This is a genomic window from Parasedimentitalea huanghaiensis (genome assembly GCF_009753675.1).
Taxonomy (GTDB): domain Bacteria; phylum Pseudomonadota; class Alphaproteobacteria; order Rhodobacterales; family Rhodobacteraceae; genus Parasedimentitalea; species Parasedimentitalea huanghaiensis.
Window position 1 is genome coordinate 57224 of the sequence record NZ_WQLV01000001.1, and the last position, 228838, is coordinate 286061.

The 228838-nt window shown below is 52.4% G+C and carries 211 protein-coding genes, 4 tRNA genes, 1 other RNA gene and 2 pseudogenes (2 of these 218 cut by a window edge); 110 read left to right on the forward strand and 108 right to left on the reverse strand.

The features are described from left to right. A protein-coding gene (locus GO984_RS00260) for a DEAD/DEAH box helicase (RefSeq protein ID WP_245230943.1) crosses the window boundary here: on the reverse strand, positions 1 to 540 show its 5' portion. 768 nt of this gene lie to the left of the window's left edge; only the first 540 of its 1308 coding nucleotides appear in the window; the start codon lies at positions 538 to 540; the stop codon falls past the left edge of the window. Between the two features lie 365 nt (positions 541 to 905). Here GO984_RS00260 and GO984_RS00265 point away from each other — a divergent pair, with 365 nt between their 5' ends. After that, on the forward strand, positions 906 to 1319 hold the full coding sequence (locus GO984_RS00265) for a Fur family transcriptional regulator (RefSeq protein WP_157020610.1): 414 nt from the start codon (positions 906 to 908) through the stop codon (positions 1317 to 1319). A gap of 45 nt (positions 1320 to 1364) precedes the next feature. Here the strand turns inward: GO984_RS00265 and GO984_RS00270 are convergent, their stop codons facing one another. Further along, positions 1365 to 2201, reverse strand: coding sequence for an isocitrate lyase/PEP mutase family protein (locus GO984_RS00270; protein WP_157020611.1), 837 nt, complete (start codon positions 2199 to 2201; stop codon positions 1365 to 1367). Between the two features lie 190 nt (positions 2202 to 2391). Between GO984_RS00270 and GO984_RS00275 the strand changes: the two genes are divergently transcribed. The 3 genes from GO984_RS00275 (at position 2392) to GO984_RS00285 (ending at position 5304) form a co-directional block, all read left to right on the forward strand. Continuing rightward, positions 2392 to 3276: a DMT family transporter gene (locus GO984_RS00275; RefSeq protein ID WP_157020612.1), complete on the forward strand. Its 885-nt coding sequence runs from the start codon at positions 2392 to 2394 to the stop codon at positions 3274 to 3276. A 136-nt stretch (positions 3277 to 3412) separates the two neighbouring features. Continuing rightward, positions 3413 to 4690 carry a phosphopyruvate hydratase gene (gene eno, locus GO984_RS00280; protein ID WP_157020613.1) on the forward strand — a complete coding sequence of 426 codons (1278 nt, stop codon included), beginning with the start codon at positions 3413 to 3415 and terminating at the stop codon, positions 4688 to 4690. 146 nt (positions 4691 to 4836) lie between these two features. Continuing rightward, the gene (locus tag GO984_RS00285) at positions 4837 to 5304 is read left to right on the forward strand and encodes a GNAT family N-acetyltransferase (protein WP_245230944.1); all 468 of its coding nucleotides are present in this window, start codon (positions 4837 to 4839) and stop codon (positions 5302 to 5304) included. A gap of 13 nt (positions 5305 to 5317) precedes the next feature. On the opposite strand, the gene GO984_RS00290 is transcribed toward GO984_RS00285, so the two are convergent. From GO984_RS00290 to mazG, 3 genes are all read right to left on the reverse strand, one after another. Beyond that, the gene (locus tag GO984_RS00290; protein WP_157020614.1) at positions 5318 to 5767 is read right to left on the reverse strand and encodes a GNAT family N-acetyltransferase; all 450 of its coding nucleotides are present in this window, start codon (positions 5765 to 5767) and stop codon (positions 5318 to 5320) included. Continuing rightward, the gene (locus tag GO984_RS00295) at positions 5764 to 6705 is read right to left on the reverse strand and encodes a nucleoside hydrolase (protein ID WP_157020615.1); all 942 of its coding nucleotides are present in this window, start codon (positions 6703 to 6705) and stop codon (positions 5764 to 5766) included. Before GO984_RS00295 ends, GO984_RS00290 begins: the two co-directional genes overlap by 4 nt. 121 nt (positions 6706 to 6826) lie before the next feature. Continuing rightward, positions 6827 to 7657 carry a nucleoside triphosphate pyrophosphohydrolase gene (gene mazG / locus GO984_RS00300; protein WP_157020616.1) on the reverse strand — a complete coding sequence of 277 codons (831 nt, stop codon included), beginning with the start codon at positions 7655 to 7657 and terminating at the stop codon, positions 6827 to 6829. A 63-nt stretch (positions 7658 to 7720) separates the two neighbouring features. On the opposite strand from mazG, the gene GO984_RS00305 reads away from it, so the two are divergent. The 4 genes from GO984_RS00305 (at position 7721) to GO984_RS00320 (ending at position 11379) form a co-directional block, all read left to right on the forward strand. Next, positions 7721 to 8884, forward strand: a complete 1164-nt coding sequence (locus GO984_RS00305; RefSeq protein WP_157020617.1) for a M20 aminoacylase family protein — start codon at positions 7721 to 7723, stop codon at positions 8882 to 8884. An 81-nt stretch (positions 8885 to 8965) separates the two neighbouring features. After that, positions 8966 to 9934, forward strand: coding sequence for an agmatinase (gene speB / locus GO984_RS00310; protein WP_157020618.1), 969 nt, complete (start codon positions 8966 to 8968; stop codon positions 9932 to 9934). Then, positions 9927 to 10874, forward strand: coding sequence for an agmatinase (gene speB, locus GO984_RS00315; protein WP_157020619.1), 948 nt, complete (start codon positions 9927 to 9929; stop codon positions 10872 to 10874). The genes speB (GO984_RS00310) and speB (GO984_RS00315) overlap by 8 nt, the downstream gene beginning before the upstream one ends. Positions 10875 to 10932: 58 nt before the next feature. Next, a complete protein-coding gene (locus GO984_RS00320; RefSeq protein ID WP_157021167.1) occupies positions 10933 to 11379 on the forward strand; it encodes a DUF1499 domain-containing protein in 447 nt (148 codons plus the stop codon). Positions 11380 to 11387: 8 nt separating this feature from the next. On the opposite strand, the gene GO984_RS00325 is transcribed toward GO984_RS00320, so the two are convergent. Continuing rightward, positions 11388 to 11687 (reverse strand): hypothetical protein, encoded by a 300-nt coding sequence (locus GO984_RS00325; protein WP_157020620.1) that lies wholly within the window; start codon positions 11685 to 11687, stop codon positions 11388 to 11390. 62 nt (positions 11688 to 11749) lie between these two features. On the opposite strand from GO984_RS00325, the gene prfA reads away from it, so the two are divergent. From prfA to GO984_RS00340, 3 genes are all read left to right on the forward strand, one after another. Further along, positions 11750 to 12805 (forward strand): peptide chain release factor 1, encoded by a 1056-nt coding sequence (prfA, locus tag GO984_RS00330; protein ID WP_157020621.1) that lies wholly within the window; start codon positions 11750 to 11752, stop codon positions 12803 to 12805. Further along, positions 12802 to 13668: a peptide chain release factor N(5)-glutamine methyltransferase gene (gene prmC / locus GO984_RS00335; protein WP_157020622.1), complete on the forward strand. Its 867-nt coding sequence runs from the start codon at positions 12802 to 12804 to the stop codon at positions 13666 to 13668. Before prfA ends, prmC begins: the two co-directional genes overlap by 4 nt. A 199-nt stretch (positions 13669 to 13867) precedes the next feature. Further along, the gene (locus GO984_RS00340) at positions 13868 to 14584 is read left to right on the forward strand and encodes a DUF4167 domain-containing protein (RefSeq protein WP_157020623.1); all 717 of its coding nucleotides are present in this window, start codon (positions 13868 to 13870) and stop codon (positions 14582 to 14584) included. A 90-nt stretch (positions 14585 to 14674) separates the two neighbouring features. Here GO984_RS00340 and rsmA read toward each other — a convergent pair whose 3' ends face one another. The 6 genes from rsmA to lptF form a co-directional block, all read right to left on the reverse strand. Then, the gene (gene rsmA, locus GO984_RS00345; RefSeq protein WP_157020624.1) at positions 14675 to 15520 is read right to left on the reverse strand and encodes a 16S rRNA (adenine(1518)-N(6)/adenine(1519)-N(6))-dimethyltransferase RsmA; all 846 of its coding nucleotides are present in this window, start codon (positions 15518 to 15520) and stop codon (positions 14675 to 14677) included. A gap of 81 nt (positions 15521 to 15601) precedes the next feature. Further along, positions 15602 to 16573, reverse strand: coding sequence for a 4-hydroxythreonine-4-phosphate dehydrogenase PdxA (pdxA, locus tag GO984_RS00350; RefSeq protein WP_157020625.1), 972 nt, complete (start codon positions 16571 to 16573; stop codon positions 15602 to 15604). Beyond that, the gene (locus GO984_RS00355) at positions 16570 to 17802 is read right to left on the reverse strand and encodes a peptidylprolyl isomerase (protein WP_157020626.1); all 1233 of its coding nucleotides are present in this window, start codon (positions 17800 to 17802) and stop codon (positions 16570 to 16572) included. Before GO984_RS00355 ends, pdxA begins: the two co-directional genes overlap by 4 nt. Next, on the reverse strand, positions 17787 to 19925 hold the full coding sequence (locus tag GO984_RS00360) for an LPS-assembly protein LptD (RefSeq protein WP_157020627.1): 2139 nt from the start codon (positions 19923 to 19925) through the stop codon (positions 17787 to 17789). Before GO984_RS00360 ends, GO984_RS00355 begins: the two co-directional genes overlap by 16 nt. 1 nt (position 19926) lies before the next feature. Continuing rightward, positions 19927 to 21030 carry an LPS export ABC transporter permease LptG gene (gene lptG, locus GO984_RS00365; protein WP_157020628.1) on the reverse strand — a complete coding sequence of 368 codons (1104 nt, stop codon included), beginning with the start codon at positions 21028 to 21030 and terminating at the stop codon, positions 19927 to 19929. Continuing rightward, positions 21027 to 22169 (reverse strand): LPS export ABC transporter permease LptF, encoded by a 1143-nt coding sequence (lptF, locus tag GO984_RS00370; protein WP_167740205.1) that lies wholly within the window; start codon positions 22167 to 22169, stop codon positions 21027 to 21029. The genes lptG and lptF overlap by 4 nt, the downstream gene beginning before the upstream one ends. Positions 22170 to 22348: 179 nt before the next feature. On the opposite strand from lptF, the gene GO984_RS00375 reads away from it, so the two are divergent. Together GO984_RS00375 and GO984_RS00380 are read left to right on the forward strand one after the other, a co-directional pair. Then, positions 22349 to 23824, forward strand: a complete 1476-nt coding sequence (locus tag GO984_RS00375) for a leucyl aminopeptidase (RefSeq protein WP_157020630.1) — start codon at positions 22349 to 22351, stop codon at positions 23822 to 23824. A gap of 7 nt (positions 23825 to 23831) precedes the next feature. Beyond that, positions 23832 to 24290: a DNA polymerase III subunit chi gene (locus GO984_RS00380; protein ID WP_157020631.1), complete on the forward strand. Its 459-nt coding sequence runs from the start codon at positions 23832 to 23834 to the stop codon at positions 24288 to 24290. A 21-nt stretch (positions 24291 to 24311) separates the two neighbouring features. Here GO984_RS00380 and GO984_RS00385 read toward each other — a convergent pair whose 3' ends face one another. The 4 genes and pseudogenes from GO984_RS00385 to GO984_RS23525 all read right to left on the reverse strand — a co-directional run bounded on the left by GO984_RS00385 (position 24312) and on the right by GO984_RS23525 (position 28528). Next, positions 24312 to 24893, reverse strand: coding sequence for a retropepsin-like aspartic protease family protein (locus GO984_RS00385; RefSeq protein ID WP_157020632.1), 582 nt, complete (start codon positions 24891 to 24893; stop codon positions 24312 to 24314). Between the two features lie 39 nt (positions 24894 to 24932). Then, a complete protein-coding gene (locus tag GO984_RS00390) occupies positions 24933 to 25553 on the reverse strand; it encodes a MarC family protein (RefSeq protein WP_157020633.1) in 621 nt (206 codons plus the stop codon). Next, complete coding sequence (locus tag GO984_RS00395; protein ID WP_157020634.1) at positions 25550 to 27403, reverse strand: ABC-F family ATP-binding cassette domain-containing protein; 1854 nt, start codon at positions 27401 to 27403, stop codon at positions 25550 to 25552. The genes GO984_RS00390 and GO984_RS00395 overlap by 4 nt, the downstream gene beginning before the upstream one ends. 40 nt (positions 27404 to 27443) lie before the next feature. Continuing rightward, positions 27444 to 28528 (reverse strand): annotated as a pseudogene (locus tag GO984_RS23525) (glycoside hydrolase domain-containing protein). Positions 28529 to 28706: 178 nt separating this feature from the next. Between GO984_RS23525 and ndk the strand changes: the two are divergent. Beyond that, the gene (gene ndk, locus GO984_RS00410) at positions 28707 to 29129 is read left to right on the forward strand and encodes a nucleoside-diphosphate kinase (protein WP_138163248.1); all 423 of its coding nucleotides are present in this window, start codon (positions 28707 to 28709) and stop codon (positions 29127 to 29129) included. Positions 29130 to 29194: 65 nt separating this feature from the next. On the opposite strand, the gene GO984_RS00415 is transcribed toward ndk, so the two are convergent. Further along, entirely contained in the window at positions 29195 to 29527 is a 333-nt protein-coding gene (locus GO984_RS00415) for a TfoX/Sxy family DNA transformation protein (protein WP_157020637.1), read from the reverse strand. Between the two features lie 107 nt (positions 29528 to 29634). On the opposite strand from GO984_RS00415, the gene GO984_RS00420 reads away from it, so the two are divergent. Both GO984_RS00420 and GO984_RS00425 read left to right on the forward strand, forming a co-directional pair. Next, a complete protein-coding gene (locus GO984_RS00420) occupies positions 29635 to 30447 on the forward strand; it encodes a class I SAM-dependent methyltransferase (RefSeq protein WP_157020638.1) in 813 nt (270 codons plus the stop codon). A gap of 88 nt (positions 30448 to 30535) precedes the next feature. After that, a complete protein-coding gene (locus GO984_RS00425) occupies positions 30536 to 31768 on the forward strand; it encodes a cytochrome P450 (protein ID WP_157020639.1) in 1233 nt (410 codons plus the stop codon). A 23-nt stretch (positions 31769 to 31791) separates the two neighbouring features. Here the strand turns inward: GO984_RS00425 and GO984_RS00430 are convergent, their stop codons facing one another. After that, positions 31792 to 32406, reverse strand: coding sequence for a response regulator (locus GO984_RS00430; protein ID WP_157020640.1), 615 nt, complete (start codon positions 32404 to 32406; stop codon positions 31792 to 31794). Positions 32407 to 33085: 679 nt separating this feature from the next. Between GO984_RS00430 and GO984_RS00435 the strand changes: the two genes are divergently transcribed. Further along, complete coding sequence (locus GO984_RS00435; protein WP_157020641.1) at positions 33086 to 35554, forward strand: hybrid sensor histidine kinase/response regulator; 2469 nt, start codon at positions 33086 to 33088, stop codon at positions 35552 to 35554. 183 nt (positions 35555 to 35737) lie between these two features. Here the strand turns inward: GO984_RS00435 and GO984_RS00440 are convergent. From GO984_RS00440 to GO984_RS00475, 8 genes are all read right to left on the reverse strand, one after another. Continuing rightward, positions 35738 to 35812 (reverse strand) — tRNA-Asn (locus GO984_RS00440). Between the two features lie 440 nt (positions 35813 to 36252). Beyond that, entirely contained in the window at positions 36253 to 36861 is a 609-nt protein-coding gene (locus tag GO984_RS00445) for a NapC/NirT family cytochrome c (protein WP_157020642.1), read from the reverse strand. Further along, on the reverse strand, positions 36861 to 37340 hold the full coding sequence (locus tag GO984_RS00450) for a nitrate reductase cytochrome c-type subunit (RefSeq protein WP_157020643.1): 480 nt from the start codon (positions 37338 to 37340) through the stop codon (positions 36861 to 36863). Before GO984_RS00450 ends, GO984_RS00445 begins: the two co-directional genes overlap by 1 nt. A 2-nt stretch (positions 37341 to 37342) precedes the next feature. Further along, complete coding sequence (napA, locus tag GO984_RS00455; RefSeq protein ID WP_157020644.1) at positions 37343 to 39844, reverse strand: periplasmic nitrate reductase subunit alpha; 2502 nt, start codon at positions 39842 to 39844, stop codon at positions 37343 to 37345. A 22-nt stretch (positions 39845 to 39866) separates the two neighbouring features. Beyond that, positions 39867 to 40145, reverse strand: coding sequence for a chaperone NapD (locus GO984_RS00460; protein WP_157020645.1), 279 nt, complete (start codon positions 40143 to 40145; stop codon positions 39867 to 39869). Further along, positions 40138 to 40671, reverse strand: coding sequence for a ferredoxin-type protein NapF (gene napF, locus GO984_RS00465; RefSeq protein WP_167740160.1), 534 nt, complete (start codon positions 40669 to 40671; stop codon positions 40138 to 40140). The genes GO984_RS00460 and napF overlap by 8 nt, the downstream gene beginning before the upstream one ends. Before the next feature lie 4 nt (positions 40672 to 40675). Continuing rightward, entirely contained in the window at positions 40676 to 40852 is a 177-nt protein-coding gene (gene napE, locus GO984_RS00470) for a periplasmic nitrate reductase, NapE protein (protein ID WP_157020647.1), read from the reverse strand. Positions 40853 to 41287: 435 nt separating this feature from the next. After that, a complete protein-coding gene (locus GO984_RS00475; RefSeq protein WP_167740161.1) occupies positions 41288 to 42451 on the reverse strand; it encodes a GntT/GntP/DsdX family permease in 1164 nt (387 codons plus the stop codon). A gap of 162 nt (positions 42452 to 42613) precedes the next feature. On the opposite strand from GO984_RS00475, the gene GO984_RS00480 reads away from it, so the two are divergent. After that, on the forward strand, positions 42614 to 43438 hold the full coding sequence (locus tag GO984_RS00480) for a LysR substrate-binding domain-containing protein (RefSeq protein WP_157020649.1): 825 nt from the start codon (positions 42614 to 42616) through the stop codon (positions 43436 to 43438). A gap of 198 nt (positions 43439 to 43636) precedes the next feature. Here GO984_RS00480 and GO984_RS00485 read toward each other — a convergent pair whose 3' ends face one another. Further along, complete coding sequence (locus tag GO984_RS00485; RefSeq protein ID WP_157020650.1) at positions 43637 to 45850, reverse strand: methyl-accepting chemotaxis protein; 2214 nt, start codon at positions 45848 to 45850, stop codon at positions 43637 to 43639. A gap of 502 nt (positions 45851 to 46352) precedes the next feature. On the opposite strand from GO984_RS00485, the gene GO984_RS00490 reads away from it, so the two are divergent. Continuing rightward, positions 46353 to 46877 carry a hypothetical protein gene (locus GO984_RS00490; protein WP_245230945.1) on the forward strand — a complete coding sequence of 175 codons (525 nt, stop codon included), beginning with the start codon at positions 46353 to 46355 and terminating at the stop codon, positions 46875 to 46877. Positions 46878 to 46929: 52 nt separating this feature from the next. Here GO984_RS00490 and GO984_RS00495 read toward each other — a convergent pair whose 3' ends face one another. Further along, complete coding sequence (locus GO984_RS00495; protein WP_157020651.1) at positions 46930 to 47814, reverse strand: LysR family transcriptional regulator; 885 nt, start codon at positions 47812 to 47814, stop codon at positions 46930 to 46932. A 73-nt stretch (positions 47815 to 47887) separates the two neighbouring features. Here GO984_RS00495 and GO984_RS00500 point away from each other — a divergent pair, with 73 nt between their 5' ends. The 3 genes from GO984_RS00500 (at position 47888) to GO984_RS00510 (ending at position 50877) form a co-directional block, all read left to right on the forward strand. Beyond that, positions 47888 to 48646, forward strand: a complete 759-nt coding sequence (locus tag GO984_RS00500) for a TSUP family transporter (protein ID WP_342448046.1) — start codon at positions 47888 to 47890, stop codon at positions 48644 to 48646. 16 nt (positions 48647 to 48662) lie between these two features. After that, positions 48663 to 49673, forward strand: a complete 1011-nt coding sequence (locus GO984_RS00505; protein WP_157020653.1) for a D-cysteine desulfhydrase family protein — start codon at positions 48663 to 48665, stop codon at positions 49671 to 49673. Positions 49674 to 49806: 133 nt separating this feature from the next. Next, positions 49807 to 50877 (forward strand): TauD/TfdA family dioxygenase, encoded by a 1071-nt coding sequence (locus GO984_RS00510; RefSeq protein ID WP_209279366.1) that lies wholly within the window; start codon positions 49807 to 49809, stop codon positions 50875 to 50877. A gap of 534 nt (positions 50878 to 51411) precedes the next feature. Here the strand turns inward: GO984_RS00510 and GO984_RS00515 are convergent. Together GO984_RS00515 and GO984_RS00520 are read right to left on the reverse strand one after the other, a co-directional pair. Beyond that, positions 51412 to 51486 (reverse strand) — tRNA-Asn (locus GO984_RS00515). Between the two features lie 78 nt (positions 51487 to 51564). Next, positions 51565 to 52479 carry an MBL fold metallo-hydrolase gene (locus tag GO984_RS00520; protein WP_157021170.1) on the reverse strand — a complete coding sequence of 305 codons (915 nt, stop codon included), beginning with the start codon at positions 52477 to 52479 and terminating at the stop codon, positions 51565 to 51567. Positions 52480 to 52567: 88 nt separating this feature from the next. On the opposite strand from GO984_RS00520, the gene GO984_RS00525 reads away from it, so the two are divergent. Together GO984_RS00525 and GO984_RS00530 are read left to right on the forward strand one after the other, a co-directional pair. After that, a complete protein-coding gene (locus tag GO984_RS00525) occupies positions 52568 to 53887 on the forward strand; it encodes an ATP-binding protein (protein WP_157020654.1) in 1320 nt (439 codons plus the stop codon). A gap of 117 nt (positions 53888 to 54004) precedes the next feature. Beyond that, positions 54005 to 54802: a DUF2092 domain-containing protein gene (locus tag GO984_RS00530; protein ID WP_167740163.1), complete on the forward strand. Its 798-nt coding sequence runs from the start codon at positions 54005 to 54007 to the stop codon at positions 54800 to 54802. Positions 54803 to 55093: 291 nt separating this feature from the next. Here the strand turns inward: GO984_RS00530 and GO984_RS23770 are convergent, their stop codons facing one another. Beyond that, positions 55094 to 55321, reverse strand: a complete 228-nt coding sequence (locus GO984_RS23770) for a hypothetical protein (protein ID WP_157020656.1) — start codon at positions 55319 to 55321, stop codon at positions 55094 to 55096. Positions 55322 to 55509: 188 nt separating this feature from the next. Here GO984_RS23770 and GO984_RS23460 point away from each other — a divergent pair, with 188 nt between their 5' ends. Next, entirely contained in the window at positions 55510 to 56010 is a 501-nt protein-coding gene (locus GO984_RS23460) for a peptidoglycan-binding domain-containing protein (protein ID WP_157020657.1), read from the forward strand. A 271-nt stretch (positions 56011 to 56281) separates the two neighbouring features. Then, positions 56282 to 56851, forward strand: a complete 570-nt coding sequence (locus tag GO984_RS00545) for a DUF4329 domain-containing protein (protein ID WP_157020658.1) — start codon at positions 56282 to 56284, stop codon at positions 56849 to 56851. A gap of 185 nt (positions 56852 to 57036) precedes the next feature. Here GO984_RS00545 and GO984_RS00550 read toward each other — a convergent pair whose 3' ends face one another. Continuing rightward, positions 57037 to 57297, reverse strand: a complete 261-nt coding sequence (locus GO984_RS00550) for a hypothetical protein (protein WP_157020659.1) — start codon at positions 57295 to 57297, stop codon at positions 57037 to 57039. 320 nt (positions 57298 to 57617) lie between these two features. Between GO984_RS00550 and GO984_RS00555 the strand changes: the two genes are divergently transcribed. The 3 genes and pseudogenes from GO984_RS00555 to GO984_RS00565 all read left to right on the forward strand — a co-directional run. After that, positions 57618 to 58121: a putative pterin-binding protein gene (locus GO984_RS00555; RefSeq protein WP_157020660.1), complete on the forward strand. Its 504-nt coding sequence runs from the start codon at positions 57618 to 57620 to the stop codon at positions 58119 to 58121. Positions 58122 to 58126: 5 nt separating this feature from the next. After that, on the forward strand, positions 58127 to 59977 hold the full coding sequence (locus GO984_RS00560) for a hybrid sensor histidine kinase/response regulator (RefSeq protein WP_157020661.1): 1851 nt from the start codon (positions 58127 to 58129) through the stop codon (positions 59975 to 59977). Between the two features lie 182 nt (positions 59978 to 60159). After that, positions 60160 to 60696 (forward strand): annotated as a pseudogene (locus tag GO984_RS00565) (IS3 family transposase); the annotation flags it as partial. A 424-nt stretch (positions 60697 to 61120) separates the two neighbouring features. Here GO984_RS00565 and GO984_RS00570 read toward each other — a convergent pair. Then, complete coding sequence (locus tag GO984_RS00570; protein ID WP_157020662.1) at positions 61121 to 61786, reverse strand: FMN-dependent NADH-azoreductase; 666 nt, start codon at positions 61784 to 61786, stop codon at positions 61121 to 61123. A 145-nt stretch (positions 61787 to 61931) separates the two neighbouring features. Here GO984_RS00570 and GO984_RS00575 point away from each other — a divergent pair, with 145 nt between their 5' ends. Then, on the forward strand, positions 61932 to 62816 hold the full coding sequence (locus GO984_RS00575) for a LysR substrate-binding domain-containing protein (RefSeq protein WP_157020663.1): 885 nt from the start codon (positions 61932 to 61934) through the stop codon (positions 62814 to 62816). Positions 62817 to 63782: 966 nt separating this feature from the next. Here the strand turns inward: GO984_RS00575 and GO984_RS00580 are convergent. Together GO984_RS00580 and GO984_RS00585 are read right to left on the reverse strand one after the other, a co-directional pair. Further along, positions 63783 to 63859, reverse strand: a tRNA-Ile gene (locus GO984_RS00580). A gap of 36 nt (positions 63860 to 63895) precedes the next feature. Beyond that, positions 63896 to 64831, reverse strand: a complete 936-nt coding sequence (locus GO984_RS00585; RefSeq protein ID WP_157020664.1) for a LysR family transcriptional regulator — start codon at positions 64829 to 64831, stop codon at positions 63896 to 63898. 118 nt (positions 64832 to 64949) lie between these two features. On the opposite strand from GO984_RS00585, the gene GO984_RS00590 reads away from it, so the two are divergent. The 4 genes from GO984_RS00590 (at position 64950) to rnd (ending at position 68933) form a co-directional block, all read left to right on the forward strand. Then, entirely contained in the window at positions 64950 to 65930 is a 981-nt protein-coding gene (locus tag GO984_RS00590) for an MBL fold metallo-hydrolase (protein ID WP_157020665.1), read from the forward strand. 113 nt (positions 65931 to 66043) lie between these two features. After that, the gene (gene purM, locus GO984_RS00595; RefSeq protein WP_157020666.1) at positions 66044 to 67090 is read left to right on the forward strand and encodes a phosphoribosylformylglycinamidine cyclo-ligase; all 1047 of its coding nucleotides are present in this window, start codon (positions 66044 to 66046) and stop codon (positions 67088 to 67090) included. After that, on the forward strand, positions 67087 to 67686 hold the full coding sequence (purN, locus tag GO984_RS00600; RefSeq protein ID WP_167740165.1) for a phosphoribosylglycinamide formyltransferase: 600 nt from the start codon (positions 67087 to 67089) through the stop codon (positions 67684 to 67686). The genes purM and purN overlap by 4 nt, the downstream gene beginning before the upstream one ends. 89 nt (positions 67687 to 67775) lie before the next feature. Beyond that, on the forward strand, positions 67776 to 68933 hold the full coding sequence (gene rnd / locus GO984_RS00605) for a ribonuclease D (protein WP_157020667.1): 1158 nt from the start codon (positions 67776 to 67778) through the stop codon (positions 68931 to 68933). A gap of 127 nt (positions 68934 to 69060) precedes the next feature. On the opposite strand, the gene GO984_RS00610 is transcribed toward rnd, so the two are convergent. Continuing rightward, the gene (locus tag GO984_RS00610; protein WP_157020668.1) at positions 69061 to 69582 is read right to left on the reverse strand and encodes a hypothetical protein; all 522 of its coding nucleotides are present in this window, start codon (positions 69580 to 69582) and stop codon (positions 69061 to 69063) included. Positions 69583 to 69713: 131 nt separating this feature from the next. Here GO984_RS00610 and GO984_RS00615 point away from each other — a divergent pair, with 131 nt between their 5' ends. Then, positions 69714 to 70124: a SufE family protein gene (locus GO984_RS00615; RefSeq protein ID WP_157020669.1), complete on the forward strand. Its 411-nt coding sequence runs from the start codon at positions 69714 to 69716 to the stop codon at positions 70122 to 70124. A 77-nt stretch (positions 70125 to 70201) separates the two neighbouring features. On the opposite strand, the gene GO984_RS00620 is transcribed toward GO984_RS00615, so the two are convergent. Further along, positions 70202 to 70930, reverse strand: a complete 729-nt coding sequence (locus GO984_RS00620) for a DUF1638 domain-containing protein (RefSeq protein WP_157020670.1) — start codon at positions 70928 to 70930, stop codon at positions 70202 to 70204. Position 70931: 1 nt separating this feature from the next. Next, positions 70932 to 71630: a corrinoid protein gene (locus GO984_RS00625; RefSeq protein WP_157020671.1), complete on the reverse strand. Its 699-nt coding sequence runs from the start codon at positions 71628 to 71630 to the stop codon at positions 70932 to 70934. A 226-nt stretch (positions 71631 to 71856) separates the two neighbouring features. Between GO984_RS00625 and GO984_RS00630 the strand changes: the two genes are divergently transcribed. After that, on the forward strand, positions 71857 to 72936 hold the full coding sequence (locus GO984_RS00630; protein WP_157021172.1) for a PA0069 family radical SAM protein: 1080 nt from the start codon (positions 71857 to 71859) through the stop codon (positions 72934 to 72936). Positions 72937 to 73493: 557 nt separating this feature from the next. On the opposite strand, the gene bmt is transcribed toward GO984_RS00630, so the two are convergent. Both bmt and GO984_RS00640 read right to left on the reverse strand, forming a co-directional pair. Continuing rightward, positions 73494 to 74507 (reverse strand): betaine--homocysteine S-methyltransferase, encoded by a 1014-nt coding sequence (gene bmt, locus GO984_RS00635; RefSeq protein WP_157020672.1) that lies wholly within the window; start codon positions 74505 to 74507, stop codon positions 73494 to 73496. Positions 74508 to 75100: 593 nt separating this feature from the next. After that, on the reverse strand, positions 75101 to 75418 hold the full coding sequence (locus GO984_RS00640; protein WP_157020673.1) for a DUF1476 domain-containing protein: 318 nt from the start codon (positions 75416 to 75418) through the stop codon (positions 75101 to 75103). Positions 75419 to 75584: 166 nt separating this feature from the next. Between GO984_RS00640 and purC the strand changes: the two genes are divergently transcribed. From purC to GO984_RS00670, 6 genes are all read left to right on the forward strand, one after another. Beyond that, on the forward strand, positions 75585 to 76346 hold the full coding sequence (gene purC / locus GO984_RS00645) for a phosphoribosylaminoimidazolesuccinocarboxamide synthase (RefSeq protein WP_157021173.1): 762 nt from the start codon (positions 75585 to 75587) through the stop codon (positions 76344 to 76346). 93 nt (positions 76347 to 76439) lie between these two features. Beyond that, the gene (gene purS, locus GO984_RS00650) at positions 76440 to 76670 is read left to right on the forward strand and encodes a phosphoribosylformylglycinamidine synthase subunit PurS (protein ID WP_157020674.1); all 231 of its coding nucleotides are present in this window, start codon (positions 76440 to 76442) and stop codon (positions 76668 to 76670) included. Continuing rightward, entirely contained in the window at positions 76670 to 77338 is a 669-nt protein-coding gene (gene purQ, locus GO984_RS00655) for a phosphoribosylformylglycinamidine synthase subunit PurQ (protein WP_157020675.1), read from the forward strand. Before purS ends, purQ begins: the two co-directional genes overlap by 1 nt. 36 nt (positions 77339 to 77374) lie before the next feature. Next, complete coding sequence (locus GO984_RS00660; RefSeq protein ID WP_157020676.1) at positions 77375 to 79147, forward strand: sensor histidine kinase; 1773 nt, start codon at positions 77375 to 77377, stop codon at positions 79145 to 79147. 30 nt (positions 79148 to 79177) lie between these two features. Further along, the gene (locus GO984_RS00665; RefSeq protein ID WP_157020677.1) at positions 79178 to 80512 is read left to right on the forward strand and encodes a sigma-54-dependent transcriptional regulator; all 1335 of its coding nucleotides are present in this window, start codon (positions 79178 to 79180) and stop codon (positions 80510 to 80512) included. 562 nt (positions 80513 to 81074) lie between these two features. Further along, on the forward strand, positions 81075 to 84104 hold the full coding sequence (locus tag GO984_RS00670; protein WP_157020678.1) for an Rne/Rng family ribonuclease: 3030 nt from the start codon (positions 81075 to 81077) through the stop codon (positions 84102 to 84104). 143 nt (positions 84105 to 84247) lie between these two features. On the opposite strand, the gene GO984_RS00675 is transcribed toward GO984_RS00670, so the two are convergent. Continuing rightward, positions 84248 to 84487 (reverse strand): sulfurtransferase TusA family protein, encoded by a 240-nt coding sequence (locus GO984_RS00675; protein WP_157020679.1) that lies wholly within the window; start codon positions 84485 to 84487, stop codon positions 84248 to 84250. A 93-nt stretch (positions 84488 to 84580) separates the two neighbouring features. On the opposite strand from GO984_RS00675, the gene GO984_RS00680 reads away from it, so the two are divergent. The 3 genes from GO984_RS00680 (at position 84581) to GO984_RS00690 (ending at position 88040) form a co-directional block, all read left to right on the forward strand. Next, a complete protein-coding gene (locus GO984_RS00680; protein ID WP_138163209.1) occupies positions 84581 to 85333 on the forward strand; it encodes a cytochrome c biogenesis CcdA family protein in 753 nt (250 codons plus the stop codon). A 95-nt stretch (positions 85334 to 85428) separates the two neighbouring features. Beyond that, positions 85429 to 86694, forward strand: a complete 1266-nt coding sequence (locus tag GO984_RS00685; RefSeq protein WP_157020680.1) for a hypothetical protein — start codon at positions 85429 to 85431, stop codon at positions 86692 to 86694. Then, the gene (locus GO984_RS00690; protein WP_157020681.1) at positions 86691 to 88040 is read left to right on the forward strand and encodes a cytochrome P450; all 1350 of its coding nucleotides are present in this window, start codon (positions 86691 to 86693) and stop codon (positions 88038 to 88040) included. Before GO984_RS00685 ends, GO984_RS00690 begins: the two co-directional genes overlap by 4 nt. Before the next feature lie 11 nt (positions 88041 to 88051). Here the strand turns inward: GO984_RS00690 and GO984_RS00695 are convergent, their stop codons facing one another. From GO984_RS00695 to fumC, 3 genes are read right to left on the reverse strand one after another with little or no spacing between them, the layout of a single operon-like run. After that, the gene (locus GO984_RS00695; protein ID WP_157020682.1) at positions 88052 to 88291 is read right to left on the reverse strand and encodes a ribbon-helix-helix domain-containing protein; all 240 of its coding nucleotides are present in this window, start codon (positions 88289 to 88291) and stop codon (positions 88052 to 88054) included. Then, the gene (locus GO984_RS00700) at positions 88288 to 88464 is read right to left on the reverse strand and encodes a DUF4169 family protein (protein WP_157020683.1); all 177 of its coding nucleotides are present in this window, start codon (positions 88462 to 88464) and stop codon (positions 88288 to 88290) included. Before GO984_RS00700 ends, GO984_RS00695 begins: the two co-directional genes overlap by 4 nt. Further along, positions 88464 to 89858 carry a class II fumarate hydratase gene (gene fumC / locus GO984_RS00705; RefSeq protein WP_157020684.1) on the reverse strand — a complete coding sequence of 465 codons (1395 nt, stop codon included), beginning with the start codon at positions 89856 to 89858 and terminating at the stop codon, positions 88464 to 88466. Before fumC ends, GO984_RS00700 begins: the two co-directional genes overlap by 1 nt. 224 nt (positions 89859 to 90082) lie before the next feature. Between fumC and GO984_RS00710 the strand changes: the two genes are divergently transcribed. After that, positions 90083 to 90634: a hypothetical protein gene (locus GO984_RS00710; RefSeq protein WP_157021174.1), complete on the forward strand. Its 552-nt coding sequence runs from the start codon at positions 90083 to 90085 to the stop codon at positions 90632 to 90634. A 51-nt stretch (positions 90635 to 90685) separates the two neighbouring features. Here GO984_RS00710 and GO984_RS00715 read toward each other — a convergent pair whose 3' ends face one another. From GO984_RS00715 to GO984_RS00740, 6 genes are all read right to left on the reverse strand, one after another. After that, entirely contained in the window at positions 90686 to 91156 is a 471-nt protein-coding gene (locus tag GO984_RS00715) for an SspB family protein (protein ID WP_157020685.1), read from the reverse strand. 121 nt (positions 91157 to 91277) lie between these two features. After that, on the reverse strand, positions 91278 to 92546 hold the full coding sequence (gene chrA, locus GO984_RS00720; RefSeq protein ID WP_245230946.1) for a chromate efflux transporter: 1269 nt from the start codon (positions 92544 to 92546) through the stop codon (positions 91278 to 91280). Next, positions 92543 to 93352, reverse strand: a complete 810-nt coding sequence (locus GO984_RS00725; RefSeq protein WP_157020686.1) for a chromate resistance protein ChrB domain-containing protein — start codon at positions 93350 to 93352, stop codon at positions 92543 to 92545. The genes chrA and GO984_RS00725 overlap by 4 nt, the downstream gene beginning before the upstream one ends. Before the next feature lie 124 nt (positions 93353 to 93476). Further along, positions 93477 to 93908 (reverse strand): ester cyclase, encoded by a 432-nt coding sequence (locus GO984_RS00730; protein ID WP_157020687.1) that lies wholly within the window; start codon positions 93906 to 93908, stop codon positions 93477 to 93479. 168 nt (positions 93909 to 94076) lie between these two features. Beyond that, positions 94077 to 94428, reverse strand: a transfer-messenger RNA (tmRNA) gene (gene ssrA / locus GO984_RS00735). Positions 94429 to 94529: 101 nt separating this feature from the next. Beyond that, positions 94530 to 95261, reverse strand: coding sequence for an FCD domain-containing protein (locus GO984_RS00740; RefSeq protein WP_167740166.1), 732 nt, complete (start codon positions 95259 to 95261; stop codon positions 94530 to 94532). A gap of 153 nt (positions 95262 to 95414) precedes the next feature. On the opposite strand from GO984_RS00740, the gene GO984_RS00745 reads away from it, so the two are divergent. Together GO984_RS00745 and acuI are read left to right on the forward strand one after the other, a co-directional pair. Continuing rightward, positions 95415 to 96518, forward strand: a complete 1104-nt coding sequence (locus GO984_RS00745) for a dimethylsulfoniopropionate demethylase (protein WP_157020689.1) — start codon at positions 95415 to 95417, stop codon at positions 96516 to 96518. A gap of 11 nt (positions 96519 to 96529) precedes the next feature. Next, the gene (gene acuI, locus GO984_RS00750) at positions 96530 to 97522 is read left to right on the forward strand and encodes an acryloyl-CoA reductase (protein WP_157020690.1); all 993 of its coding nucleotides are present in this window, start codon (positions 96530 to 96532) and stop codon (positions 97520 to 97522) included. Positions 97523 to 97567: 45 nt separating this feature from the next. On the opposite strand, the gene GO984_RS00755 is transcribed toward acuI, so the two are convergent. Continuing rightward, positions 97568 to 98440 carry a hypothetical protein gene (locus GO984_RS00755; RefSeq protein WP_157020691.1) on the reverse strand — a complete coding sequence of 291 codons (873 nt, stop codon included), beginning with the start codon at positions 98438 to 98440 and terminating at the stop codon, positions 97568 to 97570. Positions 98441 to 98703: 263 nt separating this feature from the next. After that, positions 98704 to 99087: a VOC family protein gene (locus GO984_RS00760; RefSeq protein ID WP_157020692.1), complete on the reverse strand. Its 384-nt coding sequence runs from the start codon at positions 99085 to 99087 to the stop codon at positions 98704 to 98706. A 128-nt stretch (positions 99088 to 99215) separates the two neighbouring features. Between GO984_RS00760 and GO984_RS00765 the strand changes: the two genes are divergently transcribed. The 7 genes from GO984_RS00765 to GO984_RS00795 all read left to right on the forward strand — a co-directional run bounded on the left by GO984_RS00765 (position 99216) and on the right by GO984_RS00795 (position 106580). Continuing rightward, on the forward strand, positions 99216 to 100439 hold the full coding sequence (locus GO984_RS00765) for an aminotransferase class V-fold PLP-dependent enzyme (RefSeq protein WP_157020693.1): 1224 nt from the start codon (positions 99216 to 99218) through the stop codon (positions 100437 to 100439). Positions 100440 to 100615: 176 nt separating this feature from the next. Then, on the forward strand, positions 100616 to 101056 hold the full coding sequence (locus tag GO984_RS00770) for a TrgA family protein (protein WP_157020694.1): 441 nt from the start codon (positions 100616 to 100618) through the stop codon (positions 101054 to 101056). A 28-nt stretch (positions 101057 to 101084) separates the two neighbouring features. Then, the gene (locus tag GO984_RS00775) at positions 101085 to 102209 is read left to right on the forward strand and encodes an NUDIX domain-containing protein (RefSeq protein WP_167740167.1); all 1125 of its coding nucleotides are present in this window, start codon (positions 101085 to 101087) and stop codon (positions 102207 to 102209) included. Positions 102210 to 102276: 67 nt separating this feature from the next. Continuing rightward, on the forward strand, positions 102277 to 103311 hold the full coding sequence (locus tag GO984_RS00780) for a cysteine synthase A (RefSeq protein ID WP_138163191.1): 1035 nt from the start codon (positions 102277 to 102279) through the stop codon (positions 103309 to 103311). Positions 103312 to 103328: 17 nt separating this feature from the next. Next, entirely contained in the window at positions 103329 to 105698 is a 2370-nt protein-coding gene (locus GO984_RS00785) for a DUF3772 domain-containing protein (protein WP_245230947.1), read from the forward strand. Continuing rightward, positions 105688 to 106410, forward strand: coding sequence for an alanyl-tRNA editing protein (locus GO984_RS00790; protein ID WP_157020696.1), 723 nt, complete (start codon positions 105688 to 105690; stop codon positions 106408 to 106410). Before GO984_RS00785 ends, GO984_RS00790 begins: the two co-directional genes overlap by 11 nt. 80 nt (positions 106411 to 106490) lie before the next feature. Continuing rightward, a tRNA-Ser gene (locus GO984_RS00795) sits at positions 106491 to 106580 on the forward strand. Positions 106581 to 107059: 479 nt separating this feature from the next. Here GO984_RS00795 and GO984_RS00800 read toward each other — a convergent pair. Then, positions 107060 to 107947 carry a DMT family transporter gene (locus GO984_RS00800; protein WP_157020697.1) on the reverse strand — a complete coding sequence of 296 codons (888 nt, stop codon included), beginning with the start codon at positions 107945 to 107947 and terminating at the stop codon, positions 107060 to 107062. A gap of 128 nt (positions 107948 to 108075) precedes the next feature. On the opposite strand from GO984_RS00800, the gene GO984_RS23880 reads away from it, so the two are divergent. Further along, positions 108076 to 108909, forward strand: a complete 834-nt coding sequence (locus GO984_RS23880) for a helix-turn-helix domain-containing protein (RefSeq protein ID WP_167740168.1) — start codon at positions 108076 to 108078, stop codon at positions 108907 to 108909. Between the two features lie 143 nt (positions 108910 to 109052). On the opposite strand, the gene GO984_RS00810 is transcribed toward GO984_RS23880, so the two are convergent. The 5 genes from GO984_RS00810 to GO984_RS00830 all read right to left on the reverse strand — a co-directional run bounded on the left by GO984_RS00810 (position 109053) and on the right by GO984_RS00830 (position 114390). Continuing rightward, entirely contained in the window at positions 109053 to 109814 is a 762-nt protein-coding gene (locus GO984_RS00810) for a class II aldolase and adducin N-terminal domain-containing protein (protein ID WP_157020698.1), read from the reverse strand. A 226-nt stretch (positions 109815 to 110040) separates the two neighbouring features. After that, the gene (gene arsJ, locus GO984_RS00815; protein ID WP_167740169.1) at positions 110041 to 111309 is read right to left on the reverse strand and encodes an organoarsenical effux MFS transporter ArsJ; all 1269 of its coding nucleotides are present in this window, start codon (positions 111307 to 111309) and stop codon (positions 110041 to 110043) included. Then, positions 111306 to 112304, reverse strand: a complete 999-nt coding sequence (locus GO984_RS00820) for an ArsJ-associated glyceraldehyde-3-phosphate dehydrogenase (protein ID WP_157020699.1) — start codon at positions 112302 to 112304, stop codon at positions 111306 to 111308. Before GO984_RS00820 ends, arsJ begins: the two co-directional genes overlap by 4 nt. Then, a complete protein-coding gene (locus GO984_RS00825; RefSeq protein ID WP_157020700.1) occupies positions 112305 to 113144 on the reverse strand; it encodes an arsenate reductase/protein-tyrosine-phosphatase family protein in 840 nt (279 codons plus the stop codon). It abuts the gene before it with no gap. Positions 113145 to 113244: 100 nt separating this feature from the next. Next, positions 113245 to 114390 carry an alpha-D-ribose 1-methylphosphonate 5-triphosphate diphosphatase gene (locus GO984_RS00830; protein WP_157020701.1) on the reverse strand — a complete coding sequence of 382 codons (1146 nt, stop codon included), beginning with the start codon at positions 114388 to 114390 and terminating at the stop codon, positions 113245 to 113247. A gap of 50 nt (positions 114391 to 114440) precedes the next feature. On the opposite strand from GO984_RS00830, the gene GO984_RS00835 reads away from it, so the two are divergent. Next, positions 114441 to 115118 (forward strand): DUF1045 domain-containing protein, encoded by a 678-nt coding sequence (locus GO984_RS00835; protein WP_157020702.1) that lies wholly within the window; start codon positions 114441 to 114443, stop codon positions 115116 to 115118. Here GO984_RS00835 and phnN read toward each other — a convergent pair. The 7 genes from phnN to phnG are packed head-to-tail and all read right to left on the reverse strand — an operon-like array spanning position 115100 to position 120063. Continuing rightward, the gene (gene phnN / locus GO984_RS00840; protein ID WP_157020703.1) at positions 115100 to 115642 is read right to left on the reverse strand and encodes a phosphonate metabolism protein/1,5-bisphosphokinase (PRPP-forming) PhnN; all 543 of its coding nucleotides are present in this window, start codon (positions 115640 to 115642) and stop codon (positions 115100 to 115102) included. The two genes, GO984_RS00835 and phnN, sit on opposite strands and share 19 nt — an antisense overlap. Continuing rightward, positions 115639 to 116322, reverse strand: coding sequence for a phosphonate C-P lyase system protein PhnL (phnL, locus tag GO984_RS00845; protein ID WP_157020704.1), 684 nt, complete (start codon positions 116320 to 116322; stop codon positions 115639 to 115641). The genes phnN and phnL overlap by 4 nt, the downstream gene beginning before the upstream one ends. A gap of 4 nt (positions 116323 to 116326) precedes the next feature. Next, positions 116327 to 117097, reverse strand: a complete 771-nt coding sequence (gene phnK, locus GO984_RS00850; protein ID WP_157020705.1) for a phosphonate C-P lyase system protein PhnK — start codon at positions 117095 to 117097, stop codon at positions 116327 to 116329. After that, positions 117094 to 117963 (reverse strand): alpha-D-ribose 1-methylphosphonate 5-phosphate C-P-lyase PhnJ, encoded by an 870-nt coding sequence (locus GO984_RS00855; protein WP_157020706.1) that lies wholly within the window; start codon positions 117961 to 117963, stop codon positions 117094 to 117096. The genes phnK and GO984_RS00855 overlap by 4 nt, the downstream gene beginning before the upstream one ends. Then, positions 117960 to 119054, reverse strand: a complete 1095-nt coding sequence (locus GO984_RS00860) for a carbon-phosphorus lyase complex subunit (RefSeq protein WP_157020707.1) — start codon at positions 119052 to 119054, stop codon at positions 117960 to 117962. Before GO984_RS00860 ends, GO984_RS00855 begins: the two co-directional genes overlap by 4 nt. Beyond that, positions 119054 to 119620: a phosphonate C-P lyase system protein PhnH gene (gene phnH, locus GO984_RS00865; RefSeq protein WP_157020708.1), complete on the reverse strand. Its 567-nt coding sequence runs from the start codon at positions 119618 to 119620 to the stop codon at positions 119054 to 119056. Before phnH ends, GO984_RS00860 begins: the two co-directional genes overlap by 1 nt. Then, positions 119620 to 120063: a phosphonate C-P lyase system protein PhnG gene (gene phnG, locus GO984_RS00870; RefSeq protein WP_157020709.1), complete on the reverse strand. Its 444-nt coding sequence runs from the start codon at positions 120061 to 120063 to the stop codon at positions 119620 to 119622. Before phnG ends, phnH begins: the two co-directional genes overlap by 1 nt. Positions 120064 to 120163: 100 nt before the next feature. On the opposite strand from phnG, the gene phnF reads away from it, so the two are divergent. After that, positions 120164 to 120874, forward strand: a complete 711-nt coding sequence (phnF, locus tag GO984_RS00875) for a phosphonate metabolism transcriptional regulator PhnF (protein ID WP_157020710.1) — start codon at positions 120164 to 120166, stop codon at positions 120872 to 120874. A gap of 28 nt (positions 120875 to 120902) precedes the next feature. Here the strand turns inward: phnF and GO984_RS00880 are convergent, their stop codons facing one another. From GO984_RS00880 to bhcR, 6 genes are all read right to left on the reverse strand, one after another. After that, a complete protein-coding gene (locus GO984_RS00880) occupies positions 120903 to 121517 on the reverse strand; it encodes an LbetaH domain-containing protein (protein ID WP_157020711.1) in 615 nt (204 codons plus the stop codon). 20 nt (positions 121518 to 121537) lie between these two features. After that, a complete protein-coding gene (gene phnE / locus GO984_RS00885) occupies positions 121538 to 122905 on the reverse strand; it encodes a phosphonate ABC transporter, permease protein PhnE (RefSeq protein ID WP_157020712.1) in 1368 nt (455 codons plus the stop codon). After that, positions 122902 to 123771 carry a phosphonate ABC transporter, permease protein PhnE gene (phnE, locus tag GO984_RS00890; protein WP_157020713.1) on the reverse strand — a complete coding sequence of 290 codons (870 nt, stop codon included), beginning with the start codon at positions 123769 to 123771 and terminating at the stop codon, positions 122902 to 122904. Before phnE (GO984_RS00890) ends, phnE (GO984_RS00885) begins: the two co-directional genes overlap by 4 nt. Before the next feature lie 113 nt (positions 123772 to 123884). Beyond that, positions 123885 to 124793 carry a phosphonate ABC transporter substrate-binding protein gene (gene phnD / locus GO984_RS00895; protein ID WP_157020714.1) on the reverse strand — a complete coding sequence of 303 codons (909 nt, stop codon included), beginning with the start codon at positions 124791 to 124793 and terminating at the stop codon, positions 123885 to 123887. 62 nt (positions 124794 to 124855) lie between these two features. Beyond that, positions 124856 to 125680 carry a phosphonate ABC transporter ATP-binding protein gene (gene phnC, locus GO984_RS00900; protein WP_167740170.1) on the reverse strand — a complete coding sequence of 275 codons (825 nt, stop codon included), beginning with the start codon at positions 125678 to 125680 and terminating at the stop codon, positions 124856 to 124858. 317 nt (positions 125681 to 125997) lie between these two features. Then, positions 125998 to 126813, reverse strand: coding sequence for an HTH-type transcriptional regulator BhcR (bhcR, locus tag GO984_RS00905; protein WP_167740171.1), 816 nt, complete (start codon positions 126811 to 126813; stop codon positions 125998 to 126000). Between the two features lie 194 nt (positions 126814 to 127007). On the opposite strand from bhcR, the gene bhcA reads away from it, so the two are divergent. From bhcA to GO984_RS00935, 6 genes are all read left to right on the forward strand, one after another. Further along, entirely contained in the window at positions 127008 to 128198 is a 1191-nt protein-coding gene (gene bhcA, locus GO984_RS00910) for an L-aspartate--glyoxylate aminotransferase BhcA (RefSeq protein ID WP_167740172.1), read from the forward strand. 14 nt (positions 128199 to 128212) lie between these two features. Then, complete coding sequence (bhcB, locus tag GO984_RS00915; protein ID WP_157020716.1) at positions 128213 to 129166, forward strand: beta-hydroxyaspartate dehydratase BhcB; 954 nt, start codon at positions 128213 to 128215, stop codon at positions 129164 to 129166. A 16-nt stretch (positions 129167 to 129182) separates the two neighbouring features. Then, positions 129183 to 130346, forward strand: a complete 1164-nt coding sequence (gene bhcC, locus GO984_RS00920) for a 3-hydroxy-D-aspartate aldolase BhcC (RefSeq protein WP_157020717.1) — start codon at positions 129183 to 129185, stop codon at positions 130344 to 130346. A 78-nt stretch (positions 130347 to 130424) separates the two neighbouring features. Continuing rightward, complete coding sequence (gene bhcD / locus GO984_RS00925; RefSeq protein WP_157020718.1) at positions 130425 to 131390, forward strand: iminosuccinate reductase BhcD; 966 nt, start codon at positions 130425 to 130427, stop codon at positions 131388 to 131390. 768 nt (positions 131391 to 132158) lie between these two features. Further along, the gene (locus GO984_RS00930) at positions 132159 to 134627 is read left to right on the forward strand and encodes a calcium-binding protein (RefSeq protein ID WP_157020719.1); all 2469 of its coding nucleotides are present in this window, start codon (positions 132159 to 132161) and stop codon (positions 134625 to 134627) included. 38 nt (positions 134628 to 134665) lie between these two features. Further along, complete coding sequence (locus tag GO984_RS00935; RefSeq protein WP_342448047.1) at positions 134666 to 135934, forward strand: Hint domain-containing protein; 1269 nt, start codon at positions 134666 to 134668, stop codon at positions 135932 to 135934. A 75-nt stretch (positions 135935 to 136009) separates the two neighbouring features. On the opposite strand, the gene GO984_RS00940 is transcribed toward GO984_RS00935, so the two are convergent. The 5 genes from GO984_RS00940 to GO984_RS00960 form a co-directional block, all read right to left on the reverse strand. Continuing rightward, the gene (locus GO984_RS00940; protein ID WP_157020720.1) at positions 136010 to 136594 is read right to left on the reverse strand and encodes a nucleotidyltransferase family protein; all 585 of its coding nucleotides are present in this window, start codon (positions 136592 to 136594) and stop codon (positions 136010 to 136012) included. Positions 136595 to 136757: 163 nt separating this feature from the next. Next, positions 136758 to 139175, reverse strand: a complete 2418-nt coding sequence (locus GO984_RS00945; protein ID WP_157020721.1) for a GcvT family protein — start codon at positions 139173 to 139175, stop codon at positions 136758 to 136760. Between the two features lie 304 nt (positions 139176 to 139479). Beyond that, entirely contained in the window at positions 139480 to 140790 is a 1311-nt protein-coding gene (locus GO984_RS00950; RefSeq protein WP_157020722.1) for an HlyC/CorC family transporter, read from the reverse strand. 64 nt (positions 140791 to 140854) lie between these two features. Continuing rightward, positions 140855 to 141811, reverse strand: a complete 957-nt coding sequence (locus tag GO984_RS00955) for a site-specific tyrosine recombinase XerD (protein ID WP_157020723.1) — start codon at positions 141809 to 141811, stop codon at positions 140855 to 140857. Position 141812: 1 nt separating this feature from the next. Beyond that, entirely contained in the window at positions 141813 to 143342 is a 1530-nt protein-coding gene (locus GO984_RS00960) for a hypothetical protein (protein ID WP_157020724.1), read from the reverse strand. 221 nt (positions 143343 to 143563) lie between these two features. On the opposite strand from GO984_RS00960, the gene GO984_RS00965 reads away from it, so the two are divergent. Further along, entirely contained in the window at positions 143564 to 144154 is a 591-nt protein-coding gene (locus GO984_RS00965) for a shikimate kinase (RefSeq protein WP_157020725.1), read from the forward strand. Then, positions 144154 to 145263, forward strand: coding sequence for a 3-dehydroquinate synthase (gene aroB / locus GO984_RS00970; protein WP_157021182.1), 1110 nt, complete (start codon positions 144154 to 144156; stop codon positions 145261 to 145263). The genes GO984_RS00965 and aroB overlap by 1 nt, the downstream gene beginning before the upstream one ends. A gap of 12 nt (positions 145264 to 145275) precedes the next feature. Here the strand turns inward: aroB and GO984_RS00975 are convergent, their stop codons facing one another. Beyond that, on the reverse strand, positions 145276 to 147417 hold the full coding sequence (locus tag GO984_RS00975) for a methyl-accepting chemotaxis protein (protein WP_157020726.1): 2142 nt from the start codon (positions 147415 to 147417) through the stop codon (positions 145276 to 145278). Between the two features lie 369 nt (positions 147418 to 147786). Beyond that, on the reverse strand, positions 147787 to 148314 hold the full coding sequence (gene ssb, locus GO984_RS00980) for a single-stranded DNA-binding protein (RefSeq protein WP_157020727.1): 528 nt from the start codon (positions 148312 to 148314) through the stop codon (positions 147787 to 147789). A 241-nt stretch (positions 148315 to 148555) separates the two neighbouring features. Between ssb and GO984_RS00985 the strand changes: the two genes are divergently transcribed. From GO984_RS00985 to GO984_RS01000, 4 genes are all read left to right on the forward strand, one after another. Next, entirely contained in the window at positions 148556 to 149140 is a 585-nt protein-coding gene (locus tag GO984_RS00985) for a lytic transglycosylase domain-containing protein (protein WP_157020728.1), read from the forward strand. A 129-nt stretch (positions 149141 to 149269) separates the two neighbouring features. Further along, on the forward strand, positions 149270 to 149644 hold the full coding sequence (locus tag GO984_RS00990) for a hypothetical protein (protein ID WP_157020729.1): 375 nt from the start codon (positions 149270 to 149272) through the stop codon (positions 149642 to 149644). A gap of 131 nt (positions 149645 to 149775) precedes the next feature. After that, positions 149776 to 150900 carry a cytochrome-c peroxidase gene (locus GO984_RS00995; RefSeq protein WP_157020730.1) on the forward strand — a complete coding sequence of 375 codons (1125 nt, stop codon included), beginning with the start codon at positions 149776 to 149778 and terminating at the stop codon, positions 150898 to 150900. A gap of 200 nt (positions 150901 to 151100) precedes the next feature. Next, positions 151101 to 152537, forward strand: a complete 1437-nt coding sequence (locus GO984_RS01000) for a tetratricopeptide repeat-containing sulfotransferase family protein (RefSeq protein WP_157020731.1) — start codon at positions 151101 to 151103, stop codon at positions 152535 to 152537. Between the two features lie 27 nt (positions 152538 to 152564). Here GO984_RS01000 and GO984_RS01005 read toward each other — a convergent pair whose 3' ends face one another. The 6 genes from GO984_RS01005 to miaA form a co-directional block, all read right to left on the reverse strand. Further along, the gene (locus tag GO984_RS01005; protein ID WP_157020732.1) at positions 152565 to 154652 is read right to left on the reverse strand and encodes a dipeptide ABC transporter ATP-binding protein; all 2088 of its coding nucleotides are present in this window, start codon (positions 154650 to 154652) and stop codon (positions 152565 to 152567) included. Positions 154653 to 154739: 87 nt separating this feature from the next. After that, on the reverse strand, positions 154740 to 155954 hold the full coding sequence (locus GO984_RS01010) for an ABC transporter permease (protein WP_157020733.1): 1215 nt from the start codon (positions 155952 to 155954) through the stop codon (positions 154740 to 154742). A 12-nt stretch (positions 155955 to 155966) separates the two neighbouring features. Next, positions 155967 to 157019, reverse strand: a complete 1053-nt coding sequence (locus GO984_RS01015; RefSeq protein ID WP_157020734.1) for an ABC transporter permease — start codon at positions 157017 to 157019, stop codon at positions 155967 to 155969. Between the two features lie 125 nt (positions 157020 to 157144). Beyond that, entirely contained in the window at positions 157145 to 158809 is a 1665-nt protein-coding gene (locus tag GO984_RS01020) for an ABC transporter substrate-binding protein (protein ID WP_157020735.1), read from the reverse strand. Positions 158810 to 159092: 283 nt separating this feature from the next. After that, positions 159093 to 159650, reverse strand: a complete 558-nt coding sequence (locus tag GO984_RS01025) for an AraC family transcriptional regulator (protein ID WP_342448048.1) — start codon at positions 159648 to 159650, stop codon at positions 159093 to 159095. Positions 159651 to 159981: 331 nt separating this feature from the next. Then, a complete protein-coding gene (gene miaA, locus GO984_RS01030; protein WP_157020737.1) occupies positions 159982 to 160845 on the reverse strand; it encodes a tRNA (adenosine(37)-N6)-dimethylallyltransferase MiaA in 864 nt (287 codons plus the stop codon). A gap of 130 nt (positions 160846 to 160975) precedes the next feature. On the opposite strand from miaA, the gene pyrH reads away from it, so the two are divergent. The 14 genes from pyrH (at position 160976) to GO984_RS01095 (ending at position 173841) form a co-directional block, all read left to right on the forward strand. After that, a complete protein-coding gene (gene pyrH, locus GO984_RS01035; protein WP_138163143.1) occupies positions 160976 to 161725 on the forward strand; it encodes a UMP kinase in 750 nt (249 codons plus the stop codon). A gap of 210 nt (positions 161726 to 161935) precedes the next feature. Then, the gene (frr, locus tag GO984_RS01040; RefSeq protein WP_157020738.1) at positions 161936 to 162499 is read left to right on the forward strand and encodes a ribosome recycling factor; all 564 of its coding nucleotides are present in this window, start codon (positions 161936 to 161938) and stop codon (positions 162497 to 162499) included. 9 nt (positions 162500 to 162508) lie between these two features. After that, the gene (locus GO984_RS01045; RefSeq protein WP_157020739.1) at positions 162509 to 163267 is read left to right on the forward strand and encodes an undecaprenyl pyrophosphate synthase; all 759 of its coding nucleotides are present in this window, start codon (positions 162509 to 162511) and stop codon (positions 163265 to 163267) included. Continuing rightward, a complete protein-coding gene (locus GO984_RS01050) occupies positions 163264 to 164052 on the forward strand; it encodes a phosphatidate cytidylyltransferase (RefSeq protein WP_157020740.1) in 789 nt (262 codons plus the stop codon). Before GO984_RS01045 ends, GO984_RS01050 begins: the two co-directional genes overlap by 4 nt. After that, positions 164052 to 165224 carry a 1-deoxy-D-xylulose-5-phosphate reductoisomerase gene (gene dxr, locus GO984_RS01055; RefSeq protein ID WP_157020741.1) on the forward strand — a complete coding sequence of 391 codons (1173 nt, stop codon included), beginning with the start codon at positions 164052 to 164054 and terminating at the stop codon, positions 165222 to 165224. The genes GO984_RS01050 and dxr overlap by 1 nt, the downstream gene beginning before the upstream one ends. 4 nt (positions 165225 to 165228) lie before the next feature. Then, entirely contained in the window at positions 165229 to 166578 is a 1350-nt protein-coding gene (gene rseP / locus GO984_RS01060) for an RIP metalloprotease RseP (protein WP_157020742.1), read from the forward strand. Positions 166579 to 166703: 125 nt separating this feature from the next. After that, positions 166704 to 166829 carry a hypothetical protein gene (locus GO984_RS23775; RefSeq protein ID WP_280818006.1) on the forward strand — a complete coding sequence of 42 codons (126 nt, stop codon included), beginning with the start codon at positions 166704 to 166706 and terminating at the stop codon, positions 166827 to 166829. 126 nt (positions 166830 to 166955) lie between these two features. Continuing rightward, positions 166956 to 169352 (forward strand): outer membrane protein assembly factor BamA, encoded by a 2397-nt coding sequence (bamA, locus tag GO984_RS01065; RefSeq protein ID WP_157020743.1) that lies wholly within the window; start codon positions 166956 to 166958, stop codon positions 169350 to 169352. Positions 169353 to 169482: 130 nt separating this feature from the next. Continuing rightward, positions 169483 to 169977 (forward strand): OmpH/Skp family outer membrane protein, encoded by a 495-nt coding sequence (locus tag GO984_RS01070; protein ID WP_245230984.1) that lies wholly within the window; start codon positions 169483 to 169485, stop codon positions 169975 to 169977. A 72-nt stretch (positions 169978 to 170049) separates the two neighbouring features. After that, on the forward strand, positions 170050 to 170514 hold the full coding sequence (gene fabZ / locus GO984_RS01075; RefSeq protein ID WP_138163135.1) for a 3-hydroxyacyl-ACP dehydratase FabZ: 465 nt from the start codon (positions 170050 to 170052) through the stop codon (positions 170512 to 170514). Positions 170515 to 170519: 5 nt separating this feature from the next. Beyond that, a complete protein-coding gene (lpxA, locus tag GO984_RS01080) occupies positions 170520 to 171305 on the forward strand; it encodes an acyl-ACP--UDP-N-acetylglucosamine O-acyltransferase (RefSeq protein WP_157020744.1) in 786 nt (261 codons plus the stop codon). Between the two features lie 3 nt (positions 171306 to 171308). Beyond that, positions 171309 to 172097, forward strand: coding sequence for an LpxI family protein (locus tag GO984_RS01085; protein WP_157020745.1), 789 nt, complete (start codon positions 171309 to 171311; stop codon positions 172095 to 172097). Beyond that, positions 172094 to 173254, forward strand: a complete 1161-nt coding sequence (gene lpxB / locus GO984_RS01090; protein WP_157020746.1) for a lipid-A-disaccharide synthase — start codon at positions 172094 to 172096, stop codon at positions 173252 to 173254. The genes GO984_RS01085 and lpxB overlap by 4 nt, the downstream gene beginning before the upstream one ends. A gap of 5 nt (positions 173255 to 173259) precedes the next feature. Beyond that, positions 173260 to 173841: a hypothetical protein gene (locus GO984_RS01095; RefSeq protein WP_157020747.1), complete on the forward strand. Its 582-nt coding sequence runs from the start codon at positions 173260 to 173262 to the stop codon at positions 173839 to 173841. Positions 173842 to 173938: 97 nt separating this feature from the next. Here GO984_RS01095 and mnmA read toward each other — a convergent pair whose 3' ends face one another. Next, on the reverse strand, positions 173939 to 175084 hold the full coding sequence (gene mnmA, locus GO984_RS01100) for a tRNA 2-thiouridine(34) synthase MnmA (RefSeq protein ID WP_157020748.1): 1146 nt from the start codon (positions 175082 to 175084) through the stop codon (positions 173939 to 173941). A 133-nt stretch (positions 175085 to 175217) separates the two neighbouring features. On the opposite strand from mnmA, the gene sciP reads away from it, so the two are divergent. The 5 genes from sciP (at position 175218) to GO984_RS23780 (ending at position 181068) form a co-directional block, all read left to right on the forward strand. After that, entirely contained in the window at positions 175218 to 175496 is a 279-nt protein-coding gene (sciP, locus tag GO984_RS01105; RefSeq protein ID WP_138163129.1) for a CtrA inhibitor SciP, read from the forward strand. Positions 175497 to 175598: 102 nt separating this feature from the next. Beyond that, positions 175599 to 176318, forward strand: a complete 720-nt coding sequence (ctrA, locus tag GO984_RS01110; protein WP_157020749.1) for a response regulator transcription factor CtrA — start codon at positions 175599 to 175601, stop codon at positions 176316 to 176318. Between the two features lie 138 nt (positions 176319 to 176456). After that, a complete protein-coding gene (gene ligA, locus GO984_RS01115; RefSeq protein WP_167740173.1) occupies positions 176457 to 178715 on the forward strand; it encodes an NAD-dependent DNA ligase LigA in 2259 nt (752 codons plus the stop codon). After that, the gene (recG, locus tag GO984_RS01120; RefSeq protein WP_157020750.1) at positions 178712 to 180802 is read left to right on the forward strand and encodes an ATP-dependent DNA helicase RecG; all 2091 of its coding nucleotides are present in this window, start codon (positions 178712 to 178714) and stop codon (positions 180800 to 180802) included. Before ligA ends, recG begins: the two co-directional genes overlap by 4 nt. A gap of 143 nt (positions 180803 to 180945) precedes the next feature. Continuing rightward, complete coding sequence (locus GO984_RS23780; protein WP_280818009.1) at positions 180946 to 181068, forward strand: hypothetical protein; 123 nt, start codon at positions 180946 to 180948, stop codon at positions 181066 to 181068. Between the two features lie 370 nt (positions 181069 to 181438). Here the strand turns inward: GO984_RS23780 and GO984_RS01125 are convergent, their stop codons facing one another. Beyond that, positions 181439 to 181891 carry an iron-sulfur cluster assembly scaffold protein gene (locus GO984_RS01125; RefSeq protein ID WP_157020751.1) on the reverse strand — a complete coding sequence of 151 codons (453 nt, stop codon included), beginning with the start codon at positions 181889 to 181891 and terminating at the stop codon, positions 181439 to 181441. Between the two features lie 60 nt (positions 181892 to 181951). Between GO984_RS01125 and hisI the strand changes: the two genes are divergently transcribed. Then, complete coding sequence (gene hisI / locus GO984_RS01130) at positions 181952 to 182329, forward strand: phosphoribosyl-AMP cyclohydrolase (protein ID WP_157020752.1); 378 nt, start codon at positions 181952 to 181954, stop codon at positions 182327 to 182329. A 53-nt stretch (positions 182330 to 182382) separates the two neighbouring features. Here hisI and gluQRS read toward each other — a convergent pair whose 3' ends face one another. The 3 genes from gluQRS to GO984_RS01145 form a co-directional block, all read right to left on the reverse strand. Further along, a complete protein-coding gene (gluQRS, locus tag GO984_RS01135; RefSeq protein WP_157020753.1) occupies positions 182383 to 183321 on the reverse strand; it encodes a tRNA glutamyl-Q(34) synthetase GluQRS in 939 nt (312 codons plus the stop codon). 25 nt (positions 183322 to 183346) lie between these two features. Further along, positions 183347 to 184690 (reverse strand): methylenetetrahydrofolate--tRNA-(uracil(54)-C(5))-methyltransferase (FADH(2)-oxidizing) TrmFO, encoded by a 1344-nt coding sequence (trmFO, locus tag GO984_RS01140; protein WP_157020754.1) that lies wholly within the window; start codon positions 184688 to 184690, stop codon positions 183347 to 183349. 313 nt (positions 184691 to 185003) lie between these two features. Further along, positions 185004 to 185834, reverse strand: coding sequence for an enoyl-CoA hydratase (locus GO984_RS01145; RefSeq protein WP_280818010.1), 831 nt, complete (start codon positions 185832 to 185834; stop codon positions 185004 to 185006). Between the two features lie 15 nt (positions 185835 to 185849). Here GO984_RS01145 and GO984_RS01150 point away from each other — a divergent pair, with 15 nt between their 5' ends. Then, positions 185850 to 186278, forward strand: coding sequence for a PaaI family thioesterase (locus tag GO984_RS01150; RefSeq protein ID WP_157020756.1), 429 nt, complete (start codon positions 185850 to 185852; stop codon positions 186276 to 186278). Between the two features lie 164 nt (positions 186279 to 186442). Here GO984_RS01150 and GO984_RS01155 read toward each other — a convergent pair whose 3' ends face one another. Next, entirely contained in the window at positions 186443 to 186658 is a 216-nt protein-coding gene (locus GO984_RS01155) for a DUF1127 domain-containing protein (RefSeq protein WP_342448049.1), read from the reverse strand. A 111-nt stretch (positions 186659 to 186769) separates the two neighbouring features. Here GO984_RS01155 and GO984_RS01160 point away from each other — a divergent pair, with 111 nt between their 5' ends. The 3 genes from GO984_RS01160 (at position 186770) to rpsI (ending at position 189286) form a co-directional block, all read left to right on the forward strand. Continuing rightward, positions 186770 to 188173 (forward strand): aminotransferase-like domain-containing protein, encoded by a 1404-nt coding sequence (locus tag GO984_RS01160; protein ID WP_157020758.1) that lies wholly within the window; start codon positions 186770 to 186772, stop codon positions 188171 to 188173. Positions 188174 to 188336: 163 nt separating this feature from the next. After that, a complete protein-coding gene (gene rplM / locus GO984_RS01165) occupies positions 188337 to 188795 on the forward strand; it encodes a 50S ribosomal protein L13 (RefSeq protein ID WP_138163118.1) in 459 nt (152 codons plus the stop codon). Positions 188796 to 188800: 5 nt separating this feature from the next. After that, the gene (rpsI, locus tag GO984_RS01170; RefSeq protein WP_138163117.1) at positions 188801 to 189286 is read left to right on the forward strand and encodes a 30S ribosomal protein S9; all 486 of its coding nucleotides are present in this window, start codon (positions 188801 to 188803) and stop codon (positions 189284 to 189286) included. A 108-nt stretch (positions 189287 to 189394) separates the two neighbouring features. On the opposite strand, the gene GO984_RS01175 is transcribed toward rpsI, so the two are convergent. The 8 genes from GO984_RS01175 to guaA all read right to left on the reverse strand — a co-directional run bounded on the left by GO984_RS01175 (position 189395) and on the right by guaA (position 198232). After that, the gene (locus tag GO984_RS01175; RefSeq protein WP_157020759.1) at positions 189395 to 190654 is read right to left on the reverse strand and encodes an alpha/beta hydrolase; all 1260 of its coding nucleotides are present in this window, start codon (positions 190652 to 190654) and stop codon (positions 189395 to 189397) included. A gap of 80 nt (positions 190655 to 190734) precedes the next feature. Next, entirely contained in the window at positions 190735 to 191352 is a 618-nt protein-coding gene (locus GO984_RS01180; protein ID WP_157020760.1) for a TetR/AcrR family transcriptional regulator, read from the reverse strand. Beyond that, positions 191345 to 192214 (reverse strand): polyphosphate kinase 2, encoded by an 870-nt coding sequence (gene ppk2, locus GO984_RS01185; RefSeq protein ID WP_157020761.1) that lies wholly within the window; start codon positions 192212 to 192214, stop codon positions 191345 to 191347. Before ppk2 ends, GO984_RS01180 begins: the two co-directional genes overlap by 8 nt. Positions 192215 to 192414: 200 nt before the next feature. Further along, positions 192415 to 193332 (reverse strand): homoserine O-acetyltransferase MetA, encoded by a 918-nt coding sequence (gene metA / locus GO984_RS01190; protein WP_157020762.1) that lies wholly within the window; start codon positions 193330 to 193332, stop codon positions 192415 to 192417. Positions 193333 to 193365: 33 nt separating this feature from the next. Then, positions 193366 to 194250, reverse strand: a complete 885-nt coding sequence (locus GO984_RS01195; protein ID WP_157020763.1) for an ATPase — start codon at positions 194248 to 194250, stop codon at positions 193366 to 193368. A 138-nt stretch (positions 194251 to 194388) separates the two neighbouring features. Next, a complete protein-coding gene (locus tag GO984_RS01200; protein WP_167740174.1) occupies positions 194389 to 195471 on the reverse strand; it encodes an outer membrane protein transport protein in 1083 nt (360 codons plus the stop codon). A 121-nt stretch (positions 195472 to 195592) separates the two neighbouring features. Further along, a complete protein-coding gene (locus GO984_RS01205; RefSeq protein ID WP_425339635.1) occupies positions 195593 to 196480 on the reverse strand; it encodes a DMT family transporter in 888 nt (295 codons plus the stop codon). A gap of 183 nt (positions 196481 to 196663) precedes the next feature. Then, positions 196664 to 198232, reverse strand: a complete 1569-nt coding sequence (gene guaA / locus GO984_RS01210; RefSeq protein ID WP_157020766.1) for a glutamine-hydrolyzing GMP synthase — start codon at positions 198230 to 198232, stop codon at positions 196664 to 196666. Positions 198233 to 198494: 262 nt separating this feature from the next. Here guaA and GO984_RS01215 point away from each other — a divergent pair, with 262 nt between their 5' ends. Next, the gene (locus tag GO984_RS01215; RefSeq protein WP_157020767.1) at positions 198495 to 200039 is read left to right on the forward strand and encodes a trimethylamine methyltransferase family protein; all 1545 of its coding nucleotides are present in this window, start codon (positions 198495 to 198497) and stop codon (positions 200037 to 200039) included. Positions 200040 to 200054: 15 nt separating this feature from the next. Here the strand turns inward: GO984_RS01215 and GO984_RS01220 are convergent, their stop codons facing one another. Beyond that, positions 200055 to 200429: a DUF6477 family protein gene (locus tag GO984_RS01220; protein WP_209279367.1), complete on the reverse strand. Its 375-nt coding sequence runs from the start codon at positions 200427 to 200429 to the stop codon at positions 200055 to 200057. Positions 200430 to 200649: 220 nt separating this feature from the next. Here GO984_RS01220 and GO984_RS01225 point away from each other — a divergent pair, with 220 nt between their 5' ends. Then, the gene (locus tag GO984_RS01225) at positions 200650 to 201714 is read left to right on the forward strand and encodes a DUF6456 domain-containing protein (RefSeq protein WP_157020768.1); all 1065 of its coding nucleotides are present in this window, start codon (positions 200650 to 200652) and stop codon (positions 201712 to 201714) included. A gap of 48 nt (positions 201715 to 201762) precedes the next feature. On the opposite strand, the gene GO984_RS01230 is transcribed toward GO984_RS01225, so the two are convergent. Beyond that, positions 201763 to 203223 (reverse strand): catalase, encoded by a 1461-nt coding sequence (locus GO984_RS01230; RefSeq protein ID WP_157020769.1) that lies wholly within the window; start codon positions 203221 to 203223, stop codon positions 201763 to 201765. 96 nt (positions 203224 to 203319) lie between these two features. Here GO984_RS01230 and GO984_RS01235 point away from each other — a divergent pair, with 96 nt between their 5' ends. Beyond that, complete coding sequence (locus GO984_RS01235; RefSeq protein ID WP_157020770.1) at positions 203320 to 204243, forward strand: LysR substrate-binding domain-containing protein; 924 nt, start codon at positions 203320 to 203322, stop codon at positions 204241 to 204243. Between the two features lie 47 nt (positions 204244 to 204290). On the opposite strand, the gene GO984_RS01240 is transcribed toward GO984_RS01235, so the two are convergent. Beyond that, positions 204291 to 204839: a peroxiredoxin gene (locus GO984_RS01240; protein WP_157020771.1), complete on the reverse strand. Its 549-nt coding sequence runs from the start codon at positions 204837 to 204839 to the stop codon at positions 204291 to 204293. Positions 204840 to 205094: 255 nt separating this feature from the next. Here GO984_RS01240 and lipA point away from each other — a divergent pair, with 255 nt between their 5' ends. Beyond that, positions 205095 to 206048: a lipoyl synthase gene (gene lipA, locus GO984_RS01245; protein WP_167740175.1), complete on the forward strand. Its 954-nt coding sequence runs from the start codon at positions 205095 to 205097 to the stop codon at positions 206046 to 206048. Between the two features lie 98 nt (positions 206049 to 206146). Here the strand turns inward: lipA and hpt are convergent, their stop codons facing one another. Then, entirely contained in the window at positions 206147 to 206695 is a 549-nt protein-coding gene (hpt, locus tag GO984_RS01250) for a hypoxanthine phosphoribosyltransferase (RefSeq protein ID WP_138163102.1), read from the reverse strand. 71 nt (positions 206696 to 206766) lie between these two features. On the opposite strand from hpt, the gene GO984_RS01255 reads away from it, so the two are divergent. Beyond that, a complete protein-coding gene (locus GO984_RS01255) occupies positions 206767 to 207213 on the forward strand; it encodes a type II toxin-antitoxin system RatA family toxin (RefSeq protein WP_157020772.1) in 447 nt (148 codons plus the stop codon). Between the two features lie 25 nt (positions 207214 to 207238). Next, the gene (locus tag GO984_RS01260) at positions 207239 to 208531 is read left to right on the forward strand and encodes an MmgE/PrpD family protein (protein WP_167740176.1); all 1293 of its coding nucleotides are present in this window, start codon (positions 207239 to 207241) and stop codon (positions 208529 to 208531) included. 157 nt (positions 208532 to 208688) lie between these two features. On the opposite strand, the gene GO984_RS01265 is transcribed toward GO984_RS01260, so the two are convergent. From GO984_RS01265 to GO984_RS01275, 3 genes are read right to left on the reverse strand one after another with little or no spacing between them, the layout of a single operon-like run. Next, a complete protein-coding gene (locus tag GO984_RS01265) occupies positions 208689 to 209186 on the reverse strand; it encodes a CinA family protein (RefSeq protein WP_157020773.1) in 498 nt (165 codons plus the stop codon). Continuing rightward, positions 209183 to 209695 (reverse strand): phosphatidylglycerophosphatase A family protein, encoded by a 513-nt coding sequence (locus GO984_RS01270; protein WP_157020774.1) that lies wholly within the window; start codon positions 209693 to 209695, stop codon positions 209183 to 209185. The genes GO984_RS01265 and GO984_RS01270 overlap by 4 nt, the downstream gene beginning before the upstream one ends. Beyond that, positions 209692 to 210828 carry a bifunctional 2-C-methyl-D-erythritol 4-phosphate cytidylyltransferase/2-C-methyl-D-erythritol 2,4-cyclodiphosphate synthase gene (locus tag GO984_RS01275; RefSeq protein WP_157020775.1) on the reverse strand — a complete coding sequence of 379 codons (1137 nt, stop codon included), beginning with the start codon at positions 210826 to 210828 and terminating at the stop codon, positions 209692 to 209694. The genes GO984_RS01270 and GO984_RS01275 overlap by 4 nt, the downstream gene beginning before the upstream one ends. A 183-nt stretch (positions 210829 to 211011) precedes the next feature. Between GO984_RS01275 and dusB the strand changes: the two genes are divergently transcribed. From dusB to hflX, 9 genes are all read left to right on the forward strand, one after another. Further along, positions 211012 to 211998, forward strand: coding sequence for a tRNA dihydrouridine synthase DusB (gene dusB / locus GO984_RS01280; RefSeq protein WP_157020776.1), 987 nt, complete (start codon positions 211012 to 211014; stop codon positions 211996 to 211998). Then, on the forward strand, positions 211995 to 213071 hold the full coding sequence (locus tag GO984_RS01285; RefSeq protein WP_157020777.1) for a two-component system sensor histidine kinase NtrB: 1077 nt from the start codon (positions 211995 to 211997) through the stop codon (positions 213069 to 213071). Before dusB ends, GO984_RS01285 begins: the two co-directional genes overlap by 4 nt. A gap of 5 nt (positions 213072 to 213076) precedes the next feature. Further along, a complete protein-coding gene (locus tag GO984_RS01290; RefSeq protein WP_157020778.1) occupies positions 213077 to 214444 on the forward strand; it encodes a response regulator in 1368 nt (455 codons plus the stop codon). 100 nt (positions 214445 to 214544) lie between these two features. Beyond that, positions 214545 to 216824: an ATP-binding protein gene (locus tag GO984_RS01295; RefSeq protein ID WP_167740177.1), complete on the forward strand. Its 2280-nt coding sequence runs from the start codon at positions 214545 to 214547 to the stop codon at positions 216822 to 216824. Next, the gene (gene ntrX / locus GO984_RS01300; RefSeq protein ID WP_157020780.1) at positions 216821 to 218230 is read left to right on the forward strand and encodes a nitrogen assimilation response regulator NtrX; all 1410 of its coding nucleotides are present in this window, start codon (positions 216821 to 216823) and stop codon (positions 218228 to 218230) included. The genes GO984_RS01295 and ntrX overlap by 4 nt, the downstream gene beginning before the upstream one ends. Positions 218231 to 218972: 742 nt before the next feature. Further along, the gene (gene trkA, locus GO984_RS01305) at positions 218973 to 220349 is read left to right on the forward strand and encodes a Trk system potassium transporter TrkA (RefSeq protein ID WP_157020781.1); all 1377 of its coding nucleotides are present in this window, start codon (positions 218973 to 218975) and stop codon (positions 220347 to 220349) included. A gap of 1 nt (position 220350) precedes the next feature. Next, complete coding sequence (locus GO984_RS01310; protein WP_157020782.1) at positions 220351 to 221883, forward strand: TrkH family potassium uptake protein; 1533 nt, start codon at positions 220351 to 220353, stop codon at positions 221881 to 221883. 136 nt (positions 221884 to 222019) lie between these two features. Beyond that, complete coding sequence (gene hfq / locus GO984_RS01315; protein WP_008204623.1) at positions 222020 to 222259, forward strand: RNA chaperone Hfq; 240 nt, start codon at positions 222020 to 222022, stop codon at positions 222257 to 222259. Beyond that, on the forward strand, positions 222259 to 223530 hold the full coding sequence (gene hflX / locus GO984_RS01320) for a GTPase HflX (protein WP_157020783.1): 1272 nt from the start codon (positions 222259 to 222261) through the stop codon (positions 223528 to 223530). Before hfq ends, hflX begins: the two co-directional genes overlap by 1 nt. 72 nt (positions 223531 to 223602) lie before the next feature. Here hflX and GO984_RS01325 read toward each other — a convergent pair whose 3' ends face one another. Continuing rightward, the gene (locus tag GO984_RS01325; protein WP_157020784.1) at positions 223603 to 226080 is read right to left on the reverse strand and encodes a penicillin acylase family protein; all 2478 of its coding nucleotides are present in this window, start codon (positions 226078 to 226080) and stop codon (positions 223603 to 223605) included. A 112-nt stretch (positions 226081 to 226192) separates the two neighbouring features. Here GO984_RS01325 and GO984_RS01330 point away from each other — a divergent pair, with 112 nt between their 5' ends. Then, entirely contained in the window at positions 226193 to 227065 is an 873-nt protein-coding gene (locus GO984_RS01330; protein ID WP_157020785.1) for an NAD(P)-dependent oxidoreductase, read from the forward strand. Between the two features lie 80 nt (positions 227066 to 227145). On the opposite strand, the gene GO984_RS01335 is transcribed toward GO984_RS01330, so the two are convergent. Both GO984_RS01335 and hemB read right to left on the reverse strand, forming a co-directional pair. Continuing rightward, entirely contained in the window at positions 227146 to 227721 is a 576-nt protein-coding gene (locus GO984_RS01335) for a lipid-binding SYLF domain-containing protein (protein WP_157020786.1), read from the reverse strand. A gap of 148 nt (positions 227722 to 227869) precedes the next feature. Continuing rightward, a protein-coding gene (hemB, locus tag GO984_RS01340; RefSeq protein ID WP_157020787.1) for a porphobilinogen synthase crosses the window boundary here: on the reverse strand, positions 227870 to 228838 show its 3' portion. It continues 30 nt past the right edge of the window; only the last 969 of its 999 coding nucleotides appear in the window; its start codon lies beyond the right edge, outside the window; the stop codon is at positions 227870 to 227872.

Below are 228838 nucleotides of genomic sequence, written 5' to 3' on the forward strand. Positions count from 1 at the left end.
GTCTTCGGGCAACAGGGCTGCGATTTTGCGCAGGGCGTGAATAAAGCCCATGTCCAGCATCTGGTCGGCTTCGTCCAGAACCAGAAAGTCACAGGACCCCAAATTCAAAGCGCGACGGTCAATGATGTCCAGCAAGCGACCTGGTGTGGCGACCAGAATGTCGATGCCACGGCCAATACGCTGGATCTGCGGGTTGATAGAGACACCACCAACGACCAGGCCAACTTTCATCGGGGTGCCGTCAAGCAGGCCCTGGAGCTGTTGACAGATTTGGTTGGCCAATTCGCGGGTCGGCGCCAAAACCAGACCGCGGGCGGTTTTGCCTGCGGGTTTACGGTCGTATTGCATCATCTGTGCAATCAGAGGCACGCCAAAGGCTGCCGTCTTGCCGGTGCCGGTCTGGGCCAGGCCCAAGACGTCGCGGCCCTGCAGCGCATGCGGGATTGCGTGCGACTGAATTGGGGTCGGATCTTTAAAGCCCATGGCTTCAATACGTGTCAGAAGCTTCTCGGGAAGCCCCATAGTTGAGAATTCACTCAAGTCATATCCTTTCGCAGCCGTGCAGATGCAACGGCCGGTGTTTGCCGCATCGCGTGCGGCCAGTTGGGGGCAGGGACCTCAGGTACTGCTGGCCGTATGCCAGAGCGCCGGTCGTCTGCTCGTGCCCCACGCGTGATCTTGGGAACGCAGGTATGTCACTGTAGGCGTTAGAGGCCGAAGCCTCGGAAGGGGACAATTTGCCCGAACGCCTCTGCTCACGCGGCAGAGAGGGATACCTGAAGGGGCAAATGGATGTGGATAAGACGTTTGTCAACCAGATTTCTATTTCGATACCCTATTTTCTGGCACGGTTTCTTTCGTTACATAGGAAAGCCAAGCGCAGTGAGAGCGCACAGAGGATGCAGATGTCTGACACAATCATTTCCCGTTGCGAAGCCAAAGGGCTACGTATGACTGGCCAGCGCCGGATCATTGCGCGTGTCCTTCAGGACAGTGAAGATCACCCGGATGTCGAGGAGCTGTACACCCGTGCCAGTGCGCTGGATGATGGGATTTCGATAGCAACGGTATATCGCACTGTGAAGCTGTTCGAAGAGGCGGACATTCTGGAACGTCTGGAATTTGGCGATGGTCGCGCCCGCTATGAAGATGCGGAACGTGAACATCATGACCACTTGATTGATATGAATACGGGTGAAGTCATTGAATTTGTCGATCCCGAGATCGAAGCCTTGCAGGAAAAAATCGCCAAGAAACTTGGGTACCAGCTGAAAGGCCATAAACTGGAGCTGTACGGCGTGCCAATCCGCAAGGAATAATTGTCCAGTAGGGTTTATGCGCCCAGCTGGGACACTGAACTCAAATTAGCCCGGCGGCGATGGAGGGGCCATCAAGGCGGCTGCTTCGGCATCTCCTATTGCTTCATCTGCATAGGTGAAGGTGCCCTGGTCCAAAACTTCACACGCGGCTCGCATCATTGCCCCCAATGCCGCGCGTGCAAAGGAGCCGCCGACACTGACTCGTTTGACCCCGGCATTGGACAGTTCTTCCAACGACCAGGTCGGCCCACTTAGTCCCATGACGACATTCACTGGTTTATCAACCTCGCGACACAGGGTGGTGATTGATTGCAAGTCAGGCAGGCCGGGCGCATAGAGCACGTCTGCACCAGCCTCGGCATAGGCCTGCAGGCGGGCAATTGTATCTTTGAGGTCAGGATTGCCGTAGAGAAAATTCTCCGCACGGGCCGTCAGTAAAAAGGGCTTGTTCTCACAGGTCTCGGCAGCTGCTCGGACACGGTCAACAGACAGTTCGAAATCGTGGATTGGGGCGTCAGCGTTGCCGGTTGTGTCTTCAATAGAACCACCAACAAGGCCAATGGCCATTGCCTGACTGATGGTTTCGGCGCAGGCTTCGGGGGGGATGCCAAAGCCATTTTCCAGATCTGCGGAAACAGGGAGGTCGGTGGCCTTCGTCACGTCACGGGCATTTTCCAGAATCTGGTCTCGGCTAACGGCCCCTTGCGAATCCCGTTGTCCGATTGCGAAAGCAAGCCCTGCACTGGTGGTCGCCAGAGCCTCAAATCCCAGTGACCCGAGCATTCTTGCGGTGCCGGCGTTCCAGGGGTTGGGCATGACAAAGGTGCCGGGACGAGCGTGAAGGTCGCGAAATTTCTCGTATTTATGAATGAGTGATGTCATTGAGGTTCTCCTAATATACCGAGCATAGCACGATCGGAACAAAGATAGAACATCAAGATTGGTGATGTGTCGCAGCACGACTTGTTGTGATGGTTTGTCGTGAATGGACTAGCTTGATCGGGTGAAATGCGGTTCATCTGTGCAGATTGCGCCAGTTTGTGCTGGCGGTCCTTCCTATGGAAATGCGCGCATGAACAATCTGAATGGTATCCTGCTGGTGGTCGCTTCTATGGCGGCCTTTACGTTGGAAGATATGTTTATCAAGCAGCTTTCGGCTGACTTGCCAGTAGGGCAGATCCTGATTCTTCTGGGAATCGGTAGTGGCAGTGTATTTGCTGCACTTGCCTGGTCTAAGGGGCATAGTCTGCTGGCGCGAGCCGCCTGGAAACCAGCAGCTATCCTGCGCACTATGGCTGAGGCCGTGGGGGCTATGCTTTTTGCCACCGCATTGGCGCGCGTTGATATTTCGACAGTTGCGGCCGTTTTTCAGGCCCTGCCACTGGTCATCACCATGGCTGCCGCGGTTTTTCTAAAAGAACAGGTTGGGTGGCGACGTTGGAGCGCCATTATTGTTGGATTTATCGGTGTTTTGCTGATCATTCGCCCCGGACTGCAGGGGTTTGAGCCTGCTTCGGTGCTGGTCCTGTTGTCGGTGTTCGCAATTGCGGCGCGCGATTTGCTAACCCGGTTTGTTGATACTTCGGTGTCCTCTACCGTGGTTAGTTTTCAAGGCTTTGCGGCGCTGATCGTTGCTGGCCTATTGCTGCTAGTGTTAACCCCTGGCGAGATCACAACGGTAAACAACCCTCAGGCTCTGATGATCTTTGGTGGTATCGTGTTTGGCGTCATGGGGTATTACGGCATTGTGGTAGCGATGCGGGTTGGGGATGCCTCTGCGGTGACACCATTTCGCTATTCACGCCTGTTGTTTTCGATCCTTGCAGGGATGGTGGTGTTCGGTGAACGTCCCGACGTTCTGACGATGACGGGTGCGTCGCTAATCATCGGGTCGGGATTGTATACGTTTCTACGTGAGCGGCGATTGGCACAGGGTGCGCGCGTCGCTGCTGCCTAGGCTGTTGGCGCAAACAGTGTAATGTTAGCCCTAAAGGTCTGAGAAATTGCGTGTTAGCGATAACGCTAGTGGTTTACATTTCCCGGATCCCTGCCTATGACGCAGGCAATCAATTGTCATAGACAGGGATACTCCGATGAGCACCATTATCGACATTCACGCCCGCGAAATTCTGGACAGCCGGGGCAACCCGACAGTTGAGGTTGATGTGATCCTTGAAGATGGCACCATGGGCCGTGCGGCCGTGCCATCGGGCGCTTCGACGGGTGTTCATGAGGCCGTGGAAAAGCGTGACGGCGACAAGAGCCGTTACTTGGGCAAAGGTGTGCTGGAAGCGGTTGCGGCAGTGAACGGCGAGATTGCCGAAGAGCTGTTGGGCTTTGACGCGACCGAGCAGGTTTCCATTGATGGCGCGATGATCGAACTGGATGGCACCGAGAATAAGGGTCGTTTGGGCGCAAATGCTATTTTGGGTGTGTCGATGGCGGTGGCCAAAGCCGCTGCTGATTTCACCACACAGCCTCTGTACCGGTATATCGGCGGCACATCAGCGCGGGTTCTGCCGGTGCCGATGATGAACATCATTAATGGTGGTGAGCACGCTGATAACCCAATCGACATTCAGGAATTCATGATCATGCCAGTGGCTGCGGACAACATCCGCGAAGCCGTGCGCATGGGGTCCGAAGTATTCCACACCCTGAAGAAAGAGCTGTCAGCCGCTGGCCTGTCGACCGGTATCGGTGACGAAGGAGGCTTTGCGCCAAACATCGCGTCGACCCGTGAAGCGCTGGATTTTGTGCTGAAGTCGATCGAAAAGGCTGGCTACAAGCCGGGCGAAGAGATCTATTTGGCGCTCGATTGTGCCGCAACCGAGTATTACAAAGATGGCAAATACGTGCTGTCTGGCGAAGGCAAGACTCTGAGTTCGGCTGAGAATGTCGACTATCTGGCTGCGCTGGTGAACGACTACCCGATCATCTCGATCGAAGATGGCATGTCCGAAGATGACTGGGAGGGTTGGAAAGCCCTGACCGATGCCCTGGGTAACAAAGTGCAACTGGTTGGCGATGATCTGTTTGTGACCAACCCTGCGCGTCTGGCTATGGGTATCGAACAGGGCAGCGCCAATTCGATGCTGGTCAAGGTCAACCAAATCGGAACCCTGACCGAGACCCTGCGCGCCGTTGATATGGCCCACCGGGCTGGGTTCACCAACGTGATGTCGCACCGTTCGGGTGAGACTGAGGACGCAACCATTGCTGATCTGGCCGTGGCAACCAACTGTGGTCAGATCAAAACCGGATCTTTGGCACGCTCTGACCGGCTGGCGAAATACAACCAGTTGATCCGCATCGAAGAGGCGCTGGGTGAAGTTGCGGAATATGCCGGACGTTCAGTTCTGAAAAGCTGATCCAACACCTGCGAAGTCGTTTTTACGCCCCGGCCTTTGGTTCGGGGCGTTTTCTATTTGTGCGATTATTTCATCGTAGCTCGACCTGCACTTGAAAACGCGTTGGCATGCCTCTAATAATTTGATCAAATTATTGAGCTGGAGCAATGATCGTGGGCGAAATGGGAATTGTAATTCGGGACGTCGGCAGTGACGATGTTGAGATTGTCAGTACCTTTGTCGGCTATCTACTGGCAGAACTGACAGGTGGCGATGCTCCTAACGTTGTTGCACTGAAGCAAACCGCACTGGAGGTTTTGGCCAACAACTCGGTAACCGGTTTGTTGGCCCTAAATGAAGAAACACCTGTTGGTCTTATCATGTTGAATGAATGCGCTGCGATTTATGCTGGTGGGCGGTTTGGCGAGATTTCCGAACTTTATGTCTCACCGCAACAACGCTCACATGGGGTGGCAGCGCAACTGGTGGCAGCAGCCGCTGCCTATGGTCAACGCACGGGATGGCAAAGGCTGGAAGTTGGAGCCCCAACACAGCCCGAGTGGAAGCGTACGGTTGAGTTCTATGAACGCAATGGGTTTGCTGAAGTTGGTCCTCGCTTACGCAGGCTGATTTGAGTGCGGTTGATGATTAAAGCTCTTTAGTCATCAGTATATAGCGGTCGCGGGCTTTAAAGCGGGTTCGGGCATAGAGCCGTTGTGCGCTCTCGTCCTCACGGTCCACTTCAAGGTGCAGAGCCGTAATTCCAGCCTCCGCCAGGGTCTTGGGTAGGGCAATCAGAACTTCGGTGGCGATCCCGCGTTTGCGCACTGGTGGGCGGATGTAGAGTTCGTCAATGGCGCCATCCATGCCGCCAAATTCCACTGACCAGCTGAACGTTACAACAACATACCCCACGGGCGCGCGGGTCGGGCCGAGCAGATAGACCGCGCCGTATGGGATACCATTGAGCAGGGGTTCGATGGCCGCCTTGCGGCTGTCCTCACTGCTGGCAATATCCATTTCCGTGTGAAAAGCCGCAACAAGGGCAAGAACCTTGTCCAGATCTTCTGGTTTTGCCAGATGTAAGGCCGCGCTCATAACCGGGCCAGACGGTTTGTGAGCATTTCAAAGAAACCGTCCGCATCTACATCGCCGATAAAGGTTGCATTGGCGGGTCGGTCAGTGACCCCCCACCAGTCGGCAACCGTCATGCCCAATGTGAGCTCGGACTGGGTTTCGATTTCAACATTGATGTGGCGACCGGTGAATAGTTCTGGCTGTATCAGATAGGCGGTGACACAGGGGTCATGCAGTGGTGCGCCTGCCGAGCCATATTTGGCGACATCAAACCGCTCGAAGAATTCAGTCATCTCGGCAACAAAAGTGCCAACTTTGGTGTCCAGGGCGCGAAAGGCTTCAACGCGGGGTTTGGTGACCAGTACCTTGTGAGTGACATCCAGCGGCATCACGACGATAGGACGTCCGGATTTAAACACGATATCTGCGGCTTCGGGATCAACATAGATATTGAATTCTGCTGCCGGGGTGATGTTGCCAACCTCAAAATAGGCCCCCCCCATCAGTACGATTTCCTGCACTTTTTCAACGATGTCAGGCGCTTTCACAAATGCAGCGGCAATATTGGTCAATGGTCCCATAGGGCAAAGCGTGACCGTTCCGGTTTCATGGTTGCGTAGAGTTTCAATGATGAAATCTACTGCGTGACCGGAAGCAAGCGGCATTTCGGGGTCAAACAGTTCCGGACCATCAAGACCGGTTTTACCGTGTACGTGCTCGGCGGTTACCAGTGGGCGCTGTAGCGGGGCATCGCAGCCAGCATAGACTGGCACATCTGTCTTATTGGCCATCTCGCAAATGATGCGGGCGTTCTTTTGGGTCAGCGGCAGTGGCACGTTGCCGGCAACGGCGGTTATGCCAAGCACATCAATTTCGTCAGGGCTGGCGAGGGCCAGCAGAATGGCCACGGCGTCGTCCTGGCCGGGGTCGGTGTCGATGATGATTTTACGTGCCGTCATGTTTGCCTCTGAGAATTGCAAGACCTGACAGTTGCAAGGCGTGTTGCAATTGTCCAGCGGTGTCACCTGTGTTCCGTGTCGGATTGAGTATTTTTAGCAAAAAGAAGCTTTCAGTCACCGCTTAGTTGTCGGTCAGTGCTGCACGCTCAGCGGCTTTTACAACATCCCACAGAGCGTCCATCTCTTCCAGGTTACTGTCAGCAGGGGATTTCCCAATTTCGGACAGTCGTGTTTCAACCCCTTCAAAGCGGCGGATGAATTTGGCGTTGGCGCGGCGCAGGGCGGCTTCGGGTTCGACTCCGAGATGCCGACCCAGATTGGCCATGACAAACATCAGGTCGCCAAATTCCTCTTCGACCGCGTCTTGTGTCAATTCATCGCGCGCTTCGACCAGTTCGGCGCTTTCTTCGGAAATTTTGTCCAGAACGTTTTGCGCGGAGGGCCAGTCAAAGCCGACGCGGGCGGCGCGTTTTTGCAATTTGTAGGCGCGCAACAGGGCTGGCAGGCCCACGGCAACACCGTCCAGCGTGCCTTGCTGGGCTTTTCCGACGCGCTCAGCTGCTTTGATCGCCTCCCAGTCGCGGGTTTGTTGTTCGGCGGATTTGTCGCGCGATTCGGTGCCAAAAACGTGCGGATGACGCGCAACCATTTTGTCCGAGATATTACGCACCACGGATTGAAAGCTGAAATGGCCGGCTTCTTCGCCCATTTGGGTGTGATAGATGCTTTGCAATAGCAGATCGCCCAACTCACCTTCGAGCTCCGGCCAGTCCTTGCGCGCGATCGCATCGGCAACTTCGTAAGCTTCTTCAATGGTGTAGGGGGCGATGGTGTCAAAATCCTGCTCGATATCCCAGGGACAGCCCGTTTTAGGGTCTCGCAGGCGGCGCATGATTTCGATGAGCCGTTCAATACCGGCATCTTGGTCGTGGATCAGGGGATTTTCGGGCATTGCGGCGGCTCTCGTTCCAGTGTCAGATGCATCAATCCCGAGTCTGACCAAGGAGTCCAGCCCATGCCGGTCGTCAACCGTATCGCCGATTTTGCCGAAGACATGAAAACGTGGCGCCAGCATCTGCACACAATTCCCGAATTGTCGTTCGACTTGCCGCAGACTGCCGCGTATGTTGCGGACCGGTTGCGCGAGTTTGGTGTTGATGAATTGCACGAGGGGATTGCCCAAACCGGGATGGTTGCGATTATCAACGGGCAGGGATCCGGACCTACAATAGGACTGCGTGCAGATATGGATGCCCTGCCGATTGCTGAGGAAACTGGTGCTGACTATGCCTCAGGTCATGCGGGGAAGATGCATGCCTGTGGCCATGACGGGCATACATCGATGTTGTTGGGGGCCGCAAAGTATCTGGTCGAAACACGCAATTTTCGAGGGCGTGTTGCACTCATTTTCCAACCCGCGGAAGAGGACGGCGGTGGCGCTGGGGTCATGGTTGAAGAAGGCATTATGGACCGGTTTGATATTGGCCAGGTTTATGGCATCCACAATGTGCCGAACTTACCGGTAGGCGATTTTGTCACCACCTCTGGTGCGCTGATGGCGGCTGTGGATGAGTTTCATATCAATATTCAGGGTGTGGGTGGTCATGGTGCGATGCCGCATGAGACCAACGACCCGGTTGTGGCGGCTTGCGGTATTGTTCAGGCGATCCAGACCATCGTCAGCCGCAATCACTACACCCAACAGGATCTGGTTGTTTCCGTCACGCAGATTCACACGGGCAGCACCGACAATGTGATCCCGGACACGGCCTATATTAACGGCACTGTTCGCACCTTTGATGCATCTGTGCAGGCGATGGTGATGCGGCGGATGCAGGAAGTGGTTGCGGGGCAGGCCGCCAGCTATGGTGTCGAGGCGAAGCTAGACTATGAGTTGGGGTATCCGGCAACCACCAATGACGCGGAAAAGTCTGCTTTTGCGGTGGATGTGGCACGTGAAATCTCTGGCACCGATAAGGTCGACCCTGAAGGCGGGCGTGAAATGGGCGCCGAGGATTTCAGTTATATGCTACAAGCGCGACCCGGCGCCTATCTGTTTCTGGGCCAAGGGGATGGCGCCGGGTTGCACCACCCAAAATACAACTTCAACGACGAGATCGCGCCAATTGGGGCTTCGTTTTTTGCCCGATTGGTCGAGCGCGCACAGCCGCTGAGCTAACGGTTTGCAACACTGGCGAGGTGACAGACGGCAAGTGGTCGGCTATGCCGTGCACAAGTGCTGTCAGAAAGGCGTACTGAAATGGCGTTAGAAGATGCGAAACATTTGGTCGACGAGGCCTTTACACGCGAAGACCTGAAGGGGTTGAGCTTTGAAAACACCTTTGGTGGGGCCACTTCGTTTTTGCGACGCCGGTATCGCAAGGAACTGGATGGTGTTGATATTGCAGTGACGGGGGTTCCGTTTGATCAGGCCGTAACCAATCGGCCTGGTACCAGACTTGGACCTCGGGCGATCCGTGAAGCCAGTGCATTGCAAAGCCCGGATGCGCCCTATGGCTGGGGATATGATCCGCTAACTGAGTTGGCGATTGTCGACTACGGCGATTTGGCGTTTGATTATGCCAATATTTCTGCATTTCCTGCGGCGCTGACGGCCCATGTTCGGCGCATATTGGCGGCCGATGTCGCTTCGGTTGCACTGGGTGGTGATCACTATATCACCTTCCCGATGCTAAAGGCCTATGCCGAGAAGTACGGACCGATGGCGCTGCTTCAGTTTGATGCTCATAGCGATAGTTGGGCGGATGACGATATGGATAGGGTGGATCACGGCACTTTTGTCTATAAGGCCGTCAAGATGGGGCTGATTGATCCGGCGCGCTCGGTTCAAGTCGGTATTCGAACCAGCAATGAAGACACCATGGGGGTGAACATCTTGGATGCAGCCGAGGTACATGAGATTGGACCTGTGGAAACGGCACGCCGGATCAAATCAATTCTGGGGGATCATCCTACCTATTTGAGTTTTGACATAGATGGGCTCGATCCTGCTTATGCTCCGGGCACTGGGACACCGGTTTGGGGGGGGCTGACCTCAGCTCAGGCGGCGCGGATTTTACGTGAAATCGCCGGCATTAATATCAAAGGGGGTGACGTCGTCGAAGTGTCGCCACCGTTTGACACCACCGGCGTCACGGCTATAGCCGGTGCGCATGTGGCTACTGAAATTATCTGCCTCTTAGGTTGGAACAAGAGAAACAATGACTGAGTATAATCAACCCATCAGCGGTAACGATCTGGCCCGGTTTTCTGGTCCGGGGACATTTATGCGGCTGCCCCAGGCGACATCACTTGACGGTCTGGATGTGGCGGTTCTGGGGATCCCGATGGATATCGGCACGTCATGGCGGGCGGGTACTCGCTTTGGCCCTAAACAGATCCGTGCCGAAAGCTCAATGATCCGGCCCTATAATATGGCCACCGGTGCGGCACCGTTTGACTGTTTGCAGGTTGCGGATATTGGCGACTTGGCAATCAACACTTTTTCCCTGACCGATAGCCTCCGCATCATCGAAGCAAGTTATGACGCAATCCTGCGATCCAGTGCGGTCCCAGTGGCGATGGGAGGGGATCATTCGATCACACTGCCTATTCTACGTGCTATGGCCAAGAAATTCGGCCCATTGGCGGTGGTGCACGTAGATGCCCATGCAGATGTAAATGACAATATGTTTGGCGAAAAAGAAAACCACGGGACCGTGTTCCGCCGGGCCTATGAGGAAGGCCTGATTCAGGCCGATAAAACGTATCAGGTTGGGCTGCGCGGCACCGGGTATGGGGCCAGTGATTTCAAAGAGGCCCAAAAATGGGGGTTTCAACAATTCCCGGCCTCTGAGCTGTGGCATCGGTCCCTGAATAATCTGGGTGCGGAAATACGTCGCGATATCGGTGATAGGCCTGTCTATGTGTCATATGATATTGATAGCCTAGACCCAGCTTATGCGCCGGGCACGGGAACACCTGAAATTGGTGGGCTGACAACAGCGCAGGCGCTGGAGCTGATCCGGGCGCTGCGAGGTGTGAATATCGTCGGCTGTGATTTGGTCGAAGTCTCGCCGCCCTATGATACGTCAGGCAACACTGCGCTGACCGGTGCCAACCTGTTGTATGAACTGCTCTGCGTCCTGCCTGGGGTGGCGACCAAATAACGATAAACTCCGGGTGCCAGGCGGCTTTGGAGCCGCAATGAAGTGGATCAGGGCCAGAATGGGACGACTAATGATATTTGTATGGTTGGCCATCGCTGCAGTCATTGTGGCGCTTGGCTTTATCCGGCTGGCTCCGATTGACCCTTTGGATTGGAATACGCAGCCTGAATTTTCTGAAGACAAGAATTTTCGCGGTGGGGTGTTCCGGGTTGTGCGAACTGGACCTGACGGGCTAGCGCGGTTCGACGCCGTCGCCAGCGCGGCCCCTCGCACCAAATTGCTGGCGGGGTCCGTCGAGGATGGCACTGCGACTTACGTTACCCGCACCAAGCTGTTTGGGTTTCCAGATTACACCACCGCGCGTCAGGACGGGGACCTGCTGAAGGTCTACGCGCGGTTGCGGTTTGGTCGCTCCGATTTGGGAGTGAACGGAACCCGGATCGCCGAATGGCTGGCGCAGATGGACATTGCAATCCAATCAGATGTTACGGCACCTGTCGAATAGAGCAGTCGCTAGAGTGGTATAAGTGACGAGACTTGGCTGATAGGTTTGCCCTGTTGATCCAGCGACGATGACAGGCAGCCCTGTTGCACTTCACGCCACATCGGCACGTTTAAGGACATTTGGCATTGGGCCATAAACATACGACCATCAACTTGCAGGCAGATGGTTTGCCCCAGTTCGATCCTTGATCCGGACCGGTCCGTACAAAAACAATCAATAGTCTTGCCGCCAGGCGCGGTGACATCTGACACTGCGGGTTGGGCGAATAAGGCAAGGGTGAGGACGATAACGGCTCTGGCATGTTGCATGGCGCTAGCATATCACAAGAGCCAGCTATGACAAAATTTCTCTATAGACGGATGTGCCACCAATGGTTCCCGAAGAACGCCTTGAACAGATCCTCCAGCGGTTTCAATATCTTGAGGCCGCAATGGCGGATGGCGCCAGTGCGGGTGACATAGCGGCATTGGCCAAGGAGTATTCTGATCTGCGGCCAGTGGTTGAGCAAATTGAAGCTTTCCGTCGTCTGAATGAAGATCTGGCCGAAGCTCATGAGATGCTTTCTGATCCTGATATGAAAGAACTGGCCGAAGAGGAAATACCTGCGTTGAAGGCGGCAATTCCCGCTGCTGAACAGGCGTTGCAACTGTCGCTGCTGCCAAAGGATGCAGCAGATACCAAGCCTGCAATGCTGGAGATCCGTCCTGGAACCGGTGGCGATGAGGCTGCTTTGTTTGCTGGTGATTTGTTGCGCATGTACCAGCGATATGCCGAGGCGCAGGGCTGGAAGTTTGAGATCCTTGAGGAACAGGCCACTGAGTTGGGGGGCATCAAAGAGGTTGTGGCCCATATCAAGGGGGAGAATGTGTTTGCGCGGATGAAGTTTGAATCCGGTGTGCACCGGGTGCAGCGGGTCCCAACCACCGAAAGCGGAGGGCGCATCCACACTTCTGCCGCGACCGTGGCAGTGTTGCCCGAGGCCGAAGATGTGGACATTCAGATCAACGCAAATGACTTGCGGATTGATACAATGCGCAGTTCCGGTGCGGGTGGTCAGCACGTGAACACCACAGATTCTGCGGTGCGTATTACCCACTTGCCCAGTGGAACCGTGGTCACCAGCTCGGAAAAATCACAGCACCGAAACCGTGAAATTGCGATGCAGGTTCTAAAAACACGTTTGTATGATCAAGAACGTCAGCGCGTGGACAGTGAACGATCGGCCGACCGCGCATCACAGGTTGGATCTGGCGATCGCTCTGAACGTATACGGACCTATAATTTTCCACAGGGTCGAATGACCGACCACCGCATAAATCTGACACTCTACAAGTTGGATCAGGTGATGACGGGAGACCTGGACGAGGTCATTGATGCGCTGACGGCAGACAATCAGGCGCGCCTGCTGGCCGAGATGGGTCAATGACCGGGCCAACAGCAGCGCAGGTTATGGTTGCTGCAACGGCACGTCTTCGCGCCGCAGGCGTGCCTGATCCGGCTCGTGACGCGCGGATATTGCTGGCCCATGCGGCACGGATAGAAGCTTCGCGGGTTACGTTGATTGCGCCTGAAGATCTGGCGCCGGATATTGCTGAACGCTATGAGCAATTGATTGCATTGAGGGTGATCCGGGTTCCGGTGTCTCATTTGCTGGGCGAGCGCGAGTTTTATGGTCGCCGATTCAAGGTTTCCGGCGACGTCCTGGACCCACGCCCAGAGACCGAATGCTTGATCGAAGCCGCGATAGCCGTTCCGTATCAGAACGTTTTGGATCTGGGGACCGGATCGGGCTGCATTCTGGTGACGCTATTGGCAGAGCAACCAAAGGCGACGGGACTAGGGGTGGACCTGAGCGAGGCTGCCTGTTTGCAAGCCAGCGCCAATGCAGTGCTCCACCGTGTTCAGGCCCGCGCGGACATTCGCCAGTCAGATTGGTTCGAAAAGGTCGAAGGCCAGTTTGACCTGATCGTCTCCAATCCGCCTTACATCGCCTTGGACGAAATGCAGGGCCTATCGACCGAGGTGCGCATTCATGAACCGGAAATGGCTCTAACGGATGGAGGTGACGGGCTGGCCGCTTATCGCCAGATTGCCAAGGAAGTTGCCCTATATCTGAAGCCGGGAGGACGGGTTTTGGTGGAAATAGGACCAACACAGGCCTCGGCTGTCGCCGCGCTGTTTGAACAGGCAGGACTGCAGCATATCCGGGTGATACAGGATCTGGACGGCCGAGACCGGGTTATTTGTGCGGATTCCATTCCCTTGAGTGGTCTGGAAGGTAGAAATTGATCAATTTGATCGAAAAAAGTGGAAAATTCACCTCCTAGCTCTTGTCTGTCTGGGGGGGACATGGTTACACATAGGTGTCGTATGTGTGTTTGGCTGAAAACCTTACCGGCGACACCAAGCCCAAAATGGTCGATGATCCGGCGCTGATATGCGCACTTTGGGATCTACGACGCAACGAATCAAGGCTGACGTTAAACAAATGAGATCGTCTAAATCACGTTCGCGGTCGAAATCGAACCGCAATCGCCCATCTGGTGGTGGTAATGTTGTCAACCGGGTGTTCGATAGCTCGGGCCCCGAGGGCAAGGTGCGCGGCACCCCGCAACAAATCATCGATAAGTATAATCAACTGGCCCGCGATGCTCAGCTTGGAAGTGACAGGGTTGCTGTCGAGAACTTTCAACAGCACGCTGAGCATTACATGCGTTTGCTAGGGGAAGCCCAGCGTGAGCAGGATGCTCGCCGGGACGAACAAGAGCGGCAAAACCGAGAACGCCAAGCTGAGCGCGACCGTGAGCGCGCGGAACGTCAGGAACGCGAGGCCGCGTCTCGCAGCAACGAGACTGCCCCTCGGAGTGAGCCTGCAGTGGTCAGCGAGGATCCTGCCGCGGCACCTCAACCCGACGTAATGGACCTAAGCACCAATGGTGACGCAGGCGGCGATTCTGGACTGGTGGAAACACCTGAAAGTAAGCCAAAGAAGGCGAGTACTCGTCGCCCTCGCACGCGCAAACCTGCTGCCAAGGCGCAAGAGCCGGTTGAGGCTCAGCCAGAAGCAGCCGCACCAGCTGAGAAGCCCGCTGCTGCCTCCGTTGAAAAACCCGCTGCGGCGCCTACTGAAAAGCCCACTGCGGCGGCTGCTAAAAAGCCGGTGGTTGAGGCCAAAACCGGCGATGCCCCTGAAGCTGCTGAGTAGGCGTAAGTCTAATCGAAAAAAGGCCCCGGACCATTTGGTGCCGGGGCCTTTTTTTTTGACTGCGTTTCCGTGGACTAAGACAAAGTTCAGTTAGGTTTGAGGTTCCAAGCTGCGCGCGAGCGCACAAAATGCTTCAAGGCTGACCTGTTCAGCACGTTCAGTTGGGGGAATACCGGCCTCTTTCAGGTGATCTTCAATATCTGGAGAGACGCTTTTGAGAGCGGACCGTAGCATCTTGCGCCGTTGATTGAAGGCGGCTGCCACCACTTTGTTCAACGTAGCAGCATCTGCGGGAAAACGTGGCTCGGGAAGGGCTGTTAGGTGTACCACGGCGCTGGAAACTTTGGGCGGTGGCGTAAAAGCGCCTGGTGGCAAGGACAACACAATGTTTGGCTCAGCGCGCCACTGCGCCAGCAGAGCAAGGCGACCGTACTTTTTGGTGCCAGGCAGGGCCACAATCCGTTCGGCAACTTCGCGTTGGAACATCAGCGTCAGGCTCTGCCAAAAGGGCGGCCATTGTTTTGGCGTCAGCCAACGCACCAGCAGTTCAGTGCCAATGTTATAGGGAAGGTTGGCAGCAACCCGGATAGGGGGGATTAGATGTTCCAACGGATTGACTTCGAGTGCGTCACCTTCAATCACCTGCAGGCGATTTGGGTATGCGTTGGAGATTTCGGCCAAGGCTGGAATACAACGGCTATCTTTCTCCACAGCGAGCACCCGTCGTGCACCTTCGGCGAGCAGCCCCCGGGTCAATCCGCCTGGCCCCGGGCCGATTTCAAGCACATCACAGTGAGACAAATCACCAGCCTGGCGGGCGATCTTGGCCGTCAAATTGAGGTCCAGTAAGAAGTTTTGCCCCAGCGATTTACGAGCTGACAGCTGATGAGTAGCGATCACCTCGCGCAGAGGGGGAAGAGTGTCGATGGCAGTCATGTCAATTCGATCTTGGGGCTGGCCAGAGAGAGAGGAAGATGTTCTTGCCTCCGGCGGGGATATTTGGAGCTAGATGAAGGATCAGGAGCGCGCGGCCATTCTCTGGGCCATTTTGAGAGCTTCGATGAGGCTGGTGGGGTTAGCCAGGTTCTGTCCGGCGATGTCGCAGGCTGTGCCGTGATCAGGAGAGGTCCGGATAAACGGCAGGCCAAGGGTGACATTGACGCCCCGGTCAAAATCTAATGTCTTGATTGGGATCAGGGCCTGGTCATGGTACATGCAGATGGCGGCATCATAACACTGACGGGCCGCTGCGTGGAACAAAGTATCGGCGGGATGTGGACCGGTCAGATCAAAGCTATTGCATTGCAAGTCGGCGAGCAGCCCGTTTATCCAGGTAAGCTCTTCCTCGCCCATCGCGCCACCTTCCCCCGCATGTGGATTGAGACCGGCAACCGCGATCCGAGGGTGGGAAATACCAAATTGCGCACGCAGCCCCTGGACAGTGATCTGGAGGGTTTCGCGTAATAGGGCAGGGGTCAGCTGAACGGCCACCTGTGACAGCGGAATATGTATCGTAGCGGGGACAACGCGAAGTTTCTCTGATGCCAGCATCATGACAACGCGGTCTACGCCGGCCAGTGCTGCCAGAAACTCCGTATGGCCTGGATAGGAAAAATCAGCGCCGTCAATCAGAGCTTTTTTGTGAATTGGCGCGGTACACAGAGCTGAGGCCTGGCCGTCTTGTACCAGTTTCACACCCATCTCAATTGAGCGTATCACTCCACTCGCATGTTGGGCCTGTGGGTGACCGGGAGTGGATGGGCCTTCAAATGGCATGACCAGCACTGGCAACGCGGTAGCGCAGACTTCGAGAGCCTCATCCGGAGAGGAGATTTGCGAAAAAGTGGTTCCGGGTGGAAGATGGTCCGGGTCCCCAATCCAAAAGAATGGACAGTCACCGCGCAAAACATCCCACGACCTAACTGTGATTTCTGGGCCGATGCCAGCGGGTTCCCCACAGCTGAGCGCAATGGGGCGCGCAGGGGTCATTTTATCACGATCTCAGCATCTGCGCGCAGCTGCTCGATAAAGCTATCTGCAAAAGCCCCTAACCTTTGTTGGGTAAGCGCATTGGCCACGCCCTCACGGGATTCGGATTCGCCCGCTCCCAGATCAGCGGTCCGCCCGCACATCATAAGTAACATCAAGGTCTGACCGTTGTTACGTGTTAGAACTGTCGAAGTTTCACCTGTGTCCAATTTGGCCAGTTCGAGCGCAATATCTTGTGGGATTTCGCTGGGTGCCAGAGATTGGCGATCCAGAACGGAGGGGTCCTGATCTTTTGCAATGCCATAAAGGTCATCACAGGTGTCGATCTGGCTGGCAATTTTTTGCGCGGTTGACATGGCTTCGGGGGTGCGACCACCGGCAATGAAATAGCTGGCATATTCGATCGCTGCATAACGCGGAGCGGATCCGGTAACTTCGCGAATGCCACGCATTTGAAACAGTGCCACCGCGCCTTGCAGTGGCATTGGAGCGGTGATTTCTCCAGATTTCAGCCCCAGCACGACCTCTTGGAGTTGCGGGGGCAATTTTGACAGGTTCATCCAGGGCAGTTGGCCCTGATTGTTACGGCTGTCTGAGGCGGAATACTGGGTTGCGGCTGAGGAAAAGGCCGAATAGCTCTTTAGCTGGCTGATTTGTTCAGCGATCTCTTCGACTTGGCCCGCATTCTGTGCGTTGATCGGGATGATCACTTCGGACAGTAAAACCTGTACACCTCCGGTGCCAGCGCGCCCCATGGCGCGGTCGATTTCTGCGTCACTTGGACGGGCCCGAGACAGGAAACGGGAACCGACATAGTCCCGCCAAGCAAGACCGGCACTTGTATAGTCACGCAGTGTTTCGGGCGCTACGCCGTTTTGTCCAAGAACCTTTGTGAATTCCTCCAGAGAAAGATTTGCCCGACCAGCGAGTTCGGTCATGCCCGCCAAGACATCCTCTTCGCTGATGTTAATCCCGGCCTCGGTGACAGCGGCATTTTTCAAACGATCTTTGATCAGTTCTTCTCTCGCCTGCTCATAGGGGTCGCCCGCAGTTCCCAACAGACGCATGAACTGGGCGCGTTGTTCCAGTTCGAAGTAAGTTACGACTTCCTCATTCACCGTGACAGCAGGTGAAAACAAGCCCTGCGCTGCGACGGGGAGGGGAAGGTTGAGCGCCGATGCCAAGACGAGGCCCGGGGACAAGAACCAAAACTTTAAGAATTGCTGCATGATCGCCTGTACTTTTTATTGCCGCTATCGACGGAGAACCCGTTCAATGCGATGGTAAAGCCGAAATCGGTCGAAGGCTCAACACTTGATGTCGAAGTATATCGCCTGCTGACGGAAAGGTCGACCTTGACGCATTCGTTGCTGTAGACAAGCCCAACCCCTGCGTGTGAGGCTCGGGCATCGGAAATATCATAACGTAGGTTGGCGCTGGCCGACCAACTTGGGTGAAGTTGGTAACTGCCGTCGAACCATAGTTCCGAGGTTTCCTCGGTGCGGCTCTCAGCGGTATCAGTACCGAGCCAAAGGTAGGTACTTGAAACATCAAGCCGAGAGTTGGCCCAATCCCCCCGTAACTCTGCTTTGGAGAAATTCAACGATCCATTTAACAAGCCACGTGCGGTGATTGCTAAGCCTTCGTTCAATTTTAGCTGGCCGGCCAGCAAAATATCCGAAGATGTGCCGCCCAGGCCGGACGACTTGGTGAACCGGTTGTCAGCATTTTGCCGGAATATTTGGCCAACAGTAGCTGACGCTTGCCAGCCACCCGTTGCGTAGCGTGCCCAATTTAGACCGTAGACCAAGGCAAGTCCGTCTTCGCGGGCATCTGTCGCGGGGAATCGAGAGAGCTCCAATAGATTACCCTGATCGAATTCAACAAAGTTGCTTTCGTCATTTGGAACAGTGTCACCATTAACGTCACTCCAACCAAGTTGCACAATAGGTTCCAGGTAGTGGGAAGCGCCAGTTGCGGAGCGGCGGGTCATAGGAAGCCGTAACGTGACAGCACCGCGTGGAGTTAAACGATTGACACGTGACGGGTATGCGCTGTCATCTCGGATTCCAAAAGCGTCGGCTGAGAAGCCCAACTGACCTTGGGCGATTACTCCGTTTTGAAGATACCAACTACGCTGCCAGTCAGCGTCAAATGTTGTACGAGCAACATCACGACCGACAATATCCAGGTCTGAGGTACGACTGTGGCCATGTGCATGAAGGGTCATCTGCAGTTCACCACCCAACTGGGTAGGGTGGTATCGTTGCTGATAGAAGATATCCGCAATTGCTGAAGGGATCAGGGTTGGATCTTCCGTTTCACGCAGTGTTTTGTAGTGAAATGCCCCAGCACGAAACAGTGAATCCCGACGTACTTGGGTAAGAGTTAATTGTGAGCGCAGTCGATCCAAATCTGGCAGTCCGTAGTCAGCCAAATATGCATCGTCGGAGGTGGTTTTCACCTCGAATTCCAATTTGACATCGTGACGAAGATCAAAAGCACCGGTGCCAAACAAATAACCACGGTCGTTGTTCGGCTGCAGGTCATCGCGGGTGAAAGCTCCCTCCAGCTCGATTCTGCCATTGTGGAAGGCCTGACGATACCGCGCGTCCAAAGTCCGTGTCTTAGAGGATAGATAAGGAGAGAGGGTTAGATCGCGGCTCTCGCCAAGAGTAAAGAAATAGGGAACCTTGAGACCAGTGCCCAGATTTGAGGTTGTACGCACCGACGGCACAAGGAACCCTCTTGCCCGCTCCAGCGTTGGGTCTGGCAAGCGAAGGCCAGGAAAGTAAAAAACTGGGACATCCAGAATGCGAAATTGAGCGTTCTCAAAGTAGAGCTGTTTTTCCAACTGGTCATGGGTAATTCGTTCAGCGCGGATTTGCCAAAGGGGTGGCGAACCGTCGTCGCAGACCTGACAGGACGTCACGGAGCTCTTGTACAATTGGGTGTAGCGGCCGCTAACACGCGTCATCTGGAGTGAAGATAGTTGAAGATGCTGTTGAAACACCATGCGGGCACTATTGAGAATACCATCGCGTAGGTTGTTACTCATTTCTGCCGCATTGGCCAAAATGGTGATTTCACCACCTTGATCAATGCGTATGGGGCCATCAATTTGAAGAGTGCCGCTGTCGCGATCAAAAGTGATTTTTTGGGCTCTGAGCCGAATGTCGCCCTGAAATGCTTCAACGTTGCCTTCTGCGATCAGGATCCTATCGCTGGTAATGAACACCTGGTCAGCGACCAGCATTGCTGGTCCATCTGTGGCAGGGTTTTGTTGTGCACTCGCAACTGGGGCTAGGGCAAGCCAGGGAGCAACGAACAACATTTGCAAAGTGTGGCGCATGTTAACCATCCTCCGCATGGAGTAGTAGGCCTAGGGTCAGCAGTATAGACGCGGCGGGTGGAGCCCAGGCTGCCAAGGCCACTGGAATCTGACCATTCTCTCCAAGGATTTGCGCAAAATTACGAATAAAGTAAAGCCCAAAACCCAAAAGCACCGCAGTCAAAACAGCAAGACCAGTGCCTCCAGACCGCGCATGACGCATGGTAAAGGCCGCGCCAACTAGAACCATCGCAATCAAAAAGAGCGGTCGCGCCAGTTCTACCTGCAGCCAGACTTCATAGCGTTTGGTCGAGAAACCAGCTTGCTTGAGTGCATGAATGGTTTCCGGCAGATCATAAACTGAAATCCCTGAGGCCGTACCAAGACTATCGCGAATTCGGTCTTGGGTCAGTGTTGTAGGTAACCGAAGTTCGTTATGTTCTACAGAATTGGTTTCGGGGTTGAGGCCCGGTGACAGCGGCCAAACCTTGACGTGGTTCAACACCCATTGATCTTCTTGCAACTGAGCACGTTGTGCGACTATTTGGCGGGTCGGATTTCCGCCAGGGGCGTAGGAGACGATTGTGACATCATGCAAAGTGACGTTGTCGATTTCGCCGCTATAGCCGGTAGCATGGATAACGGATTGGCCCTGTGCGCCCCCCTGTCGAAGCCATAGGCCTTCTCCAGAAAGCGACAGCGCAGCTGGGCCTCCATTCCGATACGTATCCGAAAGCTCTTGATACCGGTTTGAAGTTGCAGCGACAATCGGATTGAGGGTGCTCACTGTCAATATGCCAATCAATGCTGCCATGACCAGCGGAGCGGCTAGTGCGCGGATGCCCGAGCGGCCAATGGCGCGTGTCACAACCAATTCGCTGCTGCGGGCTAGGCCTACGAATAACACTATGGTCGACAAGATCATGATCAGGGGCAAAAATTCACTGAGCGCGGAAGGGGCACTCAACAGGGTCAAGTTGATCAACTGGCCAAAACTTAGATCAAAGTCATCAAACCGACGGATCTGCTCATTTAGATCAATGAGCATAACTAGGGTGAGAAGAACCGAGCAGATGATGGCAAACCACTGCATAAACCGGCGGGCGTAATAGAGATCCAGTTTCATGAGGTCGCCTTGGTTGGTGCCGCACGAGGACGTTTGGACAGAATTCGGACAGGCCGTGCTGCAAGTTGCAGAAACAAAGCCGCAATCCCAAACCCAATGGCAGAGGGGAGATATATCAGCGGCCACAGATCGGCGTTCTTCAAAACTGGTTCAGAGACCACACCGCGAAGACCCTCAATGAAAATTAGCAAGACAAAGGCCAGCAAGGCTTGCCGCCAAACCCCAAACCTGGAAAATGTTCCCAGCATTAGCGAAGAAAACCCAATTAGGGCGACAGCCACACTGATCAAAGCACGAGCAAAGCGCAGGTGGAGCTCTTCGGCCAATTGCCCTCTGGTAAACGGTTCCTCAGCCACAATTTGGTCTGAAATCATCAGTAATTCCAAGCTGGGAATGGCGCGGATGTTTCGGGCCCTGTTTCCAGCTTGGTCAGCTAGAGCGCTGATTTCGTAGGAAAAGTCCGAAAATACAGTGGTGGATAAAGTACGTCCCTTGGTGTCCATGCGGAGGGCCATTCCATCAACCATGACAAGGTGTGTTTGGTCCTGATCTTTTACCAGAAAGGCGCGGGCACCGGTGTACAATACGCTCTGGTCTGGATTGCGCCGATCAGACAGAAATACATCGTTTAATGTCCCATCTGGATCAATTTGGCGAATGTAGAATGTCACCCCCTTAGCTGGGTGCAAAAAATTGCCTTCGCTCAGAAGTTTGGCGGTGACATTGCGCGCAACATCGGATTCGCGTTCTTGTAGTTGGCCAATGGACGCAGGCAGCAAGAAATGTGTCAGCACTGACATCATTAGCGCGGTAATGAGACCAAATACCAAAGCCGGACGGGCCATTTGCCAAGGGCTGGTGCCGGTGGCACGCAGCACGGTCAGCTCACTTTCGCTGTTCAGCCGGTTGGTCACCCAAACCGCAGATGCAAAAGCCGCAATCGGTAGCACCATCCGCACCAAATTAGGCAGCGCTAGCGCGGTAAACTCTAGAAAAACCAGTGCAGATTGTCCGTCACCAATCAATCGATCAAAAAGGACAACGGCCCGGTTGATCCAGAACATGGCAACCAGAATCAGAGCAAAGAAGCCGAAAAAAAGTAGATACTGGGACAGTACGTATCTGTCGAATCGTGACACTGCGATCCCCCCAGACCCCGTCATACCAATTTCCGCAAATCATAGAGTAAATCTAAACGGGGGAAAACTGCAATTTGTAGTTGGACAAAAGATGATCGTTCCGTTCAGACCCTAGCCATCGGTCACGGCGCAGGCTAGCTGTTGCGCCAACCATAATCATCCCAACAGGAGCCCACCTCATGAGCCGTCTGATCCCCATCCGCTTTGCTGAGTACGACCCCAAAGAGTTGAAAGACATCGCAGGACGCCTGGTGGTGCTTGTAACACCTGAAGGGACAATGGATCAGGCTGCGCGCAGCGCCAACCGGCTGAGCAAAGGAGCATTGGCCCGGCTGATTGCCAGCGATGGCTTTAGCAAGGCAAAAACCGGGCAAGTGATTTCTCTGGCTTGGCCTGCTGGGATGCAGGTCGAAGCTTTGGATGTGCTTGTCATGCCGCGCAGGGTAACACCGGTTGAGGCGCGTAAGGCAGGGGCCGCATTAGCAAAAGCAAGTGCTGGAAAATCCACAACAGTTATGGCCGGATCGATGCCCAAAGCAGCGGATCTGGCGCTCGGTATGGCTCTGCGCACTTACACCTTTGAGGCGCATAAGACTCCGAGTGAGAGTAAAATTGATGGTCAAGTGGTGATCGCACATAAAGCGCATGAGGAGATGGCCGCCAAATTTGCGCCTATGCTGGCTGTTGCCGAAGGTGTTCATATGACGCGAGATCTGGTCAATGAACCGGCGAATGTGTTGACCACTTCAGAGTTTGCCAACCGTTTGGTAGAGATGGAGTCTATTGGCCTAAAGGTCGAAGTGCTGGACGAGGCACAGCTGGCTGAACTTGGCATGCGTACCCTGCTTTGCGTTGGACAGGGGTCCGACAGCCCTTCCAAAGTCGTTGTAATGCAGTGGAACGGCGGACCAGAAGGAGAAGCCCCTGTCGCGCTCGTTGGCAAAGGTGTGGTGTTCGACACCGGGGGAATTTCCCTTAAGCCAGCTGGTGGTATGGAAGATATGACGATGGACATGGGAGGGGCTGGTGTGGTGGCCGGCACCATGCGAACCTTGGCGATGCGCGGCGCCAAAGCCAATGTTGTTGGTCTGGTTGGCTTGGTCGAGAATATGCCTTCGGGGAATGCGACCCGTCCCGGTGATGTGGTTAAGTCGATGAAGGGTGACACCGTTGAAGTGATCAATACCGATGCCGAGGGGCGCTTGGTTCTGTGTGATGTAATGTGGTATGCGCAGGAGCGTTTCAAACCGGAGGCCATGATTGATCTGGCCACCTTGACTGGCGCGATTATTGTTGGCCTAGGCCATGAAAATGCAGGCGTATTTTCGAACAATGATGCGTTGTGCAACGCCTTTCTCAAAGCGGCGTCAGCCGAAGACGAGGGGGCCTGGAGAATGCCACTGGGTAAAGGCTACGACGACCTGTTGAAATCTCGTATTGCTGACATGAAAAACATCGGTGGCCGCGCTGCTGGCTCGGTTACTGCGGCACAATTCCTGCAGCGGTTTGTTAAAGATGACACCCCTTGGATCCACCTCGATATTGCAGGTGTTGCCTCGGTTAAATCTGAAACACCTTATGCGCCCAAAGGGGCCACCGGTTGGGGTGTGGCGGCGTTGAGCCGTTTGATTCAGGACGGTTTCGAGACTGAGTGAAGCGGAAATGGGCGCTGTTTACTTCTATCACCTGACGCGTGGCCCGTTGGAACAAACCATCCCCGTGTTGCTGGAAAAAGCACGCGGGGCAGGGTGGCGCATTGCGGTGCGGGGACGCGACCCTGACCGCATGGGCTGGCTGGACGACCGGTTGTGGCAAGGTAGCCCCGACAGCTTTTTGCCTCATGGGGTAGAAGGCGGTGCCTACGACGCGTTGCAACCGGTGCTTTTGACCACTGGGCCTATGGCGGCCAACAAACCCGATTGTATCATGGCCATCGATGGTGCTGCAGTTGAAGCCGAAGAGGTTGAAGCGATGCAGCGTATTTGTGTGTTGTTTGACGGGACCGATTCCGAGTCGGTTCAGCGGGCGCGCGCTCAGTGGAAAGAGCTGACAGATGCAGGGTGTTCGGCGCAATATTGGTCGGAAGAGAGCGGCCGCTGGGAAAAGAAAGCGGAGAAGTAGTCAAAGGATTCTGCCCACAGTTTAACGGGTTAGCAGCAGAGCCCCATTGCGGATTTCAATACTGGACCAACGCTGTAGATAGGCCATGCCGAGTAGTGATTGGTCCAGTTCTCCCTGATTAACCCAAACGCGAACATTCGAATCCGTAATGTTCCCGAGCGAAATACTGTCTAGCCAAACTGAGGCCGTGCGTACTTCCCCATTGGCAGTATTTGCGCGGCCCAAGTAGTTTAGGGTGTCAGGGTCAATCCCCGCCCGACGCGCGTCCCGCTCATTTAGTACCACGTCGGTAGCGCCTGTATCGATTAGAAAAGTAATCGGTACGGTGTTGATGTCTAATGTCAGATAATAGTGCCCATCGGCTGAGCGGGGAACTTCGATCTGGCCAGTACTGTTTATCACTGACTGTTGCGGTCTGACGGTGTTACGAATGTCGCCCCACAATCCGTAGCCTGCAATCACTCCTAAAAAGATGAACGCCCAGATTGCCAATTGCTGAACAGTTTTCCCGAGGCTTTGGCGGTTTTGCACAAACACCCAGGATCCAACAGCTGCCAGCAGCAGCACAAGGTAGATTATCCGGCCGTAGTCGACATCAGCCATCGAGTGTTCTCCTGATCTTGTGACCCGGCGGTTGAAATTCTAGCTCGCAAAACCAAAGTCTCGCAACCCGTCCAAAATAAACTGTACTGACAAAGCGGCCAACAACATGCCGAGAAGTCGGCTAATCACATTGATCCCGGTTTTGCCCAGCAGTTTTTCAAACAGGCCGGAGCTGAGGAACATCAACGCTACAACAGCCAGCACCGCCAGCATCACAGCGATGACCATAGTAAAGCCCTCGATATCCGGTCTTTGACCGGCAAGCAGGATGACGGTGGCAATAGAACCGGGGCCCGCGATCAAAGGCATTGCCATTGGGAACACCGAAGGATCATCGATATCATCTTCATTGCCCTGATCTTCGCGTCGTTTGGTGCGACGTTCAAACAACATATCCAGCGCGGTCAGGAACAAGAGCGCGCCACCAGCCACCCGGAACGCAGCCATGGAGATCCCAACAAAACCAAGAACAGCTTCGCCAAATGCAGCAAATAAAGCCAGAAGTCCCGCCGCGGTGAAACAGGCGCGCAGCCCAACTGAACGGCGTCTGGCAGGGCTCATGCCTTGGGTCAGGGCTAGGAATACCGGTGTCAGACCGATCGGGTCAACGATCACAAAAAGCGTAACAAACGAGGTGATCAGAAACCCGGTGTCGATCATTGAGATTCAGCTTTCTCCAGTTTTTCCAATGCTTTCATCCACATAGATTCGGCGCGGCCCAATGCAACCATAACTTCTGCATGTTTGCCTTGCCAGACCTTAGCCTGATCCTTGTTTTCAGGTTCATACATTTCCGGATCACCTAGTTTGATGTCCAGTTTTTCCTTCATCTGCGTCAGCTTCTCCACCCGCTGTTCATTCTTGCGGGCGTCCGAGCGTAGCGCCAAAATCGCATCACGAGTTGGGCGTTTGGGTTTGGGCTTTGCTGCAGCGGGTTTGGGCGCGGGCTTATCGCGTGCCAATAGCAGGTCTCGGTAAGAGGCAAGATCACCCTCATAGGGATTTACAGTACCTTTGGAAACCAGCCACAACCTGTCTGCAACCAGGCTGAGCAGGTGCATATCGTGGCTCACCAAAATGACCGCACCGCTATAGGCGGTCAGCGCTTCAACCAGCGCTTCACGGCTTTCGATATCTAGGTGGTTGGTCGGCTCATCGAGGATCAGCATATGCGGGGCATCAATTGTTGCCAGCAGCAGCGACAGACGTGCCTTTTGCCCACCGGACAAGCGGCCGACCTCGGTATCAGCCTGATCAGCACCAAGACCAAATCCAGCCAGGCGTGCACGCAGTTTGGATTGACCCTCGCCGGGGCGCTCTCGTTGCAGGTGCATCAATGGGGTTTCGTCGATGAAGAGTTCATCCACCTGGTGCTGGGCAAAGAAACCAATGCGCAGCTTATTCGACTGGGTCATTTTGCCCGACATCACCTGCAGGCGTGCCGATAGCATTTTCGCAAGGGTGGACTTACCTTGGCCGTTCTTGCCCAGCAGAGCGATACGATCGTCCTGATCAATGCGCAAATCCAGCTTACTTAGGATCGCCTTGCCATCATACCCAACCGACGCACCCTCGGTTGCGATGATTGGCGGCGACATCTCTTCAGGCTCGGGGAAGGTGAAAACTGTACGCGCGGCATCTTCGGGTGCGCGGATGGTTTCCATTTTCTCCAGCATCTTGACGCGGGATTGGGCCTGCTTAGCCTTGCTGGCTTTGGCCTTGAACCGGTCAACGAAGCCCTGCAAATGCGCGCGTCGCAGTTCCTGTTTCTTGGCAGCAGCGGCCTGCACGGCGCGGTTGGCGGCGCGCTGTCGGGCAAACTGGTCGTAGTTGCCCGAGTAGAACGTAAGCCCACGATCTTCCAGATGCAGGATGCCATTGACCGAGCGATTTAGAAGCTCGCGGTCGTGGCTGATGATGATCACGGTGTGCGGATATTTCACCAAGTAGGCCTCGAGCCACAGTGCGCCTTCGAGGTCCAGGTAGTTGGTCGGTTCGTCGAGCAGTAGCAAATCAGGCTGGGAGAACAGCACCGCCGCAAGTGCCACTCGCATCCGCCAGCCGCCGGAGAAATCTGAACAGGGGCGCTGCTGCGCTTCCATGTCGAATCCCAGGCCCTTAAGAATCGAGGCCGCACGGGCCTCGGCAGACCAAGCATTGATGTCGGCCAGGCGAGTCTGGATATCTGCAATGCGTCCCGGGTCAGTCGCTGTTTCCGACTCGGCCATCAGATCTGCCCGCTCTGTATCTGCCGCAAGAACTGTATTGATGAGCGATACATTCGAAGAGGGAGCCTCTTGCGAGATACCGCCAATGCGCGCTTTGTTGGGCAATGAAATATCGCCTGATTCTAAGGCCAACTCGCCGTAGATAAGGCGGAACAAGGTTGTTTTCCCAGTTCCGTTTCTGCCAACCAGACCAACCTTGTGGCCATTGGGAATTGTGGCGCTGGCGCCTTCGAACAGGGGCCGACCTTCGACCGCGTAATTTATATCTTGGATGCGTAACATGCGCCGGACGTAGCAGACCCGGAACGCTAGCGCCAGCGGCTTAAATATCCATCAGTTTGCAGCTTGTCCGGCTCCATTTGGGCATTTGGTTCAACGGCAATAGACCATCCTGCTGAACGTAGCCTTCAGGCAACCCGTCTTCGTCGATGTCAACTTCGGCCCATCCACCATGAGAGCTGGTTACATGTACGGTGCGTGCGATACAGACATGTCCCACCTCCGCGCCGGCGGGAAAGTCGTAGACGGGCAGGCGGTCACGGTTGACCCAATAGTGCGCCCTGGCAACTGAGGTCAAATGTTGCGCGTCATAGAGCCGTTCGCTCCCATCGCCATTGAAGGCCCCAATAGAGCGGGTCTGGTCTGGATTGACGATGTTGGTGTCGATGTGGATTTTTTGCCCGTGACCACCGGTAACGGCGCTCAGGTCGATGTTGGTTTTGTTTTGGAACATATGCCAGCGATTGGAGTTCATATAGGCATGGGTGCCGAGCCAGGCGGGGGCCTCGGGGACCCAAAAACGGCTGGCCAACCCAGCGGATTGGATCAAATCGCAGCGGGCACCTGCCGCGTAAATACCTATGTCTAAGCGCCCAGCGAACACCTGCGCTACGGCCTGAAAGTACTCCATCACACCCTGATCTGAATTTAGGGCCGCATCGGAGTCCACGCCAAAGTAGATGGCGCTGCCACTCGGTTGCCGATTACTTGCGCCCTGTGTAAGCAAAACTCTGCATCCTGAGTACCGCGTGCTCCGGTGAAACGGTTTTTGCTACGGCCTTCAAATTGATAGACAATTGCCAGTGCCAATCCGTGCTCGTGAAGCATGTCACGTTCGCGGCGCGTCACGTTTTTACAGTTGAGGTTGGCGTTATTTTGGTCCGAATAGTACCGGATCACCGTGTTGACACCTGCAAAGGCCAAAGTTTCATAGAAATCATGATTGGGGCGCGTGCATCCATCGCGGGCGTCCAGTTCTATCCTCGCTTGGCTACGATCCAAATAGGCCGCGTTCCCCATATCAATGATATGCGCGTTGGTAGAGGGGCCTGAGCTGACTGCAATACGGGGCAGGGCAGTCAGGGCTGCACATTGAGCAAGAAAGCGACGGCGTGTCAGGGTTTGCATCAGGATCTCATTGCACTGTTCAAACAAGGTGCCGGAAACTTCCTGCAATCTTACTGTATCTCAGGCGTTGAAGGAACCACTGTCCCCTTTTCAAAGCCAACTTGCCGTGTTACCGGGGCGCAAATCAGATAACTGGCGGCGGGGCGTTTTGCCCGGCCCTACACATAGGAGATGCCCAATGGCTCTGGAACGCACTTTTTCGATCGTTAAACCCGATGCAACACGCCGCAACCTGACTGGCAAAATTGTTGCCAAGTTTGAAGACGCTGGTCTGCGCGTTGTTGCGCAAAAGCGTATTCACCTGACCAAAGCTCAGGCTGGTGAGTTCTACAAAGTGCACGCTGAGCGTCCTTTCTACGACGAACTGTGTGAATTCATGGCGTCTGCTCCAATCGTTGCTCAGGTTCTGGAAGGCGAAGGCGCCATTGCAAAGAACCGTGAAGTCATGGGCGCAACCAACCCTGCTGATGCAGCACCAGGCACCATCCGTGCTGATTTTGCTGAATCTGTTGGCGAGAACTCGGTTCACGGTTCCGACGCACCAGAAACTGCAGCGATCGAAATCGCTTACTTCTTCTCCGGTCTTGAACTGGTTGGCTAAACCTTAGCGGTTTAGAATATTTGTGGGGCCGTCTGCACGTTCAGGCGGCCCTTTTTCGTTTTAAATCAGCGGTCTTTTTCTACCACGCCAATCTGGTTCAATATCGTTTCCAATTCTGACAAGCCCTTGTCAAAGGCACTGTCCTTAATGGCGTCAAAGCGAACGCGCAGGGCCTTTTTCTCTTCCCCTTTGCAGTCGTTCCAGGGCCGTCCTTGCAGGCCCATCACCAGAACATAGTAGCCGATGAAATGTGGTTTGCTGCCCGTTTTTAACAGCCTGGAATAGGTTTCGTCAGCTCCCAGCTCACGGAGCTCTTCAGCTGAGTGTATATTGGCACGGGCGCAGGCTTCTTCGTATGCGGGTCCGAGATTTCGGATTGAGGATATTGGCGTGTTCATGTTTCGTTTTTAAACATGACCATTCCGCGTGTCACCCAGAAATACGCCCTGATGCTTGTTCAGAATCTTGGGTTCAGATAAACCAAAAAAGGAACTGGAGGCAGGGCATGAAACTTTTACAGCGGCTATTCTATAAGAAACGCAAATTCTATGGCGATGACTTTGATTGGGAAAACTATACAGACGATAGTTATCACCGGAGAATTACGAGCGATATTGAATCCAAATACAGTGCCATAGTTGATCAGGGACAATTGCACTTTGATCCGGTAACCGGAACCGTTCAATCGCATGGAGATGACATCCACCCCAATCACTTGTTGATTTTGGAAATAATTGGTCAGTTGCAGTTGAAATCAGTGCATGAGGTTGGTTGCGGTGGCGGCGACCATGTTGCCAATGCTGTGACATTGTACCCTGAGACGAAAGTCACAGGAGGGGATCGGGGGGCAACTCAACTGGATTTGGCGTTGCAACGTCATCCAGAGCTAAAAGGGAAAATTGGCCTTCAGGACATTACGATGCCTTTTTCGCACCAGTGGCCGAACCCTGAGCTGGTCTACACGCAGGCCGTCATCATGCACATTCATACTGCAGTGAGCCATTTGGTGGCGTTGTCAAACCTAATTCGGATGGCGCAGAATCATGTCCTGCTGATGGAGAACATTCAATGTCACAATTTTGTAAGTGATATCAAAAGTCTGCATGAAGGTGGGCACTTGGAATGGAAAACCTTGAATATCTATCAGGTTACAGGGTCGACCGGAGCCAACGCAATTTTGTTGTCCAATCAGGAATTGGACTATCCGGTCCTTCTGTCAGACAGTGAAATTCGTAGCGGAGCAAAGCCATCATCCCGAAGACTGAAGCGGGCAAATGAAGACAGCGCACGTGGAATATTTGGGTTTGATCAGTACTGACGAGACTAAGCTGGTGTCATTGATGAGAATTGACAGGGCGTTTTGCGTCCTTCACTCTCTGCTCCTGATGAAGGGGAGAGTGACGTAGATGCCAGCTAACAACGCGCAGCAAGTGTATGTGAATATTGAAGGATTTGATCTGGCCAAGCCGCCTGAAGGATTTGTGTCAGACCCTTTCCCATTTTATGATGCATTGCTGTCAGCCGCGAGGGTCGTGACGCAGCCCGATGGTTCAGTCCTTTTGTGCCATCACGGCGATCTGGACCGCGTCTACCGTGACACCACCCTATTTTCGTCAGATAAAAAGGCAGCATTTGGACCAAAATTCGGGGTTGGCTCCCCTCTGTTTGAACATCACACAACGTCATTGGTTTTTTCTGACCCACCGCTGCACACACGGGTGCGTAGAATTATGACTTCAGCGCTGACCCCCCGGGCTATTGCGCGGATGGAGCCGGGGCTGGTCAATACCGTTGATCACTTGCTGGATGAAATGGCGCAGAATGAGCAGGTCGACCTTATTGAGGATTTTGCAGCGTCAATCCCAATCCAGATCATTGGCAACCTGTTGGATGTGCCAATGGAGGAGCGTGGGCCGTTGCGGGATTGGTCCTTGGCAATTTTGGGCGCGTTAGAGCCATCGCTAAGCCTACAGCAACTGGCTGTTGGGCAGTCTGCAGTCAACGAGTTTAAGGACTATCTGTCTAACCTGATTGCGCGAAGAAGGGCGCAACCGGGGGATATCGAAAGCGACGTGTTGACCCGGCTAATCAACGGAGATGGGGCAGAGGGGCAGCTGAGCGAGATTGAACTTATTCAGAATTGTATCTTCATTCTAAATGCTGGCCATGAAACCACCACCAATCTGATTGGTAGCGGGTTGGCGCTGCTGCACGACCACCCGGACCAAAAGGAAAGACTGCTGGAGCAGCCCGACCTCATCAAACCGGCAATTGAAGAAATGTTGCGGTTTAGGTCGCCCAACCAGTTAGGCAATCGCGAAACCACAGCTGAAGTTGAAATTGGCGGGCTTACGATTGCAAAAGGTACCAATCTTCACTTGGTCATTGGCGCCGCTAACCGCGACCCAAAGGTTTTTACAGCGCCAGAGGTGTTCGATATTTCGCGAAGCCCCAACCGTCATTTGGCTTTTGCAGGAGGGCCACATGTTTGTGTTGGCCTGACACTGGCACGGATGGAAGGAAAAATTGCCATTGGTCGGTTGTTGGAGCGGTTTCCCGACTACAAGATTCTGCCCGGTCGGGTTTCTGGTGGTCGGATGCGGTTCCGTGGATATGCCCGGCTACCAGCAGCACTATAGGGGCAGTTTAGGAGGTCGGGTTCTTAGAACAGTCCGGCTTCTTTCGCCGCCAACGCAGCCTGTGTTCGATTTTTGGCGTCGAGCTTACGACAAAGTGTTCTCACATGAAGCTTAATGGTCACTTCCTGTAGCTCCAGGTCGCGGGCAATCTCTTTGTTTGACTGCCCCCGACATAATCCGCTTAAAACTTCTGTTTCTCGTGGACTCAACATCTGGGCCATTGGATGTTCCGGCGCTGTGGCCTCTTCGCGCATCAGTGTGACAGGAACGTAGATTTCACCGGCACTCATAAAGCGAATTGCGTTCAGAAGCGATTTTGCTCCCATAGTTTTAGGGAGATACCCAACGGCTCCAGCATCCAGTGCCTCTTGTGCAGTATGCGGTGGGGCGCTGCCAGACAGGATTGCTACGCCAGTCCCACCATTACATTTGAGGGCGCGAACAAGCCCTTCGAGCCCAAACATCCCAGGCATATTGTAGTCTAGCAAGACCAGATCAAAGGGGCCGTTCTCTTCGATTTGTTGAAGTGCATCGTTTAGATCAATAGTCGAAACAACCTCGGCACCCCCTACTGATTTTAGGTAGGCGGATATGGTTTCGCGAACCATGTCGTGGTCGTCTGCCAACAATATACGCATTCAACTTTCAGATCTTGTTACGTGTTCGTTTCTAAGATGTTACAAGAGCATTAATTCTAGATCCATAATCTTTTGCACCAAAGAGGGTGATTTTCAACAATTTGCAGTGACTGTGCTTTTGATTCCATCGGTCGAAATTGCACAAATTCAACATTTTGATGCTGACGTGTGGGCCCTGACTTGGCTAAACCTTGAAGTGAAAAACTAACCTAAAGGTTATAGGCCTATACTTAGGGTGAGGTGCATCTGTCGTCAAACTGTGTCAGTCTTCGAACAGACGAATCTTGTAAGATCCTGCTATTCTGTGGGTTCCCAGGGGGGAGTGCAAGAATGAAACATCTGAGTTTTTGGTTGCGCACGTCGTCATTCTTTCCGACGGTTTTTGCTGCTCGTCCGGTAATTTTTGCGTTTGAACACCTAAAGCGCCACCTGTTTTGCCTCTTATCCATATCCTCATCGTTCGGTGGTAGCCAAAACTTGGCAATGATCGCTTGTGAGAGCAAAGATGCCTATGATTTGCTGAAAACAGTGTGACCTTTTCAACCTAGGCAGGTAAGAAAGTGCTGTTTAGACTTTTCTTTCGGTGTGACCGAAGCAGTGTGAAGCCCGTGGAACAACAAGAAAGGTGAAACAGTTGCAGTCCAAGCAAGCCCCAGTAAGCTCAAATTTGGCTCTGACATTGACCCTTATTTTTCTTGTTTCGCTTGGCGGGTTTTCTGTGCTGTTGGGTCGTGTGGTATTGAACGAAATGGATAGTATTACGTCTATCACAACCGATGCGGCGTCAAAATTGGTCACCAGAAATTTGGCACAGGGGCAGGTCGATTTCCTTAGGCTTAAAGAAACAGTTCGATCTGCAGAAGATGGGGGGGACTTGGATGAACTCCGGGCCAAATTTGATCTCTATTACAGTCGAATAAAGACCTTCCAAAACAGCCCAAAACTTGAAGAATTGAGAACCAATAGTGAAATTGTCGATCTGTTGGTCCGGGTGCGGTCACGTTTGGACCGGTTGGTGCCGCTGATCGAGGGGGCGGACGAGGGGCTTCGCAAGGGGCTTCCTGAGCTGTCACGGATCATCCTTGAAAACGAGTTTGACGCCCAGACACTTGTTGAGCAAGGGGTGCTGATAGAAACGAGGACACGAACCAACACAAAACAACGTTTGTCGCAAACCCTGCAGTTGTTGGGGGGAGTGCTGATTGTATTGGTTGTGGCATTGGGCTTGGCTGGCCTGATTACGGCACGCCAGTTTCGCCGCGGGCAAATTTTATCCGCAGCCAACAAGGCGGCTGCAGCGCGCATGCGCACTATGGTTACATCCTCGCTGGACGCCATTTTAATGCTTGATAAAAGAGGCCGCATTTTGAGTTTTAACGGGGCTGCTGAGGACGTTTTTGGGTACTCAAGAACTGAGGCTCTTGGCCAATCTATGGTTGACTTGATTGTCCCTGACCATTTGCGACGGTTCTGCATTGAAAATGTGGCTAATTTTTTAGCCACCGGTGAAGGCCAATTGGTTGATCGCGGGCTTTTGCAGATGGAGGGTAGAAAAAAGTCGGGGAAGATCTTCCCGGTTGAGCTGAGCATGTCATCCAGTCAGGCGGGGAGCGACCTGGTTTTTGTTTGTTTTATGAGAGACATTACAGATCGGGTCGAAAGCGAAGAAGCGCTTCGTCGTGCACGCGATGACGCATTGGCCGGCGAGCGGGCAAAGGCAAACTTGCTGACAGTGATGAGCCATGAAATCAGAACTCCGCTAAATGGTATTCTGGGATCAATCGAACTGCTTGAAACGACCGGGATGCTCGCCGAGGAGAAGCGTTACTTACAGGCAATGCGGATCTCTGCTGAATTGTTACTGCACCATGTAAATGAGGTCTTAGAGCTTTCCAGGTTGGAAGCAGGCGGCGAGGCTGAACAAATCAAGTCATTCGACCTGCAGGACCTGGTCACTGGACTTGTGGATAGCCAACAGGCTGCTGCATCGGCTCGTGGCAACAAACTGTACCTCCAATGTCGTTTGGATGATCAACCCATCGTGATGGGACGAGCTGAAGGGCTCCAACAGGCACTGTTAAACTTGGTGGGGAATGCACTGAAATTCACCCAGAATGGTGACGTAGTCGTGGAAGTTGAAAGGCTTGGCGATGAAAACGGACGGGTGGAATTTCGGGTCTGTGACACGGGGCAGGGGATATCCCAAACCAATCTGGACCGGGTGTTTGAAGAATTTGTCACTTTGGACAGCAGTTACAGTCGCAAACGCGAGGGGACTGGGCTGGGGTTGGCTATTACTCGTCGGTTGATTGAAAAAATGGGCGGTGAAATCAGCGTCGAAAGTGAGCTGGGTGAAGGGAGTTTATTTCGGTTTGCGGTTCCTCTGCCTGCTGCTTTCAAACGTGTGCCAACGCATGTAACCGACCGACCTGTTTCGGTGGCACCTAAACAGCTGTTGGTGGTCGAGGACAACGATATCAACCGGATGCTGCTGGAAAAAATGTTGCAACGTCAAGGGCACCAAGTGGAGAGTGCCGTTGGAGGCGCCGAGGGTGTCGAAGCTGTAACAAATAACAATTATGACTTAGTGTTCATGGATATCAGTATGCCTGGAATGGACGGCATCCAAGCGTTAAAGAAAATTCGCAAATTTGAACTGGCCGAAGATACCACGATCATTGCACTTACTGCACATGCTGCGGCTGATGACTGCGACCGTATTTTGCAAGCCGGATTTGCTGAAGTTTTGACCAAGCCAGTGACACAGGCAAAATTGGCCGAGGCGATTGAACGCCACACTAGTGAGATGAAGCCGAAGCTCTCCGACATGGAGACGTCGGACATTCAGCAATTTGTTGCTGCCCTGGGCGAAGAACGAGCACAGGGATATTTGACCACCTTTTGCCAGGATGTAGCCCAGCTTCAAAAAGCGCTTGATGACTCTGGCACGGTTGACGAAGAACAACAGAGTGAAGCGCATCGCCTGGCTGGTTCAGCGGCGGTTCTTGGGCTTGCTGCACTGCGATCCTGCATGCTGGAGATTGAGGCAGCTACTCCACAAACGGAGTTACCTCTTGGCGCGCTGGAGCTGGCCTGGTCTGAAGCGGGGGTGTTATTGGCACCGCATTTAGCTGGAAAGTCAGCCTGAAGGCAGGCCCGTGTTCTCACATTTGATGGGTCTGTTTGTTCGTCTCAGGTGTTGTCATTCGTAGGCATTGCAAACAACAGTTTCTGGAGGGACTAGGCGGCCCAACCGCAAGGCAGGCAAAATGGTCATCGAACTAGGGTCTATCAGTTGGTGATAGATATGCCATTAACTTCAAGAATTTAATGGCTCCGGCGGTAGGGATCGAACCTACGACCAATTGATTAACAGTCAACTGCTCTACCGCTGAGCTACGCCGGAACGGTGCGTGTCGTATAGCCATGGAATCTGGTAAGGTCTAGAGGGGAAATGCGACTTTTTTGTTTTCGGCATGGTTCTTTTTGAACATCAGAAATATACATCAAAAACAGGATCTTGGAGTGAGTGCTTCGATAGCTTTGAGCCAAGCGTGTCAGCATGTCTAACACTTTTAGTGAACCAGACTTATCAGTTCCGACAGGCACTGTGAGTGAAAACACTAATCGAGTTGCAAGCGCGATCAGAGATTATTTCGCCAATCTACATGCTCTACTTATTCTGGATATTCGGTGCATCGTGACATATGGCGAAAAGGCAATGCTTTTCGAAGGGTTGTGAGGTTCTAAGCATGATCCAAACAGTCCCAACGAAATAGATAACAAAGGGCTTAGAAAAGGAGACGCGCCTGCAATGAGGCGCGCCGTAGTGGTTTTTGTTTTTGATCAGTTACCGTGAACCGCGGATGGGCTCAGTAGAGCTTGTCCCATGTTTGGAAGTTCGTGAGCGATACCCTTGTGGCAACTGATGCAGGTCTTTTCACCCGTGAACAAAAATCGTTCATGCGCTTCTGCTGCGCGTGGACTTTGACGTGTTATGTCCATCGATTCCGCGCTGTGGCAGTTGCGACATTCCAAAGAATTGTTGGCCTCTAGTCTGGCCCATTCGTTCTGCGCAAGTGACAGTCGGTGGTTTAGGAATTTTTCACGTGTATTGATGGTGCCAAAAATCTTGCCCCAGACTTCTTTTGAGGCCTGCATCTTGCGGGCAATCTTACTGGACCATTCATGTGGAACGTGACAGTCGGGACAGGTTGCCCTGACACCTGAGCGATTTGAGTAGTGAATCGTCGGCTTCAACTCTTCAAACACGTTGTCGCTCATCTCATGACAGCTGGTGCAAAAGGCTTCGGTGTTGGTGACTTCAAGGGCGGTGTTGAAACCGCCCCAGAAAACGATTCCCATCAGAAAGCCGCCAAAGGTCAAAAACCCAAGCGAGTAGTGGACACTGGGGCGCAGGATGATGCCCCATGTGCGCTTGATTAAGCGAAGCATCAGTTGCCCTCCTGACCCGAGACATACTCAAGCACCTGGTCGATATCGACAAAGCCATTCTCGAGCAGTGGACGCGCTTCAGCCTGCGGGACGTGACACTGGGTGCAGAAGTAGCGCCGTGGCGTCACTGAGGCCAGGAACTGATTGTCCCGGTTCATGAAGTGCGTAATTGAAACCATGGGGGCCTGACTGATCTCAATGGCTGTCCGCGAGTGACACAGCAAGCACTGGTTTGCGTTCAGATCAATCTGATAGCCGTCCGTCTTATGGGGGATCAATGGCGGCTGCTCGGGGTAGTTTCGTACCTGACGCAGATCAGTGTTTCTGACTGGCGCGATGGCGTGTGGCGCTGCATTTTCTGCAAGCGGAGTTCCTGCACGCAAGGTTGCAATGGTTTCTTGGGCCATTGCAACACCCGCAGGCGCCAGTGTCGCCAGAACCAGAGCGGCGATATGGGCGGAGTTTTTCAGACGTTTCATGATCATGCCCCCAATGCTTCGATTTTGATCGCGCACTTTTTGAAGTCGGTCTGTTTAGAAAGCGGATCGGTTGCGTCCAGCGTAACCTTATTGATCAGCTGCCGTGCATCGAACCACGGGATGAAAACCAACCCCTTTGGTGGCTTGTTGCGGCCACGCGTCTCAACACGAGTGTGGATTTCACCGCGACGCGAAGAAACTTTGACCGCTGAGCCGCGACGCAAACCAAGCGCCTTGGCATCATCAGGATGCATGTAGCACAGTGCGTCTGGTACCGCCTTGTACAACTCTGGTACACGTTGGGTCATCGAACCCGAGTGCCAATGCTCCAACACGCGACCCGTGCTTAGCCAGAACGGATATTCTTCGTCGGGACTTTCTGGCGCTGGTTCGTAGGGCAGGGCAAAGATCACAGCCTTGCCATCCTTTTTGCCGTAGAATTCAAAGTCGGATCCTGGAGTGACATAGGGGTCAGATCCTTCTTTGAAACGCCACTTGGTTTCTTTGCCGTCAACAACGGGCCAGCGTAGGCCGCGAACCTCGTGGTAGGTGTCAAATGGAGCTAGATCATGTGCGTGACCTCGGCCAAAGGCTGCATATTCTTCGAACAAGCCTTTCTGGATGTAGAACCCAAAATCCTCAGATTCGTGGTTGGCATAGTCTTTTGAAGTCTGCTCGAGCGGGAAGGCATCAACTTGCCCATTGGCGTAGAGAACTTCGAATAGGGTCTTGCCCTTGTAGTCGGGGTTGGCATCCAGAATTTCGGCCGGCCAGACTTCTTCGGTGGTGAAACGCTTGGAGAACTCTACCAATTGCCACATGTCCGATTTGGAAACACCGGGTGCATCTACCAGCTGATGCCAGAATTGTGTGCGGCGCTCCGCGTTGCCATAGGCCCCTTCCTTTTCCACCCACATTGCGGTTGGTAGAACGAGATCGGCAGCTTCTGCAGTGACGGTCGGGTAGGCGTCAGAAACAACAATGAAGTTGTCAGGGTTGCGATAGCCGGGCAGCCCTTCCTCCATCATGTTGGGTGCAGCCTGCATGTTGTTGTTCACCTGAACCCAATAGCAATTGATGTCGCCATCTTTCAGCTTGCGGTTCTGTACAACCGCGTGGGCACCGTTCCAGTCTGGCACTGTGCCCTCGGGCAGTTTCCAGATTTTCTCGGCATAGGCACGATGTTCAGGGTTTTTAACCACCATATCCGCTGGCAAGCGGTGCGAGAATGTCCCAACTTCGCGTGCTGTCCCACAGGCTGATGGTTGACCGGTCAGCGAGAACGGCGAGTTGCCAGGGGTGGAGATTTTACCTGTCAGCAGGTGCAGGTTGTAGAGCATGTTGTTGGTCCAGACACCACGCGTGTGCTGGTTGACGCCCATAGTCCACAGCGACATCACCTTGGTGTTCGGATCAGCGTACAGCTTGGCGATTTTCTCAATCGTCGCTATGGGAACACCGGACATTTCTTCGGCTTTTTCAAGCGTGTATTCTGAAACAAATTCAGCAAACTCTTCAAAGGAGATCGGGTCGGACTTGCCGGAGTTCGGGTTTGCCGCAGCCTGTTGAAGTGGGTGTTCATCCCGCAGACCGTAACCAATATCGGTTTCGCCTTTGCGGAAATTCACGTGTTTGGACACGAAGTCTTTATTCACCGCGTCGTTTTGGATGATGTAGTTGGCAATCGCATTCAACAACACCATGTCAGTTTGCGGCGTAAAGATTCCGGGAATATCAGCCAGATCAAAACTGCGGTGCTTGAATGTTGAGAGCACGGCCACTTTAACATGCGGGTTTGAGAACCGGCGGTCGGCGATGCGGGTCCAAAGGATCGGGTGCATCTCAGCCATGTTCGAGCCCCAAAGAACAAAGGCGTCGGCATGTTCGAAATCGTCATAGCAGCCCATTGGCTCGTCGATACCGAAGGTACGCATAAAACCACCAACAGCTGAAGCCATGCAGTGGCGGGCGTTAGGGTCGATGTTGTTCGAACGGAATCCGGCCTTCATTAGTTTGGAAGCAGCGTAGCCTTCCCAGACAGTCCACTGGCCTGACCCAAACATGCCAATGCCTTTAGGACCTTTTGCCTTTAGCGTGGCTTTCCATTTCTCGGCCATGATGTCGAAGGCTTCATCCCAGGACACTGGCTCAAAATCGCCGTCCTTGTGAAATTCTCCATCCCGCTTACGCAACAGCGGTTGGGTCAGCCGGTCTTGACCATACATGATCTTGGACAGGAAATAGCCTTTGACGCAGTTCAAACCGCGGTTCACTTCGGCTTCGGCATCGCCATGGGTGGCGACAACCCGGCCAGCTTTGGTGGCGACCATGATCGAGCAGCCGGTGCCACAGAAACGGCAGGCGGCCTTGGACCATTTCAGATCGGTGATTTCAGCGTCGGTAACAAGGTTTTGGGCCGCGGCTGGGATCGGCAAACCTGCCGCCGCCGCTGCTGCGGCAACGGCTTGCGCCTTGATCATGTCGCGTCTTGTGATGGCTACCATATCAGTTCTCCTGTTGGTGGCTTTATTTCGAATTACGGATAGTTATTTCGGCGGTTTCGCTATCGGCCTGATGGTAAATCAGGGCTGCGCTTACGACGCCGTCGAGCAATTGTAGATTGGTGAGAGAGTCGACGATCTCGCTCTCGCTTGGGGTTTCCAATGTGACAATGATCTTCCCTGACGCATCAGAGAGTGGCACCTCTGCATTTGGAACCTTGGCAATTTCTTCCAGCACATAGTGCATCAACGCTGGGTCGGCGCGTATCAGAAGGCTGGATATATGGATCACATCCTCAGGCATGTTTTGTTTCCTCAGAGGGGGCAGGGCTTGGCCGTGTGGTGGTTGATATGGCTTGCTCGGGGCAGGCCTCTATGCACGCGCCGCAGCCAGTGCAGGCTTCTGTGTCCAGTTTGATGCGCCCAACGGGGCGCACGGACAGATCAAGGCGAAGGGCTTCTGGTTCGCAACTGTCCGTACAAATTTGACAGGAGATGCCAAAGCTAAGCATACACCCGTCGCCAATCGTCGCGAGTAGCCCGCCTTGCTCAGCCCAGGGCTCGTCTTTGCGTGGCGCAAAAACGGTTTCGGCTTCGGGGCAGGAGTTTACGCAGTCCCCACAAAACGTGCAGCCACCATTTGTAAAGTCCACTTTGGGTGTACCAGCAGGTCCGGCAATCAAAATCGCCTCGGGGCAGGCGTTCAGGCAGGCACCACAACTGGTGCAACCGTCAAGTACACGTTGTTCTGAGCTCCAGGGGGGGCGCAGAATTTGAGTGCCCGATCGTTGAAATAGGGCACGCCGCAGGGGGAACGATCGCTGTTGCATCAGATCAGCCTGTGGGTGGTCCCACAATGAGCTGAAGCATCCAGATAGCAAAGCCATAGGTGCCAACAAGTGCCACTGCCAAGGCTGGAGCCAAGAACACTGCCAAGAAAAGAAACGCGCGGCGCTCTTCTGCGCGTGTTTGTGTAGGCGCTGTTGGGTCTTGGGTGCTGGTTTTGGTCATAAACGCAGGCCTTTCAAAGAGTATTCCTCAGATTGAACGGGCCGCACCAAAAAGTGATCGAGATTGCCGTCAATGTGATGCTGCCAGTATTAGCAGCCGGTTTCGGAGCGAAAAATATGTATTTCAGAAGGCTGTTTGGTATAGGTATTTTTACAAGGTAGCTTATTATTCAAAACTTTTCACCAGTAAATTAAACGAAATGAAAAGCCGGAACGGTACATTTCAGCGGAAAATTAGGTAAAGAAAGTCCTGATCGAGCCGATGAGCAATCTTCCTCGACTTATAGCAGGCGAGGCGTTCTTGAAGCTCCAGCTCGAATCGTCAGTACAATGAGGCCCTTCCAGGCCTCAATTTGCGTTGACGGTTAGGTAGACATTCAAAGCGTTTTTGTTGTCGCTAACGGGACTTTTGCGGGCGTTATTTTGTTCTAACTACTTATAGCCAGAACCACATCGCCATAAGTAGAATACCTAATCCCAGCAATGCTTGCAGGACCGCCCCTCCAGTGAGGATCCCGATCACACGCAATTCGCTGGTCACTGCCTCTAGCGCATCACGACGAACCAACCAGTAGTAGCTGTCATTTGGCAATATTGCGATAAATGAGCCAAGGCAGATTGCAAATACCGCAACCACAGGGTCCAGGCCACTTGCCACAACCACTGGCGCTGCAACCGGAGCAACAGCTGCAAACGTTGCCATGCTGGACCCTTGTGCGAGTTTGAATAGGACTGTCAGGCAAAACAGGCCCAGTATCGCGAAAGTGCCGCTGCCTCGTGGTACAAGATCGTCAACCGACACAAGTGTGGTCAATACAGCCCCAAACGCACTGGCTGCACCGATCACCAAGAGCAATGAAGATGTGCGTCGCACAGCGCTGTCAAAACATGCACGCCGGGCGTTGGATGGCGTCTGTGCCAACGCGAGAACTGCAGCCGCAACCAACGCGCCTTTGGGTAGGAACAGGAAGTCGATAATTGGTATTTCGGTCTGACCAACCCAAACTCCGAGCCCAAGTAGGGCTGCTAGAACACCAAATGGTGCAAAGGATTGTATAAGTTTTCTATCCACCACCTTCGTCTTTGCGGGGGCAGGGAGGTTAGCACTGCTTGATCCATCATGGCGAACAACGAGACGCGCCCATATGACACCGGCGATTGCCAACGGTATCGCTAAAGCTATCCCCATTAACATCAGCTTCCCCGTAGCTGTGTCGTCCCTTGCTATGCCTAGTCCGGTTGCAACGATCAAAGGCCCAGCTGGATAAAGCAATTTGAAACCAGCGTAGGCGCCAAATGCGACGTCAAGTTTCCGCCTACCTGCTGCCGGAGACAGCGCCGCGTAGGCTGTGTCGGGGCAAATCATACCTGCTCCGGCAGCCGGAGATCCTATTGCTGCTGCTTTTTCAGCTCCGGGTGATGAAATTTCGCGACGTGACAAGGCCGCAGCCAGAATGAAAGAGGGCAACAGAACCAAAGCGAATTCTCCGAGAGCTCTCCCGAACCCGCTGTTGAATGTGGAAATGAAGGTATTTGTTTCCATCCCACCAGCGAAGGCCAGCAGCATTGTGGCAAAGACCATCCAGATCACAAGTGGCATATTTGGTAGCAAACCTGCTGGCATCACCCGGGTCGTAGAGGGGTTTCTTGAGGGGAGAAATGTTGGTTGTGCCATTTAAGGAGTTCCGATCTTGCTTCATAATTTAACCTGATGCTAATTTCGGAGTTCATTTTGTTTAAATAAGAAATTGGCGGCCCCAACATGAGTTTAAATCATCTTAAGCCATCGCTCAGAGCTCTCGAAGTTTTTGAATCTGCGGCCCGCATGGGTGGGTTTACTTCAGCCGGAAACGAGTTGGGCATTACGCAAAGCGCGGTTTCTCGCCAAGTTGGTGATCTAGAAGCCATGTTGGATGTGACGCTTTTTCAACGGCGAGGTGCTCATGTCACCGTTACGCCCACGGGCAAGCGACTGGCTGATACGCCCACGGGCAAGCGACTGGCTGAGCGGCTCGCAGTGGCGTTGAAAGATATGCGTGCCGCTGTTTCAGAAGCAGCACGTTCAGACGGGATGGTCACCCTATCTATGTTGCCTTCTGTCGCTGCCAAATGGTTTGCCCCTCGACTGGGTCGTTTTGTTACCGCGCATCCACAAATTGACCTGCGCGTTTCAGCGTCCAGGCATCTTGTTGATTTTGAGGTCGAGGGGGTAGATGCCGCAATTCGTTATGGTCGTGGTTCATGGCCGGGCCTCGCAGCGCAAAAGCTTGCGAGTGAAACGGTTTCTCCGGTCTGTACACCGTCTTATGCGGAACGGCTTGGCCTAAGTGAGCCAGAGGACCTTATTCAGGCGACCCTTTTGTACGGGGATATCCCTGAAGATTGGGAGGCATGGTTTGCGGTTGCAGGATGTGCTGAAAATGTACCACCCGGTCCCCGGTTGGGGGACGATGCAGCCATATTGCAAGCAGTTCTTGATCATCAAGGGGTAGCTCTTGGCAGATCACGCTTGATCGAAGATGACCTGGAATCAGGTAAGCTTGTTACTCCCTTTGATATCCGCTTATCAGCAAGCCATGCCTATTGACTTGTCCAGCCAGAAATAGTTGAGAAAAGTGATGCGATGTTGCGCGTCGAAGATTGGGTCAAAGCGGAGTTTGATTGAGTATCCCACGAGGCATGAAATTGGGTGAAACTGAGTTGGTTTTACGCTAAGCGTGCTAGAGTTACGCCACCGGTTGCGATCGCTTGGGCGATCACCAAACTGGTGGCGCAAATGTGCACTCTAGGCCGTTCGCGCCAAGTTGAACTGCTGTTCTTCGATCACGTCCCACATGGAGTCTTCCATGTTATCCAATTCGCCTTGAAAACCCGGTGTATCACTTTGATTTTTGCTCAGTTTGAATACAGAAACGACGTGTACAAGGTTTTTCGCTTCATCACGTAGCATTTGTCCGGATGCCGCGGTCTGCTCCAGCATCGCTGCACTTTTCTGAGAATCCTGGTCTAGATTGGTAATTGCGGTGTTCACCTCGGACAAACCTGTGGACTGTTCCACGGTGGTTGCGGCAATTTCATTTACCTTCTCCACTGCCAACTCGACAGCATCCTGAATCCTTTCCAGCGCCGCGCCTGTTTCGCCGACGAGTTTGACCCCATCCGCTACATCTACCACGCTTGCCTGGATCAGCGCCTTGATTTCCTTAACGGCTTCGGTCGAACGATTTGCCAAGGCCCCAACTTCAGAAGCGACAACTGCAAATCCACGTCCTGCTTCGCCAGCACGGGCCGCTTCAACACCTGCGTTCAGGGCAAGCAGATTGGTTTGAAGCGCAATATCTTCGATCAAACCGGTGATTTTGGCAATGGCGCCCGAAGAGGTCTGAATGCGTTTGATGGCCGCAACTGTTTTATCGGCAACTGTCCCGGTCGATTTTGCCAATTGGTGTGCTTCGCCTACATTTTCTTCGGCCTGCTGTGCACTTTCTGCCGTGCCACGCACAGTGTCATTCAAAGTCTGAACGGCCCCGGTAGTTTCTTCAAGCGAGGCGGCAGAATTTTCCCCCCTACGTGATGCGTCATCAACCGCAGATGAAATTTCACCTGCAGTATTGTTCAGCATCTCTGCGCTGCTAGATAATTGACGGATCATGCTGTTAAGGTTGTTTGTTAGGTTTTCAGTTGCTGTTGAAATCTCGGCAAACACACCCTTGTGCCCTGATGGCATGCGCCCGGTCAGGTCATTGGACGAAAGAGCATTGAGAATGGTAAGAACGTCTCCTAAACCTTTTTCGGCCACCTCCCCAATTTGGTTTACGCCGCGGCCCATCTCAATAAACGAACCGGTTTCACCATCTACTTGAATTCGTTTGGAGAAATCACCATCGGCGCAGGCGGAAATCACATCGGAGATTTCGGCTGTCAGGCGCTCTTTTTGTTCTTGATCACGCCGAAAATCTTCTACCGCATTTGTGATCGCTGAGATTTCGGTTATTCTCGACTGCGTCAACGTTAAGGAAAAATCGCCGGACATCATTTGAGTCAGGACCTTGTTTACGCGGCGCAGTGGGCGCGAGATGCTTAAGGCCACAACGATGGCAATGGTCACGAACACAAGGAGCCCGCCCAGGCCTGCAATCAGCGAATTTTTCTGAGCTTGCGCGCTTTGAGCTTCGGCGTTGGCCAAAATCTCATCAAGCCGTTCGTTTGCGTGGGTATGGATCTTTTTCAAGATTGGAGCCGCTTCTGAAAACCGCTGAGACAATGCTTTACGATGGTCCTGCTCCAGCATTGTTTCCGTGACAAAACGGGCAAACGAAGTTTGATATGTATCCAAGAGACCGTCGATTTCGTTGTGTCGAGACTCTCCCCCGAACATTTCGTGTGGAAAGGCGTGGAATTCTTCGATGCGTGCATTCAATCGATCAAGGTATTTTGTATCGTGACGCATGATGAAATCTTTTTCATGACGCCGCATCATGAGCATCTTTACTTGTAACTGTGGCTGGTTGATTTCCGCCAAAGCAGTTTCAACACTGCGAACAGCATTGCGCAACTGCCCCTGCAGCCCAGAGGTCTCGTCCAGTCCCAAGTTCTGATTGATGGCGACCAATGCGGAGAACTCGTCCCGGTAGGCGGTAATGGCCGCAGATAGATCTGCAATCTCTTTAGCGGACGCTTCCAGGCCTTCGATTTGTCTCAGTTGGTTTTCAGATTCATTTAGGGCCGCATACAGACGTGTCATCGTATCGGCATGGCGCAGCACATATTTTTCATCCAGACGAAGCAAAAAGTCTTTCTCGGCGCGCCGCGCCATTAAAAACTCAATCTCCAGCCCCTCTAGCGTCGACCCCAAAGCATTTACGCGCAGGAGATCGCTTTGCACATCGGCACTCACGTTATGTGTATACCTTGAGATACCGATCAGCGTGATCATGATTAGACCGGCTAGGATCACAATTGATAAAACGGCGGTGTTGATACTGGTTTTTAGTTTCATGGGGTCCACACTGAAGATCGACGGGGACTCCTTTGCTACGCATCTCAGATTAAGGAAAGGTGCAGATAGTCGGTGCCTACCACCGACACATTGGCGGTTGTTCCCGGTATGAGTGTTAGGGGGGAGGGTCACTTTTCCTGGACGTGTAGTGGAGTGATTTTCACGTTGAAGATTTGAATTATCTATCTAAATACGGTTAGTTGTCTGATATTCCTCATTAAAGTGTTAGAAGCGTAGACTTTTAAACCACCCGGTAGATCCAGTCGTTCTTGAAGCGTTTGTTAGTGAGAATAGCTTGCCTAGGATGTTGATTTATCAAATCTATAGTTGGACAATCACACCCGAACGAGAGACTGTTTGCCACTGCGATTTGCTTCGCCACGGTTCTACCTAAATCACGCGATTTGGCTCCAATTAAAGTTCTAAGAAAAGAAATCACTCATTTCTTCACTTTCATTCCTAGCGGTATGGAGTAAGGGAGGTGGGGCGTTAAGGAGAACGAATGATGGGCGCTTCACAAAACTTACTGGAAATTGTTGCGGCTGCGCAGGCTGACGCAAAGACGGCTGAAAATCGCATTGCAGACATATTTGAACAGACCGGCGGGCAGCACGGATCCGGTTCCCAGAGTGAAGAATTGCACGCCTTGACGGTTTCGCTTGAATCAGCTGCGGTCGACATCTTCACTTTGTTTGAGGCGCGGATGCAGCACCATTTCAGACGAGGTCCGTTCTCACGCAAATTGAAATCGCTGCTATTGGAGACTGGGCAAGCAGATCTCGCCGAGAGCGTCCACCAGTATTATCTTGCGATCAACGTTTTGAAGCATGGGAAAGGCGCGAGTTATCGTGAGCTGCTCAATGCCCCAAGCGCGCTTTTTGTTGTGAGGCCAGCCGATGACATCCCCGTCGGCGAAGCACACGATGCCGTGGGTCTTGTTGATGTCAGTGTGCCGGGCTTTTTCGATGGGCTGACTACAACAATTCTTGAAGCCTATCATTTCCTTGAAAACAGACAAATCTCGTAGGTCTGTTTGCCAAGATGAAATCGGGTGAACAGCCAACTTAACTGGTTGGGCACTAACATTTAGGCTCTTCGAGCTCGCGAACCAATCGCTGAAGGCCGGGCGCATCAGTGGACGCTGAGGGGCTTACTATTCGAATGGGCCATTTTAGTTCTACGGCCAACGGCACCGCTATCACATCAGGTTTGGCAACGAGGTTCAACGATTTCTGATCTACTATTGCCCGACCTGCTCCTTGGGCCACCATTCTGATAAGAGCGGATTGGGTGCCTGCCTCGGCCATGATTTGAAATGTGACGCCAGCCTGATCAAACATGTGCTCGACTGCCCGGCGGAATGGGCTGTGAGTTGGCAACATAATCTGAGGAACCTTTGCCAATTCTGCCAGCGTTACCTTTCCTACACGAACAAGTTCATCATTTGGGTGGAAAATGGCGGTTGGCAATACATCTGCCACTCGTGTGCAGATCAGGTTTGGATCGCCCGGGTCGGACGAAATGACCACACAGTCAGCACGTCCTTCTCTCAGTGCGGCAAGGCATGAGTCTTCGTTCAGTACATCGACATCAATCCTGAGTGCCGGATGCCGTGCCATCAGGCGACCTGCAGCGCTAGCGACACGGGTATCCGCAACAACGGGCAGTGCGGCCACTCTCAGATGGCCTCCCAATCCTGAGGCAATCTGTCTCGCGGCATCTTTGACTCTTTCCAGTCCATGATAGTGCTTTAACGCAGCCTCTTGCAGACTGTGGGCCGCTGCGGTTGGTTCGAATTTCCGACCCGTCCGATCGAACAGTGCCACTCCGATTCCGATTTCAAGATCTGCGACAGCACGGCTGATCGCAGGTTGAGAAATATGCAATGCATCGGCTGCTTTGCGCGTCGACTTTAGGCGATATGCCATCTGGAATATTTCAATCTGACGGGCGGAAAGGCGCATGTGGTTCGATAACAGAAACGTATCAGCTGATGCAACTTTTTGATTTTTTTAGCATCGAAAATTACGGTATGCAGTGTGGAGCTGCTTGCCGAGAGGACCTCCTTTGCACCTGGATTTAGAACTTCTGCTTTTGGCGATCTTTTTGGGCGCCGTGCTTCAGGTTGGGGTTGGGATTGGGTTTAGCATTGTTGCGGGCCCTCCCATGATGGTTTTGCTGGGAACTACGGTCGCAGTTCCAGTTCTGCTGATGTTGAATACGCTGGTGTCAGCTATTGCCGTCGACTGGAGAATTTGGGTGGTCGAGAAAAAAACGATTAAGACTGCGATAGCTGGGTGTCTTTTGGGCGTGGCATTGGGGGTGGTTATCTATCCGTATCTGTCTGAACAGATCGTTTTGATCCTGACCGGCACATTGTTACTGATAGGCGTTCTGACAACGCTCCTGCCGCTTCGCTCAGTGGCCGGTACTAGGGGTTTCACAGCAATCTCTGGATTGTCTGGTCTGGCAACAGTTTGGGCCGCGACCCCCGGGCCGCTTATGGTGTTTGGCCTGATCGCAACTGGTCGGTCCGCACGGGATACCCGCAAACTGGTGCAGCCCATTGCACTGGTCGCTTATGGGGTTGCGTTGCTGTTGCATGGATTGGCTGATGGAGCGGCATTTACACAGGTCTCCAATGTCTGGGCATTTGCAGTTGCCACGTTTTTTGGCAGCGTTCTTGGGCGTTTCATTGGCCCATTGCTACCCCAACACCTGATCAAAAACGCCATTCGGATCGTCTCAATCCTGGCCTGTTATGCACTTTTCCGGCGGGCCTATTTGATAAGTTAGACACGGGGTAAACACGATGCAGCACACTGAACTACTAGCCCGCTTTCCACGCGCGGAGCTCATGGATGGTGAAACACCGTTGGTCCGTTTGGACCGGATGTCTGAGCGCGTTGGAATTGATCTGTGGCTCAAGCGCGATGACCTTACTGGTCTTGGATTTGGCGGCAATAAAACCCGTCAACTTGAATTCTATTTTGGCGACGCGCTGGCAAAGGGGGCCGATACGGTGCTCATCACCGGTGCCGTGCAATCAAACTATGTACGTTCAGCAGCGGCGGCGGCAGCACAGTTGGGGCTTCGCGCCATCCTGCAACTGGAAGAGCGTGTCGCAGGTATGGGAGAACCATATTACACGTCCGGCAACGTGCTGTTGGCCAAAATTCTGGGCGCAGAGCACATCTGCTATCCGGAGGGCGAAGACGAGGCCGGGGCCGATGCGGCGCTTCATCAACGTTCCGAACAGATCAGAGCCGAGGGTGGCAAGCCGTATGTGATTCATCTGGGGTTGGATCACCCACCACTCGGTGCGCTTGGGTATGTCGCGGGAGGAATTGAACTCTGCGAGCAGATGGACGACTTCGATGCTGTGGTTGTTCCCTCAGGCAGTGGCGCAACACACGGCGGGCTTTTGACCGGGTTACGCCTGTCAGGGCAATCGGCCCCGGTTCACGGGATATGTGTGCGCCGCGATCACCAGCAACAGCAGCAGCGGTTAAAAACTGTGCTGCACAAACTGGCCAACTTGTTGGATATTGACCCAAAACTGACCTCGGATGCTGTTCTTACCTGGGATGGCGCGTTGTCCCCTGGTTACGGGAAAATGGGTCCGGATACCCAACATGCGCTAAGTCTGATGGCACGCACCGAGGGGGTTTTCCTCGATCCGGTTTACACAGCAAAAACATTTGCTGGTTTGTTGGGCCTGATTGACACCGGTCACATTCAAGCAGGGCAAAAGGTTGTCATGCTGCATACTGGCGGACTACCTGCGCTCTTTGGCTATCAAGAGGAGTTATCGACGAAATGAAATGATCTTGGTGTCCAGCAATGTTCCACCAAATGGTTCACAATCAAAATCGCTTAGTCCGCCAAATCTAATCACCGCCAAAGCAAAACGAACATGCGAACCGAATTTCCAGTTCTTAGTCAGAGTATTCACGATGCCAAACCAACCTTCCCAAGACCTAACCGATCTTCCCTCGCGCATCACAGGACCGGCAGCATGGATCGGACAAGAAATGGCAGGCAAGCCTGATTCCTGGCTTTTTCAACTCAGCCCAGAAGACATTGCCGATCTCGAAAATGCAGCGCGGCACTTTATTGCGCTAGGGCTTGATGTCGGAGAGATCTCTAAGGAAACCTTCCCGCTCACCACGTTTTCTACACACGTTAGGGACCTAAGTAAGATCTTGTTGAATGGCGTGGGCGTCCAAGTGCTGCGAGGTCTGCCAATCGCAGGCTATTCTCAGAAATTTTCGGCAACCATCTTTTGTGGTCTTGGCGCCCATCTGGGAAGCGCGCGTTCCCAAAATGCGCAAGGCCATATTTTGGGGCACGTTCGCGATATTGGTGGTGATGTCAACGATCCCAACAGCCGCATCTATCAGACATGCGAACGTCAAACTTTTCACACAGACAGTGCTGATGTTGTTGGTCTGTTATGTCTGCAAGAAGCCAAAGAAGGGGGGCGATCCTTACTTGTGAGCGCAGTTTCCATCTACAATAGAATGAGAGCCGAGCGACCTGATCTGTTGGAAAAGCTCTTTGATCCAATCGCGACTGACCGGCGGGGGGAAATTCCAGAAGGTGCCAAGCCGTTCATGGAGATACCCGTTTTGAATTGGCACATGGGCCATTTGACCGTTTTCTACCAACGGCAATACATCGACAGTGCACAACGGTTTGATGGTGCTATGCCTTTGATATCCGAACATGTTGAAGCGCTTGATATGTTCGACGCATTGGCCAATGACCCTGCACTTTGCTTTGGGATGCAGTTAGAGCCGGGCGACATGCAGTTTGTTTACAACCATTCGCAACTGCATGATCGCACTGGCTTTCTCGATTGGCCTGATCCCAGCAAGCGCCGCCACCTAATGCGCCTTTGGCTTTCGATTGATGGCGACCGACCGTTGCCTGACTGTTTCAAAGAACGATATGGCTCCATCGAAATTGGCAATCGCGGCGGAATAATCACTAAGGAAACCAAACTACACGCGCCGTTAGACTGAATTAGGTACAGAGTGACGTGTCGTGCTGTCTAGAGCAAGAGTAGGTTTCTGGAATACACCATTTCTGCTGCGTCCTAGCCACTCAACTTTTTCGTCGTGGAAAACCGAACGGATTGGCATCTTTGGCGCCCCTGTCTCTCGATGCAGCTTGAAGGCTCTCGGCGACAGAAACTAGGAAATACTTGCCGTCTGCGAGATCTATTTTCTGTGGCCTGAGTGCAGGCAAACGCAACATGACCCGGATGGGCATTCTCCAAATCATACTGACGGATATTTCGTCTACTTCTTTGTGATGAGTTGGCAAGAGGAGGTCGGGGAAGGTGATGTCCATTGGCAGTTGATTTAACACATATTTCACAATGCGTTATAGGCCAAATTTAACTGTTTTGAACATTTTGCGAAGGATGTGAATCGAAACATGGGCCTTTCAATCTCGCTGTCATTTTTTGGAAAACCCAGTGACAAGCCAGAGGTGTTGGACAGTGCGCCAAAAATCAAAAAAGCCACCAAGCTATTGAGCTTAGTGGCTTTTTATGGCTCCGGCGGTAGGGATCGAACCTACGACCAATTGATTAACAGTCAACTGCTCTACCGCTGAGCTACGCCGGAACGGTGCGTGTCGTATAGCGTCCGGATTCTAGAGCGTCCAGAGGGGAAATACGAAATTTTCAAATTATTTCCTGGTGCTCACTTTCGAAGTTGAAACTTGGATGTTGGTTCCAAATCCCCAATTTGGGAAACTCTGTTTTTGCCCACTAGATCAATTAGATGTGCAAAGACATTGCGCTCTGCCGCTGCAAGCAACGAAGCAGGTATTTCCGTGTATATTACTTGTGCAAGACTAAGGGCCGTCGCAGGCCCTTGGGCAAGACATTCTAAGACAGCAGCTTCGCGTGATTGGCGGTGAGCAATCAACCAATCCAGTCGGGCGGTTGGGTCTGTAACGGGCGCGCCATGACCGGGGTGAAACACCCGCCATTGCCGTTCTTTCAGACGATAGCAGGACGCCATGAAATCGCTCAGATCACCGTCTGGTGGTGATACCAAGGAACTGGCCCAACCCATGACGTGATCTGCGGTGAAACAGGCATCGTTCCAGGCCAGGGCAATGTGGTTGCCTAGATGGCCTGGGGTGTGAATGACTTCCAGAGCCCAATCTGAACCTTTAATTATGTCTCCGTGAGCGACGGTAAGATCTGGTTGAAAATCTAAATCGATGCCTTCGCCACCGCCTGTCATTCCCGCTGCGGCCAACCGGGTCATAACCTCGCTGCGACCGGCTGCTGAACTGCCATAGGCATATATCGGGGCTCCAGTAATCTGACTGAGTTCTGCCGCCAGTGGTGAATGATCAAGATGGCTGTGGGTTACGATGATATGAGTGACTTTTTGTCGGGGTTCGACGGCAGATAAAATGGCCTGCAAATGATCGGGTAGGGCGGGGCCAGGGTCAATTACCGCCAGATCGGTCTCACCAATGACATAGGTGTTTGTGCCGCGATAAGTCATAGAAGAGGGGTTTGGTGCTAAAATGCGTTGCAACCCCGGCTCCAACTCAATTGCTTCTCCCGGGTTTGGGTTGAAATCATCTGGGGCCTGCATCATGCTACCTCGGTCATTTGATATTTGTTTCAATCGCCTGCAAGGGTCAGTGTTTCACGGCCCTGCTTGCCCGCTATAGGCTTAACCCATGTTCTTCAACTGGCTCAAACAATATATGCCACGTAGCCTGTATGGACGGGCGGCGTTGATCCTGGTGTTACCTGTTCTGGTGATACAGCTCGTGGTTTCGGTGGCCTTTATTCAAAATCACCTAGAAGACATAACGACCCAAATGTCGCGGACATTGGTACGTGAATTGCGGTTGATTGCTGACCAAGCAGCGGCTGCACCGGATCAGCAGGCAATGCAAACGGAAATGGCACCATCTTTGGCGACGCTGCAAATGCAGGTGCGTTTTGTATCGCTCGACGAGATACCGCAGAGTGATCAGTTCCGGTGGTTTGATTTCTCCGCCCGTGTGGTGGCTCGAACATTTCGCGGAGCACTTCCTCAAACTCTTGCTGTGTTGTTCCCCGACAAACGGAGGGTCTTTCTGTACATGCAATCGAGGTTAGGTCCGGTTGAAATCAGTTTTGAGCGACGGCGGGTCGCAGCGGCAACTCCGCATCAGCTGATCGTAACCATGGTGTTTTTCGGCACCCTAATGACGGTCATTTCCTTTCTATACATGCGTAATCAGTTGCGCCCAATCACGTGGTTGTCCGAGGCAGCCCAGGCTTTTGGGCGTGGACATCATGTGCCTTACCGGCCAAGCGGGGCAACAGAAGTACGGCTTGCTGGGAGTGCTTTTCTGGACATGAGAGCGCGGATAGAGCGCCAGATCGAACAACGCACATTAATGCTGTCCGGTGTCAGTCATGATCTGCGTACCCCCTTAACTCGGCTAAAGCTTGGGTTGGCAATGTTGGATGAAAGCGACGCAGCACCGTTGTTGCGTGACGTCGATGAAATGCATCAGCTTTTGGATGCATTTTTGGATTTTTCCCGTGGGGTCAGCACCAGTGAACCCGACTCCACTGACCCACATGAAATGGTCCAGACCATCGTTGAAAATTGGCGCCGCGAAGGAAAGGATGTCATGTTGGGGGAGTTGAGCGGCACTGGCGAAGTTATGTTACGCCCGGCTGCGATGCGTCGTGCAATTGACAATCTGGTTTCAAACGCCGTGCGTTACGGTAGTCGAGCCCGGGTGTCAGTTGCTCTGACAGATCGTTCGTTGCGCATTCGGGTGGAGGACGATGGCCCGGGCATCCCGCCGGATCTACGCAGCGAGGCCGTTCGTCCTTTTATTCGGCTAGATCCGTCGCGCAATCAGGATTTGGGAGCAGGAGTGGGGCTAGGATTGGCGATTGTCGCCGATATCGCCCGCGCGCATGGTGGCGCCTTGCGGTTAGGCAAAAGTGAAGGTCTGGGTGGATTGCAAGCGGATATTGTGATCGGCCGGTAGTTAACTGACTAGCGCAAATGAGCGAAATGGCGCTGAGAATAACAAAAATCTTGTGATTGCGACTATCGGTTGTACCTTAACAATATGATTTATTCAGGATTTTCCAAAAAAACACCCGTGGCACCTTCCTTGTGGAAAAGCCAGCTTCTGAAAATTAGTACCGTGTTGGCGATCTTTACCGGGACTTCTCCGGCAGTGGCACAAGCGGACGGCGATCCTCCTACAATGGACCTGCGCGCAGTTGAGATCGTGACATCTGCAACCGAATATCTGGCAGCCCAGGAGATATTATCTGTAGACTGGTTTGTGTCATTTGATGTGGTGGCTGATGGCCGCGAAAAAATCACCTATATGCGCAGCGGCTCCAACCTGTTGCAGCGTGGCGTTGGTTTTTACGGCAATAGCGAATTTGGCGAAGACACGCGTGAGTATTTTTTTGACGGTACACAGTTTCAAATTTACGACGTTGAAGAAAATGCCTATGTATCCACTGAGTTTGTAGGTGATTTTGATGCTTTGGCAGATCGGGCGTCAGAGGCATATGACCTGCGATTGCCTATCTGGCAGGTGATGAGCGCGTCTCCAAAAGCGGAGCTGTTAGATCGGGCAACTTCAGCAGCATACCTAGGCACGACCAGGATTGCTGGCCGTCAGGCACATCACCTGGCTTTTTCAGATTATGATGCGGACTGGCAAATTTGGATTTCTACCGAAGCTGCAAAGCCAGAGCTGATGATGATCGTTGGTACAGACCCCTATACGCAGGGTTGGCCTCAGTATCGCGCCTACTTCAGCAATTGGGATTTTAACCCCGACTTTCCAGACAGCGTCTTTACCTATGTGCCTGACGATGAGGCTGAGCAAATGGCCTGGCCTCAGCCAGCGGACGTCAACATTTTGGGGGCGGGTAACTGATGCGACAGTTTTTTCTAGGTTTTCTTATTTTCGCGCTGTCAGTTGGGACATCACCCGAGAGTGTGATGCGGTTGTCCCCCAGCACCGATGCAGCTGATGCCAGAAGTCGGGGCGGCGGTGGTAGGGCCCGACCATCTGGCGGTAGCCGCGGCGGGTTTTCAGCGGCTCCCAGAACCCGGCCTTCTGGTGCGCGAACCCGTCCATCTGCTGGCACGCGCCCATCTCCGCGCACACGCCCCTCCACTGGTACCCGGCCTTCGACGGGTACGCGTCCCTCTACGCAGCCTTCAACTAGGCCTGCGAGACCTCCTGCTGTTGCGCCCAGCAGGCCATCTGCAGGACAGCGACCTTCCACCCGCCCGTCGGCAGGTGTTCGCCCCCCAGGTGCACGGCCTCCTGGGTCGCGCCCTCCTGGTGCCCGGCCACCCGGCCACCGTCCACCTGGGACACGTCCACCTGGGACACGTCCTCCAGTCGGGGGGCGTCCACCCGGATACCGTCCGCCAGGGTATCGTCCACCAGCCTATCGTCCACCCTATTATCCGCCGCCATATCACCGTCCGCCGCATTACCACTATGGCCCTTATTACTATAATCCGGGTTGGGGCTGGTTCTTTACAGCGGCCATTGTTGGGTCGACGCTGGTCTATACAACTTCATTACCTTCTGATCAGGAGTGCCAGAAAGTCACTGAAAACGGCGAAACGTTGTATCTGTGTGATGGGGTCCTGTATCGTTCGACCTTCTATGAGAACGAAAAGGTCTATGAGATTGTTTCGGATCCACCAGCGGAGGAGGGCGCACCTCAATCTGTTGTTGGCATGGGCCTAACCGATCCACTGACTCGTGGCGATGCGGTCCGTGAACTGCAAAACCGTCTGGTTGGCGCTGGCTACGATGTTGGCGGCGTTGATGGTGTCTTTGGTGGTGGTACTGAAACCGCAGTCATGTGGTTGCAGTATGACAATGGGCTGGAATCCTCCGGTTTGATCGATCCCCCAACCGCTCAATTGCTTGGGTATGATGTACCGGGTTCTGCAGAAAGTACTGCTCCTCCGGTGGAGCAGGGGTTGTCAGAAACATCACCGAACGATGCTGAAGAACCTTCCGCAGCACCCGAAGCTCAACCGGATAGCACAACACCTGATGATCAGGCCACGGCTCCAATCGAGGGTGAAAGCCCTCCGGTTGAAGAGACGCAAAACTAAAAAGCAATCTGATGCAGACCCGCGTAATCTGCATCAGACATGGAACGGTGTGGAGTTGATGTATCGTCCCTAACCAATTGATCTACAAGTCCAAGTTCAGCAGCCTTTCTTTTCTATGTGACGGAGGAACTGTCTGATTGTGAACAGTGAATGCCCCTACGGCGCTCATGGCAACTGTTGACGGACGAATGTTGGAATTAGGGCAAAAGCGTACATTTTGCTTTAGCATGGATATGGAAAATCTGACGTGCATACAAAAAGGATCGCTCGCTTGCCCCGAACTTATTTTATGCCCGCGATGAAGACCTCCTGTGGCAGAATGTTGATTTATTTGATTGCATCAATGTTTCTAACCGTGATGGCACCAAGTTTGTCACCAGCACAATCGCGTTCGGAACAGGCCTTTGCCCGCCAAGTCCTGACCGACCTTCAAGCCAGTTCTATAGCTGAAAATCGGGAATATTGCGGTATTATTGGATTGACGGAGGTGGGCGGGCTTATCGCTTCGGCTGCACGCAAAGGACGGCGTGATTCCTGTCTGCCAAAAGATCCCCGCGGTGCGATCGAGCTGATCGCCAGCTATCACACTCATGCGGGGTTCGACGAGGACGCCGACAGCGAAGTGCCTTCTTCCAGTGATGTGATTGCCGATATGGAAGAGGGGCTGGACGGATATGTCGCTACTCCGGGTGGGCGGTTGTGGTTTATTGACGGGCAATCGGGAACTGCGCGCCAACTGTGCGGCCTGGATTGCCTGCCTTCCGATCCGGATTTCGTGCCCGGCCAATGGGGCCCGGTCAAACAGCGATATACCCTGTCAGATCTGGATGCGCGCGATTAGCCTGATCTTGTCCAACAAGGGAAGAGGATGGCTTGGCTAGACAACACACCAGATGTTCAGAGCCCTTTGTCTGAAGGACGCCTGGTCCGCGCTTAAATTCGACGTTGCGAAGGAAGTGGATAGCTGTTCCGTCAATGTGGAACTGTGAGTATTGCAGGTCTCTGGATGGCTACGTTGCTGTTGGATCACCGCATAGCCATCAGGTTCGCGACCAGCATGCTTCGCTTTTGTTCCATTTGTTCCTGTATCTTGTGAGCAAGGTCTGCTTCTGGTCCGCAGCAAATGACTGCCGTTTCTTTCATCTCGCGGTGTGTGCGTTGTGCAGAGTCAAGCATAGCCCGACGGACGATGTCCAAAATTTCTTCCCGCTCCGCCTCAGGAAGGTCAGCGGCAAGGGCTGCTTCCAGTTCTTGGGTGACGCGATTTGATAGTTTTTCAAGATTCATCTGGTTCGCTCCGGTTTTGGGCTGCCATCTGAAAGTGGTACTAGTGGCAGTCATTAATAGCCTGTGCACTGAAAGTCCCATGTGCTGGGTCTGGCTGCAAGGTTAGGCCAACAGAAGAACCTGTGGCAATAAGATACTTGATTTACGAGACAATCAATAACCAGCAGAGGGCGGTTATCTGGATTCATTCCAGTGATGTCGGATAGTGGTCTGTTCACTGCGCCGAAAACTCTCGCTCTGAAAATAGTATTGTATTAGTGGGGTTTTAAGGTCTTTCAAGGACCTTCCGGTTAGTTTGACTAATTGAAGGGACAACACCGATGTTCAAAACAAGCCTTGCTTCAATGCTGTTGTGTGTTCTTACGATGTTGCCTCTTCAGGCGGCAGATCTTCCCGTTCCTGAGGGGCGTATTTTGCTGCAAGTGCGCGGAGCTATCACGAATTTTAACATTGATGGGGCTGCGGAATTCGATCTGGAGATGATGCGTGATCTCGACTGGCGGGAAATCGAAACCTATACATCGTTCACCGATGGGCCGCAGAATTTTGCAGGTCCCACACTCCAATCTTTGCTTGACGCTGTGGGGGCCAATGGGAGCCGTTTGATAGCTACTGCGATCAACGATTACTTCGTAGAAATACCTGTTGTGCATGCCCGTGATCATGATGTCATTCTTGCTATAGAAATGAATGGACGGCTGATGCGGGTCAGGGACAAAGGGCCAATTTGGCTCGTCTATCCGCTATCGGAAGAGGAAACAGCAGAGAAACCTTTCGACAATGAAATGATTTGGCAGCTCATCCAGTTTGAAGTGATCGAATAGCCAATATGCGTTCGGTATGGGGGCATTCATCACGAATCTGGAGAGCCATTGCTGCAATTGTCATTGTTGGAGTGTTGGTTGGAGCTTTGCTGTTCCTGGAGCATTCCGCGCGGAAGGCCGAAGCCCAACAAGCTTACAACCTTTCTTCATTGACCTGGAAGGTGAGCGAAACTCTTTTTGAATCCCAAAGACTCCAAATGGCAATGCTGGAGTATAAGGATGATCCCAACAGCCTGGATGGCCTTGTTTTGGCGACCGAAATCCTGTGGAGTCGGCTCGGTGTAATTGGCGACAACGCAGCCATACAACATGATGGGCTAAGTGAAATTGTTGCCGCGTACTACGACTTTATGTCCCGTCATGAGACGGAGATTTATGAACAAACCAAAATTACGCGCGACAAAATTGATGAAATGATTGACGAGTTAGACGTGCTGTCAGCCGCATTGCGCAAACTTTGGATTGGCGATTTTCTTCATCAACACCGGGTCATAATTCGTGCCGCAGTTTATGACACTTCCCACGATCAGGAACTTCAAAAAAAACTGATCGTAGTTTGTATTCTGATCTTGGTTAGCTATCTGATTGGCGAGTGCCTTAACGCTTTCCAAGTTGCTTCAAAAGAACGCTCACTGCGTGAACAGGCCACATCGGCCAGCGCCGCTAAAAGTGCCTTTATTGCCAACGTCAGTCATGAAATTCGAACGCCCCTAAACGGTGTAATTGGCATGGCACAAGAGCTGTCGGAAACATCGCTGAAAGCAGAGCAGAAAGATCAAGTTGACATTATTCTGTCATCTGGTGAGTTGCTTCTAAGCACGATTAACGATGTCCTAGACCTGTCCAAAGTCGAATCCACGGAAGTTACGCTGGAACCGCGTATTTTCGACCCAGTCAAACAATTGAAACAGACGGTCTCGTTGCACAAAGCGAATGCCCGAGCCAAAGATCTGGTGCTGGACTTTAAAATACGAGGTGACTTTCCGAGCCGGGCCAGTGGTGACCCAATGCGGTTGAGCCAAGTGATCAACAATCTTCTTTCTAACGCCATCAAATTCACAGACAAAGGGCGAGTTCACATTCAAGCCACATGTGAAGAGATCACAGGAAGCGACAATTTCAAGCTGACCGTTGAGGTTGCCGATACTGGGCCGGGGATCGCGACCGCCTCACTTAGACATGTTTTCCAACCCTTTTTTCAGGTCGATTCAACAACGACGCGCAGGAATAGTGGGACAGGGCTTGGGTTGACGATATCAAAGACAATTTGTCGTGCGATGGGTGGCGATCTTTCTGTCCAAAGCAAAACGGGCGTCGGTAGTACATTTACCGCGGATTTCTGTTTGAGCGTGGCTGCTGAGAAAGGTGATGTACCGTCGGTGTCATTGTTCCAACCTGATACGTCTACTCACCCGGATGTCTTGGGGCAAACAGCGACCTCCAGTCGCGTGAAAGACCTCGATGACCCTGCGCAAAAGAAAAACCTTCGTATTCTGCTGGTCGATGATAGCTCTACCAACCGCAAGATCGCGAAGATGTTTATCGAGCCAAGGTGTTGCCAGATTTCCGAGGCAGCCACAGGGGCACAAGCCGTAGCAGCGGCAGCGACCGAAAGCTTTGATGTAATACTAATGGATATTCAGATGCCAGAGATGGACGGTGTCGAGGCTACCGCACGGATCCGAGAGCATGAAAAACGTAAAAATCGCAGCCCTGTTCCCATTTTTGCTTTGACAGCTAACGTTATGACCCACCAGGTAAAAAACTACCTTGATCAGGGGATGAACCAAGTCGTGGCTAAGCCAATCAGAAAAGTAGAACTCCTAGCTTTGCTCGAGGCGTTCCCTGTCCAATAGATTGCGCAATTAGAGACCTTTGATCATCCCTGCTGCAATTTTTAACTTTTGGTCACCCTACCAACAAAGGAAAAAGCGTTTAAATACAGCGCCAAGTGTTTAATCGGTCATTCGCGACGTTAGCCACTGTTCAATCCGGAATTGCATCTTGGTGTGGGCAGATCATGTAACAGTCAGCAATCTACAAGTTCAACATCACGCCAAATCTACTGGACCGGAACTTCACAGCCGATCAATCCAATCAAAAATGGGCTGGTGACATCAGCTATGTCTGGACGCGTGAGGGTTGGCTCTATCTGGCTGTGATCCTGGATCTGCATTCCCGACGCGTCATCGGCTGGGCTGTGAGTAACCGCATGAAGCATAACCTCGCGATCCGAGCGTTGAAGATGGCAGGCGCGTTCCGGCAACCACCCAAAGGCTGCATTCATCACACGGATTGCGGGTAACAATATTGCTCACATGACTACCAGAAAATCCTGCGCCAGCACGGGTTCAAGGTATCAATGTCTGGGAAGGGCAATTGCTATGACAATGCGGCGGTCGAGACGTTCTTCAAGACCATCAAAGCTGAGCTAATTTGGCGGCACGCTTGGGAGCCGTGGCAAAAGGCTGAGATGGCGATCTTCGAATACATAAATGGGTTCTACAATCCACGCCGCCGTCACTCAGCACTGGGCTGGAAAAGTCCCGTCGCTTTCGAAAGGAAAGTGCCCTAAACGAGCACTTGGAGCGGCACAAAAGCGAGACAGGACCAATCGCCGACTTTTTCACAAAAAGTAGCCGGTTTCAGTGGCGTGCTCTTTACGATAGTGACGAAAAGGGCCGGGAGCGCGAAACGGTTTTGGGCCGTTAGTATCAATCTCAAACACTGCCATGCATGCTGGCCGCCGGCATCCGGCAACTTTGGCTCAATTCGAGCGTTCTCCTCGACTTTCACAGAGCTCTGCATTGGGCCGGTTGTTTATGCAACTTGGATGTCAGAAGCACCTCGATTGTGGCGACCTATTCTGAGAACGAAAGGAATGGCTTTACGCCCACCCGGTACCAAATAAGGAAGGCGGATTTTCTATACAGCTTGGGGGGGATGGCATCATCCAGCCTGATTGGAGAGTTAACCAACCCGAGTCCCCCAGATCATCGTCAGGCCGCTAATTTTGGCAACGCAAGCTGCATGGCAATCTCACGGGTTGCTTTCTCGGCCAGTTCGACAGATCTCTGGTGCCGGGTATCTTTGAATTCTTGATACTCGATAGCCACTGTCTGAATTTCGGCAGCGTTCGCCCCCAAATAATGCGCACAAGCTGCGATTGCCGGATCAAGGGCGTTCATGTGCGAGCGCATGCCGCCTGCATGAAAACCGAATTCCCCCCTGGAAGAGAGCACAACGAGTTTCTTTCCTGAAAGGATGGGCTCGATGGGATAGTCTCCGCGCGACAGATCAAAAGAGAAGGTCCGATCAATCCGTGCGACGTGGTCAATCCAGCACTTCAATGGTGCGGGTATTCCGTAGTTGTACATTGGTACGCCGAGGGTGATGACATCAGCTTTATCTAGCTCGTCGATCAACTGATCAGAGAGCTGCAGGCGCTCATGCATCCAGGTTTCACGTTCTTTGAATGGCGTAAACGCAGCGTGAATGAACTCTTGGTCAATTGCCGGAAATGGATTGTGCCCAACATCACGAACAATCACTTCACTACCCGGAGCATGTTTCAGAAAAGTCTCTTCAAACAGACCAGTCAGATTTCGGGTCAGGGAACGCTCTTCAAACTGAGCACTGGCATCAATGCGCAATAGTGTTGCCATGGTTTTCTCCTTACAAAACGAAGCCAAAGCGCCTCTTTCAGAGACTGGCTAACAGTGAGGTAACTGCTTGGCAAAATCGAATTTCCGCACTACAGGATGAATCCAATTCATCTTGGTTGTGAATGTTGGCCCGAAGGAGAGGTTGTTGCGCCGGTTACCCCCTTTGCACGCATTGCGCGCTTTTGAAGCTGCCGCCCGGCACCTTCACTTCAAGAATGCCGCCGAAGAACTTGGCCTCACACCAACGGCCATCAGCCATCAGGTACGCCAGCTCGAGGACATCCTTGGCCTTGAGCTATTTCACCGCTTTCCACGCCCCGTGCATTTATCACCTGCGGGCGAGAAACTATTCACAGTCGTGCGGGATTCTCTCGACAACATCGCAGGCGCCGTTGAGGATCTTTCTGAGGGCGATCATGACAGCCCGCTTAAAATTTCTGTGACCATGGCATTTGCAAGCCGATGGCTTTTGGCCCGCCTGCCTCTCTTGCGCAAAGAAGCAGGCGTTGACGTTATGGTTGAGGCGGATAACCGCATCGCAGACCTTCATGGATCTGGTATGGATTTCGCAATTCGTTATGCCGAGTTTCCCGGTGAAGATGCCGAGTGGAAAAAGCTATTTACAGATCAGATTATCCCTGTCTGCGCTCCTGCACTGTTGGATGATCAGGAGCTGCCTACGGCAGAAAAGATCGTGAAGCTCCCGTTGCTTCATTACCGTTGGAAGACCAAGTCGCCGAACGCGCCAAGTTGGGAACGTTGGATGGCTCAGGCCAACCTGGACATTAAGGTAAGACCCGTTGTCCAGTCGTTTTCCGAAGAGATTCACGCCATCGAAGCGGCGGTTAACGGACAAGGTGTCATACTTGCCTCTCAATTTCTCGTCGCTGACCTCATAAGCGAAGGCGTGCTGGCGAATATTTCGGAAATCTCTCTGCCAGGTCATTCCTATTGGGCTGTCTTTCTGCCAAACCATCCAAGGCGGCAAGCAATCGACCGGCTGATTGAGTGGTTAGATCGGCAAAATTAGTGCGCCGTCCTGTCGTTTCCCTCGATTCTCGAACCGAGAACTGTGTAGCCTTGGACTGCCATCAGTTGTAAAAGTGATTATTTAAAACAGTGGGTTGATGATTTTCTGAGAAGTTGAACTATTCGGTTTCGGTTGCAACATCATTACGCTTTCTGCTTCGAAGTTCGGGTTCGGCCGAAGCAGCAAATAGATAGGCGGGACCCAAACCTGATCATCGTACCTCAGGATCGAATTTACGGTGTTGGAGACAATTTTTGGATTGGGCATGACCGCGAGTTGACCCGCACCGTTCCAGAATACCCAAGGGGCCAAACTGTCGTGAAGCCCAAAAGCGAAGCAAACCCCGTCATGGAAGATCTGCGAAGGAATAAACTACGCTTCAATTGGCTAATGGACTTATTTAGAGGTTGAGCAACAACTAAAAAGCCCCCGCCAAATGACGTGGGGTGTCTCGTTATCTAAGTGAACCTTCGCTCAGAGTGGCGCAGACCTGACAACAGCCACTGAGTTTATGGCTGTCCACAAAAGTCCGTATGCACTATTTGAGCCCACATTTATGACTGATAAACGTGTTTTTAATCACGACAATGTTGTCAACAGATCGGAGGCTAGCCTGCTTGGCTTGTCGATTAAGTGATTAAAACAAAGTAGGTCAGACCTACGTTGATCAACAAGTTCAAGTTCTTGGTCAGAACGATTTGGTTGCTTCGAGGATTCCCGTCCGTGGTTTTATTGTCGCCATGGGCTAGTTTTCACTGCGCCGTGCCGAACCTATTGCCAGATCATGCTTTCGCTCTGGCGCCCGGTACGTGGTTTGTTCGTATATTTGGCAAAGAAAAGGCGAATTCAATGCGGAGGCCCAAAAAATCACAGGGTATTTGAGCAGTCAGCCCTCTGAAATTGTCGGTGATTTACTTGGTGTCTCGCACTCAGCCTTGTTTGAAGTCACTAGCTTAGGCGGAAATTTGGTAGGCCCGGCAGGACTTGAACCCGCAACCAAAGCGTTATGAGCGCTCTGCTCTAACCAATTGAGCTACAGGCCCGCCGTTTCTGGTGGTTATGCAATGCTGCGCAGCAGGTCAAGCGGTGATTGCATAGGGATGGGGGTGAACCTGCTGAAATTCCGTCTGAATCGCCTCCAACCTGTCAGCCACGCCTTGCAGAATGATGTCGAGGCCGCGGCCAGCTGCGTGGCGGGTGGGGTAGACGGCAAAAACGGGTTTATCGGGATTGGAATAGGCCGGTAGCACCTGCTCATATGTTCCATTGGCCAGTTCTTCGGCAATCATGAAACGCGGCGCTCGGGCAAATCCTGTGCAATTGTCCACCGCTTGTAGGATTAAGTCCGGATCATCTGCCGTAAAGCCGCCACGTACAGGGGCCTGGAATTCCTTGCCATCCTTAATGATCGGAATGAACCCTTGGGTCTGTTCTTCGTTGTGCTGAACCATTTTCAGACGCATCAGATCTTCGATTGCTTCGGGGCGGCCGACCTTGTCCAGATAGGCGGGGGTAGCAAACAGCACCGTTTTTAGCGCCGCGATCTTGCGACCAAAGCCGTCGGTATCGCCCAAACGCCCCGATCGAATAGCCAGATCATAGCCTTCGCGCACCACGTCAACCAGCCGATCCTCCAGCTTCATCACAATGTTCAGTTCAGGGTAGGGGGTGCCCAGATCAATCAGCATGGGGCCGACAATCGCACGCCCCAGAATGTTACTGACGCTAAGGCGAAAGGTGCCCGAGACCGTTTCTTTCATGTCGGTCAGCTCGGTCTGCAATATCTCAAATCCCGATTGAATGGAACGGGCATGCCCAACAACCAGCTCTCCGGCGCGTGTGGTTTGCACGCCTTTGGATGTGCGATGCAGCAATTGTTCGCCAAACAGGGTTTCCAACTGCTTGATCTGTTGACTGACCGCAGATTGGGTGATGCCAAGCCGTTTGGCGGTGCGGTTCAAACTGCCTTCGTCCACTGCGCAGGCAAAGGTTTCCAATAGTCCTAGGCGATCCATATTGATCCTATAAGCGTTGCTAATAACCGGTATCGCCAAACAGTGGCTGTTGTCGTGCAAGGTGGCTGACTACCTGTCCTGCACCACGATGATCACGAACTAGGTATTGGAGCCTATTATGACAATCAACCGTAGACATTTTTTGCAAGGCGCGGCTGCACTGCCGGCTGCCGCCGCGATTTTTCCCGCGACTGCCAGGCAGGCAAGCGCATCAGCCCCCAAAGCTGGCCAACAGGTCCCTGGAGTCTATCGCTTTACTGTCGGGGATGCTGAGGTCACCGCGTTGTTGGACGGTCACATTGATCTGGGGACCCAACTCATATCTGGATATGACGCGGACAAAGCGGCCACAGCAATGGCGCGGAATATGCAATCAACAGTAAATGATGCGGTGCGAATTCCGGTGAACGGCTACTTGGTCAACACCGGTGATCGCTTGACGCTGATTGATGCGGGCACTGCGCAACTGATGGGGCCAACGTTGGGCAACCTGGGGGCGGGGCTTGCCGCTGCCGGTGTGAAGCCTGCGGATATTGACACTGTGCTGTTGACCCACATGCACCCAGATCACAGTGGTGGTCTGGTTGATGCCGAGGGCAACGCAGTCTTTGAAAATGCAGAGCTGGCGGTGGCCAAGGCAGAATGGGATTTTTGGTACGATGATGCCATTCTGGCAGGCGTCCCAGAGGGCAATCAGCCGTTCTTTCATATGGCCCGAAATACCACGTCACCCTACAGAAACCGTCTGAAACTGATCGAAGGCGAGGCAGAGGTCGCACCGGGGTTCTCATCGCTGCCATTGCCAGGGCACACTCCCGGTCACACCGGCTTTATGCTGAACTCAGGCAATTCTTCGCTGCTGTTCTGGGGCGATGTTATCCATATGACCGGGCTTCAGTTTGCCCATCCAGACTGGACCATCGCCTATGACATGGACCCAGCCCAAACTGCCGAAACCCGCCGTAAAATGATGGACCAGGCCGTGGCTGACAACCTGCTTGTCACCGGCGCACACATTGATTTCCCCGGACTGGGCCGTGTGCATCGAGATGGCGATGCCTATCGTTATCAGGCTGCTCCCTGGCAATACGCCCTGTAAAGGGCGAAAAAAACACCTGCCGCGCCTTGTTTTTGGGGCGCGGCGGAATCGCTTATTTCATTCTTGTGGACGTTGCGTTAAAGGCTGCGCAACTCATACCAAGGAGCCCGGCGATGACCACTGGCAAAAACGGCCTGACCTATGCAGATGCAGGCGTGGATATTGATGCAGGCAACGCGCTGGTAGACCGGATCAAACCGGCCGCCAAACGCACTAACCGCTCGGGAGTGATGAGCGGACTGGGTGGATTTGGCGCTCTGTTCGACCTCAAGGATGCAGGCTACAGCGATCCGATCCTGGTTGGAGCCACCGATGGCGTGGGTACTAAGTTGCGGATTGCCATCGACACCGGTGTTGTTGACGGCGTTGGCATCGACCTGGTCGCCATGTGCGTCAACGATCTGGTCTGTCAGGGTGCTGAACCGCTGTTCTTCCTGGACTATTTTGCCACTGGCAAGCTCGAGATGGAAACAGCCGCACGCATCATCGAAGGCATCGCCGAAGGCTGCCTGCGGTCGAACTGCGCACTGATTGGTGGCGAAACCGCCGAAATGCCGGGTATGTATCCCAAAGGTGACTTTGACCTGGCCGGTTTCTCGGTTGGAGCTATGGAGCGCGGCACTGCGCTGCCTGCTGACGTGGCCGAAGGTGATGTGCTACTGGGGCTGGCTTCGGACGGTGTGCATTCCAACGGCTACTCTCTTGTGCGTCGTCTGGTCGAAGTCTCGGGCCTGGGCTGGGATGATGACTGCCCCTTTGCCGATGGATCCTTAGGCGAGGCTCTGCTGACACCAACACGTCTGTACGTAAAATCCTGTCTGGCCGCTGTGCGGGCAGGGGGCGTGCATGCGCTGGCCCATATCACTGGCGGTGGCCTGACCGAAAACCTGCCGCGCGTGTTGCCCGATGATCTGGGCGCCGACATCGACCTGAACGCCTGGGAACTGCCCGGCGTGTTCCAGTGGATGGCCAAGACCGGCGGTATCGCTGAATCCGAGATGCTGAAGACATTCAACTGCGGCATCGGCATGATCCTGTCTGTTTCGGCAGATAAGGCTGACGCCCTGACCGAGCTGCTGAGTGCCGAAGGCGAAACTGTTTCGCGCCTTGGCACTGTCACCGCAGGCGAAGGCATGCGCTATTCGGGCAAATTGCTGTGAGCGGACACAAAAAGGTCGCCATCCTGATTTCGGGTGGCGGTTCCAACATGATGACGCTGGTAAATAGTATGACCGGCGATCATCCAGCGCGTCCTTGTCTGGTGCTGTCCAACAATGCCGACGCTGGTGGGCTTAAGAAAGCCGCCGAGGCTGGTGTGGCCACCGCCGTTGTCGACCACCGCCCGTTCAAGGGTGACCGGCAGGCGTTTGAGGCCGAGCTGGTGAAACCGATCCTCGATTCCGGTGCCGACATCGTCTGTTTGGCTGGCTTCATGCGGGTGCTGACCTCGGGTTTTGTTAGCCGGTTTCAGGGCCAGATGCTCAATATCCACCCGTCTTTGCTGCCCAAATACACCGGATTGCACACCCATGCCCGCGCGCTTGAAGCGGGCGATGCAGAACATGGCTGTTCGGTTCACGAAGTTACAGCCGTACTGGATGATGGTCCACTTTTGGGACAGGCACGCTTGCCGGTGCTGACAGGCGATACACCAGACACACTTGCAGCCCGTGTTTTGGAGCAAGAACACATACTCTACCCAGCGGTCCTGCACCGCTACGCCGCTGATGACCGCACCCCAGTTTTGCTGGGCTGAAACTGCGCAACTGGCGGCGCGGTTTGCAATGCCCCCCACAAGCGCGTATCACCGTTGGAACGCATAAAAGCTAAGAAAAGACGCGATTTATGAAAACTCTTACCACCACCGAAGCGCTGGCCTCCTTTTGTAAAGACGCGGCACAACATCCCTACGTCACGGTGGACACCGAGTTTCTGCGCGAACGCACATATTATTCCAAACTGTGTCTGGTGCAGGTTGCCTTTCCCGGACAGGGCGATGAGAATGCAGTGCTGATTGATCCGCTGGCCGAGGGCTTGTCGTTGGAACCTCTGTATGAGCTGTTTCGTGATGAGTCGGTGGTCAAGGTCTTCCATGCTGCGCGGCAGGATCTTGAGATTTTCTGGGTTGAAGCCAAGGTTTTCCCTAAGCCATTGTTCGATACTCAAGTGGCAGCCATGGTCTGTGGCTTTGGGGATCAGGCGGGTTATGAAACTCTGGTGCGTAAGATTGTCAAAGAAGGGGTCGACAAAAGTTCGCGCTTTACTGACTGGTCTCGTCGCCCACTTAGCGACGCACAAAAAAACTACGCATTGGCGGATGTGACCCACCTCAGGACGGTTTATGAATACCTGGCGGCTGAACTGGAGAAAAGTGGCCGGTCACATTGGGTGACCGAAGAGCTGCAAGTCCTGACCAATCCAGCCACCTATGACATCCAGCCTCAAGATGCTTGGCGCCGTATTAAAACGCGTACCAATTCGTCCAAGTTTCTAGCAGTTGTCCGTGAATTGGCTGCATTTCGCGAAGATTATGCCCAAACCAACAATGTTCCACGCAACAGGGTGTTCAAAGATGATGCGTTGGTGGAACTGGCTTCGACCAAGCCAAAGACAGGTTCTGATTTGGGTGGGTCTCGATTGCTTTTGCGCGAAGCGCGGCGTGGGGCGATAGCTGAAGGTATCCTGGAAGCCGTTGCTCGCGGGGTGAACTGTCCTGCTGACAAAATGCCCAAACCTGATCGCAGCAAAGAAAAACTACAGGTTAATCCGGCGCTGGCTGATCTATTGCGGGTGTTATTGAAATCCAAAACTGAAAGTGCTGGTGTTGCGGCTAAACTGATCGCACCGAGTTCTGATTTGGATGCGATTGCAGCAGGTCAACGCGATGTTCCAGCGCTGTCTGGCTGGCGGTTAGAAGTTTTCGGAGCTGATGCACTGCGGCTATGTGGTGGTGAAATTGGCCTAGCGGCCAAAGGCCAGTCCGTTAGAGTCGTTGAGCTCTGAACGGGCTGAGAAATTCCTAATTAAGATGGCGCCCAAATGGCGCCATTTTTGTTCGGCGTCGGAAAGGCAAAAAATCGATCTCTACCTGACGGCGACCCCTTACCTGTAGATGACACCCGGCTCTGCTTTAACGGCGCGCTTCGCGTGCGTTGCTGTCACTGGTAACCCGAATCAATCGAACTCCGGCAAGATCCTGGTGTGTCAAACTAACTGCAACACGGAGTGTGCGGCTAGCTTCACTGCCCACAGCTGTTGGATCTGCGGGATACAGAGCCCTGAAACTGAAGTCGAGTGTCGCGTCGTCTGCATCTAGGTTGCGACGCAATTTAACGCCATAAGCCCCCTGACGGCTGGCCACCCCAGTGGCATAAACAATGGCCCCAGTTGGTGTTTGTTCAACTTGCAGCCCCGTCACACCTGCTATTTGAACACTGAGATCCGCTGCGGGCGCATCGGACCTGCTAAAAAGGCCTACTTTGTCAGTTGACGGAATAAGAGGGTTTACTGGCTCTGCGTTGGTCCCGACTGGGACCTCTGCACTTTGTGAGCTGCCGAACCAATTGCTGGGATTTACCCGCGAAGCCTGCCAGCTGCTACAGCTCGCGAGCGTAACTCCGGAGACCAGAAAAACTGCAATGGATTTGCGCATGTATGCCGCCCGTTTGAATTGTCCTTGCATTGGATTACCTTATTGCACGCGCGATGAAAAGCGGTTGAAAAAATACTGGTGTCGGCATAGGTCGAAGTCTAACAATCCCGCTACACGATCGGACCGAATTCATGGCCAGCGCCGCTTTTGAGGAAATCGTAGAAGATTTTGAATTCCTGGACGATTGGGAAGACCGCTATCGCTATGTCATTGATTATGGCAAAGCTATGGTTGCTCTCGAAGATGCGCTAAAGGTGCCTGCCACTAAGGTTCATGGCTGTGCCAGCCAGGTTTGGTTGCACCCCAATGTAAAAGGCGATGAATTTTCCTTTGATGGGGACAGTGATGCAATGATTGTGCGTGGGCTGATTGCTGTGTTGCGTGCATTGTACAATGGGGTGCCTGTCGCACAGGTGGCTGGGGTAGATGCCAATGCTGAATTGGGTCGTCTAGGGCTGAACGATCACCTCTCTGCGCAACGTTCAAACGGAGTACGGGCCATGATCGAGCGTATCCGCGAGGTTACAGCCCAGGCCGCGTGAGTTCTGGGTTGGAACGGGTAGAGAGGAAGGGGGCTAGCCCCCTCTTGGCTTTCTGCCAATTCACCCCCAGGATACTTTCAGCTAGATGAAGACGCGGATCCCGCCCAGCCGTGCAGCGTCGTTTCCAGGTCGCCGTAACCAGTATGGCGATGTTCAAAAGAAAGCCCCAACCGTTCGGCACACTGTTGTGCGCGTAGCACTAAGTCTGGATCGTTGACCTGGGACTGGTAGACTAAGGTGGTGTAATTTCCAAAAATCATCTCACGTAGTTCGGGGTTTTTATCAAGCCCCATCGGCCGCCAGATGAAGGCGTCAAATTGTCTTACCAGGAAGTCCGTGAGATAGAACGCGGAGATTTCGCCATTGTCCGTTCGTTGGCCAAAGCCCTCATTGCCTTCAAAGAAGGAGTAGCAATGGGGCCCCGCAACCATTTCGACTCCCAGTGTTTTGCAGGTGCGCGCCAGTGTGCCGCCGGTGCCGCAGTCGGCATAGACTACAAAAATTTGCTCGTACTGAGCGCGATGTTTGATCACCGCTGCAGCAACCGCAGTTGGAATTTGATCGGGGTAAAGGTGTAATTTGGCTGGCAAGCAGGTGAGGTCAATGTGGTCGAATTGACCAGTGGACTTAATGTCCAGAATTTCACGCGCTAGCGCACCACAGGCGATTAGCAGGATACGGCCGGTTTTGAGGTTAGGAGCAGCCAAACCCTGTTCAGTAAGGCTGCTCTCATCCAGTTGATTTTCATTTGGCGGACGAAGAGCGACCCTGCCTTGCAGGCGGGCTGCTCTTCCCCGACGGGCCATTTTAGGCGCTCAACTGGTTGTGTTTGCGGCCGACAAATTCTTTGGCCGTTTCAACCGCAACCGCTGCATCTCTGCAATAGGCATCAGCACCAATGGCTTTGCCGAATTCCTCGTTAAGAGGCGCGCCACCGACAAGTACAATATAGTCGTCGCGCATGCCTTGTTCGACCAGCGAGTCGATCACCACCTTCATGTAGGGCATTGTGGTGGTGAGCAGGGCTGACATCCCGAGAATATCGGCTTTTTCCCGTTCCAGCGCTTCCAGATAGTTCTCAACTGGGTTGTTGATGCCCAGATCGACTACTTCAAAGCCCGCGCCTTCCATCATCATTGAAACAAGGTTCTTTCCAATATCGTGAATGTCGCCTTTGACAGTGCCAATCACCATTTTGCCAACCTGCGGCGCACCCGTCGCGGCCAGCAGGGGCTTAAGAATGGCCATGCCACCCTTCATTGCGTTGGCGGCCAAGAGAACTTCGGGGACAAATAGAATTCCATCGCGGAAGTCCGCGCCGACGATGGTCATGCCTCCAACCAAAGCTTCGGTCAGGACCGTATACGGTTCCCAATCCCGCGACAGCAGGATGTTCACACCTTCTTCGATCTCTTCCTTCAGACCATCATAGAGATCGTCAAACATCTGCTGGACAAGTTCTTCGTCATCCAGTTCTGCCAGGATGATGTCTTCTTCTTCTGACATGGGTGTCTTCCTTGACTAAGGCGGGGGGCTGCCCCTGTGTGGCCGTGTTCTAAGTTCATTTGCGCCAAAAGGCCGCTGGCGGACTGCAATAATTGCGACATTGCCATGGCTTGTACCGACGTATAGGCGCAAAAATAGCAGAATAATAATGAAGAATTCGCATGGTGATCTTCAGTTCTGCGGGTTTGTTCTTTATTTGTTCTCAACATTATTGCAGTATGCAAGGATGCAAATCGATAGAACGACGAATTCAAAGACTCATAAAGCACGTGCTGCCCTTAGTAATACGGCAGGGCGATTTGATCCGCAGCGCGAATCTGTTGTTGATGGGTGGTGTCCAGAGGTGGAAACATCCCATGTCCCAACTGAGGTACGCCTTGAAGATGCACGCTCCATCATTAGCTATAACCGGTCTCCGGATTTGCCCTTTGATCGTTCGATCAATCCATATCGCGGGTGTGAACATGGGTGTATTTATTGTTTTGCACGGCCCTCACATGCGTATCTTGGGCTTTCGCCAGGGTTGGATTTTGAGACCAAGCTGGTGGCGCGTCCCAATGCGGCTGATATTTTGCGACATGAATTGCGCGCCAGGCGCTACCGTGTCGCAACACTAGCATTGGGCACCAACACTGATCCCTACCAACCGATTGAGAAGGCCCAACAAGTCACGCGGGCCTGTCTAGAGGTTCTAAGTGATTTCAATCATCCAGTGGCTATTGTGACCAAGGGTGCGATGATCGAACGAGACATTGATATTCTGTCGCCGATGGCGGCCAAAGGGCTGGTTCGAGTTGGAATTTCAGTGACAACTTTGGATCCAGGCTTATCGCGCCGCATGGAGCCAAGGGCGCCTACGCCTGCGCGGCGTTTGGCGGCAATCAAGCGATTGAGTGATGCAGGTATTCCAGTCCGGATCATGGTGGCGCCGGTGGTGCCCGGCCTAACAGATCATGAAGTTGAGGCCTTGCTGGCTGCGGGCGCTGTTGCCGGGGCAGATGCTGCCAGTTGGATTATGCTTCGCCTGCCACGCGAGGTCTCGGAGCTGTGGCAACAGTGGTTGGCCGAACACGAACCTGGCCGTGCAGCAAAGGTGATGGCCCGATTGCGTGAAATGCATGGTGGCAGAGATTATGACCCACGCTGGGGGCAACGGATGCGCGGCGAAGGGGAATATGCACGGATGATCGGTCACCGTTTTAAGTCTGCTTGCAAAAGACTAGGCCTGCTTGAAAAAACGCCAGCATTGCGCAGTGATTTGTTTGCCTTACCCGCACAGGTTGGCGATCAGCTTTCGCTTCTTTGATTGCCTTGTAGAAGTAGATCATTGGACCATTTCGTAAGCTGTTGAAACTATGCGCGGACGGTCTTCAATTGGGATATACTTAGTGTAGATGAAATTACAGATCATATTAGGAATACGATGCCGATAAATTTGTACTGTTGGCGCTGCGAAATAGTCGTCCCAATGTTAACTGATCAGGAATGGGGGCACTTGCAGCTTGAGGTCGACAACATGCGCTTGTCTCGCCAACAGGGGTTGCTGGCTTTGTGCAAAGGATATGAAAGGCTTACAGGTTTTCAAGAAAACAATCCAAATGCTGTTTTCCATCATGTTGCAAGCCAATATGGGCCGCCATGCGCCATATGCGGCAAACCGCTTAGAACTGGCAAAGCCAGTTTTTGCGCCGCCTGTGGTGAGAATGTCCAATGAAAGGTGTGATTAGAATGTTCAGATGTGAACGTAAACCTGGTTGACCATAACCCGAGAGTTTGTCGACATCAGGCTGCTTGCAGCAGCGCCGCCAATTGATTTGTAAAAGCTGTCGCAGCACACTGGCACTGCGACAGCCAATCTTTTCCTTAGCTGCGACGGCGACCGCGGCGTTCGCGAACAGGCGCAGCATCGTCGTCAGTGCCATCACTAGCCGACGAAAACGGGCCAAGCGCTTCGACAATCTGCTCCAGTGCGGGGCGTTCGCCGCGCGGCTGGGTATCAAGAGCTTCGCGCATAGCGCGCAGGTGGTCGGGCATGGTGCCACAGCAGCCGCCGATAATTTTGGCGCCACTGTTGCGTGCCATCACCGCATACTCACCCATCAATTCAGGTGTGCCATCATAATGAATGTGGCCATCGACATATTTTGGGATGCCGGCATTACCCTTGGAAATAATCGCCCGCTCCGTTCCCTGCGCAGCAAAGCCAAGAACGGTTCGCAAAATATCGGAGGCGCCGGTGCCGCAATTCGCGCCAAAAGCCAACGGTGCATTGTCGATGTCTTCAACCAACTGGGCCAGTGCTGCAGAGGTCACGCCCATCATAGTGCGCCCTGCGGTGTCAAAGCTCATGGTGCCACACCAGGGCATATCTGCCAGCGCAAAGGCCTCGGCAGCGGCAAGAAATTCTTCTGGGGCGGAAATGGTTTCCACCCATAAGACATCAACGCCGCCTGCTTTAAGTCCCTCTGCCTGCTCGTGGAACATTTCAACAGCCAGGGCGTGGCTCAATTCGCCCACGGGCTGCATGATCTCACCGGTTGGGCCGACTGATCCTGCAACGGCAATCTTACGACCTGCCTTATCAGCCACTTCGCGGCCCAGTTCGGCACCCGCTTTGTTCAGTTCGTGCACACGGCTTTGGGCGTCGTGCAGTTTAAGCCGTGAGGTGGTGCCGCCAAAAGTATTGGTCAGGAACAGATCGCTACCCGCATCGACAGACCCTTGGTAGAGCGCTCGAATTTTGGCGGGTTCATCAACGTTCCACAGTTCTGGGGCGTCACCTGCTTGTAGGCCCATGTTGAACAGATTGGTGCCCGTGGCGCCATCGGCCAGCAGCACATCCTTACTGTTGAGCAATTCGATAAAGGTGTTGGTCATATTTGATATCCCGTCAAAGTTGGGGCAAAGCCCCAGATCGCCTGCGCAGCGCAATCATCTTGGCCTTCCTGTGTCACGCAGCGCGCGCCAAGGCAATTCCATTCTGCTCATCTTCTTTATGAGGCTACGCTACCGGGTCTTCTCTGCAGTGTCGGGTGAAGCCAAGTAAAGCAGAAATTGGAGGGGGTAAAACAAGCTTTGGATCCTTGTTGATGCAGGTGTCCAGACGATGATCTTATACCTTTGCCAGGGACAACCGGCGCAAGCCCAAATCAGTAGCTGCGGCAATTGTAGCATTCCAATGGCTGATGGGACAGCATGTCCAGAGCTAAGGTAGCACGGAGTAGAGGATAGGGCTGCAGCATTGAGAGCGGCAGAACAGCCTAGAACCATCAGGCCCTGTTTCTATTCGGCTCTGTTCCAGCAGATCGTAACCAACCGATGCCAAAAAGACGGCGTCACTTGCAACAGTGGTAGATCCTCGTCGTGACTTTGAAACGCGAAGGGCAAGGTGTTTCAGTTCAACGCCATCGAAAAAAATGTCGCGCCGGTCAAGGCCAACCGATATGCAGGCTCGGTAATCCAAGTTTGGATCAGCTGGCTTCTGATAGAATCTGTTCTTTTGCGTCGGGAAGAAATGCGGCGCGTTTTTTGCGGATTTCATCAGATGTGACCCGCCCTTGAAGGTCCGCGGTCATTTTACGTACAACATCCTCGTGATCCGCCTCTTCTATATCAGCTGTAACAATGGATCTTGCATAGTCTTCGGCTTTGCCCCCTGATTTTCCCATTTTGGCAGCAGCCCATAGGCCTAACATCCTATTGCACCGGGCCTGTGCCTTGAATTGCATTTCTTCGTCGTGGGCAAATTTTGCCTCAAACGCTTGCTCACGTTCGTCGAATGTAGTCATGCGGTTGCACCTTTTTGATGAGTGAACGTTTATAGTTTTGATATTAGCCCCGCTGCGCATTGGAGCAAGGGTGCGCGGTTTGCTTGCGGCATTGGCAGGCTTGGTCTATGAGGGCGGCACAAACGGGATTCAGGTATCCCCATCAGGCTTATTCGAAAGGCTGACCATGGCGCGTCGCAAGAAAATCTACGAAGGCAAAGCCAAAACTTTGTTTGAAGGTCCGGAACCAGGCACAATCGTGCAGTATTTCAAGGACGATGCCACAGCCTTTAACGCTGAGAAAAAGGACGTCATTGAAGGCAAAGGGGTTCTGAATAACCTTCTGAGCGAATACTTCATGGTGGGCCTTGGCCAGATTGGTGTTCCAACACACTTTCTGAAGCGTTTGAACATGCGCGAACAACTGGTGCGCAGCTGCGAGATTGTGCCGCTTGAAGTCATCGTGCGCAACTATGCCGCAGGCTCTATGTCCAAGCGACTTGGCATTGATGAAGGTACTCAACTGCCGCGACCAATCGTCGAGTATTGCCTGAAGGATGATGCTTTAGGGGATCCGCTGGTCAGCGAAGAACACATCGCTGCATTCGGCTGGGCCAGTCAGCAGGACATGGAAGATATCCTGAGCCTTACGCTGCGGGTGAATGATTTTATGTCAGGCGTCATGCTGGCAGTTGGGATCCGGCTGATTGATTTCAAGATCGAGTTTGGTCGCGTCTTTGATGGTGACTTCCAGCGTTTGGTTTTGGCCGACGAGATTAGCCCTGACAGTTGCAGACTGTGGGACATCGAAACCGGACGCAAGCTGGACAAAGATGTGTTCCGCCGCGATTTGGGGAGCCTTACCGATGCCTATTCAGAAGTCGCGCGGAGACTGGGCGTCATGCCCAATACCCCTCCGACTATGGGCAAACCAACACTGGTTAACTGAGTCCTCAGCGCCCCAAGCGGGCGTTGAACTATTGATGTTTTAGCAAAAAGAGCCCTGCGGGGTTCTTAAACACCGCAATCGAGGAACGACGCAATGAAGGCACGGGTGCATGTGATGCTGAAGAATGGGGTTCTGGATCCACAGGGGGAGGCTGTGCGCCATGCCCTAGGGGCGATGGGCTTTGATAAGGTCGAAGGTGTCCGCCAGGGCAAGGTGATCGATCTGACCCTAGCCGAAGGCTCCAGCGAAGCAGATGTAACTGATATGTGCGAAAAGCTGCTCGCTAATACAGTGATCGAATCCTACAGCATCGAGATGCTGTGATGAAGGCGGCGGTTGTTGTTTTTCCGGGATCAAACTGTGATCGCGATCTGGCGGTAGCATTTGAGCAAGCGGGATTTGACGTCTCAATGGTTTGGCACAAAGACAGTGCATTGCCTGAAGGCGTTGACATTGTTGGTGTCCCCGGTGGGTTCTCCTATGGTGACTACCTGCGCTGTGGTGCCATCGCGGCGCAATCACCGATTTGCAAGGCCGTTGTCGAACATGCCAACCGTGGCGGCTATGCTCTTGGCGTTTGCAATGGGTTTCAGGTGCTAACTGAAACAGGCGTTCTGCCTGGCGCCTTGCTTCGCAATGCCGGGCTAAAATACATCTGCCGTACGGTTGATCTGAAAGTAGCAACCTCTGACAGTGTCTTTACCGAAGGGTATAATGCTGGCGATGTGATCGGCATTCCGATTGCCCACCACGACGGCAATTACTTTGCTGATGCTGACACTGTGGCCCAGTTGCAGGATCAGGATCGGGTTGCCTTTACCTATGCTGACAATCCCAATGGTTCTATTGCCGATATTGCGGGAATTCTGTCGGAAAACCGTAAGGTGCTGGGCATGATGCCTCACCCTGAACGGGCGGCGGATGAAGGCCACGGCGGCACCGACGGGGTGGCAGTGTTCCGCGCATTGATGGGTATTGTCGCTACAGCGTGACTTGTGGTGCCGGGGCGGCGAGCGTAGATTTGAGCTATGATCGCCCCGCATGACACCTCCCCACAGACAACGCTCGCCAAGCCTTCCAAAACGTTCTCCTGGAAGGTGCGTTTGGGACTGGTGGTTTTGTTGGCTGTGGTTGCAGTTACAGTCTGGCAAACCAATCGTCTGTTGACCAACCGGTTCACGCAGAGCACCCAAAACCGAGCTGAACTTCGGCTCGCACTATATTCCGGCAATCTGCTGAGCGAATTGCGCCAGAACGCCATCGTGCCACAGTTGTTGGCGCGCGATCAGACGTTGATTTCAGCGTTGCAGTCCAGCGATTTTTCTTTGTCGACCCAACGCCTGATTTCATTTGTCGATGAAATTGGCGCGGCTTCCATTATGCTCCTTGCTCATGATGGGCGAACCGTAGCGGCCACTGATCGCAATCGGTTGGGTGAACTGCATCGCAACGCCCCATATTTTGTCGATGCGATACGTTCCAATGCGACTGTGTTCACGGTGATCGAGCGTGAGGCGGGGGGATACCGGTTCAGTTATTCACGCCGTCTGGAAGATACTTCAGACGTGTTGGGGGTCATCGTTGTTGAGGTCGACCTGCAGAAATTTGAACATGCCTGGTCTGGCATCTCTGATGCGGTGATGGTGACCGACAGCACAGGAACAATCGTGCTGGCAACAGAATCCCGCTGGCGGGGTTTGAGCGAAGAAGACGCTCTTAGACAGCAAACACCTCAGGGCGCAATCCAACGTGCAATCCGGGCCACCGCAGATTGGACGGCGTTATCGGCCGATACCTACTTGCAGGGTGAGGCGGTGATGCGCATGGCAAACCGCATTCCTTTTCGAGGCTGGCGGATGACATCCTATACCACTTATGTTTCTGTTCGTGAGCGGGTCAACACGGTTCTTGCTCTTGAAATCATGGGATTCGCCATTCTTTTAGCTCTGGCGTTTTATGCCTTGAGTCGCAAAACAGCGCTGCGCATGGCGCTATTCCAGCGGGAATCGGCGGAGCTTCGCGTATTGAATGCCAGGCTGAGGCGGGAAGTCGCCGAGCGGGAGCGGGTGCAAAAAACGCTGGAAGTGGCAGAACAGAGCCTCGCCCAAAGTTCAAAACTTGCTGCACTGGGGGAAATGTCCGCGGCTGTGAGCCATGAATTGAACCAGCCATTGGCAGCGATGAAAACGTATCTTGCCGGGGCGCGTTTGCTACTTGGTCGCAACCGGCCGGAGGAGGCATTGGTGTCCTTTGGACGCATTGATGACCTTATCGAACGAATGGGCGCGATCACCCGCCAGCTGAAATCGTATGCGCGCAAGGGGGGCGATAGTTTTAGCCCTGTAAACATGGGCGATGCACTGGCTTCCAGCCTGTCAATGATGGAACCCCAGTTGCGCCAGCGACATGTCAGAATCGCCCGCGTTTTACCCGATGATCCGGTTTTTGTGATGGGCGATAGAATGCGTATCGAGCAGGTTATGGTAAACCTCTTGCGAAATGCACTGGATGCCACCAAATCAGTACCGGATCCTGAAGTTGAAATCATTTTGGCAGCAGGTGAAACTGCCATACTTGCGGTGCGTGATAACGGTGTGGGAATCAAGGATTTTGGGGAACTCTTCGAGCCCTTCTATACCACCAAGCAACCCGGAGACGGAGTCGGACTTGGGCTTGCTATCTCGTCCGGTATCGTAAACGACCTGGGGGGACGGCTGACAGCTCGCAACGGTGAAAATGGCGGTGCGGTGTTTGAAATGCAGTTGCCAATCCTGGTGGATGGGATTGAAGCCGCTGAATAAGCGCGGCGTGTATTTGAGAGAGGATGCTATATGGCACAGGCCATGAAAATTGCGATTGTTGATGATGAGCAGGATATGCGTCAATCGATCAGCCAATGGCTGGCGCTGTCGGGCTATGATACTGAAACTTTTGCAAGTGCTGAAGACGCATTGAAGGTCTTGGGCGCAGATTATCCTGGCATTGTGATTTCCGATATTAAGATGCCCGGCATGGATGGGATGCAATTTCTAAAAAAGCTGATGGGCAGTGACAGTGCTCTGCCGGTAATTATGATCACCGGTCACGGTGATGTACCCATGGCGGTCGAAGCGATGCGGGTCGGAGCTTTTGATTTTCTCGAAAAACCCTTTAATCCTGACCGTATGTCAGAATTGGCCAAGCGTGCGACTGGCGCACGGCGTTTGGTGTTGGACAACCGGGTTTTGCGGCGCGAGCTGTCTGATGGCTCTCAAATTATGAAGAAATTAATCGGTGCAAGCCCTGTCATGGAGCGTCTGAAAGAGGACATTCTGGATCTTGGCCAAGCCGATGGGCATGTGCTGGTTGACGGTGAAACCGGAACTGGCAAGACCTTGGTGGCCCATGCGTTGCACGCGGTGGGAAGCCGGGCAGGTAAGAAATTTGTACTGGTCAGCTGTGCTGCGCTAGAGGAAGACGCTCTGTCTCGGCGGTTGTTTGGACCGATGATGCCCGAAGATGCGCAACTTCCTGCAATCGAGGAGGCGCGTGGCGGTACCCTTGTACTTGAAGATATCGATGCCCTGACTGAAACACTACAGGCCAAGTTGTTGGGGGTGATCAATGAGCAAGGCACCCCAAGCGAGACACGTATTGTAGCGATTTCGAACCTGCAAGAAGTTGGCAAAACCTGTGAAGACGCGTTGCGTTCTGATCTGTTCTATCGTTTGGCTGCGCTGCGGGTCACCGTGCCGCCTTTGCGGCAACGTGGCGAGGACATTTTGGCACTATTTACGCGATTGTCCGAACAGTTCGCTGAGGAATACGGCTGTGACGCGCCACAAGTTTCTGCCCAAGAGGCTGCGCAACTGTTGCAGGCGCCATGGCCCGGCAATGTGCGCCAGTTGATCAACATTGCAGAGCGGGCAGTGCTGCAGGCGCGACGCGGCTCTGGAACGATTGCCTCTCTTTTGATGTCAGATCATGAAGAAATGCAGCCGGTGATGACCACGGAAGGCAAGCCGCTCAAGGAATATGTCGAAGCATTTGAACGTATGCTCATTGATAACACCATGCGTCGGCACAAGGGGTCGATCGCTTCGGTGATGGAGGAGTTATGTTTGCCGCGGCGAACATTGAACGAAAAGATGGCTAAGTATGGTCTACAGCGATCTGACTACCTTTGAGTGAATCTATCCACAGGGGCCAGCAATGTTCAGCGCGCCTCACTGCGGTGAGTGGAGAGTGAGAAAGCCTAAAAGCTATCGTACTCTTAACCTTTAGGCAGAATTGTTTGCCCAGTAAGGTGATTTACATTGGGACTGATAAAGATGCCCATTGTCATTACCTATCCACAGGCCTTATGCTGGTGAAACGGGACTGACGCCAATGTGGGCGTCTTCCGTTCAGATGAGTTTCGCTGCTCTGTGTTTTTGTCCGGCATGACCCGAGAAGGCACAGGCAGATCGATTAGCCCCGGATCCCGGGGTAGTTTAGCGCCTGCACCGGGCCGATTTCGGGGCAGGCAGAAATGGGCAGGGTTCGGGATACCCCCACCTGTCGGAGAAGAACCGCGATGACGCGCGCGCACAAACTGAGCACAGAGACAGGACCGACGGGAACATTTTCCGCGACCATGTCCTGTCGCGCGCCGTCTAATATCGCCCTGACAAGACACCACCCAAAACGCGCAGCTCCCCCCGGCAACGGCCGGAGCCTGCGCGCGCAGGCATGGTGCACCAAGGAAACATGGCAAAGAAGATGCTTATTGATGCCACCCACGCGGAAGAGACCCGCGTCGTGGTGGTCGACGGAAACAAAGTTGAGGAGTTCGACTTTGAATCTGAAAATAGACGCCAGCTCGCTGGCAATATCTATCTGGCAAAAGTAACACGGGTTGAACCCTCTCTGCAGGCGGCATTTGTTGACTATGGCGGTAATCGCCATGGTTTTCTGGCGTTCTCGGAAATACATCCTGACTACTATCAAATTCCGGTCGCCGACCGTGAAGCCCTAATGGAAGAAGAGCGCGCCTATGCTGAGCAAATGCGCGCCAAGGATGATGAGGAAGAGAGCAAGCCTTCCAAGCCCCGTCGTTCGCGGTCTCGCAGCCGTACTAAGGCTGAAGGTGTCAAATCCAAGGATGCGGTTGAAACAAAGGAAGTTGAGACGGCCACTCCCGAAATTTCGGGCATGGAGACTATCGACCTTAGTGATGAAGGCGAAGCAAGTACTGTAGATGTACTTGGCGCAAACGAAGGCAGCTCTCCGATGGAGACCGTTGCTGAAACGCCAGTGGAAGAGCCTGTTGATGATCAGCCCGAAAGTGCGGCTGAAGAGGTCAATCCGGATGCTGAGGCCGTTGCAGCGGACGCGGAGCCTACCGAAGTAGCTTCTGCTCCTGCTGAAGTAGAGGATTCTGTAGAGACCCCAGTTAATTCGGATGAGGCTGTAGAGGAACAGGCCGCAACGACAACGGTTGCTGAAGCCATTGCTGAAGCCGTTGCCATTGCAACAGAAGCCGATCCTGCTGAGGAAAAGGCCGCTGAAGCCAAAGAGCCGGGCAGTGAAGAGCCAGACGCCGAAGAACAACGCGCTGATGCGACCTCCAAAGACAGTTCTATTGAATCTGTTGCGGAAGAGGATGACAGCGAAGACATCCGTCCGCGTCGCAAGCCACGTCCTCGTCGTTACAAAATTCAAGAAGTCATCAAAGTCCGTCAGATCTTGCTTGTGCAGGTCGTTAAAGAAGAACGCGGTAACAAAGGTGCGGCGCTGACCACCTACCTGTCTCTTGCTGGACGGTATTGTGTCTTGATGCCCAACACTGCTCGTGGTGGTGGTATTTCACGTAAAATTACCAATGCTGCTGACCGCAAGAAACTGAAAGAAATTGCTCACGAAATTGATGTGCCTCAGGGCGCTGGCCTAATCGTGCGCACCGCGGGTGCTAAGCGCACCAAGGCTGAAATCAAGCGCGACTATGAATATCTGCAGCGGTTGTGGGAGCAAATCCGCGAGCTGACACTGAAATCTATCGCACCTGCCAAGATCTATGAAGAGGGCGACCTGATTAAACGGTCGATCCGAGATCTCTATAACCGCGAGATCGATGAGGTGTTCGTCGAAGGTGAGCGCGGCTATCGCATTGCCAAAGACTTCATGAAAATGATCATGCCGTCGCACGCCAAGAACGTAAAACGGTACAATGAAACTCTGCCACTGTTTGCCCGTTATCAGGTCGAAAGCTATCTGGGTGGCATGTTCAATCCAACCGTCCAGCTGAAGTCTGGCGGCTATATCGTGATCGACGTCACCGAGGCATTGGTTGCCATCGACGTGAACTCGGGTCGGGCCACCAAAGAAGGCTCGATCGAAGACACCGCGACAAAGACCAACCTAGAGGCTGCCGAAGAGGTAGCTCGCCAGTTGCGCCTGCGTGACTTGGCTGGTCTGATTGTCATCGATTTCATCGACATGGATGAGCGTAAGAACAACGCTGCTGTTGAAAAACGCATCAAAGACAAGCTGAAAACAGATCGTGCGCGCATTCAAATTGGTCGCATCTCGGGCTTTGGCCTGATGGAGATGAGCCGACAGCGTCTGCGCCCTGGCATGCTGGAGGCCACCACACAGCCGTGCCCATCGTGCCATGGTACTGGGTTGATCCGTTCGGATGACAACATGGCGTTGACCATTTTGCGTCAGATCGAAGAAGAAGGCACCCGTGGTCGCTCACGCGAAGTACTGGTGCGCTGCCCTGTCAGCATTGCTAACTTCTTGATGAACCAAAAGCGGGAGCATATTGCCCAGATCGAAGCCCGCTATGGGTTGTCGGTCCGGATTGAAGGCGACCCGCATTTGGTGAGCCCTGACTTTACACTGGAAAAACTCAAGACAGCCACCCGTGCAGTACCGGTTGCTGCAGCCCCAGTGGTTTCAGTTGATACATCGTTGATGGATCAGGTGGATGCCGACGAGGCCGAAACCACCAATGACGAAGAAGCGGTTGTTGAAAGCACCGGCGCTGCTGACGAGACTGAACCTTCTGAAGAGGACGTTAAACCCAAGCGTAAGCGTCGTCGTCGTCGTCGTCGCTCGGGCAAATCGGATGCTGCAGAAAATGGCTCTGATGCCAATTCGACTGATGCGGAAGTTGAATCGAAGCCACAGGCCGAATCTGATGCCGTAGCAGATGCAGATGCGGCGACAGATGCGGAACCGGTAGAGGGCGAAGAGAAGAAGCCAGCCAAACGCACGCGGTCTCGTTCTCGCTCTCGCGGTGGTAAGCCCAAAACCAAAGTCACAGAAAGCCCAGACACTGTTACATCAGAGGCTCAGGCCGAGACTGAAGTTAAGGTCGAAAGCAGCGATGTTGAGCAAGTTACCCCAGTGGTTTCAGAGCCCGAGACAGCCGACGTAGATACGCCATCGTCGGTGGCACCTGAGGCTTCAGAGGAAATAGCAGTTGCTGCAGAACCGACTGATCAGGCAGAACCAGTGGTCGAGCCTGTTGCCAGTTCAGAAGATCAAGCAACCACCGAAGCTGTTGCTGGGCCTGTTGAGGAAGTCAAAGAACCAGCTACGCCTGAACTGGCTGTAGAGGAAACTGCCATTGAACCTGAGGTGACTGAGCCAGTTGAAGCAGAACCTGTTTCTGAACCAACTGAGACCCAGCGTGAGGCCGAGCCGGTCCTGGTCGCAGCAGAACAAGTTGCTCCTGAACCGGAGGAGCCCCCCAAGCCTAAGCGCCGCGGTTGGTGGTCATTGGGAAGTTGATGTAAATAGAAGCGCCGGGGTTAGCCTCGGCGCTTCTCACATCGGACTAAAGAATTTTGAAGATCTTTTGATACTGGATTTTGCTGGTGCACAGGTGGTGCACGCTTTGTGCACATAGAACACAGGTCGATTAAACGCTGTTTTTAGGGTCGGACGCCCTTGCGGATTAAATAGGCCTGATGGCCGTCGGCGTCGCTCATCCCTAAAAATGTGTGACCCGTTTCATTACAAAAATGAGGCACATCGATCACTGCGGCTGGATCGTCGGACAACAGTTGTAGAACCGCGCCTACGGGTAAGGGTTTCAGCCGTTTGCGGGCCTTAAGGACGGGCAGGGGGCACAATAGCCCTATGGCATCCAGTGTTTCCGAAATTTCGTTCATAACTGTCAGATATGACGGATAATTCATCCTGTCCACAACGATGTGACCAGCTGCCCTCGTGACCTTTGTAAACAGGTGGGCTAAGGGAGAATGATGTTTGGTATAGAAATCATCGACGCAGGGCTGATCCCTGCGATGCTTGTGGCGCTGATCGGCGGACTGATCAGCTTCCTCTCTCCCTGTGTGCTGCCCATTGTACCGCCTTATCTGGCCTATATGAGCGGCGTTTCAATTGGCGACATGCAAAATCCCGGCGCAGCCCGCCGCAAGGCTATTGTTGCTGCACTGTTCTTTGTAATGGGTCTGTCGACTGTCTTCCTGTTGTTGGGCTTCACGGCCTCTTTCTTTGGCGCTTTTGTGCTGCAAAATCAGGAACTTTTTGCCCAGGTGTCTGGTCTGGTTGTGATCATATTTGGTCTGCATTTTCTGTCCGTGTTCCGGATCCCTATTCTAGATCGTGAAATGCGAATGGAGGCTGGCCAGTCTAGCGGTTCTGCCATCGGGGCCTACGTGCTTGGTTTGGCATTTGCATTCGGCTGGACCCCCTGCATTGGTCCGCAACTCGGCGCAATTCTGTCGCTGGCGGCGTCTGAAGCCTCTGTGGCACGCGGCACGATCCTGTTGGGTATCTATGCCATCGGCCTTGGTGTACCGTTCCTGCTCGCCGCGATCTTCCTCAGCCGATCAATGGTGCTGATGAACAAGATGAAGCGGCATATGGGGTTGATCGAGAAAATTATGGGCGGTCTCTTGTTGCTTGTCGGCGTGATGCTGGTTACGGGACTGTTTTCCACCTTCTCGTGGTGGCTGCTAGAAACCTTCCCGGCTCTGGCGACATTGGGATAGAAAAAAAGGGGCCTACTTGGCCCCTTTTCCTTGCCTGTCAGGTCTTACTCTTGCCCGATTGAACCGCTAGCCTGCGGGTAGAGAATGAGGGTGAAATGAATTTGGATCGGGTAGAGACAAAATCTGAACGTCGCCGGGTGAACCGGCGGCGAGTTTTCTATATCCCGGGTTATGACCCAATACACCCGCGTCGTTATCGAGAGTTATATCGGAAAGAGAGTGTCGCTCAGGCTGATATTTCTGGGTACCAAATCGGCTTAACCGCCAAAAAGACCAAGGCAGGCCCTTATGGTTGGCATGTGCAGGCGGAAATCGAAGGTGCTGAGGTTGTCAGTGACGTCGAGGTCCTGGTCTGGTCTGATATTGTCCGCGACAGCATGGAGAGCTCAATCCCGGCTACCTATCTGCAGCTTGTTCAGACTGCGTGGACATACATTGCAACAGGAACTCTGCGCCGTCTCATGCGGCTTCGCAAGGGGCCGGTAATTGCCGCGCTTTACCCTGTTGGAATGCTAATCGCCCAAGCGTTGCTCGCCATGCTTCTTGTGTGGGGGGTAGCGCGAGCAGTGATCCAGATTGCCGGGCTTGTATCGTTGTCAGGATCCTTGGTTCAGTTGGCGGGCTTAGTCCTGGGGGCGGGGGCTGGGGGTGCGTTGTTGCGCTGGTTCAAGAAGATGGACGGCAAATTTTTTGCATATTACCTGATGCACGACTACGCCTATTCAGCCGCATCCAGAGGGGCAAACTCTCCAGAGCTTGAAGCTCGGATGGCTGAGTTTACCGCGATGATTGCATCTGCCATGAAAGATGACAGTCTGGATGAGGTCCTGGTGGTCGGGCATTCTTCGGGCGCACATGTTGCAGTATCGGTTCTCTCGGATTTGATCCGTCAAGGCCTGCCAGCGCAGCACCCTCAATTGAGTTTTCTAAGTCTGGGGCAGGTGGTTCCAATGGTGTCTTTCTTGCCTGATGCCTATCGTCTGCGCGCCGATCTACGTTTCCTGTCGCTGCGCGCAGAGTTGGTTTGGGTCGACGTGACTGCCCCTGGTGATGGTTGCGCGTTTGCGCTCTGTGATCCGGTGAGTGTGAGCGGCGTCGCCCCTCAGGATAAGCGATGGCCTTTGGTGTTCTCAGCCGCTTTCACCCAAACGCTCAGTCCAGAGCGGTGGGCGCAGTTGCGCTGGCGTTTTTTCCGGCTGCATTTTCAGTACCTCTGCGCTTTTGACCAACCTGGCGACTATGACTACTTTCGCATCACTGCTGGCCCAATGACGCTGAAAGAGCGCTACAAAGACAGGAAGCCATCCCAATCTCGAATTGATGTTGCTGTATCCAAATTCACCTCCGAGGTGCCTGTTTGACGCCGCCAAAACCCCCTGCAAGGCCTGAAAAAGTATCGCTTTTGCGCTATCTGCGTTTGTTTCGGCAGGATATTCTGTCGGCGCAACCCGCTAAGCTGTACCACGCTTGGATGGCAGAATTTCGGACGCCGTTCTTTCGATCATTCATGATCAACCAGCCCGAGCTAGTCAAAGAGGTGCTTAAGGCGCGTCCTGATGATTTTCCAAAGTCCAACCGCATCGCAGAAGGATTGCGGCCTCTCCTTGGAAACTCGGTGTTCTTGACGAATGGAGAAACGTGGAAACGACAGCGACGGATTATTGATCCTGCATTTGAAGGAGGGCGCCTGAAAGATACCTTTCCTGCAATGCGAGAAGCCTCTGAGGCCGCCGTATCCAGGTTGCAAAGTCAGTTGGGTGAACCAGTCGAAATCGAAGCGGTGACCAGCCATGTTGCGGCTGATGTGATTTTTCGTACCCTGTTTTCAATACCGATTGAAAACAAAGTGGCTGCGCAGGTCTTTAACCGCTTTCGTGATTATCAGCGCAGTCAGCCAATTTTAAACCTCGCCGCTTTTGTGCCTATGCCGCGCTGGATGCCAAGGTTTTTTAAACGCACTACAAAACGCGATGCTGCTGAGATCAGGCGGTTGATCACCCAACTGACGACAGAACGGATGCAAGCCATTCGCGATGGTACAGCACCGGATGACTTGGCGACCAAAATTATGACAACATCCGACCCTCAAAGCGGTGAACGCTTTGATACCGAAGAGATGGTTGATCAAGTTGCGATTTTCTTCTTGGCGGGTCATGAAACCAGTGCATCTGCATTGGCTTGGACGCTATATCTGATGGCCCTCTTCCCGGAATGGCAGGACAAGTTGGCGGTTGAGGCTGAGGCACTTGAGGAACAGTCTTTCTCGGTTATGTCAAAGCTGCGTCTTAGCCGCGATGTCTTTCGCGAAGCACTTCGGCTTTACCCTCCGGTGCCAATGATGGTGCGCCAGGCGACTTGTCCAGAACAGTTTCGAGACCGAGAAGTGCCGGTGGGATCGCAGGTTGTAGTTAGCCCCTGGCATCTGCATAGGCATGACCGGTTATGGGACAATCCGGATGGGTTTGATCCTGAAAGATGGGGAACCGAAAACGGAAAGCAATGTCAACGCGAAGCTTTTATCCCATTTTCAGCGGGCGCGCGTGTTTGTACTGGTGCAGGATTTGCGATGGTCGAGGGGCCGTTGATACTTTCGATGTTGATGCGCCAGTATCGGTTTGAGTTAGTCGAAGGGCGCGAGCCTGTTCCTGTCGCGCATTTGACCGTCCGATCAGCGGATGGAATCTGGTTGAAGCTGTCAAAACGATAGACGTCGCAAATCTATTCGGGCGTACCTTGTCTGTTAACTCTGGTGAGCCGTCGTAGGACGAACAACCTGATCGCGGAGGCTAGGCCACAATCGGTGCCTCGGGATTCGTCGATTTCTGCAGCTAAGACGTTGATTGGGCGGTTTTCGTCATCCGCTATCTTGCGAAAGGCCTGCCAGAACTCATCCTCCAGCGATACCGATGTTCTATGACCGCGCAGCGTGAGCGAGTGTTTCTTTGGGCGATTGCTCATTCTTCGATCTTGTGGCCGTCAAGTTCGCGCTTGGCTTTGTTTGCTGTCGTACGATCCAGCAGTTTTTCCTGTTTGCTGCGCCCATGTTTGATCGCATTTTGGTCAGCGCGGGCCTTTTTCTCAGCCCGCGCTTTTTGTTTCTTGAACCGGTTTAGGTTTACCGGTTCAGCCATCAGTCCTTAGGTCCGACCATTTGCTCGGGACGTACGACAGCGTCAAAGGTTGCTTCGTCAACAAAGCCGAGAGCGATTGCCTCTTCCTTAAGAGTGGTACCGTTCTTGTGAGCCGTTTTGGCGACCTTGGTCGCGTTGTCATAGCCGATGGTAGGAGCCAGCGCTGTAACCAGCATCAGCGATTCCTTCATCAGTTTATCGATGCGTGGTTCGTTGGCCTGAATGCCGTTCAGCATACGCTCGGTAAAGCTGTCTGCGACGTCGCCCAACAGCTGCATGGATTGTAGCAAGTTATAAGACATCATCGGGTTATAGACGTTCAGCTCAAAATGACCCTGCGAGCCGGCAAAGGTCATTGCGGCGTTGTTGCCCATTACGTGCGCCGCGACCTGTGTCATCGCCTCGGCTTGCGTTGGGTTGACCTTGCCCGGCATGATCGACGACCCCGGTTCGTTTTCTGGCAGGATCAGCTCTCCCAGACCGGAACGTGGGCCCGAGCCTAAGAAGCGGATGTCGTTGGCAATTTTGTACATAGAGCCAGCAACGGTGGCCAAGGCACCGGACATAAAGACCATGGCGTCATGGGCTGCCAGTGCTTCGAATTTGTTTGGGGCAGTGACAAAGGGCAGGCTGGTAATGTCAGCCATGTTGGCCGCGACTTTTTCGCTCCAACCGTGCTGTGTATTTAGACCTGTGCCGACAGCGGTGCCGCCTTGAGCCAGCTCGTAGATGCCGGGCAGGGCGGCTTCGATGCGCTGGATGCCCATACGGATCTGATGGGCGTAACCACCAAATTCCTGGCCCAGCGTCAGCGGCGTCGCGTCCTGAGTGTGGGTGCGGCCGATCTTGATGATGTCCTTGAACTCATCCGACTTGGCTTCCAGGGCTGTCAGAAGTTTATTCAGGCCAGGCAGCAACACGTCGCGTACAGTCATTGCAGCTGCGATGTGCATAGCAGTGGGGAATGTATCGTTCGAGGACTGACCCATGTTACAATGGTCATTCGGGTGAACAGGATCTTTGGTGCCGATCACGCCACCCAGAATTTCGATCGCACGATTTGCAATCACCTCGTTTGAGTTCATGTTCGACTGGGTGCCTGAACCCGTCTGCCATACTACCAGCGGGAAGTTGTCGTCAAACTTGCCATCAACAACTTCACCGGCCGCCTGAATCACCGCATCCGCGATCTTGGCGTCCATTTTGCCGGACTCTTTGTTGGCCATGGCGCAAGCCTGCTTAATCACACCTAATGCGCGTACGATTGCAACGGGTTGCTTTTCCCAGCCAATCGGGAAGTTCATGATAGAGCGCTGGGTTTGAGCGCCCCAGTACTTTTCTGCGGGGACCTCTAGCGGGCCAAAGCTATCTGTTTCGGTGCGGGTCTCGGACATCCGTTGTCTCCGTCTGGTATGCTGTTGTATGCCGTTTAACCTGCACCCGTGACGGGTGCAATTGGCCAGTTTCGCGCAGCATAGAGGATCCGGTCGATAGGTATAGGGCGAGAGGTGTCATTTTTCGACTACGCATTGTCTGATTACGGGATATGATTACAGTAGGTGCAAATGTATTTTGAAACTCCCAAGGAGGTCACGTGGCCAATTCGTTCGTCTCGCAAATGGTTTTGAACTCTATCCTGAGGTTTTTGTCGGTTTTTACGATGGCTGTGGTCTTGTCAGGCCAATCTGCAATCGCAGATATTTCACGTTTCGTCGGGGAATATTCTGGTCGCGCCGAAGTTGAAACGAGAGCCGGTGACATTGCAAACCGGGATATGAGCGTAGTGATCAAGGAAACTGCTAACGGTTATGCTGTGTTATGGACCTCGACGACTGAAAAAGAAGATGGTCGGCGTAAAACCAAGTCCTATGAGATCGAGTTTCAACCGACAGACCGCGATGGAGTGTATGCTGCGGCCATGAAACGCAATGTATTTGGTCACACCGAGCAGTTGGATCCTATGAAGGGGGAACCCTATGTATGGAGCCGAATTACGGGCGATACACTGACGGTGTTTTCCATGTTTGTAGCCCCAAACGGTGACTACGAGATGCAACAATATGATCGCACTCTGGCTGAAGGAGGATTGCAGTTAGATTTCAATTCTCACCGCAACGGCATTCCAACAAGGTTTATTTCCACATTCCTGTCGCGCACAAGCCAATACTAGCAGCGGCAGGGAAGGACAGGGTGAATTCAGCTTTGGGTCCAGGCCGAATTTCTATTTTCTAAAACTGTCCAAGGATACGATATCCGCGTCAGTTTTTTGCTCGTCGTGGGGGGTGTTGATCAGCTCTTCGACGGGCGCAGGTACAGATGCATCACCCTTGGGCTCGTCATCAGGGCTTTCAAAGCGCAGGCCAAACTCTACTGACGGATCAACAAAAGTTTTGATCGCATCGTAGGGAATATAGAGCGGTTCAGGAGCATCGCCGAAGTTCAGGGTTATGGCAAAACCATCTTCGCCAACATCGAGGTTGTCAAACCAATGCTGCATCACAACGGTCATCTCGCCAGGATAACGGTCGGACAGCCAGTCCGCCAGTTCCGCATCTGGATGTCCGGTATCAAACGTGATGAAAAAATGATGGTTCCCCGGAAGTCCATTGTCGGCAATGTCCAGAAGCACGGTCCGGATAAGACCGCGCATTGCTGTATGCATAAGATTTCCATAGTCGATATCGCGGGACATATCGTAACCCCTTTAACCCATGTCTTAATCATAGGGGATTCGAACAGAAACAAAAGAGGATGGTCACAGTTTTTGTGATAATCCCTAGGGCTTAAGTATAAGAGGCATGTCGACTGCTTGTTTAAATAGCGAACGGCAGCAAGGATGTGCAGATACCGGCCAATGCCATCAAAAACAATGTCAGGAGCATGCTGCCCCGGGTGGCAAAGGTGAGGAGAGCCGCCAGTACAATGAGGCCGAGTGCTATCGGGTCTAGGCTATCCAATGTTGGTACTGGTAGTGAAAACACGCCGTAGTTGCGGTTCTCAATTTCGGTAAACAAGACATGCAGGGCAAACCAGACTGACAGGTTTAGAATTACGCCGACCACACTGGCGGTAATTGCTTTAAGCGCTGCCCCAAGCCTTGGGTGCGAAGATATTTGCTCTACGTAGGGTGCGGTCAGAAAAATCCACAAAAAGCAGGGCATAAAAGTAGCCCAAAGCGCAACCAATCCCGCTGCAAGGCCCATCCAGGGTCCATGTGCCTCTAGGCCGGCCAGCATAGCAACAAACTGAGTGACTAGTATGAGTGGTCCCGGGGTGGTTTCGGCAAGGCCCAGCGCATCAATCATTTGCCCCGTTGAAATCCAGGAATACTGTTCGACAACTGTCTGGCTCATATACGCCAGAACGGCATAGGCACCGCCAAATGTGACAACTGCCAGTTTGGCAAAAAACCAACCGATAGTGGCCAGGAAACTAGCACCAAATAGGCTGAGAGCGATCAAAGGAAGGAGCCAGAGCCCCCCCCAGATCAAAAGCTGGCGCCCAGCGTTACGAGCGTTCAATCCCTGCGGTTCAATGTCACTCACGACGTCTTTTTTGCCGAGGAACAAGCCGTATAGCCCTGCGCCCAAGACTATCATCGGAAATGGGAGATTGAGTGCAAATATTCCGACGAAACCTATTCCCGCCAGCGCCCATGCGTTGGATCCGTGCAAGGCTTTGTTTGCCAGCTTGCGTAGGGCCATCAAGACGATGACGATGACGGAGGCTTTGATCCCGAGGAAGCCAGCCTGTACCAAATCCAGAGTGCCATAGGATGCATATAGGCCAACCAGAACACCAATAATCAAGGCTCCTGGCATCACAAACAGCAGCCCGGCCAGCAGTCCGCCAGGTACACCTCGAAGTCGCCAGCCCGCATAGGTTGCCAACTGCATTGCCTCGGGTCCAGGCAGCAACATGCAAAAGGAGAGGGCGCGTAGAAACGCTTGTTCGCTCAGCCAGGGACGCTCTTCTACCAACTCCTTATGCATGACCGCAATTTGTGCTGCCGGCCCACCAAAGCTAAGCAGGCCGATACGTCCAAACACCAGCGTCATGGCGCGCCATGATGGCGACATCATTGGGTCACCGCCGGCCAGTCATGGCTTTCATCGTATCCATCGCGCGCCCAACGATACAGCGCATCATACAATGGCATCGCGGCTTCCAGTTGGTCGATGTCATTTTTATATTGTCGAGACAAGCCGACCGAGAAAGCAAGAAGCCCTGCTGCTTGAGGCGCTAGAACGGGGGTGTTGGTGTCGGCAGCCCGTATAACAGTGGCAAGCCGTGTCATGGCTGGGGTTACCAGTTTGAATTCTTCAACCATGACATCAAAACTACACAAGGGGCCTCGATGAGACCAAAAGGTATTTTCTATGTCAAATGGTGTGGCATCAAACAAATTGGCCACGGAAGTCACCTCAGCAGGAGGGACGAACAGGAATTGCGCTGCAGGGTCGACAAAGCGGCGAATTAGCCAGGGACAGGCAATACGATCAATTTTGGGGCGGTGTCGTGTAACCCAGCGACTGCCAACGATAGGCTCCGGTATAGCTGCAACAGGAACCAGCGGTAACCCAGCTGAACGCCAAGCAAAATTACCACCAGCCAGGACTTCGGCGGCGATGTTATGCGTGCGCAACAACGCTGCTGCCCCATGCGAGAGCTTCTTTCCCTTTTGGCAAATAACCACAACACGCTTTTCTTTCAGTTCGGGTACGAGTTCATGTATCTGCGCGTGAGAAACGCGTCGTGCAGTGGGAACAAGCCTGGGGTCGAGTGCAAAATCCTCATCGGTGATGACGTCAATAATTTGCGGGCAATCTGGTGTGCCAATCAGGCGCATCAGTTGGTTGGGGGATATTTCAGAATATGCAGCAGCCATTGGGCATCCTTTCCGTAACCGGAGTGTTGGATGCGAACCTTGGGCCTAGGCCTCACGGGGTGGTCGCAGTGACCCCATGGTTCCATGCAATAACGCTGCAAGGGCTGCTGTCAAGAGGATGGTGCTATTTCCACTGCATCGCTTGGCCAGTCAATAAGATAGGAACGGCCTCAGACGGTATCTGGTCCAATTGTTCAAATAGTGCCAAGTAATTGAAGTGACTATGGGATTCCACAATGACTTGATTTTCAAACCGAATGAACATTTGGCCAGTCATCTGTACTTCCGCTTCATTGTCTGAACGCTTGGCGTCGATTTCTGTGCGCACAGCCAGCCAGTCTTCTTGTTCCATGACGTGACTGAAAGAGACTTTGATTTCTTTTAGAAGTTCGCGGATTGCAGTCACCAACTCGCGAATGTCTTCTCGTTGCAGTGATGTGCCGGAAATCACACCAGTAGAATAGGTGTTGGGGCCGTACATTCGGTCAATTACGTTCAGGTTCCCATTAGACCAAACTTCGTCGAACCAATATTGTAACAGCTCGGTATTGGTCATGATTGCTCCCGTTGAAATTCAAGGTGAGAATGGCGACGACAAATCAACAAAACCTTAAGATCGGATTTCAGATGCGAAATAGGTAGAAAGCTCAGATGGTTGTCTGTTGGAACTACGTACGACCTCAACTATCCAGATCGACGGCAATAGCACAAAGAAGGTGGGGGAAGTGCAGGTTTCTGTTGCCAGGTACCTGCGAACCCCGCCAAACGCTGCAAAGCGAGAGGACTTAAGTTTTCGGTTTTCCGAACTGCTTACGCAGCGAGGGCTACCGGAGCACGATTGTCATTTGCAATTGTACAGTTTTCGCCGGTAACGGTGGCAGACAGCCGAGACAAAGCTAACCCCTTTAGACGTTCGTCGATCCTATTTCGTCCCCATGATCCCCAAATGAAGGATGTTTGGTGGAGACGCCGGGTACCGCCCCCGGGTCCGATCCGCTTATTACGAGCGCATTTATGTCCATAGTCCCCGAAGAGACAGGACGAATATAGGCCTTGGTTCTGTGAATTTGAAGAGGGAAAGCGATCGGGCGATTGAAAAAAGCTCAATTACCGCTGGAAAGTCGTAGAAGCGTGCCCGTACTGGTGAAACGCCTAACGTTCGATAGAAGGGGGAGAATTATTTTGATGCAGCGCGGGCCGCAAAGACATCGGCTGCAATTTTTCGGGTTTCGGCCTCAAGGTTATGCAAGCAATCGACGGCTTCCGCCCCGTCGCCGTTTTCAATCGCATCCGCAATGCTGCTGTGCAGGCACACCATGATCCCGCGTGACCGAGTTGTAAAAGTGATCATATTCATTAACGGTTGCATCGCTTCCACAGCTCCTGCCAGCTGGTAGGATAACACTGGATTGTCCGCGCCATCTACCAGGGCTCTATGAAAGGCGACGTCAGAGGCGCAGTAGGCTTCGTCGGTCAGGCTGGGTTGGCTTTGCCGAAAGATCTCGGTGCGCATGGTGGCCAGCTGATCAGCGGTGCGGCGTTTAGCTGAAAGTGGCGCGCATGCGCGTTCCAGCGCATATCGAGCTTCACAGGCCGTATCGAAACTAACCTCATTCATAGAAAGCAACAGGGTCGAGGTTGTAACTTGGTCCGCATAGGCCTCTTTGAAGCTTAGCCGATTGACGAATGCCCCACCGGTTGCACCCCGTTGTGTTCGGATAAGGGATTGGGCTGCTAATCTTTTCAGGGCTTCGCGAACTGTTGGGCGTGAAACTTGAAAGTAGTCAGCCAACTCTGCCTCTGAAGGCAGCCGTTCGTCGATGATCAGGTCTCCTGAAACAATCGAGTCCCGGATGGCTTTGGCGATTTGAGCCGAGAGGTTAGCGGAACTGTTTGGGTCAATTTTCACTTTGTTGTCTCGTGTCTGTGCTGTGAGCAGATGCGCAAATGTTTTTATTGTCTGACATTTAAAAGTCTGACACTAAAAAAGCAAGAGTTGAGCCGAAGGATTCTGTAGTGATTCCTTCTTCAAGTAGTCGTCGAGCAAGTCAGAGAGATAGCAATGGCATTGATTTCACCATCGCGGCGTTTGCGCAGAACCCCCTTTTCAGAAGGTGTCGAGGCAGCCGGTGTTAAAGCCTACACCGTTTACAATCACATGTTGTTGCCAACTGTGTTTGAGAGCATTGAGGCAGACTACCATCATCTAAAGAAACACGTTCAGGTCTGGGATGTGTCCTGTGAACGCCAGGTGGAGTTGCGCGGCCCAGATGCGGGACGGCTAATGCAGATGTTAACGCCTCGTGATTTGAGGGGCATGCAGTCTGGGCAGTGTTTCTATGTGCCAATTGTAGATGAAACGGGTGGTATGCTGAATGACCCGGTTGCGGTGAAGTTGGCAGAAGACCGATGGTGGATCTCCATCGCTGACAGTGATTTGCTATACTGGGTCAAAGGCATTGCGAACGGTTGGCGGTTGGATGTTCTGGTCGATGAACCAGATGTATCACCGCTGGCGATACAGGGTCCTAAAGCTGAAGAGCTTTTGGAACGGGTATTTGGCTCCAAAATACGCGATATCCGGTTCTTCCGGTTTGGCCTGTTTCAGTTCCAAGGGCGCGATTTGGTTATTGCCCGATCTGGATATTCAAAACAGGGCGGGTTTGAGATCTATGTTGAAGGTAGTGAAATCGGTATGCCGCTTTGGCATAAGCTATTTGAGGCTGGAGCAGACTTGGATGTGCGGGCAGGGTGCCCCAATCTGATTGAGCGGATCGAAGGTGGGTTGCTGAGCTATGGCAATGATATGACCGACGATAACACACCGCACGAATGTGGGTTAGGTCGGTTCTGCGATACTCATACTGCGATCGGCTGCATTGGTCGCGATGCTTTGTTGCGCATCGCAAAAGAGGGGCCGGTTCAACAGATCCGACCACTTTCGATCAGTGGAGAACCTGTCCCAGCCTGCACGGATTACTGGCCTCTATACGCTTCAGGTAAGCGGGTGGGGCGTGTGTCCTCAGCCGCTTGGTCGCCGGATTTCCGGATGAACGTGGCAATCGGCCTGGTTCGTATGACCCACTGGGATGCGGGAAGTAAACTTGAAGTCGAAACGCCTGACGGTATGCGCGTGGCGACTGTGCGCGATAGATTCTGGATTTGAAGGAGAGCACTATGTTCAATGCGTTAGTTGTAAACAAAGATAGCGAAAGCGGCAAAACCTCGGCTGCGGTAGAAAAGGTCAGTCTGGACCAGCTGCCAGGCGGTGAGGTGACGGTTGCGGTGGAATACTCCACAGTAAATTACAAAGATGGTCTGTGTATCGGTCCTGGTGGTGGGCTGGTTCGCAAATATCCACATATTCCCGGAATTGATTTTTCAGGCACAGTGGAAGCGAGCAGTGACGACAGGTACAAGCCTGGTGACAAGGTGGTGTTGACTGGCTGGCGAGTTGGCGAAGCTCATTGGGGGGGGTACTCACAGAAAGCAAATGTCAAAGCCGACTGGCTGGTGCCTTTGCCCAAAGGGTTGAACAGTCGTCAGGCGATGGCTGTTGGGACAGCTGGTTTCACGGCGATGCTGTCGGTCATGGCTTTGGAAGACCATGGGTTAATACCTGGCCATGGCCCGGTATTGGTGACGGGCGCCGCGGGGGGCGTTGGGTCAGTTGCAACTGCGATATTAGCCAATCTTGGGTACGAGGTGGCAGGTGTTACCGGACGACCAGAGGCAGCTGAGTATTTGACATCTTTGGGCGCGACCCAAATTGTTGCTCGTGATGAGATCAATGAAACTGTTAAACGCCCACTCGAGGCAGAAAGCTGGGCGGGCTGTGTTGATGCCGTTGGTGGTGCCATGCTTGCGCGTGTGCTGGGGCAGATGAAATATGGGGCATCTGTTGCGGCCGTTGGTTTGGCTGGAGGCGCGGGCTTGCCCGCTACGGTGATCCCATTTCTGTTGCGCGGGGTAAACTTGTTAGGGATCGACAGTGTCATGCAGCCTTATGACAACCGTCTCCGGGCCTGGCAGCGCGTTGCTTCGGATTTACCAATGGATAAGCTGGAAGCGATGATTCAACCCGCCTCACTTAGCGATTTGCCGCAATTGGGTGAGGCAATTTTAAAGGGTGAGATTAAGGGACGCGTAGTTGTTGATGTGAATGCGTAAAATAAACCCTGGCGCGGAGTGGCCGTGCCAGGGCTTTCACGAGCTTTAAGAGTTCATCTCGCCAGCGTTTACAATAGGAGCGCGGAAATTAGGGGTTTTGAACCTACTGCGGGTCTTGTTGCCAAAACTCAAACTTAGGCCAAAATAGACAGAGTGGAACGTCGCCTGCTCGTCAATCAAGGTGCGGCCAACCCGTACAAAATCGCCTTGATACCCAACAAACCAATCCAGTCGCTCTGAAATTGGTTGTTGATAGCGCAAGCCAAACTGAAGCCATTCACCATCATCATGATCGGAGCTTTCTTCGAAATCTCCAAATCCAGCAGCGAGATTGCCGGTTAACAGACCTTTGAATAGGGGACGAGAGTGTCCGATATTCATATAGGTCATATCCTCTATGCCATCGTGATCAGGATCCAGGCCATCGTCAGCCATATGCATGTATCCCGCCTGAACAAAAGTATTGCCCCAAGCCTTTTCAACACCAATACCAAATAGGGGGCCGCCATGTTCGTCATCGGCATTGTTGTTGGCGTTTGCCCAGGTCGCAAAGATACCCCATGGGCTCTTTGGGTTACCCAGCGAATAGTGCAGGCCGTACCCGTGGTACCGAGCATTGTCATTTCGAGATGACGGATTGCTGTGGGTCTCTCCGTGCTCGTCGTAGGTGAAGTCCAAATAGAGCTGGTTGCCATTTTCGAATGAAACCAACCCACCAGCATATACGCCACCGCCACTCGACGAGGCGCACAGCTCAGTTCCGCCACTGTCACAGCTTTCACCGTCGTCCAGGGCGCCAGATGGATTTACCTTTTGAAGCCATACGTCGGTTTCGGCACTAAAGCTTTGGGCGGTGATTGGTGTTGAAAGTGTGAGCAACACAAGTATCTGAGGGAGGCAGGCGAGGCGATTGAACATAGCTTTCCGTGGCTTTAACTCTTAGTTAACGCGCCTCTTATTGAAGTTAGAGATCAGGTGTTCTTTTGGTTTCTTGAAATCACCGATTGCATCAGACCGTGTTGCTGCAGAAACACATCGGGATGAGTTTGGGAGGCATTTGAACACGCTATGGAGGTCCCACTTTTGCTAATTTCCCGCCTGGGTTCAATTCGACGTTTCGGAACAACAGCCGTGATTCACCCAAGTCGAAAAGACCCCGGAGCAACCCCGGGTCTTCGACGTTAGCGATCGTTCCCAACAAAGAAACCAACAGTGTTCCCGTCTGGGTCTTTTGCATAGAAAAAGCGACCCGCTGGAATTTCGATGGCAGGTGATGTGACCTCACCCCCAGCTTTGGTAACTCGGTCCATTACGTCTTCCAATTTACCTTCTGCTGCTAGGTGCAACGTGGGTCCAGAACCCTCGATGGCAGGTTTGCCGGGGTAGAGATGCAAAGCGACGCCAGAGCAAGGATCGGCGGGCTTAAACATCGCAATTGGGTTGGGTCCGCTGGAGTCGATTTGCAATGCAGCGCCAGTCACGATGCCATAAAACTCGCAAGCCTTGGTTAAGTCAGTAACGGGCAGTTCGCCCCAGACCAAGAAGTGTGTGGGAGAGTAAGTCATAGAAGTTCATCCTTTGTTTTGACCTTTTCATGCTGCCAGAGGCTGTTGCCAGTTTTTGACATCAGCAAGAGGGCTTGACCTGTGCTGTCAACAACGGCACTGATTTCGCAATATTTTGGGGAGTGAACATGCCGTTGGATATCGATTTTGTACGCAGCCAGTTTCCTGCGTTTTCCGAACCCAGCCTGCAGGGGCAGGCATTTTTTGAAAATGCCGGTGGATCATATACTTGTCAGCCGGTAATTGACCGACTGACAAGGTTCTACAACCAGCGCAAAGTACAGCCCTATGCCCCTTATGAGGCCTCCACGCTGGGGGGGGCTGAGATGGACGAAGCCAGACGTCGCCTTGCAGCTATGATGGGGGTTGAGACGGATGAGCTCAGCTTTGGCCCCTCAACCAGTCAGAATGTTTATGTACTGGCTCAGGCTTTTCGCAAGTTCGTAAGTCCAGGCGAAGCAATTGTCGTGACCAATCAGGATCACGAGGCCAATACTGGTCCTTGGCGGCGGTTGGCGGACGAAGGTATTGAAATTCGGGAGTGGGTGATTGATCCGCAGACCGGGCATCTGGATCCAGCAGATCTTGAGAAAATCTTGGACGATAAAGTGCGTCTGGTTTGTTTTCCACATTGCTCAAACGTGGTGGGTGAAATCAATCCTGTGACCGAAATTACAGCATTGGCTCATGCCGCTGGCGCGTTTGTCTGTGTTGATGGCGTCTCCTATGCACCGCATGGTTTACCCAATGTTGGAGAGCTGGGGCCGGATATCTATCTGTTTTCGGCCTACAAAACCTATGGCCCGCATCAGGGACTGATGGTGGTGCGAAAAGCGCTGGCAGACTTGCTACCCAATCAGGCGCACTATTTTAATGGGGGTGTAGGGTACAAACGGTTTACGCCGGCAGGTCCAGATCATGCACAAGTGGCCGCCTGTGCCGGGATGGCTGATTACATTGAAATGTTGTGCGATCATCATGGCGGACCCTCAGAGGATGCCGCGGCCCGAGCAGCCTTTGTTCATGATCTCATGCGCGCTCAGGAAGTGAAGCTTTTACAACCGCTTCTCGACATGCTGCGAGAACGCAACGATGTGCGTTTGATAGGGCCGGACAAGGCTGAATTGCGTGCGCCAACAGTTGCCATTCAGTTGAACAGACCGGCTGAACCGGTTGCGGCAAAGCTGGCAGAGTTGGGGATCATGGCTGGGGGCGGGGATTTTTACGCTGTACGCGCGTTAAAAGCCCTGGGTGCTGATCCCGAGGTAGGCGTGCTACGAGTTAGCTTTACTCATTATACATCAGAAGAAGAGGTGAAGGCACTGATCGCGGCTCTCGAATCCGTGCTCTGATCTTGGTCCTCATAGGCAGTTGTTTGATGCGTCGTCTGCGTGGCGGGTGACGGCATCTAACTTCAATACCAATGAAACACTGAATTTCCGCTAGGCCTATTGCACGGAAGCTCCTAAAATGGATCAATTGAACACGATACTGACTGCTTCTTCCTATCACTAAACGGATCTAATCTATGCCCACAGGCGCACGACTGACCGCGGCTCTCTGCCTCGCGCTACTTGCATTTCTCTTGTCGGGAGAGATCATGCCATTGATGCCAGAGGGCACCAATTTTGGCTACTTTACGCCGTTGAATATGGGTTTAGGGCTCGTTGTGGGGTGGGTCGTGATGGGCAAACGAGCGGGACGCGGATTTGTGCCTGCTCTTAATAATGGAATAAGCGGGGTTGCTGTGTTGCTGTTTTGGGGGCTGTTTATTCAAGGCACCTATGAAATGTTTCAAAAGGCAATGCGCAACCATTATGATGGGCCGTTTGACGCACTGTCAGCAATTTTCACTATCGGGCTTGATTACGCCATTATGATTTTTGTTCCAGAAGTGATCGTGACAGTGCTGATAGGGGCGATTGTTTCTGGTCTTGCCACCGAAAACGCGTCACGACGCTGGCGTTAGTATTTGTTAAAATAAAAGGTTACGATACGTGACGGATCTCTTCTTCTATGGCACTTTGCGTTATGCTGCATTGTTGGAACTGGTTCTTGGACGGTCTGGAACTGATCTGGATACTTTTCCAGCCAGCTTGGCGGGGCACGGTATTTTTGCGGTTAAGGGAGAGATCTTTCCAGCCATCGAAGAGCGGGCCGGTCATGTTGCACATGGGGTATTGGTCCGGGGGCTTTCCAATGAAGATGTGGCAGCACTTAACTTCTACGAAGGCGGGTTTGACTATGATTTGAAGGACGTCATGCTGCAATTGCAGGACGGAACTGAAGCAGTGGCTTCGGTCTATTTTCCTCAACCTGGACTATGGCAGACAGGACCTGCATGGACCTTAGAGGAATGGGTTACAGATTGGGGAGCTCTGACCCTACGTGCAGCCCAGGAGGTCATGGCCTATCAAGGCCGGATGAATGCATCAGAGGTGGCTCGGTGTTTCCCGTCAGTTCGAACCCGGGCTGCGGCATGGATCGCGGCTCAGGCGCGCCAGCAAGATCCGGATCACGACCTTGCTGAGGATGTGGTTGTGCACGCCCACAAACACGCTCACTTAAATTTTTTCGGCATGGAAGAAATGGATCTCCAGTTCCGGCGCAACGATGGCAGTCTTAGCCCGGTGATGAACCGTTGTGCAGCACTGGTTGGTCGCGCGGCTGTGGTTTTACCTTATGACCCGGTTCGCGACGAAGTGCTGTTGGTTGAACAGTTTCGCGCCGCCACATTTATCGCTGGAGAGCAAAGCCCATGGATGTGGGAGCCCGTTGCCGGGTTGGTGGATCCAGGGGAAACAGCGGAACAAGCAGCACATCGTGAGGCTATGGAAGAAGCGGGTGTGGCGCTGGATACTTTGGAACCTGTTGCTCAGGTCTATCCGTCCAGTGGCGCATCGGGGGAATTCATTCACATTTTTGTTGGGATCGGAGACCTGTCTCGCCGTGAGGCTGGTGGGGGGCTAGCCTCGGAAGGGGAAGACATTCGTTGCAAAGTCATCAGTTTTGAAGACTTGATGGTCGAAGTAGATGCTCAGCGTTTTCTGGATATGCCGCTTATGACTGCGGCTTTGTGGTTGGCGCGGCATCGTACACGGTTGCGAAAGGCCAAAACCTAGCATCTTCTGACCTTGAGATCATGTCTGGGCTTGTCTACATCAGAAGAGATTGATCGAAAGGGATACCATGCGCATCGCACGTGATCTGGCCGACGCTATCGGCCACACTCCACTTATCCGTTTGAATCGCGTCAGCGATGAAACGGGTTGTGAAATTCTGGGCAAAGCCGAGTTCATGAACCCGGGTCAGTCGGTGAAAGACCGTGCTGCGCTATATATCATCAAAGACGCCATTGCGCGGGGTGATCTGAAGCCAGGTGGAACCATCGTTGAAGGGACCGCCGGGAATACTGGTATTGGCTTGGCGCTGGTTGGGGCGTCGATGGGATTCAAAACGGTGATCGTGATCCCGGAAACCCAGTCCGAAGAGAAAAAAGATATGTTGCGTCTGGCGGGCGCCCAGCTTGTCCAGGTGCCGGCGGCACCATATCGCAATCCAAACAACTTTGTACGTTATTCTGAAAGACTGGCAAACGAGCTGGCTAAGAGCGAGCCCAACGGTGCGGTGTGGGCCAACCAGTTTGACAATGTTGCTAACAGATTGGCGCATGTAGAAACTACTGGTCCCGAAATTTGGGAGCAAACCGATGGCAAGGTCGATGGTTTTGTCTGTGCTGTCGGTTCAGGTGGTACGTTGGCTGGGGTCGCCGACGCGCTGCAGCCAAAAGGTGTGAAAATTGGTCTCGCTGACCCGATGGGGGCTGGGTTGTTTTCCTACTACACCACCGGTGAAATCGCGATGGAAGGCGGCTCGATCGCTGAAGGAATTGGTCAGGTTCGTATCACCAAAAATCTGGAAGGTTTCAAACCGGATCTCTCCTATCAGATTTCCGATCAGGAAGCCGTGCCCTATATTTTTGATCTGTTGCATGACGAAGGTCTGGTGCTTGGCGGTTCGTCGGCAATCAATATAGCCGGTGCAGTGCGCATGGCTCGCGATTTGGGCAAAGGCCACACTATTGTCACAGTACTTTGCGACTACGGCACACGCTACCAATCCAAACTTTTCAACCCGGATTTTCTGCGCGAAAAGAACCTGCCTGTGCCAGACTGGATGACCCATACACCAGCCTCGATACCTGGTGTGTTCGAAGAGGTATGACGCAACTGATGCGCCACATGAAGCAATGCCTAGCAGCGCTCGGCATTGCCTTATTGTTTTTCAGTGTCGCTGAAGCTCAGTTGTCGTCGACAGAGAGAGCTTATTATCAAGGCTGGTTAAAGACGGCTGCGCGGGCAGAGCTGGTAATCGACGCAGATCGTGCATCGTCAGCGGCGATGGAAGTTCTCCGCAGGGAAATTGCTGATTACAGAGAAAGATTCGGCAATGCCCGCGAGGATAATGCAGATCGTATAGCGACGCTAAACTCGCAACTTAGTGCTCTTGGGGTCGCCCCGGCAGAGGGTGAAATTGAGGACGCGGATATTGCGGCTCTGCGGTCCTCTTTGAATGAACAACTCAATACACTGCGTGTTCCAAGGGTCGTTTCGGAAGAAGCCCATAACCGTGCTAACGGTCTGATTTCTGAAATTGACCGGATCATTCGAAAACGCCAAACCAAAGCACTGATGCAGCGTGGGCCCTCTCCTTTGAACCCCGAGCATTGGCCGGAAGCAATGCGCGAAATTTCTGGGGCTGTCACGGCAATATGGAATGAGACGCTTTTGCGGTCGGGAAGTGATACCACCCGAGAAAACTTACAAAATAAGCTGCCGCTTATTCTTGGTCTTGTCCTCGCAGGCGCAATGTTGCTCTTGCGTGGAAGAGTTTGGGCCAAACGCGTCGGTGAGTATCTGCGTCAGTTTGGCTCCCGAGGGAGCGGAGCCTGGGGCTTTGTTGTCTCGATTGTCCAAGTTGTGTTGCCGTTTCTGGGTGTCACTTTGCTTGTTCAGGCCGTTTCGGTCTCTGGCATGTTGGGTGTGCGCGGATCACTGCTATTGGAATCCGTTCCTCAGTGGGCGGCAATTTTGCTGGCATTCAATTGGCTGGGCCAGCAATTGTTTGTCTCTCCCAGTGGCGAAGCTCTTGTGCCGTTACAACCGGGGAGACGGGCAGAGTTACGCCTGTTGATCGAACTGCTGGCTGTGATGCTGGTGCTGCGTGATTTAGTTGTACAGGTCGATCAGGTAGAAAACCTGTCTTCGATAACCCGTTCTGTAGTCGCTTTTCCCATTATATTGAGCACGGCGCTGTTATTGGTTCGGCTGCAACGTATCGGCCTGCAGCGCGCAAAGAATGCGGCCCATAGTGCCAATAAACTGGTTCGCGGCGTGCGGCGTGCGGCCTATGGGTTTGGCGTTCTGTCGCCGGTTCTTGCTGCATTTGGATACATCTACGCCGCCGAAGCCATTATTTATCCGGTCGTCATTACCCTGTTTGTCGTGTCGTCAATCCTAATTGTGCAGCGGTTTATTGGCGCAGTTTATGCGCTGATCACAGGTAACCCAGAGGCAGCTAAAGATTCGCTGTTTTCAGTGTTGGCTGGGTTTGTTTTGGCCATCCTGGCGTTGCCGTTGTTAGCGTTGATTTGGGGCGCGCGGATCGCTGACCTAACAGAAATGTGGTCGCGGTTCCTGGAAGGGTTTCAACTCGGCGAAACGCAGATTTCTCCTAGTTCATTCTTGCTGTTCGCCTTAGTTTTTGCTGTGGGCTATACAATTACACGTCTTGTGCAAAGCAGCCTGCGGAATTCGCTGCTACCCAAAACCCGAATGGATCTTGGCGGTCAGAATGCAATTGTTTCAGGTACAGGCTATCTGGGCATTTTTCTTGCGGCTGTGGTTGCGATTTCCTGGGCAGGACTGGATCTTTCGTCGCTGGCAATTGTTGCGGGTGCCTTGTCTGTCGGAATCGGTTTTGGACTGCAAACGATCGTTTCGAATTTTGTTTCAGGTATCATTCTGTTGGTCGAACGGCCCATTTCCAAGGGGGATTGGATCGAAGTTGGCGGTATGATGGGCTACGTGCGCGATATTTCCGTACGTTCAACCCGAATTGAGACCTTTGACCGGACAGATGTAATCGTTCCCAACTCGGATCTGATCTCAGGGACAGTCACCAATTACACGCGCGGTAATACTGTTGGGCGGGTGATCGTGCCAGTTGGCGTAGCCTACGGCAGTGACCCTCGTCGGATTGAAGCGATTCTGTTGGAGATCGCCAAGGCCCATCCAATGGTAGTGATGAATCCTGCGCCCAGCGTGGTTTTTCAGGGATTTGGGGCCGATAGCCTGGATTTTGAAATCCGTGCTATCTTGCGGGACGTCAACTGGGTCTTGTCCGTGCGCTCAGAAATGAATTTTGAAATTTCCCGCAGGTTTGAGGAAGAGGGGATCGAGATCCCATTTGCCCAACGTGATATCTGGATCCGTAACCCGGAGGCATTGAACAGTGCCAAACCTGCCGGAACGCAGCCTGTACCATCAACAACATTCGAAAAGCCTGATGCCAGTGATATAGGTGATCCGGAGGGTGATAATGACTACTAACCTGTTATTTCTAAAGGACGCGTACCTGCGCGAAGCACCTGCTGAGGTTCTGGGGCACACAGACCAGGGGGGCGTGGTTCTGGATCAAACATTGTTCTACGCCACTGGTGGTGGACAACCCGGCGATGGGGGCTTGCTCGAATGGGACGGCGGCAGCTGCACTATTTCAACAACGGTCAAAGGTGAAAATTCCACGATTGTTCTGGTGCCAGCAGAAGACCAGACCTTACCGCCAGTTGGAGCGTCAGTAGCTCAGAAGCTCGATTGGACGCGCCGTAATGGACATATGCGGGTGCATACCGCGCTGCATCTGTTGTCGGTGGTGATACCGCTCCCTGTTAGCGGCGGTTCTATTGGTGCCGAAAAAGGCCGGTTGGATTTCAATATGCCGGAGGCTCCGGACGATAAGGCCGCGCTACAAGACAAGTTGCAAACCATGATCGATCTGGACTTGGAGGTTTCTGACAGCTGGATTTCCGATGCTGAATTAGACGCAAACCCGCAAATGATCAAAACCATGTCAGTCTCGCCACCTCGTGGGGCAGGGCAGGTTAGACTGGTTCAAATCGGCGCGGGCAAGTCTCAGGTAGATCTACAACCCTGTGGCGGCACTCACGTCCGGAGTACCGCTGAGATCGGTAAGATCCGGCTTGGAAAAGTGGAAAAGAAGGGCAAACTGAACCGTCGGGTATACCTTCACTTGGACGATTAAAAAAAACGCACATTTACGCGGCTTTTTTAACTGGTTATCTCTTGCATTCCGCCTGTGTATCCGTCAAAAGTCCGCCCAATGGACAGGTGGCCGAGTGGTCGAAGGCGCACGCCTGGAAAGTGTGTAGGCGGGAGACCGTCTCCAGGGTTCGAATCCCTGTCTGTCCGCCACCCAACCTCTTTAGTTGTATATTCTAGATGGTGGTGAATGTCTCAGGCGCCTTTGTAATGCCCAGTGCCTTCTAGCCTTTAGGTTTTCTATCAAGTCAGTGTCGGACCAATCGAAAGTACGCATCAGGTGTCGGGCCCCATGAGCCGGTACTTCTGGCTAGGTGATTAGCTTGTGTGGACCACACACAATTTGGCTGGCTTACAACCGGGGTTGCGCCACACCTTTCCGGGGATTTGGAACGCTCGTCTTACATGACTAAGATCAGTTTTTTCTTCGTCATTATCAATCTGAAAATAGAAAATTGGACTTGGGTTTGGGGGATGTTGATATGACAACCACGACTTTCAGCAAGGGCTGCCACCATAGCTCTGAGCGAGATGGTGAATACACCTTCGCGTTTAGCTCAGAGTTACAGGACCGAAAGCTCGTTGGCCTCAGTTTTCTGTTCGGTTCCTAACGGCCTTTTGCTCAATTTTCGTCAACGAAATGACAGGGTGCGCCACATGGGTAGTTTCGCAAACATAATAAGATTTCCTGCAATCGTTAGGGCAATCCCTGCAAGCGCGGTTGCGTGCCATTCATAACCCTCAAAGAGGGTGGACATGAGCAGAGCGACGACGGGGAATAGAACCGTAGCATAGGCGGCGCGATCAGACCCTAAGCGTGCAACCATTAAGAGATAGGTACTAAAGCCAATGACCGATCCTATGACCGCAAGATAGACCAGCGACCAGATGTAGGTGGGGGTACTTGGCCACGAAAAAGGCACCCCACTAAAGATAGCAACTGTGAGAAGAACCAGTGCTCCGATGCCCATGCCCCATGCGTTTGCGAGGATCGGAGAGACCCCGTGTTGACTGTTTTTTCGCGACATCATGTTGCCAAGAGAAAACATCAAGGTTCCTGCCGTTGCCCAACCGATGCCCTGTAAGACGTCTGCATCGAAGGACACAGTAAGATCGTGCCAAAACAACAAAACCAGTCCGGTCGCCCCGGTGAAACCAGCAAGAACGGTTCTTGGTTTGACCTTTTCGCCAAAGAAGATACGGGAATTGCCTGCGTTAAATATCGTTGCCAGCGAAAAGATTACGGAAACTAAGCCTGACGGCATCAAGGACGTGGCGTGGTAGAAACATAGAAAGTTGAAACTGAACAGGCAGAGGGCCTGCAACACCACAAACCGCCATTGAGCAGGCAGTTTTAGTCGCCCCAACAGGGCTAGGCCTACGAGGAATACAACACAGGCCAGCGCAAAGCGGTAGAAGACCGAAACGATAACGTCGACGGGTCCAAGTTGCCATGCGATGGCGATCCAAGTTGTCCCCCAAATGAAGACGGTGGCGGCAAATAGCAGATAATTGATCATGATCTCTCCTGGTTGCCGGGGTATTAGATCAACTAAATTGACCAAGATTGCACGATCTTGCGGTATTCGAAGATGTGTCCAGTGACACTGCTTCAGTTCGTAGTAGTTAGGCTTAAAGGAGCCAATCTGTGAAAAAGCGCGTTGACGAATTTCTATCTGCTTCACGTCAGACTAAGCGTCTGGCGAGCTTGTCGTTGGGACGTGGGCGTCAACTTGCGGTTTGGCACAACAGCCACGACGAAATCCAATACAATGCAACAAGCGGTCACGTCTTTAGTCTGTACCTCAATGGTGGGGCAGGGACACGCCGTGTTGATGGCAGTGTGAGATCAGGCGAACCTGGGACACTTTGTGTTCTTCCGGAGGGTCATTCTTCTGAATGGCAGATCACTGAGACGTTTCAATTTGTGCATTTATATGTGGCGAACGATGCATTGCGCGCGGCCTATGCCAAGACCCACGACCAGGATGCCCGTAGGCTAGATATCGCAGAGCAGACATTTGCCGCTCCCGGCGTGCTTGAACGGCCGATGTTAAGGATGGCTCAGGCCGCGCTGGACGGAGATGTCCTTGCTGCGGATGCTAGTTTCTCCGACATGGTAGCTGGTCTGGAAGATCGGCCGGTACGTTTGGTCGGCGGGCTTTCATCCAAGGTTGTACGGGACGTAAACGACTGGATTGAAGCCCATATTGCCGGCGAAATACGATTGTACGATTTGGCAAAACTCGCAGGCATTTCGGAGTATCACTTTCACCGAATGTTCAGCCAGACTTGCGGAATGACGCCCCACAATTGGGTCACAAGGATTCGTGTTGAGCTAGCGAAAAAGCTGCTGAAACAAGAGCCAATGGCTGGAGTCGCAGTAGCATGTGGTTTCTCTAGCCAGAGCCATTTTATCCGCCGTTTCAAAGAACAGATGGGCGTTACGCCAGGGCAATATGTTCGGATGATCATGCCATGAAGGTGACGCACTAGAAATATGAAGGTCCTACCAATGTGTTCTACTAGACGCAGCAATGTTCTCGTCGGCACGGGTGAATTGGACGGAAAAGAGCAATGTCAGGACTTCTAGTTTTTGTAAGCACAAAGTTTGTCTCGTTCAGGTCAGTTCGCATAAGTGTCATTTTCACTATCCAAGATTGCTTTCAGCTCCGCCAGATGGCGCTCGGACTGATCGGGGTACTCTTCAAGTTCTTGCGCAGTTTTCTCTGCGATTTCATCACTGATGATGCGCAGTTTTTGCCCCGTTTGCAGCGCCCGTATATAGGTCTCAGCGGCCCGTTCAAAATAGTAGAGCCGGTTGAATGTATCGGCTACCGTGTCGCCGATGACCAAGACACCGTGATTGCCCATAATCATGACTTTGACCTTGGGGTCTGACAGTAACCCGGCGCAGCGTTTGCCTTCGCTTTCAAACGCCAGACCACCATATTCCTCGTCCACGACGTGGCGCCGAAAGAAGGTGGCCGAATTTTGGTCGATTGGCGGGAGCGTACTGTCGGCTAGCGAGGCAAGAACCGTTGAATGGATTGAGTGCACATGCATGACACAGCGTGCGTGTGGACAAAGCCGGTGGATTGATCCGTGCAACCCCCAAGCTGTCACATCGGGCGCGCCCGGGCGGTTCATCGTGTCTGGATCATTTGCGTCCAGCAACAACATGTCAGAGGCCTTGATCCGACTAAAGTGCATCTGGTTTGGGTTCATCAGAAACTGCGTGCCGTCGTCATTCACCGCGAGGCTAAAGTGGTTGGCAACCGCTTCGTGCATATTAAGCCGCGCAGTCCAGCGGAAGGTGGCAGCGAGGTCAACGCGTTCGTTCCAATGTGCAAGGTTAGGGTGCGTGGTCGCGAAAGATGTTGGCATTCTGACTCTCTCTTCGTCCGACATTCCCCAAGTAGAATGCCATCTGCACAGGTTGAAACTGATGGACAACCGGATCAAGTGCAATTGGAGCCTTCAAGGTGAAATGTTGCACTGTGCCGCCGCTGCAAAATCGTCAGAATCCAAAAAGGGAGAGAGCGGGCCTGTTTTTTGCTCGCGCGTGAGCCAGCAAATTGGTCCGGATATACAATCGCTGGAGCCCTTTTATTTATGCTCCAGTACTTTTGCGATCTGCACCACTACTGATTTGTTTTACGCCGACATAGCTGATCAAAACCATGAAGCCTGCTGTTGCCAGACACAAAGGGAGGCCTCCAACCTGATAGCTTAGTCCAGACAACACTGTACCCAACAATCGGCCTGCTGCGTTCGCCATATAATAAAAACCAACATCCAGCGTGACCCGTTTGGCATCGGTGAAAGATAGGATCAGGTAGGAATGCAGCGATGAGTTGACTGCAAAAATGCCACCAAACACTATCAGGCCAAGGATAATGCACGCTGTTAGAACACCGGAAGGTTCCGGAGCGGTGTAAACGACAAGGGATAGTACTGCGGGCACTGGGATCAGCAGGGCGGCCCATATTTGGGCCTGTTGCAGAAGATCGATTTTGGTCCGGGAAGAGGCCTTTAGTAGTTTGGGTGCGTACCCTTGCACGACACCGTAAAGGATTGTCCAGACCGCCATAAAGGAACCAATTGTAAAAAAGGCATTTCGGTTCCCGGCCTCAGACCCATCTGACAAAACGGCATAGAAATAAATTGGGATACCGACCACAAACCAGACATCCCTCGCTCCGAACAGAAACAGTCTGGCGAAACTAAGCCAGTTTATGTTGCGGCTTTTTGAGAGAACTTCGGAAAATTTTGCCTCCTTTCTCCCAGCTGGCAGTCCCGTTGGCATTCCTAGTATCACCGTGATTAGGATTGCAAAAAGTATCGCTGCCATTGCCAAAACTGATGGAACGAAACCCAAAATAGCCAACAGAACAGCGCCAAGTAAGAAACCTGTACCTTTGATCGCATTTTTTGATCCGGTGAGGAGAGCCACCCATTTGAACAACCCGCCACCGTCGGCAGGGGCCAGGATTTTCACAGCGCTTTTGGAGCTCATCTTGGCCAGATCTTTGGCTACACCAGACAACCCCTGAACCAGCATTACAAAGACTACTGACAGCGAAATACCCCAGGTCGGTTCAAGTTGTGACAAAGCGAGCAATGCAATAACCTGTAAGCTCAACCCGGCATACAATGTTGATGTCAGACCAAACCGTGCAGCAATCCAGCCGGCAGATAAGTTTGTGATGACGCCGGCGACTTCATAAAGAACAAACAGATAGGCCAACTGAACCGGCGAAAAGCCCAACGAATGAAAGTGCAAAAGCACCAACATTCGAAGTGCTCCGTCGGTCAGCATAAAGGCCCAGTAAGCAGCCGTAACTGTGATATAGGCGGAAAACCCTGCGGTACGTGTCACAGTGTTTCGCCCACCATAAACGCGACATCAACCAACCTATGGGCATAGCCGTATTCGTTGTCATACCAAGCGTAGACCTTCAGCTGGGTGCCGTTTATCACCATAGTTGAAAGTGCGTCTATAATGCTGCTGCGTTTATCATTGGTATAGTCCGACGACACCAATGGGCGGGTCTCGTACCCCAGAATGTTTTTCAACGGGCCATCGGCAGCTGCTTTAAACAAAGCATTGACCTCGTCAACCGAAGTTTCACGCTCCATTTCAAATACGCAATCTGTAATTGAAGCATTCAGCAAAGGAACGCGTACGGCATGACCGTTCAGCTTGCCCTTCAATTCTGGGTAAATGAGCGTGATAGCTGTTGCCGACCCTGTTGTTGTCGGAATGAGGTTGGTCAGGGCTGATCGCGCACGTCGAAGATCTTTGGCCGGACGATCGACGATTGTCTGTGTGTTGGTCACATCGTGGATTGTTGTGATCGACCCGTGTTTGATGCCAATACCGTCCATCAACACCTTAACAACTGGTGCCAGACAGTTGGTTGTACAACTTGCTGCTGTCACAATCTGATGCACCGCGGGATCATATTCGTCGTTATTGACCCCATAGACGATATTTGCTGTTGGCCCATCCTTGACAGGGGCAGATACAATCACCTTTTTAACGCCTGCCTCAAAATATTGTGCCAACTTGGCTTCGGTCTTGAACGCGCCGGTACAGTCAATAACAACATCCACACCTTCAAGGGGCAGTTCTTTCAATTCTCGCGCACAGGTTACTGGGATTTGCGTATCATCAATCGTTATAGAGTTTTCATCAGCCGAAAATTCTGCAGGCCAGCGGCCATGAATGCTGTCGAACTCCAACAAATGCGCATGCATTGCAGGGTCGCCGACTGCATCATTGATGAACGCAACTTTTGCACCTCGCTCTAGCAAAGGGCGAAGCGCAAGTTTTCCCATCCGGCCCAGGCCGTTCACAGCATAAGTTGTCATTTAGTATTCCTGATCTGAGAGTTTTAAACCGATTTTGTCGATTTGGTTTTGAAGGGATGCCTTGTTCAACTTGTCAAATGGAAGAGCAGCAAATGCACTGATCCTGTTGTGCAATGCCCCATATGTTTGCTGAAAAGCTAACCGCTGTTCAGCTAGAGTGCCTTTGGCGAGTACGGGATCTGGCATACCCCAATGACCGGATATGGGTTGACCGGGCCAGGCGGGGCAGTCTTCGTTAGCGGCTTGATCACAAACAGTAAAAACGAAATCCATTTTTGGCGCGGTTTCGAGCTGAAATTCAGAGATGTTCTTGGACCTCAAGGGCGACACATCATGTCCCTTGGAATTCAACACCTCAACGGCATGTGGGTTCAATTTTGATTTCGCAGCAGTTCCCGCGGAGTAGACGTTGAACCGCTCGCCAGCGATATCGCGTAGCAGGGTTTCGGCAAAAATGGATCGCGCAGAATTTCCAGTACATATGAACAGAACATTGAGTTTTTGATCTGAAACCGGCCCTTCAACATGTTCAAATAACGAAGGCGGACAAAGGTCCGGACGACCCTGACAACAATCATGGAAAAGTTCAGAAACGATATCTCGCGCAGTCTGCAAGTTCGCAGTGTAGTACAGATGCGTCCCATTGCGGCGTTGTGAAATGATGCCTGATTGCTTGAGTGCCGCCAAGTATACCGAGGCTGTACTTGGTTTTAGCCCCAGTATGGATGAGATTTCGCCGGCGGACAGTTGATCCGGATACCGCCGGATCAACAAGCGAAATACACCCATCCTTTGCGGGTGACTGAGGGTAGACAGGCGATTGATGAGTGCTTGTTCCATATTTCATGAATATTTAAAATATGCTGATTCAGCAAGTTGAAAATTTGACCAGCTCATACATTTTTTGCCCACCCTCGTGTTTTGAGTTCTTGCATCGGCGTCAGAAGACTTTTGTGCCGGCGCTCCACGTCCCTTTAAGCTCTGGGGTTTCGCTGGAGTTTCCAAAGCGGATCAGATCGGCTCGTTTGCCAATCTCAAGTTGACCGCGATCTAGCAGTCCCACTGCGTTAGCCGGGTTCCGGGTTACCGTAGACAGCCCACGTGCTATATCGCCCCACAAGTTGCCCAGCTGGACTGCCGCGATAAGCAAACCTGCTGGAACATAGTCAGACGACAGGATGTCTAGGCGGTCGCGTTCGGCCAGTTCCCGGGCGGCAACATTCCCAGAGTGAGAACCGCCGCGAATGATATTTGGAGCGCCCATGATAGTGGAGATCCCCTTGGCATGACAGGCGTCAGCGGCATCGAGAGTAGTCGGGAATTCAGCCATCGACACGCCATATGAATGGCTCACTTCAACCTGCTTAGTTGTTGTGTCGTCATGGCTGGCCAGTTTAGCACCAAATCTTGAAGCCTCCGCAACTGTTGCGGCCTCATGTTTCTTGCCAAACTTAGACTGCAAGCCGTACAGAAAACTCACGTGCTCATCAAAGCCTGCATCATCCAGGTTGTGCTTGCCGCAGGCGTAATCTTTGTATTTCTGCACATCGGTGAACTGTCGCTGACCTGGCGTATGATCCATCATCGACACAATTCCGATGCGATCTTCAGGTCCGAACTCGGCCAACTCTTCAGTTAGTGTTTCAGAACAGATTTCAGCGCGCAGATGGATGTGGTGGCTGATCCGCAATTTTTCTGACTCTCTGAGCGCCAGTAGCTCAGTTGTTAGCTTGCGGGCATATTTCCCGTGATGCTTGCTTTGATCTGAAACGATGGAACCAACCCGTAGTGCGTCAAACACAGTGGTAATTCCAGTTCCCGCCAGTTCTCGGTCATGCGCGATAATTGCTGCCCGATGTGGCCAGTCTACTTTTGGACGCGGGGACAAATGTCGCTCAAGGTTATCAGTATGTAGTTCCACCATTCCCGGTGCTACAAAGTCACCTTCCAGATCAATGGCTCCGGCAACACCAGTCGCAGTGCTGCTGATATCAGTAATGAGCCCGTCCTGCAGGCGGATCGTTCCGTGGATAACCTCTTCACTCAGAATGATGCTGGCGTTGGTCAGGATTGTGTCTTGTGTCATGTCAGTGTCACGCTGTTTTGGCAGTTGGAAGTAACTGCCGGAGAATTGAAATGTTTGAACGATACGCCATTTTCTACACACCACCCCCTGGGCCGTTGGCAGAATTCGCCGCATCCTGGCTGGGCTGGGATAGCGAAACAGCTACAGCCGTCCCACATCCTGTTATCGCAGGTGTAGATGTAAGTAATGTGACGGCCACCCCCAGAAAGTACGGGTTTCATGGAACCCTGAAAGCACCGTTCCATCTGAACCCTGCGTGTTCGGTCGACGAGTTGAAGGCGGCAATTGCTGTATTTTGTGCCACGCAGGCGCCTGTTGTTATGGACGCGTTTCAGTTGCGACAGGACCATGGGTTTGTTGCTCTGCGTCCACGAACCCACACCGCGATGCTGCGAGAGTTCGCCTCGAACGTTGTTAGAGAATTCGATCTGTTTCGAGCACCGTTGACGGAACCTGATATCGCTAGGCGGCGACAGGCGGATTTGACCGATAGGCAAGACAGGCAGATGCTTGGCTGGGGATACCCCTATATTTTTGATGATTTCAGTTTTCATCTGACCCTGAGCGGGCAACTGTCTCCTACTCAAGGGGGGATCGTGATCGACGTTCTTGAGCCACTTCTCGAACCTGTCATGTCCGAGACTGCAATAATTGATGCGATCACTCTGGTTGGCCAGGATAGTAACGGAATGTTCCATCAAATATGCCGCTACGCGCTTACTGGATGAAGAAGGGCCGAAACAGCGGCCAAGGTGCGTTCTAATGGGCCGCTGTTGTCTACCACATGAGCTGTAATCCCTCTGGGTAGAGTAAAGTTTGCCCGGTCCAGTCGATGGGCAATTTCCGACGCACTCTCACGGCCCCGTTTTTGTAGACGTGTTGATAAGGTGGAGCGGGACGCTGTGAGCAACAACACTTCAAAACGTTCGAACAACAGTTCTGCTTGCGGCAGGACTGCACGAGACAAGTTTGCTAATACATCCTGTTCGTTGTTCAAACTTTGGTCGATGGAAACGGGGATACCGTATTGCAGGCCGTGGGCGTGCCAGTTCAATAGAAAGTCACCAGCCGCTAAGCGGCGTTCAAATTCTACTGTGCTGACGCCGTCAAAATCTTCACCGCCTGCATCACTGGGCCGTGTGATGACACGTCTGGCAAGAGTTAGCCGGTCGTCATTTTTGACCATTGCCCGCATAACGCTGTCTTTACCAACACCGGATGGGCCAACAACTGCGATGAAACGGCCCGTCATGCTGCCAACCCAGGTGTAAAACCGGTCACATCAATTTGCCGGTCACAAATCTGGTCTCGCGCTTCGTGGTCGTGGAAAATACCGACGATGGCTGTACCCCGATCTTTGGCCTCTTTAATCATTGTCAGTACTGTTGCCCGATTTGTTGGGTCTAGGCTTGCCGTGGGTTCATCCAGCAGCATCGCGGGGTAGGGATAGGCAAAGCCGCGGGCAATATTCACGCGCTGCTGTTCGCCGCCGGAAAATGTTGTCGGGCTAAGCTGCCACAGCCGTTCGGGGATATTGAGCCGCTCCAACAAGGACTGTGCCTTGGCAATAGCCGCATCACGGGTCCTGCCGGTGATCATTAGGGGTTCAGCGACAACGTCCAAAGTAGATACGCGCGGAACCACACGCAAGAACTGACTGACGTACCCCAATGTGTGGCGCCGAAGCTGTAAGATATCACGAGGTTCAGCGCTGGCTACATCAACACCATCTACCAAAATGCGCCCGGTGGCGGTAAGGTAGTTGCCGTAGATCATCCGCATAAGTGTGGATTTACCTGAACCTGATGCCCCTACCAGTGCAATGCATTCCCCGGCAGGGACATGAAGTGAAGCTCCGGCCATAACTGGAATTTCGGTGGCGCTTTGATTGTGGAGTGTGAAGGATTTTGAGACGTTTTCAATACGGATCATGGCGTCAAACCTGTAAGACTGAGGAAACAAGAAGCTGGGTGTAGGCATGCTGCGGATCATCCAGCACTTGATCTGTTAGTCCGGTTTCCACCACATGGCCGTCTTTCATCACCATCAGCCGGTCCGCCAACAGGCGTACCACGGCCAAATCATGGGTCACGATGACCGCGCTCAGCCCCATTTCACGTACAAGACCACGCAGCAGATCCAGCAACCGGGCCTGCACGCTGACGTCCAACCCACCGGTAGGTTCATCCATGAACACCAGCCGTGGACCCGTCACCAGATTACGTGCGATTTGCAGCCGTTGCTGCATGCCGCCGGAAAAGGCGGTTGGATGATCGTCGATTCGGGTTTCATTGATTTCGACCCGCCCCAGCCAATCAATTGCATCGGACCGGATATTGCCATAATGGCGGGCGCCAACGGCCATTAGCCGCTCCCCCACATTACCGCCCGCACTGATATTCATCCGTAGCCCATCACGCGCATGTTGATGAACAAATGCCCAATCGGTACGGCCCAACATGCGTCGTTCGGGTTCTGGCATTGTGACGGTGTCTTTTAAACCATCCGTCCGAGTATCAAACAAAACCGCCCCGTCATCAGGAACCAGATGCCCGGCAAGACAGTTGAGCAGGGTCGATTTTCCTGACCCACTTTCCCCGACGATCCCCATTACCTCACCGGGATAAAGATCAAAATTCACATCCCGGCAGCCGATGCGGTTGCCATAGAACTTAGCGATGTTTTGTACTTTCAGAAGCGGTGTCATGCTGCATCCTCTGCGTTAACAGCAGCCAATGCGCCCAGATGTCCGGCTTGCTGACGACCTGCGCAAAAATCTGTATCCGAGCAAACGAACATGCGGCTGCCTTGATCATCCATGATCACCTCGTCCAGATAGCTGTTTTCAGCCCCGCACATGTCACAGGCGTGATCTGCCTTGGTGGCCTCAAACGGATAATCTTCAAAATCCAGGCTCTCGACCTTGGTGTAGGGCGGCAGTGCATAGATGCGTTGTTCACGCCCTGCACCAAACAGTTGAATTGCGGACATTTCCAATTTGGGATTGTCGAACTTCGGGATCGGAGATGGGTCCATCACATATCGACCTTCAACCTTCACCGGATAGGCATATGAAGTGGCAATCGCCCCGTGTTGACTGATGTCTTCATACAGTTTCACATGCATTAGGCCGTATTCCTCAAGCGCGTGCATTTTGCGGGTCTCGGTTTCGCGTGGCTCTAAAAACCGCAACGGTTCCGGAATAGGCACCTGATAGACAAGGATCTGGTCATCTCGTAGCTCGGCCTCGGGAATCCTGTGGCGTGTCTGTATCACACTCGCCTCAGTGGTGTTTTCGGTTGTGGTGACTCCAGCAGTGACCTCAAAAAATTTGCGGATCGATACAGCATTGGTGGTGTCATCAGCCCCCTGGTCGATCACCTTCAACGTGTCGTCTGGGGTGAGTGTGGCGGCCGAAACCTGCACCCCACCGGTGCCCCAGCCGTAGGGCATTGGCATTTCTCGGCTGGCAAATGGAACCTGGTACCCCGGAATTGCAAGACCTTTGAGAATGGCCCGACGGATCATTCGTTTGGTCTGTTCATCAAGGTAAGCAAAATTGTAATCGGTCATTCCGCGGCCTCCTGCATTGGATATGTCTCGGCCGCCTCGCGGCGGAGTTTTCGCACCAGTTCAAGCTCGGATTGGAAATCGACGTAGTGGGGCAGTTTGATGTGTTCCAGAAACCCGGTGGCTTGAATATTATCGCAGTGGGAAAGGACAAACTCTTCGTCCTGTGCAGCCGCACCAGAGTCACTTTCACCAAGTTCCTTCCAGCGCAGGGCTCGGTCGACCAGAGCAACAGAGATTGCTTTACGTTCTGATTGGCCAAACACCAGACCATAGCCACGAGTGAACTGTGGCGGTTCCGTTTTGGAGCCCTGAAACTGATTGACCGTTTCACATTCGGTCAGTGTCATTTCACCAATTTCAATCGCGAAGCCGAGTTCCGCAATCTCCATCTCAACCGGTACAGCACCTATCCGCAACTCACCGACAAAGGCATGGTTGCGGGCATAGCCACGCTGGGTGGAATAGGCCATCCCAAGGACAAATCCTTCGTCACCACGCGCCAAAGATTGTAGCCGCAGCGCACGGTTTGAGGGCAGCTCCATCGGCTCTCGTGTCAGATCCGGTGGTGTGTCTTCACAGGCTATCTCGGTTTGGATCAAACCTTCGGTGTTGAGGAACTCCATAATGTGCGGGGTTGGCTCGCGCCTTGGTTTGGCTGTTTCAGCATCGGCCTGTGGGTCGCTCTCAGCTGCCAGCTTGAAATCCAGAAGCCGATGCGTGTAGTCAAACGTTGGCCCCAGAACCTGCCCACCGGGAGCATCCTTAAATGTGGCAGATATCCGACGGTCACAAGCCATTTCTTCTGTTTTCACCGGTTCGGATGAGCCAAACCGGGGCAGGGTGGTGCGATAGGCTCGGATCAGGAAGATCGCCTCGATCAAGTCTCCACGCGATTGTTTGATCGCCAGAGCTGCCAGATCGGGATCATATAGCGATCCCTCGGCCATCACCCGGTTAACTGCCAGGCTTAGCTGCTCACGGATTTGCTCAATGGACAGTTCAGCTATGCTGGTATCCCCGCGGCGCTCTTCTGCCAGCCAGGCATGGGCGTTATCAATGGCGCGCTCGCCGCCTTTTACTGCGACATACATCAGTGATCTACCTTGGTTGTGCGTGGCAATGCAGCGACCTGCGTGCCGGTGGTAAAAAAGAAATCCAACCCCAACGGAAATAGTTTGGCATTGTCTTGGAAGGATTGTGTTTCTGGCAATGAAAGCTGGGCTGCGTCTTTGATGCCCGGTCCAGTCAGGGTCGCTCCTTGGGGTTTCAGCTCGTCACATTCCACAATCAGAGTGGCTGATCTGTCTGGATATTGGGCTGTGCCAATGGCGAACTGAGAAAGCGGTGCCAGTGATTGCCATGTGCCGATGGCAAACACGGCCTTGTCTGGTGTGACAATCTGCGCCCCAGTGTGGAAGATTATCCAGTCCCTGATCACAGCTGTTTCAAAAGGTCCGCTCAGGCTCACCGGCGTTTCGGAATCACAAAGCATCAGAATTAAGCTACCGGCAGCCACTGACAAGGGCGCTGGTGGTTTGGCGCCGGAAATTTTTTCAATCTGACCGGGTCGGGCCAGAGCATTCATGGCTGCGCGAAACGCTACAGCGTTTTCGATGGGCGCGTTTGCAAACGCACCTTCAAGAGCTTGTACCTGCATCAGTCTTCGCCTCGTACCATGGTAAAGAAATCAACTTTGGTGGCCGCTGCCTTGGCGGCGCGCGCATCGCGGGATGCGGCCATTTCAGTCATCAATGGATCCAAGACCTGAGCCTTTAGGCTGTTTGCGCGCGGTGTCTGCATTAGCGCATCAACAAGGGCCGCATGTTGGGCTTTGGATTTACTGCGCCCCTGCACAACTGCATGGCCCACTTCACCAGAGGCCAGCTGCAGTGCGCAACGCGTCACTGTCATTTCTCCAATGTTAAATCGGCCTCCTGTGCTGCCAGCACGGCCTTGAACCATGACCCCACCCACCTCGGGATGGCGTAGCCACTTAAATTCTGGCTCTGGCCCAACAGCGGTCATTTTGTCTTCGAGAGATTGCGTTGGCGCTTTTGCCAATAGGCTCATCCAAGCCTGACGCGGATTTTCTTTGTTCATCTAGACACCTTGCAGTGTTGTCTACGTTTCTATACAACTAGACAAATATTGACTGACGAACACGGCAACAGCAATCTAAGATTTGTGAAATTTCAGTGACATGACCACGCGAACCCCAATCTGGAAATCCATATGTTCAGCCCTCAGCTCAGACATTGCAGACGGGCGGTACGGATCTGGAGACAAGCTCCCGACCGAAGCGCAGCTGGCTTCACGTTTCGGCGTCAATCGACACACTGTTCGGCATGCGCTAAAGGTGATGGCGGAAGAGGGGCTTGTTCTGGCGCGCCGTGGCGCCGGTGTATTTGTAGCGCAACGTCCAACTGAATATCAAATTGGTCGCCGTGTTCGGTTTCATCAAAATCTAGAGGCCGCTGGCCGGATGCCCGCCAAAGAGATCCTTCTTCTTGAAACGCGAAAGGCCAATGCGCGCGAGACAGAGACCCTGCAGTTGATCGGTTCCGAGGTACATGTGTATGAGGGGCTTTCCCTGTCTGATGGGCAGCCCATAGGGGTTTTTAGAAGCGTATTTCCGGCTGATAGGTTCCCAAACTTATTGGAAAACCTGAGAAAAGCCCGATCTGTGACCAAGGCTTTGCAGGCGCATGGCGTGACGGATTTTACTCGATCACAAACGTCGCTGACAGCAAAAACTGCGTCTGCCACAATCGCTCTGCATTTGCGATTGTCCGAAGGCGCCCCGATCTTACGTGCTGTGTCCGTCAATGTTGATCCGGAAGGTCGGCCTATTGAATACGGCCGAACCTGGTTTGCTGGTGATCGGGTAACTCTCACCGTCAAAGGCGATTGAATTCCCGCACCCGAGCCGAGAGTTTGAGTTACTCATATTTCTCCAGAAACGCTTCGGCGACTAAACTGCGGAAATCATCCAATGCAGTCCGCAGTTTGTCATGAGACCAATTCCACCACGCCAATTCAATCATGCGCGCAGCGGTTTTCTGTGGATAGCGGGTTCGGATTGGGACCGCAGGAATTCCCGCCACAATCATGTATGGCGGAACATCTTTGGTAACGATCGCCCCAGCAGCAACCACTGCACCATGCCCAACGGTTACTTCTGGCTTGATCATTGCAGAGTGACCAACCCAGGTGTCATGACCTAATGTTGCGCGCCGGGAGGCACGATGTGCGAACCAATCAGCATCATCTTCGGCGTCGTCCCAATAGCTGGCAGACCGGTAGTGAAAGTGGTGCAGAGACGCCTTGTCCATTGGATGATCAGTTGCGCCAATCCGAGTAAAGCTCGCGATATTTGCAAACTTTCCCACCTCTGCATTGGCTATATCGCAGGTGCGATCACAGTAGCTGTAGTCGCCAAACCTGCTGTTTGTGATACGGCTGTTCGCCCCAATTTCAACATAACGTCCAAACTGACTGCCGGTGATTTGGCAGTCAGGATGAACGAAGGGTTGTTCAGCTTGTAAACGTGGCATGGCGCAGCCCCTTAGTTTGGTTACGGAAGCAAAAATGCATTCTTTGCCGCGTTGGATTTTTTGATCTTGGTTTTTTTCTCTTCACCCTTAATCAATTTGCGCCGCAGCCAGCCCGAGAACCAATCCATGAACATCACCATCAGAATGATGAGAACGATGTAATAGGCGACTTCTTCCCAGTCTTTCTGGGTGATGATGGCTTGGGTCAGCAACAGACCAATGCCGCCCCCGGTGATCGCACCAATGATGGTTGCGCTGCGGGTGTTTGACTCGAGGAAGTAGAGCAACTGACTGAGCAGGACTGGGGTGATCTGCGGGATTACACCAAAGCGGTACTGCAAGAGCGGGCTGGCACCGGTTGATTGCACCCCCTCGATCTGTTTCTCATCAACATTTTCCAAAGCTTCGGAGAAGATCTTGCCAAAAGTCCCAGTATCCGTGACCAAAATGGCCAAGGCACCAGTTAATGGACCGGGGCCAAAAGCGCGGGACAAAACCACCGTCCAAATTAAGGAATCTACTCCGCGAAGGAAGTCGAAGAACCGTCGGACAACAAAGCGAACAGATGACATCCGCATGAAATTCCGGGTGGCTAGAAATGCAAGCGGTAGTGCTACAATCCCAGCTCCCAACGTTCCCAGAAAGGCCATCAACAAAGTCTCCAGAATGGCCCAGGCGACATCCTGATGGCGCCACATCTTGTTGGTCCAGAAGTCGTTGAAAATTGCACCGGCCTCACCCTGAACCGCGTGGCTCAACAGTTTAGCTGGGCCCATGCCGTGGTAAGGGCTATCGAGAGTAAAGAAGAAGAGCTCCCAGCCGGTAAAGTAGCGAAAGACTTCGGTTCGGTTTCGCGTAACGGTCAATCGACCGGCGTCGGTGGTAATCGCCAAACGGTTCTTAGACGCGTTGATCCAGTTGGGCACAGGGCCATCAGGTAAAGTGGCGTTTACTCCTGTGCGACCGGGTTTGGCTGTGACCAATCCATACCCCGGAATATCATATTCGATCACCTCGGGGCCAAACCACACATGATGACCGTTTTCCAGATCTATCGAGGTGGTTTCCCCCAACGAGACCCAAGCTGGTGCCTCGCCATCTGGATAGCGACCTTTGCGCTCGCCTTCGATCGCTACGGAAACCGAAGCATCTCGATTGTCGCGGGTGACGTGGGTTTTATAGCTGTAGCTGTCACTGACCAGGGTTCGGGCATTTTTGACGCTGACCTTGTCCCACAACCCGGAAATATCAAATGCGACGAACACATAGGCCAGGTACAATAAAACGATCACCGGGAGGCCGAAGTTGATTAGCTTCTTCTTTTGAAACAGCTGAGACGTGGCGTGTTTGCGATCGGCTAACCCGAGTTCGGTTGAAATGGTTGTCATGCTTTAGCTCCATGAGTCATACGGTCGCGAAGTTGGCCAGACAGTTGGTCGACAACAACGATGGTGATGAAAAGCAAAAGAAAAATTGCGGCGGCTTCGTCATAACGCCCCTGTCCCCAGGACATGGAATTGCGCAGCTCATAGCCAATACCGCCGGCCCCGACAAAACCCAGAATGGCAGAGGCGCGGATGTTGATTTCGAACCGCAACAAGGCGTAGCTGACGTAATTGGGACCAACTTGAGGTATAACTCCCAGATACATCCGTTGGGCCCAGCTGGCGCCAACAGATTCAAGGCCATCTACTGGTTTCAGTGAAGCATTTTCATTCACTTCAGAGAACAGTTTTCCCAATGCCCCTGCGGTATGGATGGCAATTGCGATCATTGCAGGAACAGGTCCGCCGCCCAGCAGGAAAATCAAAACCAACGCAATCACGATCTCAGGAATAGCGCGTGAAATGTCCATGATACGCCGGAATACCGGGATCAGGGCGGGCCAGGGGGCTAAACCACGCGTGGATAGCAGAGATAAAATTATACCCGCGATTGCACCGATCAAGGTCGAAGCAGCGGCAATATTCAGTGTTTCGACCAAGGCAGGAAAGAAGTGCACCAAATGCCCAGGCAGCTGTGCCGATTTTTCCAATGCCTCGCCCAGCACTTCGGCGGGATAGTCGAATACGTTGTTAAACCCGTCCCGAAATGATCCGGCGTTGCGCGCGTCGGCAGTTCGAAAGCCAGCAGCCATAAGAGCGACAAAGATCGCCAGAAGAATACCACCGTAGACCCGTTTGCGCTGGGTCAAGGCAATATAGTCGCCTCGTATTTCCGTCAGTGAGGGTGGGGATGTGTTTAGGTCCGGCATTGGAAGTCTCCCGATCGTCGTATTGGTCACACGGCCCGCCCGGTGGAGAGGCGCCTGACAAAAAACGGGGCAAGGCAATATTGGCCAAGCCCCGTTGTCTTTGGTGATAAAAATTAGTTGGACTTCAATTTCCGTGCTTCGATGATCACTTCGTATGCGTCATGACCGATTGGCATAACACCCTTAGCCTCGCCTGATAGCACACCATAGGCGCACTCAGGATCCATCGCGGGCAGTGAAGCCATCAGCGCAGTGAACTTGACCTTCACATCAGCAGGAAGATCTTTGCGAAGAACAATTGGGCCTTCTGGAATTGGGTTGGACTGCCAGATTTTCACCAGATCGTTCATGTCGACCAGACCGGCATCAACAGCGCGGCGCAGGGCACCCGAATTATAGCCATCTTCCCAGTTGCCCAGACCGTCGGCCCATGTCACACCACCGTCTACGTCACCACCATTTACAGCAACGATTGTCTGCTCGTGACCACCGGTGAACTTTACTTCGCCAAAGTAGTCGCCCGAGGTCATGGTCGCACCGGTTTCAACTGGAATTTCGATGGAAGGGATCAGGAAGCCAGAGGTCGAGTTTGGATCACCAAAGCCGAATGTTTTGCCTTTCAGATCTTCGAGCGAGGTGATGCCGCTATCTTTACGGGCAAACCCGATTGAGTAGTAGCCGTAGCCGCCATCGTTGTTGACTTTAACCAGGATCGGTTCAACAGCTTCTGGATCGCTCAGATATGTTTTGGCATAGCCAGAAGCACCCAACCAAGCCATATCCAACGTACCGCCCAACAGGCCTTGAATAACGCCATTGTAGTCAGCAGGGGCGAAGAGCTTGGTTTCAACACCCAACAGCTCTTCGGTTTTTGCACGCAGACATTCGTTGTTATTCAGACGGTCCTGGGCGTTTTCGCCACCCAGAAGACCAATACGGAATTCAGTGATTTTAGTTTCTTCAGCCATGACCGGAGCGGTCAGAGCAGTGGTCACGAGGACAGCAGCAAGAAGATTTTTCATCGTGTAGTCTCCAGTTTGGTCCCAAGAGCCCCATCGGCCTTGGGTGATGAATTTGGGTAAAGTCAAAGAGGCGTTTCAGCGGTCATCCGAACGACCGCGTTGCCTTGCTCCAGTGTTTCGATAGATGTCGAAGTGGCGGCCTCGGAAAAATCGGCGCCAGCGCCATAGATTTCGCGTGCGACACTTGTGGTCAGCTGCTCGGGCAAGCCGTCAAAAACAATCCGGCCATCGCGCATACCAACCACGCGGTCGCAATACCGGCGCGCTGTATCCAGTGTGTGTAGGTTTGCGATGATCGTGCGCCCGTCTTCTTCGTGGATGCGGCGCAGCGCCTCCATCACCGTTTGCGCGTTCATCGGATCAAGCGACGCAATGGGTTCATCAGCCAAAATTATACGCGGATCCTGCATCAGCGCCCGTGCAATAGCTACACGCTGCTGTTGTCCGCCTGATAGTGCTTCGGCACGTTTGGGGGCATGCTCTGCAATTCCCAAACGGTCAAGAATATCAATTGCGCGATGTATGTCCGTGGTTGGGTACAGATTGAACATCGCTGCAAGTGTTGAACGCTGGTTCAAAGTGCCGTGTAGCACGTTTGAAACCACATCCATACGCGGTACCAGATTGAACTGCTGGAAAATCATCGCGCATTCGGATTGCCAGGCCCGCTTCGCTTTTCCGGTAAGCGATGTGATGTCGCGCCCCTCAAAACTGATCGTGCCGGTGCTGGCATCCGACAGGCAATTTAACATCCGCAATAGCGTAGATTTACCAGCGCCGGATCGGCCGATAATGCCGATCATACAGGGTTTGTCGATATCCAGCGTCGCGGAATCTACAGCGGTCTTATCGCCGAAGTGTTTGGATAGTTTCGAAATTCTCAGCACAGTCAGCTCCCGGTTTTCCCGGTCTGGCTACTGGTCTTTTTTATAAACTATGTGTCGGATGTGCGAAGGTTTTGTAAAGGAGTGGAATATGGAATTATGATTTCCAGATTGCTTGCTGTCGGTCAACCAGGGCTTGGACAAGGGCGCAGTTTCACCTTCGGCAAAAGGTGAATGATGGGCCCTTTCTGGATGAATTAGACAACAGAAGTGGAACGAACGGACTACGGTAGATTCCCGCCGGCAATTGGATTTGGCGCGCGTAGAGGACAGGCCTGCATCGACAAACAATAGCCACCGGGCGCTCTCGCTGTTTCTGATCAGGTTTCTGACGAGCCCAGTCCACGAGAAATTTGGTTTGCAGCTTGTTTTACGGCTTTGCCGATTTCGCTGATTCTATCCGGTGTCAAACGGTGCGAAGGGCCTGATACCGAAATTCCCGCAACAGGTTCATTGTAAAAATCCAAGATTGGGGCGGCGACACAGCGCATACCCGTTGTCTTCTCTTCATCATCTACGGCAAACCCTGCTTCCAGAATTCCTAGCATGTCTTTGCGTATAGCCTCAGGTTCGCACAGAGTTTTCGAAGTAAACGCCTCGAATGTCCCTCTCCTTAAAAACCTATCCAAACGATCATCGGAGTAGCGGCTCAAAAGCGCTTTGCCGATGCCAGATGCGTGCATGGGAGAAAGCGTTCCTGGTGGGAAGAAGGCGCGGATGGTTTCATGCGTTTCAACTTGACTGAGAAACATTACAAGGCCGTCTTTTTCAATTCCTAGGTTTGCAGTTTCACCCGTTACCTCCATCAGCTGGCGCATTTCAGGGCGACTGCGGTCTACTACACTTGTTCGGCGCAAAAAGGCGGACCCGAGCCGAAAGGCCATTGGTCCAATATGCCAAGCCTGGGTTTGCGGATCACTTTCGACAATTCCGCGAGCATTTAGCGTATTGAGAACACGATAGATTGTTGCAGGAGACTGGTCGAGCCGTTCTGCAATCTCTGTCAGTGTAAGCCCAGCGCTGTCTGCCAGTGCTTCCAGCACGATCATCGCCCTATCAAGTGACTGTACCGGCGCAACTTCGGTTTTGGCGTAGAACCCTTTTGGGCGTCCCTTACGGCGAGTGGGCGTTTTCACGTTGGCTCCCTTTCAAGTGAACATCTATAAAATTATGTTATTTGAAAGAGAATTTCAGTCAATGAAAAAACGTAACATGCTGAAATTAAACATATAAGACTGCTGTAGTTCATATTGAAATATTTTTTCAAAAAAATTGGCCTAGGTTGAACTGGCGGCTACAGTTGTCTCAAACGCCACAGGAGGGCAACAACGTGAGCTTTCAAAACCCAGTTTTCATTCCGGGTCCGACCAACATGCCAGAGGTGCTTCGCAAGGCCTGTGATATGCCAACGCTGGATCACCGTTCGTCCCTATTTGGTGAGATCCTGCACCCAGCGCTCGAAGGCGTAAAACAGGTTCTCAAAAGCCAAGCGGCAGAAATTTTTGTTTTTCCTTCGACAGGAACTGGCGGCTGGGAAACGGCTCTGACAAATACGCTGTCTGCGGGTGACAAGGTTTTAGCTGCGCGCAACGGTATGTTCAGCCACCGCTGGATTGACATGTGTAATCGCCACGATCTGAACGTTGAAGTTGTTGAAACTCCTTGGGGAGCGGGCCTGCCGGTTGACCGTTATGAGGAAATACTATCAGCAGATACTGGTCATGAGATCAAAGTGGTTTTGGCCACACATAATGAAACCGCCACAGGGGTGAAGTCAGACATTGCCGCTATACGCCGCGCATTGGAATCGGCTGGGCATCCGGCGTTGCTTTATGTTGATGGGGTCTCTTCGATTGGTTCGATGGATTTCCGCATGGATGAATGGGGCGTTGATGTAGCAATCACCGGCTCTCAGAAGGGATTTATGTTGCCTGCGGGTCTGGCAATTGTTGGAATTTCGCCCAAAGCGATGGCCTTGGTTGAAACAGCAAAATTGCCGCGCACCTTTTTTGACATCCGCGATATGGCGGCTGGCTATGCCAACAATGCCTACCCCTATACACCGGCCGTCGGCCTGCTGAACGGGTTGAAGCAATCAGTTGAAATGCTACTTGATGAGGGGCTGGAGAATGTCTTTTCCCGCCATCGTCGGATTGCCAACGGGGTTCGCGCAGCGGTGGATGCTTGGGGATTGCAGCTTTGTGCTCATGCCCCTGAACTGTATTCGGACACGGTGAGTGCGATCCGAACGCCAGAAGGGTTTGATGCCACACGTATCGTTACCCACGCTGCTGATATTTATGGGGTCGCCTTCGGCGTTGGTCTTGGAGAGGTTGCGGGCAAGGTGTTTCGCATTGGCCATCTTGGTTCGCTAACCGATGTGATGACACTTTCTGGAATCGCCACCGCTGAGATGTGTATGGCAGATTTGGGACTGGATATCACATTGGGGGCCGGTGTGGCGGCTGCACAGGAATCCTATCGTGCCACCACGCGCCAGCCCGCCCTCGCGGCTGCATAAGTAAGGACGCACCTATGTTGATCCCAACCTATGACGACATGCTAGCAGCAAGGGCGCGTATAAAACCCTATGTGCATCACACGCCGGTTTTGACGTCCAGCTTTCTGAACGAGTTGACCGGAGCAGAGCTGTTCTTCAAGTGCGAGAATTTTCAAAAAGCGGCTGCCTTTAAGGTGCGCGGGGCGTCAAATGCGGTGTTTGGCCTAAATGACGAACAGGCAAAACGGGGTGTTGCCACCCATTCGAGCGGCAATCACGCATTGAGTTTAAGCTATGCGGCGGGGAGGCGTGGCATTCCCTGCCATGTGGTGATGCCACATAGTGCACCGCAGGCTAAAAAGGATGCGGTGATTGGCTATGGTGGCAAAATCACTGAATGTGAGCCCTCGACCAGCAGTCGCGAGGCGGTGTTTGCGGAGGTACAGGAACGTACTGGCGCGGACTTTGTGCATCCCTATAACGATCCACGCGTGATTGCAGGGCAGGGGACCTGTTCGTTTGAATTGGTAGAACAGGTAGATGGGCTTAATGCTGTTGTTGCCCCAATTGGCGGCGGCGGCATGATCTCTGGAACCTGTCTAACCCTGTCACATAAAGCACCGGATGTGGCGGTGATTGCAGCTGAACCCGAGCAAGCTGATGATGCGTATCGTAGTTTCAAGGCTGGACAAATCATCGCTGATGATGCGCCCGTGACTGTGGCTGACGGGCTGAAAGTGCCCCTAAAGGACCTGACATGGCATTTTGTCTCCAACCACGTCAGCGACATTCTGACTGCGGGCGAACAAGAAATCATTGATGCGATGCGGTTGATCTGGGCGCGGATGAAAATTGTGGTTGAGCCCTCCAGTGCTGTACCGCTGGCAACCATTTTGAAGAACAAGGACCGCTTTGCAGGCAAACGTCTGGGCGTCATTATCACAGGCGGCAATGTCGATTTAGACAAGCTGCCCTGGATGAACAGCTGATCTGGGAGATTCACAAATGAACATACAAACAAACATCAATGACCTCGTTGTCGGCTATGACGTACCAGCGCTGCCGGGAATGGATGAAGCAGATATCCAGACGCCCTGTCTGGTTCTGGATTTGGATGCGTTGGAGCGTAATATTAAGAAGATGGGTGATTATGCTGCTGCACATGGCATGCGACACCGGGTGCATGGCAAGATGCACAAATCTGTGGATGTGGCTAAGCTTCAGGAGCAATTGGGGGGTGCTGTTGGTGTCTGCTGTCAAAAGGTTTCCGAGGCGGAAGTCTTTGTTCGCGGTGGGATCAAAGATGTCTTGGTCTCCAACCAGGTTCGCGATCCGTTGAAAATAGACCGTTTGGCACAGCTGCCTAAACTGGGCTCTCGGATTCTTGTCTGTGTTGATGATTTGGCCAATGTCGACGGGTTGTCAGCGGCTGTTCAAAAACATGGAACCAAATTGGATTGCTTGATCGAGATCGACTGTGGTGCAGGTCGCTGTGGCGTAAATTCGACCAAAGATGTTGTTGTCATTGCCAAGGCTATTCAAGCCGCTGAGGGGCTGAATTTCACTGGTATTCAGGCTTACCAGGGGGCAATGCAGCATATGGACAGCTATGATGATCGCAAAGCAAAACTAGATATTGCAATCGATTTGGTCGAAGACGCCGTTGCTGGGTTGAAAGCTGAAGGGATAACCTGCGAACTGGTTTCTGGTGGCGGGACCGGGTCTTACTATTTCGAGAGCAACTCCGGCGTGTATAATGAACTCCAGTGTGGCTCTTATGCCTTTATGGATGCTGATTATGGGCGGATCCTTGATCGAAATGGTACGCGCATTGACCAGGGCGAGTGGGAGAACGCCCTGTTTATCCTGACCTCGGTGATGTCACATACCAAAGCAGACAAGGCGATTTGTGATGCGGGCCTTAAAGCGCAGTCAATGGACTCGGGGCTGCCGTTTATCTACGGCCGTGACGACGTAGAGTACCTTAAATGCTCTGATGAGCATGGTGTAATCGGTGATCCTGATGGCGTTTTGAAAGTGAACGACAAATTGCGTCTGGTCCCAGGTCACTGCGATCCAACCTGCAACGTGCACGATTGGTACGTTGGTGTGCGCGATGGCAAGGTTGAAACTCTTTGGCCAGTATCCGCACGCGGTAAAGCTTACTAACACCTCCCCGGAAGGTTAGCGGGGCTGGCTAGGCGTTTACGGCTGTTGGCCCCAATTTTCTGATCAAAGGATACATCTATGATAATCGTTCCTGAACGAGAAATTGCCGGGCTTATAACCCGTGAAGACAGTTTCGACGCGGTTGAAAAGGTTTTTGCGTCGATGGCCAATGACGCGGCTTACAATTTCCCTGTGATCCGTGAGTCGATTGGCCATGCAGATGCGCTATATGGATTTAAATCGGGCTTTGACCGCGCAGGTTTGAATTTGGGCTTAAAATCGGGTGGGTATTGGCCCGGCAATGCCGACAAAGGTCTTACAAACCACCAGTCGACGGTCTTTTTGTTTGATGCAGATACCGGACAATGTCGCGCAGTAGTCGGGGGTAACGTCTTGACCGCCTTGCGTACTGCGGCTGCCAGCGCTGTATCGATTAAGCACCTTGCGCCAAAAAACTCAAAGGTATTGGGCATGATTGGAGCCGGGCACCAGTCAGCGTTTCAAGTACGTGCAGCTGTGGAGCAACGAGAGTTTGAAAAGATCATTGGTTGGAATCTACATCCAGAATATCTGGTCAATCTGGAAGCCGTCGCACGAGAGGTCGGCCTGCCGTTTGAAGTGGTTGAACTGGACCGACTGGGTGACGAGTCGGATGTAATCATCACAATCACTTCGTCCTTTGACCCCATTCTAATGGATTCGCAGGTCACTGGCGGCACCCATATTGCCTGCATGGGAACGGACACAATAGGCAAACAAGAAGTCGATGCGGCTTTGGTTGCGCGGGCGACAGTCTTTACGGATGAGATTGCACAATCCATTTCACTAGGTGAGTGCCAGCACGCCGTTGCCAATGGTCGTATGCTAGAAACGGAAATCACTCAAATAGGGTCGGTCATCAACGGTAAACATGTAGGTCGAAGTACAGATGAAGAAGTGACGCTATTCGATGGCACAGGAGTGGGTTTGCAAGATCTTGCGGTAGCAGCGGCAGTTGTCGATCTGGCGGTGGCAAAAGGCGTCGCTTTAGACGTGGATTTCTAGCCAATATCCCCTTGGACAAACAAGGCCTCCATTCGCGTGGGGGCCTTTTTACGTTTTGGAACACATGCGGTTGGTAAGTGGGATGTTGTTTGAAAAGCCGCTTCGATTCGAGTTGAAATAGAGGATCTACGCTACATATCTATCTACAATTAGCCGCGTTCAGGGGGATTGGTTCCAAAAACAGCCAGTGGAGCGCGAAATTGAGGGGTGATGGATCTGACTGAATTTTCGTTGAAGTGCCTTTATGATTGTATCTCTTATGGAAACAATTTTCGGTCTCAATAGTGAAATTTATGCTGGAAAGGGGTATTTTTCGGTGTTGATGGCAAGTTCGGCAAAGTGTTCTTGTATAGGTAGGAAACAATTCACCTTGAGTTTGGTTGAATTTAGCGTGCTAATTTCAGGTGTTCGGGCTGTCGACTGCAAAATACGTCAATTTTTTTCATTGTTGGGTTGCTGGCATGGGGTATTGATAGAGCAGCCCATTTTGGGGGGAGAAGTCTGCTGGTCGTGGGGGCGACTGCACTTTTTGCATCAGGACGATGCCTGAGAACTGTTTGGTTACAGAGTGGCTGCCGCTGCATGGTTACCAAAAATAGACGCACTGGTGCTAACAAGCACTCGTGTTGCCGGGTTTGAAATACTTGGCGTTCTCACTTTGTCCTAATTGCAAGTGCTAGTTTCCGATCGCGCCATGCTTTTCTGATGGAATGGAATTTTTCCGCAGTTCGCGGTGTGGTGCGTGGGTGTGCCGAAAAGGAGAGTGTGATGGCGAATAACTTTGACAACCCGTTTTCGGCCAATGTCGTTGGTTTGTGGGATTTCCGCGACGGATATGAGAACGATGATAGTGGTCTGGGTGATGGGATTGCCCAGGATGGTACGCCGGCAAATGGACCAGGTTTCGCTGGTGGCTGGATGCTTGGAAACGGCGATGACTCTCGCATGGACGTTGATGACGGCGATGACGCTGCATTCGACCTGAGCGAAGGAACGATTATTACAACGTTCCGGCCCTATGAACTTCCTACTGGTGATCCTCAAACAGTTATGAGCCGTGGGCTCGCTGGTGCCGAAGATCAGGATCCGGACACTGATTTTATGGAAGTCCGGGTTACCAGTGACGGTTCAGTTGTAGTTTATCACGTTGATGGCGCAAACTCGGCGTTGTTGACGACCGACCCAAGTTTCTTTTCCAGCGGCGATATCATTAAAGTCTCCTACGCTTGGAGCGCGGATGGCGTGGTCATGAGCGTTGAAAACACCACTCAAGGCACCTCCACCGTAGTAGGTAGTGATGTAAACAATCTAACACTCGATCTGACTGCTGATGATGAACAGAGCTTTGCCATTGGTGGTCGTGAGACTGTTGAAGGTGAATTTGACCAGAACTTCAACGGTGCCATCGACTATTTGGCCGTTTTGGATGAGGACGTGGTTACACCTGAAAATGGCCTGGACGGTATCGTCGAAGGCAGCGAGGGTGATGACCTTATCGACGTGGCCTATACGGGCGATCCAGAAGGCGACATGATCGACAACGACGATGCGATCAATCCGGCTGATGGGCCGAATGATGATCTGGTAAATGCGGGTGCTGGCGATGACACGGTCGAGGCTGGTGCTGGCGATGACACTATCCACGGCGGATCCGGCTCTGACGTGTTGAACGGCGGAGAAGGCAATGATGTCATCGAAGCTGATACCGATGCTCCGGGTGTACAGCCAAGCAGCCGTCAAGTGTTTGAATGGGATCGCGCACCTGATCCAGATGATGGTGGTGAAGTTGACGATGAAGATGACTTGAGCGGTGGGTTCAGTCAAGACACTGGCTCGGTAACCGTCGATTTCTCAGTTTTAAACGAGGACCCGGGGGTAGAGACCGAGTTTACGGATACCACCCAATTTGTCGGTAATGTTGACGACGACGGCAACCCGGTAGAAGACAGTAGTGGTTTGTCTTCTTTGACCAACGGCGATGGCAATGGCGCAGGCTATCAACTGGATTTCTCTGCTCCAGTAGAAAATGTTTCGTTCCGGATCAATGACATCGACGGCGACGGCGTCGTTCAGGTTACTGCTTTTGATGCAAGCGGCGATCCCGTTGTCGTGAATCTGGCAGGCGGCCCGGCCGTAACACTGTCCGATACGGATGGCGTTGCTGGAAATGACACCGCCACAGCAAATGGCGGATACGCCAGCGCCGATAACGCCGATATTTCAGTCTTGGTAACGATTCCTGGTCCGATTTCGCGATTGGTCATTGACCATGAACAGGTTGGCCACGGGAATTCCGGCACGTTGATCTCGGATGTTTATTTCGATGCAACCAGTGAGGCGCCCGAGATCGTTCCCGGTGATGATACAATCGATGGGGGCGATGGCGATGACATCATTATTGCTGGCGATGGCAATGACGACGTTACCGGTGGCGAAGGCTCCGACAATGTTGATGGTGGTGATGGAGATGACGTCATCGATACGTCAGGTGGTGGCGCAATTCCGTTGCCTGATCGCGGCTTCCCTGGTTACGTCAGCTCTTCGGTAACTATTCCGCCGATCCCAGCTGATAGTGATACCACTGACGATATGGACACCGTGGACGGTGGTGCGGGTAATGACACCATCACGACTGGCGACGATGCAGATTACATCACTGGCGGTACGGGTGATGACAGCATCGACGGTGGCATTGACGACGATACGATTTCCGGTGGAGCAGATAACGACTATATCGTTGGCGGCGAAGGCGCTGACAGTATCCAAGGGGATGCCGGGAATGACACCATTTATGGTGGCCTCGACCCTGCTTATCCAGATGTTCTGAACATCCTTGACGATGGCTCGGGCGGAGATCCCGTTGATCCAGATCAGACCAACGGTATGGATGTGATCGACGGCGGTGAAGGTAATGATCTGATCTACGGTCAGGATGATGATGACACACTTAGCGGTGGCGCAGGCGACGACACCCTGTTTGGCGGCATTGACGAAGATGAATTATCTGGTGGTACCGGCGATGACGTTTTGCTGGGTGGTCAGGGTGCCGACCTAGTGATGGGTGGCGACGATGCGGACATCATTGGTGTTGGTATCGGTGACACAATTGTTGGTGGCGAAGGCGGCGATGACAATGACGCCGCAATTGCAACCGGCTTGGCAACGGTGAACTATGATGGCGGCGATCCGTCCTCTGAATCCGGAACCATTACATTACTTACTACAACGACGATCTGACAGAAGCCGGTACTGCTGAGTTCTCTGAAATTGAGAATGTGTATGTTGTCGGAACTGCAAGTACCAATGCGGTGCTGGAAGATCCGTCTTCAGGTCCGGGCGCGCTAAGCATAGATGGCGTTGTTGAAGGTACCACAGGCGATGATCTGATCGACCTTGATTATCTGGGTGATCCCGAAGGTGACCGTGTCGATTTTGACGATGCAGTCCCACCGCTGGTAGGTTCGCAAGATGTCATAGTAGCCGGTGCCGGGAACGACACTGTTGAGGGCCATTTCGGTACGGATGTCATTTTTGGTGGCGCCGATGACGATGATCTCTATGGCATGCAGGGCAACGATGCCATTGACGGTGGTACCGGAGACGATTGGTTGGATGGTGGCGCTGGTCGCGACATTCTGGCCGGTGGGGACGGTAATGATACCATCTCAGGTAGCAGTGATGACGCCGAAGATGGCGGCGACCTTATGTTTGGTCAGGATGGCGACGACAGTTTTGTCAATATTGGCCAAGGGGAAGTCATCTATGGTGGTGAAGACGATGACGGTCTGGACGTAGATGTTCTGGACCTGACCGGAGCCGCAGAAGCAGTGAATCCGGGCGGCTCACTCACAGTTACCTACGATGTGGGTGATCCTGAAAGTGGTGTTGTTACATTCTTCAACTCTGATGGTGATGAAACTGGGACAACTGAGTTCCATGAAATCGAAACCGTGGTTCTTCCTTGTTTCACCCCGGGAACTTTGATTGCGACACCCAAGGGTGAGCGCAAAGTTGAAGATCTGAAAGCGGGTGACCGGGTGATTACACGCGACAACGGCATTCAGGAAATCCGTTGGTTGGGTCGACGGGATTTGTCGAGCGACGAGCTTTCTGGTGGGGCACATCTTCAGCCTGTATTGATCCGTCAGGGCGCCTTGGGCAACGGTCTGCCAGAACGTGATATGATGGTCAGCCCAAACCACCGTGTTCTGGTCGCGAACAACAAAACTGCACTCTACTTTGAAGACCGCGAGGTTTTGGTTGCTGCCAAACACCTGACAGGTTTGGCTGGTGTGGATGCCGTTGAAACGTCGGAAGTGTCATATATCCACTTCATGTTCGATCAGCATGAAGTTGTGTTGTCGGATGGCGCTTGGACCGAAAGCTTCCAGCCTGGTGATCTGACCCTGCGTGGGTTGGACAAGTCCCAGCGCGATGAATTGCTTGAACTGTTCCCTGAGCTGAAGACGCAAAAAGGCAAAGCGGCCTACCCAGCTGCGCGCCGGTCACTGAAAAAGCACGAGGCGCGCCTGTTGGTGCACTGATCACTGTGTTGATATAGAAATGAAAAGGCAGGGCTGTTTTGGCCCTGCCTTTTTCATTTGAGAGACATCTGAGAACTAGTTCTTGTTGGCGCGCCAGATTGCCCAGGCTTCGGGGGTGTCAAGATCCGTAACTGCGCGCATTCCGGGTAAGGTCACCAGTTTTACAGGTTGGTTTTTTAGGACCGCGCGGGCACCAGAGTCGCCGCTGAGCGTTAGCAATTCTTCAAAATAGCTGCGAGGGAAGAGGACCGGATGACCGGGGGTGCCATCAATGGTACAGGCGCGCAGAATTTGTGGATCATCGCTACTGTACTGTTTTGCCATGTGTAAAAGGTCTTGAGTTTCAATTTCGGGCATATCTGCGGGCTGGATCAACACTGCCTCGATCGTCGCCGGAAGAGCGGCGACACCTGAACGTATTGAGACCCCCATACCCTCGGCAGCGTCGGGAACTACAATTGGTGTGGCGCTGCCAACATATGCGGCGCGTGGATGGCTGTATGATGGGATAGTCACAAAACTGGACAACCCTGTTTGCACTGCGCGATGGCTCATCAAGCCCAACAACGGTTGCCCGTTCACCTTCTCCATTAACTTGTCACGAGGGGCCATTCGGCTGGAGGATCCCGCGGCCAGCAATAGGATGGCAAGTTGGCTCATGATTTGTCTCCAGTAAGGGCAGGGCGCAGAGATTGGATTACCCCGGCATAGGCATCTAGGGCAACCAATTGCCTTTGAGCCAGAGCTTATCGGAATTTGGAGGTGTGAATCGAGTAAGCGCCTTTTCTGGAACATAAGCACTTACTCATTTTTGTCTTCAGTACTAACCTCGCATTCGCGACCCATCTGCATCGAACAGTGGGGCGGAGATCAATACCGCAGGATGCATTTTCCCGAGAATTTCAATTTCAACCTTCAGCCCTTCGACTACGTTCCCAACCGGAACAAAACCAAGCGCGATCGATTTTTCTGCGTGATGTGAATATCCGCCAGACGTACAGAACCCAACAACCTTGCCGTCCAGCCAGATCGGTTCATAAGCCACAACGTCAGCATTATCCACACTAACTTCAAACGCGCAAAGCTTACGAGCAGGGCCCGCATCTCGCTCGGCCTCAGCCGCCGCGCGGCCGATGAATGGAGTGTCTTTTTTGAACGAAATAAAACGGTCTAATCCAGTCTCAGCAGCTGTGTAGTCTGGTGAGTACTCTCGGAGCCAAGAGCCAAAAAACTTGTCCAAACGAAGGCTCATCATCGCCCGCATGCCAAAGGGTTTCATTCCCAGTGGTTGTCCTTCCCTCCACAACACCGACCAAAGCGCGCGCAGGCTGGGTAGGTCGCAGAATATTTCATATCCCAAGTCCCCGGTGTAACTGACACGTTGTACGATACAGTCCGCCATGCCGACGCTAAGCTGGCGCACATCCATAAATTTCATATCCGAGATGTCCTGACGGGTGCAGGCCTGTAAGACGTCGCGCGCGTTTGGACCTGCAATTTGAAATCCGCTGCGGGTATCCGATATATTTTCGATGTTCACCCCGTCATCAAGGTTCTTCAAGAACCAGCGCCAGTGATAGGCCTGAGATCCGTAAGACGCTGTCAGTTGGAATTCTTCCTCATTCAGGCAAGAGATCGTGAAATCGCCTATCAACCGACCTCTGGCTGAGAGCATAGGCGTCAGAGACAGGCGGCCAACTTTGGGCACCCGACCAGCCATGATCCGATCAAGCCACGTCCGGGCATTTGCGCCAGTTACGCGATATTTTCCAAAATTGTGCAGTTCGTTAATACCTACTGCATTTCGGACAGCTGCAACTTCACGGGCGGCGGCGTCAAATGCATTAGAGCGACGGAAGCTGGGCGTCTCGTAGCGTGGTTCGTCTCCAGCTGCGAAATAGTTGGCGACCTCAAGCCCATACTGTGCCCCCCAAACGGCCCCCATGCCTTCAAAGATGTCGTACATAGGTGTGGTGCGAAATGGACGCGCCGCTGGCAGTTCTTCGTTTGGATAAGACACGGAGAAGCGTGTCTGGTAGTTTTCAATCACCTTGGGACGGGTATAGCCGGGGGTAATCCAGTCACCAAAACGTGCACAGTCCATCGCAAATGTGTCACGTTCCGTTTCGCCTTCGACCATCCATTGCGCCAGCATCAGACCAACACCACCGCCTTGGCTAAAGCCGGCCATTACAGCGCAGGCGGACCAATAGTTTCGCATTCCGGGAACAGGGCCAACCAATGGGTTTCCGTCAGGTGCAAAAGTGAAAGGGCCGTGGATCACAGATTTTACCCCAGCCGTTTCCAGCGCAGGAAACCGTTTGTAAGCAAAGGCAATTGAGTCTTCAATCTTATCAAAATCATCCTGCAGTAGTTCATGCCCGAAATCCCAAGGTGTGCCATCCACAGCCCAGGGTTTACAGGGTTGTTCATAAAACCCGATACACAGACCACGCCCCTCTTGTCGTAGGTAACTTTCTCCGGCCGGGTCCATCACATGTGGATGTTCGCCTCCAGCGTCGATGATATCTGCAATCATTGGCACCTCGTCGGTGACGATGTACTGGTGCTCCATTGGGTGAAGAGGGAAATAGACCCCGGCCATTGCGCCAACTTCACGCGCCCAAAGCCCACCTGCGTTGACCACGTGTTCGGCGTGAATTGTCCCTTTGTCAGTGACCACATCCCAAGTCCCATCTGCACGTTGGTTGGTCTCGATCACTTTGCAATGCGTTTCGATTGTTGCTCCGCCGAGGCGTGCAGCTTTGGCATAGGCATGGGTGGTGCCCGAAGGGTCTAGGTGGCCATCCAATGGATCGTAGAGGCCACCAAGAATGCCATCTGTGTTTGTGACTGGTGCGAACTTCTTAATCTCTTCGGGGGTGACAATTTCAGTTTCCAACCCCATGAACCGATGTTTGGCACGTTCTGCCTTGAGCATGTCAAAGCGTTCCTGATTGTCTGCTAGTGTGATGCCGCCCACATGATGTAAACCACAGGACATGCCGGTGATCTCCTCCAGCTCGCGGTATAGTTTGATCGTATACCCCTGCAGCGCCGCCATGTTGGTGTCACCGTTCAATGTGTGAAAACCACCAGCTGCATGCCATGTTGATCCGGAGGTCAGCTCCGACCGTTCAAGCAGCACGACATCTGACCAGCCCAGTTTTGTCAGGTGGTAAAGAACCGAACAGCCGACAACTCCACCGCCAATGACGGCCACTCGCGTGGTGGTTTTCATCCCTAATCTCCCAAAATATCTCCTTTGGATATTCTGGACATATGTGAACAGTAATCCAATCAAAAAACGACCACCCATGTCGCCAAAGGATCTAAAGCGAAAACTGTAGTTCGGTCAGGAGTGTGAAAAGGTATGTGTGGATCAGGAGCAACATTACTTGTAGGGCAGCCATCGAAGTTGGGAAGGCTACCAATTTGTATTGATGATAGCCTTCTTAGCGCGAACCATAACAGGTGGCGCAAGTGGCCAGCACAGCTAATGCACTCAATTTACGAGCAGCTTCTCGAAGTAGGTCGGGCCCCTGTCACAACAGGGGACGAATTTTAATTCCAGTAACCCTATTTCCGGCCCGGTCGGTCACTTCGAAACGAAACCCATGAAACGAAAAGACCTGACCTATGGTGGGAATCATCTGCGCCTCGTGAATGACCAGACCCGCTACGGTGTTCGCTTCGTCGTCCGGGAGAGTCCATTCGGTTGCGCGGTTCAGGTCCCGGATAGTCATGGCACCATCTACCAGAAAATTGCCATCTGCAGTTTTCTCAACAGGCGTTTCGGTTGCCGTGTCAAATTCGTCGGTGATCTCACCAACGATTTCTTCCAATATGTCCTCTAGGGTTATTAACCCCTGCAACGATCCGTATTCATCTACGACCAACGCAAAATGCGCTCTTTGTCGTAGGAACTGGCGCATTTGGTCGTCTAGCGTCGTTGTTTCAGGAATAAAGTAAGGAGGCTTGGCGACACCAGAAATCTGAAAATCGCGAAGGGCAGCTGCGTCCCCTTCCGGGCCGCCAATCTTGGTGTACATCTCGCGCAATAGGTCTTTGGCGTGGACAACTCCAATAATGTTTTCAGGCTCGTCCCGGAATAACGGCAAACGTGTATAGGGGGAATTAAGGCATTGTTCCAATATTGCATGGGGGTCATTTGCCGCATCGATCATTTCGATCTTGGAGCGGTGTAACATGATTTCGTCCACCGCCCGTTCAGATAGGTCTAATGCGCCCAGAATTCGGTCACGGTCTTCCTTTTCGACAACACCTTCAGAGTGACCAAGTTGCAAAGCTCCTGCGATCTCTTCCCGAACCGCAAGAACGTTGCTGTTGGGGTCAATTTTGACTCCAAAAAGCTGAAGGACACCACGAACAAGCAACCTTACTGCACTGACAAATGGCGCCAGCACTGTAACCAACACAGCTATTATTGGTGCAACCCGCGCTGCTGCCTTTTCTGCGTTTGATATAGCATAGGTTTTGGGCAGGACTTCGGCAAACACCAGCACCAGCAATGTCATCACCAAAGTGGCCACTGCGACACCGCTTTCACCAAATGCACGGGTGAACATGGCGGTCGCCAGGGAGGCTGCCAAAATGTTGACGAGGTTATTGCCCAGTAGCACTGAACCGATCAAACGCTCAGTGTCGTCGGTAACATTCAGCGCTCTTTGTGCCCCACGGGACCCTTTGTCTGCCTGCGATCGTAACTTACCCCGTGAAGCCGCCGTCAAAGCGGTTTCGGAGCCCGAGAAGAAGGCAGAAAGAACCAACAGCAAAAGAATGATGCTAGCGCTAATCCAGAAAGCGCTGTCCAGAACGGTCGATGGGGTGTCCATGTAAGATCCAAGTTTATTCGATACAGGATAAGGTTATGGTGGGCGGTAAGAGAGTATTCAAGCGCTATGGATCTGTATCATCGTCTTCGTTTTGCGCTAGTGGGTGATGTTGAAGCACCAGCTCGCTAAGCCGGGCATCTAACACGTGGGTGTAAATTTCGGTTGTCGCAATATCAGAATGCCCCAACAAGGTCTGAATCGCTCTCAAATCAGCGCCATTGGCCAGTAGGTGAGTGGCAAAGGCATGGCGCAGCGTATGTGGTGTAACCTTTTCTGGAGCGATGCCTCCAGTCACGGCCAGTTCCTTGATCAGCTGGTAGAACCAGTGTCGGGTGAAGTGGCCAGCCTTGCCCCGTGATGGGAACAAAAAGGGAGAGCTGGCTTGTCCTAAAGTTGTCCGTTCATCATTTGTGTCATCCCGTTCAACCAACCAAGCGGCCAGTGCTTCACGAGCAGGGGGAGATAACGGTACCATGCGCTCTTTTCCACCTTTGCCGCTGATCAACAGCATACGTGGATCACCGCGCGCGGCTGAGACGGGCAAGGAGACAAGTTCGGTTACCCGCATACCTGTGGCGTAGAGAAGTTCCATCAGGCAAGTGTTGCGCAATCTGTCTGCTGGGGTGCGGCCGGTTTGGCGCGCCGCATTTAAGAGCCGGTCTACTTCGAGCACTTCCAGCGTTTTTGGCAGACGTTTTTCCCGGCCAGGACCGCGGATCTGAACTGCGGGATTATCACTGCGCCAGCCCTCTTCAAATGCAAACCGATAGATTTGTTTGACCGCCGACAACCGCCGGGCGCGGGTAGATTTTGCTAACCCTTGTGCATCGCAGTCAATTAAATAGGCCTCGATGTCTTCACGTGTGGTTGTTGCAACATCAACGTTCGTGCGGTCCATCCATGCGGCAAAATCTTTGAGATCCCGACCGTAGGCTAACAGTGTATTGCGTGACGCCCCCAGTTCGGCTGCCTGAGCATCCAGAAAAGTGGATATCCATTGATAAACATCTCGTGGAGCCATTTTAGCCTCGATCCAACAGCATCAACTGTAAGGCGGCGCGCCGTGCGGTGTCTTCCAGCCCGATGGCCCTAAAGGTGGTAAGGGCTGCGCTTAGATCTGACAGATTTCCAGCTGCGCCTTGTTCAAACAAAAACATACTGTTCAAAATGGCTTCGCCCAACTGGCCGCTTTCCAACAAACGTTGCAGGTCGTCAGGTGGAGAAGCTTCTTCGGAAAATCCGTCTTCAATGGCCTGTTCTAGCGCAGAAGTGGCAGCAACACGATTTGGCGTTCCCTTTGCCAAGGCAGAAAGAAACCTATTTTTGCGGCTGTCTTGTGGCAGAGTCAAAGCTGCCGTCTCATATGACGGTGATAGCAATCGAACGCGCCAAGCCAAGTCGGCGACGTCACCGCTAAGTTGGACCTTGGAAAGTTGCTCTGAGAACAGATCAGCAAAGGCAACTTCGATGCGGGCTTCTGACATCGCTTGCCAGACGCCGGGCAAGGTTTTTGCCACGGCATCTGGGCTGGTTGTATTTAAAGCTGTTTCAAAACGCTGTAAGGCAGCAACCCGGTCCCAAATACCACCGGATGCGGCAGGTAGTCGATCCGTGTAGAGTCCCAACAGTTGATTCGGATTCAACGCGCTGATGCGTGTAAGTCGTTCTGCGGCCTCTAATTGAGCCTTCCAACCTGCAACATCTCGTAGATCTGCAGCCGAAAAAGCGCGAGGTAAGGGCGCAGTGGGCAGTCGCTCACCTATGGTTTCAAACAGGCGGAATGTAAGAGGATCTGGATGTTGCGGACGAGGTAGGGGCGGGGCCAGTTCAAAAACGTCTGGGCTCAAAAAGCGATCTAATAAGTCCATTTTGGCTTTGGGCAGCAAATCTAGCGCATGAACGGCCTCTAGCGTAAGCGCTGCAGTTTGCCAGTCACCGCGGCGCGCAGCACAGAAAATACGAGCTTCATACTTTGGCGACAAATAGGGCTTTGCAGTTAGGGCTGCGCAGGCGCGATCCTCGTCGCCAGTCAGCAGAGTAGCATCAAACCAGCGCTGAAAACGGGCGATGCTTTGGGCTGGACCTGCTTGTTCGGCAAGTGCCTGGGCTGGGTCGGTTGCTCCCAATTGCATCAGCCGGTCGAGCCGTGCCAGCAAGAGCTGATCCCCAGTCCCACTGGGGGGGCGGGTTTCTGACAACAGCAACGTAAACAAGAGCGATTGCATTGCCGGGTTGTCTTGCACAGAAATTTGGCTAATCAGTCGGGAGAGGGTGCTGGGTCTGCTTCCACGCCATAGATCAACCGGCAACCCTGTTGCGGAGGGTGACACCAGTCCGATAGGTGTCACCAGTGCTTCCAGCGGGGTCACAATGATCTGTGGCTGCAAGGCTGAACCGGTGACCGGAGGCTCCAGCAACACTGTACCCGGCAGATTGTTGGTTGTCGTGGTCTGCTGCAGCCAACCGATAGCCGACAGTGGATCAGCAACAACCGCACCGGTGGCAAGGCAAAACACTGCAGCCAGTGGCAGGAGGGCCTGCTTAATTGGCATCCAAAATCACCGGTTTTCGTACTTCTGCAGTGGGCGCACTAAAATCTGCCCCAAACCAAGGCCCAACATATGCATAGGCAATTAGCCCAATTCCGCATAAAATAATTATAATAAACAGGTACTTGAGTATTCGACCCATAGCAATCTCTCTGCCCCTCTTCTTGGTGTTTTGCTCAAGTTATATATGGCCTTTTCAACAAGATCACGTCATTCACTAGAGAATGAGCGAAAATGAGCAAAAACCTAGATCTGAGATAGCGGACCTCGTTCCCGGACAGCTGAAAAAAACCATTGTAATGGTAGGCATGATGGGGGCAGGGAAGACTGCTGTGGGCCGGGCATTGGCCGCACGGTTGAATGTGCCGTTCCTGGACAGTGACCACGAAATCGAATCTGCCGCCAATCTGACGATTCCCGAGATATTTGCGCGCGATGGTGAACCCTTTTTTCGCCAAAAAGAACGCCAAGTTATCAACAGATTGTTAGAAAAAGAACGCGGTGTTCTGTCTACTGGTGGCGGCGCCTTTTTGTCGGAAGAAAATCGACGGATCATAACCAGCGGCGGTGTTTCTGTCTGGCTTCAAGCCGACCTTCAAGTGCTTTGGAACCGGGTGAAACACCGCGATACTCGTCCATTGCTGCGTACTGAGAACCCCTACGCAACGCTGCGATCGCTTTATGATGCGCGGGTGCCGCTTTACGCCTTAGCCGATCTGCAAGTGGTTTCCGATGGACGCGCTTCAATTGAAACCATGGTTGACCGGGTGTTGCAGTCTTTGCGAGCTCGACCCGATGTATTGGAATGGAAATGATGGAAAAGACAGTACACGTTGATCTGGGAGACCGCTCTTATGACGTCGTTATTGGTCCGGGACTGTTGGAGCAGGTCGGAGAAAGGGTCACCCCATTTCTGACGCGCCAACGGGTTGTCGTGGTCAGTGACGAAAATGTTGCAGGGTTGCATCTGGAAACATTGCGCACAGGATTTGCAAGTGCTGGGATCGAAATGGAAATCCTGGCCTTGCCTCCAGGAGAAGCCACAAAGGGCTGGCCGCAATTCAGTCGTACCGTTGAATGGTTATTGGAGCAAAAAGTCGAACGTGGAGATATCGTCGTTGCATTTGGCGGTGGTGTGATCGGTGATCTGGTCGGTTTTGCGGCGGCTGTACTGCGCCGAGGTGTGCGCTTTGTCCAGATCCCGACATCCCTGCTGGCTCAGGTCGACAGCTCAGTTGGGGGGAAGACTGGTATCAATGCGCCGCAGGGCAAAAACCTTATTGGCGCGTTTCATCAACCGTCGTTGGTGTTGGCTGATACGAGTGTTTTGGGCTCTTTGACGCAACGTGATTTTCTGGCCGGATACGGCGAGGTGGTTAAATATGGAATGCTTGGGGACTCTGGGTTCTTTCAGTGGTTGGAACAAAATGGCCCAGTATTGGCTGCAGGTGATATGGCCACACGGGTTGAGGCAGTAACGCGCTCGGTTCAGATGAAGGCCGATATCGTATCGCGAGACGAAACCGAGCAGGGGGACCGGGCGCTGTTGAACCTGGGTCACACATTCTGTCACGCACTGGAAGCTGCTACCGGGTATTCAGACCGACTTTTGCACGGTGAAGGCGTGGCCATTGGCTGTGCGCTGGCTTTTGAATTGTCAGCGCGAATGGGACTGTGCAGTCAGGAAGACCCAAGTCGCGTACGTGCCCACCTTAAAGCAATGGGGATGAAGACTGATCTAGGCGATATTTCTGGCGAATTGCCTGATGCGGCGACGCTTGTCGAGCTCATGGCACAGGACAAGAAAGTTGTCGCCGGGAAGTTGAACTTCATTCTCGCCAGAGGGATTGGCGAAGCGTTTGTTACTGCAAATGTGCCACCCGAGGCCGTTCTGGCCGTTTTGCAGGATGCCCTGGAAAGGTAACGTACCGGGTTACTAAGCGACCTGAGACCAATCATCATCTGATGAGAAGGCCGTTTCCTCCGAAACCGAAAATTGAGATATTAGTTGGTTCAGCTCTCCGGCTTGATGTGACAACTGAACGGACGCTGCAGTTGTTTCTTCGACCATACTCGCATTTTTCTGGGTAACTTGTTCTAGTTCGCCAACGGCGCCGTTGATGTCTGACAACTGGAGAGCCTGCTCTTTGACCACCTGCGCAATTTCCTCCATCAAACCAGAGATCTTGCTCACCTGATCGTTGACGTTGTCCATCGCGTTGCCTGCTTGGCCAACAAGATCAGCACCTCTGTCTACCAGCCCAGAGCTGCGGTTCGTCAGTTCGTCGATCTGCCCGACAGCATCTGTGCATCGCTGCGCAAGGACACGGACTTCGCTGGCTACAACTGCAAAACCACGCCCAGCTTCGCCTGCTCGAGCTGCTTCGACACCGGCATTGAGTGCAAGAAGGTTGGTTTGGAAAGCGATGTCCTCAATCACTTTGGTAATCGCTGAAATGTCGCTAGAGGAAGTCCGTATTTCCTCCATGGCTTCCACTGTATCGTTCACAACTGTGTTGCACTTGGCCACATCTGCACGAGCATTTTGGGCAATTTTTTCCACTTCATCGGCATTCTCAGCTGATTGGCGAACGCTTTGCGTCAGCTCATTCATAGCAGACGTGGTTTGCTCCAGCGCGTTGGCCTGAGACTCTGTTCGCTGTGCAAGACTGGTTGTGTTGGTCGAGATGGCTTGAGTGCCCTTACCAACAGTGGTTGCCAGTTGGCTGACCGACATGACGGCCGTTTCTAAGGCTTGAGCAGAATCATTGAAATCCAACCGAAGCGTTTTGAAATCTTCGGGGAAGTCTTCCTCAATCCGATATGTCAGCATCTTTCTGTTCAAACTGGATAGCGCTTTGCCCACTTGCTGCGCCATCCAAGTTTGATCACGACGCGTTTTTTCCATTTCAGCGTCGGCAGTACGTTTCTCCAAGGCACCTTCGCGCAGGACCACAACGCTGCGCGCCATCGAACCCAACTGGTCTTTACGGTTGGCGCCTGGAATTTCGATATCTAAGTTTGAATCGCCAAGTTCTTTGAGCGCTTTGTTCAGTCCTGATAGGCCCTGACTGATATCTCGGGCGACCAATATGGAGAGGGTTAGGATGATCGCTACAAGCGCGCTCAACCCAGTAAGGTTATGAATGAAGCCATTTCGATTGCCATCATCAAAGGCTTGCATGTCTGTGCGCATTTGCAAGATCAACGCGTTTTCCATCTCTTTCATTGCAGCAAGGGCCGCGGTCGCTGTTTCGAACCAGATTTCTTGTGTGATCGATTTGATTTCTGATTTGTTGCGAGCCAGAATATTGTTTCTGATTGTCATCATGTTCTGGTAGTCTTCATTTTCCAGAAGGATCTTTAATTGTTCATAGGCTTGTCCCGATGCAATGCTCTGGAAACTGCGGAAACGTTCCTGGGTGCGTTGTGCCGCAATAGCCAGCTTTCGCACTCTTTTCGGGGTCCAAACTGCGGAAAAGCCGAGCGATCCAACAGCGCGTTCCAGCCCAATTGAGTCTTTTGAAAGTACGAATATCGACATCGCCATTCCTTGCTCAGCGATGTTTTTGTCGTCAATGGTCAAGGCTGCTGCCAGTCCGATATCCACAAGATTGCTGTTGAGATTGGTATAGAAGCTCACCATGTCAGGGACGGTAACATCTTGCTCGTCAACGCTTTGTCGAACCACGTCCAATTGACCAATGGAGGCAACTACTTGGTCGACTTTGCCAAGTGTTTCGTCATGTAGTGTGCTTGTATCTACTTCCGATAGGACACTCTTGAACGATTGCGCCAGTTCGGTGTTTGCCGCTCGGATCTCTGACAATTCGGGAGAAGCGCTGGTGTCGTCGTTGGCGATGTAGGTCGCACTCATCCCACGCTCAGTTTGCAATCCATGAACAAGGTTACTCATGGTTTCAACAAGTTCACCCGTTACCTCAGTGTTGATCTGGGCACGTTCATACAGGTCAAGAAGTCTGGAAACTGCAAACACAACGATCAGTATCATCGGGATAGCAACAAGCATCGCTATTCGAGTGCTAATCGGAAGCCTATGTAGAATATAGGTTGCCATGAAACTGATCTCCTCACTTCAGACGTTAGCTCTGGTATGAAATTCCATATTTAAGATCAGGTTTATTTTTGGAGATTTGACTTGGCCTTTGCATTGAGTTCACGAACAAAGAAGATCGAAATTGATACAGTGTCTGCATATGCGGCGTGCTGGCGCAATTTGAGATTGCAGTTTTTGTTCAGATAAACAGGGAGGGGTTGAACTAGCCCCAAGCTCAGCATCGCTGGTTGTGGGTTACAGAATTCCTGACTTGTGTGGTCTGTCGGTAAGCGTCCCAATGTAGACCACAGCAAAAAGGGCCGACAAATGCCAGCCCTTTGTATTTATTGGTAAAGTCGAACAGATTTTACCGATGTTATTTGGTCAATTTCAGAACGGGATCTCGTCGTCATCTATGCTGTGAGACGGCCCAGATTGCTGGCCACCGCCAAACCCACCACCGCCACTCTTTGGTCCACTATCGTAGCCGCCGCCCTGGGGGCCGCTGTCATAGTTGCCACCGCCGCCGCCATAATTGCCGCCGCCTTCGCCACCACCGCCTTCGCCACGTCCATCAAGCATGGTCAGAGTTGAACCAAACCCTTGCAGCACGACTTCGGTCGAGTATCGGTCCTGACCAGATTGGTCCTGCCACTTACGCGTTTGCAGCTGACCTTCGATATAAACTTTCGAACCTTTGCGCAGAAACTGTTCTGCAACACGAACAAGCCCTTCGCTGAAAATCGCTACGGAGTGCCATTCGGTTTTTTCACGACGCTCGCCAGTATTTCGGTCTTTCCAGTTTTCCGATGTAGCAATGCGCAGGTTGCAAACCTTGCCGCCGTTTTGAAAGCTGCGCACTTCAGGGTCGCGGCCCAGGTTGCCGATGAGAATGACTTTGTTGACTGAGCCGGCCATGAGAGACGTGTCCTTGTTGCTGTATACTTGTTTGCGCGAATCTGGTCGCACCTCTTGTTGGCCACAGTATAGGCCGAGTGTCGGTGATAAAAGCAGACATCTGTGGATGAACGCCCCAAAACTTACGGTGCCAGGACCACGGTGTACGTTGGCACAAGCGAGGATTTGCCGGTGCGCTTTTCATTTAAGGTGAATTCTATATATTGCGCTCAAGAAACGTGGGCGGGGCAGGTAGAGATTAATGCGCAAACTGGCTGTTGGTATGGTGATCGCGTCTTTGTCGGTTGGACAAGGCGCCAGTGCTGATATTTTTAGTACCAAGAGCCAAAGAAATCTCTTTGCCTCCCATGCGAGAGTTCTCGATGGTCGTGCAGCAAGCCAATATAGCAACTCGGTACGCCTGCAACCTCCCAGCATCAACACTCCGACCAAATGGGGTAGCTTGCCATATGAGGGGAAATACCGGGGGGAATACTTGGAAATGGCTCGGGAGGCGGCGCGCCAGCACGACATACCCGAAGACTTGTTTCTGCGGCTGGTTCAACAAGAGAGCAATTGGAACCCCAATGCGAAGTCCCATAAAGGTGCAATTGGACTTGCGCAGTTGATGCCGGCGACGGCGCGTGCACTTGGGGTCGATCCTGAAAAGCCAAAACAAAACCTCGAAGGAGGTGCGCGCTACTTGGCGCGCCAGTATCAGAAATTTGGGTCATGGAAGTTGGCATTGGCGGCTTACAACGCAGGCCCAAAAGCGGTTGAAAAATATGGCGGAATCCCCCCTTATCGAGAGACCCAGAACTACGTGAAAAAAATCTGGGGCAGCTGAGAGGCCTGCTTGCTCCGATTTACTTTAACTTTGCCTTAAGCTTGCCTTAATGCTTCGTTAACACCGCCTGGAAGTCTTTAGCCCACCTTATTTTCGGTTGAGATTGCCACGAGTTTTGGAGGAAGTGCCTTGATTACCAATAATTTTGATCGACGTTTGAATCGTATTCAGTGGCAGCCCAGCGCGGTTCCAACACCTGAGATTGTGGATGGCATTCTCAATGTGCGACCGATGCCGGACCTGCGAGGAGCCGCACTCACATTGTTTGGCGCTATTTTGGGTATTTTGATCGGTGTTGGATTAAAGGGCATGGTAATACCTGATACTACTTGGGGACCAAACAGCGGCCTAATAGGAGCGATTGTTGGAACGCTCTCGCTCGCCGGACTTGGCTTATCGGTGCCGTTGGCAGCTTTAGGCGCCTACTGGCATAAGCGCCGCCCCAGGCTGCTACAATTTTCGTCGATGAATCTCCTGATGATCGTGGTGATTCTTCTAAGCTAGGTGGGCGCTGGACGTCGGGGTGTAGGTACCGGTGAAATTACCTGAGAGATTTAATCAGGAATTGCGCTAGATCAATGTCTATCATATGTGTTCACGGCAATGGGATGTAGCCCCCAAGGACACGGATTAAAATGAAGATATTCCCCCTCGTTTTTGGCCTGAGTACTACGCTTTGTAGTGGCGCTTTGGCCGAGCCGATGAACACTTTGACCGAACTAGGTCAGGCGTTGTTTTTTGATGAGAACCTATCACTAAATCGAACCCAGTCCTGCGCTAGCTGTCATGATCCTGAAAATGGATTTGCGGATCCGAGACGCAGCGCCAATGGGGCTTACTCGCTAGGCGGTGATGGAATTTCATTAGGTGACCGGAATGCGCCAAGTGCAGCTTATGCTGCATTTGTTCCAGATTTCCATCAAACCGCCGAGGGAAACTGGGCAGGGGGTATGTTCTGGGATGGCCGTGCAGATGGATTGGAAGAACAAGCCGGCGGGCCACCTCTCAACCCAATTGAAATGGGGATGCCTGATAAGCGCTCTGTGGTTGGTCGCTTGACTGAAAATTCGGACTATGTGGCGGCCTTCCATTCGTTGTTTGGAGCGGAGATCTTTGAGCAAACAGATGTTGCATTCGACGCTATGACGCAGGCAATCGCCAGTTTTGAACGAAGTGATGTATTTTCCCCTTTCGACAGTAAGTACGACCGTTTTTTGCGGGGAGAGGTGGAGCTAACCAATCAGGAAGAGCTAGGTCGGTTGCTATTTTTTTCACAGCAGTTCACCAACTGTAATTTGTGTCATCAATTGAAGAGCAGCCCAATCGACCCGGCTGAAACATTCAGCAACTACGAGTATCATAATATAGGCGTGCCGACGAATACTGCTGGGCGTGCTACCAACGGTGTTGAGCCTGGGACTATAGATCAGGGTTTGGGCAATAACCCGTTGGTGACAGAGCTTGCACACCAGGGTAAATTCAAGACCCCAACCCTTCGCAATGTTGCTGTGACGGGGCCTTACATGCATAACGGCGTGTTTCAGGATTTACGCACCGTTGTGTTGTTCTACAATCGCTACAACTCCCTTTCCGAGGCGCGTCAAGTTAACCCGGAAACTGGCCAGCCGTTTGCCATGCCTGAGGTTCCCCATAGTCTGTCGGTGAAAGAGCTGACCCACGGGCCGGCTTTGGATGACAAAAGAATAGATGCCTTGGTCGCTTTTTTGGAGACACTGACTGATCGACGATCTGAACCCTAGTTGGTGTGTGGTGAATTTGTGCGGCTGGAAACGTATTTTATCGTTTCGGGAAGCTGTCTATGCCCTGAAAGAGGCGACATTTTGTGTCTTGGGGACGGGCTGCGTCAAGAGATTACAGTTTACCAACAATTCACCTTAACTATCTAAATTGACCGTTATCACTGGTTCGTTCGAACCTTCAACGTCGGTTTGGATATCCTATGTCACTCATGCAGAACATTCAGCTTCCTAACGTTTCCGAGATCGCACCCAGCGGAATAGAGCGCTTTGCAAAAATAGATGAACTAATCGCGGAACGTGAGTTCCCTCTTGCACTTCCGATGTTGCTAAAGATGTTGCAAATTGACGCCAAATGCGTTGATACGCTGAACCGCGCTGCGATTTGTTATTTCGAACTTGGGGATGCCGCGACAGCACTGGCCTTGCTTCAGTTTATTACCGAAAACTGGCCGAAAAAGTCAATTTATTGGGGTAAACTGGCGGAAATGCGTCAGTTTACTGGTGACATCGATGGGGCAATTGCCAACTACAAGCAGGCGATCAAAGTTGATTCCAACAACGTTTTGGCTATTTTCAAGCTAAATCACTTGGAACCGTTTAAACGGGAGTCCAAGCAGGTTTCCAGGCTTCGCAAACTGGACAAGGCAGGAAAACTTACTGGACGGGGGCAGGCGTTAGTATCCAGTACACTCGGACAGATTGAAGCCAAAAATGGTCGTCATCGCGCAGCATTTCGTCATTTTGCTCGCTCCAAAGCCGCCAAGACTGGTGAGTTTCCTTTGGAGGATCTAAATAACCAAATTGACGCGCAAATTTCGGACTTTCAACCTAGCAATGGAAAGCCTGTCACTGAGGGTGAACCTCGGATGATTTTTGTCTGTGGTCTCCCACGTTCAGGAACAACCTTGGTGGAGAATATTCTAAGCAGCCACTCGGATGTCGGCTCCATTGGAGAAAGCTTTGCATTGTCGCAAACTGTGACTGCAATTGGTAAGCGGCTGACCCCCGGTCAAAACAGGTGGCAGTGGTTGAAAAGTCGGACCGACGATGAAATTGCTATTCTAAGAGAATACTTCCATCGGGTCGCGCTCAAGGGATTGCCAAATGAGCACGGGGTGATCGTCGACAAGATGCCGCTCAACTGCCTCGATATTGGGGTTGCACAGATGTTGCTGCCGGATGCCAAGTTCATTTTCATGGTTCGTCATCCATTGGACGTAGGATTGTCTAACTTCATTACCAACTTTCAGGATGGAAACGCATTTTCCCAAAAGTTGTCTTGGATCGCCCAAATGACACATGAAGTGTACCGATCGGCTGATGATTATAGCGCAAAACTGGCTGGGGCCATGCGTATGCAATCCTTTCGTGCACTCGTTGAAAACCCCGAAGAGCAAATTCGCAGAATGCTCGAACATACGGGGCTGCCTTGGCAGGATTCCTGCATGCACCCTGAACGGGGGGAGTCTGTTGTCCGCACCGCTTCATCCCTGCAAATCCGCAAGGGTATAAACTCCAAGGGCCTTGGTAAGTGGAAGACCTACGAAGATCAGCTGCAACCACTGTTGACGGCTCTGGGAGGACAGGAGTGGCTTTCGCATTGGCAGACTATAGATGAAGCAGCTGCTTTCAGCTGATCAACCATACCCTGCCTCTTGCGCTGACTACTCCGCTGCGATTTTGATCACTGGTTCCATTCGGGCCAGTATCTCTTCGGTCAGATGGCATTTGATTTGATGCCCATTGGTCAGTTGCCTTACTGGCGGCACGTCTTGGTCACACAGTCCGTTTGGAACCTCATTCTTCCAACGACACCGGGTTTGAAATGGGCAACCTGATGGTGGGCTCATTGCAGATGGAATATCGCCTTCTAATACAATGTGTCGTTTCTCGACTGATGTGTCCGCAATTGGCACTGCTGATAGTAGCGCTTCTGTATAAGGGTGATAGGGCGGAGAAAACACTTGGTCTGTATCACCAATCTCAACAACATGTCCGAGATACATGACCATAACCCGGTCAGACAGATAGCGCACAATCGACAAGTCATGGCTGATGAACAGCAATGTGGTTTTCTCATTGCGCTGGATTTCCATCAGAAGATCAGTGACGGCGGCCTGCACTGATACATCCAGAGCAGAGACTGGCTCGTCCGCAACCACAATTCGTGCTCCACCAGCAAAGGCGCGCGCAATGCCAACTCGTTGCTTTTGGCCGCCAGAAAGTTGTCGAGGCATCCTGTCGGCAAAAGCACGCGGCAGTTTTACGAGATCCAGCAGCTCAAGCATACGTTGCTTGCGTGACGCGTCAGATTCTCCAATGCCAAAAATTTCCAGCGCACGGACAATTTGCCGCCCAACGCTCATGGATGGATTCAAAGTGTCAAAAGGGTTCTGGAACACCATTTGAATATCCGACACGGTGCCAGTGTTGCGCTGATCAATTGGGGTTTGTTCGATGTTGTTGCCATCCAGCAGAATTTCACCCTCTGTGGCTGTTTCCAAGCCCATCAGCACCTTGGCGAAGGTGGATTTGCCACAACCACTTTCTCCGACAATGGCGAGTGTTTCGGATTCTCGTGCTTCGAAACTCAAGGTTTCGTTCGCTTTTACAACTTTCTTATCACCACTACTAAACAGGGCGTTGGCGGAGACTTCGTAGTATTTTTTTAAGTTGTCGATTTTTAGAACGACTTTACCGATCTCGGCTTTTTCCTTTTTCTCGGGGACCGAAATCGGAGCTGACCAGTCGATTTCCTGAAACTTTACACAGCGGCTATGGTGACGTTCATTTCCAGGGACTTCGCGCATCTGGATTTCCTGCGCATCACACCGGCCTTCTTCGAAGTAATCGCAGCGGGGGCCAAAGTTGCATCCAGTTGGTCGCTCGTGAGGTAAGGGAAAATTGCCCGGTATTGCAACAAGAGGATGAGCATTTTTGTCAGCGCCTGGAAGCGGAATAGAACGGAACAGCGCTTGGGTATACGGGTGCTGCATCTCATCGAACACCTCTTCAATCGACCCTCGTTCCACAGCCTCGCCAGAGTACATCACACAAAGCCGGTCACAGGTTTCTAGAATTAGGCCAAGGTTGTGACTGATGAAAAGCATCGAAGTGCCATACTTTTTGCCCAGATCACGAACTAGCTCAACCACCGCAGCTTCAACGGTTACATCTAGCGCTGTTGTTGGTTCATCAAGAATAAGCAGTGAGGGCTTGGACATAAGCGCCATAGCAATCACAATGCGCTGTTGTTGGCCTCCGGAAAGTTGATGTGGAAAGGAATTGAGCATCCGCTCCGGGTCAGGCAGGCGCACATCTGTCACAACTTCCAGCGCCCGTGCGTAAGCGACACTGCTACTTACTCCTTCATGAATCATGGGCACTTCCATCAGCTGTTTGCCGATTTTCATGGCCGGGTTTAGCGATGCCATCGGCTCTTGATAGATCATTGCGATTTCGTTGCCACGGATGTCACGCAGCTCGTCAGGGCTCATTTCGGCCAGGTCCTGACCTTTGAATTTAATTGAACCGCCTACAACCCGACCATTCTTGCCAAGATCCTGCATTACGCCCAGCGCCACTGTTGACTTGCCGCAGCCCGATTCCCCCACCAACCCCACTGCTTCGCCTGGCATGACGGAGACTGAAAAGTCCATTACCGCAGGAATTTCACGCAGTCGGGTAAAGAATGAAATCGAAAGTTTGTCGATCTCCAGAATGGGGCCGTCGTAGTCTGCCATCTTGTTCATTTGTCTTCTCCCTGCCGATGTCTGGGAATATTGCATCCCCTCATCAGGCCAAAATAGTTTGGGGGTCTGGGGCTGTGGCCCCAGACATCAGTCCTTCAGGCTTTCTTCACGCAGGCCGTCAGCCAGCAGGTTCAACCCAAGGACCAGGCTCAACAATGCCAGTGCTGGCGGCAGGGCAGGGTGCAGATAGATCGACAGCAGTTTTCGACCATCGTTAATGGTGCTGCCCCAATCCGGACTTTCCGGTGCCAGCCCCAGTCCAAAGAAGCCCAAGGTGCCAAGAAGGATGGTTGTATACCCAATGCGCAGACAGAAATCGACGATTAGCGGGCCACGGGCATTGGGCAGGATCTCCCATAACATGATGTACCACGGACCTTCGCCACGGGTCTGGGCCGCGGCCACGTAGTCACGTGTTTTGATGTCCATAGTCAGCCCGCGTACGATACGAAAGACCGTTGGTGAATTTACAAAAACAACCGAGACAAACACCACCAACAGACCTGGGTCGATATCAAAAAAGTCGAGTACCCTCGGGAGGCCATAGATGCTGTAGTCCGCTGTGCGGATAAGGTAGCCGCCGTTTGACACCAATTGCAGGTAGAGCCAGATGGCCAATCCAAGAACCCCAATCAGCAATGGTGTTCGCAGGCTTGGTCGGGTGTGAAACCGCGAGTTCAACAACACTGCCAAGAAAATGATAGGAAACACAAACAGTACCATCGCCATATAGTTCGGAACGCCGGACTGAACGATCTCTGGTGTCACCAGAAGGTAGAACAACAAGATCACAGGGAAGGCCAGGATCAAGTTTGCCAGGAACGACAAGAACGTGTCCAATTTTCCGCCGTAATACCCGGCTGGGAGGCCCAATGTGATCCCAACCATAAAGGCAAATACGGCTGCCATTGGAGCAATTTTGATAACTTCCCATGCGCCTTTGATCAGTCGTGAGAACACATCACGCGCCAGATTGTCACCCCCAAGCAAATACCATTGGTATTCTCCCTCTTCGGGACTGCGGAGCGGGGTTCCGGGGATTTTGTTTTTCATGCCTGACACCTGTGACAGTTCGTCGTGGGTGACAATCATGTCCATAGCGCCATAAATACCAGCAAATACCCAGAACATGACCAGCGCAAAGCCAATCATGCCGATTGGGCTATCAAACAGTTTACCGTACAATCCCAGTCGCCGCTTAAATGCGATAGACAGCGCGTAAAGGAAAATTAGTGAAGTCCAGACTGGTGAAAGCTGTACCAGAATGCGGATGATAATCTCAACTGTGCTGAGAGGGTCCATTTTCCTCCTCCCTTATGAGATACGAATGCGTGGATTGAGGTAAACATAGCCGATGTCTGAAATCAGCTGTGTCAATAAGACGACCACAACGGAAACCACGGAAACCGCTAGTAGCAGTTCGATGTCGTTGTTGCCTGCGGCTTGTACCAACACCCAACCAAAGCCTTTGTAATTGAACAAAGTCTCTACGATAACCACGCCATTCAAGAGCCAAGGGAACTGCAACATGATGACGGTAAAAGGCGCGATTAGGGCGTTACGCAGCGCGTGTTTCACGACGATGTTGTAAAAGCTGACGCCTTTAAGCCGAGCGGTGCGGATATATTGTGCCGTCATGACTTCGGTCATGCTGGCGCGGGTCATACGGGCAATATAGCCCATGCCGTATAGCGCGATGGTTAGCACCGGCAAAAAGAAGTTTTCGAATGTTGGGTTATCCATTGCCGAGGTCGCGGTACCTTTGAACCATTTTAGCCCCACAGCAGAAGAGGTGAAAATGGCGATGAATATCACGCCAGAAACATATTCAGGTGTTGCTGTGGTCAGGATTGAAACCGTTGACAACGATCTGTCGGTAAGGGTGCCTTCACGCATTCCGGCAAGAACTCCGATTAACAGCGCCGAAGGCACCATGAGAACCAGAACCCAAAACATCAGCCGCCCGGTCAATGACAAGCGCTTACCTACAATAGTAGAGACCTCATCCCTAAAGACTGTCGAATACCCCCAGTCGCCTTGGATAATGCCACAGAATGTTGGTGCCATAGCTGCATCTTCAGGGCTTACCGGTCCCGATATGCAACGACCCGTTACTTCATTTTCCACAGTACGGGTCCAACCCGGAAATACGCCAAGCCATTGGCCATATTTAATCACTGTAGGTTGGGAATAGCCATTTTTGTCCAACCAGCTCGTAACCTCAGCGTCGGACATACGCATATTGCCCTGCGTCTTGGCCAGTTTTTCGAGGTTAGCGTCAAGGTTGGTCAGAAAGAAAACGATAAACGTCAGGCACAGTGCGGTGAAAATCATCACACTTAGTCTGCGAAGGATGAACAGTCCCATAGGGTCCCCTGTTGCTCAGGCAGCGCCTGGACCTGTCTGGTGCAGGTCTTGCTGTTTTTGGCGGGTGCCGGGAAAAGTCGCCCCTTTTTCGGGACGACTTCATATTACTTCGAAATACGCTTGGCTTAAGCTGACCAGCCCCACTTGTAGTGATGGTGCTCAAATGAAACGTGCATGTCCGCTCCAACTACACCGGCACGTGTGTGGCGATACAGGGCGCGCCAGTAGGGTTGAACCGTCACAGCTTCGTCCTGAATCAGAGCTTCCATTTTGGCCATCACGTCGCGCCGTTTGTCAGCATCTGCCAAGGATAACGCTTCGGTTAGCAAGGCGTCGAACTCTGCATTTGACCAGCCAAATTCGTTCCAGGCTTCACCGGTGCGATAGGCAAGTGCGTGGATTTGGACACCCAGTGGACGATGGTTCCAGTTGGTTGAGCTGTAGGGGTATTTGACCCAGTCGTTCCAGAAGGTTGAGCCGGGCAAGACTGTCCGCTTCACCTTGAAACCAGCATCGCGCAATTGAGCCGCTACCGCATCAGTGGTGTTCTTACGCCAATCGTCATCGATGGAAATGATTTCATGCTCGAAATCCATCATTCCGGCTTCTTCCATTAGAGCCCGCGCACCTTCGGCATCCACCTCTTGTTTGGGGAGTTGGGCATACTCGGGATGGATCGCACCAACGTGATGGTTCTCTGCCACCTGGCCACGTGAGCTATAGCCAAGTTCAAGGCAAACAGCGTTATCAACAGCCATCTGCAGCGCCTTTCGTACACGCTTGTCGGCATAGACTTTCTTGCCATCGAACTCAGCCAGCTGATTGGGTCGGATAACAATTGTACCCATCGTTACCACTTCAGATTTTGGATAGTCCAGTGAATCCAGGACATCGATAAACTCACCCACAGTTTCATGCAGCATGTCAACTTCGTCAGATTCTATTGCGGCCATCCATGACGCAGGGTCAGTGCCAAAATCAATGTATTCAATGCGGTCCAGTGCAGCTGCACCATAGACTTCTTCACCCCACCAGGTGTGGTTCTCATTTTTCACCAAAGTGGCTTTGATACCGACTTCAAGTTCGTCCAACATATAGGGGCCGGTGCCTACATTCGCAGTGAAATCGTTTGACTGGAAACTAGAGTGCGTTACAGCGGCTGGATAGTCCGACATGCCGGCGATCAACGAGATGTCCGAATTGGGAAGGGTCAGGCGCACCGTATGGCTGTCAACCACTTCAATCGAACCAGCAATGGCCTTGCCGCTTGCTTCATCAACGATAGTGGCAAAACGACCAGTCATGGAATTGCCTTCAAGGCCCTTATCGCACCAGCCTTCAATGTTGCGGGCAACGTCTTCGGCAGTAAAATCGTCGCCATTGTTCCACTTCACGCCTTTACGCACATTCAGGGTGTAGACGGTGGCGTCTTCGTTGATTTCCCAACTTTCCAGCAACATACCGCGGAATGTACCGTCAGAGTTGTATTCAACCAGATATTCAAGTGTGCCGCGTGTTTGGTTGCCCATTTCGGACCAGGCATAAACACGTGGGTCTTTGAGCTCGCGAACACTCATCTGTACACGTAACGTGCCACCTGCTTTTGCATGGCTCATTGCTTGTGCTGGCGCCTGCAGGCCGATCATTCCGTAGGCAGCGGCAGATGTCACACCCAAAGCCGTGGCGCGGGTCAGGAATTCACGGCGGTCCAATTTGCCGTCAAATACTTCCTGGGCGTGCATACTTGCCGCCCAATGTGCAGGCGCACCATTGATTGTGTCTATTGTCATGAAAACTCTCCCTGTCGCACCAATGGGATTAATTGAAATGTAACCGGCACCTTTGCTAGGAGCCAGTCAGGCCAAAGAAGGTGCGGTATATAGATTTGGTTTCCCCATTTGCTTATTCCGCCTCAGATATGGCCGTAGGTCAATGCACTGTTTCGACGGTTTGGTGGATAATTGCGACATTTTACCGTCGTTTATAGCATTTGCATGGCATGCTCTAGTCAGATGTGTCCATTACTGTTGTGTCCAACAGTGCGACAACGAAGTTTTTGCTCTGTGTGGAGAATCAGGTGCGGGATTGCTTACGAAGGGCGCTTGGGGTTCGTTTTGTATGCATGGTAATGAACCGCGTAAAATAAGCCGCACTGCGAAAATTCAGCTCAGCGGCAACATTTTGTATTGGCATATCGCTTTCGATCAACAAACGGTGAGCGGCGTAAAGCTGGCGTTCAGTCAGTAGGCTTGCTGCCGTTGTGCCGGTTTCAGCTTTGACAACTCTGGTGAGGTGGGTTGCCGTCACTCCCAGAGCCGTTGCGTGATCTGCCATGCTAATATTCTCTCGATGAAACTGAGAAATACGTGAACAGTAAGCCAGTGAAAGTCGCTTTGCAGCGCTACGTCGAGCGGGTTGGGGCGTGATGCGCGATGTTTGGCGTTGCAACAGTATTCCGACCAATTCGCCGTAGGCTTGCATTGCGCGATGCCAAAGGGCTTCATTTTTGCTTTGTTCACGTCGCATAACCTCAAGCAGAGATGTCAGGCTGGCCTGTTCAGTTGGGTCACTGATGCGAAGGTGTTGCGCCTGGTGTGGTAACGAAATTGCGTTTGACGCTGGAACCAACATGACTTGCCCTAGGGTTCCTCGTCCAACGTCTAACGCAAACAGGTTCCCGGCGGGGATAAACAGAGCATTGTGGGAACTAAATCCCCGGCGAGCCCCATTCAATAAGACCCTGCCTTGGCCCCGAGTTATCCAGACTAAAAGATGCCTGTCTCGATCATGTGCAAGCTCGGTTTGCCAAGGACCGCTCGAATACAGTCCCGACAATGGCATAACTTCAATTTCATCAATTGGACTAGGATCATAGGGCATTTAGAGCGAATTTCACATTTTCAATGGTTCAGAAAAATGCACATGAATAATTGATTCTGACAAGATGCGCCTAGATTTGAAGCTAAATGCTAGGCGAATATGGGGTCCAGCTCCGCATTTTAGACCGAAACCATGTGCGCTGTCGTTTGGCAAACTGACGGGTTGCGACCGAGGCTTGCTCGCGCGCCTGTTCCAGAGTCAATTGACCTTTCAAGTATCCCATCAATTCAGGCACGCCTATGGCTCGGCACGACGGTAGAACAGGATCGTAACGGTCCATCATTGCTCTGGCTTCATCCAGTGCACCCTGGTCCAGCATTAAATCAAACCGCTTTCGGATACGTTTTTCCAGCCAATCTTTTTCGACATCAAATACCAGAGGAACGCAGGTGTTCAGTGGCAACATTGGTGGCGGGGTCTCATCTTGCCAATCGGACAGAGATTTTCCGGTGGTTTGAAAGACTTCCCAAGCCCGTTGAACTCGCGCTCGGTTTTTAACGTCGATTCGCGCCTGCGTTTTAGCGTCTAATGCTGCCAACATCTCATCGAGCGCCATCTGATCACCCGCTGCTCGAACTTCAGTTGGCGTTGGCGGGATTTCAGCCAGTCCAACCGTCAACGCCGCAAAATATAACCCTGTGCCGCCGATGATGATTGGCCTGTGTGGTCCTTTCAGCAGTGGTGCGACTTCTCGCAACCAGTGGCCAGTAGAATAGGAGGCATCATACGGCATATGACCATACAACGCATGGTTGGCTTGGGCTTCTTCAGTCATTGACGGGCGCGCGGTTATCACTTGCCAGCAATCATAAACCTGGCTGGCATCGGCGTTGATGATAACACCACCTTGACGCTGCGCAATCTCAAGTGCCAAAGCAGACTTCCCCGATGCTGTGGGGCCAGCAATTAGAACGGGTTGATCAGGTGAAATATGGGGCAACGTCATGGTATTTGTCCTGGCCTGCTAAAGAAACGTCACGAATTTGCGCTTATACTGCGTTGCATCGCATTGAACATGGCGTCGTTTTGAGTCATTTTGCGCGGCAGATTAACCCCGTCACATTCCGGAGCGCAACATGCCCCTTTCCACCGATCAGTCGAGCGGCCAACCCGCTGCAACCTATAAACGCGTGATGCTGAAGATTTCCGGCGAAGCGCTGATGGGGGATCAAGGGTTTGGGTTGCACCCGCCGACCGTACAGCGCATCGCCGAAGAGGTGAAATCGGTTCACGATATGGGCGTCGAAATCTGCATGGTTATCGGCGGAGGTAATATTTTCCGCGGGCTGTCTGGGTCTGCTCAGGGAATGGAACGGACCACCGCAGATTACATGGGTATGCTGGCCACTGTGATGAATGCTCTTGCAATGCAAAGCGCGCTTGAAGAATTAGAGGTTTTTACCCGGGTTATTTCTGCCATCCCGATGGACCAAGTTTGTGAGCCCTACATACGTCGTCGCGCTGTGCGCCACCTCGAGAAAAAGCGGGTTTGCATTTTTGCAGCGGGAACGGGCAACCCCTACTTTACCACAGATACAGCGGCAACGCTGCGCGCAAACGAAATGTCATGCCAAGCAATCTTCATGGGCAAAAACGGTGTCGATGGCGTTTACGACAAAGACCCTAAAGAACATGCCGACGCGGTGCGTTATGACACTGTCAGCTATGACGATGTTCTGGCCAAGCGCCTGCGCGTAATGGATGCCTCGGCGATTGCGCTGGCGCGAGATAATAATCTTCCGCTAATCGTATTTAGCTTGGATGAGCCCGGTGGATTCCGTGGAATTCTGGCGGGGCAGGGGACCTACACGCGCGTACAGGGATAAGCATGTCTTAAGAAGGGGTGGTTGGGGGCCTGTGTCTCCCGACCCATCGTTTTGCAGAAAATATTTTTCCAACCAAATATTGGACATTGGCTTTAGAACCGCTGATTTCATTTGGCGTTGTTCTAATTCCACGCCATGATTGCTATACAACACTTGGCCAATGGCTTATGAGCCTAGAAAACATCACTTAAAAGATGGGGAGAGAGCAGCATGTCTGACGATTTCATTCTCGACACAGATGACCTGCAGCGCCGTATGGATGGTGCAATGGCCAACTTGAAAACAGAATTTGCCAGCCTGCGCACGGGCCGGGCCTCTGGTTCGATGCTCGAACCGATCATGGTTGACGCCTATGGGACTAAGACACCAATCAACCAGGTTGGTACCGTCAACGTACCCGAACCTCGAATGGTTACAATCAACGTTTGGGATAAGGGTCTTGTTGGTAAAGTTGAAAAAGCAATCCGTGAAAGCGGACTTGGCATCAACCCCCAGCTGAACGGCACAATTATCATGCTGCCGATTCCTGAACTGAACGAAGAACGCCGCCGTGAGTTGACCAAAGTTGCGGGTCAATACGCTGAACACGGGCGAGTTTCGATCCGTAACATTCGACGTGATGGTATGGATCAGATCAAAAAGGCCAAGTCTGACGGTATGTCTGAGGATGACCAGAAATTTTGGGAGTCTGAAGTGCAGGAAATGACTGACAAAATGATCAAGGTTGTGGATGCCAGCCTGGAGACGAAGCAAGAAGAAATCATGCAGGTCTGACGCCACACAATGCCAAAAGACCCTGATACCATGGCTGGAGGCACCAGTTCTCCGTCTTTAGGGGGGGCTGGGCCCCGTCACATCGCAATCATAATGGACGGCAATGGCCGCTGGGCTCAGGCGCGTGGTCGTCCTAGATTGTTCGGCCACCATGCTGGTGCGAAACGCGTACGTGAAGTGGTCGAAGCCTGCCCGGGTTTGGGCGTTGAGTATCTGACGATATTTGCATTTTCCACAGAAAACTGGAAGCGGACTCAGGTTGAAGTGGCCGGCCTGATGAGCCTGTTCAGACGGTATATCTCGAAAGAGATGAAAGCCCTGGCAACCCGCAATGTGCGTGTTCGTTTCATTGGCGATCGCTTGCGGTTGGATTCTAAATTGGTCAAGTTGATGGACCAGCTTGAGCTGGAAACCTCAGCCAATGTCGGGACTCATCTGACGATCGCACTGAATTACGGTGGGCGGGACGAGGTTGCGAGGGCGACCAAGCGACTGGCGCGAGACGTCGCCGAAGGAACGCTGAATCCCGAAGATATCGACGAAGAAACTCTGCCGCGATATCTGGATACCCATGTTCTGCCAGATCCTGATCTGGTGATCCGTACCAGCGGCGAAGCTCGAATATCAAACTTTCTTCTGTGGCAGTCAGCCTATGCAGAATACGAATTCATCGATACACTATGGCCCGATTTCACCGCAACTGAGTTGGCAAGACTGTGTGATCGCTATGGTCGCCGCGAACGGCGTTTTGGAGCAGTAAACACATGAGCACCAAGGATCGCTGGGCTGACCTGGCCCCCCGTCTAATTTCAGCCGTTGTAATGCTGTTTCTGGGTGGAGTTGCCGTTGTAGCTGGTGGCTTAGTGTTTGATGTTTTGATTGCTCTGTGTTGTGGAGGGCTAGTCTGGGAACTGGTGCGCATGTTGGGCCCGGATCAGCGCGCTGTTGCGCTGCAACTAGGCCTGCTGGGAGCTGCTGCGACGCTCGCAGCAGCTTTGTGGCCCCAGATGTGGATGCCTTTATTGGTGGCTCCGGCGCTTGTTGGGTTGTCACAGTTGTCTCAACGCCGCTTTTACTATTTCGGCTTTTCCTTGTGGATTTTGATCGCGGGGTTTGGCTTTTTCTGGTTGCGGAACGTTTTTGGCATGCAGTGGATGCTGTGGCTGATTGGCGTTGTGGTCGTGACTGATGTTGCTGGGTATTTCGCGGGAAAAATTTTTGGCGGGCCGAAATTTTGGCCGCGGGTCAGTCCCAAGAAAACCTGGTCCGGTACGTCAGCAGGCTGGCTTGCTGCGGCTTTGGTTGGGATTTGGTTTGGGCAAGCCCAAGGGGTTGGCCTTGGTCTTGTCGTACTATCGGTTCTTGTGTCGATGGCCAGCCAAGCTGGGGATGTTGCCGAAAGTGCGCTGAAGCGAAAAATGGGCGTCAAAGATTCCAGTGCACTTATACCTGGTCATGGTGGGCTGTTTGACCGTTTTGACGGAATGCTTGGGGCATCTGTTATGGTTCTGATCTTTCTTACTTTTTGGGGCCTGCCTAGCGGGACACTGTAATGCGTAAAATATCTATACTTGGCGCAACCGGGTCGATTGGTCAAAATACCATCGACTTGATCCGGCGGGATTCAGGTGCCTACGACGTTGTAGCACTAACCGGTGGAGCAAATATTGCTAGACTGGCAGAAGATGCCATTTCACTGAGTGCTGATTTGGCCGTTACCGCCTATCCCAACCGTCTTGAGGAATTGCGCACGGCACTGGCAGGAACCAATGTCGAGGTTGCTGCGGGACAGCAGGCTTTGATTGAGGCCGCAGAGAGACCGGCTGATTGGATAATGTCCGCCATTGTTGGTGCTGCAGGGTTGGCGCCGGGGCTGGCCGCGTTGAGGCAAGGTACAACTCTGGCTTTGGCCAATAAGGAATCATTGGTCTGCGCTGGGGCATTGCTGTTGGACACCGCTCGCGAACACAACGCACGTATCTTACCTGTTGACAGTGAACATTCAGCTATTTTTCAAGGGCTAGTTGGGGAGGATATGAGCGCAGTAGAGCGGATTATCATTACCGCCTCTGGCGGAGCCTTTCGGGATTGGCCGTTAGAAAAGTTGGCCGACGCGACACTTGAACAGGCCTTGCACCATCCGAATTGGGAAATGGGGCAAAGGATTACGATTGATAGTGCTTCGATGTTCAACAAGGCGATGGAAGTCATAGAAACCCGAGAGTACTTTGGTGTCTCCCCTGAGCAAATTGAAGTATTGGTTCATCCTGAATCCATGGTTCATGCGCTGGTTGGGTTCTGTGATGGGGCGATAATGGCGCATTTGGGCGCTCCCGATATGCGCCATGCTATCGGCTATGCGTTACACTGGCCTGATCGACGCGATTTGCCCGTTGAACGGCTGGATTTGGCCCGGATCGGTCAGTTGAATTTCACCACTCCGGACCCCGCGCGGTTTCCAGCACTGGGTTTGGCCTATCGTGTAATGTCACGTGGCGGCATGATGGGGGCAGTGTTCAACGGCGCCAAAGAGCGAGCGCTAGACCACTTCATTGCTGGTAAAATTGGTTTTTTGGAGATGGCAAGTATTGTAGAGCATGTGCTCGACCATTTTGAAGACCAATCTGGCCTCATTGATGACGCAATGACACTTGATAACGTGCTGCGCATCGACCATCTGGCACGTCAAAGGGCCGACATGGTCATGACAAAACAAGCAGGGTAATATTTTGGACGTAGTTTCGCTCATTCCGCAGTTTGGCGGCTTCTTGTACACGCTCACCAGCTTTGTGGTGGCCCTGTCAGTTATTGTTGCTGTGCACGAGTACGGTCACTACATCATTGGCCGCTGGTCTGGCATTCATGCCGAAGTGTTTTCGCTCGGTTTTGGACCGGTGTTGTGGAGCAGGGTAGATCGGCACGGTACGCGCTGGCAAGTCGCGCTACTGCCGTTTGGTGGTTTCGTGAAATTTCTGGGTGATGCCAATGCCGCCTCCGGTAAGGATGAAGAGGCGATGGCCGACGCTGAAGGGGATGAAGCTCTGCTACGTCGCACCATGCATGGTGCACCGTTGTGGGCGCGCTCCGCAACTGTTGCTGCGGGGCCTATTTTTAATTTTGTGCTGTCGACTCTGATTTTTGCCGGGATCTTTATGGCGCAGGGCACGCCACGGGACACTTTAACCGTTGGGGAGTTGTTGCCGATACCTGGACTGGTGAATGAACTGCAAGAAGGCGACGAGGTCGTTTCGATCGCTGGTTTAGAAGTGCCGAGCCTTGCGGATGGGGCCAGATGGGCAGCATTTCGAAACCAAATTCCGTCCGAGCAGCCTCTAGACTATGGGGTGCGACGTGATGGGGTCGAAGTGACGGTCAGCGGACCAAACTTAGCGCCTCCATATGTGCATTCGGTTGCGCCACGAAGCGCGGCTGCTGACATCGAATTGGAACCTGGCGATATTATCACTGCAGTAGATGGAGAACCTATCGTTGCCTTTGACCAACTCAAAGTGATTGTTGAAAATGCAGAGGGACGTGTTCTGTTGCTACAGGTTTGGCGCACAGGCCAGACGATTGAACTGGCATTAGCGCCGCGTCGGATTGATGAGCCACAACCTGATGGCAGTTTTGCTACCAAATGGCGAATTGGCATTTCCGGTGGTTTGGCATTTAGCCCAGCCACCAAATCTGTTGCTCCTCTGGATGCTTTGACAGCTGGTTCATCACAGGTTTGGATGGTTGTGGAAACCTCACTCTCTGGCTTGAAACACATGATCACCGGCGCAATCGACACCTGCAATCTGTCGGGCCCATTGGGAATCGCTGAAACGTCGGGTGCAATGGCCAGCCAGGGAGCAAAAAGCTTTATCTGGTTTATCGCGGTTCTTTCCACGGCGGTTGGGTTGCTGAACCTCTTCCCAATCCCGGCACTTGATGGAGGCCACTTGGTGTTCTATGCTTACGAAGCCGTGGTTGGAAAACCGCCTAGCGACTTAGCTATGAGAGTTCTGATGACGCTCGGATTCGGTGCAATTCTGGCATTGATGGTTTTTGCACTGGGCAATGATATTTTCTGCTGAACAGAAATAATGGGACAACTTCTAAACGAGATAGTTGTCCCATTGTAGCCACATTCTCTTGTTAACGTTTGATCAAGGCATTGCTCCAGCGTGGGGCAGCTACAGTTGTTTCAAGAGGACTGATCATGCATACAATTCAGCATTCTTATCGTGGATTGGGTCTATTGATGCGCTTGAATTGGGACCGCGCACTTTCGACTGGTTTGATTTTTCTTGCGCTGATTGCAGGGGCCTGGATGGCCAATTTCTAAGCTTTCACTGCCAAACGCGTAATAGTTGCGCGCAGCTTCTGGCCTGTCCGCCTTTTCTTGGTTTTGACAAGCGGCGGTAAACCCGATACGCAGTTTTAAAGCTGCTTAATAATCGGGTTATTTGATATGCTCTGGGGGAAACGCGTAGGTAAATCCTGCGTTGAGTGCAATCCACGCACCAATATGTTGTATCGGCAGGCATCAGCGATTTCATTCGCTGTTGCTTTGGGGTTTGCCATAACCCCTTCACTGGCTGAGGCTCAAAACTATAGGTTCAATACAGTTCAGGTCGAGGGCAATCAGCGTATCCAGACCTCAACCATTATTGCCTATACTGGGATTGAGCGTGGCGAATCTGTAAGTGCAGGGCAGTTGAATGATGCCTACCAGCACATTTTAGACAGTGGCGTTTTTGAAACTGTCGAACTGGTTCCTCGTGGCGGTACTTTGGTTATCAAAGTGACTGAGTTTCCGACAATTAGTCGAATCAGTTTTGAAGGAAACCGCCGGATCAAGGATGATGCGCTATTGGCGCTGGTTGAATCGTCCCCTCGGAGGGTGTTCAACCCATCCCAAGCTGAGCGTGACGCTGCAAACATTGCCGAAGCTTATGGAGCGCAGGGACGGTTGGCGTCGCGTGTGACACCAAAGATCATTCGCCGAAGTGACAATCGTGTCGACTTGGTTTTCGAAATCCGTGAAGGCACGACAACTGAAGTTGAACGCGTTTCCTTTGTTGGTAACCGCGTGTATTCCGACCGCAGGCTGCGCCGCGTCTTGGAAACCAAACAAGCTGGATTTTTACGGACGTTTATTCGTGCAGATACACTGATCGAAGATCGTATCGAATTCGACAAACAAGTGTTGCGTGATTTTTATCTGTCTCGCGGATATGTAGATTTTCGGGTTAACAGCTCGAATGCTGAAGTGACCAGCGAACGGGACGCTTTCTTCTTGGTAGTGGACGTCACTGAAGGGCAGCAATTCAATTTTGGCCAAATCTCGGTCTCCAGTGAGGTTAGCGAAGCAGATTCTGATGTGTTTTTTGACGCACTCAAAGTGAAACCTGGATCTACTTATTCACCTTTGGTGGTTGAGAACTCGATTTCACGGTTAGAAACGCTCGCCATTCGTCAGGGTATTGATTTTTTGCGGGTTGAACCTCGTATTACCCGTAATGATCGCGACCTGACTCTCGATGTCGAATTTGTTCTGACGCGCGGACCAAGGGTTTTTGTTGAACGTATTGATATTGAAGGTAACACAACAACGTTAGACCGGGTTATTCGACAGCAATTCCGTACGGTCGAGGGGGATCCCTTTAATCCGCGCGAGATTCGCGAAAGTGCAGAACGTATTCGTGCGCTAGGTTTCTTTGCTACAGCTGGCGTTGATGTTCGTGAGGGCAGCTCACCCAGTCAGGTTGTAGTTGATGTAGATGTAGAAGAACAGCCAACGGGTTCTTTGAACTTGGGTGGAGCCTATTCTATTGAAGACGGTTTTGGTCTCACTATCGGTCTTACAGAAAATAACTTCTTGGGTCGTGGTCAGAGATTTTCTTTTAACATTTCAACAGCGCAGGAATCTGAAGAGTACATTATTGGCTTTACCGAGCCTCACCTCTTAGGTCGGGATTTACGGTTTGATCTTGATTTGGGGGTTTCGGAAACGGATTCAAGCTTCTCCGAATACGATACCAAACGTGCCTTTATCGTTCCTTCTCTGTCATTCAAAACAGGTGAAAATACGATTCTGCAAATGCGCTATGTTTGGGATCGGGATGAAATGATTTCCCGGGGCAATGACTCTAATGGAGATGCATTTGCAGGACCGGTTGTACTCACCGAGATTAACCAGGGTGAGCTGACTTCTAGTGGAATTGGTTTCACCTATACCTATGACAGCCGATTAACTGGACTGGACACTACGTCAGGCTTCTTGGTGCAAGTTGGAGCAGATTATGCTGGCTTGGGGGGCGACAATGAGTATCTGAAGTCGACTACCAAAATTGTTGCACAAAGACTTGTTTTCAATGAGGAAGTTACTCTCCGGGCAACATTCGAAGCTGGCGCTTTCAGCTGGCTTGGCGATGATAAGAGCCGATCCATTGATCGCTTTATCTTGTCGCCAAGTATTATGCGCGGATTTGAGCCTGGTGGGATCGGTCCTCGCGATCTGTCTGCCCGGGCTACACCAGGGGCTGGTAGTTACGATGACTTCCTAGGCGGAAACTACTATGCTGTGGCGCGTTTTGATGCTGAATTTCCACTAGGACTGCCAGAAGAAATTGGTTTGCGTGGGGGGTTGTTCTTTGACGTAGGAAACCTTTGGGATCTGTCTAACGTGAACACCACAGGTGGTACTATTGTTGGTGATACAGGCTCGTTCCGACAGGTGGTTGGTTTCTCCTTGCTTTGGACTACGGGTTTTGGACCATTGCGGTTCAATTTCTCAAAGGCTCTGAAAAAAGAGAGCTTTGACAAAGAACAGAGCTTTGACTTGACGCTTCAGGCCAGGTTCTAATTCGGTGCCGTGTCACGGCGCTCAAGTTCTACGCAGATCATTGACCTCGGTGTCGATGGTCTGCGGTCTAATGCTAGTTCCCTTGAACCTTAATGCGCAGACGGCCTTACAATTTCCGCCGAATTTCGCAATGCAGTTGGGCGCTCCGCAGAGCTCCATTCTGACCATCCAATCGGATCGTTTATTTTCCGAAAGCGCTTACGGTCGTCGTATTGCACATGAAATTGAGGCAGAAGGCGCTGTTTTAACTGCGGAAAATCGTCGAATAGAAGCGGAACTGCGAAGCGAGGAACAGCAGCTAACAGAACGGCGCAGTTCCATGGATCCGGCTGTTTTTCGAACCTTGGCAGATTCCTTTGATGAAAAGGTTCAAGAAACCCGGCGTCTGCAGGAAGAAAAGCTTCGTGAGATTAACCAGACCGGCGAAACGGCCCGGCGAGAGTTTTTTTCGGTTTCTCTGCCTATCCTGCAACAATTGATGCGGGAAACAGGTGCAGGGGCTATTCTCGAGCATTCGACAGTTTTCTTAAGTGCAGATGCTGCTGATATCACGGATATTGCAATTTCGCACATCGATGCAGTTCTAGGCGACGGGTCGGTTCTTGACGACGAACCTCAGCAATAGCCATTGCTTGCCCAATCAGTACCGTCTTGCTAGTCACAACATCAACACAATACCAAAAACAGGATTACCGTCATGACCGCCGAGTTGAAAAGCGCTGACATTCAAATGATTCAACGGATCCTGCCTCATCGCTATCCGTTCCTTCTTGTCGACAAAGTTGTCGATATTGATGGCTATAAATCAGCCCGTGGCATTAAGAATGTTACGATGAATGAACCGCATTTCCAGGGGCATTTCCCTGGAACACCGATCATGCCTGGGGTCACTATTGTTGAAGCAATGGCGCAGACAGCTGGCGTCATGATCGGAACGGCTTTCGATATGATGGACAGCGATATGCTGATCTACTTTATGAATATCGACAAATGCAAATTCCGCCGCAAGGTTGGGCCGGGCGATGTGCTTGAAATGAACATTGAAACGGTGCGCGGTAAACCTGGCGGCAAAATCTGGAAGTTCTCTGGTAAAGCCACTGTGGATGGCGAGGCGGCGGCCGAGGCCGAATTCACCGCCATGGTTGATTTGCAAAAGGATTGAATAGCATGAGCCTGATCCACCCCAGTGCGGTGATTGAAGAAGGTGCTACCATTGGCGAGGGCTGCGAAATCGGCCCGTTCTGTGTCATTGGGGCCGAGGTCGTCCTGGGGCAACGTGTGGTTTTGAAAAGCCATGTGGTGGTAGCTGGCCAAACAAACATTGGCGATGATACTGTAGTTTTCTCCTTTGCGGTGCTGGGTGAGGTCCCGCAGGATCTTAAGTTCATGGGAGAACAAAGTCGTACTGTAATTGGTAAGCGTAATCGCATCCGTGAACATGTGACGGTAAATGCAGGTACGGATGGTGGTGGTGGTGTCACTCAAATTGGTGACGACGGCCTTTTCATGGCTGGTTGCCATATTGCCCATGACGCCCAAATTGGTGATCGCGTGATTGTTGTGAATTCTGCAGCTGTGGCCGGGCATTGTGTGTTGGAAGACGATGTTATTATTGGCGGGTTGTCTGGTATTCATCAGTGGGTACGTATCGGCAAAGGTGCAATAATTGGTGCTGTTACGATGGTAACAAATGATGTCATTCCATATGGCTTGGTTCAGGCCCCGCGCGGTGATCTTGATGGGTTGAACCTAGTAGGTCTCAAACGCCGCGGTGTAACCCGTTCAGATATCACAGCTCTTCGCGCCGCCTTTCAGATGCTGGCACAAGGAGAGGGCACGTTTCAGGAACGTGCTCGCCGTCTGGGCGCTGAAAGCGATAGTGAATACGTACAAGAGATTGTAGCTTTTATCACTGGTGACAGTGATCGTTCGTTTTTAACGCCGGGGCGCTAAGACATGTTAGCATTGATTGCAGGAACTGGAGCCTTGCCGGGGGAAGTTGCGCAGCGGTTGGCTGATAAGCCGTTGATTTGTTCTATGGCAGGTTTCGCCCCTACGTCAGTTCGTACCGAATGCAGCTTTCGGTTGGAGCATCTGGGTAGCTTCCTTGAAGATTTGTCAGTCCGGGGTGTTACCGAAATTTGCATGGTCGGCGCTGTTGGACGCCCATCTATAGATCCATCTGCAATCGACGCTGCCACAATGCCATTGGTTCCCGTGATACAGGCTGCACTTGGAGCTGGTGACGATGGTGCATTAAAGGCGGTTATCAAAATATTTGAACAGGCTGGGTTTACCGTTCGATCTGCGCAGGAAGTCGTTCCTGAATTGCTGATGGAGGCCGGGGTGCCAACTCGGGTACAGCCTGGTGAACTGGACAAGGCGGATGCACTGCGTGGGGCTGAAATAGTTGAGGCGATGAGTGCGGCCGACATTGGTCAGTCTTGCGCAGTCAGAGCACGGCAGGCGATTGCGGTAGAAAATGCATTTGGCACCGATTGGATGCTTGACGCTTTGCAAAAACGTCCCGATGGACAAGGTGGAATTCTGTTCAAGGCCCCAAAATCCACGCAGGATCGTCGGGCGGATCTTCCTACCATTGGTCCTGCCACAGTCACGATGGCAGCCCGTGCAGGGCTATCTGGTATTGTGCTTGAAGCCGGGGGCGTGATTGTGTTGTCGCAGGACGATGTCATAGAGGCATGTAATCACCACGGTCTGTATCTGTGGTTGCGCCCGGTATGAGCCTGCGGGTCTTTATTCTAGCTGGTGAGCCTTCAGGCGACCGGCTAGGAGGGGCTTTGATGGCGGGACTAAAGCAACTATCGCCCGAAATCTCCTTTGACGGGGTCGGCGGGCAAATGATGTCCGACCAAGGACTCGTCTCTCAGTTTCCGATGGATGAGTTGTCGGTTATGGGGCTGGCAGAGGTCTTGCCAAAGTATCAGCATTTGAAGCGCCGTATTCGTGAAGTGGCAGAAGCGGTGATCACCTCAAAGCCTGACGTCCTGATCACCATTGACGCCCCTGATTTTTCGTTGCGGGTGGCTAAGCTGGTCAAAAAATCCAGCTCCATCCGAACGGTACACTATGTGGCGCCATCTGTCTGGGCTTGGCGTCCTGGACGGGCAAAACGGATGGCTCGGGTCATTGACCAGGTCTTGGCATTGCTTCCATTTGAGCCACGATTTATGCAGGCGGCAGGGATGGAATGTGACTTTGTGGGTCATCCAGTTGTAGCTGAACCGCAAGCAACACCTAATGAGATTTCACAGTTCCGGGCTGAGATGGGTTTGGGGGATACGCCATTTGTGCTTGCGCTACCGGGGTCTCGCCGTTCTGAGGTCGAGCGCTTGGCCCCCGTGTTTGGGGAGGCATTGGCGGCATTTTGCAAGTCCCACCCAAACATGCGTGTCATCGTTCCTGCTGCGGCACCGGTGGCCGATTTGGTACGTGACAAGTTACAGTCATGGCCAGGCGATGCGCTGGTTCTGGATCCCCGTGATTATGAGCCAGCGACAGCGCAATCCCATAAACGTGCAGCCTTTGCAGCCGCTGACCTGGCTCTGGCCGCGTCGGGAACTGTGTCGCTAGAACTGGCGGCGGCGAATACCCCAATGGTAATTGCTTATAAATTCCAGTGGTTAACCTGGCAGATAATGAAGCGCATGGCCTTGATCGACACAGTGACTTTGGTCAATTTGGTAACTTGCAGCCGGGTTGTGCCTGAGTGTCTTGGGCCGGAGTGTACTGCAGACAATATTTCGACTGCTTTGTCGCAAGTGGCCTCAAACCCACAAACGCAACATCAGGCCATGGCGCTTACAATGTCACAGTTAGGTCTGGATGGCGAAGCTCCGGGGCTTCGTGCTGCCCGTGCGGTACTGGAACGTCTGGGGTAAACTTGATGTGGGATGAAGTAGCCTTTGCCGCCTCTGCCGCTCTGGCACAAATTGTGACAAACCTCGATAACCTAGCAGTGCTTTTGGTTTTGTTGGTAACAATGGGAGCCATGCGCCCTCTGACTGGATATGCTCTCTCGCAGGGCCTTGTGTTAGGCGCAGCGATGGTGCTGGCTTTTGGGACCGATCAAGCTGCGCCTGAATGGACCGGATATTTGGGAACTGTCCCAATTCTGTTGGGAGTTCACGGGTTGTGGCATCAGTGGTGGCACTCAGAAACCAATACACAACCACGCTTGTCGAGCAGTTCTGGGATTCTCGGGGTGACGGCGCTGTTCCTCGCGTTGTCATTGGATAGCTTTGCGGTGATGGCACCTTTGCTGGCTGATAGCGCACCAGGTTATCGTCTATGGGCATTGGCCGGGGCATCTAGTGCTGTGGCCGTGCTCTGTGCTGGGGCTGTTTTGCTGTCTGATGCCACCGCGTTCTCAGGGGCATGGGCGGTACGTCTTGAGAGACTTGGGCCGGTAGTGATGATACTGATTGGTGCTTATGTCTTGATCAACAGCGGTACAGATCTGGTCTGACACTTATAGCGCGCTTTTTTGTTCAGCTTAAACTCGCCCAGCCGTATCGCCAGGCAAGTTTGTTTTCGATCTGCGCCTAACCGAGCAGGCCTTGATTTTAGTATCCGCGCCAGATCCAGCCACCACCAAAAATACGACTGCCTTCGTTGGCGTAGAACACACAGGCCTGACCTGGTGACACGCCTTCCTCAGCTGTCAGCAATTCGACCTCAGCCTCAGTATCCGAGATAGGTCGAATGATCGCATCGCGCGGTGGTCTGGTGGAACGAACCTTGACCGACAGATGCCATTCTTTGCGACTGGTGAAAGGTTCATCCCCAAGCCAGTTGATCTCACGAACTGGGATCTTGCGTGTTGCCAGCAGCTCTTTGGGGCCAACAACAACCTGTTTGGTGTCAACGTCCAGCTTGACCACATACAAAGGTTCGCTCAACCCGCCGATCCCCAGCCCCCGGCGTTGACCGATGGTGTAATGGATGACCCCTGTGTGGGTCCCCAGCACGCGACCGTCATGATGCACAATCTCACCGGCTTCGGCGGCACCAGGGCGAAGTTTTTCGATCAGACCGGCGTAATCACCATCTGGGACAAAGCAGATGTCCTGACTGTCGGGTTTGTCCGCTACTGCCAATCCATACTGTGCAGCCATTTTGCGGGTCGCATCCTTACTGGGGAGGTGTCCCAGTGGGAAACGCAGAAAATCGAGCTGCTCAGGTGTAGTTGGGAAGAGGAAATAGCTCTGGTCGCGGTTGGCATCAGTCGCTGAATGAAGTTCAGCACCGTGTGTCCCCATCTTGCGCTGAATATAGTGACCTGTCGCCATGCAGTCTGCTTCCAGATCTTTGGCGGTTTGCAGCAGGTCTTTGAACTTGATCCGCTCATTGCAACGAATGCAGGGGACAGGTGTTGCGCCGGCCAAATAGCTATCAGCAAACTCGTCAATCACTGCATCTTTAAAAATGTTCTCATAATCTAGAACGTAATGCGGAAAGCCTCGTTCCTCGGCAACGCGGCGCGCATCGTGGATATCAATCCCCGCACAGCAAGCGCCTTTCTTTGCCAGGGCAGCGCCATGATCATATAGCTGAAGGGTTACTCCAACCACGTCATATCCTTGATCTGCAAGGTATGCAGCCACAACTGAGCTGTCGACGCCGCCTGACATAGCCACCACAACGCGGGTTTGAGAAGGCGGTTTGGCGAAGCCAAGCGAGTTTAGCGGGGTGTCATTATCCAGCGCCATGTTGGCGTCTCCTTGGATTTTGAGGAAGGCGTCGAAGAATATAAGAAAATCCTACAGACTCTCAAGGGGCATGGTTCACATCTCGTTAAGCCGTATAGGCCAAATCTGTGTCAGCACAATAAGGGATACGGTGATGTTTTTGAAGAAAGTGGATGGGCCGCGTGCTGTGACGCTGCCAGATGGGACAACTATGACCCGCGCCGATCTACCGCCGGAGACCACGCGCCGCTGGGTAGCATCGCGTAAGGCCGCGGTGGTTCGTGGCGTCCTGTATGGCTTGTTGCCAGAAAAGGAAGCGATGCAGCGCTACGGGTTAAGTGAAGAAGAATTTCGCAGTTGGGTGGCTGCAATCGCGGATCATGGGGTCGACGCGTTAAAGGCAACAGCCTTGAAAAAATATCGACAACCCTAGTCAACGAAGCATATTAACCATTATGGTAACTGTGCGTTAACCTTTTTCCATCAAGGTTAACGCAACTTGAGAAAATGAGCATACAGGCGGAGACTTGAGAGCATGCGTATACTTCTGGTGGAAGACGATCCAACAACTGCAAAAAGCATCGAGCTAATGTTGACCCACGCGAACCTGAACGTCTATGTGACGGATCTGGGTGAAGAGGGCATCGATCTGGCTAAGCTTTACGATTACGATCTGATCCTGCTTGACCTGAATTTGCCAGACATGAATGGCCACGAAGTGCTGCGTCAGCTGCGTTTGTCGCGCATAGAAACACCCATTTTGATCCTGTCGGGTGAAGACGATACTGAGAACAAAATCAAGGGCTTCGGCTTCGGCGCTGACGACTATATGACCAAACCATTCCACCGGGAAGAACTGGTTGCACGTATCCACGCCATTATCCGTCGCTCCAAAGGTCACTCACAGTCGATCATCAAGACCGGTAAGATCGCTGTTAATCTGGATGCGAAAACTGTCGATGTTGACGGCAAGTCCGTGCACCTGACCGGCAAAGAGTACCAGATGCTGGAGCTTCTGAGCCTTCGTAAGGGAACAACTCTGACGAAAGAAATGTTCCTGAACCATCTATATGGTGGCATGGATGAACCTGAGTTGAAAATCATCGACGTATTCATCTGCAAGCTGCGCAAAAAATTGAGCACGGCAACCGATGGTGAAAACTACATCGAAACTGTGTGGGGCCGTGGCTATGTACTACGTGATCCACAAGAGGACGTGATGTCCGGTGGCCCACGTTTGGCCGTTGGTGCATAAAAATGTTTGGGCAATGGGTCTAAAGTAGGCTCATTGCCAAACGGCATTCTTACCGAATTCAATACTACCTATATTCTGCATCTAGACCTCAGTCGCGCCTCCTCTTATCACCGTATCATCAGGTGGCAGGAGGCGTACGTGCAGCATACCGAGGACAAATTATCCATTTCGCTTTCTGAACAGGATGCCCGCAAAGAGTTGCTGCTCCTTCAGGAAAACTTGCGCCTGGCTGATGTTGCCTACCACCAAAAAGACTCTCCCGTTCTTTCTGATGCCGCCTACGATGAGGCCAAGAAACGGTATCTTGAACTTTTAGAGCTTTTTCCACAGTTTGACGAAATTGCTACCCTGTCCGGTAAAGTCGGAGCACCTGCGGCTTCGGGTTTTGGCAAAATCACCCATTCCCAGCGGATGTTGTCTTTAGGTAACGCCTTTGAGGATGCAGATGTCGAGGATTTTGACGCCGGCGTTCGTAAGTATCTCGGCCTGTCAAACCATGTTTCGTTGGCATATACAGCTGAACCGAAAATTGATGGGCTGTCTCTTTCGATCCGCTATGAAAACGGAGTGCTCAAGCAAGCAGCTACGCGTGGCGATGGGTCGGTTGGTGAAAACGTTACCGAAAATGCGCTGACCATTGCCGATATACCGCATCAGATAGAAAATGCGCCTGACGTTTTGGAAGTTCGTGGTGAAGTTTATATGAGCCACGCAGATTTTGCGATGCTCAATCAGCGGCAGATCGAACGTGGAGGTAAAGTCTTTGCCAATCCTCGTAACGCCGCAGCCGGGTCTTTACGGCAGCTGGATGCTGAAATCACTCGAGCCAGACCGTTAAAGTTCTTTGCCTATAGCTGGGGGGAAGTGTCTTCTCCGGTGGCCGAAAATCAGATGGAGGCAATTAAGAGATTGAAAAGTCTAGGGTTTGATGTGAATCCGCTGACTAAGCTCTGTCAAAATCCGTCCGAAATGATTGACCACTACCATCAGATCGAAGCCCAACGTGCTACACTTGGCTATGATATTGATGGGGTTGTTTACAAAGTGAATGACCTTGATTTGCAGGAACGCCTTGGTTTTCGTTCAACCACGCCGCGATGGGCAATTGCACACAAGTTTCCTGCGGAACTCGCCTGGACCAGGATTGAAAGCATCGATATTCAAGTCGGTCGTACCGGAGCGCTTAGCCCGGTTGCGCGGTTGGCACCGGTTACAGTCGGCGGAGTTGTGGTCTCAAACGCGACGCTACATAATGAGGACTACATCGCTGGGCGGGATTCCAAAGGGGCGTTGATCCGTGAGGGTAAAGATATTCGCATCGGAGACTGGGTTCAGGTCTATCGTGCTGGCGATGTTATTCCAAAAGTTGCAGATGTTGATCTAGCCAAGCGGCCGACCAGTTCGGAAACCTTTGTTTTCCCTCACATTTGCCCTGAATGCCAAAGCCCGGCTGTGCGTGAAGAGGGGGATGCGGTTCGCTATTGCTCTGGTGGCATGATTTGCCCTGCTCAAGCCAAGGAAAAACTGAAACATTTTGTTGGACGCAAAGCTTTTGATATCGAAGGGCTTGGCGCTAAACAGGTCGAAATGTTCTATGATGATGACGTCCTTCCTATTCGTGAGCCTGCAGATATTTTCACTTTGGCGGCACGTGACCAGAATAATTTTACCAAGCTAAAAAATAGAAATGGCTGGGGCGAGCAAAGCGCCACAAATCTGTTTGCAGCTATCGAGGAAAAGCGCCGTATCGAGTTTGGCCGTATGTTGTTTTCGCTTGGTATTCGTCATGTCGGTGAGGTCGCAGCTAAAGATCTAGCACTACATTTTTCAACCTGGAATAGTCTGAAGGATGGGGTGGTCGCAGCCAGACCCGCTGCTCTGGCATGGCGCTTTGCTGACGAGGCTGAAGATGCCGAGCGCATTCTTGCGGTAGCTGAAGGTCGCCGAGCAAAGGTTAAGGAAACTCGCGATGCGGCCATTGCACAATGTGATGTCGACGCATCATCCCAGTCTGTTTGGCAAGACATGCTGGGAATAGATGGCGTGGGTGCGACGGTTATCCTGTCCTTGACCGATGCATTTGCAAATGTTGAAGAACGTGCAGCTATTCTAAGATTGGCCAATGAACTAGATGTAATCCCTCCGAAGGCGCCTTCCAATGAAAGCCCCGTAGCTGGAAAAACAGTGGTTTTCACCGGAACTCTCGAAAAAATGACCCGCGCAGAGGCGAAGGCCCGCGCAGAGTCACTTGGCGCAAAAGTGTCTGGATCGGTGTCGGCAAAAACCAATATTTTGGTCGCTGGTCCTGGGGCTGGATCCAAAGAGAAAAAGGCAAAAGATTTGGGGGTCGAAATCCTTGACGAAGACGGCTGGCTGACGTTGATCAATTTGGCATGAGCGGCCGCCCAGAAATTTTGTTTCCGCTGTTTGCGGGTTTGGAAACCCTTTTGGGAGTTGGTCCAAGAACGGCTGCTAACTTCCATCAAATAGGTGTGGAAACGCCTCGTGACTTGTTGTTTTCACTACCTTATTCACTTGTCGACCGACGCAGGCGCTCAACAATCAAAGACGTCGACCTCCCTGCTGTTGTTACGGTGGAAGTCACTATTGGCTCACACCGTGCAGCGCGCAATAAGGGGGGCGCCTATCGTATTCATGTCGAAGACGCTGAAGTTGATTTCCAGTTAGTGTTCTTTCATGGACGAAGTCGCTATTTGGAATCTCAGGTTCCCGAGGGCACGCGCCGTGTGGTTTCAGGTAAAATCGAAATTTTTGATGGGCTCGCCCAGATGGTGCATCCGGATCACATGCTTCCGGTGGGGGAAGCTGATGAGATCCCTGATTATGAACCTGTTTATCGGCTAACACAGGGAATTACCCAAAAGACATTTTTTAAGGCTGCGCAATCCGCCCTGAAAATGGTACCAGAGCTATCGGAATGGATTGACCCGTCGCTCCTCAACAAGGAAAGTTGGCCTGCGTGGCATCAGGCCATCCAATCTGGGCACAATCTAAATGGTCTGGATGAACTGGATCCGCAATCTCCTGCGCGTGCACGCTTGGCATATGATGAACTGTTTGCACACCAGTTGACTCTTTCTCTTGCCCGTCAGGTCGAACGAAAATCACCCGGTATAGTCAGTGTGGCGGATGGCAGCCTGCAAAGTAAGGTTCTGGCAGCATTGCCATATCGACCAACTGGTGCGCAGAGCCGTGCTATCTCTGAAATTACAAACGACTTGAGTTTAGACAAGCGGATGAACCGGTTGTTGCAGGGGGACGTTGGCTCAGGAAAAACTTTGGTTGCTTTCATGGCATTACTGGTTGCGGTTGAAGCATCCGGTCAGGGCGTGATGATGGCGCCAACCGAGATTTTGGCGCGTCAACATCTCGAAGGGTTAAAGCCCCTGGCCGAAGACGCTGGTGTGGTGCTTGAACTCTTAACTGGGCGCGACAAAGGCGCGGAACGTCGGGCAAAACTGACCGCGCTGGAACGTGGTGATATTCAAATTCTTGTTGGTACACATGCGGTGTTTCAACAAGACGTAAAGTTCAACGATTTGCGACTAGCAATTGTAGATGAACAACATCGGTTCGGCGTCCGTCAACGTATGGAACTTGCAGAGAAAGGGCAGGGGGCTGATGTTCTTGTTATGACTGCAACTCCAATCCCACGTTCGCTGGCCCTAGCGCAATATGGCGATATGGATATATCGATTCTGGATGAGAAACCGCCAGGGCGCAAACCGGTCAAAACTGCTGTGATTAGCACTGAACGGATTGACGAGGTGATCAGCCATCTTCGTCATGCCATAGACGAGGGACGACAATGTTATTGGGTCTGTCCACTGGTTGAAGAATCAGAGGTCATGGATCTGATCGCAGCCGAGGAACGGTTCAAGCGTTTGCGTGCAGTACTGGGTGAAGGTGTGGTCGGTCTGGTTCACGGTCAAATGCCGGCGGCCGAGAAAGACGCGGCAATGGCGGCATTTCAGAGAGGTGAAACATCGGTTCTGGTCGCCACAACGGTCATTGAAGTTGGGGTAAACGTTCCTAACGCCTCTATTATGGTGATCGAGCGAGCCGAAATCTTTGGTCTTGCACAACTGCACCAACTCCGGGGCCGGGTTGGTCGGGGCAGCGCTGAGGCTACATGTCTGCTGATGTATCAAGCCCCTTTAGGAGCCACCGGGCGTAAACGGTTGAAAGTGCTACGCGAAACCGAAGATGGGTTTGTCATCGCAGAGACCGATTTGCAAATGCGGGGGGCAGGCGACATGATTGGAACTGCGCAATCGGGCCTCCCGCGGTTTCAGATTGCCGATCTGGAACGGCAGGCCGATTTGATGGAAATAGCACAAAGCGATGCGCGGACGCTGCTATCTGTGGATCCAGAACTAACTAGCTCGCGTGGCCAAGCCGCGCGTGTTCTTTTGTGGTTGATGCGCCAAGATCAAGCCATTCGTTTGATTTCAGTAGGTTAGCCGCGTCAGATCTCCTGTGACTCTTTTTGTTCTCTTTTGTTCTCTTTTGTTCTTTACAAGATGGGGCGGAATGTGAGAACAAAGGGTCAACAAGCGCCGAAGAGCGTGATCAACAGACCCAAGACAGCCCGGAGGCGCACGTTATGTTTGAACAAATCAAGAACACACTGCAGGTTTCTTCTGCCACATTGTTACAGGATGCGGTTGGTGCGGCTTCTCTTGTTGTCATGTTGGTTGTGGCTCTGCACATGCCCGGGCTTGTCTAAATACCTATTTCCTGATTGCACTCTTATGCCGGTTGCGCCTGCATCCTGTCCCAAAATGATGTTGGGGATCTCTGCCTGTCCTGATCCCACACTGGATCTACCTCATGATCCGCCGGTCGCACCCGGATCCCGCATAAGAGTGTACCCTACCGCCGCCATCTGCCCAGATGTGCGGCGGTTTTTTTCGTTTGCGCGATTAGACTTGAACAATCTTGCTGCCCATCTTGCGACAGCAATTGGGGTCGATAGATTTTACTTCGTCAACCTATTGGGACGGAAGGCAGAATTATGGCATGGAAGGCCACGTTGAAACCGTCGCTTTTTGGTCCAACATATTGTTAATGCGTAAAAACAGATTTGAGATGTCAAATTATGCGCAATTTTCTCTCGAAATCTGTTCAATAGCCTCAACGGTGGCCTCAAGTGACAACATGATTGATGCATGCCGATTTTTAAAAGCACGTGCTGGAATCAAAACTTCAAAGTCCTCAAAAGGCGCATCAGGAACAGCACCTTCTTGGGTTAGCATCTGTTTTAGCTGGTTACGGGCGGTCACAATTTCATCTTTTGTTCGGCCAAGAACAGCCGCACCAAAAACCGAAGCTGAAGCCTGACCAAGGGCGCATGCTTTAACATCCTGGCCAAACTCAGAAATCTTCCCGTCCAACATTCGCAAGTCAACTGTAACAGTTGATCCACAAAGCGGTGCACGCTTTTTAACCGTGGCATCGGGCGCACTCAAGCGTTCCAGATTGGGGATATCAGCTGCCAACGCCAAAATACGCGTGGAGTAGAGTTTGATCAGATCATTTTCACCGGACATGCGTGTTCCTTGGGCTTTCCCTAGCTAGTCGTTCTCAATACATAGGGTGCCAATATCCAGATGCAAAAGGTTTTTAGCATGTCGTTTGATCCCAGCAGTTTAACTTATAATGAAGTCGGCCTGATCCCCTGCATTGCACAGGACGAAGAGAGCGGAGAGATCTTGATGATGGCCTGGATGAATGCGGAGTCGGTGTCTCGAACTCTACAAACGAACAAGGTTACTTATTGGTCACGTTCTAGACAGTCTTTTTGGATCAAAGGAGAAAGTTCAGGCCATGTCCAACAGCTGATTGATCTACGCGTCGACTGCGACCGGGATTGTTTGTTGGCAATCGTTCGCCAGACCGGCCCTGCCTGTCACACAAACCGGCGGAGCTGTTTTTACACTTCGATTCAAGGGGATGAAGAGGTTGAGCTAATGCAGCCAATGGTGTGAATCTTTTCCTGCCAGCTTTGGAAGAAGAAACGTGGACCTGATTTCAGGTGGACTTAGTCAAGGCCAACCATTTTGCGGATGTCCTGTGGGCTGGCGCCTTCGGAGCGATATTTGGATATCGCGCGGGCGTCATCACGTTTTGCCAAGCGCTTACCAACGTCATCACGGACTAGGGGATGGTGATAATAATTCGGAGGTGAGTAGCTAAGATCGACGTCGTTTCCGATCAAGTGACCAAGAATCCGGTGGATCATCGTCGCTTCTAATAGGTCGTCGCCTCTAACTACATGGTTTACCTTTTGAGCCGTGTCATCAACCACAACCGCCAGATGATAAGCCGCTCCCATGTCTTTACGGCAAACTACAACGTCACCAATCGTGGCGAGCATTTGTTCACGCGTAAATTCATATGTTTGGGCCCGCGTATTTGCCAGAGGCCCCATTTCAATGAAGCAGGCCAGCTCTTCCGGCATTGCGGTACGCTTGGTGAACAGTTTTGATGACCAAGTAGGGTGACTTAGCGCTTTGCTTAGATTGAGACGTAGTGTCACATTTTTTGGTCTGGAATTGGTCGGGACTTCGTCAACGCCACTATGGGCTCGACAGGTGCCTGGGTAGATTAAACCATCAGGACCCAAAAGCGGTGCGCCCTCTTGAGGCGCTGATTGGGCATCACGTATGTCGCGCCGAGAGCATGTACATTCATAGAGCAATCCTTTGTCCCATAGCGCGGTTAGTGCACGATCGTATTGGGATTGGCACTCAGACTGTTTCCGACAAGGGGTGGCCCATGATAAGCCGAGCCAACTAAGATCCTCGTAAATCTGCTCTTCCCAATGTTCACGCGCGCGCGACTGGTCAAGATCATCTATCCGCAGCAGAAAATCACCGCCTTCTGCAACAGACATATCATGAGCGAGCATAGCTGAGTAAGCATGGCCCAAATGTAAAGGGCCGGTGGGGGACGGCGCAAATCGAGTGATTAACTTCATAGAATCCCCCCCCCCGGTTTCAAGTTCAGGAAAAGTTTCCAAGCCATTCCGACCAAACAATTTTTGCTCGATCTGTATATGCTTTGTAACGATCTTTACGGCCTCGGCGACCACCTTTCAAACCTTCGACGGGTTGGAACAATCCAAAGTTCACGTTCATTGGCTGAAAGGTCTTTGCCTCCGCGCCACCGGTGATGTGGTGGATAAGTGCGCCCATGGCGCTATTTTGCGGAACAGTTGGTATGTCATGGTCAAGGATTTCTGCGGCGGCCATGCGGCCGGCCAAGAGCCCCATTGCAGCGCTCTCGACATAGCCCTCAACTCCAGTGATCTGCCCGGCAAACCGAATATTAGGTTTTGATTTCAGGCGCATCTGCTGGTCAAGCAATGTAGGGGAGTTCAGGAACGTGTTGCGATGGATTCCTCCAAGGCGGGCAAACTGTGCCTCCTGCAGCCCAGGGATCATCCGCAACACCCGCGTTTGAGCGCCGTACTTCATTTTTGTCTGAAAACCTACAATATTGTACAATGTTGCCAGCTTGTTATCCCGCCGCAACTGCACCACCGCATATGCCTTCTCGTCGGGTTTGTGACTGTTGGTAAGGCCAACTGGTTTCATTGGCCCAAAGCGAAGTGTCTCTCGGCCGCGTTCCGCCATGACCTCAATTGGCAAGCAGCCATCGAAATAGCCCGCTGTTTCACCTTCATGAAATTCTGTTTTTTCAGCGACAAGCAGGGCGTCGATAAATGCCTCATACTGATCTTTGGTCATCGGACAGTTGAGGTAAGCGGTGCGCTCTTCTTCTGTCTCACCTTTGTCATAGCGCGATTGCATCCATGCCTGCGACATGTCGATGCTGTCCGCATATAAAATTGGGGCGATTGCATCAAAAAACGCCAGTGCTTCGGCACCGGTCTCAGCTTGAATCGCCTGTCCTAAAGCGGAGGATGTCAGTGGCCCAGTAGCAAAGATCCAGTGGCCATCATCTGGAAGTTCGGTGACTTCGTCGTAGGATACAGAAATATTGGCGTGGCTAGTTAACTTGTCAGTTACGGTCTGAGCAAAAGGCTCGCGGTCAACGGCAAGCGCACCACCGGCCGGCAGGCGGTGTTGATCTGCGGTGGCCATGATCAACCCGTTTGCAGCGCGCATTTCCCAATGTAACAGGCCAACAGCGTTTTGTTCGTCATCATCCGAGCGGAAGGAGTTCGAGCAAACCATTTCGCCCAGGTTTCCGGTCTGGTGTGCAAAGGTTTCAACTTTGGGCCGCATTTCGTGGATTACCACTGAAACGCCCATATTTGCAGCCTGCCAGGCTGCTTCGGACCCGGCCATGCCGCCGCCCACGATATGCAATGTCTGTGTCATGAACTCGACATAGGGCAGGGGGCGATCCAGCGCAATATGGCCCGCGTGGATAAGAGGTGGTCGGGATCAAGTAGACCAAACCCAAGGCTGTAGGTTCTGCAATTTGGGGAAGGGAACATTTGGGGTCGCTGCTGCAGGAATGTCGAACCGGGGAGAGACCGGTTTGGAGGGACCTTCCACAGGCAGCGACCCAAATTGTGACCGGACGATGTGCCCTGCCCAATCATTGCCATGTTCTTGCCTTTATTAAAAGGCCCGATATGGAAACAATACGCACCGAAACGTAAACAAAGACTAAAATTTTACAAAAACTTTAATCCACCTGCCAGTTGGGGGGTCTTTTTTCTGCAAAAGCCTCCATCCCTTCGACCGTGTCTTGGTCGAGCAGGTTCTCAACGATGACTTCGCTTGTATAGGCATAGGCCTGATCCAATGGCATTTGAAGTTGTTGATAAAAGGCTCGCTTGCCTATTTTGACTGCTGTTCTCAACTTACTAGCAATGGTCGTTGCAAGTTTTAGTGCCTCGCTTTCTAGCTCCTCGACGGGGACGGCGCGGTTGATCAGGCCCAGATCTGCTGCACGGGATGCAGAGATAAAATCACCAGTTGTTAATAGTTCAAAGGCCTGTTTTCTGGGAATGTTCCGTGACAGGGCGACCATAGGGGTCGAGCAGAACAGGCCAATATTGACGCCGTTGACGCCAAATTTTGTGTCTTCTGCTGCGACGGCCAGATCACAGGAGGCAACCAATTGACAGCCCGCTGCGGTGGCAATTCCGTGAACTTGTGCGATGACGACCTGTGGAAGCGATTGAAGTCCCATCATCACGGCGGTGCAGCGTGCAAACAGATCCCGATAGTAGGCTTTACCACCATCTTCTTCGCCTCGGGCGGCGTTCATCTGTTTGATATCATGTCCGGCGCAAAAACCTTTGCCGACCCCAGATAAAATGACCACTTTGATTGTGCTTTCCTTGTGCAGCGAATCAATTTGCATCTGCAGGGCTGCCAACATTTCGTCAGATAGGGCGTTTAGTTTTTGCGGTGTATTCATAACTAGATGGGCAATTGAGCCCGTGTCGTGACGTCGTAAAATTGTCATCTTGCTCTCCTCGTCGTGCCTGTCCAACCTTAGGTGGCGCATGACCGGGAGGATAGTATGGGCTTGCAAATGGATGCAGCGGAGTTGGCGAAATTTCTGGACCAAGTGTTTCCACAGGTGCGGGGGGAGTTTCTTGTTGAGGCGCTGGAGGAAGAAAAAATCCTCATGCGGCTTTGTGTACAAGATAAGCATCTACGCCCTGGAGGTACGGTTTCTGGTCCATCGATGTTTGCATTGGCGGATTGTGCGGCTTACGCCATGACATTGGCTCGAATTGGCGAACAGGCGCTGGCGGTTACCACGGGCTGTTCAATGGACTTTATGCGTAAACCCGCAGCCGGTTCCGACTTGTTGGCTACCTGTTCGTTGCTGAAGTTGGGTCGAACTTTGGCGGTCTGTGACATTTTGATACATTCCGTCGGAATGCAGGCGCCAGTGGCGCGTGCCAGCATGACATATTCAATTCCTCCAAACCGATCAGTCTAATTGGTGCAGATCGGTGCACTGTTACTTCATCTCAAAATGTTTAGCCTTAAACGATAATGGTATTAAGGTGAGCGATTTTCAAAAAAGGCTTGCACTTCCCTTACCGAGATAAAAAAGGGCCGGGGTTTCCCCCGGCCATGTAGTGGTTCTGGTGTCCCTGGGGATCAAGGGCGCCAGAACGGAAGAGTGGCTTGATAATGGGCTTCGGCGCGGCTGAGGCCGATGTCATCCAGTTGTGTTTGAGTTAGACGGCGCAGATGTTTTCGTGTTCTCTTACGCAGGCTCCACTTGGTAATGAGCACAGCAAAGGTGACGGCCAGCTGCGCTAACACCGGTAAAGCCGGGCGGCTAACCAGAAAGGACATGTTAGACTGAGTCATGTGAGCGTGCTGTACCATGGTGTGCTCCAATATTGTGTTGATACAATCCTGCGAGTGTGTTACTTGTTTTTGATACAAAGCGGAAAATGTATTGTCCATGGAAGGATTGTAATGAGTACAATTTGGCCTCATGACCTTGGTGATACCAAAGGTCCGAAGTATAAGAAGCTGGCTGATACAATCCGTTCGGCTGTTGGTTCAGGGACCTTGTCGATCGGTGCAAAGCTGCCGCCGGTGCGCGAATTGTCATATCAACTGGGTATTACCCCTGGGACGGTAGCGCGCGCATATTCAATTTTAACCGAAGAAGGCCTTTTGCAAGCCGAAGTTGGCCGTGGAACGTTTGTTGCAGCCGCCAAAAAGCCTGTGCTTGATGATGTATGGGCAAGGCAATTGCATATTCACGAGATCAAAAATCCTGGACACATCAGCCTGTTTAGTCCTCGAATTCCAGATGTTGGGCAGGTTGCAGCGATGCGGGATGCGTTGAGGTTGGTTGCGCAAGGGCCTGATTTGGCCTTTCTAAGCTATCCAACACGAGACGCCTATACCCCATTGCGTGAGGCGGTGGTGAATTGGTTGTCGGAGCTTCCATTGGGAAGCTTGAGTGAACAGGAGGTTGTGTTGACCCATGGTGGGCAAAGTGGCCTGATGGTCGTCATGCAGGCTTTGTTGCGGGGGCCGCAACCAACCATTTTGGTCGAAGATTTATCATATGCTGGTTTTCGACGTGCCGCAGAACTTCTTCGTGCGCAAGTGGTTGGGGTTGAAATGGACGAATGTGGCATTCTGCCCGATGCACTGGAAAAAGCAGCCCGTAAAACTGGAGCACTGGTCCTTTGTACCAGTCCAGAAGTGCACAATCCGACCGGATTGTACACACCTTTAGAAAGACGGCAGGAGATTGTACGGATCGCACGTCGTCATGGCATTCAGATTATCGAAGATGACTGTTATCGTATGGGCGATCCAAGAGCGCCAAGTTACCGTGCTCTGGCACCTGAGCTGGGGTGGCATGTCAGTTCAATCTCAAAATCCTTGACCCCAGCCTTACGAATTGGCTTTGCTCTGGCGCCCCAAGGGCGAGGCCCAGACCTGCGCAGGGTGGCTGAGCATGGCTATTTTGGCCTGGCACAGCCACTTGCGGCGCTAAGTTGCATTCTTTTAGGCGACCCAAAAACCAAAGATCTGGTGCGGGCAGTTCAAAAAGAGATGGCGCGCTATATACGTGTCGCTGTGAACGCGCTGGGTGGGTTTGATCTGACTTGGGATGATCAGGTACCATTTGTATGGTTGAGGCTGCCTGCTGGTTGGCGTTCGGCTGCCTTTAGCCGCGCGGCTGCGGCGCAGGGGGTGCAGATCCGATCAGCGGATGAATTTGCACTTCGTGATGGCCGTGCACCCAATGCCGTACGTATTGCGATAAATGCTCACGTGTCTTTAGCAGAGTTTGAAAGTGCAATGCTGCGGTTGAGGGCACTCTTGGATAGCCCTCTTGAGCAAATTAGCGTTTAGGGGTGGGGTAGTATAATACCTATTTTGTAACATATTGAAAACACGTGGTTTAATATCAATTAGTGTGGTTGACTGGTGTGCAGGATAGCCGTAAACCCCGGTAATCGAATTCGAATGACGGACTTGCTCTGTTGTTTCTAACGTCAAACAGGATTTACCTGCCATGAAAACCTTTTCTGCTACCCCAGCAGACATCGAGAAGAAATGGATCATCATCGACGCCGAAGGCGTGGTGCTGGGCCGTCTTGCCTCGATTGTAGCCATGCGTCTGCGTGGCAAGCACAAGCCGTCCTTCACTCCTCACATGGATTGTGGTGACAATGTCATCGTCATCAATGCTGATAAAGTGCAGATGACTGGCAAAAAACGCGAAGAAAACTTCTATTGGCACACCGGTCACCCGGGTGGCATCAAGTCGCGCACCAAGCAGCAGATCCTCGAGGGTAAGCACCCCGAGCGCGTCATGATCCAAGCGGTCAAGCGCATGTTGCCGGGCAATAAGCTCAGCCGCCAGCTGATGACAAACCTGCGTGTGTACGCTGGTGCCGAGCATCCCCATGAGGCGCAAAGCCCCGACGTTCTGGACGTAAAGTCCATGAACAAGAAAAACACCCGGAGCTAATGTAGATGTCTGATCAGATCAACACTCTCGAAGAGCTGAGCGCCGTTGCTGGCGTTGAAGCCGTCGCCGAAGACATCATCGCACGTGAGCCTGTGCGTGATGAACTGGGCCGTTCCTATGCAACCGGTAAGCGTAAAGACGCTGTTGCCCGCGTATGGATCAAGCCGGGTTCCGGCAAGGTCACCGTTAACGGCCGTGAAATCAATGTGTATTTTGCACGCCCGGTTCTGCAGATGATCCTGCGTCAGCCGTTCCAGATTTCTGGCACAGAAGACCAGTTTGATGTCTATGCTACCGTTAAAGGTGGCGGTCTGTCCGGCCAGGCCGGCGCAGTCAAGCACGGCATTTCTAAAGCTTTGCAGCTGTACGATCCCAGCCTGCGTGGCGCACTGAAGGCTGCTGGCTTCCTGACCCGTGACTCGCGCGTTGTAGAACGTAAGAAATACGGTAAAGCCAAAGCCCGGAAGAGTTTCCAGTTCTCCAAGCGTTAAGTTTAGAACATATCTTATTGAAAAGGCCACGCAATTTGCGTGGCCTTTTTGTTTGGTGCAACAGTAATGTTTGGATTTTTTGATGGGGTCCACTGACATCCGGGTGGATTAGTAGGCTGTTAGCCCAGACTTTAGGCGTTGGGGGTAGTCGGTTGGGAACTGCCATACCGCACTGTCTTGCACCCGTGCTAAGCCTCGTGCCGCTGGAGAAAGCCCTTTGAGGAGAGACACAAAAATGTCGCTGCTGGCCCAAGGGGAGGATCGAAAATACCAATGACCGTTGCCCAAATCAGCCCCCAACGCATTGCTGGCATCAATGAGCGACAATCGTGGCTCTGCCTTCAGGAGATCTTCAATTCCAGAGGGGACTTCATCCTTGGCCGCGACTTGACCTAATCGATTTCGCCCAAACATGATTCGGCTGAGGTTTAATGCGGCATCGCTACTAGACATATAGATCGTTAAGTGGTCCATGCCCTCCAGCAACCCATCCGCAAGTGCTTGTGTGAAATAAGTACGGTCTAGGTCACTGCCAATTAGGATCACTTGGCCCAACTTTGCCTGTCGTTTTCCGGAAGCTTGATTTTGCAGTGCAATTTGGTAGGCAACTTCAAACACCAATCTGGAACCAGCGCTATAGCCGATCAGATGAATCCGTTGGGCTTGGGTTTTGTCTGATAAGAGTTCAACCAGCTTTCGCAAATTCCGGCGTGTGGCCCCTGCGGTTTCCAGATCTCTAATGTATGCCAGCCGACTTGGTGTCGCTGGCCAGTTGTAGCTGATAAAAGCCCCCTGATAGCCTAGAAAATGCTGCAGCTCCTTGGACACCAAAGTTGGGTATTCAAAGTCGACATTATAGCCGTGAACGTAGATAAACACGTCCTGGTTTCCGGACTGTGCTAGCTGCCGATCTATGCTTTGTGTGAAGTTCCTGGCTGCTTCACGTGTGGCTTGTTCGGGCAGCGGGTGTCCCTGTTCATCTGCCGATGAAAATGGCATTGGCCCGAATTCATGCACTGCAGATACGCGAAGGGTCCGCGCAATGTCACGTTCTGCCGTTTGGGAGATCTGCTGTAAATCCTGCCAACTTGTTGCCGGTGGCGTCATTTTCACATCTACAAGCCCAGTTCGTAGCGCAATACCTCGGTCATTGGCGTAATAGGTCTGTTTGTCGCTTGTTCCGGCTACCCGGCGATCAGTGGCATAAAACAGTTGAGTATGAGACAGAACTTGCCGTGCTGCTTGGTTGTTAAACGGATCCAAATCGCCTTCTACATAAACTGTGGGCGAAGGCATAAGCTCTAGTTCGTTATACACATTTTCGCCGCATCCAGACAAAAGCAGGCCCATTGCAACCCAACGGGTCATTCGCGAAACCGCTGTTGGACAGGAGGAGGGCAAGCGGTACAAAATCTGAATCACAGGGTGCTCGTCTAATTAAATGAGTACTAAGTATCGGGGTCTATCAGCCCTAAGCCACGCAAATAAATGCCGATACCTGACTCCAACAAATCTTCTGGTGAGAATGGCGACGCGGTACCTGGTGTGTTTCGGGCATATAGCTCCACCACCCCATGGCTAAGTGCCAAGATATGGGCAGAAAACATCGAAGCTGGTGGTCGCTTATGCAATGGAATATGTTCGCATAGCTCAGTGGCAGCGCGTTCTAATATACCTCGGGCACGGGCTGCGGCATCAGCGAGTTCCGGTGTTCTGTTGACGGAAATACCACTTTCAAACATAGAAATGTAGTGACCGGGGTGTTTGCGGGCAAATGCAAGATAGGCACGGCCAGTGGATTCGAAAGCCGCCAATGCCGAAGGCTGGCCTTTATCATATGCATATTGCATTAGATCGGCGAACATCGAAAAACCTTGGCGTGCAGCTTCCGCAATCAAGTCTTCGCGGCCTTCAAAATGCCGGTAAACTGCTGCGGGCGTTACACCTGCTTGCTTAGCTGCTTCGGACAGGGTGAACCCGGTTGGTCCCTTGATCTCAATTAGTCGCAAAGCGGCCTCGACCAGGGCTTGGCGCAAGTTTCCGTGATGATAACCTCTCTTAGGCATTCCAGATATCCAACCCTCCACAGATTGTTTTATCAACCGTTCCAAGGGCTTTATCGTCTTTGTTATCGTAATCAAGTTCGGAAAGCACGTGCCGTATAGCCGCAAGACGAGCCCGTTTTTTGTCCTCGGACTTGATCACCGTCCATGGTGCTTCCTGGCTATGTGTGCGCTCTAACGTTTCTGTAATTGCCACGGTATAGTCGTCCCAGCGTTCCAGCCCATTGATGTCGATCGGGCTGAGTTTCCATTGCTTCAGGGGATCTTTCTCACGTTTCAAAAATCGCTGTAACTGTTCGGCACGCCCAACATTCAGCCAAATTTTGAACAGCTTGATCCCGTCATCTACCAGTGCTCGCTCAAATCCGTCGACCTGACGAAAGAAACGCTCTCGCTGATCATCACTGCAAAAGCCAAACACCTTTTCAACAACACCGCGATTATACCAGCTTCGATCGAAAAAGGTGATTTCGCCCCCTGACGGAAGGTGGTCTATGTAACGTTGGAAATACCATTGCGTTTGTTCGGCTTCTGAGGGCTTAGCAAGGGCGACTACACGAGCTCCTCGAGGGTTAAGGTTCTCTCGAAACCGCTTGATTGTACTGCCTTTACCAGCAGCATCACGACCTTCAAACAGCACTGCAACGCGTTGACCTGATTGTTTGATCCAAGCCTGCATTTTAACAAGTTCAATTTGCAAACTGGCCATGTCACGCTCGTAATTTTTTCGGTTTAGCCTGACAGAGTGCGGATAGTTCTGGTCCAATATTTTGCCTTTACCCGCAGTCCGGATAGCATCTCGAACTTCAATTGGAGCAGCGTCTTCGTAGTAGGCACTGATGGCACCGTTGAATGGCAATTGCATGTTGAAAACCTTCCTGACCTCAATCCCTTATATGGTAACCGCTGGGAAAATGTGAATCGCTTTGACGTAATTGTGCATGTCATCATCTGGCCAGGACATGGCTGAGATCATTTTGTTCAGTCTGCCCGTGTGAATTCAGCGAGACAACTGGAAGATGAAGTTGGGCACGTAACTATCTTGTTCCTGCTGAAAAATTCGACTTACTTACCAATATTGGCCATGTCATATGGAGTGGTTTGATAGATCTCATTGATCCAGTTTCCATACAGCAGATGCGCATTGCTGCGCCAACGATTCAGAGGTTTTTGATTGGGGTCATCATCTGGGTAATAGTTGACTGGCACATTGATTGCAGAGCCCTCAGCTATATCTCGATCGTATTCTTGTTTCAGGCTATCACTGTCATATTCAAAATGGTTGAATATGAATAACGCGCGGTGGTCTGGATCCTGGATCAAGCAGGGGCCTACCTCTGCGCTTCCAAGCAAGGTGTGTAGCCCAGGGCAGGCATCAACTTCCTGTTGGCGAATTTCGGTCCATCTGGACACCGGAACAACGAAATCGTCGGAAAACCCCCGCAGATATGGCGAGGCTGGGGCCAAGTTTTGATGCCGAAAGCAGCCAAACGCTTTTTGGTCAAGGCTGTGTTTTTGTACGCCATGAAAGTGATTGATCATGGCCATCCCACCCCAGCAGACGCCAAACGTAGAATGCACATTCGTTTGTGTCCATTCGAACACTTCGCGCATCTCATCCCAATAGGTCACTTCCGAGAATTCAAGGTGCTCAATTGGGGCGCCGGTAATAATGACACCGTCAAACTTGCGATCCCGTACTTCCGAGAAAGGCTGATAGAATTCGGCCATGTGCTCTGCTGCTGTATTTCGGGTACGGTGTTCGCTCATGCGGATCAAGGTCAGATCTATCTGCAACGGCGTTGCACCAATCAAGCGAGCAAACTGATTTTCGGTCTGGATCTTCTTGGGCATCAGATTCAACAAGGCAATTTTTAGCGGCCGTATGTCCTGACGTGCCGCCTGATCCGGCGACATCACCATCACACCTTCGTTCGTGAGAACGTCATAGGCGGGCAGGTCAGACGGTATTTTAATTGGCATGTCAGTATCTCGGTTGTCAGTTGGAAAAGATAGTTAGGTGGTTTGTGTTCGGCTCTCAAGAGCAGCATCGATAGCACGAGCAATCAGGTCGGTGAAGCTCGCCTGATTTGTCGCCGATGCGATTTGGTCGGCGGTGACTGTTACGCCCCAATTTTCCGCCATCGCGGCGTATCGCGGTTGTCTATGCGCAAGCGCCCGAGCGTAGGTCGAGCGGATAAAATCATCGGGATCAACTTCGTCTTCAGTGATGTTGTTTTCAAATAGATATTCATTCCAGCACTGCGTCAAAAACTCTGGCTGATAAGACATCGGTTTTGGGGCGCGGTCGAAACGGCGCACCAGTTCGGCGGTATGGTCGTCGTCGCCTTTTATCCAGACCATCAGGGCGTGTTTGGAGAGTTCAGCAAGAACCGGATCCTTAGGATCCATGGTATCGACCCACTCGCAGATTGACCCACCTGTGTCGCAGATGAAATTGTCATAGCCGTAAAGCCGTTGCGCTCTGTCAATAAAGTACTCGGTGTCCAACAGTGCGTGAACTTCGGCCAAACGGAATTGTTCCTGGCGCCGTCGATATTCGCTGATTTCCATCCCGCCCTTGGCCACGCCGCCGGGCTTCCCCAGATAACTTGCCACCGGTGTCAGGTTCTCAAAGCTGATATTTGAGCCAATGTAGATCGAATCCGACAACAAAAGATCGCGCAGAAACGGCACTTTCATGGCCTCAGCCTTGGCATTGTCCGCGATGTATTCGCCCATATAGCGCGTGCCAATGCGATAATCGATCGAGTAGTGAAACCATTGTCCAGCATCTCGCAGCATGTTGCTGACATGGGTTTTACCCAGACCAGACATGCCGAAAAACAAAACACGTTTGCTGGGCGCATCACGCCAGTCTTGTGCAGATGAGTAGAGCATGATGTCTGGCGTCCTTTTAGTGTTCAACCTTGCTAGCCAGTGCTGGTCGCGGGGTCAATCTCTGGCCTAAACCCGCTTAAACCAAAAAACACCCCGCTGCGATACGGGGCGTTTCTGAAACTGTGCTGATACGAGTGGTTAAAAGCGAAAGCCAACTTTGATCCCGGCACCAAAGGATGAGTTGTCGGTAAAGGATGAAGTAAGGAGTGGCGATTTGTTCACCACTGTGGTGGCACTGCCGATACGAGTGTAGTTAATCCCGCCAGACACCACCATGTTGTCCATTGTATAGCGCAGGCCCAGCGTCACACCAAGGCGCCCATCCGTTGGCCCCAAGTTTGAAACTGTGTCGCCGTGGGTCTTTTCATAGGTGATCGCAACCGAACCAGACAGATTTTCTGTCAACTTTCGACCAACACCGATTGTATAGGTGAAAGTATCATTTTTGAACGAAACCAGTGGGTCACCGGTCGCTCCTTTATAAGCGACGGGTGCAATTTCAAAAGCTGACCAGTCCACCCAACGCACACCACCAAACAACAAAGTGCCTTCGGCGATGCCAGTCTGAAAATCTAAATTTACAGCCTGCGGTGTGTCAGTACTGGTGACAGAGTTGGTTGGCGAGCCAGCTAAGACTTCTGTGGTATCCATTTCATGTTTGATCTTGGAGAAATATGTAAGCGCAACACGCAGCGCGATTTCTGGTTTTTCGTAAGCAACCCCAACCAAATACCCAACGCCGGTGTCTCGCTCACCGTTTGCAGTGTACGTCAGGACCGGAATTGACGCCTTTGCCTCTAACGTTTGAACGCGCAGACCAGCATGCACGCTTAATCCGGTGTCCAATTTGTATCGCAGTATCCCGCTCACCGCGTGCGTGTTTAGCTCGGCTGTTGATCCTTGGAAAATGTAGCCTGTCCCCGAAGGATAGGCCACGTCCGCACCGTAGGGCTGGTCGTAGATTATGGCAAAGCTAAATTGATCATTGATATCACGCTTGTAGCTGGCCCCGAGCTGTGGATACCTCTTCGACATGTCCCCTGATGAGCTGCCGAGTGCTGTGCCTGATACATCCGGCGAAACGCTCCCAAAAGAGATCTCTGCATAGTTTCCCGTTTCAAACAGAACACTGATGTTCTGTCCTGACCGACCTGTCCCACCGGCCGATGCGGCACCCGATATCAGCGCCAGCAAAGCTGACGTTGCAAGATAATGTTTCACAATTTCCCCCATCAGACCTTTGTCTGCATTGTTGTTGGGTGAAACTAGCGAACATCATTTCTTTAGATCAATGTTGACGAGACGGAAGCTTTGTCAGCCAGTTGAAAAACAGCGATCTTGATCAGGTATTTTGGGGTCTTTTCGGCGTTTTTGCATCCATAATATTCAAGTAGTTAGCGCCAAATATGACAATTGCGCCACACAATACCCAAAGATCCAACGGTTCACTATAGAGAAGCATACCCAGTATGGCGATAACCGGTAGGCGTGTGAAGTCAATTGGAACCACTACCGTTGCGGGTGCTACTGCCAAGGCGTTTGTGAGGCAGTAATGCGCTGTTAGCCCTGCAACGCCAATCAAGACCAATAATGGTGCGGTGGATGCGCTGGGGAGAGCAATCTCGCCATCATATCCAGAAGCAATCAACCCCATGACCAGCTGCATGGAGGTGAGCCAGAACAGGATGGAACCGATACGTTCCACCTGAGTTAGGCGTTTGGTCAGCAAATTTGTCAGTGCGAAAAAAATGGCGGATCCCGCCGCAGCCATGACCCCGGCATTTATGGTGTCAGGGCTTGGCCGGGTCACGATCAGGATACCAATGAACCCGATCAGGGCCGAGATTGCACGGGCAGATGTCAGCCGCTCTCCGACGATCAAGGGGGCGAGTACCAGCACCCACAGGGGGGAGGTGAATTCCAACGCAAAAACCTGAGCCAGCGGGATAATCGTGACAGCAAAAAACCAAAGGTTTTGACCGGTGAAATGGGCTGCGTTCCGGATAAGGTGCGGACCCAAACGTTGGCCGGATACCTGTTTCCAGCTTCCTGTGACCGTCAATACACCTACAACGATAATCAAACCAATCAGACTTCGATAGGTCATGATTTCAAAGGTATCGAGCGATGATCCTGCTTCACGACCTGCGATAGCCATTGCTGAGAATGAAGCAATGGCACCAGTCATCCACAGCGCCGCCCGCCCGATCTGGACCGGTTGATCTGACATTTTCATTTTCCTCAGCCTAATTCTGCGCGAGAAGGCGTCAAATTCGGTGGGGCGTCAAGGTCATTCTCAGCAGGTTAAAGGTCCCAGTAAGAGCGAAGTTTGAGTGAACACCAAAGTTTATGTTTGCACAACTGGGCAGAAAAAAGCCCGACGTTGTTACGCCGGGCTTTTCTTATTGTTGTACTATTCCCACTCGATCGTGCCGGGAGGCTTCGATGTGATGTCATAAGTTACACGGTTGATGCCTTTGATTTCGTTGATGATCCGCGTTGCGGTCTCACCCAGGAATTCATGACTGAAAGGGTAGTAGTCCGCTGTCATACCATCCACGGACGTGACAGCACGCAGTGCGCAGGCAAAATCATATGTGCGCCCATCACCCATCACGCCAACAGTGCGGACTGGAAGGATGGCAACAAAGGCCTGCCAGATATCATCGTACAATCCGTGCTTACGGATTTGGTCAATGTAAACCGCATCGGCCTCGCGCAGGATTTCCAGTTTCTCACGGGTGATTTCGCCGGGGCAACGAATGGCCAGTCCGGGACCAGGGAAGGGGTGGCGTCCAATGAAACTGGCAGGCAGGCCCAGTTCGCGGCCTAAGGCACGGACTTCGTCCTTAAACAATTCACGAAGGGGTTCGACCAGTTTCAGCCCCATTTTTTCCGGCAGACCACCGACGTTGTGGTGGCTTTTAATTGTTACAGAAGGACCGCCAGAAAACGAAACAGACTCGATGACATCTGGGTAAAGGGTCCCCTGAGCCAGAAATTCTGCGCCTTCAATACTATTTGCGTGTTTTTGGAACACGTCGATGAACAGCTTGCCAATGATCTTGCGTTTGGTTTCAGGATCAGACTGGCCATCCAGCTCGCCTAGGAACAGGTCCTGCTCATCAGCGTGAATAAACTGCATGTTGTAGTTGTCGCGGAACATGGTAACAACTTCGTCGGCCTCGTCCTTGCGTAGCAAGCCATGGTCAACAAAGACGCAGGTCAGCTGATCGCCGATGGCTTCGTGCAGCAACACGGCTGTGACTGAGCTGTCAACGCCACCGGACAGACCACAGATCACTTTCTTATCGCCAACTTGCTCACGAATGGACGCAATGGCTTGTTCTCGATACAGGCCCATAGTCCAATCGCCCGAGAAACCGGCCAACCGAACAAAGTTTTCATACAATTTCGCACCATTCGGGGTGTGGTGCACCTCGGGGTGGAACTGCACGGCATAGAAATTGCGCGAGACATCGGCGGTTATGGCGTATGGAGCGTTGGGCGAGGTTCCGTAGACTTCAAACCCTGGTGCAATTTCGCTGACGTGGTCGCCGTGGCTCATCCAGACCTGCTCGCGATCAGCATCATCGGAGAACCAGCCGGCGAGCAATGGTAGCGATTTAACAGTTGGCGTGACATAAGCGCGGCCGAACTCAGCAGTGCCGTGGCCGCTGTCAACCTGACCTCCCAACTGTTGCATCATCATCTGTTGACCATAGCAGATACCAAGAATGGGCACGCCGTATTCAAAAATCTCCTGCGGCACCCGTGGACTACCTTCGCGGGTCACACTGTCGGGCCCGCCCGAGAAGATCACCGCTTTGGGCGCCATATCGCGCACAAAATCCATTGTGATGTTCTGATAGGGGTGAATTTCGCAATAGACGTTCAGTTCTCGCAGGCGGCGCGCAATTAGCTGCGTAACCTGGCTACCGAAGTCGATGATGAGAAGGCGGTCATGGGATGTCTGGCTCATGACCGCGCCATAGGCCAGACCAGAGGCTTTCGCAAGTAAAATTGATCAAGGGGAGCGGTGTTTTGCTCGTTTGTGTCCAGCGTTTTCCGGATCCACTGCCTATACCCTGACCGTTTTCTTCCCGTAATTTAAGAATGGTCGCAATGTTGGGCTGTTTTGATGGAATGTCGCTTTTTAACTTGAATGGCCGTTATCCTTCGACGGCGGCCTGAAGCTGTACGATAAACAGAGGCAACTAAACGCCTGTGACGAAGGACAGAACATGGCTGAAGCAACCTCACGTCGACGTGCTCGCTCAGGTGGCGGCGCTGCGCGTCGCGCTGAACGTACCAGTGTAAAAATCGAAACCGCCAAGTATATCGAGCGCAACATTCCGAACTTTGAGGTGTTGAGCGAAGAGGCTTTGGGTGTGATCGAGGCCAATGCTGAAACCGTTCTGGCAGAGATCGGTGTCAACTTTGTTGATAACCCAGGGGCGCTGCAACGCTGGCGGGATGCCGGCGCTGAGATTGAAGGCGAACGTGTAAGAATACCACGCGGTTTGGCCCGCAAACTCATCGCGACGGCTCCATCTGAGTTCACACAGCATGCCCGAAATCCGGAAAAGTCGGTTGTGATTGGTGGCAAAAATCTGGTTTGTGCGCCAGTTTACGGCCCTCCTTTTGTACGAGATGTTGCCGGAGGTCGTAGGTACGCCACGATTGCGGATTTTGAAAAATTTGTAAAACTCTCGTACATGTCCAAGTGGTTGCACCATTCTGGTGGGACCGTTTGTGAACCAACTGATGTTCCAGTGAATAAACGGCATTTGGATATGTTGCTGGCACATATGACGTTGTCGGATAAACCATTCATGGGAGCGGTAACTGATCCTAGCCGAGCCCAAGACAGCGTTGAGATGTGCGAGATTCTGTTCGGAAAAGAGTTCGTTCAGAACAACACGGTGATGACTTCACTGATCAACATCAACTCGCCTATGACGTTCGATGATGTGATGATGGGCGCACTGGAAGTCTACGCCAAAAATAACCAGGCCTGCATCATTTCACCCTTTATCGTGGGAGGTGCAATGGCGCCAGTATCCGTGGCAGGGACGCTGACGCAGGTGTTGGCCGAAGTGATGGCTGGTATTGCCTATAGCCAGTTGATCCGCCCTGGTGCACCTGTGATATTTGGTGCCTTTGTCAGCTCGATTGACATGAATTCAGGAGCACCGACTTTTGGTACGCCCGAAGCCTCACTGGTCACTTACGGAGCAGGACAGTTGGCTCGTCGTCTGGGTCTACCATTTCGCTCGTCAGGATCATTTTGTGGATCCAAGTTGCCTGACGCCCAGGCAGCGTACGAAACCGCCAATAGCCTCAATATGGGCTTGATGTCTGGGGTGAATTTCATGCTGCACTCCTGCGGCTGGCTAGAAGGCGGGCTTGTTGCCTCCTTCGAAAAGTTTGTGATGGACGCTGATCAACTCGGCGCATTGCATGGGCTGGCCAAAGGTGTACCGATTGGCGAAGATGATCAGGCTATGGATGCCATTCGAGAAGTGGGGCCGGGCGGTCATTTTCTAGGCTGCGCGCATACTCAGGCAAACTTTAAAACGGCGTTTTGGAAGTCTGACCTGTGCGACTATAAGCCATTTGAAACTTGGGAAGAAGAAGGTGCCCGCGACACTATGGAACTGGCAACTGACCGGGTGGCCTATTTGATCGACAACTACCAAGCGCCCAGCCTAGATCCAGAAATCAGATCAGCGCTGCTGGCATATGTGGCTGCAAAGAAGGATTCCATGGCGGATTCGTTCATGTAAAAAGCGATAGCATCTTCAGGCAACTCTCTGAGATGTTTCATGGCGGCGATCGGCAACGGTGGCCGCCACTTTTTGTTGCGTCATCTGCATATGGGGTGCGTGAGGGGTTAAATGAGCCTCGCCCATGAGTGCGATCAAAACGTTGATGTGGTGAACGATCGAATACCCTGGATCGTTGTCACGTCTCTGATGGTCGAGAGTATGTTCTTCTTCAATCAAGTGTTCAATCAACCGTGATGGCTTTGGCGCACTGCAATCCCCCAACAGCCGTGGCAAATGACGTTGGCGGCAATAGTGAGGGGCGCCGATGCGCGCAGCCCTGATTAGCAACCTTGGACGGCGCATTTTTGACAGGCGATCAAACAGGTCCAGCATAGCAAGTCCTTTCATTGTGTGAATTATCCACAATGTCTCACAACTTGAGCGGGTGTTGCTGGGTTGATCTCCCAGCGATCTCTGCCTTTAGTATTGATTATCTAATGGAAACAATGATGAGCTGAATGGGACTATTGTTCAAAACTGACAGGCAGGTTGTGACAGCCGTGTGTGTAATTCTGGGGATAAGCGGTGGACAATCTAACCTGACTGCCTGCTGCTGGGATCTCAGAAAATGCAAAAACAATCTATTCAACTACTGCCTAATTGGGTGCCTGAAGAAGCCTGCCGTTACCTAGATCACACTGAAGCTGGTTGTTCGATTCGACAATTGGCACGGTCGGCCGGGTGCCATCCGTCTACCGTTCTGCGGCAGGTACGAAGGATCGAAACGCGACGCGACGATCCGTTGGTTGACGGTGCGTTGCAAAGGCTTGCCTCAGATCACTATGACGCTGCGACGACATACGATGTCACTGGAAACCGCAGGCCGGATGAAGAGGTGGAATTCAAGCAAAAAGCAATCAGGGTGTTGCGTGGCCTGTGCTACAGCGGCGCCATTCTGGCGCTTGCGGATGGAATGGAAATGGCTGTTGTTGTTCGAGACCCTGAGCCTCAGACCGCGTCCAAAATCGTCGTAAAACGTAGCTTTGCCGAGGCATTGGCTCTGTTGGACTGGATTAGTTGTGAGACGCCTGGTCGGATAAGCCGCTATCACATCACTGCCACAGGGCGTAGCGCTGTGAGTAGCATTATGGCTGATGTTGAAAACAGCGCGATAAATCAAGAGAGCAATGGTTTTAGTGATGACGCAAGCATATTTACAGCGCATAGCTCATCTCAAAATTGCCCCCAACAAAAAAGCCGCCGGGTTCGGTATGGGCTGGCTGAAAGCCCGCTTGATACTTTGAGTCGCCTGTTGGATCGTCATGGGAATCCATTTCTTTCGACATGTTTGGTGCAAGCAGGCGAGAGGTTGAGAGAGGACTTTGAATTGGCCCAAATAGGCGATCATCTGGCGCAAGGCCGTGCTCAATTTAGCGCCGAAAATTGCGGGGCTGCACCTCTGTCCAGTCCAGCGAAAGCCGCCAAAATACGCGCGACTGCAGCGCTTAACTCTCTAGGGCCAGGTTTGAGCGATGTGGCACTGAGATGTTGTTGCCATCTGGAAGGGTTAGAGGCAACCGAGCGACAAATGGGTTGGTCGGCGCGTTCTGGTAAAGTGGTCCTGCGGATCGCTTTGCAGCAACTGAAAGCGCATTACGACACCTCGGCCGGGTCGGACGAATTGATAGGTTAGCTATTTCCAAGTGAGCGCCCGGAGTAAAGAGAACCCCGGGCGGTTACATCAATCTGCGGCGTCGTGCATTTCAGAAAGCTTCGAGCGAGCGCTCCGAATTCCAGCGCCATATTCGGGACTTATCAAATCATAATGAACCAGAACGCGGGATATGATGTCTTCGGGGACACCTGCCATTGCTTCTGCCGTGTTGGCGTACAGTCGGGTGCGTTGATTTTCGTCCATCAAATCATGCAAAGCGCGTGGCTGACTATAATCATCATTTCCGTCACGATGATTATAACGATCTGCATCCCCAGAGATTTTCAGGGGTGGCTCCTGTAGGCCACCTTCTTTGGCGGATTCGCTGATCGAGTTGGGCTCGTAATAGGCATCAGTGTGACCGCTGCGTTGGCCCAATGCATTCATTGTACCATCTTTATGATAGTGATGCACCGGGCATTTAGGTGCATTAACAGGTAGTGATTCATAATGAGTACCCAGCCGGTAACGATGAGCATCTGCGTATGAAAAAATACGTGCTTGCAATACCTTGTCCGGCGAAGCTCCTATGCCTGGTACAGTGTTTGAAGGGGAAAATGCAGCGTTTTCGATCTCTGCGAAATAGTTCTCTGGATTTTGGTTCAACTCAAATTCTCCGATTGTCATCACCGGATAATCAGAATGGGGCCAGACCTTGGTCAGATCAAACGGATTGAATGAAGTTTTCTCGGCCTCAGTTTCGGGCATGATCTGAATTTGAAGAGTCCACTTTGGAAAGTTTCCTGCTTCAATGGCACCGAACAACTGTTCCTGATAACCTTCGCGGCTTTGCCCTACTACTTCTGCTGCTTCTGAATTGGTGAAATGTGCATGGCCTTGCTGGGTTTTAAAGTGAAACTTGACCCAAAACCGCTCACCAGCTTCATTCCATAACCCAAAGGTATGACTACCATATCCATTCATATGCATCGGGCTTACCGGCAACCCGCGGTCGGACATCAGGATGGTGACCTGGTGAAGGGCCTCTGGTGACAGGCTCCAATAGTCCCACATTGCCGTAGGGCTGCGCAGGTTGGTTTTGGGATGGCGTTTCTGGGTGTGAATGAAGTCTGGGAATTTGTAAGGGTCACGAAGGAAAAACACCGGTGTATTGTTGCCAACCAGATCCCAATTGCCTTCTTCCGTATAAAACTTCAACGCAAAGCCACGCACATCTCGCTCGTGATCAGCGGCACCTTGTTCTCCTGCTACGGTAGAGAAGCGGGCCAACATCGGAGTTTCGGTGCCAGGCTGCAGCACCTTTGCACAGGTATAAGCTGAGATATCGCCCGTTATTTTAAGAGTGCCAATTGCACCCCAACCCTTAGCGTGTACGACGCGCTCAGGTATGCGCTCACGGTTCTGATGTGCGAGTTTTTCCAGCAATTGGTAGTCCTGCATCAACAGTGGTCCACGTTCCCCAGCAGTGGCAGAGTTTTGGTTGTCTGTAATTGGTGCACCGGCAGTGGTGGTTAATCTCTTCGACATGAAATCGCTCCCTTGTGGCTATGATTACACCGAGTGTGTTCTTGTCGAGTGATAAATACCAATTGTAGTTTGTGTAATTTTTGATAGCTTTTGATTATGAATTTTACTTTGCGCCAACTCAGCTATTTTAAGTCCCTGTGCCAACACAGGAATTTTGGACGGGCGGCCGAAGCCTGTCATGTGTCACAACCTGCGCTATCAGTACAAATTCGTACATTAGAGGAAATCATGGGGGCACCACTGGTAGAGCGACGGTCTCGTGATGTTATTCAGACGCCACTAGGGCGGCAGGTTCTGGCACAGGCAGAGGTGCTTTTGGATGCAGCGCAAGTCTTGGATAAAGTGGCCCGGGATAGGGGGGCAGGCCGACGTACATTATCGCTGGGTTTGATCCCAACACTGGCGCCATATCTGTTGCCTGGTACGCTTTCAAAACTGAGGTCACAAGATTTGCAACTGAATGTTCAAATTCGTGAGGCTCGAACTGAGCGATTGTTGAGCGAATTGCAAATGGGGGCACTTGATGCGGTAATTCTAGCCCTGCCAACCAGTACACCGGGCCTGGTTGAACTGCCATTGTTTGAGGATCGTTTCCTGCTTGCAGGTTCGGCTTCCCGATTGCGTGCCTTGAGACAAGACGGCAGCAACCTCCGTCCAGAGGATCTCAAGAGCGAGCAGTTGATGCTGCTTGAAGACGGGCATTGCCTGACTGATCAAGCGCTAGAAGTTTGCGGGATGATGGCGTCCTCACCCAGTATCAACATGGGGGCGGGATCAATGGCAACACTGTCGCGACTTGTGGCTGCTGGTTTTGGTCTGACGTTAATGCCTGAGCTGGCTGTGAAGTCCGAATGTGAGGCGGCCAATGGATTAGACGTTCAGCGGTTTCCCGAGCCGCAGCCCGCGCGGCAGATTGGGCTTGTTCGACGGCATACTACAACCGGAGACGGATGGTTTGAACAGCTTGCTGAAACAGTTAAGAGTGTCGGACAAGAGATTGTAATAGAAAGTAGAAACTAAAAGGGCTCGCCTAAAGCGAGCCCAATTACAAACCTATTTTACCGCAATTATGCGGCAGATTCTTTGCTGGCGTCTGTCAGAAAGTTGAGAACCGTCTCGGGGGAGGAAACGCCATAGGGGTCTTCGCCATGGTTGTCTGTCAGGCCTGGCTCTTCGAACCAAGCTTCTACAACACCGTTGTTTACAACAGCTGCATAGCGCCACGAACGGTTGCCAAACCCCAGGTTATCTTTTGAGACTAGCATGCCCATTTTACGGGTGAATTCGCCTGAACCGTCAGGGATCACACCAACATTTTCCAGCTTCTGGGCTTCGGCCCATTTGTTCATCACGAAGCTGTCGTTTACGGACATGCAATAGATCGCATCAATACCCTGAGCTGCAAAGTCAGCAAAGCCATTTTCGAAACCAGGCAGCTGATAGGTGGAGCAAGTTGGGGTAAAAGCACCGGGCAGCGAAAACAGGACAACGCGTTTGTCGCTGAAATAGTCTGCTGTGGTTTTATCTTCCCAACGAAATGGGTTAGGACCTTCAATGGTTTCGTCGCGCACACGGGTGTGGAAGGTCACGTCGGGCAGTTTTACGCCAGCTTTCATATCTCAGGACTCCTAGTCTGTAAGGATTGTTCTGGTGCAGACTTAAAACGATTCTAAATGCCCTGCAATAACGGAGTCATTGCTAATCTCGTAGGGGCACATGTAAGGCAGAAATCAACCGATGCCCGCTTGGGCAGGTGCTTACTGAGCCCGAAGTCATGTCTTTGATGCAATACTGCGTTGCATTTATGGTCCTTCTGATGCCATTGATCTGTGCTAGACTCAGCCATCGACATTGCCACAAGGGATACCCGCGTGAGAGATCTTAAAATTCCCGAACAGCGCCACCCCGAGAAAGCGCGCCGCCCGGACAATGCCCAGCCAAAAAAACCCAATTGGATTCGGGTTAAGGCGCCAGGCGGGAAAGCCTATGCCGAAACCCATAAAATCATGCGTGACAATGGGTTGGTAACCGTTTGTGAAGAGGCTGGTTGCCCCAATGTCGGTGAATGTTGGTCACAAGGCCACGCTACCATGATGATTATGGGTGAGGTCTGTACCCGCGCTTGCACTTTTTGCAATATCGCGACAGGCAAGCCACCAGAGGATCTGGACGCCTTTGAACCAGGTCGCGTAGCCCATGCTGTCGCCAAGCTAGGGTTGAACCATGTGGTGATCACTAGCGTTGATCGCGACGATATCGAAGATGGTGGCGCAGAACACTTTGCTCAGACCATTCGTGCGGTTCGTCATCAGTCACCCAGCACCACCATCGAAATTTTGACACCCGACTTTATCAAATGTGATGCCTCGGCTCTGGAAAAAGTGGTCGAGGCGCGGCCTGATGTTTTTAACCACAATCTGGAAACGGTCCCTGGTCTGTATCCTGAAGTTCGACCCGGCGCCCGCTACTTCCATTCACTGCGTCTGTTGCAACGGGTCAAAGAAATGGACCCATCTATGTTTACCAAATCGGGTATCATGGTAGGTCTCGGAGAAGATTCGCAGTCGGTTCGCCAGGTCATGGATGACATGCGCGCCGCTGATATCGATTTCCTGACCATTGGTCAGTATCTTCAGCCAACCCCAAAGCACCATGGTATTGACCGGTTTGTCACTCCAGATGAGTTTGCAGCCTATGAAAAGGCCGCGTTTGGTAAAGGTTTCCTGATGGTTTCGGCGACGCCTTTGACCCGATCATCCTACCATGCTGGCGATGATTTTGCCCGCTTGCGGGATGCGCGCCAAAAGAAGTTGGGGCAGGGTTGATCAACGAGAACTTGGCGCAGCCTGTTGGGTTGCGCCAAACTTTCCCTAACTTTTCAGCTGGTTGGGCGATCTAGCTAAAGGCGCTAGAAGTTGGCAGCCTATTCGGGGTCGTCGGTGAATCGCACAGAACCAATAAACGGCAGGTTGCGGTTTCGTTGTGCATAGTCGATTCCGTAGCCAACAACAAATTCATCCGGGATTTCAAATCCGATCCAGTCTGAGCGAAAATCCACTTCACGTCGGCTTGGTTTGTCCAGAAGCGCGATGGATTTCAACCGCTTGGGATTGCGGCTTCGCAGCAGTTTTGTGACGTGGTTCAAGGTGTGTCCAGTATCGACAATATCTTCGACTACCAAGACATCTCGACCTTCAATAGCGCCACGTAAGTCTTTGAGAATACGCACTTCACGGCTGCTTTCCATACCATCACCATATGAAGATGCCTCTAGAAAGTCGACCTCAATCGGCAGGTCCAGTTCTCTCACGAGGTCGGCAATGAATACAAATGATCCGCGTAGTAAGCCAACGACAATCAACTTGTCAGTGTTGCCAAACTCTGAAGTGATTTCACTGCAAAGATCTTCGATTTTTGCTGCAATGGTCTTGGCACTGATCATCACATCAATGACATATGGACGCTGTGACATGGATGCCCCCTTGAATTTTCCGCATTGATAAGACAATACGCGCGTCAATTACAGCAGGAATTGTCTCGACCATGCCAACCCATTCCGAAACCCGCCAATTACCGTTTTCGGCGCAGCAAATGTTCGACTTGGTGGCTGACGTGGCTGAGTACCCAAATTTTCTGCCTTGGTGCGCAGCTGCTCGGATCCGGAACACTTCTCACTTCCAGGGAATGGTGGTGCTGGAAGCGGATTTGGTGATTTCGTTCAAAGTGTTTCGGGAACGGTTTGGAAGTCGGGTCACTCTGTTTTCCGAAGAACGGAAGATAGACACTGAGTACTTAGATGGACCATTTCGATATATGAAATCCAGCTGGGCCTTTACTGAGGCTGAGGATGGTGGATGTGAAGTTGAGTTCTTTGTCGATTTTGAGTTTAAGAACGCAATTCTACAAGGCATCATAGGTGTGGTTTTCAATGAGGCCATGCAACGTATTGTGCGGGCTTTTGAACGACGTGCGGTCCAGCTATATGGCTAAGCCGACCAACTTGGGGTGAGCTGTGGTGGGTAACTTTACTGAAAAACTGGCTGAATTTTCTTCCAAAGATCTTGTCGCAACACCGCAGCTTTTGGAAATTGGACGGCTATCGGCCTTGGATTGGTTGGCCTGCGGTGTCGCGGGGGTGTCCGAGCCGGTTTCAGGGGTCGTACGGTCCATAGCGGTTGCAGAAGGTGGTGAACATGTTGCCGACCTGTTTGGTGGCGGCGGCGCACCAGCCCGGATGGCGGCGTTGGTCAATGGGACGATTTCGCATGCACTTGATTATGATGACACTCACTTTGCCCATATTGGACATCCGTCGGTGGCCGTCTTTTCGGCCTCATTTGCAGTAGGTCAGCAATTGGGCAGGAGCTTGCCTCAGGTCTTGCTGGCATCTTTGTTTGGGATGGAGGTGTCTGTTCGGGTAGGCCAATGGTTGGGCCGAAGTCATTATCAGGCTGGGTTTCACCAAACAGCGACTGCTGGTGCCTTTGGGTCAGGGGTTGCCGCAGGGCGATTGCACGGCTTTGACACTTCGCAGATGGCACAGGTCTTGGGCCTAGCTGCCACGCGCGCCGCGGGTTTGAAGGCACATTTTGGAACGATGGGAAAACCCTATAATGCGGGAATTGCGGCTTCAACGGGTGTCGAGGTGGCGCAGTTGATACAAGCTGGATTTGTCGCAAACCCACATGCTCTGGAGGGGGAGTTTGGATTTGGGGCATCCCATCAGGGGGCTGATGCCACCAAAACTGCGCTGTCGGGCTTAGGGCAGAAATGGATGATGGAACATGTAAACTACAAGTTTCACGCCTGTTGTCATGGGTTGCATGCAGCGCTGGAAGCAGCTCGAAAACTGGACCTGGCAGCACCCGAAATCGCCGAAATACGGGTGAGAACCCATCCTTGTTGGATGTCGGTTTGCAATCAATTGGCTCCGGACACAGGGCTTGGGGCAAAGTTCTCCTTTCGGACCGTACTGGCAATGCAGGCGCTGGGATTGGACACAGCAAAGCTAGACACTTATTCAGATTCTATCTGTAGACGGCAAGATTTGCAGGCTCTGAGAAACTGTATTTATGTCGATTCTGACGACACTCTGGCTGAAACCGAAGCGGTGGTTAGCCTGTTGCGGCGTGATGGCCAGCGTCTCGAAGTTAGGCATGATTTGCAATCGTTGGTAGATCGGCCGGAGAAGGAACAAAGGGTTAGAACTAAGGTTGCGTCGTTGCTTGGCGAGGTTGAAACTGAAAAGGCCTGGAAGATGCTGCATCAAGACTTACCTGCTACTGAGTTTGCCAAGCAGTTTAGCTAATCCAATTTAGAACACGCGATGTGTAAGAAGGGGCGAATTGGTTTCTGGAGGCATGCACATACGCAGGCCAAACATCACGCTCTTTGTTTCGAATGTGATTTTTGCAGCTGACTTTGCACTGGTTGCGCAGCGTCTGCGAAAATCAAAAACTGCTAGTTTATTTTTGCAAGTGCGAGTTCATGTCGTGAACAGCATTATGTAGCAGTTCCAGCGCCTGTTTGCATGCTGCTTCGCGTACGTTCTGCCGCCCCAGCGCACCAAACTCAAGTGTTTTTGTTATCGTCTTTTGATCGGTAATCGCTAGGCCAAAACACACTCGACCTTCGGGTTTGTGATCTGACCCTCCGGGGCCTGCAATTCCTGAAATGGACACAGCGATGGTCGCCCCTGAGCTGCGCAATGCCCCAAGTGCCATTTCCGCGGCGACTTCGGGGCTGACCGCGCCAAAATCTGCAAGAGTTTTGACTGATACACCAAGCATTTCAGTTTTGGCTGAATTCGAGTAGGTGACGTAACCGTGGCTGAAAACTGCGGATGACCCGGGAACGCCCGTCAGGGCCGCGGACACAAGCCCGCCGGTACAGCTCTCAGCAGTAGCTATAGTGGCGTACTGGAGGCGAGCTGTTGAGACCAAGTCAGAAACGCTGACGGTCATTGGCCAATTATCCGTTCGACGACACCGTGCCACAAAGCGGCGAGCGAGATAACACCAATGGCAGCGAACAGGCCTGCGATTACATCATCCAACATAACACCCAGCGCATCGCCCCTGCGGTCTGCCCGACCGATGGGGCCTGGTTTGGTGATATCGAATAGGCGAAACAGGGCAAAGGCCGCGACCCATCCTGGCCACATTACCAGTATGTCGATTCCATGAATCCAGGCCGCATAACTAAGAGGCAGCAGGGCAATGAATTGCCCGACCACTTCATCTATGACGATTTCGGAAGGGTCATGATTTTTGGATCCAGCTGTCATTTGCTTGGTTGCCCAAGTTCCTTTTACAAAGGTTCCTATGACTGCAATCACCAGCAGTGGGAAACCTCCAAGCGTATGAAAGGCCCAGGCTATCGGCAAAGCTGCCAACGAACCCCAAGTGCCAGGAGCGGGACGCAGATATCCAATGCCCCCAACGGTGGCGGTCATCTGGGCAAGCCGGTTCATGTTTTCACCAACGCAGCTGTGGCCACTGCCGCGATACCTTCGCTTCGACCAGTAAACCCAAGCCGTTCAGATGTTGTGGCTTTGATCGAAACACGTTCAATTGAGATGTTGAGTATACCGGCCATTTTTGCACGCATATGTTCGGCATGGGGCCCAATTTTTGGGTGCTCGCAAACCAAGGTGCAATCGACGTTGGAAATGGAAAACCCCATTTCTTTGGCTAGATTGGCGGCGTGGTTCAGGAATATTTTACTGGCGGCGCCTTTCCACTGGGGATCAGATGGCGGAAAATGCCGACCGATATCGCCGCGAGCCAGCGCACCATAGATGGCATCTGTGACAGCGTGCATTCCCACATCTGCATCAGAATGGCCTTGTAAGCCTTTGTTGTGGGGTATTTCTACCCCGCAAAGGGTGACAAAGTCCCCATCCCCGAACCGGTGAACATCATAGCCATTTCCCAGTCTGATATCCATTTCAGTCCCCAAGATTTTTTCTGCCCGGGCAAAGTCGCCAGCGGTGGTTATTTTTATGTTATCTGGTTCGCCCGGAACGATTGCAACGTCAAGTCCTGCGGCCCGCGCAACCTCGACGTCATCAGCAGCCCCCCCTGGATGTGCCAAATGCGCCGCCAGTATAGCGTCAAATTGAAACCCCTGTGGTGTCTGCGCCGCAAACAATCCGCTTCGATCCTGTGTGCCAGTTACTTCATCTCTAGCACCAATCCACAACGCATCAGTTACTGCAAGCGCCGGCGCGGCGGCTGCGTTGCTGTCCAATGCATCGATCACTTGTTGGATTAAGCCATGACTTACACAGGGACGAGCAACGTCGTGAATAAGAACCTTGTCCACTCCGTATTCTTGCAAAGCGGTCAATCCATTGAGAACTGAACCGGCTCGATCGCTGGCTCCGGTTGCGAAGATCAAGCCGGGAATAGTTGCAAAGCTCTCGCGAACGTCTTGGTCCTTAGGAGACAGCACCAGAACAATATGATCCACTTTGGATTTAGCAAAAGCGTCAAGTGTCCAGTCGGCTACTCGGAGCCCCTTTAGCGTCCGCCATTGTTTGGGTCGTCCTCCGCCCGCGCGAACCCCACGCCCTGCAGCGACGATGAGTGCAGCAATGGTCATAAAATGCTCTCCAACCTGATTGGCGCTGTTTTTATGGGGAGTTGGTGGGGGAGGCAATCATCCACCCCTGTTTGCCTAAATTTTGTGCATTTCTTCTGAAATTTTGCAATATTTGGGGGAGTATGATTGTGAAACGGGTTCGAGGTGGACTAGAAACGCCCTACATGCACAAGGATTAGGCAATTGTCTTTTACAGTCGGATCTACCTCGATGGCACCGCCAATTGCTTTGGCGCCAATGGCGGGAATCACTGACCGTCCGTTTCGCGATCTGGTTCGGTCATTTGGTTCCGGGTTGATGGTCAGCGAAATGGTGGCCAGTCAAGAGATGGTCCAGGCGAAACCTGGTGTGCGCGAACGTGCAGAGCTAAGTGCAGATGTCGAAAATACTGCGGTTCAAATAGCGGGCAGAGAGGCGCACTGGATGGCGGAAGCCGCGCGACAGCTGGAAGATCGCGGGGCCCGTATCATTGACATCAACATGGGATGTCCGGCCAAGAAAGTGGTCAACGGCTATTCCGGATCGGCACTGCTGAAAACGCCAGATCACGCGTTAAAACTGATCGAAGCAGTCGTGGCGTCGGTAGATATACCGGTCACACTAAAAACACGGCTTGGTTGGGATGATAGCTGTCTGAATGCGACTGATATTGCCCGGCGGGCACAAGATGCTGGTATCCAGATGGTCACAATACATGGCCGAACCCGTTGTCAGTTTTATAAAGGGACAGCCAATTGGAGAGCGATACATAACATCAAGCAGGCGGTGTCAATTCCAGTCCTTGCCAATGGTGATATCATTGACACTGGCACTGCGCACAGTGCATTGGCGCAGTCGGGTGCAGATGGTGTGATGATCGGACGTGGCGCACAGGGTAAGCCTTGGCTTTTGGCCCAGATTGCACATGAGATTTGGGGATCAAAGCAACCGGACATTCCTCGCGGCGGTGATTTTACTAACATGGTTTCAATGCATTATGATGCTATGCTCACCTTTTACGGCGCCGTTCTGGGACTGCGTGTGGCACGCAAACATCTAGGGTGGTATATGGATGTTGCTGGTACCGTCTCCAAACTTCGACGGGCTGTCCTTACCGAAGCTGACCCGGCAAGCGTTCTTCGCTTACTTCCGGACGCTCTGAATGTTGCGGATCAAGAGGCCGCAGCATGATCTGCGACACGGCGCTCTGGGCTTCGTTGCCTGTTCCTGCATTCCTGATTGACGCTGAAGATTGTATTCTGGATGTCAACTCGGCAGGTGAAGGGTTTCTAAATGTGTCGTGTAAGTCGGTCCTAGGTCATCCAATCTGGGATCAAATCGCTATTGATGCTCCCATCGAAGATGCACTTTTGCGGTCACGGCGAGACGGGACACCGTTGTTTGTTAATGACATAGACGTCGGTTCAGGTAGTCGGGCGCCGTTACAATGTGGGGTTCAGTTCGCTCATGTTGTGGGGAAGCCTGGCCAAATGCTGTTGATGTTAACGCCACGTGAATTGGCAGGCAGCATGACACGGGCACAATCTGCTAAATCTGCCGCCCAATCAGCCATCGGAATGGCTGAAATGTTGGCCCATGAAATCAAGAACCCTCTGGCTGGAATTACTGGTGCCGCCCAGTTGTTGAGCATGAATCTCGCTCAAGATGATCTCGAACTGACCGACCTAATTGTTGAAGAATGCCGTCGGATAGTAAAGTTGCTGGACCAAGTGGAACAGTTTGGAAACCTATCTCCGCCTGATTTCCAACCTGTCAATTTACATGATGTTCTAGACCGGGCACGCCGCTCGGCGCTACTCGGTTTTGGGGCTCATATGACCATTGTCGACGACTACGATCCTTCCTTACCTATGGCTTGGGGGGATGCCGACCAGTTGCTTCAGGTGGTGTTAAATCTCCTGAAGAACGCGTCTGAAGCTGCTGAAAATAAACATGGAACCATCAAAATCCGCACGTTCTATGAGCATTCCTTCAGGCTGCGTCGTAGTGATGGGACTGGCAAGACGCTGCCGTTACAAGTTGAAGTGATTGACGATGGCCCAGGGCTGCCGCCTGCCATTCAAGAAGATGTCTTTGATCCATTTGTTTCGGGGCGTGAAAACGGCACCGGCCTTGGGCTCGCTTTGGTGAGTAAAATAGTTTCAGACCACAAAGGCTGGATTTCAGTGAGTTCAACGCCAGGCCGAACCGTGTTCCGCTTGTCACTGTCACGCGTCCAGAGGGACAAAAAGGTACAGGAGTAAACACCATGGATGGTACCGTTCTTGTTGCGGATGATGATCGAACAATCCGTACAGTTTTGACTCAGGCCCTTACCCGTGCCGGCTGTAAGGTCCATGCAACATCTTCGCTCACAACACTGATGCGTTGGGTGGCAGAAGGGAAGGGTGATGTTGTTATCTCTGATGTGGCAATGCCGGACGGTAACGGTTTGGAAATGTTACCTAAAATTTCTGAAGATAGGCCTGGTCTGCCGGTAATTGTCATATCTGCACAAAATACCATTATGACGGCGATTAAGGCTGCTGAGGCGGATGCTTATGATTACTTGCCAAAGCCATTTGATCTTCCTGACCTGATGAAGCGCATCGCCAAAGCGCTTGCGGAAAAACCTTCCGGTTCAGTTGCTTCCAATTTTGAAAACTTAGATCACCCCGATGACCTGCCTCTGGTTGGCCGGACCGAAGTCATGCAAGCTTTGTATCAGTTGATTGCAAGGGTAATGAACACTGATCTACCGTTATTGATAACCGGGGAAAGCGGGGCAGGAAAAACCTTGATTGCCCGTTCGGTTCACGACTTTTCGGATCGCCGTACCTTACCCTTTGTCAGTGTGAATTCAGAAGATTTGGTTGAACTCGAGGGGCCGGCACGTCTCTTGGCGAGGGTCAAAGGAGGCACCTTGTTGATTGACGAATTGGTAGATCTGCCAGATGAAGCCCAAGCACGCTTGGTTCGAATGATTGATGAACCAGGTGACTTTTCCCCGCGCTTCATGGCCACCAGTCAATGTGATCTCAGTGCGTCGATCGAATCGGGCACTCTTCGTCAAGATTTGTATTACCGGATATGCGGAACAGCCCTGCACGTTCCTTCGCTGCGCGAGCGTGTTGACGATATTGTTTTATTGGCTGAGCATTTTTTGGTCAAATCTGAGAACGATGGGGCGCCGCACAAGTATTTGAGCAATGGATGTCGAGAAATGCTGCGCCACTTCTCTTGGCCCGGCAATGTTCGTCATCTTGAAAATGTTATCCGTCGTCTAAGTCTGACAGCGAGAGGCGAAGAGATTACCGAGGCTGAACTTGCTGATGTACTAGGGCCGCAACCCGAAGTGGAACCTGTGCTGGGTGGAGGTGTTGACGAAAAGCTGTCGGATACGATTGGGCGGCATCTGCAACGCTATTTCGAACTGCACGGCGACTTACTTCCCCCCGCAGGGCTCTATTCGCGGTTGCTGCGAGAAGTTGAAACACCATTGATCGAAATTTCATTGCAAGCCACCAGTGGTAACCAGGCCAAATGTGCTGATTTATTGGGGATCAACCGAAATACTTTGCGAAAGAAGATCACAGATTTGGATATTCAGGTGACACGCCGCCGCAAACTGATGTAATATCGCCACATAGCCGTGGCAACTTGGTACTCGTACTGGTAGAAAGCCACGATATACGGCGGTTGACCCACGTGGTCACACATCAGAATGAGGATAGTCAGTGGCGCACAGGTCACATATTCGGTCGGCGTATGGTCCATTTGCGGCTATGGTCCGGTGGCGCAGGACCCGGAGAGCGCGCAATATTGGCACGCTTGGGTTGGTGGTCTTGGGCCCTTTGTTGGCTGGCGTCACCTTTTTAGTTTTGGGGCCGTTCGGCGGTGGCGCTTCCTCCCCAAGTTTACGACTGATATTACTTGCTGACCTTGTTTATGTTCTGGCAATCGCTGCGCTGGTTCTGTTCCAAATTGGACGGTTGATCGCTGCACGTCGCGCCAAATCTGCCGGATCTCGACTACACTTGAGATTGATTGGGGCATTTACATTTTTGGCGTTAGTGCCAACGGTAACTGTGGCGGTATTTGCTGGGTTGACTGTGAATGTTGGACTTGAGGGATGGTTTTCAGAACGGGTCCGCCAAGTTGTTGGTAGTTCTCTCGCCGCAGCTGAGGCATATGAATCGCAGCAACGTCAGGATCTTTCTGAGGATGCACGAGCACTTGCACGATTTCTGGACAATAGCCGGTCCCGAAGCTTTTTCATGAATGACGCCGAGCTACGCCAAGTTCTGACACAAGGCCAACTGCAAATTCAACGCGGTTTGCGTGAAGCTTATGTATTGGACGGCGGTGGTGATATTCGGGCCAGGGGTGAACGATCCTACGAATTCGATTACGAAAAACCTTCCAGTGAAGACGTTATCAGGTCGTCGACAGATGGGCTGGCTATCATACAGGACTGGGATAACAACGAATTCCGGGCGTTGATTCCTTTGGATGCATTTGTCGATCGGTATCTTTACGTCAGCCGTAATGTTGATGGTGAATTACTTAACTTGTTGGATGAAACCAAGCAAACGGCGCATTTGTATCAACAGTTAGAAAGTGAACGAGGCCGTGTCCTTTTTGAATTTGGACTGTTGTATCTTGGCTTCGCGGTCATTTTGATCTTGGCCGCGATGTGGCTAGGGATGTGGTTTGCAGAACGGTTGTCACGGCCGGTTGGACGTCTGACGGTCGCTGCCCAGAGAGTTGGTAGTGGTGACCTGAATGTGCAGGTGGTGGAAGACGATGGGGATGATGAAATATCGGATTTGGGCCGTTACTTCAACCACATGACGCGAGACCTTCAAGTTCAGCGCGAAACGCTTTTGGACAATACCCGGCAAATTGAACGGCGAAGGAGATTGTTTGACTCTGTACTTTCATCGGTGCCGTCTGGAGTTGTTGGTCTGGACGATCAGGGCCGCGTTACATTTGTCAACCGATCTGCAGAGAGGTTGCTGGATTGGCGCGAGGATCAACAGTCAGTAGCGTTGACAGTCGCTGTACCAGAATTTGGGGCATTGTTCTCTGAGCTGACTGCGGACGGTAGTGCGGTTGTTCAGGGGGAAGTAAAAGTAACTCGTCTTGGCCGCTTGGAAAACCTGTTGGTTAGGATGTCGCCCAGATTGTCAGAAGAAAAACGGCTTGAGGGGTATGTGGTTGCTTTTGAAGATGTGACAGACTTGGTCAGCGCTCAAAGGATGGCAGCGTGGGGAGATGTGGCTAGACGCATTGCTCATGAAATCAAGAACCCTTTGACGCCAATCCAGCTTAGTGCTGAGAGGATCAAGCGCAAGTTTGCGCCGATGCTGGGCGAGGGGAACAGTGATAAGCTTCAATCTATGACTGATGTAATAGTTAGGCAAACTAATGATTTACGCCGCATTGTAGATGAGTTTTCAAAATTCGCCCGTATGCCCGAACCAGACCGCCGCGAAGAAGATCTTGTCGGTCTGGTGCGCGATGCTGTGTTGCTACAGCAGTCTGGCCAACCTGAAATTCAATTGCTTGCCGAATTGCCCGAAGTCCCCCTATTGGTGACACTAGATGCTACCATGATTGGCCAAGCACTAACAAATTTGATCAAGAACGCTGGCGAAGCGATAGCTACGCTCGAGAAAAAAACTGGTCAGGCCGTTTCAAACCCGCAAGTCCGGGTTTCGCTTAAAGAAACAGAGAATTTCTATGAAATTTCTATTGCCGACAATGGCATTGGACTGCCCGAAGATAGGGCTCGCTTGTTTGAACCCTATGTAACGACACGTGATGAAGGCACCGGATTGGGACTGCCAATTGTGAAAAAAATTATTGAAGAACATGGTGGGAGCTTAGTTTTGGAAGATGCCCCATATTTTGACGAAAATCCGCACCGGGGCGCCATGGCGATTATCCGGTTGCCAGCTATGGCGCGTCTTGCGCAGAGCAACAGAAAAGCAGTGAAGGCAGGTCTGACATGAGTGATATCCTAATTGTTGATGATGAACGAGACATTCGCGAACTGGTTTCGGATATTCTAGAAGACGAGGGCTACGCTACTCGCAAAGCTGGAAATTCTGATGAATGTATGGCTGCGCTGAATGATGGTCTGCCTGCTCTGCTGATTTTGGATATCTGGCTCAAAGACAGTCAGATGGACGGTATCGACATTCTGAAAGCGGTGAAACGCGACACGCCAGAAGTTCCAGTCGTGATAATTTCTGGCCATGGCAACGTTGAGATCGCGGTGGCGGCGATTAAGCAAGGCGCTTATGATTTCATCGAAAAGCCCTTTAACATAGATCAGTTGATGGTTGTAATCCGCCGTGCAATGGAAGCCTCGCAATTGCGGCGCGAAAATTCAGACCTGCGTCGGCTTGATAGCGGTGGCGCAGAAATGATCGGGGATTCAGCTGTTTATCGGGTTTTGACCAGCCAACTGGACAAAGTGGTTAAGTCAAACGGGCGGGTAATGTTGAGCGGTCCTGCCGGCAGCGGTAAAGAGATTGCAGCCCGTTATGTTCATGCAAATTCTAACCGTTCAGCAGCACCGTTTGTTACGGTCAGTTGTGCGAGCATCGAACCAGAGAGAATGGAAGAGGTGCTGTTTGGGCGAGAGACAACTGAGCGCGGGATTGAGCCTGGACTATTAGAACAGGCAAATGGCGGTGTTATCTATTTTGATGAGGTCGCCGATATGCCGTTGGGAACCCAGTCAAAAATTCTTCGTGTACTCGTCGATCAGAAGTTTCAGCGGGTAGGTGGTGGAGACAACGTTAGCGTCGATCTACGTGTTATTTCCTCAACAAACAAAGATCTTGAGCAGGAAATTCGCTTAGAGAAGTTCCGAGAAGAGTTGTTTCATCGCCTAAACGTGGTGCCAATCGCCGTTCCCTCTCTGTCGGACCGGCGTGAAGACATTCCTATGCTGGTCGAACATTTCATCGCTCACTTTAACGATACCCAGGGCCTTCCGCTTCGTAAATTAAGCGAAGAATCGGTGGCGTTGTTACAAACGATGATCTGGCCTGGCAACGTGCGCCAATTGAAGAATTTGGTGGAAAGAGTTTTGATCCTCGGTGAAGGCAATGGCCCAATCGAAGTCAAGGAACTGCCGCGCGAAGAAGATGCACCAAATGAAGAAGGACGTGTGGTTCTATCGGGCGCCTTGGCGACATTACCTTTGCGTGAAGCTCGAGAAGCATTTGAACGTGAATATTTACTGACTCAGATCAATCGTTTCGGTGGAAATATCAGCCGTACGGCGACCTTTGTAGGGATGGAACGTTCAGCGCTGCACAGAAAACTGAAATCCTTGGGTGTGGTAACTTCAAATAAATCCGGAGCCAGAGTAGCACACTTGGACAGTGAAGATACCGTTGCTTGACCTTTAGTGGAGGCACGTCAATTTGGGTGTTTCGCCTTCCCGCTGCGCCGGGAGGAATAATTAGCTTTTGTGGAAACACTAGAATGTGCGACCCCACTTAAAGTGGGGCGCAACCCGTCGGACATTCGATCAAGCGCATGACGTCTTGATCTCCGCCTTTTTTAGCGGGGGTCTACAATTAGAAAGCTACCGTCCTTGTGTCGGACAGCACATGAACTCTCACTCAGCTGAGGTAGTCTCGTTGTTTGAGTATTGCCAGCTGCTTTAGCCACTGATGGGTTGCATATTTCCAATTCGACCTGTTGGTAACCTTTGTCCGTCATGCACTGGTTCTCAATTCTGTGGCGTAGTCCACGGTTTAGATCTACGGTATAAATATTGCCTTCAACCCAGTAGCCAGGGCGGTAATAGCAGTTTGTCCCATTGCAGAACTCGCCACCAGGATAGAAGATGGGAGGGCTCTGGCGGATCTCATTGGCGACAGGTGCATCTTTCAGAGCAAGAGTTTCGCATGTCAGGCTGTCGGACTGCATACGCGATACCTCAACACCGGGTTTGTAGTATAGTGAAAGCGGAGTACAGCTCGTAGCAAGCGAAACAACCAATATAAATACGGGTGCTTTGAGTGACTTAATCATGGAATTACAGTGCCATCACAAATACGAAGTTACAATTGAATTGACCGTGTTCTAGGGTTCTGTCATGCAAAATACTGGCAAAAACGCGCCTAGGGGCAAAAAACATGAAAGTCATCATCTGTGGTGCAGGTCAGGTTGGTTGGCAAATTGCCAGACATTTGTCCGGTGAACTTAACGATGTCACTGTGGTCGACAATAACCCTGATCTGGTGCGACGTGCTACTGACACGCTTGATGTTCAAGGCATAGCAGGTTTTGCTTCGTATCCGGACGTGTTGGAGCGGGCAGGGGCTGCAGATGCTGATATGATCATTGCAGCAACCCATTCCGATGAAGTTAATATGGTTACTTGTCAGGTGGCCCATTCGGTTTTTTCGATACAACGAAAAATTGCTCGCTTGCGTTCGCAAAGCTATCTGGATGCGATTTATTCCGATCTTTACCGCCGTGATCACCTTCCAATTGATGTCGTAATCAGTCCGGAAAGAGAGGTTGCCGCTGCGGCTATGCAACGTCTGTCGGCACCAGCTGCATTTGATACGGAAACATTCATGGATGGAAATGCTCAGCTACTGGGCATTACAATTGATGAAGATTGTCCCGTGGTGCATACGCCCTTGCGCCAGCTTACTGATCTATTTTCGACGCTGCGTGCCATCGTCGTCGGGGTCCGGCGAGATGGTACTCTGTTTGCTCCAGATCCAGGCGATCAACTGTTTGTCGGCGATAACTGCTACATTTTCACACATATTGAAGACGTTAGTAGGACAATGGAAGTGTTCGGTAAAAAGGAGAAAAAGCAAGATCGTGTTGTGATTGTTGGCGGGGGGAACGTTGGTTTGGAGGTGGCCAAAGCGATGGAGAACCGAACCGGTAGAACCCGCAGTAAGATGATTGAACGCGATCGCAAGAAAGCCGAACATGCGGCTGAATCGTTAGAACGGACCATCGTGTTGAACGGGGATGGGCTGGATCGGACATTGATGATCGAGGCAGGAATTGACCGGGCAGATGCTATGCTCGCGGTGACTGACGATGATAAAACCAATATGTTGGCAGCCGTACGCGCAAAGGCCGAAGGGTGCTCCTTGGCCATCGCCTTGATCAATGACCCTACTCTTGTACCGTTGATGGCACCTTTGGGAATTGACGCGTATATCAACCCACGATCCACAACCGTTAGCTCTATTCTGCGCCACATTCGCCACGGCAGAGTCCGTCAAGTTTACTCTATAGGTGATGCCGAGGCTGAAGTTATCGAAGCAGAAGTGATGTCGACCTCACCCATGGCCGGGCAAATGATCCGCGATATTGATTTTCCAGAAGGTGTTCTGGTGGGGGCCGTTTATAAGGGCGGCGAAGTACTTCGACCTAGCGGAAAGCTACGGATAGAGGAAAGTGATGTCATTTCACTGTTTGCGATCGCAGCTGATGTGCCCGAAGTTGAGCGCCTGATGCAGGTCTCGATCGACTTTTTCTGATATGGCTAGGAAGACGGCCCCTCCTGGCATACTTCGATTGCCCTTGTTCTTGCTGATTTTTGGCATTGCTGCGTTGGCGATGTGGGTACCCGCCATTCATGCGGTGGTGCTGGATGATCACCCAACATCGCGTAGTTTCTTTTATTCGGGCATTGTCGGTTTGATGCTTGTAACGTTTATTGGTTTGTCGTTGAGCAACAGGGTGCCGCGCTATGGAATGTTGGGGCAACTGTTGTCATTGCTCGCCACTTTTTCAGTGCTGCCTCTCTTTCTGGCGGTTCCAACCCATGATGCTTTGCAAAACACCAGCTATCTGAATGCATATTTCGACATGGTTAGTGCGATTACCACTACAGGTGCTGACGTTTTTGCAGACCCTGGCCGGTTGCCGCCTAGTGTACATCTTTGGCGCGCGCAAGTCGGCTGGATGGGAGGGTTGCTTATGTGGATCGCAGCATCAGCTGTGCTTGCGCCCTTGTCGTTAGGAGGTTTTGAAGTAACTGCACGCGGAGAACCCGGACGCGGCACTGAAACCCCTGCTCATATGCAGCAGGGGGACCCACGGCGTCGATTGGTGATTGTGACACAGACCTTGGTACCAATTTATGTTGGGCTGACGATGGCGCTTTGGGTGTTGCTGATGATGACCGGAGAGAAGAGCCTGATCGGTTTGAGTCATGCGATGTCGGTGATGGCCACCTCCGGTATTTCCGCAGTTGGAGGGTTGGTTAACGCGAACAGTGGATTGGCCGGGGAAATGGTTATCTTCCTATTTATGTTTTTTGCTTTATCGCGGTTAACGTTTTCCACGGACACTGCAACGTCGGGACATGTCCGGTTAGACCGAGATCCAGAATTTCGCATCGGTTTGATTCTGGTGATTGGGGTGCCACTGTTGCTTTTTCTACGCCATTGGTTGGCCTCCTTTGAAGTTAGCGCTTCGGAAAATTTGTCGCAGGCCTTTCATTCTTTGTGGGGAGGCGTGTTTACCGTGATGTCCTTTTTGACAACTACGGGGTTTGAAAGTGCGGACTGGGCGGCAGCCCAACAATGGTCTGGCCTAGGTACACCAGGGTTGATTTTGCTGGGTTTAGCAGTTGTCGGAGGCGGTGTTGCAACCACTGCAGGCGGTGTAAAGCTGCTTCGAGTTTATGCTTTGTATCTTAACGGTATGCGTGAAATGGAACGTTTGGTGCACCCATCTTCGGTCAGCGGCGAGGGGGCCGGAAATAAGCGTTTACAAAAGAATGGAGCCTTTGTTGCATGGGTTTTCTTCATGTTGTTCGCCCTAACGCTCGCGTTGATAAGCACCAGCCTGGCCGCATTGGGGTCAGATTTCGAGCAGGCCCTGGTGTTAGCAATCGCTGCCTTGTCGACCACTGGCCCGTTGATAGAGGTCGCTAGTGAAACTTCAATTTCCTTAGCGTTGCTAGCGCCCTCCGCCAAATTAGTACTCTGTTTAGCTATGGTTCTGGGGCGGCTAGAAACTCTTGCAATCATCGCCTTGTTGACACCAAACCTCTGGCGCAATTGAACGAACTTGGTTAACTTCGCAGCGATATCAAGTGCTTTTTTGGTTGGAAACACTGAATTTCTGTGTCCATACTTGAATGAAATGAAGAGTCGCGCTGATCCGCAGCGTGTAGCAAGAACAAAAGCGAGAACAAACTATGGCTTCGGACCGACAGAACCTTCAGGATGCGTTCCTGAATCATGTGCGTAAAACCAAAGTTCCGGTAACTATATTTCTGATCAATGGTGTAAAATTGCAAGGTGTCATCACCTGGTTTGACAATTTCTGTGTGCTGCTACGTCGCGACGGTCAATCGCAACTGGTTTATAAACACGCCATCTCCACGATCATGCCGGCCCAGCCGATCAGCCTATACGAGGGTGAAGACGCCTCTTGATGGAACATGACAGGATCCAGACCCGTGCATGGGTGCTGCATCCGGATATTAGATCAAATAGCGGGCGGCGCCCGGCCGAACCTGCATTGCAAGAAGGCGTGGCGCTAGCTAGGGCCTTACCGGATCTTGATGTGATCGGGTCACTTGTTGTGCGTTTGCCAAAGGCTCATTCGGGTCAATTGTTTGGCAAAGGTAAAATCGAAGAACTTGCTGCAATTTTCAAAACTGAAGAAATTGATCTTGTTCTTATCGACGGCCCTGTTTCGCCGGTACAGCAGCGCAACCTTGAAAAATCCTGGGGTGTTAAGTTACTCGATAGAACCGGCCTAATTCTCGAAATTTTCTCAGATAGAGCCCGCACTCGAGAGGGTGTGCTGCAAGTCGAAATGGCTGCGCTAAACTATCAGAGAACGCGATTGGTCCGTGCATGGACCCACCTTGAACGACAACGCGGCGGATTGGGATTTGTCGGTGGACCTGGCGAAACCCAGATCGAAGCCGACCGTCGAGCTATTGACGATCAATTGGTACGTCTGCGTCGCCAGTTGGATAAGGTGGTCAAGACCCGTACTTTGCACCGAGAGGCACGTGCCAAGGTGCCATATCCGATTGTTGCTTTGGTCGGATATACCAATGCAGGGAAATCCACTTTGTTCAACCGCCTGACCGGTGCTGACGTGATGGTCAAAGACATGTTGTTCGCGACCTTGGACCCGACGATGCGGCGGGTTGAGCTGGAAGACGGGCCAGAAATCATTTTGTCAGATACTGTTGGCTTTATTTCAGACCTCCCTACTGAATTGGTGGCTTCATTTCGTGCGACACTAGAGGAAGTTCTTGGTGCAGACCTGGTGGTGCATGTGCGCGACATAAGCCACGAAGACACCCATAATCAGGCGATGGATGTCGACAGAATTCTGGCGTCGCTAGGTGTCGATGAAAACCGAGCAAGGATCGAGATCTGGAACAAACTGGATCAGCTGCCGAAAGAAGAGGCAGATGCGAGACGTCAGCGAGCAGAGCGGGAAGAGGGGATCCACGCGATTTCCGCCATAACCGGTGAAGGTCTGCCAGAACTGTTGCGAGACATAGCGGAGCAACTGCAAGGTGCTCGTCATCAAGAAGTGCTCAGTCTTGAGTTTTCGCAAGGCAAACAGAGGGCTTGGCTTTTTGCCGAAGATCTTGTGCAAGGTGAAAAACAAACTGAGACCGGGTTTGAAATCACTGTTCTATGGACTGATCGGCAGAAGTCCCAATTCAGCGCGTTGTAATCCAGCCTTAGTCAAGCATTCTTACTGCCCATCAATCAGTTCAAATGTGAAACATGTTGATGGGCAGCTCGGTCATTTCTGCAGCGGCTGAATTCGTGTAATTCCAACCGCAGCAGCGCGCGCTAGATCAACATCAAGTGACATCGGAATATACTCACCCCTCCGCCACAACTGCGCCATGTCATCATAGAAACGAGACAGGAAGTGACCTGATTGTCCAGTCGAGGTTATGAAGACCGAACTGTCTGGGTCAGAGAAATCATAGACGCCACGATAGCCAGCTGAATGAACATTCTGAAAGGGATCTGGGTCTTCGCCTGAACTCAGACCACGTTGAAGGGTATTGTCGCCACCACTTGTGGATTGGCGAATGTTTACGAAGAATCGAAGCAGGGGAACCTCTCCCAAGACCTCGTGGTCATGTGTTGCCTGATGAGCATCACCCCATCTTAGCGATTCAAGCGCTGACCCGTAACGCTCGTTAATCCAGACTAAGGCATCGTCTAGCGCCATTCGGGCCATATCCGTGCAGCTTTCTTTGGGTGCGCTTTGGCGAATGTCACACCAGGCAGATGCGCCATCAACATCACGAAATACGCGTTCAATAAACAGCGGTTCCACATGTTTGAATTCGCTGGCTAGAGGCCCCAATTCATCAACGATTAACCGCGCCTGAAGGGCCCTAAGCCAGGCCATATAAATAAGCGGTTCTGGAAGGTGCTCATTCATTTCTCCGTTCCACTCTGATAGCAGACTTAATGCGGTCTGCTGTTGACGTGCTAGAGTCCCCTCGGTAGCTGCGTTGGACGTGAACCAGAGGTCTGCACCGATGAGAGGAAGTAGGGAGCGAGCGGTATAGGAAACTGTGTCGAGCTGTGCTTCGATGAAGCTATCCCGAGTATGGACCTGCCGTGTCTGCATCAGCTTTTGCCAGCGGTGGATACGTTGCGTGTCGCCCCAGTTATATGACACATGATTGGGAAAGGGGCGTTCTAGGAGTTTGTTGTTTGTGTTGCCCAGTATGCCACCACGCGGGCTAACAAATTGCGGATTTGCAGCATAGGGCGATCTCCCCTGCCAACGGTTTTCACGACGCCAGCCTTGATTTGGAAGTCGTCCCTGGCTTTGATTTCGGGCATTGCGTTGCGGTACAGAACCAATGGTTTTCATTGCAATGGTTTCTTGATCCGCCAAAACTAGGTTTTGCGAAGGTGCAATGAAGTGTTCCCCTGATACTAGTGCGTCTTGCACATTTTGGCTTCGCATTAGCGAAATTGCAGCGCTCATGGAAGTATCGGTGTCGCTTAGGGCTGTCCATGCAAGGCTGGCAACATGTCCAGAAGGTGTCACAGCAGACAAACCATAAAGGGATCCGGGTAAAACTGGGCCGTTCTCGCTCCACCTCAGAATGAGCGTGATGGGTTGCGAATCTTTAATTTGGATGATCGAAGGTCGAGATGTAAACCGTTTATAACCGTTCGGGGTTAGGTATTCCTCGGGGTTCTCAGGGTTGAGCTTTTCAATGAAAATATCCTGATCATCAACATACGACGAAGTTACCCCCCATCCTAATTGATCTGACCGGCCGACAATCACGGCTGGAATGCCGGGTAAGGTCGCGCCGATAACCCCTCCCGTAGCAAGTTCCATCCGTGCCAAATACCAAAGAGTAGGAGCGCTCAGGCCCATGTGTGGGTCGTTGGCAAGCAAAGTCCCAGCCGAAGCAGACCGGGCGCGTGCAGCAGCCCAGACATTTGAGGCCCCAGCCAAACCGCGGGGCGGAAAAGGGGACATGGCAGCCTGTGGTATCGACGCTGTCTCGGCATAGCGTTTTAGGCCTGGGAACAACTGCGCATATTCTGGCAAGGCAGCGACGCCGGTGCCTGGAGAATCTGGAAGAATATCGAGCAGGCGTTCCGGATCGTCCAGGATCAGCATAGTCCGGGCACGGAGGACTTCGTCTTGAAGCTGCCCGGATAATTTTAGGGCCATGAGTTTCATCACCGCAATACTGTCAGCTGGCTGCCAAGGGGCGATGGGGGCGTTGAAGACAAACATTTCTGGTGCACCGCGACCAAGAGCACTGTCGTTGATCTCACCAAGGCGCGCGTTGACACCTGCAGAGTAGGCCGTCAGGGCGGCTAGTGTCCCCGGGTCTTGAGCACTGACTGATTGTTGCGCCAGTCGATACAGGTCAAGACGACGCAATAAGCTATCAATCTCCACTGTCCGGCTGCCAAATACTTCGGATAGCCGCCCTTGAACGGTACGGCGAAGCATAGTCATTTGCCAGAGCCGGTCCTGTGCATGAGCGTAACCAAGGCCAAAGTAAACGTCTTCGTCGCTGGCGCCGAAGCTTCCGAATATATGGGGAACATTTGCATTGTCGCGGACAATTTCGACAGGCGCCGAAAGCCCTGGTAGGGCAATGTCTTTATCATAGTCTGGGAGGGATTGCGAAGCTAGAAAATATGCAAGCCCGAGCCCCAGAACTATCAAGACAAGTAATGCTGTGGTCATTCTCATGAGCCAGCGGAAAAGGAGTCCCATGGATGGTCTGTTCCTTCGGTACAATTCATTTTCGGTCGAAGGTGATTGAACCTTTCGACGCGGATGTTAGGGTCGCGCCAACATAGGCGAAGTCTGGTTGAGGGGAAAGCAGATGGTAAAAATAGCATTCTTAGGTTTGGGCGTAATGGGTTTCCCGATGGCTGGACACCTTCAGGAAGCTGGGCATCAAGTGACGGTTTACAACCGGACCACAGCTAAGGCTGAGACTTGGGCTAAGCAGTACGGCGGTGGTTACGCAGCCACCCCTCGTGAGGCAGTGCAGGGAGCAGACTTCGTAATGTCTTGTGTCGGCAACGATGATGATTTGCGGGCGGTTTGTGAGGGCAAAGATGGGGCGTTTGCCGGCATGCAAAAGGGGAGTGTGTTTGTTGATCATACGACCGTGTCGGCAAAAGTGACACGCGAACTTTATGCCGCTGCTGAAGGTCTCGGAATATCATTTGTGGATGCACCAATCTCGGGAGGTCAGGCCGGGGCTGAAAATGCTGTCTTGTCGGTTATGTGTGGTGGCGATAGAGATGCCTTTGAGCGCGTAGCGCCGGTAGTTGATGCCTATTCACGTATTTGTCGCCGCATTGGTAGTAGTGGTGCTGGACAGATGACCAAAATGTGCAACCAGATTGCAATTGCGGGGCTGGTACAGGGGTTAAGCGAGGCCTTGCATTTTGCGGAGAAAGCAGAGCTGGACGGCAGAGCAGTGGTAGAAGTGATCAGTCAAGGTGCCGCGGGAAGTTGGCAAATGGCCAACCGTTTCGAAACCATGATTGACGATAACTTTGATCACGGTTTTGCAGTGGACTGGATGCGGAAGGATCTGGGGATTTGTCTGGATGCTGCGAATGAAACAGGGGCCAGCTTACCAGTGACCGCCATCGTCGATCAGTTCTACAAGGACGTACAAAACAAGGGTGGCGGTCGTTGGGATACATCTAGTCTGCTGAAGAGACTGCGTATGCTGAGTTGATCGCCATCACAGCTAATCAACGATGACCAAAAACAAAGCGCACCTGTTTCAGTGCGCTTTGTTGTGAAGATTGGTGCCGATCAAGGAATGATACGGGTGTATTTTGATCCTTCGAGCGAGGCACCAATTTGAAGGCCTGCCTGTCCAAAAATTGCCGCCAGAATAGGAGAGGTCAGCGTGTTGGTGTCAGTGGTCAATGTCTCCCCCTTGTCCTTAACGACATAGCCAATATCAGCGCCCGCGGTCCAACCTGTCGAGCGGCGGAAAGTGCTTAGGGCGTCCTCAGTCATGAAGAACAAAACATGCGCATATTGCTGTACGCCAATTTGCAGACCCGCATTGCCTTTGATGGTGGAATAATAATCAACAGTTGCACCATCAATGCGCAGAGAGCCCCGGCCATATCCACCACCAACAATGAAACCAGCTTCGGTCACCAATGGCATAATCAACATACCGGTTGAATTGTCCGACAGCGCTCTGGTGTTTGGGTAAAGGCTATACATCTGGCTAAGAGTTGCATTTACGCGTGCGTCAATGGTTGCTGCGCCGCTGCTGCCAACGCCATTGCCGCAGGCTGCGGTCACACCGGTCGTCGCTAAGGCGCCTAGGGCAAAACCACGTCGGGTCAGCCGGGAAGAAGAATTTCTAGTCATGAGTGTCACTGCCTGTATTTGCTCGATAAAGGCCGGTTTTCCGGCTCTGTCATTGTTTATAAGCTTAAAATCGCCACCTGTCATCTAGCAGAGCGCTATTATGGGCGGCTTCTTGCTGGAAGTTAGCCAAATGCCTTAGCCCGGTGAACTACCTATTCAGCAGGCGCGCGACTTCTGGCGCGAAGTAAGTCAAAATGCCATCACATCCTGCGCGTTTGAATGCCATCAAGCTTTCCAGCATCACCTGTTCGCCATCGATCCAACCGTTTTGTGCAGCGGCTTGGATCATCGCGTATTCGCCGGATACCTGGTAGGCACATGTGGGGGCCCCAAATGTGGATTTAATACGGTGGCATATGTCGAGATAGGCGATACCAGGCTTAATCATAACCATATCTGCACCTTCACTAAGGTCGCGCTGAACCAGCCGTATGGCCTCATCGCTGTTGGCCGGATCCATTTGATAGGTTTTCTTATCTCCATTCAGTGCACCCGAAGCGCCAACCGCATCACGAAAAGGGCCATAATACCCCGACGCGTATTTTGCAGAATAGGACAAGATCATCACATTGGAATGGCCAGCCTGCTCCAGTGCGTTACGCATTGCAGAAATTCGGCCGTCCATCATGTCTGAAGGACCAATGATATCGGCGCCAGCCTCAGCCTGAGCCAGTGTCATCTTTACCAGGGCCTCGACAGTAGCATCATTGACGATTTCGCCGTTTACGACAAATCCGTCGTGGCCGTTTATGTTGTAGGGATCAAGTGCCACATCTGTCATTACCGCGATGTCTGGAGCTGCCGCCTTGATCGCACGAACGGCTTGGTTGGTTAGGTTGTCCGGATTCCAGGCCTCCGCGCAATCTTCCGTTTTGAGGCCGGCATCTGTATACGGGAACAAACAAATGGCGGGGATACCCAATGCTTGGGCTTCGACTGCGGCCTCTGCAATCTTGTCGACAGAGCGTCGGACAACACCAGGCATTGAAGGAATAGGCTCCTCAATACCGCTGCCATCGCGAACGAAGACCGGCCAAATCAGATCGCTTGAGCCAAGACTGTTCTCGCGGACCAAATCCCGGATTGCCGGAGTTGACCGGGTGCGGCGAAGGCGGGC

What these genes read in the sequence shown, in the direction of transcription:
- GO984_RS00265 (WP_157020610.1), top strand. Translation starts at nt 906, where the DNA reads ATGTCTGACACAATCATTTCCCGTTGCGAAGCCAAAGGGCTACGTATG.
- GO984_RS00270 (WP_157020611.1), bottom strand. Translation starts at nt 2,201, where the DNA reads ATGACATCACTCATTCATAAATACGAGAAATTTCGCGACCTTCACGCT.
- GO984_RS00275 (WP_157020612.1), top strand. Translation starts at nt 2,392, where the DNA reads ATGAACAATCTGAATGGTATCCTGCTGGTGGTCGCTTCTATGGCGGCC.
- eno (WP_157020613.1), top strand. Translation starts at nt 3,413, where the DNA reads ATGAGCACCATTATCGACATTCACGCCCGCGAAATTCTGGACAGCCGG.
- GO984_RS00285 (WP_245230944.1), top strand. Translation starts at nt 4,837, where the DNA reads ATGATCGTGGGCGAAATGGGAATTGTAATTCGGGACGTCGGCAGTGAC.
- GO984_RS00290 (WP_157020614.1), bottom strand. Translation starts at nt 5,767, where the DNA reads ATGAGCGCGGCCTTACATCTGGCAAAACCAGAAGATCTGGACAAGGTT.
- GO984_RS00295 (WP_157020615.1), bottom strand. Translation starts at nt 6,705, where the DNA reads ATGACGGCACGTAAAATCATCATCGACACCGACCCCGGCCAGGACGAC.
- mazG (WP_157020616.1), bottom strand. Translation starts at nt 7,657, where the DNA reads ATGCCCGAAAATCCCCTGATCCACGACCAAGATGCCGGTATTGAACGG.
- GO984_RS00305 (WP_157020617.1), top strand. Translation starts at nt 7,721, where the DNA reads ATGCCGGTCGTCAACCGTATCGCCGATTTTGCCGAAGACATGAAAACG.
- speB (WP_157020618.1), top strand. Translation starts at nt 8,966, where the DNA reads ATGGCGTTAGAAGATGCGAAACATTTGGTCGACGAGGCCTTTACACGC.
- speB (WP_157020619.1), top strand. Translation starts at nt 9,927, where the DNA reads ATGACTGAGTATAATCAACCCATCAGCGGTAACGATCTGGCCCGGTTT.
- GO984_RS00320 (WP_157021167.1), top strand. Translation starts at nt 10,933, where the DNA reads ATGGGACGACTAATGATATTTGTATGGTTGGCCATCGCTGCAGTCATT.
- GO984_RS00325 (WP_157020620.1), bottom strand. Translation starts at nt 11,687, where the DNA reads ATGCAACATGCCAGAGCCGTTATCGTCCTCACCCTTGCCTTATTCGCC.
- prfA (WP_157020621.1), top strand. Translation starts at nt 11,750, where the DNA reads ATGGTTCCCGAAGAACGCCTTGAACAGATCCTCCAGCGGTTTCAATAT.
- prmC (WP_157020622.1), top strand. Translation starts at nt 12,802, where the DNA reads ATGACCGGGCCAACAGCAGCGCAGGTTATGGTTGCTGCAACGGCACGT.
- GO984_RS00340 (WP_157020623.1), top strand. Translation starts at nt 13,868, where the DNA reads ATGAGATCGTCTAAATCACGTTCGCGGTCGAAATCGAACCGCAATCGC.
- rsmA (WP_157020624.1), bottom strand. Translation starts at nt 15,520, where the DNA reads ATGACTGCCATCGACACTCTTCCCCCTCTGCGCGAGGTGATCGCTACT.
- pdxA (WP_157020625.1), bottom strand. Translation starts at nt 16,573, where the DNA reads ATGACCCCTGCGCGCCCCATTGCGCTCAGCTGTGGGGAACCCGCTGGC.
- GO984_RS00355 (WP_157020626.1), bottom strand. Translation starts at nt 17,802, where the DNA reads ATGCAGCAATTCTTAAAGTTTTGGTTCTTGTCCCCGGGCCTCGTCTTG.
- GO984_RS00360 (WP_157020627.1), bottom strand. Translation starts at nt 19,925, where the DNA reads ATGCGCCACACTTTGCAAATGTTGTTCGTTGCTCCCTGGCTTGCCCTA.
- lptG (WP_157020628.1), bottom strand. Translation starts at nt 21,030, where the DNA reads ATGAAACTGGATCTCTATTACGCCCGCCGGTTTATGCAGTGGTTTGCC.
- GO984_RS00375 (WP_157020630.1), top strand. Translation starts at nt 22,349, where the DNA reads ATGAGCCGTCTGATCCCCATCCGCTTTGCTGAGTACGACCCCAAAGAG.
- GO984_RS00380 (WP_157020631.1), top strand. Translation starts at nt 23,832, where the DNA reads ATGGGCGCTGTTTACTTCTATCACCTGACGCGTGGCCCGTTGGAACAA.
- GO984_RS00385 (WP_157020632.1), bottom strand. Translation starts at nt 24,893, where the DNA reads ATGGCTGATGTCGACTACGGCCGGATAATCTACCTTGTGCTGCTGCTG.
- GO984_RS00390 (WP_157020633.1), bottom strand. Translation starts at nt 25,553, where the DNA reads ATGATCGACACCGGGTTTCTGATCACCTCGTTTGTTACGCTTTTTGTG.
- GO984_RS00395 (WP_157020634.1), bottom strand. Translation starts at nt 27,403, where the DNA reads ATGTTACGCATCCAAGATATAAATTACGCGGTCGAAGGTCGGCCCCTG.
- ndk (WP_138163248.1), top strand. Translation starts at nt 28,707, where the DNA reads ATGGCTCTGGAACGCACTTTTTCGATCGTTAAACCCGATGCAACACGC.
- GO984_RS00415 (WP_157020637.1), bottom strand. Translation starts at nt 29,527, where the DNA reads ATGAACACGCCAATATCCTCAATCCGAAATCTCGGACCCGCATACGAA.
- GO984_RS00420 (WP_157020638.1), top strand. Translation starts at nt 29,635, where the DNA reads ATGAAACTTTTACAGCGGCTATTCTATAAGAAACGCAAATTCTATGGC.
- GO984_RS00425 (WP_157020639.1), top strand. Translation starts at nt 30,536, where the DNA reads ATGCCAGCTAACAACGCGCAGCAAGTGTATGTGAATATTGAAGGATTT.
- GO984_RS00430 (WP_157020640.1), bottom strand. Translation starts at nt 32,406, where the DNA reads ATGCGTATATTGTTGGCAGACGACCACGACATGGTTCGCGAAACCATA.
- GO984_RS00445 (WP_157020642.1), bottom strand. Translation starts at nt 36,861, where the DNA reads ATGCTTCGCTTAATCAAGCGCACATGGGGCATCATCCTGCGCCCCAGT.
- GO984_RS00450 (WP_157020643.1), bottom strand. Translation starts at nt 37,340, where the DNA reads ATGAAACGTCTGAAAAACTCCGCCCATATCGCCGCTCTGGTTCTGGCG.
- napA (WP_157020644.1), bottom strand. Translation starts at nt 39,844, where the DNA reads ATGGTAGCCATCACAAGACGCGACATGATCAAGGCGCAAGCCGTTGCC.
- GO984_RS00460 (WP_157020645.1), bottom strand. Translation starts at nt 40,145, where the DNA reads ATGCCTGAGGATGTGATCCATATATCCAGCCTTCTGATACGCGCCGAC.
- napF (WP_167740160.1), bottom strand. Translation starts at nt 40,671, where the DNA reads ATGCAACAGCGATCGTTCCCCCTGCGGCGTGCCCTATTTCAACGATCG.
- napE (WP_157020647.1), bottom strand. Translation starts at nt 40,852, where the DNA reads ATGACCAAAACCAGCACCCAAGACCCAACAGCGCCTACACAAACACGC.
- GO984_RS00475 (WP_167740161.1), bottom strand. Translation starts at nt 42,451, where the DNA reads ATGCCACTTGTGATCTGGATGGTCTTTGCCACAATGCTGCTGGCCTTC.
- GO984_RS00480 (WP_157020649.1), top strand. Translation starts at nt 42,614, where the DNA reads ATGAGTTTAAATCATCTTAAGCCATCGCTCAGAGCTCTCGAAGTTTTT.
- GO984_RS00485 (WP_157020650.1), bottom strand. Translation starts at nt 45,850, where the DNA reads ATGAAACTAAAAACCAGTATCAACACCGCCGTTTTATCAATTGTGATC.
- GO984_RS00490 (WP_245230945.1), top strand. Translation starts at nt 46,353, where the DNA reads ATGATGGGCGCTTCACAAAACTTACTGGAAATTGTTGCGGCTGCGCAG.
- GO984_RS00495 (WP_157020651.1), bottom strand. Translation starts at nt 47,814, where the DNA reads ATGCGCCTTTCCGCCCGTCAGATTGAAATATTCCAGATGGCATATCGC.
- GO984_RS00505 (WP_157020653.1), top strand. Translation starts at nt 48,663, where the DNA reads ATGCAGCACACTGAACTACTAGCCCGCTTTCCACGCGCGGAGCTCATG.
- GO984_RS00510 (WP_209279366.1), top strand. Translation starts at nt 49,807, where the DNA reads ATGCCAAACCAACCTTCCCAAGACCTAACCGATCTTCCCTCGCGCATC.
- GO984_RS00520 (WP_157021170.1), bottom strand. Translation starts at nt 52,479, where the DNA reads ATGCAGGCCCCAGATGATTTCAACCCAAACCCGGGAGAAGCAATTGAG.
- GO984_RS00525 (WP_157020654.1), top strand. Translation starts at nt 52,568, where the DNA reads ATGTTCTTCAACTGGCTCAAACAATATATGCCACGTAGCCTGTATGGA.
- GO984_RS00550 (WP_157020659.1), bottom strand. Translation starts at nt 57,297, where the DNA reads ATGAATCTTGAAAAACTATCAAATCGCGTCACCCAAGAACTGGAAGCA.
- GO984_RS00555 (WP_157020660.1), top strand. Translation starts at nt 57,618, where the DNA reads ATGTTCAAAACAAGCCTTGCTTCAATGCTGTTGTGTGTTCTTACGATG.
- GO984_RS00560 (WP_157020661.1), top strand. Translation starts at nt 58,127, where the DNA reads ATGCGTTCGGTATGGGGGCATTCATCACGAATCTGGAGAGCCATTGCT.
- GO984_RS00570 (WP_157020662.1), bottom strand. Translation starts at nt 61,786, where the DNA reads ATGGCAACACTATTGCGCATTGATGCCAGTGCTCAGTTTGAAGAGCGT.
- GO984_RS00585 (WP_157020664.1), bottom strand. Translation starts at nt 64,831, where the DNA reads ATGGATCGCCTAGGACTATTGGAAACCTTTGCCTGCGCAGTGGACGAA.
- GO984_RS00590 (WP_157020665.1), top strand. Translation starts at nt 64,950, where the DNA reads ATGACAATCAACCGTAGACATTTTTTGCAAGGCGCGGCTGCACTGCCG.
- purM (WP_157020666.1), top strand. Translation starts at nt 66,044, where the DNA reads ATGACCACTGGCAAAAACGGCCTGACCTATGCAGATGCAGGCGTGGAT.
- rnd (WP_157020667.1), top strand. Translation starts at nt 67,776, where the DNA reads ATGAAAACTCTTACCACCACCGAAGCGCTGGCCTCCTTTTGTAAAGAC.
- GO984_RS00610 (WP_157020668.1), bottom strand. Translation starts at nt 69,582, where the DNA reads ATGCGCAAATCCATTGCAGTTTTTCTGGTCTCCGGAGTTACGCTCGCG.
- GO984_RS00615 (WP_157020669.1), top strand. Translation starts at nt 69,714, where the DNA reads ATGGCCAGCGCCGCTTTTGAGGAAATCGTAGAAGATTTTGAATTCCTG.
- GO984_RS00620 (WP_157020670.1), bottom strand. Translation starts at nt 70,930, where the DNA reads ATGGCCCGTCGGGGAAGAGCAGCCCGCCTGCAAGGCAGGGTCGCTCTT.
- GO984_RS00625 (WP_157020671.1), bottom strand. Translation starts at nt 71,630, where the DNA reads ATGTCAGAAGAAGAAGACATCATCCTGGCAGAACTGGATGACGAAGAA.
- GO984_RS00630 (WP_157021172.1), top strand. Translation starts at nt 71,857, where the DNA reads ATGCAAATCGATAGAACGACGAATTCAAAGACTCATAAAGCACGTGCT.
- bmt (WP_157020672.1), bottom strand. Translation starts at nt 74,507, where the DNA reads ATGACCAACACCTTTATCGAATTGCTCAACAGTAAGGATGTGCTGCTG.
- GO984_RS00640 (WP_157020673.1), bottom strand. Translation starts at nt 75,418, where the DNA reads ATGACTACATTCGACGAACGTGAGCAAGCGTTTGAGGCAAAATTTGCC.
- purC (WP_157021173.1), top strand. Translation starts at nt 75,585, where the DNA reads ATGGCGCGTCGCAAGAAAATCTACGAAGGCAAAGCCAAAACTTTGTTT.
- purS (WP_157020674.1), top strand. Translation starts at nt 76,440, where the DNA reads ATGAAGGCACGGGTGCATGTGATGCTGAAGAATGGGGTTCTGGATCCA.
- purQ (WP_157020675.1), top strand. Translation starts at nt 76,670, where the DNA reads ATGAAGGCGGCGGTTGTTGTTTTTCCGGGATCAAACTGTGATCGCGAT.
- GO984_RS00660 (WP_157020676.1), top strand. Translation starts at nt 77,375, where the DNA reads ATGATCGCCCCGCATGACACCTCCCCACAGACAACGCTCGCCAAGCCT.
- GO984_RS00665 (WP_157020677.1), top strand. Translation starts at nt 79,178, where the DNA reads ATGGCACAGGCCATGAAAATTGCGATTGTTGATGATGAGCAGGATATG.
- GO984_RS00670 (WP_157020678.1), top strand. Translation starts at nt 81,075, where the DNA reads ATGGCAAAGAAGATGCTTATTGATGCCACCCACGCGGAAGAGACCCGC.
- GO984_RS00675 (WP_157020679.1), bottom strand. Translation starts at nt 84,487, where the DNA reads ATGAACGAAATTTCGGAAACACTGGATGCCATAGGGCTATTGTGCCCC.
- GO984_RS00680 (WP_138163209.1), top strand. Translation starts at nt 84,581, where the DNA reads ATGTTTGGTATAGAAATCATCGACGCAGGGCTGATCCCTGCGATGCTT.
- GO984_RS00685 (WP_157020680.1), top strand. Translation starts at nt 85,429, where the DNA reads ATGAATTTGGATCGGGTAGAGACAAAATCTGAACGTCGCCGGGTGAAC.
- GO984_RS00695 (WP_157020682.1), bottom strand. Translation starts at nt 88,291, where the DNA reads ATGAGCAATCGCCCAAAGAAACACTCGCTCACGCTGCGCGGTCATAGA.
- GO984_RS00700 (WP_157020683.1), bottom strand. Translation starts at nt 88,464, where the DNA reads ATGGCTGAACCGGTAAACCTAAACCGGTTCAAGAAACAAAAAGCGCGG.
- fumC (WP_157020684.1), bottom strand. Translation starts at nt 89,858, where the DNA reads ATGTCCGAGACCCGCACCGAAACAGATAGCTTTGGCCCGCTAGAGGTC.
- GO984_RS00710 (WP_157021174.1), top strand. Translation starts at nt 90,083, where the DNA reads ATGGTTTTGAACTCTATCCTGAGGTTTTTGTCGGTTTTTACGATGGCT.
- GO984_RS00715 (WP_157020685.1), bottom strand. Translation starts at nt 91,156, where the DNA reads ATGTCCCGCGATATCGACTATGGAAATCTTATGCATACAGCAATGCGC.
- chrA (WP_245230946.1), bottom strand. Translation starts at nt 92,546, where the DNA reads ATGATGTCGCCATCATGGCGCGCCATGACGCTGGTGTTTGGACGTATC.
- GO984_RS00725 (WP_157020686.1), bottom strand. Translation starts at nt 93,352, where the DNA reads ATGGCTGCTGCATATTCTGAAATATCCCCCAACCAACTGATGCGCCTG.
- GO984_RS00730 (WP_157020687.1), bottom strand. Translation starts at nt 93,908, where the DNA reads ATGACCAATACCGAGCTGTTACAATATTGGTTCGACGAAGTTTGGTCT.
- GO984_RS00745 (WP_157020689.1), top strand. Translation starts at nt 95,415, where the DNA reads ATGGCATTGATTTCACCATCGCGGCGTTTGCGCAGAACCCCCTTTTCA.
- acuI (WP_157020690.1), top strand. Translation starts at nt 96,530, where the DNA reads ATGTTCAATGCGTTAGTTGTAAACAAAGATAGCGAAAGCGGCAAAACC.
- GO984_RS00755 (WP_157020691.1), bottom strand. Translation starts at nt 98,440, where the DNA reads ATGTTCAATCGCCTCGCCTGCCTCCCTCAGATACTTGTGTTGCTCACA.
- GO984_RS00760 (WP_157020692.1), bottom strand. Translation starts at nt 99,087, where the DNA reads ATGACTTACTCTCCCACACACTTCTTGGTCTGGGGCGAACTGCCCGTT.
- GO984_RS00765 (WP_157020693.1), top strand. Translation starts at nt 99,216, where the DNA reads ATGCCGTTGGATATCGATTTTGTACGCAGCCAGTTTCCTGCGTTTTCC.
- GO984_RS00770 (WP_157020694.1), top strand. Translation starts at nt 100,616, where the DNA reads ATGCCCACAGGCGCACGACTGACCGCGGCTCTCTGCCTCGCGCTACTT.
- GO984_RS00780 (WP_138163191.1), top strand. Translation starts at nt 102,277, where the DNA reads ATGCGCATCGCACGTGATCTGGCCGACGCTATCGGCCACACTCCACTT.
- GO984_RS00785 (WP_245230947.1), top strand. Translation starts at nt 103,329, where the DNA reads ATGAAGCAATGCCTAGCAGCGCTCGGCATTGCCTTATTGTTTTTCAGT.
- GO984_RS00790 (WP_157020696.1), top strand. Translation starts at nt 105,688, where the DNA reads ATGACTACTAACCTGTTATTTCTAAAGGACGCGTACCTGCGCGAAGCA.
- GO984_RS00800 (WP_157020697.1), bottom strand. Translation starts at nt 107,947, where the DNA reads ATGATCAATTATCTGCTATTTGCCGCCACCGTCTTCATTTGGGGGACA.
- GO984_RS00810 (WP_157020698.1), bottom strand. Translation starts at nt 109,814, where the DNA reads ATGCCAACATCTTTCGCGACCACGCACCCTAACCTTGCACATTGGAAC.
- GO984_RS00820 (WP_157020699.1), bottom strand. Translation starts at nt 112,304, where the DNA reads ATGACAACTTATGCTGTGAACGGCCTGGGCCGGATGGGAAAACTTGCG.
- GO984_RS00825 (WP_157020700.1), bottom strand. Translation starts at nt 113,144, where the DNA reads ATGGAACAAGCACTCATCAATCGCCTGTCTACCCTCAGTCACCCGCAA.
- GO984_RS00830 (WP_157020701.1), bottom strand. Translation starts at nt 114,390, where the DNA reads ATGACACAAGACACAATCCTGACCAACGCCAGCATCATTCTGAGTGAA.
- GO984_RS00835 (WP_157020702.1), top strand. Translation starts at nt 114,441, where the DNA reads ATGTTTGAACGATACGCCATTTTCTACACACCACCCCCTGGGCCGTTG.
- phnN (WP_157020703.1), bottom strand. Translation starts at nt 115,642, where the DNA reads ATGACGGGCCGTTTCATCGCAGTTGTTGGCCCATCCGGTGTTGGTAAA.
- phnL (WP_157020704.1), bottom strand. Translation starts at nt 116,322, where the DNA reads ATGATCCGTATTGAAAACGTCTCAAAATCCTTCACACTCCACAATCAA.
- phnK (WP_157020705.1), bottom strand. Translation starts at nt 117,097, where the DNA reads ATGACACCGCTTCTGAAAGTACAAAACATCGCTAAGTTCTATGGCAAC.
- GO984_RS00855 (WP_157020706.1), bottom strand. Translation starts at nt 117,963, where the DNA reads ATGACCGATTACAATTTTGCTTACCTTGATGAACAGACCAAACGAATG.
- GO984_RS00860 (WP_157020707.1), bottom strand. Translation starts at nt 119,054, where the DNA reads ATGTATGTCGCAGTAAAAGGCGGCGAGCGCGCCATTGATAACGCCCAT.
- phnH (WP_157020708.1), bottom strand. Translation starts at nt 119,620, where the DNA reads ATGCAGGTACAAGCTCTTGAAGGTGCGTTTGCAAACGCGCCCATCGAA.
- phnG (WP_157020709.1), bottom strand. Translation starts at nt 120,063, where the DNA reads ATGAACAAAGAAAATCCGCGTCAGGCTTGGATGAGCCTATTGGCAAAA.
- phnF (WP_157020710.1), top strand. Translation starts at nt 120,164, where the DNA reads ATGACCACGCGAACCCCAATCTGGAAATCCATATGTTCAGCCCTCAGC.
- GO984_RS00880 (WP_157020711.1), bottom strand. Translation starts at nt 121,517, where the DNA reads ATGCCACGTTTACAAGCTGAACAACCCTTCGTTCATCCTGACTGCCAA.
- phnE (WP_157020712.1), bottom strand. Translation starts at nt 122,905, where the DNA reads ATGACAACCATTTCAACCGAACTCGGGTTAGCCGATCGCAAACACGCC.
- phnE (WP_157020713.1), bottom strand. Translation starts at nt 123,771, where the DNA reads ATGCCGGACCTAAACACATCCCCACCCTCACTGACGGAAATACGAGGC.
- phnD (WP_157020714.1), bottom strand. Translation starts at nt 124,793, where the DNA reads ATGAAAAATCTTCTTGCTGCTGTCCTCGTGACCACTGCTCTGACCGCT.
- bhcB (WP_157020716.1), top strand. Translation starts at nt 128,213, where the DNA reads ATGTTGATCCCAACCTATGACGACATGCTAGCAGCAAGGGCGCGTATA.
- bhcC (WP_157020717.1), top strand. Translation starts at nt 129,183, where the DNA reads ATGAACATACAAACAAACATCAATGACCTCGTTGTCGGCTATGACGTA.
- bhcD (WP_157020718.1), top strand. Translation starts at nt 130,425, where the DNA reads ATGATAATCGTTCCTGAACGAGAAATTGCCGGGCTTATAACCCGTGAA.
- GO984_RS00930 (WP_157020719.1), top strand. Translation starts at nt 132,159, where the DNA reads ATGGCGAATAACTTTGACAACCCGTTTTCGGCCAATGTCGTTGGTTTG.
- GO984_RS00940 (WP_157020720.1), bottom strand. Translation starts at nt 136,594, where the DNA reads ATGAGCCAACTTGCCATCCTATTGCTGGCCGCGGGATCCTCCAGCCGA.
- GO984_RS00945 (WP_157020721.1), bottom strand. Translation starts at nt 139,175, where the DNA reads ATGAAAACCACCACGCGAGTGGCCGTCATTGGCGGTGGAGTTGTCGGC.
- GO984_RS00950 (WP_157020722.1), bottom strand. Translation starts at nt 140,790, where the DNA reads ATGGACACCCCATCGACCGTTCTGGACAGCGCTTTCTGGATTAGCGCT.
- GO984_RS00955 (WP_157020723.1), bottom strand. Translation starts at nt 141,811, where the DNA reads ATGGCTCCACGAGATGTTTATCAATGGATATCCACTTTTCTGGATGCT.
- GO984_RS00960 (WP_157020724.1), bottom strand. Translation starts at nt 143,342, where the DNA reads ATGCCAATTAAGCAGGCCCTCCTGCCACTGGCTGCAGTGTTTTGCCTT.
- GO984_RS00965 (WP_157020725.1), top strand. Translation starts at nt 143,564, where the DNA reads ATGAGCGAAAATGAGCAAAAACCTAGATCTGAGATAGCGGACCTCGTT.
- aroB (WP_157021182.1), top strand. Translation starts at nt 144,154, where the DNA reads ATGGAAAAGACAGTACACGTTGATCTGGGAGACCGCTCTTATGACGTC.
- GO984_RS00975 (WP_157020726.1), bottom strand. Translation starts at nt 147,417, where the DNA reads ATGGCAACCTATATTCTACATAGGCTTCCGATTAGCACTCGAATAGCG.
- ssb (WP_157020727.1), bottom strand. Translation starts at nt 148,314, where the DNA reads ATGGCCGGCTCAGTCAACAAAGTCATTCTCATCGGCAACCTGGGCCGC.
- GO984_RS00985 (WP_157020728.1), top strand. Translation starts at nt 148,556, where the DNA reads ATGCGCAAACTGGCTGTTGGTATGGTGATCGCGTCTTTGTCGGTTGGA.
- GO984_RS00995 (WP_157020730.1), top strand. Translation starts at nt 149,776, where the DNA reads ATGAAGATATTCCCCCTCGTTTTTGGCCTGAGTACTACGCTTTGTAGT.
- GO984_RS01000 (WP_157020731.1), top strand. Translation starts at nt 151,101, where the DNA reads ATGTCACTCATGCAGAACATTCAGCTTCCTAACGTTTCCGAGATCGCA.
- GO984_RS01005 (WP_157020732.1), bottom strand. Translation starts at nt 154,652, where the DNA reads ATGAACAAGATGGCAGACTACGACGGCCCCATTCTGGAGATCGACAAA.
- GO984_RS01010 (WP_157020733.1), bottom strand. Translation starts at nt 155,954, where the DNA reads ATGGACCCTCTCAGCACAGTTGAGATTATCATCCGCATTCTGGTACAG.
- GO984_RS01015 (WP_157020734.1), bottom strand. Translation starts at nt 157,019, where the DNA reads ATGGGACTGTTCATCCTTCGCAGACTAAGTGTGATGATTTTCACCGCA.
- GO984_RS01020 (WP_157020735.1), bottom strand. Translation starts at nt 158,809, where the DNA reads ATGACAATAGACACAATCAATGGTGCGCCTGCACATTGGGCGGCAAGT.
- GO984_RS01025 (WP_342448048.1), bottom strand. Translation starts at nt 159,650, where the DNA reads ATGTTGGTTCCAGCGTCAAACGCAATTTCGTTACCACACCAGGCGCAA.
- miaA (WP_157020737.1), bottom strand. Translation starts at nt 160,845, where the DNA reads ATGACGTTGCCCCATATTTCACCTGATCAACCCGTTCTAATTGCTGGC.
- pyrH (WP_138163143.1), top strand. Translation starts at nt 160,976, where the DNA reads ATGCCCCTTTCCACCGATCAGTCGAGCGGCCAACCCGCTGCAACCTAT.
- frr (WP_157020738.1), top strand. Translation starts at nt 161,936, where the DNA reads ATGTCTGACGATTTCATTCTCGACACAGATGACCTGCAGCGCCGTATG.
- GO984_RS01045 (WP_157020739.1), top strand. Translation starts at nt 162,509, where the DNA reads ATGCCAAAAGACCCTGATACCATGGCTGGAGGCACCAGTTCTCCGTCT.
- GO984_RS01050 (WP_157020740.1), top strand. Translation starts at nt 163,264, where the DNA reads ATGAGCACCAAGGATCGCTGGGCTGACCTGGCCCCCCGTCTAATTTCA.
- dxr (WP_157020741.1), top strand. Translation starts at nt 164,052, where the DNA reads ATGCGTAAAATATCTATACTTGGCGCAACCGGGTCGATTGGTCAAAAT.
- GO984_RS23775 (WP_280818006.1), top strand. Translation starts at nt 166,704, where the DNA reads ATGCATACAATTCAGCATTCTTATCGTGGATTGGGTCTATTGATGCGC.
- bamA (WP_157020743.1), top strand. Translation starts at nt 166,956, where the DNA reads ATGCTCTGGGGGAAACGCGTAGGTAAATCCTGCGTTGAGTGCAATCCA.
- GO984_RS01070 (WP_245230984.1), top strand. Translation starts at nt 169,483, where the DNA reads ATGCAGTTGGGCGCTCCGCAGAGCTCCATTCTGACCATCCAATCGGAT.
- fabZ (WP_138163135.1), top strand. Translation starts at nt 170,050, where the DNA reads ATGACCGCCGAGTTGAAAAGCGCTGACATTCAAATGATTCAACGGATC.
- lpxA (WP_157020744.1), top strand. Translation starts at nt 170,520, where the DNA reads ATGAGCCTGATCCACCCCAGTGCGGTGATTGAAGAAGGTGCTACCATT.
- GO984_RS01085 (WP_157020745.1), top strand. Translation starts at nt 171,309, where the DNA reads ATGTTAGCATTGATTGCAGGAACTGGAGCCTTGCCGGGGGAAGTTGCG.
- lpxB (WP_157020746.1), top strand. Translation starts at nt 172,094, where the DNA reads ATGAGCCTGCGGGTCTTTATTCTAGCTGGTGAGCCTTCAGGCGACCGG.
- GO984_RS01095 (WP_157020747.1), top strand. Translation starts at nt 173,260, where the DNA reads ATGTGGGATGAAGTAGCCTTTGCCGCCTCTGCCGCTCTGGCACAAATT.
- mnmA (WP_157020748.1), bottom strand. Translation starts at nt 175,084, where the DNA reads ATGGCGCTGGATAATGACACCCCGCTAAACTCGCTTGGCTTCGCCAAA.
- sciP (WP_138163129.1), top strand. Translation starts at nt 175,218, where the DNA reads ATGTTTTTGAAGAAAGTGGATGGGCCGCGTGCTGTGACGCTGCCAGAT.
- ctrA (WP_157020749.1), top strand. Translation starts at nt 175,599, where the DNA reads ATGCGTATACTTCTGGTGGAAGACGATCCAACAACTGCAAAAAGCATC.
- recG (WP_157020750.1), top strand. Translation starts at nt 178,712, where the DNA reads ATGAGCGGCCGCCCAGAAATTTTGTTTCCGCTGTTTGCGGGTTTGGAA.
- GO984_RS23780 (WP_280818009.1), top strand. Translation starts at nt 180,946, where the DNA reads ATGTTTGAACAAATCAAGAACACACTGCAGGTTTCTTCTGCCACATTG.
- GO984_RS01125 (WP_157020751.1), bottom strand. Translation starts at nt 181,891, where the DNA reads ATGTCCGGTGAAAATGATCTGATCAAACTCTACTCCACGCGTATTTTG.
- hisI (WP_157020752.1), top strand. Translation starts at nt 181,952, where the DNA reads ATGCAAAAGGTTTTTAGCATGTCGTTTGATCCCAGCAGTTTAACTTAT.
- gluQRS (WP_157020753.1), bottom strand. Translation starts at nt 183,321, where the DNA reads ATGAAGTTAATCACTCGATTTGCGCCGTCCCCCACCGGCCCTTTACAT.
- trmFO (WP_157020754.1), bottom strand. Translation starts at nt 184,690, where the DNA reads ATGACACAGACATTGCATATCGTGGGCGGCGGCATGGCCGGGTCCGAA.
- GO984_RS01145 (WP_280818010.1), bottom strand. Translation starts at nt 185,834, where the DNA reads ATGCGCCACCTAAGGTTGGACAGGCACGACGAGGAGAGCAAGATGACA.
- GO984_RS01150 (WP_157020756.1), top strand. Translation starts at nt 185,850, where the DNA reads ATGGGCTTGCAAATGGATGCAGCGGAGTTGGCGAAATTTCTGGACCAA.
- GO984_RS01155 (WP_342448049.1), bottom strand. Translation starts at nt 186,658, where the DNA reads ATGACTCAGTCTAACATGTCCTTTCTGGTTAGCCGCCCGGCTTTACCG.
- GO984_RS01160 (WP_157020758.1), top strand. Translation starts at nt 186,770, where the DNA reads ATGAGTACAATTTGGCCTCATGACCTTGGTGATACCAAAGGTCCGAAG.
- rplM (WP_138163118.1), top strand. Translation starts at nt 188,337, where the DNA reads ATGAAAACCTTTTCTGCTACCCCAGCAGACATCGAGAAGAAATGGATC.
- rpsI (WP_138163117.1), top strand. Translation starts at nt 188,801, where the DNA reads ATGTCTGATCAGATCAACACTCTCGAAGAGCTGAGCGCCGTTGCTGGC.
- GO984_RS01175 (WP_157020759.1), bottom strand. Translation starts at nt 190,654, where the DNA reads ATGACCCGTTGGGTTGCAATGGGCCTGCTTTTGTCTGGATGCGGCGAA.
- GO984_RS01180 (WP_157020760.1), bottom strand. Translation starts at nt 191,352, where the DNA reads ATGCCTAAGAGAGGTTATCATCACGGAAACTTGCGCCAAGCCCTGGTC.
- ppk2 (WP_157020761.1), bottom strand. Translation starts at nt 192,214, where the DNA reads ATGCAATTGCCATTCAACGGTGCCATCAGTGCCTACTACGAAGACGCT.
- metA (WP_157020762.1), bottom strand. Translation starts at nt 193,332, where the DNA reads ATGCCAATTAAAATACCGTCTGACCTGCCCGCCTATGACGTTCTCACG.
- GO984_RS01195 (WP_157020763.1), bottom strand. Translation starts at nt 194,250, where the DNA reads ATGCTCTACTCATCTGCACAAGACTGGCGTGATGCGCCCAGCAAACGT.
- GO984_RS01205 (WP_425339635.1), bottom strand. Translation starts at nt 196,480, where the DNA reads ATGTCAGATCAACCGGTCCAGATCGGGCGGGCGGCGCTGTGGATGACT.
- guaA (WP_157020766.1), bottom strand. Translation starts at nt 198,232, where the DNA reads ATGAGCCAGACATCCCATGACCGCCTTCTCATCATCGACTTCGGTAGC.
- GO984_RS01215 (WP_157020767.1), top strand. Translation starts at nt 198,495, where the DNA reads ATGGCTGAAGCAACCTCACGTCGACGTGCTCGCTCAGGTGGCGGCGCT.
- GO984_RS01220 (WP_209279367.1), bottom strand. Translation starts at nt 200,429, where the DNA reads ATGAAAGGACTTGCTATGCTGGACCTGTTTGATCGCCTGTCAAAAATG.
- GO984_RS01225 (WP_157020768.1), top strand. Translation starts at nt 200,650, where the DNA reads ATGCAAAAACAATCTATTCAACTACTGCCTAATTGGGTGCCTGAAGAA.
- GO984_RS01230 (WP_157020769.1), bottom strand. Translation starts at nt 203,223, where the DNA reads ATGTCGAAGAGATTAACCACCACTGCCGGTGCACCAATTACAGACAAC.
- GO984_RS01235 (WP_157020770.1), top strand. Translation starts at nt 203,320, where the DNA reads ATGAATTTTACTTTGCGCCAACTCAGCTATTTTAAGTCCCTGTGCCAA.
- GO984_RS01240 (WP_157020771.1), bottom strand. Translation starts at nt 204,839, where the DNA reads ATGAAAGCTGGCGTAAAACTGCCCGACGTGACCTTCCACACCCGTGTG.
- hpt (WP_138163102.1), bottom strand. Translation starts at nt 206,695, where the DNA reads ATGTCACAGCGTCCATATGTCATTGATGTGATGATCAGTGCCAAGACC.
- GO984_RS01255 (WP_157020772.1), top strand. Translation starts at nt 206,767, where the DNA reads ATGCCAACCCATTCCGAAACCCGCCAATTACCGTTTTCGGCGCAGCAA.
- GO984_RS01265 (WP_157020773.1), bottom strand. Translation starts at nt 209,186, where the DNA reads ATGACCGTCAGCGTTTCTGACTTGGTCTCAACAGCTCGCCTCCAGTAC.
- GO984_RS01270 (WP_157020774.1), bottom strand. Translation starts at nt 209,695, where the DNA reads ATGAACCGGCTTGCCCAGATGACCGCCACCGTTGGGGGCATTGGATAT.
- GO984_RS01275 (WP_157020775.1), bottom strand. Translation starts at nt 210,828, where the DNA reads ATGACCATTGCTGCACTCATCGTCGCTGCAGGGCGTGGGGTTCGCGCG.
- GO984_RS01285 (WP_157020777.1), top strand. Translation starts at nt 211,995, where the DNA reads ATGATCTGCGACACGGCGCTCTGGGCTTCGTTGCCTGTTCCTGCATTC.
- GO984_RS01290 (WP_157020778.1), top strand. Translation starts at nt 213,077, where the DNA reads ATGGATGGTACCGTTCTTGTTGCGGATGATGATCGAACAATCCGTACA.
- ntrX (WP_157020780.1), top strand. Translation starts at nt 216,821, where the DNA reads ATGAGTGATATCCTAATTGTTGATGATGAACGAGACATTCGCGAACTG.
- trkA (WP_157020781.1), top strand. Translation starts at nt 218,973, where the DNA reads ATGAAAGTCATCATCTGTGGTGCAGGTCAGGTTGGTTGGCAAATTGCC.
- GO984_RS01310 (WP_157020782.1), top strand. Translation starts at nt 220,351, where the DNA reads ATGGCTAGGAAGACGGCCCCTCCTGGCATACTTCGATTGCCCTTGTTC.
- hfq (WP_008204623.1), top strand. Translation starts at nt 222,020, where the DNA reads ATGGCTTCGGACCGACAGAACCTTCAGGATGCGTTCCTGAATCATGTG.
- hflX (WP_157020783.1), top strand. Translation starts at nt 222,259, where the DNA reads ATGGAACATGACAGGATCCAGACCCGTGCATGGGTGCTGCATCCGGAT.
- GO984_RS01325 (WP_157020784.1), bottom strand. Translation starts at nt 226,080, where the DNA reads ATGGGACTCCTTTTCCGCTGGCTCATGAGAATGACCACAGCATTACTT.
- GO984_RS01330 (WP_157020785.1), top strand. Translation starts at nt 226,193, where the DNA reads ATGGTAAAAATAGCATTCTTAGGTTTGGGCGTAATGGGTTTCCCGATG.
- GO984_RS01335 (WP_157020786.1), bottom strand. Translation starts at nt 227,721, where the DNA reads ATGACTAGAAATTCTTCTTCCCGGCTGACCCGACGTGGTTTTGCCCTA.